195 protein-coding genes, 4 tRNA genes, 10 pseudogenes and 1 riboswitch (1 of these 210 running past the window's edge) are annotated in these 230,686 nt (G+C 40.9%); of the genes and pseudogenes, 48 read left to right on the plus strand and 161 right to left on the minus strand.

Annotated features, from left to right (window positions below; translation table 11 throughout):
• Positions 1-211: 211 nt before the first annotated feature.
• The 4 genes from NST81_RS16125 to NST81_RS16140 form a co-directional block, all read right to left on the minus strand.
• The gene (locus NST81_RS16125; RefSeq protein ID WP_048624180.1) at positions 212-1,669 is read right to left on the minus strand and encodes an O-antigen ligase family protein; all 1,458 of its coding nucleotides are present in this window, start codon (positions 1,667-1,669) and stop codon (positions 212-214) included.
• Positions 1,670-2,039: 370 nt separating this feature from the next.
• On the minus strand, positions 2,040-3,137 hold the full coding sequence (locus NST81_RS16130; protein WP_048624181.1) for a glycosyltransferase family 4 protein: 1,098 nt from the start codon (positions 3,135-3,137) through the stop codon (positions 2,040-2,042).
• A 58-nt stretch (positions 3,138-3,195) separates the two neighbouring features.
• Positions 3,196-3,912 carry a WecB/TagA/CpsF family glycosyltransferase gene (locus NST81_RS16135; protein WP_048624553.1) on the minus strand — a complete coding sequence of 239 codons (717 nt, stop codon included), beginning with the start codon at positions 3,910-3,912 and terminating at the stop codon, positions 3,196-3,198.
• 16 nt (positions 3,913-3,928) lie between these two features.
• Positions 3,929-5,212: a nucleotide sugar dehydrogenase gene (locus tag NST81_RS16140; RefSeq protein ID WP_003352990.1), complete on the minus strand. Its 1,284-nt coding sequence runs from the start codon at positions 5,210-5,212 to the stop codon at positions 3,929-3,931.
• Between the two features lie 565 nt (positions 5,213-5,777).
• Here NST81_RS16140 and murJ (NST81_RS16145) point away from each other — a divergent pair.
• The 5 genes from murJ (NST81_RS16145) (at position 5,778) to NST81_RS16165 (ending at position 12,472) form a co-directional block, all read left to right on the plus strand.
• A complete protein-coding gene (gene murJ, locus NST81_RS16145; protein ID WP_341030287.1) occupies positions 5,778-7,295 on the plus strand; it encodes a murein biosynthesis integral membrane protein MurJ in 1,518 nt (505 codons plus the stop codon).
• 487 nt (positions 7,296-7,782) lie between these two features.
• Positions 7,783-9,378, plus strand: coding sequence for an alpha-glucoside-specific PTS transporter subunit IIBC (locus NST81_RS16150; RefSeq protein ID WP_048624183.1), 1,596 nt, complete (start codon positions 7,783-7,785; stop codon positions 9,376-9,378).
• Positions 9,379-9,604: 226 nt separating this feature from the next.
• A complete protein-coding gene (locus tag NST81_RS16155) occupies positions 9,605-10,939 on the plus strand; it encodes a 6-phospho-alpha-glucosidase (protein WP_048624184.1) in 1,335 nt (444 codons plus the stop codon).
• Between the two features lie 110 nt (positions 10,940-11,049).
• The gene (locus tag NST81_RS16160; protein WP_341030289.1) at positions 11,050-11,838 is read left to right on the plus strand and encodes a MurR/RpiR family transcriptional regulator; all 789 of its coding nucleotides are present in this window, start codon (positions 11,050-11,052) and stop codon (positions 11,836-11,838) included.
• A gap of 115 nt (positions 11,839-11,953) precedes the next feature.
• On the plus strand, positions 11,954-12,472 hold the full coding sequence (locus tag NST81_RS16165; RefSeq protein ID WP_048624186.1) for a PTS sugar transporter subunit IIA: 519 nt from the start codon (positions 11,954-11,956) through the stop codon (positions 12,470-12,472).
• A gap of 157 nt (positions 12,473-12,629) precedes the next feature.
• Here the strand turns inward: NST81_RS16165 and NST81_RS16170 are convergent.
• The 4 genes and pseudogenes from NST81_RS16170 to NST81_RS16185 form a co-directional block, all read right to left on the minus strand.
• Positions 12,630-12,905: pseudogene (locus tag NST81_RS16170) on the minus strand (Bax inhibitor-1 family protein); the annotation flags it as partial.
• A 92-nt stretch (positions 12,906-12,997) separates the two neighbouring features.
• Positions 12,998-13,366 (minus strand): EamA family transporter, encoded by a 369-nt coding sequence (locus NST81_RS16175; RefSeq protein WP_341030291.1) that lies wholly within the window; start codon positions 13,364-13,366, stop codon positions 12,998-13,000.
• Positions 13,353-13,736 carry a DUF2304 domain-containing protein gene (locus tag NST81_RS16180; RefSeq protein WP_341030293.1) on the minus strand — a complete coding sequence of 128 codons (384 nt, stop codon included), beginning with the start codon at positions 13,734-13,736 and terminating at the stop codon, positions 13,353-13,355. The genes NST81_RS16175 and NST81_RS16180 overlap by 14 nt, the downstream gene beginning before the upstream one ends.
• 15 nt (positions 13,737-13,751) lie before the next feature.
• Positions 13,752-14,438: a glycosyltransferase family 2 protein gene (locus NST81_RS16185; protein WP_003353000.1), complete on the minus strand. Its 687-nt coding sequence runs from the start codon at positions 14,436-14,438 to the stop codon at positions 13,752-13,754.
• Positions 14,439-14,525: 87 nt separating this feature from the next.
• On the opposite strand from NST81_RS16185, the gene NST81_RS16190 reads away from it, so the two are divergent.
• Complete coding sequence (locus NST81_RS16190) at positions 14,526-15,722, plus strand: hypothetical protein (protein ID WP_156179268.1); 1,197 nt, start codon at positions 14,526-14,528, stop codon at positions 15,720-15,722.
• 165 nt (positions 15,723-15,887) lie between these two features.
• Here the strand turns inward: NST81_RS16190 and NST81_RS16195 are convergent, their stop codons facing one another.
• The 12 genes from NST81_RS16195 to NST81_RS16250 form a co-directional block, all read right to left on the minus strand.
• Positions 15,888-16,535 (minus strand): hypothetical protein, encoded by a 648-nt coding sequence (locus tag NST81_RS16195; RefSeq protein ID WP_341030295.1) that lies wholly within the window; start codon positions 16,533-16,535, stop codon positions 15,888-15,890.
• Positions 16,536-16,690: 155 nt separating this feature from the next.
• The gene (locus NST81_RS16200; protein ID WP_341030296.1) at positions 16,691-17,335 is read right to left on the minus strand and encodes a Bax inhibitor-1/YccA family protein; all 645 of its coding nucleotides are present in this window, start codon (positions 17,333-17,335) and stop codon (positions 16,691-16,693) included.
• 321 nt (positions 17,336-17,656) lie between these two features.
• Positions 17,657-19,249 carry an S-layer homology domain-containing protein gene (locus tag NST81_RS16205; protein WP_341030297.1) on the minus strand — a complete coding sequence of 531 codons (1,593 nt, stop codon included), beginning with the start codon at positions 19,247-19,249 and terminating at the stop codon, positions 17,657-17,659.
• Positions 19,250-19,520: 271 nt separating this feature from the next.
• Positions 19,521-20,195, minus strand: a complete 675-nt coding sequence (locus NST81_RS16210; RefSeq protein WP_003353010.1) for an SH3 domain-containing protein — start codon at positions 20,193-20,195, stop codon at positions 19,521-19,523.
• 157 nt (positions 20,196-20,352) lie between these two features.
• A complete protein-coding gene (locus tag NST81_RS16215) occupies positions 20,353-21,240 on the minus strand; it encodes a C39 family peptidase (protein ID WP_341030298.1) in 888 nt (295 codons plus the stop codon).
• Positions 21,241-21,453: 213 nt separating this feature from the next.
• Positions 21,454-22,431 carry a potassium channel family protein gene (locus NST81_RS16220; protein WP_327796666.1) on the minus strand — a complete coding sequence of 326 codons (978 nt, stop codon included), beginning with the start codon at positions 22,429-22,431 and terminating at the stop codon, positions 21,454-21,456.
• Between the two features lie 523 nt (positions 22,432-22,954).
• Positions 22,955-24,610 carry a methyl-accepting chemotaxis protein gene (locus tag NST81_RS16225; protein WP_341030299.1) on the minus strand — a complete coding sequence of 552 codons (1,656 nt, stop codon included), beginning with the start codon at positions 24,608-24,610 and terminating at the stop codon, positions 22,955-22,957.
• A gap of 15 nt (positions 24,611-24,625) precedes the next feature.
• Positions 24,626-25,615, minus strand: coding sequence for a BMP family lipoprotein (locus NST81_RS16230; protein WP_341030301.1), 990 nt, complete (start codon positions 25,613-25,615; stop codon positions 24,626-24,628).
• A 447-nt stretch (positions 25,616-26,062) separates the two neighbouring features.
• The gene (locus NST81_RS16235; protein WP_341030302.1) at positions 26,063-26,497 is read right to left on the minus strand and encodes a NisI/SpaI family lantibiotic immunity lipoprotein; all 435 of its coding nucleotides are present in this window, start codon (positions 26,495-26,497) and stop codon (positions 26,063-26,065) included.
• Between the two features lie 35 nt (positions 26,498-26,532).
• Positions 26,533-27,321, minus strand: coding sequence for a lantibiotic immunity ABC transporter MutG family permease subunit (locus NST81_RS16240; RefSeq protein ID WP_341030304.1), 789 nt, complete (start codon positions 27,319-27,321; stop codon positions 26,533-26,535).
• Position 27,322: 1 nt separating this feature from the next.
• A complete protein-coding gene (locus NST81_RS16245; RefSeq protein ID WP_341030305.1) occupies positions 27,323-28,069 on the minus strand; it encodes a lantibiotic immunity ABC transporter MutE/EpiE family permease subunit in 747 nt (248 codons plus the stop codon).
• A 15-nt stretch (positions 28,070-28,084) separates the two neighbouring features.
• Entirely contained in the window at positions 28,085-28,777 is a 693-nt protein-coding gene (locus NST81_RS16250; protein WP_341030306.1) for a lantibiotic protection ABC transporter ATP-binding protein, read from the minus strand.
• Between the two features lie 369 nt (positions 28,778-29,146).
• Between NST81_RS16250 and NST81_RS17705 the strand changes: the two are divergent.
• A pseudogene (locus NST81_RS17705) lies at positions 29,147-29,899 on the plus strand (IS1634 family transposase); the annotation flags it as partial.
• A 305-nt stretch (positions 29,900-30,204) separates the two neighbouring features.
• Here NST81_RS17705 and NST81_RS16270 read toward each other — a convergent pair.
• Both NST81_RS16270 and NST81_RS16275 read right to left on the minus strand, forming a co-directional pair.
• On the minus strand, positions 30,205-31,632 hold the full coding sequence (locus NST81_RS16270) for a HAMP domain-containing sensor histidine kinase (protein ID WP_341030311.1): 1,428 nt from the start codon (positions 31,630-31,632) through the stop codon (positions 30,205-30,207).
• On the minus strand, positions 31,619-32,317 hold the full coding sequence (locus NST81_RS16275; protein ID WP_341030313.1) for a response regulator transcription factor: 699 nt from the start codon (positions 32,315-32,317) through the stop codon (positions 31,619-31,621). Before NST81_RS16275 ends, NST81_RS16270 begins: the two co-directional genes overlap by 14 nt.
• Positions 32,318-33,109: 792 nt before the next feature.
• On the opposite strand from NST81_RS16275, the gene NST81_RS16280 reads away from it, so the two are divergent.
• Positions 33,110-34,471: an IS4 family transposase gene (locus tag NST81_RS16280; RefSeq protein ID WP_341027776.1), complete on the plus strand. Its 1,362-nt coding sequence runs from the start codon at positions 33,110-33,112 to the stop codon at positions 34,469-34,471.
• Between the two features lie 73 nt (positions 34,472-34,544).
• Positions 34,545-35,600: a hypothetical protein gene (locus tag NST81_RS16285; RefSeq protein ID WP_341030314.1), complete on the plus strand. Its 1,056-nt coding sequence runs from the start codon at positions 34,545-34,547 to the stop codon at positions 35,598-35,600.
• Between the two features lie 311 nt (positions 35,601-35,911).
• On the opposite strand, the gene NST81_RS16290 is transcribed toward NST81_RS16285, so the two are convergent.
• Complete coding sequence (locus NST81_RS16290) at positions 35,912-36,331, minus strand: hypothetical protein (RefSeq protein WP_341030318.1); 420 nt, start codon at positions 36,329-36,331, stop codon at positions 35,912-35,914.
• 867 nt (positions 36,332-37,198) lie between these two features.
• Between NST81_RS16290 and NST81_RS16295 the strand changes: the two genes are divergently transcribed.
• Entirely contained in the window at positions 37,199-38,566 is a 1,368-nt protein-coding gene (locus NST81_RS16295; protein WP_003355652.1) for an ISLre2 family transposase, read from the plus strand.
• 712 nt (positions 38,567-39,278) lie between these two features.
• Here the strand turns inward: NST81_RS16295 and NST81_RS16305 are convergent.
• From NST81_RS16305 to NST81_RS16315, 3 genes and pseudogenes are all read right to left on the minus strand, one after another.
• Positions 39,279-39,488: pseudogene (locus NST81_RS16305) on the minus strand (magnesium chelatase domain-containing protein); the annotation flags it as partial.
• Between the two features lie 106 nt (positions 39,489-39,594).
• Complete coding sequence (locus NST81_RS16310; protein WP_341030324.1) at positions 39,595-40,158, minus strand: transposase; 564 nt, start codon at positions 40,156-40,158, stop codon at positions 39,595-39,597.
• Positions 40,159-40,468: 310 nt separating this feature from the next.
• The gene (locus NST81_RS16315; RefSeq protein ID WP_341030326.1) at positions 40,469-43,330 is read right to left on the minus strand and encodes an S-layer homology domain-containing protein; all 2,862 of its coding nucleotides are present in this window, start codon (positions 43,328-43,330) and stop codon (positions 40,469-40,471) included.
• Between the two features lie 687 nt (positions 43,331-44,017).
• On the opposite strand from NST81_RS16315, the gene csaB reads away from it, so the two are divergent.
• A complete protein-coding gene (csaB, locus tag NST81_RS16320) occupies positions 44,018-45,127 on the plus strand; it encodes a polysaccharide pyruvyl transferase CsaB (RefSeq protein WP_341030327.1) in 1,110 nt (369 codons plus the stop codon).
• Between the two features lie 195 nt (positions 45,128-45,322).
• Positions 45,323-46,837, plus strand: a complete 1,515-nt coding sequence (gene murJ, locus NST81_RS16325) for a murein biosynthesis integral membrane protein MurJ (protein ID WP_328203865.1) — start codon at positions 45,323-45,325, stop codon at positions 46,835-46,837.
• Positions 46,838-46,949: 112 nt separating this feature from the next.
• Here murJ (NST81_RS16325) and NST81_RS16330 read toward each other — a convergent pair.
• Both NST81_RS16330 and NST81_RS16335 read right to left on the minus strand, forming a co-directional pair.
• Positions 46,950-47,174, minus strand: a pseudogene (locus NST81_RS16330) (carboxymuconolactone decarboxylase family protein); the annotation flags it as partial.
• Between the two features lie 119 nt (positions 47,175-47,293).
• Positions 47,294-48,406, minus strand: coding sequence for an RNA-guided endonuclease InsQ/TnpB family protein (locus NST81_RS16335; protein WP_341030168.1), 1,113 nt, complete (start codon positions 48,404-48,406; stop codon positions 47,294-47,296).
• An 87-nt stretch (positions 48,407-48,493) separates the two neighbouring features.
• Here NST81_RS16335 and NST81_RS16340 point away from each other — a divergent pair, with 87 nt between their 5' ends.
• The gene (locus tag NST81_RS16340; RefSeq protein WP_003352379.1) at positions 48,494-48,634 is read left to right on the plus strand and encodes a ribbon-helix-helix protein, CopG family; all 141 of its coding nucleotides are present in this window, start codon (positions 48,494-48,496) and stop codon (positions 48,632-48,634) included.
• Between the two features lie 59 nt (positions 48,635-48,693).
• On the opposite strand, the gene NST81_RS16345 is transcribed toward NST81_RS16340, so the two are convergent.
• The 4 genes from NST81_RS16345 to NST81_RS16360 all read right to left on the minus strand — a co-directional run bounded on the left by NST81_RS16345 (position 48,694) and on the right by NST81_RS16360 (position 54,486).
• Entirely contained in the window at positions 48,694-48,822 is a 129-nt protein-coding gene (locus NST81_RS16345; protein ID WP_255287973.1) for a hypothetical protein, read from the minus strand.
• Between the two features lie 210 nt (positions 48,823-49,032).
• A complete protein-coding gene (locus NST81_RS16350) occupies positions 49,033-51,060 on the minus strand; it encodes an S-layer homology domain-containing protein (RefSeq protein WP_341030330.1) in 2,028 nt (675 codons plus the stop codon).
• 275 nt (positions 51,061-51,335) lie between these two features.
• Positions 51,336-52,328, minus strand: coding sequence for a C40 family peptidase (locus NST81_RS16355; RefSeq protein WP_048624211.1), 993 nt, complete (start codon positions 52,326-52,328; stop codon positions 51,336-51,338).
• 235 nt (positions 52,329-52,563) lie between these two features.
• Positions 52,564-54,486 (minus strand): S8 family peptidase, encoded by a 1,923-nt coding sequence (locus NST81_RS16360; protein ID WP_048624212.1) that lies wholly within the window; start codon positions 54,484-54,486, stop codon positions 52,564-52,566.
• Between the two features lie 327 nt (positions 54,487-54,813).
• Here NST81_RS16360 and NST81_RS16365 point away from each other — a divergent pair, with 327 nt between their 5' ends.
• Positions 54,814-56,508: a DUF4855 domain-containing protein gene (locus NST81_RS16365; protein ID WP_341030332.1), complete on the plus strand. Its 1,695-nt coding sequence runs from the start codon at positions 54,814-54,816 to the stop codon at positions 56,506-56,508.
• A gap of 95 nt (positions 56,509-56,603) precedes the next feature.
• Here the strand turns inward: NST81_RS16365 and NST81_RS16370 are convergent, their stop codons facing one another.
• Positions 56,604-58,043 carry an N-acetylmuramoyl-L-alanine amidase gene (locus tag NST81_RS16370; RefSeq protein ID WP_341030333.1) on the minus strand — a complete coding sequence of 480 codons (1,440 nt, stop codon included), beginning with the start codon at positions 58,041-58,043 and terminating at the stop codon, positions 56,604-56,606.
• 180 nt (positions 58,044-58,223) lie between these two features.
• Between NST81_RS16370 and NST81_RS16375 the strand changes: the two genes are divergently transcribed.
• The 3 genes from NST81_RS16375 (at position 58,224) to NST81_RS16385 (ending at position 64,317) form a co-directional block, all read left to right on the plus strand.
• Positions 58,224-59,804: an alkaline phosphatase gene (locus NST81_RS16375; protein ID WP_341030335.1), complete on the plus strand. Its 1,581-nt coding sequence runs from the start codon at positions 58,224-58,226 to the stop codon at positions 59,802-59,804.
• Positions 59,805-59,897: 93 nt separating this feature from the next.
• Entirely contained in the window at positions 59,898-61,514 is a 1,617-nt protein-coding gene (locus tag NST81_RS16380) for a hypothetical protein (RefSeq protein WP_341030337.1), read from the plus strand.
• Positions 61,507-64,317 carry a DEAD/DEAH box helicase gene (locus NST81_RS16385; protein WP_341030339.1) on the plus strand — a complete coding sequence of 937 codons (2,811 nt, stop codon included), beginning with the start codon at positions 61,507-61,509 and terminating at the stop codon, positions 64,315-64,317. Before NST81_RS16380 ends, NST81_RS16385 begins: the two co-directional genes overlap by 8 nt.
• Positions 64,318-64,524: 207 nt before the next feature.
• Here NST81_RS16385 and NST81_RS16390 read toward each other — a convergent pair whose 3' ends face one another.
• Entirely contained in the window at positions 64,525-64,749 is a 225-nt protein-coding gene (locus NST81_RS16390) for a hypothetical protein (protein ID WP_048624217.1), read from the minus strand.
• A complete protein-coding gene (locus NST81_RS16395; protein WP_048624218.1) occupies positions 64,746-65,102 on the minus strand; it encodes a single-stranded DNA-binding protein in 357 nt (118 codons plus the stop codon). The genes NST81_RS16390 and NST81_RS16395 overlap by 4 nt, the downstream gene beginning before the upstream one ends.
• A 272-nt stretch (positions 65,103-65,374) precedes the next feature.
• On the opposite strand from NST81_RS16395, the gene NST81_RS16400 reads away from it, so the two are divergent.
• Positions 65,375-65,809, plus strand: a complete 435-nt coding sequence (locus tag NST81_RS16400; RefSeq protein WP_048624220.1) for a YwpF family protein — start codon at positions 65,375-65,377, stop codon at positions 65,807-65,809.
• Positions 65,810-66,636: 827 nt separating this feature from the next.
• Here NST81_RS16400 and NST81_RS16405 read toward each other — a convergent pair.
• The 57 genes and pseudogenes from NST81_RS16405 to NST81_RS16685 form a co-directional block, all read right to left on the minus strand.
• Complete coding sequence (locus NST81_RS16405) at positions 66,637-67,038, minus strand: hypothetical protein (RefSeq protein WP_048624221.1); 402 nt, start codon at positions 67,036-67,038, stop codon at positions 66,637-66,639.
• A gap of 295 nt (positions 67,039-67,333) precedes the next feature.
• Entirely contained in the window at positions 67,334-67,717 is a 384-nt protein-coding gene (locus NST81_RS16410; RefSeq protein ID WP_048624222.1) for a hypothetical protein, read from the minus strand.
• A 354-nt stretch (positions 67,718-68,071) separates the two neighbouring features.
• Entirely contained in the window at positions 68,072-68,512 is a 441-nt protein-coding gene (fabZ, locus tag NST81_RS16415) for a 3-hydroxyacyl-ACP dehydratase FabZ (protein ID WP_003353316.1), read from the minus strand.
• Positions 68,513-68,517: 5 nt separating this feature from the next.
• The gene (locus NST81_RS16420) at positions 68,518-68,673 is read right to left on the minus strand and encodes a DNA-directed RNA polymerase subunit beta (protein WP_270583845.1); all 156 of its coding nucleotides are present in this window, start codon (positions 68,671-68,673) and stop codon (positions 68,518-68,520) included.
• A gap of 73 nt (positions 68,674-68,746) precedes the next feature.
• A complete protein-coding gene (locus tag NST81_RS16425; protein ID WP_341030340.1) occupies positions 68,747-69,571 on the minus strand; it encodes a flagellar hook-basal body protein in 825 nt (274 codons plus the stop codon).
• A gap of 23 nt (positions 69,572-69,594) precedes the next feature.
• Positions 69,595-70,416, minus strand: a complete 822-nt coding sequence (locus NST81_RS16430; protein WP_048624225.1) for a flagellar hook-basal body protein — start codon at positions 70,414-70,416, stop codon at positions 69,595-69,597.
• Positions 70,417-70,550: 134 nt separating this feature from the next.
• Positions 70,551-71,552 (minus strand): rod shape-determining protein, encoded by a 1,002-nt coding sequence (locus NST81_RS16435; protein ID WP_003353320.1) that lies wholly within the window; start codon positions 71,550-71,552, stop codon positions 70,551-70,553.
• 172 nt (positions 71,553-71,724) lie between these two features.
• Positions 71,725-71,994 (minus strand): sporulation transcriptional regulator SpoIIID, encoded by a 270-nt coding sequence (gene spoIIID, locus NST81_RS16440; protein ID WP_003353321.1) that lies wholly within the window; start codon positions 71,992-71,994, stop codon positions 71,725-71,727.
• Positions 71,995-72,435: 441 nt separating this feature from the next.
• Positions 72,436-73,107, minus strand: coding sequence for a M23 family metallopeptidase (locus NST81_RS16445; RefSeq protein WP_048624227.1), 672 nt, complete (start codon positions 73,105-73,107; stop codon positions 72,436-72,438).
• Between the two features lie 258 nt (positions 73,108-73,365).
• A complete protein-coding gene (spoIID, locus tag NST81_RS16450) occupies positions 73,366-74,421 on the minus strand; it encodes a stage II sporulation protein D (RefSeq protein WP_327796694.1) in 1,056 nt (351 codons plus the stop codon).
• 224 nt (positions 74,422-74,645) lie between these two features.
• Positions 74,646-75,956 carry a UDP-N-acetylglucosamine 1-carboxyvinyltransferase gene (gene murA / locus NST81_RS16455; RefSeq protein ID WP_327796695.1) on the minus strand — a complete coding sequence of 437 codons (1,311 nt, stop codon included), beginning with the start codon at positions 75,954-75,956 and terminating at the stop codon, positions 74,646-74,648.
• A gap of 32 nt (positions 75,957-75,988) precedes the next feature.
• Positions 75,989-76,714 carry a YwmB family TATA-box binding protein gene (locus tag NST81_RS16460; RefSeq protein WP_340396436.1) on the minus strand — a complete coding sequence of 242 codons (726 nt, stop codon included), beginning with the start codon at positions 76,712-76,714 and terminating at the stop codon, positions 75,989-75,991.
• Positions 76,715-77,010: 296 nt separating this feature from the next.
• A complete protein-coding gene (locus NST81_RS16465; protein WP_003353330.1) occupies positions 77,011-77,247 on the minus strand; it encodes a DUF1146 family protein in 237 nt (78 codons plus the stop codon).
• 506 nt (positions 77,248-77,753) lie between these two features.
• A complete protein-coding gene (locus NST81_RS16470; RefSeq protein WP_270583867.1) occupies positions 77,754-78,149 on the minus strand; it encodes a F0F1 ATP synthase subunit epsilon in 396 nt (131 codons plus the stop codon).
• Positions 78,150-78,173: 24 nt separating this feature from the next.
• Positions 78,174-79,595 carry a F0F1 ATP synthase subunit beta gene (gene atpD / locus NST81_RS16475; protein WP_003353333.1) on the minus strand — a complete coding sequence of 474 codons (1,422 nt, stop codon included), beginning with the start codon at positions 79,593-79,595 and terminating at the stop codon, positions 78,174-78,176.
• An 84-nt stretch (positions 79,596-79,679) separates the two neighbouring features.
• Complete coding sequence (gene atpG / locus NST81_RS16480; RefSeq protein ID WP_341030344.1) at positions 79,680-80,537, minus strand: ATP synthase F1 subunit gamma; 858 nt, start codon at positions 80,535-80,537, stop codon at positions 79,680-79,682.
• A gap of 39 nt (positions 80,538-80,576) precedes the next feature.
• Complete coding sequence (gene atpA / locus NST81_RS16485) at positions 80,577-82,085, minus strand: F0F1 ATP synthase subunit alpha (protein WP_003353335.1); 1,509 nt, start codon at positions 82,083-82,085, stop codon at positions 80,577-80,579.
• Between the two features lie 156 nt (positions 82,086-82,241).
• Positions 82,242-82,775, minus strand: a complete 534-nt coding sequence (locus tag NST81_RS16490; RefSeq protein WP_003353336.1) for a F0F1 ATP synthase subunit delta — start codon at positions 82,773-82,775, stop codon at positions 82,242-82,244.
• Positions 82,772-83,287, minus strand: coding sequence for a F0F1 ATP synthase subunit B (locus NST81_RS16495; protein ID WP_341030345.1), 516 nt, complete (start codon positions 83,285-83,287; stop codon positions 82,772-82,774). Before NST81_RS16495 ends, NST81_RS16490 begins: the two co-directional genes overlap by 4 nt.
• 125 nt (positions 83,288-83,412) lie before the next feature.
• Complete coding sequence (atpE, locus tag NST81_RS16500) at positions 83,413-83,631, minus strand: F0F1 ATP synthase subunit C (RefSeq protein ID WP_003353338.1); 219 nt, start codon at positions 83,629-83,631, stop codon at positions 83,413-83,415.
• Between the two features lie 67 nt (positions 83,632-83,698).
• A complete protein-coding gene (gene atpB / locus NST81_RS16505; RefSeq protein ID WP_327796697.1) occupies positions 83,699-84,409 on the minus strand; it encodes a F0F1 ATP synthase subunit A in 711 nt (236 codons plus the stop codon).
• A gap of 347 nt (positions 84,410-84,756) precedes the next feature.
• Positions 84,757-84,978 carry an AtpZ/AtpI family protein gene (locus tag NST81_RS16510; RefSeq protein WP_270583863.1) on the minus strand — a complete coding sequence of 74 codons (222 nt, stop codon included), beginning with the start codon at positions 84,976-84,978 and terminating at the stop codon, positions 84,757-84,759.
• Positions 84,979-85,343: 365 nt separating this feature from the next.
• Positions 85,344-86,486, minus strand: a complete 1,143-nt coding sequence (gene wecB, locus NST81_RS16515; protein WP_341030348.1) for a non-hydrolyzing UDP-N-acetylglucosamine 2-epimerase — start codon at positions 86,484-86,486, stop codon at positions 85,344-85,346.
• A gap of 18 nt (positions 86,487-86,504) precedes the next feature.
• Positions 86,505-87,134 (minus strand): uracil phosphoribosyltransferase, encoded by a 630-nt coding sequence (gene upp / locus NST81_RS16520; RefSeq protein ID WP_048624238.1) that lies wholly within the window; start codon positions 87,132-87,134, stop codon positions 86,505-86,507.
• Between the two features lie 259 nt (positions 87,135-87,393).
• Positions 87,394-88,755: an FAD-binding oxidoreductase gene (locus tag NST81_RS16525; RefSeq protein ID WP_048624239.1), complete on the minus strand. Its 1,362-nt coding sequence runs from the start codon at positions 88,753-88,755 to the stop codon at positions 87,394-87,396.
• 200 nt (positions 88,756-88,955) lie between these two features.
• On the minus strand, positions 88,956-90,206 hold the full coding sequence (gene glyA, locus NST81_RS16530) for a serine hydroxymethyltransferase (RefSeq protein WP_341030355.1): 1,251 nt from the start codon (positions 90,204-90,206) through the stop codon (positions 88,956-88,958).
• Positions 90,207-90,752: 546 nt separating this feature from the next.
• Positions 90,753-91,355: a TIGR01440 family protein gene (locus NST81_RS16535; RefSeq protein ID WP_048624559.1), complete on the minus strand. Its 603-nt coding sequence runs from the start codon at positions 91,353-91,355 to the stop codon at positions 90,753-90,755.
• Between the two features lie 29 nt (positions 91,356-91,384).
• A complete protein-coding gene (rpiB, locus tag NST81_RS16540; RefSeq protein WP_003353348.1) occupies positions 91,385-91,858 on the minus strand; it encodes a ribose 5-phosphate isomerase B in 474 nt (157 codons plus the stop codon).
• Between the two features lie 283 nt (positions 91,859-92,141).
• On the minus strand, positions 92,142-93,440 hold the full coding sequence (locus NST81_RS16545; protein WP_270583859.1) for a methyl-accepting chemotaxis protein: 1,299 nt from the start codon (positions 93,438-93,440) through the stop codon (positions 92,142-92,144).
• A gap of 18 nt (positions 93,441-93,458) precedes the next feature.
• A complete protein-coding gene (locus tag NST81_RS16550; RefSeq protein ID WP_048624241.1) occupies positions 93,459-93,884 on the minus strand; it encodes a low molecular weight protein arginine phosphatase in 426 nt (141 codons plus the stop codon).
• Between the two features lie 193 nt (positions 93,885-94,077).
• Entirely contained in the window at positions 94,078-94,629 is a 552-nt protein-coding gene (locus tag NST81_RS16555) for a manganese efflux pump MntP (protein WP_003353352.1), read from the minus strand.
• A 225-nt stretch (positions 94,630-94,854) separates the two neighbouring features.
• Positions 94,855-95,895, minus strand: coding sequence for an L-threonylcarbamoyladenylate synthase (locus tag NST81_RS16560; protein WP_327804567.1), 1,041 nt, complete (start codon positions 95,893-95,895; stop codon positions 94,855-94,857).
• Positions 95,896-96,286: 391 nt separating this feature from the next.
• Entirely contained in the window at positions 96,287-97,564 is a 1,278-nt protein-coding gene (locus NST81_RS16565; protein WP_341030358.1) for an ABC transporter permease, read from the minus strand.
• Positions 97,557-98,456 carry an ABC transporter ATP-binding protein gene (locus NST81_RS16570; RefSeq protein ID WP_327796705.1) on the minus strand — a complete coding sequence of 300 codons (900 nt, stop codon included), beginning with the start codon at positions 98,454-98,456 and terminating at the stop codon, positions 97,557-97,559. The genes NST81_RS16565 and NST81_RS16570 overlap by 8 nt, the downstream gene beginning before the upstream one ends.
• Positions 98,457-98,740: 284 nt before the next feature.
• Positions 98,741-99,682 carry a stage II sporulation protein R gene (gene spoIIR / locus NST81_RS16575; protein WP_048624246.1) on the minus strand — a complete coding sequence of 314 codons (942 nt, stop codon included), beginning with the start codon at positions 99,680-99,682 and terminating at the stop codon, positions 98,741-98,743.
• Positions 99,683-99,998: 316 nt separating this feature from the next.
• Positions 99,999-100,871: a peptide chain release factor N(5)-glutamine methyltransferase gene (prmC, locus tag NST81_RS16580; RefSeq protein WP_341030359.1), complete on the minus strand. Its 873-nt coding sequence runs from the start codon at positions 100,869-100,871 to the stop codon at positions 99,999-100,001.
• A gap of 2 nt (positions 100,872-100,873) precedes the next feature.
• A complete protein-coding gene (gene prfA / locus NST81_RS16585) occupies positions 100,874-101,944 on the minus strand; it encodes a peptide chain release factor 1 (protein WP_048624248.1) in 1,071 nt (356 codons plus the stop codon).
• A gap of 186 nt (positions 101,945-102,130) precedes the next feature.
• Complete coding sequence (locus tag NST81_RS16590; RefSeq protein WP_327796708.1) at positions 102,131-102,565, minus strand: hypothetical protein; 435 nt, start codon at positions 102,563-102,565, stop codon at positions 102,131-102,133.
• 54 nt (positions 102,566-102,619) lie between these two features.
• The gene (locus NST81_RS16595) at positions 102,620-103,243 is read right to left on the minus strand and encodes a thymidine kinase (RefSeq protein WP_003353363.1); all 624 of its coding nucleotides are present in this window, start codon (positions 103,241-103,243) and stop codon (positions 102,620-102,622) included.
• Positions 103,244-103,670: 427 nt separating this feature from the next.
• Positions 103,671-103,871 carry a 50S ribosomal protein L31 gene (gene rpmE, locus NST81_RS16600; protein WP_003353364.1) on the minus strand — a complete coding sequence of 67 codons (201 nt, stop codon included), beginning with the start codon at positions 103,869-103,871 and terminating at the stop codon, positions 103,671-103,673.
• A 201-nt stretch (positions 103,872-104,072) separates the two neighbouring features.
• On the minus strand, positions 104,073-105,359 hold the full coding sequence (gene rho / locus NST81_RS16605; protein WP_003353365.1) for a transcription termination factor Rho: 1,287 nt from the start codon (positions 105,357-105,359) through the stop codon (positions 104,073-104,075).
• Between the two features lie 239 nt (positions 105,360-105,598).
• Positions 105,599-106,564: a class II fructose-bisphosphatase gene (glpX, locus tag NST81_RS16610; RefSeq protein ID WP_003353366.1), complete on the minus strand. Its 966-nt coding sequence runs from the start codon at positions 106,562-106,564 to the stop codon at positions 105,599-105,601.
• 90 nt (positions 106,565-106,654) lie between these two features.
• Positions 106,655-107,941, minus strand: coding sequence for a UDP-N-acetylglucosamine 1-carboxyvinyltransferase (locus tag NST81_RS16615; RefSeq protein ID WP_003353367.1), 1,287 nt, complete (start codon positions 107,939-107,941; stop codon positions 106,655-106,657).
• Positions 107,942-108,389: 448 nt separating this feature from the next.
• Positions 108,390-109,037, minus strand: coding sequence for a fructose-6-phosphate aldolase (gene fsa, locus NST81_RS16620; protein ID WP_048624251.1), 648 nt, complete (start codon positions 109,035-109,037; stop codon positions 108,390-108,392).
• 94 nt (positions 109,038-109,131) lie between these two features.
• Positions 109,132-109,998: a class II fructose-bisphosphate aldolase gene (locus NST81_RS16625; RefSeq protein WP_003353369.1), complete on the minus strand. Its 867-nt coding sequence runs from the start codon at positions 109,996-109,998 to the stop codon at positions 109,132-109,134.
• 171 nt (positions 109,999-110,169) lie between these two features.
• Positions 110,170-110,529 (minus strand): response regulator, encoded by a 360-nt coding sequence (locus NST81_RS16630; RefSeq protein ID WP_003353370.1) that lies wholly within the window; start codon positions 110,527-110,529, stop codon positions 110,170-110,172.
• A 571-nt stretch (positions 110,530-111,100) separates the two neighbouring features.
• On the minus strand, positions 111,101-112,702 hold the full coding sequence (locus NST81_RS16635; RefSeq protein WP_003353371.1) for a CTP synthase: 1,602 nt from the start codon (positions 112,700-112,702) through the stop codon (positions 111,101-111,103).
• A 202-nt stretch (positions 112,703-112,904) separates the two neighbouring features.
• Positions 112,905-113,453 carry a DNA-directed RNA polymerase subunit delta gene (gene rpoE, locus NST81_RS16640; protein WP_341030363.1) on the minus strand — a complete coding sequence of 183 codons (549 nt, stop codon included), beginning with the start codon at positions 113,451-113,453 and terminating at the stop codon, positions 112,905-112,907.
• Positions 113,454-113,671: 218 nt separating this feature from the next.
• The gene (locus tag NST81_RS16645; protein WP_040341037.1) at positions 113,672-113,878 is read right to left on the minus strand and encodes a hypothetical protein; all 207 of its coding nucleotides are present in this window, start codon (positions 113,876-113,878) and stop codon (positions 113,672-113,674) included.
• Between the two features lie 544 nt (positions 113,879-114,422).
• The gene (locus NST81_RS16650; RefSeq protein WP_341030365.1) at positions 114,423-115,544 is read right to left on the minus strand and encodes a transposase; all 1,122 of its coding nucleotides are present in this window, start codon (positions 115,542-115,544) and stop codon (positions 114,423-114,425) included.
• A gap of 11 nt (positions 115,545-115,555) precedes the next feature.
• Positions 115,556-115,955 (minus strand): annotated as a pseudogene (tnpA, locus tag NST81_RS16655) (IS200/IS605 family transposase).
• Positions 115,956-116,105: 150 nt separating this feature from the next.
• Positions 116,106-116,251 (minus strand): annotated as a pseudogene (locus tag NST81_RS16660) (TetR/AcrR family transcriptional regulator); the annotation flags it as partial.
• Between the two features lie 228 nt (positions 116,252-116,479).
• Entirely contained in the window at positions 116,480-117,622 is a 1,143-nt protein-coding gene (locus tag NST81_RS16665) for an acyl-CoA dehydrogenase (RefSeq protein WP_341030367.1), read from the minus strand.
• A gap of 15 nt (positions 117,623-117,637) precedes the next feature.
• The gene (locus NST81_RS16670) at positions 117,638-118,768 is read right to left on the minus strand and encodes an acyl-CoA dehydrogenase (protein ID WP_341030369.1); all 1,131 of its coding nucleotides are present in this window, start codon (positions 118,766-118,768) and stop codon (positions 117,638-117,640) included.
• A gap of 91 nt (positions 118,769-118,859) precedes the next feature.
• Positions 118,860-119,711 (minus strand): 3-hydroxybutyryl-CoA dehydrogenase, encoded by an 852-nt coding sequence (locus tag NST81_RS16675; RefSeq protein WP_327796713.1) that lies wholly within the window; start codon positions 119,709-119,711, stop codon positions 118,860-118,862.
• Positions 119,712-119,985: 274 nt separating this feature from the next.
• Positions 119,986-121,173, minus strand: a complete 1,188-nt coding sequence (locus tag NST81_RS16680) for an acetyl-CoA C-acetyltransferase (protein ID WP_048624257.1) — start codon at positions 121,171-121,173, stop codon at positions 119,986-119,988.
• 185 nt (positions 121,174-121,358) lie between these two features.
• Positions 121,359-123,485 (minus strand): (Fe-S)-binding protein, encoded by a 2,127-nt coding sequence (locus NST81_RS16685; protein ID WP_341030371.1) that lies wholly within the window; start codon positions 123,483-123,485, stop codon positions 121,359-121,361.
• Between the two features lie 318 nt (positions 123,486-123,803).
• Here NST81_RS16685 and cls point away from each other — a divergent pair, with 318 nt between their 5' ends.
• Positions 123,804-125,006, plus strand: coding sequence for a cardiolipin synthase (gene cls / locus NST81_RS16690; RefSeq protein ID WP_341030373.1), 1,203 nt, complete (start codon positions 123,804-123,806; stop codon positions 125,004-125,006).
• A 185-nt stretch (positions 125,007-125,191) separates the two neighbouring features.
• Here the strand turns inward: cls and argS are convergent, their stop codons facing one another.
• The 4 genes from argS to speE (NST81_RS16710) form a co-directional block, all read right to left on the minus strand.
• Positions 125,192-126,862, minus strand: a complete 1,671-nt coding sequence (gene argS / locus NST81_RS16695; RefSeq protein WP_003353385.1) for an arginine--tRNA ligase — start codon at positions 126,860-126,862, stop codon at positions 125,192-125,194.
• Positions 126,859-127,389, minus strand: coding sequence for a DUF1934 domain-containing protein (locus tag NST81_RS16700; RefSeq protein ID WP_270583633.1), 531 nt, complete (start codon positions 127,387-127,389; stop codon positions 126,859-126,861). The genes argS and NST81_RS16700 overlap by 4 nt, the downstream gene beginning before the upstream one ends.
• Before the next feature lie 332 nt (positions 127,390-127,721).
• The gene (gene speB, locus NST81_RS16705; protein ID WP_003353387.1) at positions 127,722-128,591 is read right to left on the minus strand and encodes an agmatinase; all 870 of its coding nucleotides are present in this window, start codon (positions 128,589-128,591) and stop codon (positions 127,722-127,724) included.
• Positions 128,592-128,617: 26 nt separating this feature from the next.
• Positions 128,618-129,448: a spermidine synthase gene (gene speE, locus NST81_RS16710; protein ID WP_003353388.1), complete on the minus strand. Its 831-nt coding sequence runs from the start codon at positions 129,446-129,448 to the stop codon at positions 128,618-128,620.
• A gap of 332 nt (positions 129,449-129,780) precedes the next feature.
• On the opposite strand from speE (NST81_RS16710), the gene NST81_RS16715 reads away from it, so the two are divergent.
• Positions 129,781-131,838 carry a transglycosylase domain-containing protein gene (locus NST81_RS16715; protein WP_048624263.1) on the plus strand — a complete coding sequence of 686 codons (2,058 nt, stop codon included), beginning with the start codon at positions 129,781-129,783 and terminating at the stop codon, positions 131,836-131,838.
• 151 nt (positions 131,839-131,989) lie between these two features.
• Here NST81_RS16715 and NST81_RS16720 read toward each other — a convergent pair whose 3' ends face one another.
• From NST81_RS16720 to NST81_RS16730, 3 genes are all read right to left on the minus strand, one after another.
• Positions 131,990-132,490 (minus strand): YwhD family protein, encoded by a 501-nt coding sequence (locus NST81_RS16720; RefSeq protein ID WP_003353390.1) that lies wholly within the window; start codon positions 132,488-132,490, stop codon positions 131,990-131,992.
• Positions 132,491-132,660: 170 nt separating this feature from the next.
• Complete coding sequence (locus tag NST81_RS16725; RefSeq protein WP_048624264.1) at positions 132,661-132,867, minus strand: hypothetical protein; 207 nt, start codon at positions 132,865-132,867, stop codon at positions 132,661-132,663.
• 108 nt (positions 132,868-132,975) lie between these two features.
• Positions 132,976-133,629, minus strand: a complete 654-nt coding sequence (locus NST81_RS16730; protein WP_048624265.1) for a site-2 protease family protein — start codon at positions 133,627-133,629, stop codon at positions 132,976-132,978.
• 233 nt (positions 133,630-133,862) lie between these two features.
• Here NST81_RS16730 and NST81_RS16735 point away from each other — a divergent pair, with 233 nt between their 5' ends.
• Positions 133,863-134,051, plus strand: a complete 189-nt coding sequence (locus NST81_RS16735) for a 2-hydroxymuconate tautomerase (RefSeq protein WP_003353394.1) — start codon at positions 133,863-133,865, stop codon at positions 134,049-134,051.
• A gap of 17 nt (positions 134,052-134,068) precedes the next feature.
• Here the strand turns inward: NST81_RS16735 and NST81_RS16740 are convergent, their stop codons facing one another.
• From NST81_RS16740 to NST81_RS16750, 3 genes are all read right to left on the minus strand, one after another.
• Positions 134,069-134,578 (minus strand): YwgA family protein, encoded by a 510-nt coding sequence (locus tag NST81_RS16740; RefSeq protein ID WP_081473027.1) that lies wholly within the window; start codon positions 134,576-134,578, stop codon positions 134,069-134,071.
• A gap of 38 nt (positions 134,579-134,616) precedes the next feature.
• Positions 134,617-135,915, minus strand: a complete 1,299-nt coding sequence (locus tag NST81_RS16745) for an HD domain-containing protein (RefSeq protein ID WP_040341056.1) — start codon at positions 135,913-135,915, stop codon at positions 134,617-134,619.
• A 487-nt stretch (positions 135,916-136,402) separates the two neighbouring features.
• Positions 136,403-136,624 (minus strand): DUF1450 domain-containing protein, encoded by a 222-nt coding sequence (locus NST81_RS16750; protein WP_003353397.1) that lies wholly within the window; start codon positions 136,622-136,624, stop codon positions 136,403-136,405.
• A gap of 417 nt (positions 136,625-137,041) precedes the next feature.
• On the opposite strand from NST81_RS16750, the gene NST81_RS16755 reads away from it, so the two are divergent.
• On the plus strand, positions 137,042-138,403 hold the full coding sequence (locus NST81_RS16755; RefSeq protein WP_341027798.1) for an IS1182 family transposase: 1,362 nt from the start codon (positions 137,042-137,044) through the stop codon (positions 138,401-138,403).
• A 136-nt stretch (positions 138,404-138,539) separates the two neighbouring features.
• On the opposite strand, the gene rbsB is transcribed toward NST81_RS16755, so the two are convergent.
• From rbsB to NST81_RS16785, 6 genes are all read right to left on the minus strand, one after another.
• Positions 138,540-139,475, minus strand: coding sequence for a ribose ABC transporter substrate-binding protein RbsB (gene rbsB, locus NST81_RS16760; protein WP_048624267.1), 936 nt, complete (start codon positions 139,473-139,475; stop codon positions 138,540-138,542).
• 66 nt (positions 139,476-139,541) lie between these two features.
• Positions 139,542-140,492 carry an ABC transporter permease gene (locus NST81_RS16765; protein ID WP_048624268.1) on the minus strand — a complete coding sequence of 317 codons (951 nt, stop codon included), beginning with the start codon at positions 140,490-140,492 and terminating at the stop codon, positions 139,542-139,544.
• Positions 140,473-141,975, minus strand: coding sequence for a sugar ABC transporter ATP-binding protein (locus NST81_RS16770; protein WP_048624269.1), 1,503 nt, complete (start codon positions 141,973-141,975; stop codon positions 140,473-140,475). The genes NST81_RS16765 and NST81_RS16770 overlap by 20 nt, the downstream gene beginning before the upstream one ends.
• A gap of 5 nt (positions 141,976-141,980) precedes the next feature.
• Positions 141,981-142,388 (minus strand): D-ribose pyranase, encoded by a 408-nt coding sequence (gene rbsD, locus NST81_RS16775; protein WP_048624270.1) that lies wholly within the window; start codon positions 142,386-142,388, stop codon positions 141,981-141,983.
• A complete protein-coding gene (rbsK, locus tag NST81_RS16780; protein ID WP_048624271.1) occupies positions 142,385-143,269 on the minus strand; it encodes a ribokinase in 885 nt (294 codons plus the stop codon). The genes rbsD and rbsK overlap by 4 nt, the downstream gene beginning before the upstream one ends.
• Positions 143,269-144,243 (minus strand): LacI family DNA-binding transcriptional regulator, encoded by a 975-nt coding sequence (locus NST81_RS16785; RefSeq protein ID WP_048624272.1) that lies wholly within the window; start codon positions 144,241-144,243, stop codon positions 143,269-143,271. Before NST81_RS16785 ends, rbsK begins: the two co-directional genes overlap by 1 nt.
• 495 nt (positions 144,244-144,738) lie before the next feature.
• Here NST81_RS16785 and NST81_RS16790 point away from each other — a divergent pair, with 495 nt between their 5' ends.
• Positions 144,739-145,434 carry an RsfA family transcriptional regulator gene (locus tag NST81_RS16790; protein ID WP_048624273.1) on the plus strand — a complete coding sequence of 232 codons (696 nt, stop codon included), beginning with the start codon at positions 144,739-144,741 and terminating at the stop codon, positions 145,432-145,434.
• A 58-nt stretch (positions 145,435-145,492) separates the two neighbouring features.
• Here NST81_RS16790 and NST81_RS16795 read toward each other — a convergent pair whose 3' ends face one another.
• A complete protein-coding gene (locus NST81_RS16795) occupies positions 145,493-146,338 on the minus strand; it encodes a lipoate--protein ligase family protein (protein WP_327796724.1) in 846 nt (281 codons plus the stop codon).
• A 269-nt stretch (positions 146,339-146,607) separates the two neighbouring features.
• Here NST81_RS16795 and hemQ point away from each other — a divergent pair, with 269 nt between their 5' ends.
• Positions 146,608-147,363 (plus strand): hydrogen peroxide-dependent heme synthase, encoded by a 756-nt coding sequence (gene hemQ / locus NST81_RS16800; protein WP_003354335.1) that lies wholly within the window; start codon positions 146,608-146,610, stop codon positions 147,361-147,363.
• Between the two features lie 549 nt (positions 147,364-147,912).
• Complete coding sequence (gene gerQ, locus NST81_RS16805; RefSeq protein WP_327804605.1) at positions 147,913-148,398, plus strand: spore coat protein GerQ; 486 nt, start codon at positions 147,913-147,915, stop codon at positions 148,396-148,398.
• 194 nt (positions 148,399-148,592) lie between these two features.
• Here the strand turns inward: gerQ and NST81_RS16810 are convergent, their stop codons facing one another.
• Positions 148,593-148,964 carry a DUF423 domain-containing protein gene (locus tag NST81_RS16810; protein ID WP_048624276.1) on the minus strand — a complete coding sequence of 124 codons (372 nt, stop codon included), beginning with the start codon at positions 148,962-148,964 and terminating at the stop codon, positions 148,593-148,595.
• Between the two features lie 105 nt (positions 148,965-149,069).
• Positions 149,070-149,339, minus strand: coding sequence for a YwdI family protein (locus NST81_RS16815; RefSeq protein WP_048624277.1), 270 nt, complete (start codon positions 149,337-149,339; stop codon positions 149,070-149,072).
• A 325-nt stretch (positions 149,340-149,664) separates the two neighbouring features.
• Here NST81_RS16815 and speE (NST81_RS16820) point away from each other — a divergent pair, with 325 nt between their 5' ends.
• Positions 149,665-150,525, plus strand: coding sequence for a polyamine aminopropyltransferase (speE, locus tag NST81_RS16820; RefSeq protein ID WP_048624278.1), 861 nt, complete (start codon positions 149,665-149,667; stop codon positions 150,523-150,525).
• A gap of 150 nt (positions 150,526-150,675) precedes the next feature.
• Here the strand turns inward: speE (NST81_RS16820) and NST81_RS16825 are convergent, their stop codons facing one another.
• The 6 genes from NST81_RS16825 to NST81_RS16850 form a co-directional block, all read right to left on the minus strand.
• Positions 150,676-151,359: a uracil-DNA glycosylase gene (locus NST81_RS16825; protein ID WP_003354340.1), complete on the minus strand. Its 684-nt coding sequence runs from the start codon at positions 151,357-151,359 to the stop codon at positions 150,676-150,678.
• 279 nt (positions 151,360-151,638) lie between these two features.
• Positions 151,639-152,655, minus strand: coding sequence for a ThiF family adenylyltransferase (locus NST81_RS16830; RefSeq protein ID WP_003354343.1), 1,017 nt, complete (start codon positions 152,653-152,655; stop codon positions 151,639-151,641).
• Positions 152,656-152,698: 43 nt separating this feature from the next.
• Positions 152,699-152,932: a molybdopterin converting factor subunit 1 gene (gene moaD, locus NST81_RS16835; protein ID WP_003354344.1), complete on the minus strand. Its 234-nt coding sequence runs from the start codon at positions 152,930-152,932 to the stop codon at positions 152,699-152,701.
• Between the two features lie 71 nt (positions 152,933-153,003).
• The gene (locus tag NST81_RS16840) at positions 153,004-153,456 is read right to left on the minus strand and encodes a molybdenum cofactor biosynthesis protein MoaE (protein ID WP_048624280.1); all 453 of its coding nucleotides are present in this window, start codon (positions 153,454-153,456) and stop codon (positions 153,004-153,006) included.
• Positions 153,449-154,066 (minus strand): molybdenum cofactor guanylyltransferase, encoded by a 618-nt coding sequence (mobA, locus tag NST81_RS16845; RefSeq protein ID WP_048624281.1) that lies wholly within the window; start codon positions 154,064-154,066, stop codon positions 153,449-153,451. Before mobA ends, NST81_RS16840 begins: the two co-directional genes overlap by 8 nt.
• 374 nt (positions 154,067-154,440) lie before the next feature.
• The gene (locus NST81_RS16850; protein WP_003355652.1) at positions 154,441-155,808 is read right to left on the minus strand and encodes an ISLre2 family transposase; all 1,368 of its coding nucleotides are present in this window, start codon (positions 155,806-155,808) and stop codon (positions 154,441-154,443) included.
• Positions 155,809-156,335: 527 nt separating this feature from the next.
• Here NST81_RS16850 and NST81_RS16855 point away from each other — a divergent pair.
• Together NST81_RS16855 and bshB2 are read left to right on the plus strand one after the other, a co-directional pair.
• Positions 156,336-156,683 carry a YojF family protein gene (locus tag NST81_RS16855; RefSeq protein ID WP_003354347.1) on the plus strand — a complete coding sequence of 116 codons (348 nt, stop codon included), beginning with the start codon at positions 156,336-156,338 and terminating at the stop codon, positions 156,681-156,683.
• 30 nt (positions 156,684-156,713) lie between these two features.
• Positions 156,714-157,394 carry a bacillithiol biosynthesis deacetylase BshB2 gene (gene bshB2, locus NST81_RS16860; RefSeq protein ID WP_048624560.1) on the plus strand — a complete coding sequence of 227 codons (681 nt, stop codon included), beginning with the start codon at positions 156,714-156,716 and terminating at the stop codon, positions 157,392-157,394.
• Positions 157,395-157,809: 415 nt separating this feature from the next.
• Here the strand turns inward: bshB2 and NST81_RS16865 are convergent, their stop codons facing one another.
• The 6 genes and pseudogenes from NST81_RS16865 to NST81_RS16890 all read right to left on the minus strand — a co-directional run bounded on the left by NST81_RS16865 (position 157,810) and on the right by NST81_RS16890 (position 163,631).
• Complete coding sequence (locus NST81_RS16865) at positions 157,810-158,931, minus strand: transposase (RefSeq protein WP_341030394.1); 1,122 nt, start codon at positions 158,929-158,931, stop codon at positions 157,810-157,812.
• 11 nt (positions 158,932-158,942) lie between these two features.
• Positions 158,943-159,348 (minus strand): annotated as a pseudogene (gene tnpA, locus NST81_RS16870) (IS200/IS605 family transposase).
• A 148-nt stretch (positions 159,349-159,496) separates the two neighbouring features.
• Positions 159,497-160,759 carry a threonine ammonia-lyase IlvA gene (gene ilvA / locus NST81_RS16875; protein ID WP_156179274.1) on the minus strand — a complete coding sequence of 421 codons (1,263 nt, stop codon included), beginning with the start codon at positions 160,757-160,759 and terminating at the stop codon, positions 159,497-159,499.
• 282 nt (positions 160,760-161,041) lie between these two features.
• Entirely contained in the window at positions 161,042-161,896 is an 855-nt protein-coding gene (locus NST81_RS16880) for a Cof-type HAD-IIB family hydrolase (RefSeq protein ID WP_048624283.1), read from the minus strand.
• A gap of 802 nt (positions 161,897-162,698) precedes the next feature.
• Entirely contained in the window at positions 162,699-162,917 is a 219-nt protein-coding gene (gene sda / locus NST81_RS16885) for a sporulation histidine kinase inhibitor Sda (protein WP_048624284.1), read from the minus strand.
• 513 nt (positions 162,918-163,430) lie between these two features.
• Positions 163,431-163,631 carry a hypothetical protein gene (locus tag NST81_RS16890; protein WP_048624285.1) on the minus strand — a complete coding sequence of 67 codons (201 nt, stop codon included), beginning with the start codon at positions 163,629-163,631 and terminating at the stop codon, positions 163,431-163,433.
• Between the two features lie 186 nt (positions 163,632-163,817).
• Between NST81_RS16890 and NST81_RS16895 the strand changes: the two genes are divergently transcribed.
• The gene (locus NST81_RS16895; protein ID WP_048624286.1) at positions 163,818-164,660 is read left to right on the plus strand and encodes an alpha/beta fold hydrolase; all 843 of its coding nucleotides are present in this window, start codon (positions 163,818-163,820) and stop codon (positions 164,658-164,660) included.
• 13 nt (positions 164,661-164,673) lie between these two features.
• Here the strand turns inward: NST81_RS16895 and ybaK are convergent, their stop codons facing one another.
• Positions 164,674-165,156: a Cys-tRNA(Pro) deacylase gene (gene ybaK, locus NST81_RS16900; RefSeq protein ID WP_003354922.1), complete on the minus strand. Its 483-nt coding sequence runs from the start codon at positions 165,154-165,156 to the stop codon at positions 164,674-164,676.
• Between the two features lie 379 nt (positions 165,157-165,535).
• Between ybaK and NST81_RS16905 the strand changes: the two genes are divergently transcribed.
• A complete protein-coding gene (locus NST81_RS16905; protein ID WP_003354921.1) occupies positions 165,536-166,186 on the plus strand; it encodes a LytTR family DNA-binding domain-containing protein in 651 nt (216 codons plus the stop codon).
• 223 nt (positions 166,187-166,409) lie between these two features.
• Positions 166,410-167,930 (plus strand): acetyl-CoA hydrolase/transferase family protein, encoded by a 1,521-nt coding sequence (locus tag NST81_RS16910; RefSeq protein ID WP_328203680.1) that lies wholly within the window; start codon positions 166,410-166,412, stop codon positions 167,928-167,930.
• Positions 167,931-167,932: 2 nt separating this feature from the next.
• Here the strand turns inward: NST81_RS16910 and NST81_RS16915 are convergent, their stop codons facing one another.
• The 3 genes from NST81_RS16915 to NST81_RS16925 all read right to left on the minus strand — a co-directional run bounded on the left by NST81_RS16915 (position 167,933) and on the right by NST81_RS16925 (position 172,236).
• The gene (locus NST81_RS16915) at positions 167,933-168,079 is read right to left on the minus strand and encodes a hypothetical protein (RefSeq protein WP_340402889.1); all 147 of its coding nucleotides are present in this window, start codon (positions 168,077-168,079) and stop codon (positions 167,933-167,935) included.
• 630 nt (positions 168,080-168,709) lie between these two features.
• A complete protein-coding gene (locus NST81_RS16920; protein ID WP_048623008.1) occupies positions 168,710-169,873 on the minus strand; it encodes an IS256 family transposase in 1,164 nt (387 codons plus the stop codon).
• Positions 169,874-170,283: 410 nt separating this feature from the next.
• Positions 170,284-172,236, minus strand: coding sequence for an LTA synthase family protein (locus NST81_RS16925; protein WP_048624561.1), 1,953 nt, complete (start codon positions 172,234-172,236; stop codon positions 170,284-170,286).
• A gap of 361 nt (positions 172,237-172,597) precedes the next feature.
• Here NST81_RS16925 and NST81_RS16930 point away from each other — a divergent pair, with 361 nt between their 5' ends.
• Together NST81_RS16930 and NST81_RS16935 are read left to right on the plus strand one after the other, a co-directional pair.
• Positions 172,598-173,350, plus strand: a complete 753-nt coding sequence (locus NST81_RS16930; protein WP_341030404.1) for a class I SAM-dependent methyltransferase — start codon at positions 172,598-172,600, stop codon at positions 173,348-173,350.
• Positions 173,351-174,751: 1,401 nt separating this feature from the next.
• On the plus strand, positions 174,752-176,017 hold the full coding sequence (locus NST81_RS16935; protein WP_048624562.1) for a glycosyl hydrolase family 18 protein: 1,266 nt from the start codon (positions 174,752-174,754) through the stop codon (positions 176,015-176,017).
• A gap of 911 nt (positions 176,018-176,928) precedes the next feature.
• Here NST81_RS16935 and NST81_RS16940 read toward each other — a convergent pair.
• Positions 176,929-177,150 (minus strand): hypothetical protein, encoded by a 222-nt coding sequence (locus tag NST81_RS16940; RefSeq protein WP_053083266.1) that lies wholly within the window; start codon positions 177,148-177,150, stop codon positions 176,929-176,931.
• A 1,018-nt stretch (positions 177,151-178,168) separates the two neighbouring features.
• On the opposite strand from NST81_RS16940, the gene NST81_RS16945 reads away from it, so the two are divergent.
• Positions 178,169-179,461 carry a CitMHS family transporter gene (locus tag NST81_RS16945; RefSeq protein WP_003354904.1) on the plus strand — a complete coding sequence of 431 codons (1,293 nt, stop codon included), beginning with the start codon at positions 178,169-178,171 and terminating at the stop codon, positions 179,459-179,461.
• Positions 179,462-179,536: 75 nt separating this feature from the next.
• Here NST81_RS16945 and NST81_RS16950 read toward each other — a convergent pair whose 3' ends face one another.
• Positions 179,537-180,565: a DUF3048 domain-containing protein gene (locus NST81_RS16950; protein ID WP_048624290.1), complete on the minus strand. Its 1,029-nt coding sequence runs from the start codon at positions 180,563-180,565 to the stop codon at positions 179,537-179,539.
• Positions 180,566-181,018: 453 nt separating this feature from the next.
• On the opposite strand from NST81_RS16950, the gene NST81_RS16955 reads away from it, so the two are divergent.
• From NST81_RS16955 to NST81_RS16970, 4 genes are all read left to right on the plus strand, one after another.
• Positions 181,019-182,695: a glycosyl hydrolase family 28-related protein gene (locus NST81_RS16955; protein WP_082142363.1), complete on the plus strand. Its 1,677-nt coding sequence runs from the start codon at positions 181,019-181,021 to the stop codon at positions 182,693-182,695.
• 387 nt (positions 182,696-183,082) lie between these two features.
• Positions 183,083-183,652, plus strand: coding sequence for a CBO0543 family protein (locus NST81_RS16960; protein WP_048624291.1), 570 nt, complete (start codon positions 183,083-183,085; stop codon positions 183,650-183,652).
• A gap of 172 nt (positions 183,653-183,824) precedes the next feature.
• Positions 183,825-184,020: riboswitch (cobalamin riboswitch) on the plus strand.
• A 141-nt stretch (positions 184,021-184,161) separates the two neighbouring features.
• Positions 184,162-186,441, plus strand: a complete 2,280-nt coding sequence (gene metE / locus NST81_RS16965; RefSeq protein WP_048624292.1) for a 5-methyltetrahydropteroyltriglutamate--homocysteine S-methyltransferase — start codon at positions 184,162-184,164, stop codon at positions 186,439-186,441.
• Between the two features lie 388 nt (positions 186,442-186,829).
• A complete protein-coding gene (locus tag NST81_RS16970) occupies positions 186,830-187,633 on the plus strand; it encodes a glycosyltransferase family 8 protein (RefSeq protein ID WP_048624293.1) in 804 nt (267 codons plus the stop codon).
• 568 nt (positions 187,634-188,201) lie between these two features.
• On the opposite strand, the gene NST81_RS16975 is transcribed toward NST81_RS16970, so the two are convergent.
• The 3 genes and pseudogenes from NST81_RS16975 to NST81_RS16985 form a co-directional block, all read right to left on the minus strand.
• Positions 188,202-189,380 carry an RNA-guided endonuclease InsQ/TnpB family protein gene (locus NST81_RS16975; protein WP_048624294.1) on the minus strand — a complete coding sequence of 393 codons (1,179 nt, stop codon included), beginning with the start codon at positions 189,378-189,380 and terminating at the stop codon, positions 188,202-188,204.
• Positions 189,343-189,993, minus strand: coding sequence for an IS607 family transposase (locus tag NST81_RS16980; RefSeq protein WP_048624295.1), 651 nt, complete (start codon positions 189,991-189,993; stop codon positions 189,343-189,345). Before NST81_RS16980 ends, NST81_RS16975 begins: the two co-directional genes overlap by 38 nt.
• Positions 189,994-190,268: 275 nt before the next feature.
• Positions 190,269-190,982, minus strand: a pseudogene (locus NST81_RS16985) (polysaccharide deacetylase family protein).
• A gap of 375 nt (positions 190,983-191,357) precedes the next feature.
• On the opposite strand from NST81_RS16985, the gene pepT reads away from it, so the two are divergent.
• The 4 genes from pepT (at position 191,358) to NST81_RS17005 (ending at position 196,505) form a co-directional block, all read left to right on the plus strand.
• A complete protein-coding gene (gene pepT, locus NST81_RS16990) occupies positions 191,358-192,596 on the plus strand; it encodes a peptidase T (protein ID WP_003354897.1) in 1,239 nt (412 codons plus the stop codon).
• A 281-nt stretch (positions 192,597-192,877) separates the two neighbouring features.
• Complete coding sequence (locus NST81_RS16995) at positions 192,878-193,999, plus strand: 5-methyltetrahydropteroyltriglutamate--homocysteine S-methyltransferase (RefSeq protein ID WP_048624296.1); 1,122 nt, start codon at positions 192,878-192,880, stop codon at positions 193,997-193,999.
• A gap of 275 nt (positions 194,000-194,274) precedes the next feature.
• Complete coding sequence (locus NST81_RS17000) at positions 194,275-195,189, plus strand: DMT family transporter (protein ID WP_048624297.1); 915 nt, start codon at positions 194,275-194,277, stop codon at positions 195,187-195,189.
• A 125-nt stretch (positions 195,190-195,314) separates the two neighbouring features.
• A complete protein-coding gene (locus tag NST81_RS17005) occupies positions 195,315-196,505 on the plus strand; it encodes an oxalate decarboxylase family bicupin (protein WP_048624298.1) in 1,191 nt (396 codons plus the stop codon).
• A gap of 375 nt (positions 196,506-196,880) precedes the next feature.
• On the opposite strand, the pseudogene NST81_RS17010 reads toward NST81_RS17005, so the two are convergent.
• Together NST81_RS17010 and NST81_RS17015 are read right to left on the minus strand one after the other, a co-directional pair.
• Positions 196,881-197,336: pseudogene (locus NST81_RS17010) on the minus strand (ABC transporter ATP-binding protein); the annotation flags it as partial.
• 35 nt (positions 197,337-197,371) lie between these two features.
• Entirely contained in the window at positions 197,372-198,007 is a 636-nt protein-coding gene (locus NST81_RS17015; RefSeq protein WP_341030414.1) for a TetR/AcrR family transcriptional regulator, read from the minus strand.
• A 397-nt stretch (positions 198,008-198,404) separates the two neighbouring features.
• Between NST81_RS17015 and NST81_RS17020 the strand changes: the two genes are divergently transcribed.
• The 4 genes from NST81_RS17020 to gntK all read left to right on the plus strand — a co-directional run bounded on the left by NST81_RS17020 (position 198,405) and on the right by gntK (position 204,417).
• Entirely contained in the window at positions 198,405-198,863 is a 459-nt protein-coding gene (locus tag NST81_RS17020; protein WP_048624300.1) for a MarR family winged helix-turn-helix transcriptional regulator, read from the plus strand.
• An 89-nt stretch (positions 198,864-198,952) separates the two neighbouring features.
• Entirely contained in the window at positions 198,953-200,575 is a 1,623-nt protein-coding gene (locus tag NST81_RS17025) for an MDR family MFS transporter (RefSeq protein ID WP_341030416.1), read from the plus strand.
• A 653-nt stretch (positions 200,576-201,228) separates the two neighbouring features.
• A complete protein-coding gene (locus NST81_RS17030) occupies positions 201,229-202,554 on the plus strand; it encodes a GntT/GntP/DsdX family permease (protein WP_003354888.1) in 1,326 nt (441 codons plus the stop codon).
• Between the two features lie 321 nt (positions 202,555-202,875).
• Positions 202,876-204,417, plus strand: coding sequence for a gluconokinase (gene gntK, locus NST81_RS17035; protein ID WP_174521030.1), 1,542 nt, complete (start codon positions 202,876-202,878; stop codon positions 204,415-204,417).
• A 243-nt stretch (positions 204,418-204,660) separates the two neighbouring features.
• Here the strand turns inward: gntK and NST81_RS17040 are convergent, their stop codons facing one another.
• From NST81_RS17040 to NST81_RS17090, 11 genes are all read right to left on the minus strand, one after another.
• The gene (locus NST81_RS17040; RefSeq protein WP_048624304.1) at positions 204,661-205,347 is read right to left on the minus strand and encodes an urease accessory protein UreH domain-containing protein; all 687 of its coding nucleotides are present in this window, start codon (positions 205,345-205,347) and stop codon (positions 204,661-204,663) included.
• Positions 205,348-205,387: 40 nt separating this feature from the next.
• Positions 205,388-206,203, minus strand: coding sequence for an urease accessory protein UreD (locus tag NST81_RS17045; protein ID WP_048624305.1), 816 nt, complete (start codon positions 206,201-206,203; stop codon positions 205,388-205,390).
• Positions 206,200-206,814 carry an urease accessory protein UreG gene (gene ureG, locus NST81_RS17050; protein WP_003354884.1) on the minus strand — a complete coding sequence of 205 codons (615 nt, stop codon included), beginning with the start codon at positions 206,812-206,814 and terminating at the stop codon, positions 206,200-206,202. Before ureG ends, NST81_RS17045 begins: the two co-directional genes overlap by 4 nt.
• A 26-nt stretch (positions 206,815-206,840) precedes the next feature.
• The gene (locus tag NST81_RS17055) at positions 206,841-207,524 is read right to left on the minus strand and encodes an urease accessory protein UreF (RefSeq protein WP_341030419.1); all 684 of its coding nucleotides are present in this window, start codon (positions 207,522-207,524) and stop codon (positions 206,841-206,843) included.
• Positions 207,517-207,963: an urease accessory protein UreE gene (gene ureE, locus NST81_RS17060; RefSeq protein WP_327797391.1), complete on the minus strand. Its 447-nt coding sequence runs from the start codon at positions 207,961-207,963 to the stop codon at positions 207,517-207,519. The genes NST81_RS17055 and ureE overlap by 8 nt, the downstream gene beginning before the upstream one ends.
• A 12-nt stretch (positions 207,964-207,975) precedes the next feature.
• Entirely contained in the window at positions 207,976-209,685 is a 1,710-nt protein-coding gene (gene ureC / locus NST81_RS17065; protein ID WP_341030422.1) for an urease subunit alpha, read from the minus strand.
• Positions 209,682-210,005 carry an urease subunit beta gene (locus NST81_RS17070; RefSeq protein WP_003354879.1) on the minus strand — a complete coding sequence of 108 codons (324 nt, stop codon included), beginning with the start codon at positions 210,003-210,005 and terminating at the stop codon, positions 209,682-209,684. The genes ureC and NST81_RS17070 overlap by 4 nt, the downstream gene beginning before the upstream one ends.
• Before the next feature lie 16 nt (positions 210,006-210,021).
• Entirely contained in the window at positions 210,022-210,324 is a 303-nt protein-coding gene (locus NST81_RS17075) for an urease subunit gamma (RefSeq protein ID WP_048624310.1), read from the minus strand.
• Between the two features lie 193 nt (positions 210,325-210,517).
• On the minus strand, positions 210,518-210,745 hold the full coding sequence (locus tag NST81_RS17080) for a hypothetical protein (protein WP_327797393.1): 228 nt from the start codon (positions 210,743-210,745) through the stop codon (positions 210,518-210,520).
• Positions 210,723-212,276, minus strand: coding sequence for a sodium:solute symporter family protein (locus NST81_RS17085; protein WP_341030425.1), 1,554 nt, complete (start codon positions 212,274-212,276; stop codon positions 210,723-210,725). The genes NST81_RS17080 and NST81_RS17085 overlap by 23 nt, the downstream gene beginning before the upstream one ends.
• A gap of 479 nt (positions 212,277-212,755) precedes the next feature.
• The gene (locus NST81_RS17090; protein WP_048624313.1) at positions 212,756-214,237 is read right to left on the minus strand and encodes an ArnT family glycosyltransferase; all 1,482 of its coding nucleotides are present in this window, start codon (positions 214,235-214,237) and stop codon (positions 212,756-212,758) included.
• Between the two features lie 454 nt (positions 214,238-214,691).
• On the opposite strand from NST81_RS17090, the gene NST81_RS17095 reads away from it, so the two are divergent.
• Positions 214,692-214,964, plus strand: a complete 273-nt coding sequence (locus NST81_RS17095) for a hypothetical protein (RefSeq protein ID WP_156179277.1) — start codon at positions 214,692-214,694, stop codon at positions 214,962-214,964.
• Positions 214,965-215,126: 162 nt separating this feature from the next.
• On the opposite strand, the gene NST81_RS17100 is transcribed toward NST81_RS17095, so the two are convergent.
• The 3 genes from NST81_RS17100 to NST81_RS17110 all read right to left on the minus strand — a co-directional run bounded on the left by NST81_RS17100 (position 215,127) and on the right by NST81_RS17110 (position 220,753).
• Positions 215,127-216,233, minus strand: a complete 1,107-nt coding sequence (locus NST81_RS17100; protein ID WP_048624315.1) for a hypothetical protein — start codon at positions 216,231-216,233, stop codon at positions 215,127-215,129.
• A gap of 626 nt (positions 216,234-216,859) precedes the next feature.
• Complete coding sequence (locus NST81_RS17105) at positions 216,860-217,459, minus strand: deoxynucleoside kinase (protein WP_048624316.1); 600 nt, start codon at positions 217,457-217,459, stop codon at positions 216,860-216,862.
• A 1,644-nt stretch (positions 217,460-219,103) separates the two neighbouring features.
• Positions 219,104-220,753, minus strand: a complete 1,650-nt coding sequence (locus NST81_RS17110; RefSeq protein WP_341030430.1) for a lactate permease LctP family transporter — start codon at positions 220,751-220,753, stop codon at positions 219,104-219,106.
• Between the two features lie 487 nt (positions 220,754-221,240).
• Between NST81_RS17110 and NST81_RS17115 the strand changes: the two are divergent.
• A pseudogene (locus tag NST81_RS17115) lies at positions 221,241-221,468 on the plus strand (transposase); the annotation flags it as partial.
• 437 nt (positions 221,469-221,905) lie between these two features.
• Here NST81_RS17115 and rlmH read toward each other — a convergent pair.
• The 13 genes from rlmH to NST81_RS17180 form a co-directional block, all read right to left on the minus strand.
• Positions 221,906-222,385: a 23S rRNA (pseudouridine(1915)-N(3))-methyltransferase RlmH gene (gene rlmH / locus NST81_RS17120; protein WP_048624319.1), complete on the minus strand. Its 480-nt coding sequence runs from the start codon at positions 222,383-222,385 to the stop codon at positions 221,906-221,908.
• 83 nt (positions 222,386-222,468) lie between these two features.
• Complete coding sequence (locus tag NST81_RS17125) at positions 222,469-222,627, minus strand: CxxH/CxxC protein (RefSeq protein ID WP_003353458.1); 159 nt, start codon at positions 222,625-222,627, stop codon at positions 222,469-222,471.
• 246 nt (positions 222,628-222,873) lie between these two features.
• Complete coding sequence (locus NST81_RS17130) at positions 222,874-224,079, minus strand: S1C family serine protease (protein ID WP_341030433.1); 1,206 nt, start codon at positions 224,077-224,079, stop codon at positions 222,874-222,876.
• Positions 224,080-224,519: 440 nt separating this feature from the next.
• On the minus strand, positions 224,520-225,314 hold the full coding sequence (locus tag NST81_RS17135; protein ID WP_003353456.1) for an MBL fold metallo-hydrolase: 795 nt from the start codon (positions 225,312-225,314) through the stop codon (positions 224,520-224,522).
• 16 nt (positions 225,315-225,330) lie between these two features.
• The gene (locus tag NST81_RS17140) at positions 225,331-226,113 is read right to left on the minus strand and encodes a two-component system regulatory protein YycI (protein ID WP_048624320.1); all 783 of its coding nucleotides are present in this window, start codon (positions 226,111-226,113) and stop codon (positions 225,331-225,333) included.
• The gene (locus NST81_RS17145) at positions 226,100-227,431 is read right to left on the minus strand and encodes a YycH family regulatory protein (protein WP_048624321.1); all 1,332 of its coding nucleotides are present in this window, start codon (positions 227,429-227,431) and stop codon (positions 226,100-226,102) included. The genes NST81_RS17140 and NST81_RS17145 overlap by 14 nt, the downstream gene beginning before the upstream one ends.
• Positions 227,428-229,251, minus strand: coding sequence for a cell wall metabolism sensor histidine kinase WalK (gene walK / locus NST81_RS17150; RefSeq protein WP_048624322.1), 1,824 nt, complete (start codon positions 229,249-229,251; stop codon positions 227,428-227,430). Before walK ends, NST81_RS17145 begins: the two co-directional genes overlap by 4 nt.
• A 6-nt stretch (positions 229,252-229,257) precedes the next feature.
• On the minus strand, positions 229,258-229,968 hold the full coding sequence (gene yycF / locus NST81_RS17155) for a response regulator YycF (protein ID WP_003353449.1): 711 nt from the start codon (positions 229,966-229,968) through the stop codon (positions 229,258-229,260).
• A 234-nt stretch (positions 229,969-230,202) separates the two neighbouring features.
• Positions 230,203-230,275 (minus strand) — tRNA-Phe (locus NST81_RS17160).
• A 102-nt stretch (positions 230,276-230,377) separates the two neighbouring features.
• Positions 230,378-230,453 (minus strand) — tRNA-Asp (locus tag NST81_RS17165).
• Positions 230,454-230,505: 52 nt separating this feature from the next.
• Positions 230,506-230,577: transfer RNA gene (locus NST81_RS17170), tRNA-Glu, on the minus strand.
• A 4-nt stretch (positions 230,578-230,581) separates the two neighbouring features.
• Positions 230,582-230,657, minus strand: a tRNA-Lys gene (locus NST81_RS17175).
• A gap of 4 nt (positions 230,658-230,661) precedes the next feature.
• On the minus strand, positions 230,662-230,686 hold the end of the coding sequence (locus NST81_RS17180; protein ID WP_341030438.1) for a hypothetical protein. 350 nt of this gene lie beyond the right edge of the window; only the last 25 of its 375 coding nucleotides appear in the window; its start codon lies off the right edge, out of view — the gene reads right to left on this strand; it ends in the stop codon at positions 230,662-230,664.

Genomic DNA, 230,686 nt, shown 5'->3' on the forward strand with positions numbered 1-230,686 from the left:
ATTCGCTTATCCACCTTACATATAAGAGTTTAGCAGAAAATAGTATCGCAAGCGATACGGAAAAAGAGAAAAGTTGTCCCTCTGCACCGGAAGAAAACGAAGGAACAGATCGAATTCCGCCAAAACCAAGAACGGATATAAACAAAAAAGGAGAGCAGGCTGCCAGCCATATACTCTCCTTTTTTTACAAAAATTGTTGCTGATGCGTTTCTCATCTAAATCTTAAGGGGCGCCCAAACGTTTCTGCCGCCATAGAAGCCACTCCTCCAAGGATCATATAGAAATAGGCGGTGAACGTTTTGTCTTCCCAAATATTATAAAGCAGTCCGCAAACATAAACGGCAATTAATATCGAAATAAGCGCATCGTCGTACGGGGAAACCGTATGTCTGTTTTTCCAGAGAAAAGCCAGCATTCCCAGCAGGAAAACGGCAAAGCCAACAACCCCAAGCACCCCTGTTTCGGCAATTACTTGAATATATTGATTATCCGAATAAATATTCAAGTTGATCCCATAATGTTTATAAATCGGCGATGAATACGATTTTGACGCTGAATCGCCAAATGTCGAAAATCCGGAACCAATAACAGGATGGTCTTTAAATATTTGCAGACCCTTTTTGACAATGAACAAGCGGCCGGTATTTTTACTTTGCTCGATCGTACTGCCTTCAAACGTCTCTTTCAGCCGTTTTTCCGCGTGTGATTCATCTCCTTGCTGATCAGGCGCCGCAATCGGCTTTTCTTTCAACACGTTCATATTCTGGACGAATTCCGTCGCTTTTGTCACCGGAATACTGATCACTATTACACTCAGCACGATGATCAGCAAAGCTTTCACAACGGTTTTCCAATTTCTCGACAAAGCCAAATAGGTGATCAAGCCGACGGCAAGGCCAATAGCCGTTCCTCTTGAATACGTCAAAATCCAAACACCCATCATCACAACTGAACCAATGAGGAGAAACAGCTTCGTTCTTTTGGAAACAAGGGTTGATAAATATAGCGTGCAAATAAAGGCGAGCGTTAAGTAAACAGCCAAAACATTTGGATTGTTAATCAACCCGTAAATGCGCTGCCGGTTCGTCGGAGAAATATAACGCTCCACCCATGTTTCCGGCATCAACAAAGTCCGCAATGATACTTTTTCGACAATTCCTTGAACGGAGAGAATCATAGACATAGTAAAAGTAATCCATAAAAAGCGGTGAATATCTTCTTTTTCAATCGACAGCCGCTTCACTGTATAGAAAATCAAGTATGTAATCACAAAAGCCCGAACTTGAAAAATAATAGCCCCTACGGAAACCCCCGTGATAAGCGCGGACACACAACCTATAAGAATGAACAAAAAGAATCCCCATTCAAACAGCGAAAATTGGAACATCTTTTTCCAATCGTTTCGTTGATCCCAAACCGCTCTTAAAAAGGCAGCAATGGCGATTAAATCACCGGCTATTTTCAAAGAGGGATTTATCTCTATTAAAAACGCCCTTGTTGGAAAGTAGATGAGCAAAAACAACAGACCGTCTTTCGGCCGAATAAACGCCAGCGCAGCTACTATGAGCGAAACGGCCAAACCGATCATACTGTTTGGAAAAAAGAGTGCCACCAAAACAAATAAAACCATAACAAGGATGTATTGATACTTCTCTCGAAAACCAGCCATCTATTTGAACCTTCCTTTTACTCTATTTTTTCGACACGCAATGTTTGTCGAAATATTAAGGAAAAACGCAATTTTTCGCAAACACTACTTTTCCGATTATAAATGATTCCTAAGATGGTCGTCAACGACACAAGCGACTGGAATGAATGATGATTTACGCTCCGTTACAGAAAACGGGAATCCCTTTTACGATCATTCTTTCCTGCTAGACTTTTGGATCTAAAAGGAGCGCTTCTTCAACTGGAAAGGGCCGGATCCACCATGCTAAAACAGGATAACAACAACATCGTTTATCCCCTGATCGGTTCAAAAAGCATGGAGGGATCAGACCCTCACACCATATGCCCTATCAGCATGCAACTTTCGACTGTTAAGACAGCAAACGTTCATATGTATTTCGAATCATTTCATACAAATTCGTCAAGGAAAAATGTCGAGAGGCATGTTGGTAAAGGTCATCCCCCATCTTCGCCAACTCCCCTCTTTGCTTGCGGAAAATCGCTTCCTCCATTGCTTGCCTGTAAAGATCGGCATCACCAGTCGGCACAATCCAACCGGTTTTTCCGTTCGTAATTAATTCATTTACTCCCCCTACATCGGTGGTGATGACGGGCAAATGTTGATTGGCCGCTTCCAGCAGCGCCAACGGAAAACTTTCGCTATAGGAAGCCAATAAAGCCGCATCCGACGCCGCATAAATTTCTTCAACATCTTTTCGAAAGCCGAGAAAGCGGACTTGTTCGGAAAGGCCGCGCCGTTCGACGGCTTGTTCCAACTCGCTTCGAATCGGACCGTCGCCGACAAAGAGCACTTTTACCTGTGAATTCCCCAACTTTTGAAGAGCTTCCAATACGATTTCATGACCTTTAATCGGATGCAGACGCGCCACCATGACAAACAAGATGTCATCCTTGTCCGCCCCAAGTTCGGCTCTGGGCACCGGAACTGCTTTTTCTTCTGTAAAATGAATGCCATTGTAAATAGTGGTAATGTGATCTCCACGAATGCCGGCGGCCATTAAATTTTTCTTAAACCGCTCAGACACCGCAAAGTAATGATCCATCTTTTTCACGGCATAAAGATGCAGCGCCGTGAAAATTTTTCCTTTCACTCCTGCTTTCATAAAATCGAGGGATGGATCGCTATGAATCGTCGTCACCCAGCAAATTTTGGTTTTTTTCTTTAAATAAAGACCGAATAGATTGGCGCGAGGGCCATGAGTGTGTAGCAAATCAAACCGTTCTTGCCGAATATATCGGGCCAGTTTTTTTAAAACAGAAAGGTCATAGCGGGAAGTTTGCTGAAACACTTCGACATGAATGCCGTTTTCCCGGGCTTCTTTCGACAAAGCTCCTTCTTGGAATACGGCCAAGACGACTTCATTCTTTGCAAATTGTTTTAGAAGGGTAATCACATGCTTGCGCGATCCCCCGGTTTCTCCTCCGCTGATAACATGGAGTACTTTCATCCGAACTTCCCCTCCAAGTGGCGCTTTCTGCTTTTTAAAAGGCCAGCCATCTTCCTCTTCAACGACTGGCCAATACTTTCAGGACAAATTTCGGCAACGCCATTTGACGCTTTATCCGCTTTGGTTCTTTTATTAACCGATACAACCATTCCAAGCCTGCTTTTCGGAAAAAGGCCGGGGCCCGTTTGACCATCCCGGAATAGACATCAAAGCTTCCGCCCACTCCTTGAAACACTTTCACATGCTTCAGCTCATTCATATGTTCTCTTATCCACAATTCCTGTTTCGGGCTTCCTAAAGCGACGAACAAAAGGACAGCTTTGGAATCGTTGATTTTTTGAATAAGAGCTGATTGGTCTTGAACATAGCCGTTTTCATAGCCGGAAATGATCAGACCGGGAATTTGCCGTTCCAAATTTTCTTTTGCTTTTGAGACGACTTCCTCTTTGGCACCGTACAAAAATACACCGTGCCCTTCCTCTGCGGCAAAACGAAGAAGCCGCCCCATCATATCGACACCTGTCACCCGTTCGCGAATTTTTCCGCCTTTTAACTTGGAAGCAATAATCATGCCAACTCCGTCGGGTATTTGGTAAGTGGATTCATTGATTAATTCTTTTACAAGCGGGTCGCGGTTCGCCGCCATCACTTTTTCCGGATTGACAGCAATGACGGTCGATTTTTTCCCAGCGGCAATCCGCTTTTTAATGTCGGCAATGATTTCCTCATAAGTCAATGATGAAACGGAGACGCCTAAATATTGTTCCTTTTCCATTTTTGACATCCCTGCTTTATTCCTGAATTGCTTTTAATTTGGTCAAATCGCCGATTCGATGAAGGGTGATCCCCTCAGCGTCTTTTAGATTCGTGCAATTTTTCGTATCAAACACTACCGGCGTTTTCATACGTTGTTTCAATACGGCAGGATCCAGCTGTTTGAATTCATTGTGATCCGCTAAAATCACAACAAGATGAGCATCTTGAATCGCTTCTTCAAACGGCAACAGCGTAAATGGCACTTGATCCGGTTGAACGTGCGGATCGTGAATCCGGATTTCATAGCGCGGATTTTGCATCAATTTTTCTACTACTTCAAGAGCCGGACTTTCGCGGATATCGTCAATGTTGCCTTTGTAAGTCAGTCCACAAAGAGCAATCGTCGGTTTCGCCAATTCCGCCGTCAATTTCTCTACTTGTTCTACGACAAAATCAGGCATGGAGTTATTGATATCTCGAGACAACTTGATTAAATTCGCTTCTTCCGGCGCCTTTTCGACGATAAAATAAGGGTCTACTGCCAAGCAATGGCCGCCTACGCCCGGACCGGGATGATGCAAGTTGACACGTGGGTGCTTATTGGCCAGTTCAATTACTTTATGAGCATCCACTCCAAGTCGGTTGGAGATTTTGGCCAACTCATTGGCAAGGGCGATATTGACATCACGGAACGTATTTTCCATCAGCTTCGACATTTCCGCCGTCAACGCTTCGGTTTCAATGACTTCGCCTTTTGTCACGACTTTCCGATATACATCTGCCGCTTTTTTCGCTGCTTCCGGCGTCAGCCCCCCGACAATACGAGTATTTTCCACCAACTCGATTAAAATTCGGCCAGGAAGCACCCGTTCCGGACAGTGGGCAACATACACGTCTTTTCTTGGATCCAATCCTGCCTGTTCGATCAAAGGAGCGACAATATCATCCATCGTTCTTGGCGGAATGGTCGATTCCACAATGACGATATTGCCTTTGCGCAAATAAGGGAGGATCATCTTCGTCGCACTGATCACATAACTTACATCCGCGGTTTCATCTTGATGAATAGGAGTCGGGACGGAAATGATAAACACATCCGCTTCTTCCGGTTGTGTAGATGCGCGCAATTTTCCTTTTTTCACCACTTCTTTGACGACATCTTCCAACCCGTTTTCTTCTATATGGATCCCGCCGCTATTTAACGTTTCCACCACTTTTTCGTTTACGTCTACACCTACGACATCAAAGCCTGCCTGCGCAAAAACTGCAGAAGTAGGAAGTCCGATGTATCCTAATCCCATTACGCATATTTTTTGCATGTGAAAGACCTCTCTTTATGATGATATTGAAAAACAAAAAATTTGTTTTTAATCGCAAAATTAATAAGCATAGTACTCAACTCAAATAGTATAGCAAATTCACTGATACTTTGCACTATTTACATTGAATGTTCATAAGGCCAATGGTAAAATATAAACCATCTTGAGTGGATTCCAAATTATCCATTATTTAACTCTATCATTATAAATCATTTATAGAATTTAAAATTTGTATACCTTGTGAATTGTTGGGGTTCCATCCACCTTGCAGGAAAATTTTCCTCGTCATAAAGGATGAAGACTGTTCTCCATCATAACCAAAATCAACCGTTCCCCGCCGCGTTGCAAAAACACGAGATCGTGTTTACTGCGAGGCGGCTTTTCTAGGTGGATTGATTGGATCGAAAAGAGGGCAGGACCGACATTCCATCATTTATTGGACATCGATTGCGCTGTTCCCATTATATGACACATGAACATATGAACTCTTCCAACAGTCGTTACTTATAGAACGGCTGCCGTTTCGGAAGGCTGTTGCATTTTATTTTTGAAGAGGTGTCTCGTTATGTCCTTGAAAAAAACAGCCATTTGGCTGACTATTTTAGCTTTCATTGTTAAACTGTCGGGATTCCTGAGAGAAAGCATTATTGCGCGGGAATTTGGAGTCAGTCATCTGACGGACGGTTATATTCTTGCTTTCTCTTTTATCAGCCTGGCAATGGACATGATTTCCGGCGGTTTTAACAATGTTTTTTTGCCGCTGTACGTCAGCCATTCCAAAATGAACGCTAAACAAACGGAACGAAATGCGAATGGCGTCATGAATTTTACGGTTCTGCTTTTCCTCGTGATTACAGTGATCGGCTATTTCTTTGTTCCTGACATCGTGCCGTTCATTTATGGCCACATGGCACCACAGACAGAAAAAGTCGCTGTGGCTATCACTCAATTTTTCTTTTTATTTATGAGTTTAGTGGCATTAAGCGGAATTTTAGATTCCTATTTACAGGCGCATCGGGTGTTCGTCCCTTCACAATTCGCTAAGCTTGTCCAGCCGTTGACCAGTGCGCTTTTCGCTCTGGTGTTTTCCAGCTATTGGGGAATTAACAGTTTAGCTTACGGGTTTATCATCGGAACTTTCATCGGCGTGGTCATCCAATTCAGCTATCTGTATCGAACGGGATTCCGTTGGCAGCCTACTCTTCATGTAGATGCGACATTTCGGAAAACGTTTCTGGTGCTTTTGATCCCTTCGCTGTTAAACTCGGTTGTCAGCCAAACCAATCTGTTTGTCGATAAGGCGTTTGCTTCTAGCATTCCGGGGGCGGCTACTTATTTAAATTACGCATCGCTTATGACATCCGTCCCGCATAATATTTACGCCACTTCGATTGCGGCGATTATCTTTACGCTTTTATCCGAACAATTGGATGATCCGGAAAAGTTTCAAGATATTTTTTATACAGGAATGCAAATTTCTCTGGTTACCCTATTGCCCATTACGGCAGGAATTTATTTAGTCGGACAAGAAGCAATCGCTTTTTTATTCCAAAGAGGAAAATTTACAGCGATGGACACGCACTACACTTATATGGCGCTTGTTTGCTTTCTGCCCATTATTGTTACGCAAGGCATGCAATATATCGTTTCTAAAGCCATGTACGCCTTGGGGAAAACAAAAATCATTTTCAGAGTGACCGTTACGACGATCCTGCTGAACGCACTGTTGGACTGGATTTTAATCAAACCATTAGGATATAAAGGGCTTGCTTTATCCAGTTCCATCGTTTCCTTCTATTACTTGATCGTCACGGCCATTGTGATTTATAAGGATTTTCATCCGTCCCAAAAAGTGCGGCTATTTCGATTGATCGTAAAAGCTTTACCGCCGACTATTGTGATGTCGGTCGTACTGATCGCCATAAAGGAAACGCTGCCGCTTTATCATCTTTATCCTTTATGGCAGATCCTGATTTTGGTGCCGCTCGGAGTCGTCTTTTACGTCGCAGGGCTGTATCTGTTTTATCGGGAAGGTTTCTACCAAATGCTGAATTTCTTAAAAAGAAAAAAACGTGCCATTTAAACGGAAACGGGACAAGCATAAGCGGTGTGATCCGTTGCTTTTCAGAACTCTATTAAGATTCATCCAAAAGACAAAAAGACGAAGGAGCTGCTCCCTCGTCTTTTTCTTTAGACATATAAATGGTTATCTTCCGCTATGAACGCTAATCATGGCTACGCCTGCCACAATGAGCAGCACGCCTGCTATTTTCCAACTTGTCAACGTTTCTCCGAAGAAGAAATCATTTGCTTGTCTGCAAGAATAAAGCCAAACTTCCATCCATATAGTGATCGATTAAGTCGATTGAGAAATTTCCCTCATTTTGAGAAAACGAACAATGAAAGTGATTACGAACAGTTTTCTGTCCCAATATTGTGAACGAAAAAAAGCATGTGTTATAAAAATAAAGAAAGCGCTTTCGTTTGTTATAAGATGCATCTTCGAATGGTGGCCATCCTTGTTTTTGCTCTTTTTAGATTATGAAAATAGGAAAAAGGAGTGAATGGGTATGATGCAAAAAATCCAGCGTTTTGGCGGGGCTATGTTTGTTCCGGTGCTGCTTTTTCCATTTGCCGGAATACTTGTAGGGTTGGCGACATTGTTTAAAAATCCCGACATCATGGGATCCATCGCCGATCCGCATAGCATGTGGTCTAAAATCTGGACTGTCGTGGAAGAAGGAGGTTGGACCGTTTTTCGGCAAATGCCGTTATTATTTGTCATAGGAATCCCAATTGGTTTAGCCAAAAAAGCGCATGCACGAGCATGTATGGAAGCTCTTGTTACCTATTTAACCTTTAACTATTTTATTAGCGCAATCTTAACTATTTGGGGAGATCAGTTTGGGGTGGATTTTCACCAAGAAATCAATGGCTTCAACGGTTTGACAATGATTGCCGGGATTAAAACCCTAGATACAAACATCATTGGGGCAATCGCTATTTCTTCTATCGTGGTTTTCCTGCATAATCGTTTTTTTGATACGAAATTGCCTGACTTTCTCGGGATTTTCCAAGGATCCTCTTTTGTTGTCATTGTTGCCTTTTTTCTCATGCTTCCCGTTTCTTTAATTACTTGCTATGCTTGGCCCATGGTTCAACATGGCGTTGCCTCTTTACAAGGATTTTTATCAAGTTCCGGAGTATTTGGGGTGTGGTTATATACCTTCTTAGAGCGCATTCTGATCCCAACCGGTTTGCATCATTTTATTTACGGTCCTTTTATTTATGGCCCTGCCGTTACGGAAGGAGGAATCGCCAAACATTGGATCGAGCATCTGCAAGATTACGCAACATCTGCCCACTCGCTGAAAGAGATGTTCCCACAAGGAGGATTCTCTCTACATGGCATGTCTAAAATCTTTGGTATACCAGGTATCGCAGCCGCTATGTATGTGACTGCAAAACCCGAAAAAAGAAAACAAATTTTCGGACTTTTACTATCTGCCACTTTAACTTCCATTATTGCAGGCATTACTGAGCCCATCGAGTTTACATTTTTATTTATTGCTCCTTGGTTATTTGCCGTACATGCTGTGCTTGCGGCTACTATGTCCGCCACTATGTATGCATTTGGTGTTGTCGGAAATATGGGGGGAGGACTGCTTGAGATAGCTAGTTCAAACTGGATTCCATTATTTAAGTATCATAGTACAACGTATTTAACACAATGGGGAATTGGTTTAGCTTTTACAGCTATTTATTTCTTTGTTTTCCGATATCTAATTCTGAAATTTAATATTCCGACTCCAGGACGCGAAAAAGATGATGTAACAGAAACTAGATTGTATACAAAAGCTGATTACAAGGCGAAAAAGCAAAGCGGTGATCTAGTAGCCAACGAATATGCAGCCCAAGCAGCCCAATATTTAGAAGCACTAGGCGGCCCGGAAAATATTGTGGAGGTTACAAATTGTGCCACACGTCTTCGCGTAAGTGTGAAAGACGAATCAAAAATCACAACGGATAGTGTATTCAAATCCGCTGGAGCACATGGTATCGTTCGTAACGGAAAAGCCATTCAAGTCATTGTGGGTTTATCCGTTCCTCAAGTACGAGAACAATTTGAAAAAATATTAGCTGAAGAAAGCAGCAAAACTGGATGATCTCCATTACAAAACGATGGTTTCTTAAAGGGGCGTATCCTTTTCGGCTCAACAGAAATTCAAAAATACAAAATATTAAAAATTATCTGTTTGAGAAAATGTTTACCTCATGTGAAAAAGAACAAAAAGTGTGATAAGGGACAGAATGATCGATTGGTATTGTTTGGCAATTTTTTATTTGATATAAGAAGAATGTAAGCGTTCACTACGAGAAGGAGGAAGAAAAATGAAAAAATTTTCTATTGTTATTGCTGGTGGAGGAAGCACTTTTACAGCTGGGATTGTATTAATGCTATTAGATCATTTAGACCAATTTCCGATCCGTAAATTAAAATTTTATGACAATGATAAAGAACGACAAGATATCATAGCCGGAGCCTGCGAAGTTATTTTAAGAGAAAAGGCCCCAGATATTCAATTTATTGCTACTACAGATCCTAAAGAAGCATTTACAGATGTCGATTTTGTCATGGCTCATATTCGAGTAGGAAAATATGCCATGAGGGAATTAGATGAAAAAATTCCATTGAAATATGGAGTGGTAGGGCAAGAAACATGCGGACCAGGTGGAATTGCATATGGCATGCGTTCAATCGGCGGAGTGTTAGAGTTAATTGATTATATGGAAAAATATTCTCCCAATGCATGGATGCTCAATTACTCCAACCCGGCAGCCATTGTAGCAGAAGCCACCCGACGTTTACGTCCCAACTCAAAAGTGTTAAATATATGCGATATGCCTGTAGGTATCGAAAATCGAATGGCACAAATTTTGGGGTTATCTTCTCGTAAAGAAATGACCGTTCGATATTATGGTTTAAACCATTTTGGATGGTGGACGGATATTCGCGATAAAGATGGATATGATTTAATGCCTAAGTTAAAAGAACATGTCGCAAAATACGGATATGTTGTAAAAAATGATGATGCGGAGACCAGCTGGAATGATACGTTCTTAAAAGCGCGTGATGTTTTCGCTGTGGATCCGGACACTTTGCCAAACACATACTTAAAATATTATCTATATCCAGATTACGTAGTAGAACATTCTAATCCGAATTATACAAGAGCCAATGAAGTGATGGATGGCCGTGAAAAATTCGTATTTTCAGAGTGCCAAAAAGTCATTGAAAATCAATCAACTGAAGGATGCGCCCTTCATGTGGATGAACATGCCTCCTATATTGTGGATTTAGCCCGTGCCATTGCTTATAACACACATGAAAGAATGTTATTAATTGTTGAAAACAAAGGAGCTATTTCCAATTTCGATCCAACCGCCATGGTTGAAATTCCTTGTATCGTAGGCAGCAACGGTCCTGAACCGCTGTCCATCGGCGAAATACCACAATTTCAAAAAGGATTAATGGAACAACAAGTCTCTGTTGAAAAATTAGTAGTGGAAGCGTGGATCACAAAATCTTATCAAAAATTATGGCAGGCCTTAACTTTATCCAAAACTGTTCCTAGCGCTAAGGTGGCGAAGGAAATATTGGATGAATTAATGGAAGCGAATAAAGAGTATTGGCCTGAACTGCATAAAGAAGAAGTCACGGTGTAACATTAGATCAAATAAACGAAACAAAAAGTACAGACATCCATTTGTACTTTTTGTTTCACCCCTCTTTTTTGAAATTTTTGGTAAACTATTTCAAGAGGAGGGATTAAAAAATGAAAATTGAAGAGTTGATCAATAAGCATTATAACCAACTCCATGATAATGACCTTCATATTTTAAAATATATTTTAAACAACAAAAGCTCCTGCTATGAATTAGGAATCAATAGTTTAGCAGAGAAATGTAATGTTTCTCGCTCATCCATTTTACGATTAGCACAAAAACTAGGCTTTAGCGGGTATAGCGAGTTTCGAGTATTTTTGAAATGGCAAGACCAAAAAGATCCGAATATCCACAAAAGTGGAGTGGAAATTTTAAGAAACGATATTCTTGAAACATTAAAATATGCGAAGAATACAGATTTTTCCGAAATATGCCGTTTGATCTATCATACTGAAAAAATATTTGTTTACGGAACAGGAACCGCTCAATTAAATTGTGCTTTCGATTTACAACGAATGTTTCTTCCCGTGCAGAAATATTTCCATGTGATCCAAGCACAAACTGAGTTTGAAATGATCATCAAAGATTTAACATTGAACGATTTGATCATCATCATTTCGTTTTCTGGTGACACTCCATCCATTTTTCCAGCCGTTCAATCGTTAGTCGCAAAAGGAATCCCGTTTATTTCCGTCACGAATTTAAAAAACAATCGATTGGCAAGAATGACTCCATACAATTTATATGCCTATAGTTCATGCAACGAACTAAAGGATGGAACAAAACTGAATACGTTTTCTTCTTTCTTTATTGTTGGTGAAATGCTTTTTCACCATTATGTAGATTTTATAAAACAAAAAGAAAGTGATCAAAACGATGAACAAGGATCCATTAATTGAAAAGCACTCAAACTCAAAGGCATTCTTCTAAGACTTTTTGGAATACGGTAATCTCCCCTTTTCATGTTATGTTATTCTATCTTACTCAAACTATTCACGAAAGATGGGTTGAGACATGTTAAAAAATGTATTTCGTAAAAGAGCCAAAAAAGTGATTGAAGAATTATATTCTCCACTAAGCGGAGAAGTGATACCATTGGAGCACGTCCCTGACCCTGTGTTTGCTCAAAAAATGATGGGTGACGGTTTAGCCATTATCCCAAGTAGCGGAAAAGTGGTTTCTCCAACCAATGGAAAAATCGTGAAAATCTTCCCTACAAAACACGCAATAGGTCTCCTCTCAGATAAAGGATTGGAAATCCTTATACATATTGGCTTAGATACAGTAGAATTAAATGGAGAAGGATTTGAAGTATTCGTTCAAAATGGACAAATCGTAAAAACCGGAGAGCCTTTATTAAAGGTGGATTTGGAGTATTTAGAAAGAAAGAATAAAGAAATAGTAACTCCTGTGATCATTACAAACATACTTGAAAAAGTGGAAAGTTTGGAATACGCCGCTCATCACGTCGTAACAAAAGGAGAAATTTTGCTGACATGTCATGTGAAAATGTGGGAAAAAGAATCTCTTTAATACGATACAATATGGCGACTTACCCATACGGCTATCACAACGAAAACCAAATAAACGCATGGCAGAATGGACCAATGGCGAATATCAAAATGTTTAGTACAAAGAAAAGCCCGGCGGAGAAATCTCTGCCGGGCTTTGACAAGTTTCTTGACCGGTCTTAATCGTCTCTTCCCCAAATACCGAGGAATTGAAGAATATCGATAAATAAGTTAATGAAATCCAGATACAGAGATAATGTTAATGCCGGAACCATTTCTTCCGTAATGTGACGGTATTTCATTTGGTTGACATCAAAAAGTATATAAAGAGAGAAAACGATGGACCCGATGACCGAACTTACGAGCATTCCACCGGAAGTTAACGGGCTAAAAATATTAAAAATGCTAATGAACACAAACGCTAATAAGGCGACAAATATAATGGTGCCCAAAAACTCACTTGCTTTTCAGAACTCTATTAAGATTCATCCAAAAGACAAAAGACGAGGAGCTGCTCCCTCGTCTTTTTCTTTAGACATATAAATGCTTATCTTCCGCTATGAACGCTAATCATGGCTACGCCTGCCACAATGAGCAGCACGCCTGCTATTTTCCAACTCGTCAGCGTTTCTCCGAATAAGAAATAGGCCCCAAACAATGCAAACACGTAGGCAAGCGATTGGATCGGGTACGCCACGCTTAACGGAACTTTCGATAAAATAAACAGCCACAACACCGTAGCAGCCCCGTACAAAATCAAACCGGTCAATATATACGGCGATAGTAGCAGCTTCAAAATCCCCAAAAGAGAGGAAAAACTTTGGCCGCTTTTCATCATCCCGTATTTCCATAAAAATTGTCCGCTCACCAATATGAGAGTGTTGACCAATATCAGCACAAAATTAATCTTCGTCATGGCGTTCCTCCTTTTCCGCTCTGAGCGAATGTTTCAGATCTTCCAGTTCTTTTTCTACATAGGCCTGTTCTTGAATGACTTTGGTCAACTTTGCCTGCTGTTTGGATAAAACAATCGTATGATACATCAGCAAAGTCAGCACGACGAAAAAAGCCGCCACAAAAATAAAAGACGGCATATACGAAATGCCAACGGCCCGTGCCAATCGATTTAAAACCGGAAGCAAACATGCAATCAAGATCGCCGCAACAGACAAAACCAGCCAAAGGAACGCCTGCTGATCCTGCAGTTTATTTTTGGAAGTTAGCCACACGACTTGCACGAAAAACAACACGGCCATGACAATCGAAATGATTTGCACAAACCCCATATACATAACGCTCCTTTAAAAAACCGATCGAATTAAAGAAAAAAACGTGACTTTTAACATATAGTAAATGGATCGAAACGGTGTAATGGAAGATTGTCCGCCTTGCCGTTCATTCATTTCCACTTTAATCTCTTTTATTTTGAAATGCTGGTGCGCCAATTTCACCAATACTTCCACTTCCGGATAGTCAACCGGATAGTGGCGGACAAACTCTTTCATTACTTTGCGGTTGACAATGCGGTAGCCCGATGTCGGATCGGTTACTTTAATGTGAGCAATCCATTTTAACATATAATAAAAATAATAAATGCCCAATCTCCTGATCCAACTGCCTTTATACCCGGTTTTTTCCACAAATCGAGACCCGATGACCATATCGTAATCGGAGCCGGTGATGGCCTGCACTAATTTTTCCAAGTCTTTCGGATCATGTTGGCCGTCGGCATCCAATTGGATCGCATAATCGTATCCGTTCCTGTACGCATAAATATAGCCGGTTTGCATCGCTCCGCCGATTCCAAGATTCGCCGCCAGACTGATATGGGGAATTTGATGTTCGTTTAAAATTTCTTCCGTCCGATCGGTGGACCCATCATTCACGACAATAAAATCATAGCTGCAGGAGTTTCGAAGCCGGTTTACAGTATGGTGTATCGTGTCCTCTTCGTTGTAGGCAGGGATGATGATCAAGATTTTTTCCATAAGACAAAATCCTCCGGCTCTGTAAATTCAAAGCAGAATTTTCATGATATAATGCAAATGAAAAATGACAATAGAAAGGATCTCCATATGCCAACGATTCATAAACGAAACATAATCGGTTATGTATTCTTGTTTCTTCTTACGGAAGCAATACTACTTTTTTATTTATATCAAACCGGAAAACAATTCTTTCGCATTACTCCGGATGGTCAGCTTTATTTTAATATAGCCGAAAATTTCGTCAAGGGAAACGGGATGATCAACACCGTCCGCAAAGAGGACATTATTGTGCCCCCGCTGTTCTCCATTTTTTTAGTGCCGTTTGCGTTTTTCCACAGCGCTAAACTTTTTATTCTTTTTCAGTATGTCGTTTACGGATTCAACGGCGTCCTTCTTGCCTTTTTGGGAGAACAATTGTTTCACCGTTTCAAATCGGGCATGGCGGCCGGGCTTCTGTATGCTGTTCATCCTGTCTTGTTGTTGAACGGTCCGCAATATTTGCTGACAGAAACGCTTTTTATTACGTTTATTCTCTTAATCCTATACAGCATCTTGCGCTTTATTCGCGACGAAAAGAAAACAAAATGGCTGATAACGTCCGTAGCGCTTTTGTCGGCTAGCTTATTATTCCGGCCTCATCTTATGTATGTGTTTTTGCTGCTCGGCCTGTTATGGCTCCTATATTGGCGGACAAAAAAATTGCGAGCCGCGACGATTCTCGCCTTTTTGATTCCCGTTGTTTGTTTAGCCGCCAATGGGCTTCACAACTGGTCTCTTCACGGGAAATTTGTGCTTTTGGAAAACTATAGCGGGCAAAATCTATATATCGCCAATAATCCTCATACGAAAGTGGCGTTCTTTGCAACGACCATCGTCGACCAATTTGTAGAGCCTGAGTATTTTTCATACAGCCGATTGAGCTTATCAGAAAAAAGCGAGTTGTTAAAAGAAAAAGCCGTTCATTACATGCTCTCTTACCCCGGCGAAACGATCAAACGGCTTGTGCTGAAAACCGGTCTGTTCTTCCAAGGGATTGACGCCCTCGATTGGATGACTCTCTTCATCAGCATAGCCGGAATCGTCTGGAGTTTATGGAAAGAAAAGAAAATGCGGCTGGAAATTTTATTTCTGATCTTATTTATACTGGGATTTGCCGTTTTGACTTCCCTCGGTCTACTCGTCGGTGGACAACGTTACCGCGTTCCGATTATTCCGGTCTATCTGCTCTTTGGCGGCTACTTTCTCTCTTCTCTTTTGCCAAGACAGTTATTCCGCGGGAAATAATGAGAATGCCGATCAACACCTGGCCCTCACTCCATCCATATAGCGATGAGAGGAACCGGAGCGGCCAGGTATATACGATCCGGTTTCTAAACATCATAATTTTTCGAATAATATAAATTTGTAAAGTCCATTAGATGCCCGCAATGTGATTGGCTCACGGGCATATCATCGCGATAAATCCGTGTTGGTTTCTTGATGTTTGGGCAACATTTTAAGAAAACAAATATATAAAATAGACACGATAAGATACCCCACTAAATAATAGAAAGAAAACAGATCGATTTGTCGGACGATCATGGTGCGGACCGCATAGAGAACAAAAGGCAGCGCAAACATCCAATAGATGAATCTCATCGTTTTTTGAAAATGAGAGAGAAGGGTTCTATTCCACGTGAACTTTCCGAATAGGAGATAGATATTCCCTATAATAAATCCGATCACAAAAGGCAAAATGGCAGATACATTGACGAACCCTAACAAAATGGGCACCGAAAGAGCACCAAAAGAACCTGTGGCTAACACGGTAGAATAGCTGAGCTTTATGACATGATGATTCAAATCTTCCCTATCATACTCTTTTAAAAGATCAGCCGCCAATTCATTCGGAGACAAAAATTCCATTAACACACTTTGAGGAATTTCTTCCGGGCTAACCCCTTTCTTTTCTTTTTCCAATGCCTTTTCATATAAATCAGAACGAAGCTTTTGAATAAAAGGTTGTTTTACATCTTGAGGCATATCATGCAGCCTTTTGCAAACATCATCAAGATACGATTGAATCAGCTGATGGGAGAAAAAACGATCTTTTCTCATTTCCGCACCCTTACTTATAAGGAATTTCAGGATCTCTTTAATATGACCATACTTCCTTTTGAACCTTGCGTCATATCAGCGAACGCGAATAAAGGAAAAGCCCCACAGAGATTTCTCTGTAGAGCTTTTGACATATTGCAGGCCGCGACAGCAGCCTAATCTTTGCTTTGCCAAATACCGAGGATTTGAAGAATATTGATAAATAAGTTAATGAAATCCAAATACAGAGATAATGTTAATAACGGAACCATTTCTTCCGTAATGTGATGGTGTTTCATTTGGTTGAAATCAAAAAGTATATAAAGAGAGAAAACGATGGACCCGATGACCGAGTATGCGAGCATTCCACTGGAAGTTAACGGGCTAAAAATATTAAAGATGCTAATGAACACTAACGCTAATAAGGCGACCAATAAAATGGTGCTCAAGAACGATAAATCTTTTTTAGTGACGGCCCCGATCAAGCCCATGACGGCAAATATCCCGAATGTCGAACCAAAAGCCATCAAAACCACTTGCGCACCAGCTATAGAAATATAATGACTCACGATCGGATAAGTGGTGATTCCGGAAAGGAAGGTAAAAACATAAACAAACGTATAGCCGACACTTTTGCTTCTTCTTAACAAAAGCGCTGCGAGAATCATGACAAATTCCGCTATGGCTAACGGAAACATCAATACCGGAGGAACAAATTTCCCTGCATACATACCGACCGTTGCGAATAATAAAGAAATCACAAACGTCAAAAGAACTTTTTGAAACATCGATCTTCGGTTTACTTGAACAACATCTATCATCAAACATCCCTCCTTTCTTATATTATACTTTTGTTCCTATATTATTTCCATTCTTTGTATAAAAGATAAATTTTACTGCATCAATCTTTTATTTAAAGAGGACGGCTTTTTCCGGATCGTATGAAAGTTCATTCGGCAGCCCACTCTTGCTTCTTTATACTATTTATTCGTTTAACTTTACAGCAAATCGTTTCTTTCTTTCATTTCTCCCGCCCATGCCTTAATAGTTTTCTTTTTCTTAAAATCGAAAGACAAAAGCCCTGCAGAGACTTTTCTCCGCAGGGTTTTTCGTCATACTTAAGGATGAGAAAAGCACAAATTTTAATTTTTAATAAAAATCGGGTTAAAAAATCCAATTTCTGAATCATCTGTCGGGTTAGGTACTTCTACATAGATTCTTAAAACTTTCTTTCCCGTCACATCAATTGAAACATCTTGTGTAAGCATGCCCGCAGACCACGTCATAGTTTTTAAAGGTTGCTGGTCGGCTGAAAAAATAAGGGTCATATTATTTGTTGTATTTTGATATCTTTTTGTTAAACCGACCGTTGCCTTAAAGGTTTTATATTTTCCATTTAAAGGATACTCAACATATGACCAACCATTTCCTGGATCGGCCCAGCGATCTATATACATCGTAAAATAGTTTTTGAACACTTCACCCGTATTGCTTTCAATAACGTCATATTCATCCGCATTATAGTAAGAGGAAAATCTATTATCAGAATATCCCTTTTGGAAGTTCATCATTTTGATCCCATTGTCATTATAGACAACGGTTTTGGACGGACGCGGCGCACTGATTAATGGAGCAGGTTCATTTACTAAGGTAAATACGGGATTAAAAAAACCTAATTCAGCATCATCTTTTGGATCTGCCACTTCCATGTAAATCCTTAAAACTTTTTTTCCTTTCACGTTTAAAGTAACATTTTCCGTCAGCATTCCTGCAGTCCAAGTCATATTCTTTAAAGGCTGACCATCTGCTGTAAATTTTAAATGAATTTCATCGGTTGTATTTTGGTATTGTTTGGTTAAACCGACGATAGTACTAAAAGTTTCATATCGTCCGTTTAACGGAAATTCAACGTACGCCCAACCATTCCCTGGATCAGCCCAGCGATCTATATACATCGTAAAATAGTTTTTGAATACTTCACCCGTATTGCTTTCAACAACGTCATATTCATCCGCATTATAGTAAGAGGAAAATCTATTATCAGAATATCCCTTTTGGAAATTCATCTCTTCGATCCCATTATCCAAATAGACTGTTCGATTGCCAACACTTCTGAACTTACTGTCCATGATTCGTGATAAAAACACCGAAAATTCGGCTCTTGTTAAAGGCTGATTGGGTCTGAAAGTCTTATCGCTAAAACCAGTTGTAATATGGTTTGCGGCCAACGATTGAATGTATTCATACGCCCAATAGTAATCTGGAACATCGATGTATTTTTCAGTGGATGTTCCACCCAATCCATAAGATTTTGCCAAAATAGCCGCCATCTCTCCTCTCGTCAGCAGCTGACCAGGGTAGTAATAACCATCTTTAATAAGATCGTCGATAATATTCTCATCTGCTAGAGCACTTACCGGTTTGTAATAAGGGCTGCGCGTGCTGACATCCTTTAAATTGGGGTTCGGACGATTTTGGGTACTTAGGTTTAATGCTTTCGTCAACATGATGGCAGCTTGTCCTCTGGTTATGTATTGACCAGGCTTGAAGGATCCATCATTAAATCCGCTAATAATACCTTTTGAGCTTAAATAGTCAATTTCATCCGCCGCCCAATAGCTTGTTGATATATCTTTGAAAGAATTCTTTGCTTCAGCCTTTCCGTAGTTAAAAACCAAATTACTAAATAATAAAAATATTACAACGATAAAGGCTATGTATGGAATCTTTTTCACTACTATTTCCTCCTTTCTCATATTATTGAATTATGTAGTGGTATTTCCATACTAGTTAAATTATACCATATTTTATGGGCGCAATGTCCTAAATAACATTTTTTTATTGAACTTATAGAAAATAATTCAAGACTCCGACGCCTAATTCCCATCGAAGGAAATTCAAAAATGAACTTCTTTACTTTTGTCCTTACAAAATAAAGTTTCAAATACAAGAAAAAAAACCTGTAGAAGCTTCTACAGGACTTTTTGTATCGGAAGGGTAACAGACTTAATCATTTTTCATAGCACCATTGTCCGGATCAATAATGACATACCAGTAGCCATAAGCAAAATTTTTGTATCCAACTCGAGCACGATATACATCTCTTTCTTTCTCGTAATAAATCATTTTAACTTCTGTGTCCGGATGAGGAAAGCTTTGAAGAATTAACTGCTTTGCTTCGTTGATTGTAAGTCTGCTTGTAAATCGAAAAAAACTTGTGGCTACATATGCGGTTTTTCCATTGTAGCGGATTTCCGACCAACCGCCATCTTTGGCCGCATATACGTAAATCACCGCTCCTTTTTTAAGAGTTCCAATCACTCTGGCATTTGGGCTTGGTTTCTCTCTAACTTTCAAGGATGGGGATGCGGTTATCACTGCTTTTTTGCTAAATACCGTTTTCGCTGTCCCTTGCTGTACGAGATATATTGATGCAACGTACCCATCTTTATTATTGTACTTGATTTTTGACCATCCACCGGGCGCCGTGTTGTATACATAAACAACTGTCCCATTTTTTAGAGAACCGATTACTTTGGCTTTCGGACTTGGCTTTTCTCGAACATTTAATGTCGTGCTTACCTTGACTACATGATAGCCTGTACTCGCTTCTGCCTGCTGTAAGGGGACAATAACAGCGAATAAAAGAATAAACGTAATAAAAACAAAAACTTTTTTCATATCGATTGTACCTATCCTCCTAGTTCTAAAGATTCATTCTTTCAACAATATAACATTTATTTTGAAAGAGTAAATGCTTTTTCGTATAAAAAAGGGAGCTATGTCAAAGGCCTAAACAAAGCTTTTCAACACATTTAAGGACGAACAGACACTTATACTAAGGCGTTTCATATAGAACATATCCTTGCAACGCTTTGACATAAAGATTATTTCCTACTTGGTACATTCCTCCGTTGTCTTTGCTGTAGCTGTACACTCGATAGGTCTCATATGGGTAAAGCATTCGGACGAACTTGAGCTGACCTGCTTCATTCTTGCTTTGGAGATGTATCGGTTTTAAAATCGTCACTTTCCCTATCTGTCCATTTTTCAACTCTTTCTTCCAATTCGGTTTTGGCAGATAACTGATCGCTTGTCTGCCCATTTGTATCCAGGCCGCTTCGAAGCCTTTCCTGTTGACCGCACGATTTTTCCGATGGTACAAAGGATCATTGATATAGATATAACGATCATCATACCCCGTTATAAGAACGGAATGTTCCCGATAAGTAATGGCAACTTTGCCTTTTCTAGTATTCCAAATACGAAACTCAGAAGAAGGCAGCTTTTTAAATTTTGAATTGACAATGACCCAAACCGGGGCACCGCGATCGATAAATTGATAAATCGTCTTTAGATCTTTATTCGATAAATTGACAGCCCGATCGTGTATATATTTTTGAGCCAATTCATAAATGGGGGGATAATAGACCCCGTAGCCGCTTTGTGTGAACGTGTACATATTTCCGACAAATCCTTCGTACGGATTGCCGTAGAGGCCGTTTTGACGAAAAGGAACTTTTTTCACTTGCTTGGCCAATGTCATTTTGTCCACTTTCACTCCTGCGTGCTGCAAAAGCATCGCCAGAGATGTGACCTCACAGCCGCGAGGCAATTGGGGCATTTGCTGAATATAGGGTGCATTTAAAATGGTTTTCGCATTCGTTTGATCTGTCCACCCCAAACAAATAAGAAAGAAAGCACTGAATAAAATGATTTTTTTCAAAAACAATTCTCTCCTTATCCAACTCTTCCTCTTTATTGTCTGCCTTTGTTCAAGAATCTACTCCATTCTTTTTCAGGGGTCAGTTCCATGAATGCCGAACCGTCAAGCGAGAGTCAAATGCAATAAAGTTAGCGGAAGCAGCATCCATCAATAGATGGTCTCAAATATTAAGAGCACATACGCAGAAAAATTCCGGCGGGTGATAAGGTCGCATCACAATTGTTCGAATTTCCGCAGCTGATCCTCTCTGCCAAAGACAATCAATAAATCATTGGCCAACAGTTGTTCATCTGGTTTCGGGTTGCTGATGATCGTATTTCCCCGCTTGATGGCCACAATGGTGACCCCGCACACTTGACGGAGTTTCGACTGCTTTAACGTTTGATTGACCAGCTTGGAATCTTCTCTCAGCACGATTTCTTCCACATTATAGGCTCCTTCCGAATCTTGCAAAAGGGTATCCACTAATTCCATGCTGACTGGTTTCAATACGGACATCGCCATTCGTTTTCCGCCGATACTGGAGGTGTTAATCACTTTATCCGCACCGGCACTGTATAGCTTTTTTTCCGCCTCTTCTTTCTCCGCCCTCGTTACAATGAGGATATTCGGATTGATTCCTCGTGCCGTGAGCGTAATAAACACGTTATCGGTATCGCTTGGCAGCGTGATGACAATACAGGCAGCCCGTTCAATGCCGGCCGCGATGAGAACATCATCATCGGTGGCATCTCCGTTCACATAAAGAAGATCTTCTGTTTTTTCTAATATTTGCTCGTTTTTTTCCACCGCTACAATCGGCTGATGTTCCCGTTTTAATTGAGCAACCACTTGTTTGCCGACTCTTCCCAAACCGCATACAATAATATGTTGTTCCAGTTGATCAATCTTATGGTTCATTTTTCTACGTTTCACCTCATCTGCCCATTTCCCGTCAATCACCGCACTGGCAAATCGGGCCAAAATATACGTCACAATCCCAATCGCAACCGGAATAATAATCAGGGTAAAAATCTTCCCTTGAATCGTCGCCGGTGTCATATCCCCGTAGCCGATCGTCAGCACAGAAACGACCGTCAGCCATACCGCATCAAAAAAAGACAGGTGCTCTGTCCACATATAGCCGAATGTACCAATAATAAGCGTAAGTGCAAGACAAGAAACAGGAATAATCAGCTTGCGAATATTCATTTTTCCTCCTATCGTAAAAATCACGTCTTTTATTGCTTCATTTCTCAGCTCTTCTTCGTTGCATCTCCTCTTTTTCATTACAAACAGCTTAGCGAGAAAAAGTGTTGCAGCGGACTGATTCTCTTGCGGCTTCCCGCTGTAAGAAATGAATTAATATGCCCTGCTTATGTATCCAACTCCGAAATCACCACCGGTTCAATCCTTGCCGCAAACAGTAAAAAATTTCCATTTATCCACTTTTGCATTTCCTTGAGGATGTCGTATTTTGTAAATTTTTCTTAAAATACGTAATCTTTCATACATATTATAAATCACTTCTATCAAAATGAATGAAGTTTTATCATCTTTCTTGCCGATTAGCCAAGCGGCAGCCGGAACGACGCTTCAAACAAAAAACAAAGAACGATCCATTCCGCTAAGAAAATAAAAAAAGAAAAGCCTCGTGAGAGACCTTTCCGCAGAGCTTTTCTTCGACATGTTTTGTTCAATCACGATCGGGTGCAGACGTCCGACACCCAATCTGCTATTCTTTCAGTTTAAATTGAGACATCGTTGCATTTAAGGATTCGGTCAGTTCTCTTAACGAAGACACTTTTTCTACCATTTTACTAATGGAATTTTTCTGTTCCTGAGTGGAGGCAGAGATTTCTTCGCTTCCTGCCGCTGTTTCTTCCACAACTGCACTGATGCTCTCTACATTTTGCAGAACATATTCGTTGGATTTTTTAGAACGATCAACCCCACTGACCAACTCTTCCAGCACCGAAGTGATTCCTTTTACTTTTTCTTCGATTTGTTCGAAGACTTCCAAGGTGCGGTTCATGTTTCTATTTTGTTGATCCGCGATTTTAACCCCTTCTTCAACAGAAGAAGTAATCGATGTTAAGCCATTTTTAATGAAATTGACCATCTCAAAGATTTGTTTCGTAGCCTGTGTGGAATCTTCCGCCAACTTTTTGACCTCTTCGGCAACCACGGCAAATCCTTTTCCTGCTTCCCCTGCTCGTGCAGCTTCTATTGCCGCATTTAAAGCAAGCAAGTTCGTTTGGTCTGCAATATCCGAAACGACTTTGGCCATATCTTCGATTTTAACAGCATATTGGATAAAGTTATTGGTAGCTTGTTCGATCGTACGTGTCGCTTTCACATTGTTCTCGATGAATGATTTTTGTTCATTGATGGCATTTCTGCCGTCCATGATCACCGTATTGGCATCATTCGCAAATTCAACGGATTTCCCTGCTTTTTCAACGTTGTCAGCAAATTGCCGGTCCATTTGTTCGATTAATTCTACGGAGCTTTGCAAATCCTCTGAAATGCTTTGCGCTCCCTTTGATAATTCATCGGTGGAAACGGCAATTTGGTTGCTTGACTCCGTTAACGTTTGGTTCTCCGTTTCTAATTCTTTGGCGAACAAGTCTACCTTTTCACTGGCATGTTCGATGGAAGTCAACAAATTGGATAGGTGATCGACCATTTTAGAAAAAGCATCGTTTAATAAACCGAGTTCATCATGATGTTTGTATTCAACATGGTCGACTATAAGATTCCCTGAAGCAATTTCTTGTGCGTTTTTCGCCAACTTCTTTAAAGGATTCGTAATACCGTTTGCCATTCTCATAACGACAACAGCTGTAACGACGAGCAGGATTATACTTCCGATAAGAGCGAACGTGATGACAAAACTGATTTTAGCCTTCAATGATGCTTGCAAAAATTCATAGTGGTTGGATGTATAGAGATCCAACATGTATAAATCATTTGTGATACCCAGGGTTCTCAGCGACTGCCGTTTTACTTCAGGAGCATTTTCATCTTTAAGAGCATCCAATGATTGAGATTTTAAGTCCGTAAACTTCGCTTGCGCTTTACTCAGAATTTGTTTTGATTCTTTTTCCTTTAACAGTCCGTCCGCTTGTTTAAACAGTTGATCCGTCAGTTCTAATTGTTGTTCTGCATCTTGTTTGTTTCCATCTGTCATGTTATAGGCAAAAGTATTTAAACTTTGCATCGTAGCTTTCGTTTCGGCCCTTAACTCTTGGACAGTCAGTAAAACTTTCATATAATCTTGGTTCGAACTTTGTATGGATAACATACGAATAATGATGAATGCGATCATGAATATTGAGAGAGCTAACATGAGCAATGAATTCAGTAAAATTTTCTTTTTAATCGTCATGATATCCTCCAGTATCTAGTTTTGATGAAGAGTAATTTCTCCGTTAATGAGCTTTTCTTTCGCTGACTCCAGCGCTTTTTTATCTTTATCCGTGAAAGGAATGACACGAATAGGAGCAAGACCCACACCGTTTTCTTTCAGCCCTAATTCGATCGGATGAGAAGGCAGTTCTTTGTTTTTCTTGTAATCTTTGATGATATTAAATATAGCGACATCCACGTTTTTCATCATCGAAGTGACAACGGCTTTTTCTGCATAAAAATATTGGTCGCTGTCCACACCGATGGCATATACGTGGTTTCTTTCGGCTTCTTTCAAAACTCCGACCCCCGTAAATCCGGCAGCCGCATAGAGTACGTCACTATGATTCGCAATCATTTCTTTAGCCATACGGGCACCTAGCTTATCATCGCCAAAGTTGCCGCCGGCATATTTCGTCAATATTTTAATGCTTGGATCCACCGACTTTACTCCTTCTTCAAAACCTCTCGCAAACTTTTGAATAAGAGGAACATTATCACCGCCTATAAAACCGACTGTTTTCGTTTTGGTCGTCAACGCGGCAATGACACCTGCTAAATAGCTTCCTTCATCTTCTTTAAACGTAATAGAAGTGACGTTGGGCAAATCCGATACGGCATCGATCAGCACAAATTTTTGGTTTGGATATTGTTTGGCCACTTTTTCCAAATCCTCTTGCACCATATATCCTAAACCAATCACGATATCGTTCTTCTCTTTTACCAGTTCTTTCAATCCTTGTTCATATGTTTTCGTATCTTTTAACTCACGATAATCAAATACAATGCCCAAATCATCTCTTGCTTTCATTAATCCTCGAAAAGCCGCATCCGAAAATGACTGGTCCCCCAAGCCATCATCCGATAACATGATGCCAATCTTTGTTTTGTGTTTTAAAGGATCTTCTTCTTTCACGCCACACCCGCTTATGACGGTCGTAAGGAAAAAAATAAGCACAAAGAACAATAATGACTGTTTTTTCATCTAAGGTGTTTCCCCTTCCAATATTTTTCTTTATATAAATAAATATCGACATCTATTTTATCGACCGCTTTCGGCAATTTTAAAATTTTTTTAAAAAAGGAAATGTTGTATGTCAAATTTAATTTCAATGGAATTTTATGGTTCCTATCTTATCTGCAATAAATGAAATCACCGTTTTCTGGATAAATAAAAAAATCGGAATAGAATGACGGCATTATTGCCGAACGTCCTATCCCGATGATTTTTACCTAAGTTCACCTTACCCAAAAGGCCGCAGCGGCATTTACCGCAGTAACAGTTTTGGTAACGCTAGAATCATCCGATGCTCCACTATTCAATATTCAATGCAACAATTGTTTATGTTTACACAAAATATTTTAAGCTCTCGAAAAAAAGCACTCCCTCCAAAGAGGAAAGTACTTTTCAAATACATACCATCTATGAACTTTATTTCATTTTGGCTACATGAAATTTATTGTTAATAACTACCGCAACTTCTTCATCCGGACTTACATCTTTTATGCTGTATACCCAACCATAGTTTAAATGCGTTCGTTTCTCGTTTTCTTCTTTTGGAACCACTTCAACTTTTTTAAGCTCTTTTTTGCTTAATATCTCATTATTTTCATTAATCGTGATTGTTTCCGTAACCTTTCCAATCGGTTCATCCAAATCTTCTTTCGTAACTTCCGCTTCTTGAATCACATAGGTTTTACCCTCATAGCTGATTTCCTTAAAATTTTCCATATTCAACTTATATTTCGGCAACTTTTTATCAATCTCCATATTCTCGGAGGCGGTTTGTTTCAAATCTTTTAATAGGGAACAGCCTCCTAAAAGAATTACCCCGGCAACAGCCATAAGCAGGATGGAATTTTTCACTTTTCTTTCCTCCTCCTTCCCCTGTTTTTTTTCCTTTATTCATAGGACTTGCCACCTTCCCAACGATTAAACCAAACTAAACCTAGTAATGTTACGAGAATAAAACATATACTTGCGGGTATGATCCCTTTCATCAACTCTTGAAAATACAAGTCCGACAACTCCATTCCGAATGCATGTTTGACATTAAGCATCAATAACATGGGAACTTGCGAAAGGCGAACGGTCCAAGCCCACGGAATATATTGCCAAATATTATCGCCCACAACCGTTGCCCCAATAATTGCTGAAACAAGGAATCCTCCGCCACCGATCGCAATAGACGCACCCATCCCGAATGCAAAACTGATCAGCAAATGCAAGGAAAAAAGAATAAGTGATCCGACCAAGGACAAAAGCGCTCCTTGCAAAAATAAATCGTAATGCACATTTTCTACGTTCAAAATATATCTCATCCCCAACAACATAAGGAAAGTTGCCAAGAATATATCCGCAAAGGCGGCAAAAATAAGCAAAGAAAGTTTCCCAAAGTAAAATTTCGCTCTTGAAACAGGACCAGTCAACACATTCACGAAACTTCCCGATTTTTCTTCCTGATAGGCGATCAAACCGGTAAGCAAAGAAATAATAATCGGTAACGAGACACTCAATACCTCAAAAAATCCTCCATATATTTTCACTTGCCAAAAAGATGGATCATTGTATCTGGAAAAATACCATAACATAAAAATTGGATAAATAATCGGCATCACAAACACGATCAGCCTAATGGTTGTACGCCTTGTCTTTAGCCATTCGGACGACAAAACATTCAAAAAAGACAATTCAGTTCACCTCTTTTCTCGAAAACCAAAACGCGGTAACAAGAGATAATAAAACAAAAATAACAATGGAGGCAAGAATGCCTATTGGAATAACGGAAGGATCCAACAAAGGATTCCCTTCTTTCAACGGTACACCGTTCGGATGAACACCGACGATCGGTGACATCAATCTCATTCCCCAACTCCAAGGAATAAACATCCAGTATGATTCCGGAGCCATGACTACGCCCAATACAATCCCTATCAAACTGACAATTATGGAAATAACGGTTCCGAATCGTTCAGCAAAAAACAACCCGATTGGGATGTATGCCAACGATGTGATCCATATGGTAAGACTGGCCATTACAACGACAGCAGCTGATGAAAAGCTGTTGGGTAAAAATAATTTTAACAGGATCAACAAAATGATCAGTTCAATGGATGAAAGCAATGTATAATAGGCAATCACAATGATTTTACTGAACCACATTCGCGGAATGCTGATATCGTGACAACGTAAAGCTCTGTAATTTCCTGACTTTTTTTCTCGCATGGCGGCCAGTGACGCGATCAATGCCGTCCCCAAAGGAAGAAATATTAACGGCCACCAATTAAATACCGTGTATTCGAAATAATTATATTTGGAATGGATCGTAGGCATGGTAATAATGGCGTATAGTACAAAGAAAAACGGTGCAATATATACAAGCTTTTTCGCAAAAGTCCGCTTATATTTTAAACGTTCAGATTGTATCATATTCAGCATGATTCACAGCCTCCCTCATAATCCGCTGACTACATCGATAAAGAATTTTTCCAGATCTTGATCTTCCTCGATTTCTCCTTGATATTTAAGTTTTCCGTTTTGGATGATGCCAATGTGATCGGCCAATTGTTTTACTTCCGGCAAAATATGACTTGATAAAATGACCGTCATTCCTTGTTTCGGGAAAGATCTGATAAGTTTTCGTAATTCTTGAATACCAAGCGGGTCCAGTCCATTGGTTGGTTCGTCGAGAATCAGAAGCTTCGGATCATTTAAAAGTGCTTTGGCAATCCCTAATCGTTGCTTCATCCCGAAGGAAAACTGCGAGGCTTTCTTTTTCCCTGTATTTTCCAAACCCACGATTTTCAGCACTTCTTTAATTCTTGAATCCGGAAGATTTAATAATTTTGCATGAACCAGCAAATTTTCATAAGCCGTTAAATTGCCGTAAAGGGCCGGTGACTCAATAAGCGCGCCGATCTCCTTAAGATCTTTTCTGCTCCACGGATGCCCATTAAAGAGAATTTCGCCTTTTGTCGGCCGCAAAAGACCCGTTAACATTTTTAAAATGGTTGATTTCCCGGCTCCGTTCGGTCCAAGCAATCCGTAAATCGTGTTTTCCTTAACCCTGATTGATACATTGTCAACGGCAAGCTGTTTGCCGAAAGCTTTGGTTAATTGTTTCGTTTCCAAAAAATACTCTGACATTTTTATTCTCCTTTCAACGTTAAAAAAATTAAATTTTATAAAACGACTCGGCGGCTTGATAAGTTATCCCGGAAAACGCCCTGTTTCCTTGATCAGCATCATCTTTGATCCAATGTTGCCGACCCGATATTTTTACAGTCATATTTAAAAAAGCTCAGATCTGTCTTAAAAGCCATATGTTCTGTTCCTTTGTATTAAGGGAAATCCGGAAAATTACTGCAATTTTACCATTTACGGATTCACCCAATTTTTTTCGATACTTTCATCAATCATTTCCAACTTCATACTACCTTTTCAATATAAAGTTTTTATAATTATTTTGACTTAAGTTTGACACCACCCTACTACAAAACAAAAACTTAATTGTGAAATAAGGTTCGCCAAGAGACGCTCTATAACTTGGGGAGGTTGGAAATTTTATTGGAAAGCGGCTCTCTTGATAGGCTGATTGAAGGGCTGGCCAAATTTTCAGAGCGCTATTTTGAGCGAATCCATAACCAAACTAAAACTTCTGTTACAGTCAAATGGACGAAGGAATTCGGTCCGGTCTATCTGTTCCGTAAAATTTGGGACAAGCTCGGTTTAGGTCGTCTTCTGAAGAAGTTGATGGATGACGCGGAAATAGCTTCCCAATATGATGAAGCTATTTTTGCCATGGTATTAAATCGCCTGATGGGTCCGGGAAGTAAATATCGGATTTTCAAGCGGTGGATTGACACCATTTACGCAGAAGAGTTTTCTGAAATCCAGCTTCAACACTACTATTGTGCTTGGACTTCTTGGAAGAAAGAAAAGAAATGCAATTATATGGGAATTTAACGGATTTGATTTCTCTTGATGTGGATATCGTGTTTTATGATACGACAAGCAGCTGCTTCGAAGGGGAAGAGGCTGATGAAGAGATTGCTAAACGAGGTTTCTCCAAAGACCACCGTTCCGATCGGAAACAAGTGTTGATTGAACTCCTCATGACCAAACAAGGCACTCCGATTGGCGCCAAGTCTTCCCTGACAATATGCACGATACAAAAACGTTCGGGAAATTATTGAGGATATGAAAAAGCGTTACCCGAACGACAAAGTGCTTCTCGTTGGCGACCGTGGAATGGTGAGTGAGGAAAACTGGTGTGGGTTTTGCCTTACCTGCATTCGCTATTATAAAAAACTTTCTGAGCAATTTGTTCAAAGCTTAAAAGTTCCCGACACATAAAAGGCCCGGAGCATGACAAAATCCAGACCTTTTTTCTTTACGAATATATTATTTTGGCTACCTATATTTTTTCGTCACTTTTTTGAAGGTATAAAAATAGGGGAATCTCCCATCCGAAAACGAATGATGAGACGCCTCTTCTTGTGAAATGCGAAAATTTTTTAAAATCCTTATATGTCGAAACCTTTCTTTTAAAAGATGATACAGTTCCACTCGATTTACAACAAATAATTGGATAGCTCCTTGATATAAAACTCAACGGTTGCTCCGCCGTTTTCATTGTTGTACGCCTGAATCTGTCCATCATAATTATTGACAATTTTTTTCGAAATATAAAGACCTAACCCGACATGGTTTTTATATTGCTCATCTTGGTAAAATGCCTTGAATAACCGAGACGTATCTTTTTCCTTGAATCCGGTCCCCGTATCCGAACATTTAAAATAAATTTTGCTTGAATGACCGTCGGATTCATCATGTACTTCAAGTTTAATTTCCCCGCTAGTTGTAAATCTCAGACTGTTATACAAAATATTATCCAAAACCCTCATTAACATGGCTTCATCAAGAAAATAATATCGTTTGCTTAAGTGGACATCAAAATGAATATGAACGTTTTTTTTATAATGAGCCATGGTTGATATTTCTTGTTTTTTCTCATGAAGCATTTTACCCAAATCAACTCTTTTAATATTCAACAAAAAGTCGACGTTTTCCACTTTATAAAGAAGCGACAAATTGTCCGTAAGCATGCTCATTTTGCTGCAATTTTTCCGAATAATATCTAAATGCGGGGTAATATCAAATTTTTCTATGTCTTTCAAATCGTTAATTAAATCCATTTGCCCTTGAATAACAGTTAACGGCGTTCGTATGTCGTGGGCAATCGACGACACCATGATTTTTCGTTCATCATCGATCTTGGATATACTTTCAATCATCTCTTTCAAAGCGTCGATCATCGTATTAAACGAATCTTGGATCCTCATAAACTCTTTTCTTTTCAATCCCGAGATCTTAAAATCAAAATCTCCGTTGGAAATTTTATCCGCAGCCTGAAGCAACACTTTAATATTATTAAACAAGGATTTATACAGCTTGGACGTATAAAAAATTAAATAAATCACAAAAAATATTAACGGAGAAATCAACAACACAACATAAATCAACACGATTCCGAGGCGATCCTGATTATTAATGATAAACCCGAAAGGAGCTTTCAGCACATACACCGCTTGAATGACATTATCATGTTTAATGGGGATAAATCTGTAAACATAGCTTCCTTTTACAATCTCACGATTAATTACTTCACCGACTTTCACTTTAAATCCCGCAACATCCTGATCGCCGTAAAGATGATTGCCATTGATATCCAATACTTCCCCTTCAATTTTTTCACTGTACTGATCTAGATTAATTAGCTCCCCGTTTAAAATGTCCGGAGCGCTTTCTTCAATCTTTTTTTCAATAACATCCAAATATTTCACAAAATAATCCGTCGGTTTAATCGTATTATTTTCGGTAAACATAAAGATAAAATAGATTAAACATAAATAAGTAACTGTCGAAGACAAAATCGTTGATAAAAAGACTTTTACAACCAATAAATAAAAATCTCTTTTTATTGTTTTATCCTTTTTCATTTGTAACATCCCATTTATAGCCTAATCCGTATAATGTTTTAATATAGGAGTTTTCCTTATCCATAGACCGGATTTTCTTCCGAATGTTTTTAATGCTTTCCGTCACCGTTTCTAATTGACTTTCCGAATCCAATCCCCATACCCGTTCAAAAATTCTTTCCTTAGAAAAGACCATATTTTTATTCAACATTAACAATTTAATAATCTCATATTCTTTTTTTGTTAAATGCAATTGAACCCCTTTACAAAAGACTTCATTGGCCAAAAGATCGATGGTAATATTTTTAGAACTTAACAAATGCCTGTCATTCGAACGGATCCGCTCTTCCCGTCTTAAATGGGAATCAATTCTTGCTTTCAACTCTTTTAAACTGAAAGGTTTGGTCATGTAGTCGTCCCCGCCGATGGATAGAGCTTGAACTTTGTCTTCCTCCAGCGTTTTTGCGCTGACAAAAATAATCGGACAATTCACTTTGTCACGGATAATCCCACACAATTCCATTCCATCAAGGCCTTCCATCATAATGTCCAAGATAATCAAATCAAAATCATTGTTAATGATTTGCAATGCTTCGGTGCCGTTATGTACATATTCCACCGTGTAATTATAAAGTTCCAAATATTGCTTGATTGTAAGACAAATATCTTCATTATCATCTACAACTAAAATTTTCTTCAAATGCATGCTTCCAGATCCCACCTTATCGTTCATTGAAATTTGAACAACTTTTTCAAGTAATTCCGTATTCATGCAGATAGGGTACCCTCTTAAAATATCAGAGAATACCCTGCCTTTTTCTTTTATCCATATTTTAAACTTTGGATAATAAAAACGCGCTGTCCCAAGGCGTTTTTTTACCGTTTTGGATCGCTAACAACGTCAACAAAATTCCTGCCATTGCACCAAACAATTAATAAAGCAGGTATGCCGTGAGAAAGCCCGATGTTAATGAAACCGGACGGCCAATTTTTCGGAATGTACGAACATTCAGAAAATATCGCATCCTAAAGAAAATTATACCAAATTTTTTGCCGTCCAAGCTTAAATCGTACAAGAAACGTATCGGATTGGGGTTGTTCGTGTATTCAGAATATTATTGATCGTAATGAGCAATTGTTTATTGAGCGTTTTGCTTTTCGCATAAAAAAGATCGTTTTCGATGCCGATCAAAATATCATTTAAACTTAACCGTTGCTCTTCTTGTCTGTTGTTGTTGGTGGTAAATAAAGACAGTTAATGCTGGATCTGAAAACTTCTTTTCGATATTTAAGTTAAATAGAAAATCTAATATTTTTCTAATGTTTTTGTTCTTTACTCAGCTTTCGCAGTCCAAAATCTTGTTTAAATGCTTGATGTAAATGGTTTTGGGAAGTACAAAATTATCATTTGACATTTTTTAAAACATAAAGAAAGACACCTATTCTTTTGGTAAAATATTGGTGACGAAACCAAATCCAAAAGAAAGGTGTCACCACTATGATAACGAATAAAGACTACTTTGCGCAATTACCAAAAGAAATTAAACAAGGATTTTCCGAATTAAATATTGGATATCATTTAAGAAAAGCGAATATTACGAAACTTTCCGGGTATTCTTGTCTTACTGTTTTCAAACTGATTTTTCTTTTAGTCTTCCAATATAAGAACTGGTTTCGTGCTTTTATGAGTAAACGATCTCAGGATCTGCCCGGAAAGGATACAGTCTATCGCTTTTTAAATACACCAACCTATCATTGGAGAAAGTTTCTGCTTTCATTAAGCAGTGAAATGATCCGTCTGCTTCAACCATTAACTTCAAAAGATCGTGTCACAGCTTTTGTGATTGATGATTCTGTCTTTTCAAGAAACCGTAGTAAGTCGGTTGAACTGTTGGCTAAGGTTTTTGATCACTCTACCCATCAGTACTTGAAAGGGTTTCAAATGCTTACCCTTGGCTGGACCGATAGTTTTACTTTTATTCCCGTTGATTTTGCTCTTCTAAGTTCACCGAAAAAGGAAAATCGCCTGCAAGAAATCAATACCGATATTGATAAACGAACATCTGGCTATAAGCGTCGCCAGGAAGCTCTGAAATCAAAACCGGACGTGGCTTCAGCTTTACTTGATCATGCGCTTGAAAAAGGGATTATAGCTGACTATGTTCTCATGGATTCCTGGTTTACACAAGCGCCTTTAATTGAGAAGATTACGAACAAAGGGTTATTTGTCATTGGCTTGGTGAAGCAATTAAAGCAGCGATACGTTTACAATGGTGAACGTTTCACACTGAATCAACTTTACAAATTGGCAAAACCTCACATGGGTAAAAAAGACATTCGCGGATCCGTTTATGCTACTTTAGACAATGGAATTCCAGTAAAAATTCTATTTGTACGAAACCGTAATAAACGGAGCGAATGGCTTGCCATTCTCAGCACAGATACAACATTAGAAAATGAAGAGATCATTCGTATTTACGGCATGCGTTGGGACATTGAAGTCTTCTTCAAATGCAATAAATCCCTTTTAAATTTAGAGAAAGAATTCCAGGGACGTTCCTACGACATGTTAATTAGCCATACAACCATTGTTTTTACACGATATATTCTCATTGCTTGGCAAATGCGAAAAGAGGAGGATCCTAAGACGATTGGCAACCTTTTTTACATCCTTTGCGAAGATGTAAAAGACATAGATTTTATTACTGCCCTTCAATCACTTATTGACCTTTTCCAAACTTTGGCGGAAGCCGAGGTTTCTTTGAACATGGACATCTTTAAAAATCAAATGAATAAATGGTTGGCCACTATACCTAATTATATCAAGCAATGCTTAAATATTTCTGTGTGCGAAAGTTGAGTGAATTATTTGTAAAAAACTTTTTTATTTGGTTATCTGAATTTAATTTAAAATTTTAAGGGGGGTGATGTTTTTGTCGAAAAATAATGTAGATATAAACAATTTAATTAGTCGATTCATGGAAGAAGGTGATCAATTTGAATCACTACATTTAACATTTAAAATTCCTTTTTGTCTAAGATGGATTGGCCCTGTTGAAGTAAAAATAAATAATATAACGGCCAAGCTAGAATTAAGTAGTCATTTTAAAACAGAAGAAAAACAAGAAGTAACAGCTGGAAAATTTATGATAATAAGTGGTAATGCAGAACTAATTAGAGAAAGAAAAGGGCTGTTATCTTATACTGAAATCATTGTTTATTTTAATTCATTCATGAGTGATTATGATTATATTGAATTGTCGATTGCTTGTGTAAATAAATTATTAGACATGTATAAAATTTATTATCCGGAAGAATATCATATTCAGAAAGTAAAAAAAGATGATTTATTAGATGGTATCCGTTACAGCTGTCAATTTCTAAACAGAAGTCCAATAGGCGGATTCCTATCTTTTCAGGGAATTACTATTCCCAAAGATAGAACACAAGTGCCTGAAGAGATTCGTGAATATCTTTCTTCTAGAAACCAATATCCCTATTGGAAATTAGCATTAGCCAATGCAAGAAATAAATTTTATTTAGAAGATTATCCGATGACGATAGTAGAAGCAAATATCGCATTAGAGGGTTTTATATATGAGCATATTTATGACCGACTAAAATCCAAATGGCGGAAAGAAGACATTGATAACTTTCTCCATCACTACAGCCCTTGTAATACATGTGATTTTCGAAAAAAATCAAAAGCAACAGAACTTGTCGTTAAACCAAGTCATCCAAGTATACACAAGGTAATTAAACTCATGTATACCGAAGCTCCCCTACCAAGTATAAAAAGTAATAAGCGTCTTGATAGACTAATAAAAAAGATAACGGAATATAGAAATCATATCGTCCACGGAAACAGACCACCAGCAATTTCTAGAGAATATGCAAAGACAGCTTTGGACACGCTTGAATCTCTTATTAACGAATCTATAACATCTTGTGGTATAAACGATAACAGCAATGGCATGAGTGTTTCGTGAAAATACAGATAAAAGTAAAGGAGAACAGATCAACACTTAATTGAGCGGCTCTCTTCTCCTAACATATTACCCATAATCATTTTTTAGGAAGATTTAAAAAAAAAAAAAAAAACGCCAAACCGCTAACCCCTGATTTATAACCGCTTTTAGGGATTAACCTCAGATAAGCCTCGCAGAGATCTCTCTTTGAAGAGTTTCTCTCTTTCTATTCCACAATAGTAGTTGTTCTACGAATCTCATGGTGTGGCAGGTACGCTTGCCAACGCTCCTTTCTATTAAGAATTTGTTTTTTATCAGGGGTTGGCAGTAACCTATTCCAAATAGTTTCTCGTAATAAATTGCCATATTTTTAAACCGATAAAATATGGAATATGAATCATAGTTTGATTCCATTTGATATTATAATTTGCATCCGTAACAGACTGAGCAATCTCTGTAATTTTTGACGGTGGTAATGGAACCTTTAACTCTTCAAAGTGATCCAAGTGCATATAGTGCTCTTCATCAGGATTGCCATCTGCATCTTTGACTTCAACAATACCAGTCGCTATTCCTCTTGCTATAATTCCTTTGTTATTACTGTAAAGAAAAACTAAATCGTTTGCTTCAATTTCGTCTATATAATACTTCCATGGAGAATAATAAGCTGCAACCTTCTTCTCGTAAATCATCTCCAACTCGTTCTGGGGATTATTTGTTTTATTGGTGTTAAATAAATAAACTTTCGGCATAGGTCCGCACCTTCCTTGTTTAAGTCTGTCATATTATTTTTCAACAAAAACAATCAAATTCCTGTATATTTGCAACGGATAAAATAAAAAAGCAGAAACCTTTAATTCTCTACTTTCAATTAATCTTCGATATGACAGTAAGCTGCTCACGTAAGGGGCCAGATACTGACGGCCCCTTCTCCGTGAAAAGAAAAAAGCAGGTCTTTATCCTGCCCGGTTATCGAATGAAATGTTCATAATGATGGACTCCATTTCGTTGAATGGAGGATTTTTCATTCGTGTTCCTTAATATTTTAGCGTGTTAAAATTAGTTAATCGAGATATTGAGCCTCAATACTTTTTCTTGCCGACCAATGATTCCTGAATAATATCCATTTACCGGTATCCTTTTCCCTTTTCTAACATTCATTCCTTCTTTTTTCAAGCGTCTGATGATTTCCTTGCGCTTTTTTCAAACGCTTCTTGATTTTTACATGTCATCAAACATTCACCCCGCTTTTATAATTCCTGTATATTTATATGCCGTTCATTTATAATTTCTGGGATTTAAGCAAAAAACAGTCAAAGAAAAAACCGCGGAGATCTATCTTTGAAGAGTTTCTCTCTTTCCATTCCACAATAAGATTTTGTTCTACAAATCTCAGAGCGTGACAGGCACGCATCCCTGCGCTCAGTGTGAGTAAAATGTTTGTGGGAGAAATTCTTAGAATTCCCCGATGAGGGGGTTGGGAACGTAGGTTCGCAATCCCCCTCATCGGGGCCACCAAGCAAAGCGCGGTAGGATCCCAAGCAGGAAACATGAAAAAAGGACTCTCTCCCTGGTAAGATGATCATTGTTCACACCATCAAACAGGAGGAGAGAGTCCCATGAATATTCAACAACATCTTACCACAAATTCGTTGACATGGAAAGAGATCGAACTTGATTTGTTTCGAGCCTTGCAAAACGCCTTCACCGAGCTGTTTACGGCTCTGTTGGAGGACATCGACCGACAATTGGCGGAAACCCGGGACAAGCGCCGGTACCACTTGAAAGACAAACGACGCACCACGATTCAAACCTTGTTTGGCGAAGTTACCTTTGAGCGAAACTACTATTTAGACCGAGAACAAAACCGTTACACGTTTTTGCTTGATTCCTTTTTAGCGTTTGATGGATCGCAGTCAATCAGCCCTTGTCTAGAAGAAACGGCGATGGGATTGGCTGTGGAGTGCTCTTCCTATCGCAAAGCGGCTCATACGCTTGCCCAGATGGTCGGGTATCCGGTGATGAGCCATGAGACGATCCGCCAGTTGGTGCTCGAGGCTGAAGTTCCGCTGCACTGCCCGGTTGACCAGCGATATGGACGGGTGCTGTTTGTGGAGGCCGATGGACTGTTTGTCTCTCTCCAAGGGAAGGGAAAACGGGCCAAGGAAGACAAAATCCTGACCGTTCACGAAGGATGGAAGCGTAACGGCTCACGGATCGAATTCGTGAATCAGCGCCATTACGTCCATGAAGGCAAGGGGGAGGTGTGGGAAGGCTTCGAGGAATTTTTGATGAACGAATATGCCTATGATCCGTGTCGGGATCTTCTTGTCATCAACGGGGACGGCGCTCCATGGATTACCGCGTGCCGGGAGTATTTCAAAGGACGGGTCTGCTTCCAATTGGATCGATTCCACGTGGCGCGTGAGTTGCGCCAATGCCTCTCGGGCCATCCACGGTGGCAGGCGATTCGGCAAAAGCTGGCGAAGCAGGATGAAGAGAAGCTGCTTGTGGAACTGAACAGCGCCCTCGGCACGCTGGGGGACGAAGCGAAAGAACAACAGCTGGCTGCCTTGATCCACCGGATCGAATCGATGCCGGGATGCATCCGTGATTACCGGGAATGGCTGAAGGAGCAAGGAGTGGACACAACGGGCATGTATCCGATGGGGAGGGCTGAAAGCGTGATGAGCCAGCTGGCGTATCGGGTGAAATACCGCCGCAGTTGGACAGACAAGGGACTCAGGGCGTTTTTCAAGGCAATGATTGCCCGGATGGATGGGATTCGTCTTTTCGGACATCGTTTAGGAGAAGAATCGTCGCATCCGGCGGAGGAAACGGCATCTACCAAACAGACGATCGTGAACAAGGCGAAACAACGCATCCGCCGTCTTCTTCCAGAGGTAACGCGGAATAACGTGCCATATTTACAGCAATCGTCCGGGACTCCGATCTATCATGCCCTGTCTGAATTCAAGGGATGGTAAAAAAAGGTATACATATTCGTCTGTCATGGCAAGGGATGAGAGTCCGAAAGCGCTTACGGATGAAATTCAAAAAAATGGTTCGCTAACCTATGACTTACATCTATTTTCAGCGAACCAAAAAAATTCCCACAAAGTCTTGACTGACTCCTGCGCTCACACCCACTTGCCAAACTAAGAAATTCATTTGTATAATAAGTATAGATTCTTCATAAGATAAAAAAGACCGAGCGCTGCGAACGCTCAGTCGATGCAACTACATGCCGCATGAAGAGCGGCTGACCTCAGATTTAATCGAGTAATTGGAAAAGTAACTACCCTTATCTTTTGGTCGAGGCAGGGGCGGTTACTTTTTCTTTTTGTCGGTGACAAGTGCAATAATCGCTACAATTGCTGTTAAAGCTGTAGCTAAAAAGATGTCAAATTGAATTAGTACACCTATTGTTTCATATGTCACCATATATCAAATTTTCTACAGGGAGTGCCAACCGCCCATCTGCTTTATGTAGTTGCTATGATGATTGTAACAATTTAACGAAAAGAAATCTACTCAAATAAAATTACGACTTCCATTCTTGAATCGATGCTTGCTCCTGTTCGATCAATCAAATAGAAAAAAACCCCGCAGAGATTTTACTCTCCACAGAGCTTTCCTTAAAATCTACTTGTCTACAAATCTCGACATTTTTCGGGTGGTGACAGGCACGTATCCCAATGGTGATAAATTCACCACAATTTTCTGGTCAGTTACATCACATTCTAACGATCGTAAGGTGGATAACACCCGTTCTTTCGATTCTTTTACAGATGCATCCGGCAACCCGACAATGATCATCGATTCCTTCCCTGGAGTCATCTGTACTTCCACTTGTACTTTGTATCCTTCAAGACCTTTTAAACCAATGCTAAATACTTTTATAGTCAAAGGGAATATCCTCCTTAATTGAAACATTTTTCAAAAGAAAGAAAAATAAAGATTCGTAGTATTAGGAACGAGGAATTGGATTGTTTTCTTTGCAGCAAAAATGGGGCTACACTGAGGTATATGAGGCTTCTCGTACAAATTCAACATACTTTTTCCAGTGTTCTTCTTGATTTCCTGAAAAATATTGCAATAATGCCTCTTTGTTCATAAACCGCGGGCATTTTGAGTGAGGATCCATATATAAATAGAAGCTACTCCACTGACATTGTTCTGGTGCATATACCATGTGCGCTTCTACAGAATTTAAATGAATATAACGACTTACTTCCAACATTCCTTTAGCATCATCAATTAATTTGCTAAAGTACCGTTTTTCGAACACATGGCCTGTCAACTGATATCGAGTGTTATAATAGTTAGCGTATCTTTTATTGATAAGCGCCATCACTTTGGATATAGATTCATGTCGCGAACGCAGCTGTAAATGAAAGTGATTCGTCATAAGACAATAGGAGGCTATTTCAAAGGGGATTTTTTCATGACATTGGTGGATAATATGGAAAAATGCTAAAAAATCACGAGCTTCTTTAAATAATGGATCACGCCGATTTCCTCGACATACGATATGATAAAACCGTTGGGGAATCCATACACGCTTTGGACGTCCCACCTCTATTACTCCTTCCCACTGAATTGATGGACTGTCTTTTAACACAAGTATCTTTCTTTAATTTAGAGCAAATCTATTAAATTCTCATCACCACCTATAAGAACATTTGTTCTGTTTTTCATTTTAATCTATTCCCTCTCTCACTTCAACTATCCATCTTTCGACAAATCTCGGGGCGTGACAGGCACCGATCTAATAGAGCCAAAAAAGAAAGGAACCAAAGCTTGTCAGCTCTAGTTCCTTTTAACAAATCCGTATTTACACTGTTAACTTTTTTGGATCTCGAAATACCAGCGCACGAAACTTGAAATTATTTAACTTTAACAGTTACATCATTTTTAAGTGGATTGTTAGCAGCATCTGCCGCTGTAGAATCACCCGTAGCTAATGTCGAAACAGTTACGCTGTTAATTGCTGGAGAAGACGTGATTTTAAAGTTATCAACTGGACCATCAGCAATTTTAATATCTGTTCCATCCTCGTAAGTGCCGTTGTTATTTACATCAAAGTATGTCGGCGTTGCAGGAACATTATCACCAGGATCTGTTGGTGCACCTTGAACTACAAGATCATCTAGGTTAACTAGATATTTACCTGCATCCGATCCAGTACCTTTAGTAACAGTAAGAGCTTTTCCTGAACCTGTAAAATTTGCAGTAACAGTCTTGTCGTTAACCTTAATCACTAGGTCTCCAACCACTGGATCTACATCAAGTGTTTCACTAAAGCCGATCAAAAGTTTATTATCTGATGTTAATGATGCGGAATTCAACACTGGCTTAACATTATCAACAACAGAGACAGTTCCTTTATAAGAGTTCAACAATTCATTATTAAGAGATTTTACGTTTGCTACTGTAAATACAGCATTTGGATCTGTTTTCTCAATAGATTCAGAAGGCAATGTAATAGTAGCTTTGTCTTGTGTCCCATTTAACACAATTTTAGTACCCTCTGGCAGTGGTTTTCCACCTAGTGTATAGTTCGCTAAATCAGTTGCAGAATTGGCAACTGCTCCGCCTTTAACTGCTCTACCAAAATCAACAGTGATTACGTTATTTTCAGCATCAACAGATGATAAATCAAATGTTGTAGCACCTGCACCAAAATCAATTGTGTAATTGAACGCATCTGATTTATTTCCGGCTTCAGATTGATCCGTTACTAAACCAGCTGGGAATGAAAATGCATATTTGCCAGATACTTTAGCTGGTGTATTAGCTGTATATACTACTTTTTTATCGCCATCGGATACAGGCTGAGCTTTCAGTCCTCCTAATAGCGTACTACTTACGTCTACCCCATTTTCATTAACAATAGAAGGAACTTCTGGAGTACCAGCTTTTAATCCTTCACTGAAGGAAACTTCAATAGCAGTTACTTCACCATTAGAATTTTTAACAACGTTATAACCAGTTGCAACTGGTTTAACAGTATCTTTAGTTAATGTAACTGTTTGAGTACCTGCAGTAATATTGTTACCTAACTTGTCTTGAATTGTATTAGGCAATACTACTGTTAATGTTCTGCTAGACTTATTTGCATATAAGGTGTCAGTCACCGGAATGATAAACTGAGTATCATTTGTGTCAGGCACTACTGTTGGAGTACTTATTGCTACATTAGCTAAAGTTTCATCTTTGACAGGGTTGTTTGAAGATGCAAGAGCACCTAATACAGAATTAACATCCATTGGTTTGCTGAATGTTACAAGAATTTCTTTATCACTTTTTTGTGATAGAGTAGCAGTTGGTGCCACTGTGTCAACAGTTACATTAAATGATGCGGAAGTAGAAACTGTTACATTTCCACCTTTATCTGTTAAGTTAATTAATTCGATTGTATGTGTTTTTCCAGTTTCTAAGGAAAGACCCGTGATTGTAGCAGTATCTGTGCCATTGAAATCTATGTTTACATATGAACCGTCTACTTTTGCCAAAGAAGATTGAATTGGCTCTGAAGCTTTAACAGTTAAGCTAGTTGCTACATTTCCTTTAGTCTTTGATTCTACACTTGTAATTTGTGGAGCTTCTTTATCTTCATAAGTAAATACTTGGACATATTTTTCTGTAGACACATTTGCATCAGCTGCTGTTTTAACAGGTTCTACAACTAGAACTTTATTTGTAACTTCCACATCGGACGCATTTGCAAAAGTTAAAGTAACAGTCTTCTTATCTGCACCTAAATTGGCAGAATTAGGACGAGTATTATCAATAGAATATTTTGTAGTGTCTTCAGCATCTGCTTTATCAACTTCTTTATTGAATGTCACTTGAACTTGTGTAGCATTAATTGCTTTCACACTTGCAACTTTAGGCGTCGTTGACTTAACCACAACATTAACAAAAGCTTTCAGGTCAGTTCCTTCAACAGTTCCTTCAACTTTGTAAGTACCTGGTTTAGAAGTATCCACTTTAGAAATATCCCATTTTACGGATGCTTCTTTTTCAGATTTGTCAGAGTAAACAACGGTTACTTTTTCTGGAAGTTTAACGTCTTCTAATTTTGTTCCTTCGTCTACTGTGATGTCGTCAATAGCTTTGATGCTATCAACTTTTTTATAGTTCATTGCTTTATAAAGCAATTTTGCAAAGTCACCACGAGTGATCTTTTGAGTTGTTCCGTATGTAGTATCGGAAGTACCACCAGTGATTCCAGCGCCGTAAAGAGCTTCAATGTAAGGTTTGAAGTCAGCTGTTAAGTCTTTGAAAGGTGTTTCTTTCGACGCATCTTTCAAAACAGGATAAGAGTTGACTAAGATTTTCGCCATTTGACCGCGAGTTAACGAAGACTCAGGATCAAATTTATCTTTAGAAACCCCGCTGATGATTCCTTTAGCTACAAGAGCGTTTACAGCACCTTTAATCTTGCTGTTCACATCTTTGAAACCAGCATCCGGAGCATTTTTCGTGTCAAGTTCTAACGCTCTAGCGATGATGACAGCTGCATCGCCGCGTTTCAAAGTTTTGTACGTACCGAATTCAGTTTTGCTGACTCCTTTAACGATGCCTTTGCTGTACAATTCGCTGACAGCTTTTTCATAATTTTTGTTTACATCGTTAAATGGAAGATTTTCAGCAGCAAATGCCGGCGTTACAGCCGTTGCTACCAATGTTGCTGTTGCAGCCGTAGCCACAAATTTGCGATAAGACTTTGGTTGGTAAGCCATTCACTATTTCCTCCCCGTTTTGTAATAGTACATATGAAAACGACTGAAAAAAACACAATCGTTTTTACCAAATCCATCTAAACCTTCCATAAGCCAATTGTTCCATAAAAATGAACAATATGGGCAAATTGGCAGATTTAAACTCTTCTTTTATTCTATCAAACCAAGTCTTTTTTTCAAGTGTTTTTTATGAACTTGAGGATTTTTTTGTGATTTTTTACTTATTTGTAAATAGTTCTTAATATCACTCTTAAACACTATCGTATAGACTATTGGATAGATAGAATTGTCATGTCATTACCAAATTATAGTCTTTTTTGGTTGAAAAAGAAAGTTTTTTGGGTAATGATGTCACCCGAGGAGATGTATAGCACTATTGGTGTGTTCCCTTACTAAGTATTCTTTATAAACGAACCAATCTCTCTATCTATCTCACTCCCTCATTTTCGTTCCATTTTATACTAGTCCTTATGTATCCATTGAATGTGTTTATGGCAAATGATACAATGAAGGGCAGTGTGGGAAGGGTGGAGAAGGCGGTTTTTCGTCATTCTCTCTTTTATTTTTTTCTACTTATTCCTCTTTACAGATGATGAATAATAGACAGGACATCTCATTCTCCACAACAAAAAAGGTTCGAGAAAATCAAGCCTTGCATGAAGGAGGAAATGAGAAGGAGGAAACCAATTGAAAGTAGTTATTTCCGGCTTTTACGGCCTTGGCAATACCGGGGACGAAGCGATATTGGAAGCGATTCTCGATAACTTGCGCAACGAGATTGACGAGGTGGATATCACCGTTTTTTCCTTTTCCCCGGAGAAAACGGCAAAACGCCACAATGTCCGGTCCGTGTACCGCGGGTGGCGCCGTGAAAATAAACAAAAAGTACAAGCTTTAAAGAAGGCGGATTTATTGATTTCCGGAGGCGGCGGTCTCCTTCAGGACACGTATCCGACGAAATTTTTGTTCGGACCGCTTCCTTATTATTTATTGATCGTGTTTTTAGCCAAGTTGTGCGGAGCAAAAGTCATGTTTTTCTCCCAGGGCATTGGTCCCGTCAATACGACATGGGGAAAAATTCTCATGAAAGTCTTTGCCAATATGGCCGATTTCATCACAGTAAGAGATCCATTTTCAAAGGAGCTTCTCCACAAACTCGGCGTTAACAGGCCGGAATCAGTGGTAACGGCAGATATCGTCTTTGCCTTTCACCAAAAGGAGGACAGCGCCTGTTTGGACAGCTTGCCGTTAAAAGGCGGGGAGCGATTGGTCGCGGTCAGTGTCCGCCCTTGGTTCGGAGATACGTCTTATTACGGGCATATCGCCCAAGCGCTGGATAGCCTGATCGAATCCGAAGGCGTCACTCCTGTCTTCGTCCCGATGGAAGGGCATTATGACGTCCGAGCCTCTGAAAAAGTCCGGCAGCAGATGAAACATCGTGATCAAAGCCTTCTGCTTGGACCCGACTTTACCCCTAATCAGTATTTGAATTTTATCTCAGCTTGCGAAATGACGATCGGACTGCGTCTGCATTGCTTGATTTTTTCCTGTTTGGCAGGTGTTCCCCATATCGGGATCAGCTATGACAAAAAGGTCGAAAGTTTACTGAAGCGTTCCGGGATGTGGGACTATTCCTTCACACTTGAAAACTTGGATCCGGAAAAACTGGCGGATAATGCCCGGGAAGTATTGCAGCGCCAGGAAGAACTGAAAGAGATGATCCGTGAGAATGCCGCAGAAATGCGCAGAGAAGCAATGAAAAATATCGATTTGCTGAAGGAACGTTTTGGCCAGTAGCAGTCTCTTTTTCAAGACCGTATCGGACAGAAAAAAGTCCTGCGGGATCACCGTCCCTGATGTCCGATTGGTCCAACAAGCGATCATTGTGGATGAGAAAAATCGCCACTGACTGAAATTTTAGTTTACCAGTCCACTCCGAAACGTGCAGATGCAAGCTCTTCTGCACGTTTCCTTACTTAAGAGGTGTCATTCATGTCATTGAAAAAAACAGCCATTTGGCTGACGATCTTGGCTGTGGTGGTGAAGCTGTCCGGTTTTGTCCGGGAGAGCATCATCGCCCACCAGTTTGGGGTCAGCCAATATACAGACGGGTATTTGCTTGCGTTTTCGTTTATTACGTTGGCGCTCGCCATGATTTCGGGCGGATTCAATAATGTGTTCCTTCCTATGTACGTCCAGCAGCTGAAAGAACAGCCAAAGCAGGCAGAACAAAACGCGAACGGAGTGATGAACTGGACGGTGCTCATTTTCCTTGTGGTCACCGTGACCGGCTATTTCTTCGTTCCCGACTTTGTCCCTTGGATTTATGGGGACATGAAGCCGCAAACGAAGGAAACGGCGATTGCCGTTACGCAATTTTTCTTCCTGTTTATGAGCTTTATTGCACTGAGCGGAATATTGGATTCCTATTTACAGGGCCGGAGGGTGTTCGTTCCGTCGCAAATCGCCAAACTGCTGCAAACGATCATGGGCGTCGCCTTTGCCTTTTTGTTTTCAGAAAAATGGGGAATTAACAGTCTTGCCTACGGGTTTATTTTCGGAACCATTTTAGGAACGATTCTTCAGCTGGCCTATTTGTTCCGGACAGGGTACCGCTGGAGTCCGGTTTGGAAAGTCGAACGCGAATTTCGCAAGACTTTTCTTGTGTTGCTCGTCCCCTCTTTATTGAACTCGGTTGTGGGGCAAATTAACGTGTTCGTCAATAAGGCGTTTGCGTCTGACATTAAGGGAGCCGTCACCTATTTAAACGACGCTTCGCTCATTACCTCCATCCCCCAAACCGTCTATGCGACATCGATTGCGGTGATTATTTTTACGCTGTTATCTGAACAGCTGGATAATCAAAAAAAATTCCAAGACACGTTTTTCTTAGGAATGCAGCTGTCGCTTTTAACTTTAATGCCCATCACTGCATGGCTGATCGTGGCAGGACGGGAAACGATTGCGTTTATTTTTGAACGCGGCAAATTTACGGCCGCGGACACGTATCAAACCTATCTGGCGCTCGTGTACTATTTGCCAACCATCGTGACGCAAGGTCTGCAATATATTGTATCGAAGTCAATGTACGCTCGGGGAAAAACTGCGATCGTATTCCGAATCAGCGTGACGACTATCGCATTAAATGCGATTTTAAACTGGCTGTTTATCAAGCCATTCGGCTATCCGGGCTTAGCATTGACCAATTCAATTGTGTCCGTTTATTACTTGGTTGCTACCGCCGCTTTCATGTACAAAGATTTTGAACCCGGCGAAAAGCGGAGGCTCTTTGTCCTGTTCGGAAACGTATTGCTGCCAACAGTCGTCATGATCGTGCCGCTGTACTTGTTCAAGCTCTATGTACCGATCGATCATCTCTACTCGCTTTGGCAGCTGGCCATCCTTGGCATACTTGGAGCCGTTCTTTACATAGTCGGATTGTATGTATTCTACCGAGAAGGCTATCACCAACTCGTGGGCATCGTGAAAAGAAAAATGCGGTCGTAGCTGGCGAAAATCAGCATCGAACTGTTTGTTTAGTAGAACTTCCGCCCTAAGAAAGAAGGCTGTCCCATCCGTTCATCGGCTTCGGGGACAGCCTTTTTCTGCTTTTAAGATTTTATTCTTCAGCACCATAGCTTTCGATCATATTGGCGATATGAGTATAAGCGCCGCCGGCCGCTACAGCAGCCGCAACAAGGATGGCTTCGGAAAGCTGTTCTTTCGTTGCGCCTGCTTTTTCAGCATTTTTGGAATGCACATCGATGCAATAAGGACATTCCGTAATATGAGCAACCGCTACAGCAATCAATTCTTTCAATTTGGCAGACAGTTTGCCCGCTTGTGAACTACCCTCCACTTATCAACCTTACGGTTTGATTGAAGTGGGGGCTTCTCGGGTAATCCCGTCTAATGACAGAAAATTGACCGAGCTAACCCTCTCGTTCCGAAAGTTATTATTCTTTATGCTAATAAGCGTAATCCCTCATTTTTGATATTGATTGCTGAATTGTGATCGCAATCTAATACAAAGCCGCAAGAACATTTATATACACGTTCAGATAATGGCATTTCTTTTTCCTTGCCGCAACATGAACACTTCTTAGTGGAGGGAAACCACTTATCAATTTTCACAAGTTGTTTCCCCTGTTCTTTTAGCTTATACGCTAAGAAAGTAGTGAACATCCCCCAGCCGTTATCATGAACGCTTTTTCCAAAGTTGAGGGCTTGAGACATGCCTTTCATGTCTAAGTCCTCAATAATCACAGCGTCATAGTTTGTTGCTAATTCTTTTGACTTATGATGAAGAAAGTTTCTGCGCTGATTCGCTGTCTTTTCATGTAGCTTAGCCACTTTCAGGTGTTGTTTTTCCCATCTTGCAGAACCTTTCTTTCTTCGAGAAAGAATTCGTTGTGCTTTTGCTAATTTATCTAAGGCTTGCCGATAGTAACGTGGGTAATTGGCTTTCTTACCCTGTTCACTCTCGACATATAGACCATCCATAGCAAAATCCAAACCAACAACTTTCTGTATTTTAACTGGACGAATATCTTTCTCATATTCTGTCAAAATTGAAATGTAGTATTTGCCTGTCTTTGTTTTAGAAATAGTGCAAGATTTGATTTTATAATCAGCAGGTATCTCTCTATGCTGTTTCATTTTTATTGGCTTTTTGATTTTTGGCAGTTTGATATGACCATTTTCTAGCTTAATATTTCCGTTGACCATATTAGTTGTATAGGATTGTTTTGCTTTACGATTTTTGAACTTTGGAAAATCCGCATTTCCTTCAAAGAAATTCTTATAAGCAGTCTGTAAGTTCATTTGTGCATTTGCCAAAGCTAAAGAATCCACTTCTTTTAGGAATGGAAATTCACTTTTATATTTTGCAGGGGTCGGAAACTTTTGCTTTTTAAGCAATTCTTTATCATCCTTGAACTTTTCATACGTTTCTTTGCGTTCAGCTAACATCTTATTGTAGACAAAGCGAACACAACCAAATGTCTTAGCTAATAATGCGGATTGTTCTTTGTTTGGTAACAAACGAAACTTGAAAGCTTTGTTTTGCTTGGCCATATCAATTCACCTCACTTTGTGCGGAAAAATTTCGTATATATTGATTATACCGTAAAAAATCCGTACAATCAATATGAGGTGATAATCATGAGAGAAGAGAAAGAACGTGTAGAAATTCGTATGCCTAAGACGATATTAGAAAAATTGGAGCAATATCAAAAAGAAAATGGGATTCCAACTAGAACAGCCGCAATCTTAGAATTGTTGAGAAAGGGATTGGAAAAATAACTTTGGCTAAAGCCAACCGAAATTCATCTCCCACCTACTCATTGGTGCAATTGGCACCTTCACATTCCTAGAGGATGGGAGACTTCTTTCGGAAAGACGTTAAATTGATCAAATGCTTGCGCCTGTTCCGGCGTCCATTCATTTAATTTGGCAAGATGACGCAATGTTCCTTTTTCATAAAGCGACATCCTTAATCCCCCCTTGTTTTCCATTACTAGCCTTTATTATAGTCGACATATTTAAAAAAGAATATGAATATGCCTGTAGATTTCATTTCTCTCCGCTGCCAGAAAGTCAATGTCTTATGAACCCTTGACCTTCAAGCTTTCCGTCCGCACTCGCCAAAAGCGCACAAAAAAGCTGACCCTCGAAAATCGGGTCAGCTTCAAGATATAGCATTATTTCCCGGCGATCGGAAGAATATCGACGTAATCGCTAGAAACATAGACGCCGTCTTTATATTGATCGGCAAATTTTAATACATCGGAATAAATTTTATACCAAGAGCCGGATGTTCCGATAATTGTCACCGGCATTCCCAGTTTATTGTATTCAAATAACAGCGTGTCTTTAGAAACCTTCGGTTGGGATCGGACATTTAATCCATCATTTGGATCATAGCCATCCGTCAAACCGATTGAATATCTACCGAAATCCTTGCCGCCGAGCATTTTATCGATGCTATACATATGGCGGGCCAGTTTTTCGCCCCAGAACATATCGGAAGCATATTTGACATTAAAGCCCGTTCCTTTGTTGCCCGGAACCGCGCCGTTTGCTCGAAAATCTCCGAAAGAAAGATAGCTGTCATTGAATTTTTTCGCCAATGCATCCACACTGGCTGCCGGCGATGGAAAAGGATTGGCCTGATTCGGATTGCTGTCGACGGCACCATAGCCGAATAAATTATTTTTTTGTTGGGCTATGTCGCTTAATCCATACTGACTTTCATTAAATGCCAATCCTAGAATTAACAACGCATTAATATGTTTCTCGGATTCTACTTTTTTCAAATGGCTGCCGAGGCCGATCAGCTTGCTTCTTTTCGTTGCATCTTTATACTTGGCGTATTGGGTTGGATTTTGTTGATACAGTTTTTCCAGATCCGCCAATTTGGTCATAATCGCTTGATCCAGCTGTGCAGCGGTATAGCTTGTCGGAGTTCTGGCTGATAAAAATTGAAAATATTGGTAGGAAGTTCCGACTTTTCGATGATTGGCATCATAAAACGTATAGCCGTCCCAGCTGTAATAAGGCTGTCCTGGCTTTAAAAACGCAGGCGCTTTTCCGACTGTATAAGATGTGTAGTAGCCGCCTGTGGCCGTGTCAACGTACAAATAATGAATCAGCTCTCCGTTTTCCGCTTGATAGTAGTTTTGCCCCGGCGCCGCGCCATCCGGCTCCAAAAGAACGTCTTGCGGGGAGGCGTATAACTGCTTTCCGCCCACTTCTACTTTTACATAGTTCTCTGTAGATGTTATATATTTCATTTCAGAAGAATAGGTAGCCGCTGTTGACACATAAGTATAGGCCGTTTTTAAATTGGAATCTGAATATAAGTTGATGGTGCTCTTCAGTGTCGCCCGGTCAGGTACAACGATCCCGCTTTTCATATACACGACTCGGCCGTTATAAGTGACAGCGTCCGATTGACCGGCATTCATGGCGTCTTTCGCTTCGTCAAAAGTCTTGTACGACTTTCCGGTCGGCTTGACTTCATGATTGGAGACGACAGCCGTTTCATAAGGATTTTTGACAGGAGCTGGCTCATTTCCTCCCGGACCGGATTCATTATAATTTTCTACATAGGAAAGCATCCGGCTGATAAAAGCCGCCGCTTCCGCTCTTGTGGCTTCTTTATCAGGTTGAAATACCCATTTCCCATTTATTTGAAAGCCGTGGATTATATTGGCTTGAGCTATTTCGGCAATCGCTGTTTTGAATTCATCCTGCAAATTGGAAATGTCCGTGAATTTCGTGCTTCCCGTTTCTAAAGGGACATTCAAATATTGAATGGCTCTTTTAATCATGACCGCCATTTCTTTCCGCGTAATGGTATCGTCCGGATGAAAGGTTCCGTCTGTTCTGCCTTTGATAATGTTCACTTTGGCAGCCGCGTTAATGCCCGGCGCCAATGCCGAATTAGGAGATACGTCTTTAAAGACATTGGACGTATTGGTCATATCGAGCTTTAACGCACTCGAAATAAACTTGGCAAATTCTCCTCTTGTCACCTTTTTACCCGGCTTGTAGCTGCCGTTTCCATAACCGGAAATGATCCCTCTGGCAATTAAATCTCTCATTTCCTTTTCCAGCGTAATCCCCGAAATGTCATCGCTCGCCGCTCTGGACGGCTGAGGCGGGACCGCAGCCGAAAAAACAAGGAGAAACATCATCATAAGCAGCATGCGTCTTCGCATTTTCATCTAGTTTCCTCCTACACTAGTAATCTTTTTATATGTAAAACTGTGCGAAATATAATTCATCACAGCTGGTGCCTTTATATAGAAGCTTTTCCATGATTTCAGATTCGCCCGAAATCTGCTTTCACGCAGCAAGCAGGTCAAGATCGAAAGCGATCCTGTCCGTACGTTTCCCTCTCATCAAAGAGGACGAACTTCCCGACCGACGACCCCTCACCGATAAACAGGTAAAAAGAAATCGAAACCATTCTTTATGGCCTCGATTGTTGTCTATTTCTTTATTTGGCATTGTAAATCGCCGCTGCAAAATCTGCTCTGGTCGTTTCGTCGCCGGCGCGGTATTTGCTTGTTTGATAGACCGTTGTTTTGTCAATATTGTGGATGGTGTTAATTTCGGCAAAAGCCCAATAGCTGGATGGAACATCCTGATAAGCAGGTTTGGATGATGACACGGATGCCACATTCTTTTTAAAGGCTTTTGTCACAATCACAGCCATCTGCGCTCTTGTCATCGGATCATAAGGTCTGAAAGTACCGTCGCTGTAACCGTTAATAATGCCGGCCTTTTCAATGGCGGCAATATCTTTTGCAAACGGATTAGAAGAAGATACATCTTTAAAACTTGCGGATGACGGCGCCGCTAAATGAAACGCTCGATTGATGATAGCAGCTGCTTGTCCGCGTGTAACTTCATCGTCTGGATGGTAAAGTCCATTGGAATATCCTTTGATAATCCCTTCACTGTTCAATTCTTTAATGGCAACCAACGCCGGATGGGTATCGCCAAGATCTTTGAAAAGGGTTCCTACCGGCTGAGACAGCACCCGCTTGGCCCCCGCATATTTGCTGCTCCAATAAGAATTGCTGAGAGAGTCTATTTCCACGCCGGATGATGCCGCGTTAATGAACTTGTTATCGCCGACATAGATTCCGACATGGGAAATGCCTGATTGATATGTATTTTTGAAAAACACTAAGTCTCCCGGCAGCAAAGAAGATTTAGATACGCTTTTTCCGGTCGAAAATTGGCCTCCCGATGTACGTGGAAGCGAAATGCCAAAATGTTTATATACATACGATGTATATCCTGAGCAATCGAAGCCGTTAGGAGTCGTTCCCCCGTAGACATATCGTACTCCTAAAAAATTTTTTGCATAATCTACTACTTGATATCCTGTAAAAGAAGCGGCAAATGCTTGCTTAAACGGAAATGCAAGCAATAAAACAAAAGCAAAAAAGACTATTTTGATCAGTTTCCCTCCTGTTTTCATGGTCACTCCTCATTATTCTTATTTTTCCAAATAATAGTCTATCAGAATAATAAAACAGTTTTTTTGCTGCAATATTACATTTATGTAACAAATTTAGCCATTTTCCAGCATGATTTCCGTTAAATTAGCAAAAATCATCAAAGTCTCTCTTTTTTTGCAAACAAAAAGCCCGCCCTCTTCGAAAACACTCGAAAAGAGGCGGGCTTTCCAGCCTTCTATTTATGAAAAGTATGGATTATCGGAAAAGCGGGTTTTCCGCTTTGGCCAAAAAGACGGAAAACTCAGCTCTGGAAATCGGTTTATACGGTGCAAAAGTATGGTTAGAATAGCCGCTGGTAATGCCGGCATCCGCCAGAGCATTGATCTCTTTGTAACCTGTCATGCCTGTTGTAACATCTTGAAAATGATTGGTTCCGTTATCCGTCAGACGATAGGCATGGCTGATCAAAACCGCCATTTCGGCCCTTGTTACAGGTTCCGTTGGATGAAAAGTGCCGTTGCGGTAGCCTTTAATGATTCCTTGCTCTAAAGCACTCTGAATATATCCTGAAGCATAATAATCTTTCGGAACGTCTTTAAAAGCCGTATTTCTTTTCGTTCCGTCCAATCCAAGCGCCCGGCCGACAAGCGCCACTGCCTCGCCTCTTGAAATGTTCTTCGTCGGCCATAGATATTGGCCGCTGTGATCGCCCTTTAAAATGGAGCGATGATAGAGATAAAGCATTTTTTCACTGAACCAGTCGTAGGCAGAGACATCTTCGATCTGCGGTTTGCTCATCGTCACTTTCACTTGTGTCTGGTACTCGCGGCCTTGGGAGTCCGTCAATGTAAAGAAATAATAATAAGTTCCGGCCGGCACATAATCATCCCAAATGCTGCCGGTTATTTGTTTTGTAATGTCGCCCTCCATTCCTCCTCTTCTTTTCACGTAGACTTTTTGAATGGAATCAGGCTTATCGATCTGGAACTCCACGAGGCCGTTGTCGGCCTTTACTGCCTTGACGGCCATATCGGATGACAGCGTAGGTTGGAACGTTTTAATTTGCACCAATCCGTAGCCGTAAAGCGAATCCTTTCCGGCTGTCCCCAAATCTTTGGCGTTTTGATCGAGTATTTTGCGGATTTCCGCTGCCGATTTGTCTTTATACTGCTGTTTCAGCTCTGCCAGCACCCCTGTGACAAATGGGGTAGCCATCGATGTTCCTGACAAGGCCGTATAACCGTCCTTTTTGCCGTCGGTTGTATCCAGATTGATCGGAAAGGTGCTGAACACATACTGTCCGGGAGCGACAATTTCAAGCTCCGGCCCCGTCGCCGAGAAAGGCAAACGCTGCAAGCGGCTATCGACGCTGCCGACTGCAATGACACTGCTGTATTTGGCGGGATAGAGAATGGTATTTTTCGATCCGACCGAATCCCCGTCATTTCCGGCTGCCGCCGTAATCAGAATACCGGCGTTATACGCTTTATCCAAAGCACTCTTTAACACCGGGTCGTCGGATACGGTCGTCACGCTTAAATTGATAATGTCCATATGATGCTGAATGGCCCAATCCACCCCTGCCGTAATCGAACTGGTCGACCCTTCTCCAAATTCGTCAAAAGCTTTGACCGCGTAAAGATCCGCATCCGGTGCGACTCCAACAATACCGACGCCGTTGTCTAAAGCACCGATGATTCCCGCTACATGGGTTCCGTGGCCGTTGTCGTCGTTATATCCTTTGCCGCAGTCGGAGCGGATGACGCATGTTCCCCCTTTCACCTTCAAATCAGGATGGTTCGTCGCTATACCCGTATCGATAACAGCCACTTTCACCCCTTTTCCCGTAAAAGGAGATCGATATTGGCTGTCCTCGTAAATTTTTTTATAGCCCCACGTTTCTATTTGGCTCTGAACCTTATATGTCTTATTGGCTTGAACTTTGGCGATCTCCGGTTCATTGCGCAATTTGTCGACTTGGCTCTTATCCAGTTCGGCTAAAACAGTAGGAATGGTCTCATACTTTTTCTGTGCATGAATATCGTATTTTTTCAAAATTCCATCATCTATATGGTGGCGAAAGAGAATCATATATTCATCCGATTCCGCACCATAAGCTTTGAAAGGCAAAATGACCAGCAAAAATAAGAAAAAAAATAGCCATTTCGTGTTTTTCATCCAGCAGCCTACCCTTTCTCTTAAACTTTTTCTTTATTATACTGGAATGTTTCCAGCTGTTAAATGAATATTTTTTCCCCCATTCGCCGATATGTTCTTGTTTCAGCCAAAAATCAACAGCCACGGTTTGCCCTGTCATCGGTTTTGTCCTATGTTCATTAGTCTATCAGTTCATGAAAAAGAAGAACATATGAAAAAAGTATATATGAAAAAATTCCCTTTTCGCTAAAAAATTTCAATAAAATCCTTAAATTTGCTAGTCGAGTTTGGTAATCTGATAGAAAGAGCTCATTCCAAAAGTCGCAAAAAGAAAGGAGAATCCTATTTGTGTACAAAAAAATAGCCCCCGTCGCTATGGCGCTTGCTTGCCTGTTTCCGTCCCATTCTTTCGCTGCTTATACAGATGTGCCTATTACATATTGGGCCTACCATTCGATTGAGCAGTTGAGCGGAAAACAGATCATTTCGGGATATTCCGATGGAAGATTTAAACCAGGAGCCGTTATTACAAGAAAACAGGCTGCCATTATGCTAGTCCGCACCTTTTCTTTATCCTCCGATCAAACGATCGCGATCAAAGATGTGACCGAAAACACCTATGGCTACCAGGAGATAGAGGCCGCGGTATCAGCAGGTTTATTTAGCCTGAAAGACGGTCTGTTTCAACCTGATGAACCCCTGACAAGAGAAGACATGGCTAAAGCTCTCGCCATTGGCTTTCGGTTAAAAGGGGACCAAATGAGCGCATTCACCGATGTTCCTCAAACCAGCCCTTATTATCGCTACATTGATGCTTTGGCCGCTAATGACATCACGACCGGTTATACTGACCATTCCTTTCAGCCGAAAGGTGCAGTCAATCGTGCTCAATTTGCCGCTTTTATCGCTCGAACGCTGTTCAATCCCCGCGAATATGAAGTGTTGATTGACGGAAAGAAAAAAACGACCTTTCGTTCCAAGCAAGAAGCCATTCTATTTGCAGAGCCTTACGACAATGCCGTCATCCGACCTGTCAGCAACCAATATCAAACTTTTTCCAATGAATTTTTGTCACCGGAGAAATCAGGCGTGAAAAACGGCGTTTTACTGTACAACGGATACGAGATTGAGAAAAATCCTTTATACAATAGCCTTCAAAATAAAGAATTTTTCAAGCCGTATTTGGCCTACAAAGAAAATGGACAATATGTAGATTCCATGTTCGATTCTCTTATTCTGGCAGGAAGAGAATATCCGGGAGGCGAATTTACCGAGTCCAGCCGAAATGAAGCGGGTTATAACGAATGGCTGTGGTATTTGAATAAATTGTTTGGCGAAAACGGAACGATTTCCATCATCGACCAAAGCATGAAAGAGATTCCGGTCGTTGATCATGTGAACATTTTTATCGCCATTCCTTATCCACAGCGGAAAGATCCGATTGTCGATCTAAACGGTCAAGCGCACCCAAATACATTGGATGAACGATTCAAACTGGTGAAATGGTACGTTGATCAAGTGTACAGAGAATGGGAAAAGAGGAATCAAAACAAAGCCGTATTAAAAGGGTTTTATTGGCTGAACGAAACGATCACCAATCCGGAAGATGAACAGCTTCTTCTCATGGTGAGCGATTATATTCACCAAAAGAAAGGAAAATTTATCTACTCGCCGCATGCGCTTTCTACTAACTTTGAAAACTGGAAATCATACGGATTTGATGGGGCTTATTTGCAAAGCAACGCTCATTTTACGAATTTGAGCGAAGAAGAAACAAAAGCCAAATTACATAACAGTTTGATTGAAGCGCAAACGAGAAACAGCGGTGTGAATTTAGAAATTGAAAATCACGGATACGCGACGGTAGACATTGGATTGGAAAAGTTTCGCCAATATTTGCACTTTGCCGATCTATACGGGGCAAGATCTCAAAGCTTGATCATCTATCAAGGCGCCTCCATGGTAAACCGTTTGGCCACCTATACCGACCCGCGTTATCAAGCAATGTACACAGAGCTCTATCATTTTTTAAAAAATAAATAGCTACATACTAAAACAGGGTTCAGACGAAATGTCTGAACCCTATTTTATTTATAGATTAAGAGGAGCGGTGATCGCGCTCTCCTCTTTCTAGCTATCTATTGATTCACAAGGCTATACAAGCTCGAAACATTGTATCCTTTGGCTTTGTAATAATCGAGCAAGCCTAGATAAATAGCATTGGCTGCCTTTTGACGCCAAACGCTTGAAGCCAGCTTCGCGTTATCAGACGGGTTATCGATAAACCCTAGCTCTGCCAGCATGGCAGGCATGTTATTTTCTCTTAATACATGCAAATCTCCATTGGGGTTACTTTTGTTAACGCCACGGTCCGGTATACCCATTGCGCTGTGGAGACGGTTTTCTATTTTCGTCGCTAACAATTGGCTGTCAGCCTTATACGGGTTTTTTCCGGAACCTCTCCAATAATAGGTTTCCGAACCCGTTCCGCCTCCGGCATTGGCGTGGATGCTCAAAAATACATTTCCTTTATTCCTGATCGCGAAATTAACGCGGCCTTGCAAACTAATAAAGGTATCCGTGCTTCTCGTCATTTTTACTTGGAACGGACTTTTGGCCAAAATATTTTTCAGCCTTAATCCCGTATCCAAAACAACATCTTTTTCTTTCAATCCATAGCCGATTGCCCCCGGATCCGTTCCGCCGTGTCCCGGATCGATAATAATCACTTGGCTACTCAGACGGCGGTCGTACTGTCCGGTAGAGGACGGCGGTGTGGATTGAAGATAAGCACCATTGACATATCCGATCAAGCTGCCGGATTTTATGTAATACCAGCCGTTCACTTTATTTGCCGCATACACTTTCGTACCGCGGGTCAACGTGCCGATGACCGCATAATTTGTCGACGGTCCTTTGCGGACATTCAACTTATCGTTGCTCGCCACATTGACATAGAACGGTTGGGTGAATCGGGCCGTATTTGTATTGGACGGATCTACCCGAAAATCAGGATTCATCGCTCTTGCTAAAAAAACAGCGAAATCCGCACGGATGATAGGGTCATCGAGACCGAACGTGCCGTCTCCTTTTCCTTGGGCTATGCCGAGCTTTATTAATGTTTCGGCTGCTCCTCCCGTCGTCGTTTCGCTGGAGAAATGGAACGCTTTATTGATCATAAGCGCCATTTCGCCGCGCTTCAACGTCTTCTCAGGATGGAACGTGCCATCGCTGTAACCGGACAAATATCCTTTTTCCACAGCCGATTGAATATACCCCGATGCAAATGAGCTTGCCGGTACATCGCGGAACGAAGTCGAACGCTGTGTACCATTTAGTTTTAAAGCCCGTCCGATCATGGCGGCAGCCTCTGCGCGAGTCACTGTCTTTTCAGGCAGAAAACGATGGTCGGCTGTTCCTGTCACAATCCCTTTTTCGGCTAAATAATTAATTTCTTCAGCGGCTCTGTGGGTCGTTCCCACATCTGTAAAATATGTAGCGGCCGCTGCCTGCTTCACGCCAAATAAAGGGATGAAAAGCAAAAAGGCAATTGCCAGTAGAAAATGGGCCTTTTTCACTAATATTCCCTCCTTTCCACAGTTTTCTACATTTTAACATATTCGTTGACAAGTCTAAACCATTCTCACTGACTATTTTTCTGCTAATTTATGATTTTTCAACTAATTAATGGAACATTTCGCGATTATCCGCATATTTTCATTTTTTTTTCAAAGCATAATTATGAGGTGATTTGGAATATGACAAACATTTTTCGACACTTATCAGCGTTTTTTGTGCTCTTGCTGCTATTGGCCAATGGAAGTTCGCCGACTGCGGCTTACGATTCTCGCCCAAAAGCCAAAAACGTCATTTTTATGATCATGGACGGCACCAATTCCGATGTCCTCGCCTTGTCGCGTTGGTATAAAGGTTCAGCACTTGCCCTTGATGAAATGATGACCGGAGGAGTACGAACCTATTCGCTGCGGTCTGCCATTACCGATTCGGCCGCCGCCGGAACCGCTCTGGCCACCGGCAGAAAAACGTTGGTGGATCATATAGGAATGATTCCGATTTTTCCTGAAGAAGGGAAGCCTTACACCGCTTATCCTGTTCCGAATATTTTGGAAGCCGCGGAAAGAAAAGGGCTTTCGACCGGAATCGTGTCGACTTCCCCTGTCCAACATGCCACACCGGCTGCTTTTTCTGCGCATGTGAACCATCGCAATCAATTCGACGACATTGCGGAACAACAAGTTTATCAAGGGATGGAAGTTGTATTGGGAGGAGGAAAAGCGTGGCTAAAACGGGATGACAAAATCAAATCCCGTCCTGACGGCGAAAACTTGATTTCCGTCATTCAAAAAAAAGGCTATGAATACGTGACTACAAGAAAAGAACTTCTTCAAAGCAGCGGAGAAAAAATTTGGGGAAGTTTTGCCCGGGAAGATATCGCTTATGAGCTCGACCGAAAAAAGCTGAATCCGAACCAGCCTTCTCTTGCCGAAATGACCGAAAAAGCCATTCAAACTCTGTCCAAAAACGACAAAGGCTTTTTTTTGCTGGTGGAGGGAAGCAAAGTCGATTGGGCCGCCCATAAAAACGATCCGGTAGGAATGATCAGCGAAGTGCTAAGTTTTGACGAGGCCGTTCAAAAGGCGCTCCAATTTGCCAAAAAAGATCAGCAAACATTGGTCATTGCGGTTGCGGACCACGGCAACAGCGGGTTAACGATGGGAAACCGCTCCACCAATCTTTCCTATGCGAGTGAACCGAAAGAACATTTTATTGAGCCGCTTAAAAAAGCCCATTTAACGGTAACCGGAGCCGTTTCCCGATTGCGAAAAGACCGCTCCAACTTGAAAGAAGTGCTGAAATCGTATGGATTAGATTCTTTAAGCCATAAAGAATACAATCTCGTCAAAAAATCGAAACATCCGGAAAAAGAAATGGCCGCTTTGCTTTCTAAACGCGCAAAAATCGGTTTTACAACCACCGGTCATACCGGCGAAGATGTCTTTTTATTCGCTTACGGCCCCGGCAAACCGACTGGACTTGTCGAAAATACAGATTTGCCGAAATCTGTTTGCCAAACACTCGGTCTGAAACTCCAATCGTCCTATCAAGATGGGATTCAGTTTTATAAAAAGCGGGGATTTAAGACAACCATTTATCGAAAAAAAGAGGGAAATCCGGAATTAGTGGTGCAAAAGGGCGGGCAAACGATCCGCTACCCTGTCAATAAAAATATCCGTTTTGTCGACGGCAAAGAAGAAACGCTTTCCGCCGTCAACCTCTTTAACGGAACACATTTTTATATTGGACTTCCGAATCGTTAACGCTCCTTGGATGGAGCGTTTTTTTTCTCATCGATCCCTGTTATAATTAAAGGATAAGATATTTCCCAGACATCTTATGAGGGAGATGAAAAAATGCCACAAAACGCTTTGGAATGGCGAGACGCCATATTGTATTATTCCGAAGAATTATTGCAGCACCCCGCTGATCTAAACTCTTCCGCTATCGAGGAAGGATTGCGGCTATTCCGCCACGAAAACGTGGATAGCTTTCATATAGAAAACCAGATCATTCATGCTTTTGTCCATGATAACGGCCGATGGGAGGTCAACCTCGATTTAACCTTTCCGTCACTCAGCTTTTGTTCTTGCCGCCAAAAAACCTGTTCTCATCAAATGGCCGTTTTTTTTGCATTATACAGCCAAACGGGAAATCTCCAAGATTGGATGGAACAATGGCGCACGCTCACAAGCGTTCCGTCAAAGAAACAACCGCCTCTTGATATTCCGGGAGTATATTATGCCAGCGATCTGCTAAAAAAACGGGCGGCCAATGACGGCCCTGAAGAGTGGGGAAAAATGGTCGATCGCGCCTTTTTACAAACGGATTGGTCTCCGGTAAAAAAGAATCCCTACTTATTGGATATGAAAGCCCAAAGCCTCTATCGACAATTGATGACACAAGGTCCGTTTGAAAGAGAATGGAAGCCGCTCTACCAATTATTTTGCAGCTACTTTCTCTTTCAAAAAGTGGTGGAATTATGCAGAACATTGGGGGAAGATTGGAATTTGATTGACCGGGCCTGTTCCTCCACTGTCTACTTTTTTGCCAAAGAATGCGAACATGCGGCCAGAGAGCTTTCTGTTCATGCCATTCCCTTTGCTTTTGACCGCTATCTTCTTTATTTAAAAGACGATCTCTTAAGACTCGTCGACCGCGATGGCCGGTTGTTTTCAAATACTTGTATGTTTCTGTACATGCGTCTTTGGACCGTTCTTTTGAAAAAAGAAGACTGGCGAAAACAAGAATGGAATCGTCTGGAAAGCGAGAGTCCCATTTCATACGGGAAGGCCACCGCCTTATTGCATCAACTTCTCTTTTTGAATAAAAAGGAGGAGTTTTCCGCTCTTTTTCAACGTCTTGACGAATCGATTGTCGATGCTTCGTTAGTATGGTTGGGTTACTTTTTTTCCGAACCGCCTTATCAAAAAGCTTGCTTTTTGCTCGAACTTGTGAAAGAGAAGCTGCCCGCCTATTTAGACAGCCTCACAAGTCCTTATCATAAACGCACATTTGTCGAAGATTTTTTGCGATTCATTGATGCCCCTTGGCTGGCGGAAAATCGGCCGCATCTATTGGAAGATGTGCTTTTTCAGCTTTTTCCCTACAGTTATTCCGTGCTTCATGAATTTTATATCATCACCGAACATTATCAAAAATGGACGGAATTGCAGCTATTGATGGGAGCGGAATTGGAAGAGCTTGAGCAAATGGGATTAAAGAAACTCGAAAAAGCTTCTCCCGAATGTGCTCTCCCCCTTTACCATTGGGGCATTTCCGAGCTGATCGAGCGCAAAAATCGTTCCAGCTACCAACGAGCGGTTAAATATTTAAAGAAGCTTCGACGCCTCTATAAAAAATTGAAACGTGAGCAAGACTGGGAACGATACTGGGCCGGTTTGCAAGAAAAAACGAAACGTCTTCGCGCTTTTCACGAAGAATGCAGAAAGGGTAAACTGATCGATGCTTAAATTAAAAACGTTGACTGTTCATACGATGCCATTTGAAGATGATCGTTTCTTTGTTTTTCTTACTTCTGACAGCGGAAAAGCAGTTGACTATTCCTTAGGAAAACAGCTGTTCCTTTGGCATCAAGAAAGCTTTTTCGGCACGGAACTGGAAGTAAAGGAAGCGGATGGTATGAAAGGGTTTATGCTTTCCGCTTGGCAATGGATTAGTCTGTTAAAAAACGACCGTTTTCATTCGTTTATCCAATGGCATTTTGACCCGCTCACTCAATATGGATTGTCCGTGGCGCCCGTTCTTTATGAAGCGGTGGTGAATGGCGAATTTTCGCCCGTTTTTCATGAAACAGACATTTACTGGGAACCTCCGGCCGCCGTCTGGGAGGAGTTCAATCCTGATTTTTGGGAGCAGGACGTATGGAAAGGAATATCAGCCAGAAAAATGACCATCGACCTGTTTCAAAGATGCGTACACGATTTTTTGTCCCATTCTCCTGTTTTTCAAAAGCTTCATGAGATCGCCGATTATCTTCAAAACGGGAAATTGTCAGCCGACGATCTCCAATCTTATTGGGCAGACGGCCACTTTCGCCAATGGGCCGGTTTCGTGGAAGATCCTGTTCCGTTCTCTATAGGCTTGCGTCTGTCAGAACCTGAAAACGATCAAGATTCATGGCTATTAGAAACGGTTCTGCAAAACAAAAAAAATCCAGAAAAAATTTACAGCTTAAATGGCAGAATTCCTCCTACTTGGAAAGTGCATCTTCCTGCTGTGCTTGCAGAACAAACGCGCTGGCTGCGTTTATTGCCTGAACTGCAGGAAAACGGAAAAATGAAAACAGCGTTGACCGAAGAAGAAGCTTGGACTTTTCTGACCGAAACGAGCGAAAAACTGATTGCCCTGGGTATTGCCATTCTTCTTCCTTCATGGTGGGAATCGATACGCCAAGCGTCCTTTTCCCTTTCTGCCCGAGTCCGCTCTCAATCACATTATCAGCGGACATTTGTCGGATTAAATACGATCCTTGATTTCGACTGGCGGATTTCTCTGAATGGAGAAGAACTGGCAGAAGAAGAATTTCAAAAATTAGTGTTGGAAAAACGCCGGCTTGTCAAGGTGAACGGCCAGTGGGTGCCGCTTGATCCGAAAATGATTCAAAAAATCCAACAGTTAATGGAAGAAGCGAAGAAAAAAGGGATCAGAATGCAGGACGTTTTGACCCAAGAGTTCACCGGTGATTCAGAAGAAAATCAAGAAGAACCGTCAAACTTGTACGAACTCGCTTCGGTCCAAATTCAATTAAACCGTTCATTGCAGCAAATGATCGACAAGCTTCAGCATATCGAACAAATTCCTTTGCAGCAGGCTCCGGCTTCCTTGAAAGGAACTCTGCGTCCCTACCAGCAAATAGGAATGAGCTGGCTCTTGTTTTTGCGGTCGTTTCGTTTTGGCGCCATTCTTGCCGACGATATGGGGCTTGGAAAAACGATTCAGCTGATCGCTTATTTATTGCATGTGAAAGAAAAAGAAAAGCCGGACATGCCGGCTTTGATCATTTGTCCGACATCTGTACTTGGAAACTGGCAAAAAGAGCTTGAGCACTTCTCTCCCGACTTGCGGGTTCTTCTCCATTACGGCCAGAACCGGCTACAAGGCGAAGACTTTGCCGAATGTATTCAAAATAAAGATGTCGTACTCACTTCTTACGGTCTGTCCCATTTGGACTTTGAGACCCTTTCAGCCGTTCATTGGAGCACCATCGCGCTCGATGAAGCCCAAAACATTAAAAACGCCCATACAAAGCAGTCTCGGGCCATCCGAAAATTAACGGGAAATCATCATATCGCCTTAACCGGTACACCGATGGAAAACCGCTTATCGGAACTATGGTCGATTTTTGATTTTACGAACCATGGCTACTTAGGAAGCTACCAAAAATTTCAAAAGAATTATATCATCCCGATTGAAAAAGAGCGTTCAGAGAAAAAAATCCGCCTCCTGCAGGCAAGAATTCGCCCGTTTTTGCTGCGTCGGACCAAGAAAGACCCGGAAGTGGAATTGAATTTGCCGGATAAGCTGGAACAAAAGCAATATTGTCCTTTGACAGCGGAACAAGCCGCTTTATATGAAGAATACGTGCAAGAAACGTTAAACCGGATTGAACAATTGTCCGCTTTTGAACGCCGAGGGGTTGTCTTGCAAATGTTAAATAAGCTGAAACAACTTTGCGACCATCCGGCCTTATATTTAAAAGAAACCCGTCCGAGTCGCGCTGCTGAACGTTCGCACAAGTTGGCCAAACTGCTGGAGTTGGTTCAAGAAATTTTGGAACAAAAGGAAGCTTGTTTGATTTTCACCCAATATATCACGATGGGAGAGATGATTCAGCAGGAAATCGAGAGCCGATTTCAAATCAAAGCACCGTTTCTGAACGGGAGCATGCCGAAGCTGCAGCGTGATCGCCTTGTCAGCCAGTTTCAGGACGGAGAATTTCCGGTATTTATCTTATCCTTGAAAGCCGGCGGAACCGGATTGAATTTAACGGCCGCCAACCACGTCATCCACTATGACCGTTGGTGGAACCCGGCTGTTGAAAACCAGGCAACCGATCGTGCGTATCGCATTGGCCAACACCGCTTTGTCCATGTTCATAAATTGATTGCCACTGGTACGTTGGAAGAAAAAATTGATAAAATGATTGAAGAAAAACAAGAACTGAACGAGAAAATCATCCAAAGCGACCAATGGATCACGGAGCTCTCCAACCAAGAGCTGGAACAACTGCTCAAATTGGAACCGCAAGGATAAACCCTTTTTTCACTATGTCTTGTATTTTATTTGAACCAAACAAAATCAGAGCCGGTATTCCCGCCGGCCCTTTTTATTTGAGGGAAAGTATGGAAGGTTTCAATATCTTTTATCTCTAGAGGAAAGTCAGAAAGGCCATTTTGAGGATAATAAGAGGGCAATGCGGGCATGAAACCCGTTTTTAAAAAAGGAAGAACGGAAAGTAGTTTATTTTTTTAAACTTCTTTCCATTTTGCTTTCATTCTTACGAGACAGAAAAACGATTGGATCGGAAAGCGATTGACTGGATTCCAGCCGGCGGATGCGCTGTTCGAGAAGGTGTATGGAGGAATGACAATTTCCAAGCAAGTAAACCACTTTTTCCATCAACCGTTCCATTTTTTCCATTTTGGCATAAACGTTTGGATCCAGAAAACATTCACCTCTTTTCATTCAAGCTCCATTAATGGAAACGTTTCTTCTTGGGGCTTTGAACTTAAAAACTGCACCGATTTGGCCACGACTTCCGTGATATGCACCTTCTTTCCTTCTTTATTTTCATAATTTCTTGTCTGAATACTGCCCAGCACCCCGATCAAAGATCCTTTGCTACAATATTTGGCCGTATTTTCCGCAATCTTGTTCCAAAATGTACACAGAACAAAATCTGCTTTTCCCCCTCCTTCTTGGCCGCGATAAGGACGCTGAACCGCCAATATGACGGGAAGAAACATTTTCCCTTCCGTCGTGTAACGCAGCTCCGGATCTTTTGTCAGTCTCCCGACTAACGTCACTTGATTGATCAATGATTTATCAACTCCTTCTTCTTTTTTCGGGAGGCATTTTCATCTTATCGGGAAAAGACGCATTCGTAAAATCGCTACTTTCCGCTTTTTCGACACGATCTTTTGTTTTCGCTGTTATTGTCAAGGAAAAAAGCGAATATTTTCGACAACTTCGGAGGCAATCAACCTTTTTTGCTTTTCTTTCCATTTTTATCTCCCCACGCTTTCTAGGTGCTGTCAATTCGGCTATGTTATAATGGAAGAAAAGCGAATCAATGGAGGCCGTCTTCTAAATGAAAACCTTTAAATTAGTCAGTCTTCAATTTATCGAGGATCAAGACGCTAAAGACATTGATTTCATTGATGGATTAATTATTAATAAAGAAGATGAAAAGCGGACGTGGCTGATTGAGCTTTTTACGGATCTATCCTATTACGATTATTTCCGTGACGTTCAACAAAGAGATAAAGACTTGGAAATTCAAGTCATCATATCCCGCCCTGAAAACAGCCCGGCTTATTTTTTCGGACATATCCATTGCATCAAAAAAATGGAATCCAACGTAAGCGTCTTATTGCAAGGACGTTTAACCAACAGACAAAACGAATTTGCCGAACGTCTTCTTACGGATTTGGTCCAAATGGGATTGAGCGGTGAACAGCTTGTTCGAGAATTTTCCGTCAACTTAAAAAAAAGACCCGGCCATCCCGTTGCCAAGATTCGTTAATATCCCCCCATCGCTGTCCGTCTGAAATATTTCAATCCGTAAATCGAGTAGGAGGGAGCGATTAACTCCCGTCCTCTCACACCACCGTACGTACGGTTCCGTATACGGCGGTTCAATTAAGATAATTGACGCAAGTCTTTATAACTTCCGTGAATAGCTGTTCTCTTTATGCCAGTGGTCACTCCACCCTCCAAGAGGTCTCCCACGGGATTCACCGCTTCCTCCCTCAAGTGAGGTACTACGTTTTCTGTGTTCATCATGACTCACTGAATACCAAGGGCTATTCTCTCTTAATTGTTCGGTCCTTCTTAGTTGTTCTAGACCAACTAATACTATGACCTCTGCTGACTTCTGACGGTTCAGCTACTTATCACTAAGTAGGTTATGAAGAGTACTTCACATATCCGCCAGACCTCCCCGGGTAAGTACATGCACTTTCACACCATCTATCCGCCTCATTTACTCGATATGACCTTCGACAGAAAGAGCTTTGTTTTGTTATGCAAACTCACTCAATCATACCTAGCCTTATATGAGGTTCGTGTTCCTCGGACCGGTGTTTTGCCTCCAGCTTCCTTCAGATTCCGCGTCACCACGGACACCCTTGCTCTTGGCTAACCTCTACTTCTGTCTTCGGGGTTCGGGACTTACACCCTATAGTTCATGTACATGCCGGGCGCACATAAAAAAACCCGGTCACGACTTCAAATGATCGGGTTTTCGTTTTTATGGCTTTTCGGCTCGCTTTTTCCGTTTTTTGACTTTTGATTTTTCTTGACTGTCAAAAGCGGGAGTGAACCAGCTGAAAACCGGTTCTTTCTCCTGCTTTATTTATAGGCGGCGTTTTCTTTCAACTGTTTCGAAAGAAAATCTATGTAAAACTTTGCCTCCATTTTACAGGAATAATCGTAGTCGGTTCCCAATTGTTTTTGCAGGGCATCCACCGTTTCAATTTGCTCAGGAGTCGGTTCTTCCGAGATGATTTTTTCGATGATTTCATTCATTTTGGACGCTATTTCTTCGTGAAATTCAGGGCTGCTTTTAATTTCATTGCTCACTTTATGATACCAAGACGAATTGGATTGAATATATTCTTTCCATTCTTGCATAAACTCTTCAAAAGAAAAACGATGATCCTCCCATTGAATCTTAGCCATATATTGTTCAAACGCAGTCGCAATTGAGCGAGTGATACTTATTTTTACGCCGTGCGGTAAACTTTGCAACATGGAATAAGTACCTCCTACATAATACATATATCGTATCTACTTTATCATAATTAGGAAGTTGTTGACAAAGTTTTTCTTTTTTTCATTAAAATGCAACAAACCCACCGTTTAGAACGGTGAGTTTGTGAATCCTTGCGGTTGGCAACCTCCATTGGAATGGAGGCTTCCGATTCATTCCTAGCGCCTCTTTTCAGCAGCCGGCACTCCTCCATCTTTTCGTCGGATGCACCAAGCACCTCCTGTAAAAGAGGGGCTCAACGAAAGAATTCAACCGTTGATGTTCCCTTTTTCGCCATCATTCATCTTTATTGTCTTTATCTCTTACATCACGTTTATCTTCGATTGGCTCTTCTCCCGGAGTATTTCTGTCTTTCGTCATATCCCAATCATTATTGGTGTTCTTATCATTGGTTCTTCGGTTATTGTTGTTTAAAATACCGTTGTTGTTATTGTCATTAGGGTTGAGATCAGGCCCATCATTGTTGTTATTTCTGTTTAAATCATTACGGTCATTATTGTTATTGCGGCGATTGTTGTCATTAAGATCGCGGCGGTTATCGTCTATTACACCGTTGTCGTTGTCGTTGGCAGGCGGCGGAGGATTTTGATTGGTGTTACAGCCGGCTAAAAGCAAAATAGCTAACAGCGAGCCTCCCATTAATTGCAAAAACTTACTCATTTCTATCCTTCTCCTTTCATTATTCCATCCATTGGTAGACCGGATATTACTGGTCGGTTGTTATCATGCGCCAGTTTCATGAAATCTATTCCGATTTGAAAAAAAGATTGCAAAAGCCGACCTGTCGGCATCAGAAAATGTGTAAACCAAGCGCGAAAACCATCTTTTTTACAATGCTTCCGCTTATTTTTTCCTTTCGCCCGAAAAAATTTCATAAAAAAAGACTCCGTTATTTGAAAATCTTTCATATGGCGACCCATTCAGTCGACTATATGAAAGACTCCCAAAAACGAAGCCTGTTAAACCATTTCAGCCAAAACTTGATCCAAGCGGCTAAGCATGATCGGGATGGCTTTATTTCGATTGCGAACGATCCCCTAGTGCAAACGTAATTTCCGCTTCACAAACGATTTCCCCGTTCACTGTAGCCGTCGCTTGGCCTTTGCCGATGCTTCCTCTAACCCGCACAAGTTCCACTTCAAGGCGAAGCTGATCTCCAGGTTTTACTTGCTTTTTAAAACGGCATTTGTCGATTCCGGCAAAAAAAGCGAGCTTTCCCCGGTTTTCTTCCTTATTCAAAACCGCCACTGCTCCTACTTGAGCCAGCGCCTCTACAATAAGTACTCCCGGCATGACAGGGTAATCGGGAAAATGGCCGTTAAAAAATTCTTCATTGCCCGTTACGTTTTTAATTCCCACCGCTCTTTTGCCGTCTTCCAATTCTTCGATCCGATCAATCAGCAAAAACGGATAGCGGTGCGGGATAATGTCTTTGATCTGTTGCAAATCCAACATGCACCTTATGCCTCCTTAGACAATAACAAGTCCTTTATCGTCGAAAATAAATTCATCCACATCGATGGCTTTAAAACATCCATCGGCTTCCCATGTCCAATGACGCTATAGCCGATGACCGCCCCAACAAACGCTGTGAATGCAACTAAGAAAAGATTCACTATAAATCGTCCCAGGGGCGTTAATTTCTTTTTCTTTCTAACTTTTCTCTGCTGTTCTGTCATAAGATCACCTTTAGCGAAGACTATTCACAAGCCCCATCATTTGATCGCCAAGAGTAACCGACCGGGATTGAAATTGATAAGAACGCTGGACGTTGATCATATCCGTCATTTCTTTGGAAATATCGACATTGGACTTCTCAAGCGCTCCTTGTTGAACGCTGATTTCACTGCGAAGAGCCCCCGTTAAATCGCGTGCGACTTCCCCAATGGCTACTGTGCTGTCAGCAGGCAGACCAAGCAAGTTATTTCCTTTTTGTTCTAAATATTGAGGCCTCTCAACGGACACGATTCCCAAATTCAATGCTTGTCCTCCTCCGACCGAAAGCCTTCCCGTTTTATCCACTGTTATGTTTTGACCCGCTTGCCGGTTCAATTGAACAGGTCGATTTTGTTCATCTAACACAGGATATCCTTCGGCTGTGACAAGCATGACTTGATTGCCGTTCACAGGGGAAAGATAAAAAGCACCATTTCGCGTAAAACGAATCTCTTCCCGTCCATTTTCCTGAACCAAAACTTTAAAGTATTGATTTTCATTTGTCAATGCCAAGTCCAAGGGACGTCCCGTTGTTTGAATAGGTCCCAATTTCGTATTCATTTTGGTTTGGGCCAGTTTGGCTCCCGTTCCCAATCGAATCCCTTCCGGTGTCATTCTTCCCATTTCACCGTTTGGGTGAAGCTGATTCTGAAACTGTTGGACTAGCAGGTCGGAAAAAGTGGCTTCACGACTTTTAAAGCCATTCGTGTCCGCGTTCGCTAAATTGTTGCTAATGACGTCCAGCTGTTTTTGCAATTGACCTAATGTATTAGTAGCATTGATCATTATGCGGTTCACTGCTGCTCCTCCTCTTCAGGCGACTAGTTGATTCTCCCCACTTCATTGACGGCTTTGTCCATGCTGCGGTCATAAGCCTGCAGCACCTTCTGATTCGACTCATACGCACGATAAGCGGCTAACATATCGGTCATGGTTTGAGCGGCATCCACATTGGATCGTTCCGTAAATCCTTGCTGAATTCGAAAGCGGATATTATTCACTTGAAAAGCGTTTGGAAGCGTCCCGTTATCCAAACGATAAAGCCCATCCCCTTCTTTGACTAAAGAGTCGGGATTGGCCGCATAAGACACGCCTAATTGCGCCACATACTCCCCATTATCAAAAATTCGCCCTTGTTCGTCAATTTTCAAATTATCTGTTTGAACCCTGATTGGATTTCCGTTCGTATCGAGAACATTCAAACCGTCAGCCGTTGTCAAATAGCCAAGTCCATTGACAGTAAAATTTCCATTGCGTGTATACCGTATGCCATTTGGCCCTTGGACAGCAAAAAAGACCGTTCCCTTTGAATTAGCCCCTTGATTTCCCGGCACGAATATATCCAACAGCGCCAAATCGGTTTTGTTTCCTGTTTCCTGCAAGTCTCCTTGAACAAAGTTGGGAATGGTTTCTTGCATATAGACACCCGTATTTAAGCTCCCAACCGTTGTATAAGAAGGGATTTTCGCCAGCTTGCCATATTCGTCCAAGCGGCTTAACAGCATTTCCGGAAAAGCCCGAAGCGAGGATTTATCCGTTTTATAACCGGGAGTATTAGCATTAGCCATATTATTCGTCAGCAGCTCTGTTCTTCTTTGTTGAGCGATCATGCCCGAAGCCGCTGTATAAAACCCTCTGAACATATTGATTCACCTCTGCAATGGATTGCTGGTTTTATTATACAGGAAACCATTTGGCAATGCTTTCTCTTTTTTAGAAAAAAATTCATCCCTGCCAACTGTAGTAGAAGTCCATGCCCGCCATATGGCTTGCATCCTTAAATGAATTTCCGATTGGATATTTTATCAATATGATCCAAAATGACTCCCGTACCTACCGCTACACAACTCATCGGATTTTCAGCAATGAGCACCGGCACTTTTAATTCATCCGAAAGCAGCTGGTCAATGCCGTGAAGCAGCGCTCCTCCTCCCGTCAGCATCACTCCGCGGTCAATGATATCAGCAGAAAGCTCCGGCGGTGTTTTTTCTAACACGTTTTTGGCTGCTTGGACAATGGATACAACGGACTCTCTTAAAACCCCTTCAATTTCTTTCGAGTTAATCGTTAAAGTTCGTGGAAGGCCAGTGACCATATCGCGGCCGCGGATATCCATTTCTTCATTATGACCATCCGGATATACCGTTCCGATGGTCATTTTAATTTGTTCTGCCGTACGCTCTCCAATCAGTAGCTTATACTCTTTTTTTATGTAATTTAAAATTTCCATATCAAAGTTGTCGCCTGCTATTTTAATGGACTCGGAAGTAACAATGTCCCCCATCGAAAGCACCGCAATGTCAGTCGTTCCTCCGCCGATATCCACCACCATGTTGCCGCTCGGCTGAAAGATATCCATTCCTGCCCCGATGGCAGCTACTTTCGGTTCTTCTTCTAAATAGACTTTTTTCCCGCCGCTCTTTTCAGCTGCTTCTCGGATCGCTTTTTGTTCCACGCTCGTAATATTCGTCGGGCAGCAGATTAAAATTCGCGGTTTGGAAATAAATCCGCTTACGTTTAACTTATTTAAGAAATGTCTTAGCATGGATTCTGTAATGTCAAAATCTGCAATCACTCCGTCTTTTAATGGCCGAATGGCGACAATATTGCCCGGAGTCCTTCCGACCATGCGCCTTGCTTCTTCTCCGACTGCCAGCACTTTTCCTGAATTTCGGTCAATCGCAACGACTGACGGTTCATTTAACACAATTCCTTGTCCTTTTACATGAATAAGCACATTGGCCGTCCCCAGGTCAATCCCGATATCCTTTGAAAACATGTTGTATAAGGGCTCCTTTCCTCTTTTCTTCCATTTATGTACAATTTTTTGAAATGAAGTTCTATATCCCCAATTATCTATTTTATCATAAATGTTTTTCCAAAAGGAGAGCGAAAAAGACATGAAACTGAAAAAGAGGTGACCTTTGCAGCAACAGGTCACCTCTTTCCCCTTACCGCTTCAAAGCGGCAGGATTATGCCCGCGGTATTTTTTCTTTGTCGCTTCTCCACCCCGCAGGTGGCGGATCGATTTATGGTAATCTAATATGGCTTTCACTTCATTAGCTAGTTCAGGATTTATTTCAGGCAATCGTTCCGTTAAATCTTTGTGGACAGTACTTTTGGATACGCCAAACTCCTTCGCGATCACGCGAACCGTTTTTCTCGTCTCCACGATATACTTTCCAATCTTGATCGTTCTCTCTTTGATGTAATCGTGCACACCACTCGCCCTCCCTAAATTGGATGTGAGAAGTGTGAAATGAGACTCGCTTTCACTTCATTTAAGTACTGTATTCCCGCATGAAAATAAATTGGTGGTCCTCCCCCGCGCATGCGGCAGAAAGCGAGATCGCTTTCTATCTTTACCACGACTGATCAAGTCTTTTTGCCTTTGGATATTTGCTTTTTTAACGATTCCTCACCTCAAACACTCTCTCTAATTTTTGTGCAGGTTTGTAATCATTTTATTAGCTTGGTTAAAAATATATGCACGAAATCAGTATTAAGGACAAGGCATGAAGGGACTTTTTTACGGGCGGATACAGAATCAGTCGTGAAAATCAGCGTGGCAGTTCAAAAAACGGATGGATTCCTTCTTCTAGGTTCAAATGAAAATAAAAAAACAGAGAGTTATTCCGTTCACTCTCTGTACATCTATAAATTACTGGATGGTTTTGTTGAGATATTGTTCAGGATTTAAAGGAGTGTTGTTTTTGCGAATTTCAAAATGGACATGAACACCCGCTTTTTCGTTAAACACACTGTTTCCTGCTTTTCCGATCACTTGCCCCTGTTTTACATTTTCGCCTTCTTTGACTTGTATGTCTTTCACAGATTGATATTGTGTGACAATTCCTTTTTCATGTTCAATTTCAATGACATTGCCAAGCAAAGCATCTTCTTGAATGTTCGTTACTTTTCCGCTCAACGCCGCCGTTACATCGAAGCTTTTTCCATCTTTCACACCAATATCAATTCCTGTATTGGGATAATACGTATTGTTATAAACTACTAGTGCGGCTTCTTGTTCCTTTTGGGAAGCGTTTTTGTCATAAAATTTTTGCTTAATAACGGCTTCATCCGGATTTTCCAATGGAAGCTTCACGGTTTCCATCGCCGTATTGACTTCCACCGAAGGCTCACGGCTGCTGTTGTCAGCGGATTGTTGTTGGCCCTGATCTTTCGTCGCATTGTTATCTTCAGTTGTTTGATACCATACAATACCGGCTATTAAAAGGGCAGCAATGACAAGATATAAGCTCGGAAATACCCAACGTTTTTTAAAGAAAGTTTTCATCCTTAGAGAAATTCGTTTCTTTTCTTCCTCTCTCACTTTTCATCACCTCAGCTACCATTTTGAACAGGCCAGGTGAATTCTATACCTTTTTTCAAAAAATTTTTTTACTTTTTATTTTTCGATAATCCATTTAAAATTATTCACGTAATCGCGACACCATATTCTGGGGTTTTATATTATAAGGTTAAAAAAAGGCAGCATTTCCCGAATAATGGTCCCATCCAGAAAATGCTGCCTGTCTTGTCTTCCAAAGAAGTGAGTCTCATTATGAAAAAGGCGAAGATCCCTCACCTTTTAAGGAATCGCCGTTTTCTTTCCGTTTTCACTTGATTTTTGCGCGGTGATCCGGTTTTTCAAATAATCGTCTGAAGAGGCAATTTGCACATGTTGATAATAATATTTTAAAATCTGTATGTAATTTTTCCCTTCTTTTGCCATTCCATTAGCACCATATTGGCTCATACCAACCCCGTGGCCGTATCCTTTTGTCGTAATCGTCATATGATCGCCTTTTATCACCCAGGAAAAATCTGCAGACTTCAGCCCAAGCTTTTCCCTTATCTCCCTTCCCGTAAATTCTTTCCCAGCAATCAAGACTTTCCCGACTCGATTGCCAGCTGTCCGTTGGATGACAGTACCGGCATCTTTTTTATTTTTTAAATGAACCCCTAATTTTTTTTCAAACTCTTTTACGGGGATGACCGTCTTGGAGTAATATTGCGGAGATTTTTTATCCCATGGGCTTTTGACGCTTTTTAAATACGGTATCGGCTGTTTCCAATAATCCTCCGAGTTTTCCGTATAACCGTTGCTTGTCGAAAAAAACGAAGCTAAGATAGGTTCCCCATTATAAGTTAAAATTTTTCCGGCCGTTTGGCCCACCGCTTCTTCTATTTTTTTCATCTTCCACTGATAATCTTTTCCCCATATTTGTTTTAATTCCTCAGGGCTTTTATACACTTGGTCTTTCACCGTATCGGTGACATCCGCTCCGTCCGGCGCATCAGAACCTTTCATTAATTTTTTGACAATAAACGTTCTAGCCGTTAAGGCTTGCGCTTTTAATGCCTCCATTTCAAAATCCGCCGGCATTTCCGAGGCCACCACACCAGCCACATATTTTTCCAACGGCTCTTTTTCCGTTTTATGAAGTTGAGATCTATATACCGCCACTTCTACGCTTGATTGTTTTTCCAACTGAGACTGGCTCTTATTCGCTGAAATCTTTTCAGTCATTTTTCCGCTCGTCCCTTGATCGGAAAACGGAATGACAAGCAAGGCCGGTATAATCATCGCTGATGTAGTCAGAATAGCTAATAAAATAAAAAGTGGATTCCAGTTCTTCATCATGTATTACGTCCTCCAGTAACGTTTTTTGAGACAGAAAGGGCAATAGCTTTTCTCATCTCCAACATATGGCGGAGGACAAGCTTTTATGTCAGAAATTTGTTGAATAGAGTCCGGATGATCGGGGCATAATGGTGGATGGATTCTTTTTCGAACGTGGAAATAAAAGAGGCCGCCCGTTGGTGGAAAACATGAAAAAATCCCGCTTTTATCAAGCGGGCCGGCCATCACGCTTTCACATCTGTGATGGCAACTTTTTCCGTCAGGGTTTCTTGGTCTTCTTCGTTAACGCGGATAATATCGGCTCCCAGCGAGGCCAGCTTACCATGGAAATTCACATATCCCCGGTCCAAATGCTTTAATTCCGTTACACGGGTATATCCGTCAGCGACTAAGCCTGCAAGTATCAACGCAGCTGCTGCACGCAAATCGGTAGCCGTCACTTCAGCTCCCTGAAGCTTACACGGTCCGTTAATAATAACGGAACGTCCTTCAATTTTAATGTTCGCATTCATGCGTCGGAATTCTTCCACATGCATAAACCGGTTTTCAAATACAGTTTCCGTAATCACACTGGTACCTTCTGCTTTCAGCAAAAGAGCCATCATTTGTGATTGCATGTCTGTCGGGAAACCGGGATGCGGCATCGTTTTAATGTCCACAGCTTTTAACTTTTCCGGACCGATGACTCGGATGCCGTTCGCTTCTTCAATGACAGTCACGCCCATTTCTTCCAATTTGGCAATAAGAGAGGTAAGATGCTCAGGAACGGCTCCCTGAACCAGTACATTTCCTCCCGTAATAGCCGCAGCTGTCATAAAAGTGCCGGCTTCGATTCGGTCTGGAATAATGGCATGTTCCGCCCCGGTCAAATAATCAACGCCTTCTACACGAATCGTACCTGTACCTGCTCCTCTAACATTTGCTCCCATTTTATTGAGAAAATTCGCTAGATCGACAATTTCCGGTTCTTTGGCGCAGTTTTCAATGATCGTTGTTCCTTCTGCCAATACAGCAGCCATCAATATATTTTCGGTCGCTCCTACACTAGGAAAATCAAGGTAAATTTTCGCACCTTTTAATCGGCCGGGAACTTCCGCTTCTATAAAACCGTTGCCAACTTTGACAACAGCCCCCATTGCTTCAAAGCCTTTTAAATGCTGATCGATCGGTCTGGATCCAATTGCACAGCCACCGGGAAGGGCTACCCGCGCTTTACCGGTACGGGCAAGCAACGAGCCCATGACTAATACAGACGCCCTCATTTTTCGTACATATTCAAACGGGGCCTCTACAAAAACCTCTCTAGATGCGTCTACTATGATTGTATTGTCTTCAAAGTTCACGTCACAGTTTAAATGACGCAGCACTTCGTTAATGGTATACACATCGGAGAGAGCAGGTACATCACGAATGATACTTTTTCCTTTACTTGCTAATATTGTTGCAGCGATAACAGGGAGAACGGCGTTTTTTGCGCCTTCCACTTTCACTGTGCCGTTCAGCCTTTTTCCGCCGCGGACGATGATTTTTTCCAAGAGTATTCCCCTCCGCGTCCTAATTCTCTATATTAATATTCAACTGTAATGATTGGTGTGCCAATGACAAAGGATGTATTGGCGTCCAATTGTTCTTCTCTCAATCCAATTTGCAAATTCATCCGTTTTTCTTTCAGAGGTAAGCTCTGACTGAATTGTTTTGAATAAGCTGAAATGGAATAGAGATCGTCTTCTTTCAGTGCTTCCGTTTCTTTTGCATTTAATGCCGTCATCATAGAGGAAACTTGATTTGACAAAACTTCCTTAAGTTTACCATTGAACTTCCCCTTTATACAAGAGAAAACCAGAGGGTGGTGAATAAAAATTTTCGAGTAATTTTCTTCAAACCCTCCATGAATAAAAGAAAGATTTTCTTTTTTCAGGTCACTTCCTTCAACTGTATAAAGGACATACGATTGTTCGTTTTCATTGGAAACAATTTGAATGGTTTGGCGGATATTTCCTTTGGTTGATACAGCAGAGTATGAACTCTCATTACTATTTGTATTTTTGGACCAAGCCCAGTGTGAAAACTCCGCCTGAAGCTTCCGTACAGTTTGTCCAATTTTTTCACTTTGAATCGGTTCCCTCGTGTGTAAAGACCATGAAGAAATCGTTCCATTCATACTTTCCGCCAGATTAGCAAGTGTTTCGATTTCCGGTTTCGGATTCACCGCTATCGTGTTTTTCCCCAAAAGTACGATTGAAAAACCCATTATGCCAATAATAATGACGAAAATGATATAATTTCCTTTCATACATCTTCTCCCCTTTGGTAACAGTGTTTCCGGTTACCTGGGAGAAATACGTGGGAATAATCGTCATCTTTCAACAATGAGTCTTGTGTACATTTTCACTTGCTAATCAAGCAAACAAAAAGCAGTTTAAAAAAACTGCATCCAAAGAAAATAATAAATAAAATTTTTAAAAATTCAAGTGTGAAGAACGAACTAAATTCTCAGGACCATCCAAAATTGAAAATCGATTCATTTTCCCTATGATCAAGAGGAATCGTCATCTTTCCGGCCGCTTTTCCGATCCAAAAAAACAAAAATTATTGAAACATCATTGGCAGCTGCTGCGACCATAGCAAATAATCCAAGAAAAATTGGCTGACCACTGAACCAATAGCAATTGTCAACAAGACGTATAACAGCCTGGCTTGAAAGACTCTATTGGGTTTAATCAGCTTCTCAAACCTTAGCGCTTGCAAAGCCCAAAATGTAATCGCTATAAACACCAAATGGGAAAGAATGCTGAGGAGCGCTTGTTGTCCAAATTGTGCAACCATCCTGACCTCTCCTTCCAGGTTTTCCACCTGCCAGCTATTGTAGCATAAATCTTACATAGAGAACGACTGTCATTCCACTTTCTAATCGATGATCCATCCTTACCGATGATTGGCCGAACAACATAGTCTCTTCTTGAGAATGATGGTTTCATTCTTTTGAAAAAAGAGATTTGATTCCCCCATGAATCATTCCTGTTCTTTCGATTCAATCAAAAATCAACAGGTCAACCTTCCTCTCACTCTAAAGACCATGCCTTCTCTTTCCTGCTTCCATATTTTTCGTTCCAAACTCCCGCTGATATGACCATTTTTTCCATAAAATCAGCCTTTATTCCGTTTAACGTCTTACCTAAAATAAACGAAAAAAGTCAGCAACCATTCTTTTTTACGGTGAGCAATAGATAAACGAAAAGCAGAATGATCATTTCATTAGTCCGATAAAAAAGCTGATCCAAACAAGAAAGCGGAAATTTCCTGTTCAGATCAGCCTAGGTTGGTCATTCCAATTATTTATGTTTGTATATATTGATGCGGTTCACAGCCCGCTTTAATGCCAATTCTGCCCTCTTATTATCCATGTTTTCTTGCCGCAGACGGCGCTCTGCTCGTTCTTTTGCTGCTTGAGCACGTTCAATATCAATATCTTCCGCCCTTTCAGCAGCTTGCGCCAAAATCGTCACTCGATCAGGACGAACTTCCAAAAAGCCTCCGCTGACAGCAATCCATTGTGTATTATTGCCATTTTTCAAACGAACAGCACCGATTTCTAAAGGAGCAACCAACGGAATATGTCCGGGTAAGATACCGAGCTCCCCACTGGTCGCTCTGGTACTTACCATTTCCGCTTCTGATTCATGAACCGGGCCATCAGGAGTGACGACAGTGACTTTCATTGTTTTCATATGAATACCTCCTGAACCCTTTTATTATACTTCTACTCCCATTTCTTTCGCTTTTTCGATTACATCTTCGATCGGACCTACAAGACGGAATGCATCTTCCGGAAGATGGTCATATTTTCCTTCCAGAATTTCTTTGAACCCTCTTACCGTTTCTTTTACAGGCACATAGGAACCAGGTTGTCCCGTAAATTGTTCCGCCACGTGGAAGTTTTGAGATAAGAAGAATTGAATGCGGCGAGCGCGATGTACAACAAGTTTATCTTCGTCGCTTAATTCATCCATCCCTAAAATGGCGATGATATCTTGCAATTCTCTGTAGCGTTGCAGCGTTTGCTGAACTTGGCGAGCCACTTTATAATGCTCTTCGCCGACGATTTCAGGTGTCAACGCCCGAGACGTAGAAGCAAGCGGGTCTACTGCCGGATAGATCCCCATTTCAGAAAGTTTCCGTTCAAGGTTGGTGGTTGCATCCAAGTGAGCGAAAGTAGTCGCTGGAGCCGGGTCAGTGTAGTCATCGGCAGGCACATAAATCGCTTGAATTGATGTAACCGAACCAACATTTGTAGATGTAATCCGTTCTTGAAGTTGTCCCATTTCCGTTGCCAACGTAGGTTGATAACCTACCGCAGAAGGCATACGTCCCAACAATGCGGAAACCTCAGAACCTGCTTGCGTAAACCGGAAAATATTGTCAATAAAGAGAAGTACGTCTTGTCCTTGTTCATCACGGAAATATTCAGCCATGGTAAGACCGGTAAGGGCTACACGCATACGGGCACCAGGCGGCTCATTCATTTGCCCGAACACCATCGCCGTTTTGCTGATAACCCCGGAATCTTTCATTTCATGATAAAGGTCATTACCTTCACGAGTCCGTTCTCCTACACCGGAAAATACGGAAATACCGCCGTGTTCTTGTGCGATGTTGTTAATCAATTCTTGAATTAAAACCGTTTTTCCTACTCCTGCACCGCCGAACAAACCGATTTTACCACCTTTAATATAAGGCGCCAACAAGTCGACTACTTTAATTCCGGTTTCCAATATTTCCACTTCGGTAGAAAGTTGTTCAAATTTTGGCGCTGGACGATGAATAGGATCGCGGCGTGCATCTTCAGGAATTGGTTCATCTAAATCGATGGTTTCCCCTAATACGTTAAATACCCGTCCTAATGTTACGTCTCCGACAGGAACGGAGATCGGTTTTCCTGTATCGATTACTTCCATTCCGCGTTGCAGACCGTCTGTGGAAGCCATGGCAATCGTACGAACCGTATCATCGCCTAAGTGAAGCGCTACTTCCAATACGAGATCAATGCTTACTTCTGATTCCGTTTTTGCTTCGTATTGTACTTTTAACGCGTTGTATATATCGGGAAGCTGGCCGCTCTCGAACTTCACGTCAACTACCGGACCCATTACTTGAAGAACGTGTCCTTTGCTCATTATGTTCCCTCCTAACTAGCTTTTAGCAGATCAAAGACTGCCACATTCAAAAATTCTATCGCTTGTTTCCGCAACGAACTAGAGTTACTCCAATGCAGACGCTCCGCTGACAATTTCCGTGATCTCTTGGGTAATAGAAGCTTGGCGTGCACGGTTGTATGACAGCGTTAAAGTGTCGATCAGTTCCAAAGCATTATCTGTTGCATTTTTCATGGCTGTCATCCGTGATGAATGTTCGCTCGCTTTAGAATCTAAAATGGCGCCAAATATCAGGCTTTCTGCGTATTGCGGAAGCAGCACATCCAATATTTCTTCCGCCGAAGGTTCGTATTCATAAGAAGTAAGCTTATTCGCCGGTGCAACATCCGTCAAAGGCAAAAGCTGCTTCTCTGTCACTTCATGTTCGATGGCGCTGACATAATGAGTGTAGTACATATGAAGCTCATCGAACGTTCCGTCTATATATAAGTTCACCGTTTTATTCGCGATGCTCCGAATATCCGTAAAACTCGGATGATCGGGCACTCCCACCATATCATAGACGACATTCATTCCTCTATTTACAAAGAAGTCTCTGCCCACTCGTCCAAGTACAATAATCGCGTACTCATCTTCTGATTTGTGGCGTTTTTTAATGGTGTTGTAAACGAGGCGAAGAACGTTGCTGTTATATGCTCCCGCCAAACCCCGGTCTGCGGTGATCACCAAATACCCGGTCTTTTTAACGGGGCGGGAGACCAGCATCGGATGTTTGATATCTTTGCTTCCGGCCGCAATGCTGGCAACGACGTCCTGCATTTTTTCCATATACGGAACAAATGCTTTGGCATTTAGTTCCGCGCGGCTGAATTTCGAAGCGGAAACCAATTGCATAGCCTTGGTGATTTGGCTTGTTTTCTTTGTAGTATTAATACGAGTTTTTATATCGCGTAACGATGCCATCCGTTCTCACCACCCTTATACTTAATGAATTCCATTTTGTTACTCGGATTTCGCAAAGGTTTTCTTAAAGCCGTTAATGGCTCCTGCCATCTCTTCGTCGCTCGGCAAGTTACCTGTGGAACGGATTTGATCAAGCACCGCTTGTCCGTTTTCATCCAACCAAGCGTAAAATTCTTCTTCAAAGCGGCGGATATCTTCTACCGGGATGTCATCTAAAAATCCGCGAGTCAACGCATAGAGAATCATGACTTGTTTTTCTACTTTGATTGGTTTATTTAAATCTTGCTTTAATACTTCTACGGTACGGGCACCACGAGCCAATTTTGCTTGAGTCGCTTTATCAAGATCAGAACCGAATTGAGCAAATGATTCCAATTCACGATAGGATGCCAAGTCCAAACGCAAAGTACCGGCCACTTTTTTCATGGCTTTAATTTGAGCGGCTCCCCCTACACGAGATACAGACAAACCAGCGTTAATAGCCGGGCGTACACCGGAGAAGAATAAATCCGATTGCAAGAAAATTTGTCCATCTGTGATGGAAATAACGTTTGTTGGGATATAGGCCGAAATATCCCCTGCTTGTGTTTCAACAAACGGCAATGCTGTCAACGAACCAGCGCCTTTCGCATCGCTAAGTTTTGCAGCACGTTCAAGTAAACGAGAGTGAAGATAGAATACATCCCCCGGATATGCTTCACGGCCAGGTGGACGACGGAGCAGCAAGGAAAGTTCACGGTACGCAGCAGCTTGTTTGGATAAATCGTCATAAACGACCAACACATGCTTGCCGTTGTACATGAATTCTTCACCCATCGCAACGCCGGCATAAGGTGCCAAATACAATAACGGTGCTGGTTGTGATGCAGAAGCTGTCACCACGATCGTGTAATCTAATGCGCCATTTTTGCGCAGCGTTTCAACCGTTGTCCGAACCGTCGATTCTTTTTGGCCGATTGCCACATAAATACAAATCATGTTTTGGTCTTTTTGGTTGATAATCGTGTCAATCGCGATGGATGTTTTACCTGTTTGACGGTCCCCGATAATTAACTCCCGTTGTCCTCTTCCGATCGGTACAAGAGCGTCAATGACTTTAATACCTGTTTGAAGAGGTTCATGAACAGATTTACGATCCATTACCCCTGGAGCAGGACTTTCAATTGGACGAGTTTTTTTCGTATTAATCGGTCCAAGACCATCAACCGGTTGTCCGAGAGGATTTACAACACGACCAATGAGTTCTTCTCCAACCGGAACTTCCATAATACGTCCTGTACGACGAACTTCGTCACCTTCACGAATATCCGTATATGGTCCTAAAATGACGATCCCTACGTTATTTTCTTCCAAGTTCTGCGCCAATCCCATAACGCCATTTGAAAACTCCAAAAGCTCGCCAGCCATGACATGATCAAGGCCGTGGGCACGAGCAATACCGTCACCGACCTGGATGACAGTGCCTACATCATTTACTTCCATATCCGCCTGATAATTTTCGATTTGCTTTCTTATCAGCGCGCTGATTTCTTCAGCTTTGATGCTCATGCGTTTCACCCCTTCTTATTTATAGAGCAGAATGAAAGGAAATAGCGTTATAGTTGTCGTCCCGCTATTTCACGCCATTCATTCAACGAATAAGCGAGAGACTCTGCAACGAGTGCTGCTCGCCGTTTAATGATTTATACGTATACGTTGTATAGTCTAGCTAATCAATTGTTTTAACCGATCAAGCTTTCCGCGAAGGCTGCCGTCAATAATGCGATTCCCGATTCTGACTTTCAAGCCTCCTAAAAGCTTCGGATCCACAACATTTTCAATTTTCAAAGTTTGCTTCCCGACTTTTTCAGCCAATACAGCTGACAGTGAAGATTTTTCTTCTTCATTTAATGGGCGTACACTCGTCACCGTCGCTTCTGCAATTCCACGCTCGTTATTGGCCAAGGCTATGTATTCTTCAGCCATTTCCAACAGGTGATCTTCGCGGTGGTTTTCCATCATAAGAAGCAATGTATTGACAATAAACGGAGAAGCAGTTGAAAACGCCTGTTTAACTAATTCTTTCTTTTTGGACATGTCCACTTTCGGCAGTTTCAAGAAGAACAGCAATTCCGGAGTTTGCTGTAAAACCTCTTTTACTACACTCATCTGTTCCCCAATCAGAGCTACTTGATCGTTCTCTTTTGCAACTTGGAAAAGAGCTGCCGCATAGCGATTGGCTACTATAGAATTACTCATCGCCCTTCTCCTGCCTCTTTAATAAAATCTTGGATTAATTTTTCTTGATCTTGCTCGCTCAATTCTTTTTCAATGACTTTCGAAGCAATCAATACAGATAAAGAGGCCACTTGATCACGCAATTCTGCCACTGCTTGTTCTTTTTGACGATTGATTTCAGCTTTTGCGAACTCTTTCAAGCGTTCTGCTTCTTGTCTAGCTGCGGCAATAATCTCATCTTTTTGCCGTTCACCTTGTTTTTTGGCATTTTCGATTAGAGCTTGGGCATCTTCTCTAGCTTTTTTCAGTTCTTGACGAGTTTCTTCTAAAAATTTATTCGCTTCAACACGGCTCTTTTCCGCCGCTTCAATTTCATTCGCAATATGATCTTCGCGCTGTTTCATGATTCCCACGAGCGGGCCCCATGCATATTTCTTTAACAACGCCAATAAAATAATAAACATCAATAATTGGAAGATGATATCTCCACTGTTGATGTGTGCTTCTCCCAATACAAGCGCGTTTGTCAACACGTATTATTCACTCCCTTCAAGAGTCAGCTCCCTAACCATAACAATCCAGCAGGAATACGGTACATAAAGGAATGGCGAAGGTTCGCATGGAATGATCTTCGCCATTTGCAACTTAATTCCAGTGATTATCGATTCAAAACCATGAATGCGATAACTACGGCAATAATTGGAATCGCTTCAACTAACGCTACCCCAATGAACATAACCGTTTGAAGCATCCCGCGTAGTTCTGGTTGACGAGAAATACCTTGTACCGTACGAGATACGATTAAACCGTTACCGACACCTGCCCCAATTGCTGCCAACCCTATTGCAATTGCTGCTGCTATTACACCTAAACTCATGATTAAGTTCCTCCTTTAAAATATATAAAAAGTTCTTCTTTCAAATAATGATATAATGAATTTATGTTTAATGGTCTTGGCTGATTTTATGAGCCATGTAAACCATTGTTAACATCGTGAAAATAAATGCTTGGATTGAACCGACAAAAATACTGAAAGCTTGCCATGCAATTGTCGGAATAATGGCCGCAATAGTGCCACCGACACTTGACGCCAAACCACCGGCCAACAGCGAAAGCAAGATTTCCCCCGCGTAGATGTTTCCGTAAAGCCGGAGCCCCAGAGTCAATGTATTGGCGAATTCTTCGATTATTTTTAAAGGGAATAAAAATTTCATCGGTTCAAAGTATCCCCGTACATATCCGCCAAACCCTTTCATCTTTACGCCGTAATAATGAGTTAATACTACAATCATAACTGCAAGCGTAAGTGTAATGGCAGGGTCGGATGTCGGCGACTTCCACCATAACTTGTGATCTACCACAACGGAAAATGGAAGACCTAGCATATTGGATACAAAAATATACATAATCAAAGTAAGGCCGAGAATATGAAAACGCCCGCCCGTTTTCCAATCCATGTTGCTTTGAATGATATTCTTTACAAAATCCATGATCCATTCCATGAAATTTTGCATTCCTGTCGGTTTCAAAGCAAGCTTCCGTGTGGAGATGATCGCAATTAAGAATACAATCACACTTGCCACTGTGATCATTAAAACATTGGACAGGTTAAAAGTAAGACCCATAAATTCCACTATTGGAGCTTCATGTTCCAATTCTTATCACCTCTCTTCCACGTTACCTAAATTAGAATGGATTCATTAAATCTATCATAATGACATTTACTGCCATTATTTCTATATTGAAATATAAGGAGAAGAATTCAACCCGGAAAGCGAAGGGCAGCAATGAGGCTGTTTTGCCTGTTAGGTAAAACGTCAAGGCCTCAGCTTTTTGACAATATCGGACAGGCTCACCGAACCCCCGATAAATTCCAAGCTTGTCCATTGGCAGGCTATGCTTGTATACAAGCTATAGAAAATGCCTTGCGGAGCAGATAAATGGAGAACTGGCAGAATTCACAGTAATAATGCCATTCATAGCTTTCAAATATTTTAACGCACTAATCCCCTGAATCGAAACGGCGTATTGTACGCAGCATCGCCAGTATTCCGGCCGCTAATCCCGATAAAAGCCCAATCACTAAAAACAGAGGTTCTGTTTGGCATTTGCCATCGATCCATCTACCGAGAAATATCCCGATCAAAACAGATCCTGCCAGCTGAGATAAGATGGTGCTGTAGAGAGCCATTGCCCGAAATGGACTTTTATGTTTTTGAGCCATTCATCACCCTCACATTCAAGCGGGAGCTGACCCGAACTTCAAAAAAATACAAGCGTTTTCACCACGCTCAGTTTATTCAAATAACTTCTATTATTTCCTTTGTAAGCATACAATAGAGACCTTGCAATGTCAATGTGTTTACAGTGAAAAAGATCACAAAGCATTCACAAATTTTCACAAAGTTTTCACAAAGTTTTCGCAAATTCTGTGAATTTTTTTCATTTTATTCAACTAAAGAGTTAGGTTACAAATGGCCGATTTGCAAAAAATCCCTTAACTTTCGACATTAAGAAGTCTCGTCCGCTTTTTGTTCCTTCCGACTGCGATGAAAGCGGCATTCATAAAGAGTCTCCTGCTTGGAGACTCTATGAAAAACGATCCGGTTTTTGGCTCGTTCTTTTGAAATAATAGCGCACCGCTTCCGCAATTCGGCGGGATGCTTCTCCATCCCCATAAGGGTTGACGGCTTTTGCCATTTTCTCATATTCATGCGGGTCCGTTAAAAGTTCTTTAGTCAATCGATAAATACGCTCTTCTTCCACCCCGGCAAGTTTCAGTGTACCCGCTTCAATCCCCTCGGGCCGTTCTGTTGTATCACGAAGCACCAAGACCGGCACGCCAAGGGAAGGCGCTTCTTCCTGCACCCCTCCTGAATCCGTTAAGATTAGATGGGCCCTGGCTGCGAAATTATGAAAATCAATCACATCTAGCGGTTCAATTAAATGAATTCTTTCGTTATCTCCGAGAATTTCCATTGCGATTTCCCGTACTGCTGGATTCAAATGAACCGGATAAACCACTTGAACATCTTTCATTTCCTCTACAATCCGCTTAATGGCCCGAAACATATTGCGCATTGGTTCGCCCAAGTTTTCTCTCCTGTGGGCTGTTAATAAGATCAGGCGGTCCGTGCCAACCTTCGTTAAGATCTCATGCTGATAATCGCTTTTGACAGTTGTTTTTAATGCATCAATGGCTGTGTTTCCCGTTACAAAGATGGTGTCTTTCTTTTTGTTCTCCTGAATCAAATTGGCTTCCGCTTTGGCTGTCGGCGCAAAATGAATATCAGCAAGAATACCAGTTAGCTGCCGGTTCATTTCTTCTGGAAACGGCGAGTACTTATTCCACGTCCTAAGCCCCGCTTCGACATGACCAACCGCAATTTGGTTGTAAAACGCCGCCAGGCTTGCAATAAACGTCGTTGTCGTATCTCCATGAACTAAAACGATGTCAGGCTTGACTTCTTTCATCACTTTATCCAGGCCTTCCAAGCCTTTTGTCGTCACATCTGTCAACGTTTGTCGATCTTTCATGATATTGAGATCATAATCAGGTTGAATCCCGAAAATATCCAGCACTTGATCCAACATTTGGCGATGCTGGGCCGTCACTGCCACAATCGTTTCAAAATCTTCCGGATACTTTTTTAATTCAAGCACAAGCGGAGCCATTTTGATGGCTTCCGGCCGGGTTCCGAAAATGGTCATTACTTTAATTGGAGCACTCATATTCGCACCTACTCTACCTTATTTTGTACCGAATAATCGGTCTCCTGCATCTCCGAGACCTGGAACAATATATCCTTTTTCGTTTAGTTTTTCATCTAAAGCAGCGATATAAATGTCAACATCTGGATGGGCTTTTTTTAGTGCTTCAACCCCTTCTGGAGCAGCAATCAGGCACATAAATTTAATGTTTTTGGCGCCGCGTTTCTTCAGGGAATTCACCGCTTCAACGGCAGATCCGCCCGTTGCCAGCATCGGGTCCACCAAAATAAAATCTCTTTCCTCCACATCGGATGGAAGCTTCACATAATACTCAACTGGCTTTAACGTTTCGGGATCCCTGTATAGTCCGATATGACCTACTTTAGCGGCAGGAATGAGCTTTAAAATGCCGTCAATCATTCCAATACCGGCACGCAATATCGGAACAACACCTATTTTCTTTCCTGATAAAATCTTTGCATTTGCTTTTCCAACAGGCGTTTCGACTTCAATTTCTTCCAAAGGCATGTCACGGGTAATTTCAAACGCCATTAAAGTAGCCACTTCATCCACTAGTTCCCGAAACTCCTTTGTTCCGGTATTTTTATCTCGTATAAAAGTTAGCTTATGCTGGATCAGCGGGTGATCAAATACATATACTTTCGCCACGAATCTCGCTCCTTTGATGATTTTCACTATGTAACTGTAATATAACCTTGACAAAGTTCTACATACTTCAACTTATTTTACAAAAAAACATATGGATCATCAAGAAAGGATCACGAAAACGTGATCACTGACGGGAGAGAAAACCATTTTCTTTCTAAATGAGGAAAACACACTTTTTCCCTTTTAATATACAAAGGCCGGCCGAATCGGAAAAGGAGGAGACTTAAGCCCCCTCCTTTTCCATTTATTTTAAACTCTTTTAATAGATTTTTCCTGGATTCAAAATTCCTTCTGGATCAAGCGCTTTTTTAATGGTGCGCATCACATCGAGTCCTTCCGGATGCTCTTTCAGCAAATATTTCTTTTTCCCGATCCCAATTCCATGTTCTCCTGTACATGTGCCCCCTTGTTGAAGGGCATAATCCACAAGCGCCTCATTCATCTTTTGGAAACGGCCCACTTCATCTTGGTCATTCGGATCGATCGCAAGCGACGTATGAAAATTGCCATCCCCTACATGACCAAGGATGGCGGCGTCCAAATGATAGGCTTCCGCCAATTGCCTAGCCTTTTCCAATGCACCTGTCAGCTTGGAAATAGGAACGCAAACATCCGTAGAAACGTGAAGCTTCCCGGGGTATTTGCTTGTAATCGCAACAGCCGCTTGATGCCTTGCTTCCCACAATTGAGCTCGTTTGATGGAATCTTCTTCAAATTCGAAGGAAAGGCATCCGTTGTCTTCCATGATCTCTCTCGTCATTTGGATATCATGCTGAACCATTTCCCGGCTTCCGGCAAACTCTAAAAATAATGTCGGATGCACCATAAAATCGGTTCCTTTATAAAGATTAATCGCTTCTATCGTCCGAGAATCCACAAGCTCTATTCTTCCGATCGGTATGCCTCCTTGCAAAACAGCGGTAGCAGCTCCCCCTGCCGCTTTCAAATTTGGAAACACGACTTTGGCAGCCACAATTGCTTCAGGAATACCATAAAGTTTTAGTGTAATTTCGGTAAAAATTCCGAGCGTCCCTTCCGAACCAATCATCAAGTCCGCCAAATGCAGACCTGCTGATGATTTGACCGTTTCTCCTCCCATAGGAATCACTCGGCCGTCAGCAAGGACACAACGCAGTCCAAGCACATTTTGCTTCATTGCTCCGTAGCGGACTGCGTTTGTTCCGCTCGCATTCGTTGCCGTCATCCCGCCGATCGTTGCGTCTGCCCCTGGATCCACTGGAAAAAAAAGGCCGTATTTTTTTAAGTGCTTGTTTAATTGGATTCTCGTGACACCCGGTTCCACTTTGACGATAAAATCTTCCGGGCGCAGCTCCACAATCCGGTTCATCAAGGAAAAATCGATGCTGATTCCGCCCTTCACCGGAATGACGTGCCCTTCCAAACTAGTGCCCACTCCAAACGGTACAATCGGTATGCTGCGTTCTTTAGCAAAATGGACGATTTTGACGACTTCTTCTTCCGTTTTCGGAAATACCACCGCATCCGGCAAAACGGGTGTATGGTAAGAAAACCCTTTGCTATGGTGATCTAAAACGGTTTCATTTGCGCTTACCCGCGCTTCATCAGGAATGATGCCAAGCAACTCATCCTTTAACACCAACCAGCTCTCCTTTCGCAGCCCCTTATGGATCTCGGCGATAGCCGAATAGAGTAAAAATCATCAGTGGGAGTTCATCTTATCCCCCACTGATGGCAAGTTGACCTATCTGGCTTTTAGCCGCCATACCGCTACCGGATGCTGTTCTTCGATTGAGGCGGAGGTCATCGTCCGTTATGGGCATTAGAAAATGCCCAAACTTTTTAGCGTACAGAAGCCCCTTCGTAAAGCGGGAATTTTTCTGTCAACGCAGCCACTCTTGCTTTTGCCTCGTTCAATTTCGCTTCGTTTTCGCGATTTTTTAGAGCGAAGCCAATAATGGACGCCACTTCATCCATTTCCGCCAAACCAAATCCACGAGTAGTGACCGCAGCCGTTCCAATTCGAATGCCGCTTGTCACAAACGGGCTTTCCGGATCATACGGAATCGTATTTTTATTGACAGTAATGCCGATATCATCTAACACTTTTTCTGCTTCTTTTCCCGTCAGCCCTAATGAACGGACATCAACAAGAAGCAAATGATTATCCGTACCGTCTGAAACTAATTTCAATCCTTCTTTTTGCAGCCTTTCCGCCAGCCGTTTTGCATTATCAATGATATTTTGTGCATACACTTTGAAAGAATCTTGCATGACTTCCCCAAGAGCCACCGCTTTCGCTGCAATCACATGCATGAGCGGACCGCCTTGAATGCCAGGGAAAATGGCTTTATCGATCTTTTTGGCAAACTCTTCTTTGCACAAAATCATTCCACCACGCGGCCCCCGCAACGTTTTATGCGTAGTGGTGGTCACAAAATGAGCATACGGAACCGGATTTGGGTGTAAACCAGCTGCTACAAGACCAGCGATATGAGCCATGTCCACCATTAAATATGCGCCAACTTCATCAGCAATTTCCCGGAATTTTGCAAAATCAATGATACGCGGGTAGGCGCTGGCACCGGCCACAATAAGCTTTGGTTTGTGTTTCAATGCTTTGTTCCGAACATCTTCGTAGTCAATTCGATGCGTTTCTTTGTCCACGCCATATTCCACGAATTGATATTGCACACCGCTAAAGTTTACCGGACTTCCATGTGTTAAATGGCCGCCGTGGGATAAATTCATCCCTAGAACCGTATCGCCATGTTCCAAAACACTGAAATAAACCGCCATATTTGCTTGAGCCCCGGAATGCGGTTGAACATTAACGTGCTCTGCTCCAAAGATTTCCTTTGCCCGTTCGCGTGCGATGTTTTCTACAATATCGACATATTCGCAGCCGCCATAATAACGTTTCCCCGGATAACCTTCTGCATATTTATTCGTTAAGACAGAGCCTTGCGCTTCCATCACAGCTTGGCTGACAAAGTTTTCTGAAGCGATTAATTCAATTTTCGTTCTTTGCCTGTTCAATTCTTTTTGGATAGCTTCATATACAGCTTGATCTTGTTCAGCAAGTTTACCCATTCTTGTTCCTCCTTTAAGTTATAGCAACACAAAGCCTTTTCTCATTTTTCAAATTCTTTTTTATTTTAACATGATTTTTTCGGGTTATTAAAGGCGGTTTTTGATTTTTTGCTTTATCCAAATCCTGGTTTACCGGATGTTATTTTTCTCTTAAATAAAACGGGACATCCTAGTCCTTCCATTTCACCTCACCGTTTGAAAGTGTTAAGCAAAATGGACTTTTTGATAAAATCGTGCCTGTATCAAAGAAGAGACCCAATCGCAGCATCGTGCCTGAAAATCCAAATTTCCGTTCCGCTTTATTTTATCATCCAGCGCACAATGTCTTCATACGTTTCCACATTTGCCCTACTCATTTTATCAAACTCTAAAGAGAACAAATTCTTTAAAGAAAAGGCTGTTCCAAAAGTCCAATAAGAGCCCTTTGGAACAGCCTTTTCCAATAAAATTTCTTCTTAACAATGGATAGACTGCCATCCATCGTGTATAAAACAAAGTGAAGTGCCCTTCTGAACCGATACGATACGGCACGATACGGCGAAATTTTCAACGGCAGGCGCCGTTTTCGCTTGTTTCAACGGTATCATACACGGCCCGCGGACCACCGATCAGCTTCGGACGTGTCTTGGCAAGCGTAACATGTGCTTCGCCCAACGTTTTGACGGATACCCGAACCGGTACAGCCACATGTTTCAAATGCATTCCAATGAACGTATCGCCGATATCTATCCCTGCATCCGCCTTTATAAATTCTACAACCGTAGGGTCTTGTAAATGTCGGTATGCAAAAGCTGCCATAGCACCACCCGCTTGCGGCACGGGAACAACGGATACTTCCTCCAAACGCTCCCGAATGGCCAGCTCTTTTTCAACGACGAGCGCACGATTTAAATGTTCGCAGCACTGAAATGCCAAAAAGATTCCGTTCTGTTTCGCAAAGGATTGAAGCTTGTTAAAAATGGCTTCCGCTATGGAGATTGTACCTGATGTGCCAATTTTCTTTCCCGCTACTTCGGAAGTGGAACAGCCTACTACAAAAATTTGGCCTTTTTTCAACTGCGCTTGTTCTTGAAACTCCCGCAAAATGAGCGAAAGTTGTTTTTCCCATTCAAATCTTTCCTCTTCCGTAGCCTTCCACCGTCCTTCTATTCGTTTTTCCAAAACCTGTTCCTAAGCTGTTATGAGCGGTCATTTTTATCTGTCAAATGTTTTTCTTCATATTCTTTAATTTTTCCAATTCGACGTTCATGGCGACCGCCTTCAAACTCCGTGGTCAGCCACACTTCGGCAATTTCCCTGGCAAGACCCGGTCCGATGACGCGTTCGCCCATGGCGAGAATATTGCTGTCGTTGTGTTTGCGGGTTAATTTTGCCGTATAAACATCATGTACAAGAGCACAGCGGATTCCCTTTACTTTATTGGCCGAAATACTCATCCCAACTCCAGTTCCGCAAATGAGAATGGCGCGGTCAAACTCTCCGTTCGCCACTTTTTCAGCAACAGGCAAAGCATAATCCGGATAATCGACAGAAGTTTCCGTTTCACAATTGCAGCCAAAATCCTCATAATCTATTCCTAGTTCTTCCAGTAATTTTTTTATTTCTGCTCTTATATGAATTCCGCCGTGATCGGACGCAATCGCTACTTTCATGTTTGTTCCTCCTTCTCGGCCAAAGCCGAAGCCACTTTCGCAGAAATTTCTTCTTGTAACTTTATTTTGGCACACCCTGCAAAAAATATAAAGTATATTCGCTCTGAGATCTCTTCCGTCCCAGATGCCGGCTGTTTTCAAACGACAGAAAACCGACAGTGGCAGTATACGTGCGGATGTGTCCTTTCTTTCCACAAAATCTGCCGAATGTCGCACTTTAGATGGCAGGTGACGCCGTTTGAACAAAATAAAAAGAAGAGAAAAGCAGCCGGCTTTGTTGAAATCAGACCTGCTCCTCTTCAATACGGAATCTTGTAATCGTAGATTGAAGCTGTTTTGCCTGTTCTTTCAACTCCCTGGCAACTTGTTCAACCTTTTCCATATCTGCCGCCTGCTCTTTTGTCGACTCTGTCACTTGCTGAGCTCCTGCCGACGTCTCTTCCGCTATCGCTGCTACTTCCTGAGATTGTTGGGAAGTTTTTTGAATTCCTTCCATTTGTCCATCCACTAATGTTGAAATCGTATGAACAGCATTCGCCACTTCGTTAATGACCAATGTCATTTCTTCTATCGCGGAGTTGGTGAGGCTGCCCTTTTCCGCTTCTTCATTAGCCGATTCCACCTGTCTTGTAATTTGTCCGACCACATGCTCCACTTCTTTTTGAATGTCTTTTATCAATTCAGAAATTCCTTGAACAGCTTTAGCGCTTCCATCCGCGAGCTTCCGAACCTCTTCGGCAACGACCGCAAATCCTTTTCCGTGTTCCCCTGCCCGTGCAGCTTCAATAGAAGCATTGAGAGCCAACAGATTGGTCTGTGCGGCGATGTCCCCGACCAACTGTATGATTTGACCCACTTTTACCGCATTTTCTTCCAAGCGCTTTACCGCTTGCAAAGACTGCCTATTATCCAATGCAAGCTGTTGAATTCCGTCGATAAGAGATTGCATCGCTTCCTTGCTGTTTTGCAGTTCTTTGACCATTTCCTCTGCTTTTTGTTTCGAAGATTTTGCCTGAGTTTGAACTTCATGGGCAATTTTGGTGACATCCTCCATCGATTCGGCCGTGGCTTGGATCGCTCCGGCGGAACTTTCTGCGCCCGCAGAAATTTCGTCAATCGTTTGGGCAATGTCTTCCGCATGTTTGGACGCTCTTTCGACTTCTGTTAAAATTTCAAGCACTTTCGTGTTCGTTAAAGTAAAGGTAGTCTCGATTTGCCGTACCATTTCCCGTAAATTTTGCAGCATACCGTTAAACGCCAAAGCCAGCGAACGGATTTCATCATCACTCTTTGGCACTTTTACATCATGGACAATATTTCCCTCAGCCGCCTCAAGAGCCGCTTGTTCCAACAGCTGCAAAGGCTTCACAATGATCCGAGCGGCAAAAAACGCCAGGATGCCTGACCAAATAATTCCCAACAGAAGCGTGACAATCGTGAAGACCCTGTCGTCGGCACTTGAGAAAAATATGGGCCGTATTATGTAAATGAAAAAGGCGGAGCAGGAATATGTGATAAGTGCTACTAAATAGGTAAACAAAACCAACTTTTTTCTCAGCCCGAATTTAAACCGTTTTTTCATTGTTTTCTCTCCCTACCCTTATAGTTTAGCAGCCAATTGACGAATTAAGCTTTCCAATTCGTTGTACGTCTTCCTATATAATTCAACGGGACCTCCATAAGGATCGATAACATCTTCATGTCGGCCCAATACAAACTCTTTAATAGAAAACGTTTTATCCGCTGCTTTTGGAAACATTTGCATAATATAATTTTTATGGCTGGTTGTCATCGTGAAAATATAGTCAGCCCATTCAATATCCTCTTTTGTCAGCGTCCGGCTTTGGTGGCTGCAAGGAATATTCTTTTCTTTTAAAACCGTTTGGGCATTCACGGACATGCCGGCGCCATCTGCTGCAAAGATACCCGCAGATTTCACCTCAATCTGTTCGTTGATCTTTTTTAAAATGGCCTCGGCCATCGGACTTCTGCAAGTATTACCTGTGCAAACAAAGAGAACTCTCATTTTTCATGCCACCCTCTCTTACTCTTATTATATCGAATCCTACTTTTTTCATACAGATTGAATTCATAAATTTTCCTAATTTTTCTCCTTTTTTAAAAGAAAAAGGAAGCGGAACCAAACAAAAGTCCTACTCCCTTTATCCCGATCATCTTCTGCCATCTCTCCACGTAAGCTTACCCTATCTGCTCCCTGCCTAAAAAGGGAGAATCAGTTTAAGCCCTATCGCCAATAGTATGCTCCCGCCGATCGCTTCACTGTAAACGCCGATTACACTCTTCGCTTTACTGCCAATCAAAAGACCAAACCAAGTTAATAATGCCGCTGTAACCCCAAAACAAACAAGAGAAACGACCGTTTTTGCGCCTAATATCCCTAGCGTCAAACCGACAGAAAAGCTGTCGAGGCTGACGCTTAAAGCAAATAAAATCAACCCAAAACCAACAGGCGTCACAAACGATTCCTCTTTTTTAAAGCAAGATAGGAACATGGAGATTCCTAACAGAATCAATAGAATCCCTCCGGCATATCCGGCAACCTTTCCGAATGTGTGCGATAAAAAATGGCCCGCTATCATTCCCATCAGCGGCATCCAAACATGGAAGATCCCAACCATCATTCCTATGTAAAAAATTTGTTTAGAGCGGAGCGCAAACATTCCCATTCCCAAACCAACAGAAAACGCATCCATGCTGAGCGCAAACGCCATTAATACTAATGTTATGATTTCCCCCATATAGCTTGTCATTCTGCATCCCCCTTCGGACATCCCCTATTCATGATTATGCATGTCCGAAAGGTTTTAGAATGATAAGCCACTGGTAAGAAAAGAGGCTGAAAATAGACCAATCCCCTTATCTCTTATTTAATTAAATGGCCAGGTCGTCATTACGTCCTTCTTTTTTGAGATTCCGAATGTTTGCCCAATCGTTTACCAAAGGAGGATCGTCAAAACGTTGACAACATTCATCCGTCATCGAATCCATTTATGTCCCGCCGCTTTTTCCAGACGGTTCATCACCGCTGCACCAATACCCTTGTTTGGAAAAACTTCTGAATAGATAATGTCCACTTCCGTCTCGTTAAATTGGCGCAACACGCCATAAAGTTCATGAGCGACCGTGGACAATTCGGATCTTTTTCCACAGGAGAGAACAATATCGGCATCATAGCTGGAAGAGTTCTCCTCTGTCGTTAAGATTCCGACCTTTTTTCCCGCACTTCTTTGAGCATCCGCCAGCTGCTGAATTTTTTCGATCGGTCCTTCCACTAAATACAAAGGTGCGTTCGGAGCATAATGAGTATATTTCATGCCCGGAGCTTTCGGCTTGCTGTCTTTATTTTTTAGAGCAGGGTCGAATTCTACATGGCCAATGACATCTTCTATTTCTTCCTTTGAAAGGCCGCCGGGACGTAAAATGACGGGCGGCTCTACAGTGCAATCAAGCACAGTGGATTCCACCCCGACCCCCGTTTCTCCACCGTCCACGACACCGGCAATTTTCCCTGCTAAATCGTCCCAAACATGTTTAGCAGAAGTCGGACTCGGCTTTCCGGACCGATTGGCGCTTGGGGCAGCGATGGGGAGGCCGCACGCCGAAATCAATTTAAGCGCAACCGGATGGTCAGGCATGCGAATGCCCACCGTATCCATACCGGCTGTAGCCTTCTCGGATAGGCGTCCTGGCATTTTCTTAAAAATAATGGTTAACGGACCAGGCCAAAAAGCTTCCATCAGCCGTTTCGCTTTTTCAGGAATGTCCACAATAAGTGGTTCCAATTGGGATGTATCGGCGATATGAACAATAAGCGGATTATCGCTTGGCCGCCCTTTCGCTTCATAAATTTTGGCAATCGCCTCATCGCTCAAAGCATTGGCCCCTAATCCATAGACCGTTTCGGTCGGAAAGGCCACCACTTCATTTAACCGAAGAGCTTGTGCTGCTTCTTCAATTTGTGGATAACGAGTTTTGTTGTCCACTTCTTTATCCACAATCCAACATTTTGTTTCCATCCTTATTCACCTTACAATTTCACAAAGTTCTTTTTCGTTTTCAACCGCTCTTTATCCTAATTATATTGTGGCGTTCCTTTATTTTATCATAAAAACGCATATTCACAAATTCCCCATTATTATCCACATATGTGGATAATATAATGTTTAATCAGTGGATAACTATGTGGATAAAGTGGATAAATTTCAGAATTTACGCTTTTTTTGCTATTTCATCCGCATCAAAAGTTTAATATTTGTCCTATTCCTATTAAAAAACCGAACCCTTGAGCGGGTCCGGTTCTTTATGACGATATAATTTTGATGTTTGGGCTTCCAATTGAATTCAAAGCATGCCACGAGAAAAGTGGATATTCAAACTTTTTCGCCGCTTTTTCAATCCATAGCCGCATTAAAAAGGAATGTTTTTCTTTCTTTCGGACGCTGGTTCTTTTTTTGTCAACAGGAAGGCGGTTTTTATATTTTTCAGAGAAGAAGAAGTCCCATACATCAGCACTCCCCCTCGATAAATTCGAGCGCCCATGACGGCCAGAATAATGATGGATACAATCATAATCGCAATGCCGACTAAAACTTCCCAAGTGGGAATCCCCAATAGTCCATGCCTCATAAACATAATCATCGGGGTGAAAAACGGAATATAAGATGCAACGGTAACGAAGGCAGCGTCCGGCTGATTCATCCCATACATGGACACCATAAAGCCGATCACTACTAAAAACGTCATTGGAAGCACCATTTGTTGAATATCTTCCACCCGGCTGACAAGCGATCCCAACAAAGCAGCCAATGTAGCATAAAGAAAATATCCAAGAAGGAAAAACACAATCGCGTATCCAATCGTGGAAGCAGCCATGCTGGAAATATGAAAATGTTTAATAAATGACAATACTTCCGAATTCGTTTGAAGTGCTAGAACACCGGCTGCGATTGCGATTATGATTTGCGTCAACCCCAACAGCCCTACACCCAAAATTTTGGCAAACATCTGCTTGATCGGCGACACACTGGAAATCAAAATTTCCATCACTCGAGAGGATTTCTCAACGGCCACTTCTGTGGCAATCATGTTGGCATACATAAGCACAGACATATAAATGGCTATTAACAGAACGTATACGAGCGCACTCGCCGCTCCCTGCTGTTCTTTTGATTGGGCCTTTCGATCAAGAGGCACCTTTTCAAATGAAACAGGGGAGTTTAAAAGAGCCAGCTTATCAGAGGTAAGCTGAAGTTTTCCGGCGACCATTTGCCCCTTCACCGTTTGCAAAGCATTTTTCAACCGATCGGCCGTATTGGAGTCAGAGGATTCCGATCGGTAAACGGCTTTCGGCAATTGTCGCTCATCAAGCGACAAGACCAAATAACCATCTAATTTTCCTTCACTTACTTGTTTTTTCAAAGCGGTTTCGTCATCGCCGGATTTTTCAAGTTTTATGTCTTTGTCTACGGCTGTCAAGCTCGTTTTTAAAGGCGCAAAGATAACGCCATTGCTTTCATCAAGTACAGCAATGTGTTTGACTTCATGGCCGTCAAAATAAGAAATGATTTTATTAATGTTGGCCATCAAAAAAATGGCCGCCACCAAAATGATCGTTGTCACTATAAACGATTTTGTTTTTAATTTAGTTCCATAAGTATGTACGAGCATCATCCAAAACTTATTCATAAGAAAGCCCCACTTTCTCTATAAAAATATCATTCAAAGAAGGCTCGTCTATTGAAAATTTACGAACAAATCCTTTTCCGATCAGACTTTCCAAAATCGGCTGTCCGGCTTCTTCCGTTTCTACTTGAAGAAGTGCTCCTTCACTCGTTTTTTTCCATTTCAATACTCCCGGAAACTCCTTTAAATAATCAAGCGAAAAATCGGCCGCAATGGAAATGTTCTTTTTCCCGAATGAACGCTTGATTTCACGAAGAGACCCTGATAAAACCGGACTGCCTTTTTGCATGATGCATACATGTTCGCATAGTTCTTCCACATGCTCCATACGATGGCTGGAGAACACAATGGTTGTCCCGCTGTTTTTTAAATCCAGAACGGCCTCTTTTAATAGTTCGACATTGACCGGATCAAGACCGCTGAACGGTTCATCGAGAATTAACAGTTTCGGTTTATGAAGAACGGCTGTGATAAATTGAATTTTTTGCTGATTTCCTTTCGAAAGTTCTTCCACTTTTTTCATTTCATATTGAGGCACTTGAAAGCGGTCCAGCCATTTTTTTAATTCCTTCTCGGCGTTTTGTTTGTCCATGCCTCTTAACCGTGCCAAGTACACCACCTGGTCTTTCACCTTTAATTTCGGATACAGCCCTCTCTCTTCGGGCAAATATCCAATGTAAGGACTGGTTTCGTAGTTGATCGGCCTCCCGTCCCATAGAATGGAGCCATTCGACAAATCCAACAACCCCAAAATCATTCGAAATGTGGTCGTTTTTCCGGCACCATTCGCTCCGAGAAATCCGAAAATTTCATTGGACGGAATTTCTAACGATAATTGATTTACTGCTGTCAAAGAGCCAAATCGTTTTGTCACATTTTCCAGTTTCAAAGACATGAAATCACTCCTTTTGAAAACAAACCGTCTATTTAGATCCTTCCTCCAGTGAAGAAGAGTGAAAATCTCTTAACTGAGTAAAGGCCGGAAGCTGGTTTCAGCACCTCTTTCTTCGGGAAAAGGACCCAGACTCGAAAAAATCTTGCTCCAAATTACATTTACGTTTAAGCTGAAAATAAGTTTCTTGTTTTTTTATAATTCCCAATTTTTTCTCTTTTTCCTGCCGATGCTCCCAAAATGGCACATGAAAAAACACCTCGACAACCCATTCGAGGTGCTTCCGATTAAAAGAGCTTTTTCATGACATCCACGATTAAAAAATGAACCTTTACTTTCTCTTCGTCGCCGACATAAACAGGGGGTTTGCTGCTTTTTTTCTTAGAGACGCTGTTTTTCTTGATAGGATCTTCTTCCTTTTTCTTTTTTGTTTCCTTTACGTTTGCCGAATGGTCTCTCGACAACTCGCTTTTATTTTCCATTTGGCCGTCTGCGCCCGCGGCAGATAAAGAAGGCTGTTCGATACCTTCTCCCGTTGAACTTGTTTCTGTTTCATCTTTTTTTCTCGGGGCCTCGATTGGATTCTTTTCAGTCACCGTTGAATCGTCCTCTTTGTCCACTGTCGATGGTGCCGACTCGACCTCTTCTTTCTTATTCGTTTCTCTTTTTTCGGTCTTTTCTTTTTTCTCGTTCACACCCGGATTTGCCTCCGCTTCATTGCGAACGGCCACACTGTTAGAAAAGTCAAGAAAACAAAGCGGAGGATAGAGAACACACCACCAGTTGGCTCCTTTCCCTTCTCCTAATGTAATTAAAACCGCTTCATAGTCTCCCGCCGGATATAAATATTGACCGTACAGTTTGGTTGGAAACTGGATGTGCTTCCCATATTCAACTTTCACCGATTGATGAATTCCTTCCTCGTCCATGACGCGGGAAGCAATACGTTGTATTTCCGGAAGTTTGCTTTTGATCACTTTCCTTGCTTGGCTGATAGAAGTAAGATCTTTCACCCACAACTGAATATGGGCATTCACTTCATCGCGTATTTTTCTTTTCACTGCTTGGTCCTCCGGCTTATCGCTGTTGGCCAAAATCCTTAATCGAATCGCCTGATCCGGGATAACCACTGTTTCCTCCGCGGCTGTTTCCTGCTTCGGTATATATAAACTGAAAATGGTTCCCATTGAAAGAATCAATAAATAAAATACTGCCGTATACTTTTTCATTTTCATCCACCTCTCCCCTCTAAAAAGCAGTGTGGACATAATCACCGGCAATTAAACACGGAAAATAAAATTTCATAGAAACCTATTTTCAGTACAGGCCTTATCAGACAAAACGAAAAAGCCACCCGGGTCGTCGATCTTCCTCCCCAAGTGGCTTCCTACAGGCTTATTCACTTAAATGGACTAACAAAAATCAGAAAGCATGGCGCATAAGGGGGTTTCTTTTTTGATGAGAAATTCAAATAGGATCTCTTTATTCTATCAACTTCAGAGCCTCTGTTTGTTTCCATTCAAGGAACCCTTTCGCCAGCTGCATTCACTGATGATTCTTCCTCTCCATAAATACCATGCGGTCTTTGCCGTTTATATCAAACACAACCTGTATGTCCCCTTTAGGAAACACTTTTTTCAGCATATCCGCTACAACTTGCCCTTGGCCGGCACCGACTTCGAAACCGACAAGAGCCTGTTCTTTTAATACAAGCGGAAGCTGGGTGCAAAACCGGCGATATAGATCCAATCCGTCTTGCCCTCCAAATAAAGCCAATTCCGGCTCATGATCTTTCACGACATCGGCTAATAAATCCTTTTCGGCCAGCGGAATATAAGGAGGATTCGAAAGAATGACGTCCAATTTTATTCCTTTATCAATGAATGGCGTTAACAAATCTCCTTCCACCCATTGAACATCAGCTCCTAAACGGTTTCCGTTTTGGATAGCCACATCGAGCGACGGCCGGGAAATATCCACACCATAAACGATACAGTCCGACCGTTCCAATTTGACGGTAACAGCGATGGCTCCGCTCCCGGTACCGATATCCGCAATCGTCAATCCCTTTTTGCCGTCAAATAAAACAGACATTCTTTTTAAAGCGTAATAAACCAACTCTTCCGTCTCCGGCCTCGGAATCAACACGTTTTTATTCACTGCAAAAGTTCGGCCGAAAAATTCTTCAGAACCTACTAAATATTGGACGGGGACGCCCTCGCTATGACGGTGCACCCAGTCAACAAACTGTTCTTGTTCTTTTCGGCTTAAATCTGTTCGCAAATTAGCCAACAGTTTGGCTCGATCCATTTTCATGACATGCATAAGCAAAATTTCTCCCGCATTTTGATCGCGTTTATGCTCTTTTAAAAAAGAAGAAGCCCAATTAAGGGCTTCGTATAATTTCCATCCCGCCATGTCTAGTCCTCTAAATTTTCCAGTTTTTTCGATTGTTCTTCCAAGATGAGAGCATCAATCACCTCATCCAGTTTTCCTTCCAGCACTTGATCAAGCTTCTGGATCGTCAAACCGATTCGGTGATCGGTAACGCGATTTTGCGGAAAGTTATACGTGCGAATGCGTTCAGAACGATCTCCTGTGCCGACAGCGGATTTGCGTTTTTCATCGTACTCTGCCTGCGCTTCCTGCTGATATTTGTCATAAATGCGGGCGCGCAATACTTTCATGGCTTTTTCTTTATTTTTGATCTGCGACTTTTCATCTTGGCAAGACACAACAATTCCGGTTGGAATATGAGTTAAACGGACTGCCGACATGGTTGTGTTTACACTTTGCCCGCCCGGACCGCTGGAAGCAAACGTATCGACGCGAATATCTTTTTCATTGATTTCCACTTCTACTTCTTCCGCTTCCGGCAGACAAGCAACCGTCGCAGTGGATGTATGAATCCGGCCGCCCGATTCTGTTTCCGGAACACGCTGAACCCTGTGAGCGCCGTTTTCATATTTTAACCGAGAAAAAGCTCCTTTACCTTGAATCATAAAAATGATTTCTTTATATCCTCCAAGTCCTGTTGGATTCGCTTCGATTACTTCTGTTTTCCAACCTTTTGACTCAGCATAGCGGCTGTACATGCGGTACAGATCTCCCGCAAAAAGGGCTGCCTCTTCTCCCCCTGCCGCTCCGCGGATTTCCATGATAACGTTTTTATCATCATTCGGATCTTTCGGAAGCAGCAGGATTTTTAATTGCTCTTCCAAATCCTCCAGTTGACCCTCGAGATCATGCAGTTCTTCTTTTACCATTTCGCGCATTTCCGGATCAAGCTTTTCCTCCAGCATTTCTTTCGCTTCTTGGTATTGCTGCTTTTTCTTCTTATATTCACGGTACGTTTGCACGGTTTCGGCTATATCCGACTGCTCTTTTGAATAATCCCGAAGCTTTTTCGGGTCGTTCACAATTTCGGGATCACTCAGCAGTTCATTTAATTTCTCGTACCTGTCTTCCACTGCCTGCAAACGATCAAACATTCATGTCACCTCTACGTTCAGTCTTAAACGTTCTTATTATAGTATACAGGATGGCCAGCCACAACACCAAAAAATTAAGTGAAACTTTCATAAGCGGGGATTTTGTTAGTTGAACTTATCGAGCAGTTAGGGGCGGTTGGACCCTTTTCTTATACATATAAAAAGGACTCCCTAACGCAAGGGAGCTTATCGCTGCTTGATATCCACCTCGATCCGGTAACGCGGAAGGGCTTGGATGAGCTTTCTATGCAATCTTGCTTCCGCTTTGTCTTCATCGGACAGTTTTCTGTGGGTATTGACTTTTACCCACATCGTCCGTCCGTTGATCCAAACGGAATCAGCCTCATAATGGTTTGTGTCATTGCGAATCACTTGCTTTGCTTTCTCAATATCAGTGCCTAAATTCGGCTGATCGGGCGCTCGATCAATAAAATTAGGATTTTGGTTTGTGTTTGTCGGGTCGTCACGCTCCCTGCGCTCTTGGCCGCCGAGACGATCTCGATGGCTTACAAATTGAACTCCATGACGGTCTTCCCGTTCTCCATAGGTCGAATCCCTTTCAATCATTCCACAGCCGTTCAACAGCAAAAACACCACAGCGGCCATCAGGAAAAAACGCATAAAAAAACACCTCCTTTTCTTAGGATAACCAATAAAAAGGAGGGTACTATTGCTTTATATTTCCTGAGAGGAAGCTAAGCTTTTCTTTTGTTGTTCTTTCTCTGATCCAGGAACGACGTGATGATGGCGGCACCTCGGCTCGTAACTTTCAGACGCTCCCACCAAGATGATCGGATCATCATAACTGGCGGGCGAACCGTTTATAAGCCGTTGTGTCCGGCTTGCAGGCGAGCCGCAAACCGTGCACACTGCTTGTAGTTTTGTGACCATTTCTGCCGTCGCCATTAAAGCAGGCATGGGGCCAAAAGGCTCTCCGCGAAAATCGAGATCCAATCCCGCCACGATCACACGGTGCCCTCGATCCGCTAAGTGCTTTACGGCTTCAACAATGCCTTCATCAAAAAACTGGGTCTCGTCGATCGCTACAACATCAATGTCTTCCGTGACCAATTCCACAATCTCTTGAGAAGATTCTACCGGGATTGCCTCAAAAGAAATTCCGTTATGAGAGACGACCGCTTCTTCGCTGTAACGATTGTCCAATTTTGGTTTAAATACAAGGATGTTTTGTTTTGCAAATTCTGCTCTGCGAACACGACGAATCAACTCTTCCGATTTCCCGGAAAACATGCTGCCGCATATGACTTCCACCCAACCGGAATGTTCCATGACATACATAGAAAGAGCCCCACTTTCCAAGAAATTCCGTTCAAGAATTTAAGAAACCAATGAGCAGCCGGGGCCTGCATCCCGCACTGCCTTCTCAAGATTTCCATAAGCTTTTACGGATCATTTCCCGCAAAAAACGATTTTGTGTTTTAGACACGAAGTCCGATCTAAATAAGTAAAAAACGATTGCAAACGGCAATGATCCTTTTATACCCCGTACTGCCGTCATGCATGTCCAGGATGCAGCCCCATCCATTTTCCCGGCCCCGGAAAGCAGATCCTTCTCCGGGCAAAGCAGCTGCAAAAAAATAGAGGCAATATCGTTCATTGCCCCTATACCATTGTTTCCACGAACAAGAGACTATTATAGCTGCTTCCGCCGGGAACAAAAAACAGGCAAGCAGTTGATAAAACTCGCCTGTCACTCTTTCGATTCTTATTTAAGACCGTATTTTTTATTAAATTTATCAACACGACCGGCTGCAGAAGCGAATTTTTGACGTCCTGTGTAGAAAGGATGGCATTCAGAACAAATTTCAACGCGAAGCTCATCCTTCACGGAACCACTTTCGAATTCATTTCCGCAAGCGCATTTTACTTTTACTTTTTTGTATTCAGGATGAATACCTGGTTTCATTCTTTTCATCTCCTTTTATGCCCTGAGTCATCTGAAACAGAGTTCTATGAAAGTGCGGAAACAACCGCATACTTCTTTTTTCAAAAAACACTAGTAGGATTATAGCAGAAAATGTATTTCATTGCAACAAAAGTGTTTGCCTCTTCTGGTGAAAAAAGCCACCAAATCTTTCCCCAGATCACGTGTTCATTTTCAATGCTTTTACATCAAAATCCGTTTAGACATCCCATTCGTTTTCATTTCCTCAGCAATTTGCTCAAAAAATTCACTATTGGTTTTGGTTTGTTTAAGCTTGCGCAAAAATTTCTCTGCCAAATCCGGAGAATCTGACATCGTTTTTCGAATCGCCCATAAAACATCCAGCCGTTCTTTATCAATCAACAATTCTTCTTTACGCGTTCCGGAACGACGAATATCAATCGCCGGAAAAATTCTTCTCTCAGCAAGATTCCGATCGAGATGAAGTTCCATGTTGCCGGTTCCTTTGAATTCTTCATAAATCACGTCGTCCATGCGTGAACCCGTATCCACAAGAGCAGTTGCCAAAATCGTCAAGCTCCCGCCTTCTTCAATATTGCGGGCAGCTCCAAAAAATCTCTTCGGACGATGGAAAGCAGCCGGATCAATTCCTCCGGACAACGTTCTTCCGCTTGGCGGAATGACTAAGTTATAAGCTCTGGCAAGCCGGGTGATGCTGTCCATTAAAATCACAACGTCTCTTTTATGCTCTACAAGACGCATGGCTCTTTCCAAAACAAGTTCAGCTACTTTTATGTGATTTTCCGGAACTTCATCAAATGTAGAACTGACGACTTCTGCTTGAACGGACCGTTCAATATCAGTCACTTCTTCAGGTCTTTCATCTATCAACAGAACGATTAATTCTGCCTCAGGGTGGTTGGTTGTGATAGCGTTGGCAATTTCTTTTAGAAGCATGGTTTTACCTGCCTTTGGCGGAGCCACAATGAGTCCGCGTTGGCCAAATCCCACTGGAGTGATGATGTCCATGATTCTGGTGGATAGATTGGATGGTGAAGTTTCAAGTTCTATTTGTCGGTCAGGATAGAGCGGTGTTAAAGCCGGAAAGTGCACCCTTTCTTTTGCTGATTCAGGATCATCCCCGTTGACGGCCTCTACATGAAGCAAGCCGTAATAACGTTCATTTTCCTTTGGAGGACGAACCTTTCCGGAAACTTTATCACCATTTCGGAGATCAAATCGTCGAATTTGGGATGCCGATATATAAATATCTTCAGAGCTTGGCGAATAATTAATGGGACGGAGAAAACCAAACCCTTCTGACTGGATGATTTCAAGAACGCCTTCCATGAAGAAAAAGCCCTCTTGTTCTGCCCTTGCTTTCAGTATGGCAAAAATTAATTCTTTTTTGGTTAATTTGCTGTAGTAGGAAATTTTATACGTTTTCGCTAACTCATACAATTCTTTCAGTTTCATGTTTTCTAAGCATGAGATTGTTAGTTCTTCCATTTTGACACCACACTTTTTATTATTCAGTTTTTCACAACATTTTATTCTTCATCAAATGGCAATAGTTTTAATCAAATATATGAGGAAGAGATAGAACGGAAAATTCGCGAAAGCCATATCTATTTTAACTGGTTCATAGGGATGTATCAATAAGAGAACAAAAAAGGAAGGAATAAATCGTACAAGCCGGGAGCCTGTACGATCAAAAGGAAGAACTGTTCAATTCTCTGGGCGGTTCCTTAAGGTTTTATGACGAGGTTCGGCTTTTTGTTTAAACTATGGCGTCCTTCAATAAAACGAACCGTGCCTGATTTTGCTCTCATGACCACAGAGTGTGTTGAACCATAAGTGCCTTTAAATTGAACTCCTCGTAATAATTCTCCATCCGTGACGCCGGTAGCAGCAAAGATGGCGTCATCGCCCCGCACCAAATCTTCCATGCGGAGAACTTGATTGACATCGACTCCCATGCTTTTGCACCGATTCAATTCTTGATCATTTTGCGGCATAAGTTTTCCTTGAATTTCTCCGCCTAAACACTTTAAGGCTACGGCTGCAATTACTCCCTCAGGCGCCCCTCCAATTCCGAAAAGAATATCAACGCCTGTATGGTCAAAAGCTGTATTGATGGCAGCTGCTACATCTCCATCGTTGATTAATTTAATGCGAGCTCCTGCTTCACGAAGCTCGGCGATGATATGCTCGTGACGCGGGCGGTTCAAAACCGTTGCCACGATATCTTCAATGTCTTTGTTTTTTGCTTTTGCTACTGCTTTTAAATTGTCGATGATCGGAGCGTTGATGTCAATTTGTCCAACAGCTTCCGGACCGACCGCAATTTTATCCATATACATATCGGGAGCGTGCAAAAGGTTGCCATGATCCGCAACGGCAATGACCGCTAAAGCGTTCCAGCCGCCGGATGCGACAATATTCGTTCCTTCCAGCGGATCTACTGCTACATCCACTCGAGGGCCATAGCCTGTCCCTAATTTTTCTCCTATATAAAGCATCGGTGCTTCGTCCATTTCGCCTTCGCCAATAACCACGGTGCCTTTCATTGGAACCGTGTCAAACACATCTCTCATTGCCGTTGTAGCAGCGTCATCCGCTTCGTCCTTTTTTCCTCGTCCCATCCACCGCGCTGAAGCAAGAGCAGCCGCTTCCGTCACGCGGACAAGTTCCATCGATAAGCTTCTCTCCATAATGGGTTCCTCCTGTATTACACATAACTAGAATTTGTATAACATAATTACAGATTTATTGTAACACATTTAGGAGGAAAATAGAGTGAATCAGGAACTTTTTATTTGTTCTAATTCTTCTTCTGATAATTTTTCACGCCAAACTGTCGCACCGAGGCCGTTTAATTTTTCCACTATATGGCTGTATCCTCTATCAATATGTTCGACACCTGTCACTTCCGTAATGCCTTCCGCGAGCAAGCCAGCGATCACAAGTGCAGCACCGGCGCGTAAATCGCTCGCTTTTACTTTCGCCCCTTGAAGCTTAACCGGACCGTCAATGATGGCGGAACTGCCCTCAACTTTAATTTTGGCGTTCATTCTTCTCAGTTCATCTATATGTTTGAGGCGTGCGGAATAGATGGTATCTGTCACAATTGATGTGCCCTTAGCTTGAGTAAGAAGAGTGGTAAATGGCTGCTGCAGATCTGTTGGGAATCCTGGATAAACAAGAGTTTTAATATCAACTGCTTTGATTTCGCCGCTTTTCCCGACAAATATTTGGTCATCTCCGATATCAATGGGTACATTCATTTCCCGAAGTTTGGCTGTGACGGACTCTAAATGAGGGGGAATGACATTGTCGATGAGAATTCCTTCTCCAATCGCCGCAGCCAAAATCATGTATGTGCCTGCTTCAATTCGATCAGGAATAATGGTATGCCGACACCCGTGCAAATGTTCCACTCCATCAATTCGAATCACGTCTGTCCCGGCTCCTTTGATTTTGGCTCCCATATTATTCAGCAAGGTGGCTACATCAATAATTTCCGGCTCTTTCGCCGCATTTTCGATCACTGTCCGCCCTTTCGCTTTCACTGCTGCCAGCATGATATTGATCGTGGCGCCTACACTGACCACATCCAAATACACCCTCGCCCCTCGCAACTCTTTCGCACGTAAGTAAATGGCTCCTTGCTCGTTTGTTACCTCAGCACCGAGCGCTTCAAAACCTTTAATGTGTTGGTCGATAGGGCGTGGTCCAAGATGACAGCCTCCAGGGAGTCCAACAACGGCTTTTTTAAACCTGCCCAACATCGCACCCATTAAATAGTAGGAAGCGCGCAGCTTTTTCACCCTGCCGTTGGGGAGCGGCATGGAAACCATTTCTGTTGGATCAACTGTCATCTCATTTTTTTCAAAGGTAACCTTACCGCCAATTTCCATCAATAAATGTTTTAAAATTTGGACATCAGAAATATCAGGCAATCCTTCAATGGTTACCGGAGACTCTGCTAAAATCGTTGCCGGTATAAGAGCCACAGCGCTGTTTTTTGCTCCGTCAATTTTTACCGTTCCCTTTAGTGGATATCCTCCTGCGATTTTTAGCTTTTCCATGGTAGACTCCCTTCCGATTACCTTGTTGAAAAAATTAAACGAAACTCCATCACATTATTGTTCATCATTCATTGATGACAAGTGTGATTGATCGGGATTTTTATTTCATAGGATGGCTCTATCATCTTGCAACACAACTGTTCTGGTGCCGCAGTTTGCTGCCTTCCTGCTAAAACAAAAGATAACGATTTCACTACTTTTAAGAACTTATATTTATCCATTCAAACAGAGGATTTCATGGATTCTTTTTTAGTTTAAACAAAATATCATTTTTCATGTATAAATATTGGAATTTTTTTCAAATCATAGATTTTTGTCTTTTGATGCATTCTTTGGGATTACCGCTATTCCGCTAGAAGGTGCTCCGGCTAAGCAAATCAAGGAAAGTCAGACTTTCCAAAAACTTATACATCAGCAGGGGAAGCGCCCCGCTGATGAAAAATTTATTTTATTTCAGCGATCTTCCGCCCCAATCGGCAAGAAAAGCAGCAATACCTTTGTCAGTAAGCGGATGATGGAACATTTGCTTCAATACTTTAAACGGAACAGTGGCGATATGAGCGCCTTTTAAGGCAGCTTCGGTGACATGCTGAGGATGGCGAATAGAAGCAGCAATGATTTCGGTTTCAATATCATGGATCGCAAAAATATTAGCAATTTTTTCGACCAATTCCAAACCATCATGCCCAATATCGTCCAGTCGTCCCAAAAACGGAGAAACATAGGAAGCTCCGGCACGAGCGGCTAAAAGGGCTTGATTGGCGTTAAAAATAAGGGTTACGTTTGTTTTAATGCCTTCTTTTTTAAAAGTGGAAACGGCTTTTAATCCATCGGGAGTCATAGGTACTTTAATCGTAATATTAGGAGAAATTTGAGCCAATTCCCGTCCTTCCCGAATCATTCCTTCCGCATCCGTCGCAATCACTTCTGCACTGACAGATCCATCCACAAGGGATGTAATCTCACGAAGGCGATCTTGAAAAGAAACGTTTTCTTTCGCTACTAAAGAAGGATTGGTTGTCACACCTGATAGAATCCCCCATGAATGGGCTTCTCTAATCTCTTCTATATTAGCTGTATCAATAAAAAATTTCATGACGCCACCACACCTCTTCCATTATTTTCAATTGAGTAATGTACGGAAACCGCCCTATTAAGATAAGGCGGTTTCAAACTGACTATTCATGATTTTAAAATGCTTTTCCTGAAGAACCAAATTCGCGGATTTTGCCGATAACCGTTTCTTTAATGGTATCGCGGGCCGGTCCCAAGTATTTACGTGGATCGTACAAATCCGGTTTTTCTGCAAGAACTTGGCGAACAGTTTTTGCAGAAGCTATTTGGTTTTCTGTATTTACGTTAATTTTGGCAGTGCCAAGAGAAATGGCTTTTTGAATATCTTTTGTTGGAATTCCTGTACCACCATGAAGCACGAGCGGAACTCCTGTTAAATCTCTTATTTCTTTCATACGGTCAAAACCAAGTTTCGGCTCTCCTTTGTACGGACCATGAACAGATCCCAGTGCAGGAGCAAAGCAGTCTACACCCGTTTCTTTCACAAGACGATCGCATTCAGAAGGAATAGCGTACATTGCTTCTGCCTCTTCAACAACAAGGTCATCTTCTTGTCCACCAATGCGGCCAAGTTCCGCTTCAACGGATACACCAAAAAGATGGGCAAGTTCCACTACTTTTTTCGTCAGCGCAATGTTTTCTTCAAGAGGGTAGTGGGAACCGTCAAACATAACGGAAGTGAAACCAGCATGAATCGCTTTTGCGCATGTTTCAAAGCTGGAACCATGGTCAAGATGGATAGCCACTGGCACCGTAATTTGATATTCTTCCATCAATGCTTTAACCATGTTTACAACCAATTTAAATCCGCCCATGTAGCGAGCTGCGCCTTCAGAAACTCCAAGAATAACAGGAGATTTTTCTTCTTCAGCTGCTTGTAGAATCGCTTGGGTGAATTCTAAGTTGTTAATATTGAATTGACCCACAGCATATCCTTCATCTTTAGCTTTGTTAAGCATTTCAGTCATGGAAACTAAAGGCATAATTTTTCCTCCTTAACTCATTCCCTGGAAGTTTAATCGGCAAAGGACCCTCCCTTACCTAAACCAACGGATGGAATTTACATTGTTTATGATACCAAATTCATATCTTTTTTACCAACATGGGTACGTTTTCACAAAAAAAATTCTTCACTTGTTCAAATATACCCGAAATTAAGAAATATATTGCTTAACGGCATTGCGTATATCATCAATGTCAAACGGCTTTGCGAAATGTGTGAGAACTCCCAATTCTTTTGCCTCTTGAATCATATCCAGTTCTCCATAAGCGGTCATAATAATCACCCTGATATCCGGGTCTTTTTGTTTCATTCTTTTGAGTATTTCAATGCCATCCATTCCGGGAATTTTCATATCCAACAACACTAAATCAGGAGAATACCGGTCGACAATTTCAAGAGCTTGTGCGCCATTGGAGGCTTGGTACGTTTCATACCCTTCTTTTTGCAAGACTTCGTTCAACAAAATTCTAATCCCAAATTGATCGTCGACGATTAATATTTTCTCTGCCATATGGATCCCACCCCTTACAATGGTTTGAATTCGTACCGGTATGTATATTGATGCCCCATCCCAACTAAATAAACAATGAAACATGAACAGCGAAAGAGGTACCTCCTCCTATCCTGAACCACATCTATCTCTCTAAATCAAAACTATACTTCTCTTTTTTACGATTAAATTCCTTCTTTCTGGAGATGTTTAAAACCATAATTTTGCCATATTGTATTATAAAAGTAGATTTTAAACAAAAAATATCCTCCACAAAATTAAGGGCCCTTTTTCACGTTTCATTTTCCATTCATTCCATCCGTTTGTCTGCGACCTTTCTGAAAGGATGAATGGCCCATTCACTCAAAAAGGAAAAATAATCCATAATCGTGCTGATTGACTGTTTGAAAACGATCCAAAAAAACAAAACTTCTGTGCAGAAGCGGCTAGCCACTTTCTGCACAGAAGTTCGATTGGCCATTATTCTATTGATCTTTTTAAAAAGCCTTGGCCTCTTTTAACGATTTCATGTCAAATGATAGATGTGTTTTTCCACACATTCATTCGATCTCTCTCTGAATAAGATCCTTTCTTATGCTTGATTTTCTATAGCGGCTTTTACAAAGTCACGGAACAACGGCTGCGGACGAGTAGGTCTTGAAGTAAATTCAGGATGGAATTGGCTGGCGACAAACCAAGGATGATCTTTTAATTCGATGATTTCAACCAAACGCCCATCCGGACTTGTACCGGAAAAAACAAAACCATGTTTTTCCATTTGTTCCCGATATTCGTTATTAAATTCATATCGATGGCGATGACGCTCATAAATGACTTCTTCTTTATAAGCTTCATACGCTTTTGTCCCTTCCGAAAGCTTGCAAGGATACAATCCAAGCCGCAAAGTTCCGCCAAGATCCACTACATCCTTTTGTTCCGGAAGCAAATCAATAATCGGATATTTTGTATCAGGACGAATTTCAGAAGAATGAGCTCCTTCCAATCCCAGTACATTTCTAGCAAATTCCACCGACGCCAGCTGCATGCCAAGGCAGATGCCCAAGAATGGAACCCGATTCTCTCGGGCATATTGGATGGCAACGATCTTTCCTTCAATTCCCCGATCGCCAAATCCGCCCGGAACTAAAATTCCATCTGCCTCTTTGAGCAAATCGGATACATTTTCCGAGTTCACATGTTCCGAATTGACCCATTGAATTTCAATTTCTGAATCAAAAGCGTACCCAGCATGTCTTAAGGCCTCAACAACGGAAATATAAGCGTCTTGAAGTTCCACATATTTTCCGACCAAAGCTATCTTTGTTTTCCGCGATAAGTTTCTCACGCGGTCGACAAGTTCTTTCCATTCCGTCATATCCGCTTCATGACATTGCAATTTCAAATGTTGGCAAACAATTTCATCTAGTTTTTGTTCTTGAAGAGCGAGCGGAACGGCATACAATGTATCGGCATCTCTTGACTCAATGACAGCTTTTGGATCTATATCGCAAAACAAAGCAATTTTATCTTTCATTTCTTGCGATATCGGCATTTCTGTACGCACGACAATCACATTTGGCTGAATGCCGAGGCTGCGCAATTCTTTTACGCTATGTTGGGTCGGCTTCGTTTTCATTTCACCAGCTGCTTTTATATAAGGAATCAACGTACAATGGATGTACATCACATTGTCACGCCCAACATCATTTTTAATTTGACGGATTGCCTCTAAAAATGGCAGCGACTCGATATCGCCGACTGTTCCGCCGATTTCTGTGATCACCACATCCGCGTTCGTCGTTTTTCCTGCCCGAAATACCCGATCTTTAATTTCATTCGTTACATGGGGGATAACTTGCACCGTTCCGCCTAAGTATTCACCGCGTCTTTCTTTTCTTAATACAGCCGAATACACTTTCCCGGTTGTAACGTTGCTGTATTTATTTAAATTAATATCAATAAAACGTTCATAATGCCCAAGGTCAAGATCCGTTTCCGCTCCATCATCCGTAACAAACACTTCTCCATGCTGATATGGACTCATTGTACCTGGGTCCACATTGATATACGGATCAAATTTTTGAATCGTCACATTTAATCCTCGGTTTTTTAAAAGCCTGCCTAAAGATGCAGCCGTAATTCCTTTTCCCAAAGAAGAAACCACACCGCCAGTTACAAATATATATTTTGTCAATTTAGTTCCCCCTTCATAATGTTCGCTGATATCTGAAACAACTGTTGTATATAATGTTCCTTAGTTTTTTGGGTAAAATACAAAAACGCCCCTCTTACCTATGAACAGTAAGGGAGCGTTCTTTCTTCTTTATATACAAAAAAGTTTTTATAGAGCCCAGATAACATACTACAATTCTCATTAAAAGAAGTCAAGCGCAGAATTATAATTCCTTTTCTTTGTCAATAGTGTCTAAATCCTCGTCCAATTCGTCTTCGTCCAAATCATAGTCTTCATCCAGAAGATCGTCATCAAAATCTTCTTCTTCATCCAAATCGTCAAAATCCTCTTCGTCATCCAGATCTTCTACTTCGTCGAGGCTGTCATCAAAATCATCCAGATCTTCGAAATCACCATCCTCCACCGTATCATCGTAATCTTCGAGTTCATCTTTCACCGCTTTTTTCGCCTTTTTCTTTCGTACTTTAACCGTCGGAGCGGTTTCTTCTTCAATTTGATCAATTGGATACCACGCTCTTAACCCCCATTGGTTTTCACCTAAGGCAAGAAAACGACCGTCAATATTTAAATCCGTATAAAACTGAACCATTTTATCCTGAATTTCTTCATCGGACAACTCTAATATTTTTTGAATTTCGTTCAGTAATTGTTGGAATGGAATGGCTTGTTTTTTGTTTTCTAGAATGGCAAAGGCCAGCTCAATAAAAGACATTTCATTTAACTCATCTTTCGACAACTGTTCAAGATTCACTGTTCGCACTTCCTTTCTCTATTTCCACACTCTTTAAGGAGCGAAAAAAACAAAGTGTTGATCCATTCGGGTGCTTCCTGCTCAAGAGCACATAAAGAACACGGATTAAAACCCGGCCTTTTCTTATGCTGAAATTACGCTCTGTACATTATTGAACACTAGAATACATATTTTCCATTATAAACAATAATGCTTTGTTTATGCCATATATAATCCGCTTATTCACTCATTTTTTCACTCTTATAAGAAGTTCCCCAGATGCTCACATTCATTTTCTTCCGATCTTTTGTCTTCACTCGATAAGCAGCCGTCAGGAAAAAAATAGATAAAAACAAAAAAGGAACAGCTCCCAATTGTTTTTCATAAAGAAAGGAGGAGACAGCTACAAAGGAACCGATTGCGACCCATCTTCGCAAAATTTTCATCGTTCCACGCCCCAAGTTATCTTTCGCTGTATTATTATAGCGCGAATATTCTTCATATACTACTCCCTACTGCAGCTTCAGCAAAAGAGAGGGACCCCTCTTTTGATCATCACTTGACGTGCTTGGTCCCGTCTTTCGAAGAGATGAGCAAAATATTGAAATGTCTTATGAATGATCAGAAACCGACCGGCCTTTCCATCCGTACGACAAAATTGATTTCATCCTTTCCTCTTCTTCTTTTAACACCCTTTCGTTCCAAATGAAAGGGTGGTTTGTAAAAAAGACAGATATTCACAATTTATGTTTATGTCTTGGACAGACGAAATTGATTTGGTTTTTTACAATACGCAGTTTTTTATCGGAAAGAATACACAGAAACCTGCCAAATCTTTTTACTCTTTCCTTGTTCCAACGTTTTTAAAATCCATTTTATGTACTGTGAACTACCCGCCACCTTCGCTTCGCTTAGAGGTGAGGGCTTCTAAGGTAATCGCACCTAACGGTACGAAATTTACTTAGCTATCGAGCCTGTTCCATGCTCTATTTATGATGATGCTAATGCCAACAGTCGCAATCCTTCACGCTTGATATTGATAGAAGCATTCCAATCTCTATCTGCTACAAAACCACAATCACAATGGAATATGCGCTCAGAAAGAGATAGAGACTCCTTTACTCGACCGCAACATGAACAAGTTTTGGATGATGGAAACCACTTATCTATTTTGATAAGCTTTTTCCCTTGCTCCTCTAACTTGTATTGGAGAAATTTCGTGAACATGCCCCATGCATGATCAGCAACGCTTTTGCCGAAATTGAGTGCTTGGGACATTCCCTTCATGTTGAGGTCTTCGATAACCACGCAATCATATAGTTTCGCTAATTTGTGCGATTCCTTATGTAGAAAGTCTTTTCGTTGATTCGCAATTCTTTCATGTAGCTTCGCCACTTTTAGTCGTTGCTTGTGCCAACGATTAGAACCTTTCTTTCTGCGTGATAGAACACGCTGTTCTTTCGCTAATTTTCCCAAGGCTTGGCGATAGAAACGAGGGTAATTGGCTGTCTTACCTTCTTCACTATCGACCAATAAACCGTTCATGGAAAAATCTAAGCCAACCACAGCTTGTACTTCTTTTTGTACAGGTTGATGTTCGTATTCAGTGAGAATAGAAACATAGTATTTTCCTGTTTTTGTTCGAGAAACCGTACAAGACTTGATGATATGATGTGACGGAATTTCTCGATGTTGTTTGATTTTTACAAGTTTCAGTTTCGGTAATTTGATATAACCATCCAAAAGCATAATGTTTCCGTTGACCACGTTGGTTGTGTAGGACTGTCTTGCCTTTCGGCTTTTGAACTTCGGAAATTCAGCACGACCAGATAAGAAGTTTTGGTATGCCTTCTGCAAATTCAGTTGAGCGTTTGCCAACGCAAGGCTGTCTACTTCTTTGAGCCATGGAAATTCCTTTTTGTACTTTGCAGGAGTCGGGAATTTTTTTTGCTTTTTCAAGACTTCTTTGTCGTCCTTGAATGGTTCATATGTTTCCATTCGTTCAGCCAACATTTTGTTGTAGACGAAACGAACGCAACCGAAGGTTTTTGTAAGAAGTCGCTCTTGTTCTTGTGTTGGGTACAGACGAAATTTATATGCTTTGTTTGCCATATCAAATCACCTCACTTCCTCCCTTGATTTTCTATATACTGCTTTATCACTTCAATGGGCGCACCACCTGTTGTAAGTAAGCAAAAGCTTCTTGACCAAAAATACTCTTTCCAAAGTTTTCTTTTCACTTGTGGAAAATGCTTTTTGATAAGTCTTAGAACTTGCACTTTTATAGGCATTGATGAACTTTGATAGTTCACTATTCGGATGTGCTTTGAACAAAATATGCACATGGTCAAGATCGTGATTCCATTCGACCAAGGAAATATTGTAATGTTCACCAAGTCGAATAAACATATCTTTTGCATAGTCAGATAGGGTATCATCAATCACTTGTCTGCGATATTTTACGACCAGAACAAGATGATAATACAAACGGAATACCGAATGATTATTATTATCTAATTTCATTGATATAACAGCCTTTCATTTATATAACACTGATTCTATCATAGCGCAAAAAAGAGACAACTTTAGGCTACGCCTAACCGAAATTCATCTCCCACTTTCACTGGTGCTTCCGCACTTTCACGTTTAGAAGTAGGAGACTTCTTTCGGAGGGAAGTTAAATTCACTTGCCATTTCTTTAGTAGTTGTGCGATGAAACTCTTTTTTAAAAAAAGGACCGTCCCTCTAATCATCTCATTTCGCCTTTTTTGAATCAGTTGTTCATCTTTTACAGAAGCATGAACTTTTCTTCCTTTCATACGATCGACCGCCTTTTCATCAGGCATAGTTTGTTCTAGTCTTGGCTGCTTTTGACCATTTGCGGTAAAAAAAGTCTGCGCTCCTTTGCGTATTCTGGCGCCCTCTTTGACGGAGACCTTTTGATACTGTGCAAAAAACGCAGAGGAGTCAGACTTCCGACTTCTCGTCCAATTGGGATCATGGTTATTTTATAGGCAAGCTCTTGCCGTTGATATTTTTTTCGATTTTTATTCCTTTGTTAACATTCTGGAGATAACCAGTTTTTGAATTTCTTGTGTTCCTTCATAGATTTGGGTGATTTTGGCATCACGCATAAAGCGTTCCACCGGATAATCTTTTGTAAACCCGTAGCCTCCAAAAACTTGAACGGCTTCGATTGTGACTTTCATCGCTGTATCTCCGGCAAAAAGCTTCGACATGGCGGAAGCCTTTCCGTATGGAAGACCTTGCGATTCAAGCCAAGCAGCTTGATAGGTTAATAATCTGGCTGCTTCTACACCGGTTGCCATATCCGCTAATTTAAAAGAAATTCCTTGGTTGGCGATGATCGGCTTGCCAAATTGATGACGCTCTTTCGCGTAGGCTATTGCGGCATCCAAAGCGCCTTGAGCAATACCAACCGCCTGAGCGGCAATCCCATTTCTCCCTCCATCCAACGTCATCATGGCAATCTTAAAGCCATCCCCCTCATTTCCAAGAAGATTTTCTTTTGGAACCCGGCAATCTTCAAAAATAATTTCCGTCGTAGGCGAAGAGCGGATTCCCAGCTTTTTTTCTTTTTTGCCAACGGAAAATCCCTCAAATCCGCTTTCCACAATAAACGCGCTAATGCCACGGTGCTTCTTTTCCGGTTCCATCATGGCAAAGACGACATATATATCCGCTTCACCGCCGTTCGTGATAAAAATTTTCGACCCATTTAAGATGTAGTCATCTCCATCCCGCCGCGCAGTGGTTTTCATTGCACTGGCATCCGATCCAGATCCCGGTTCCGTCAAACCGTATGCTCCGATCTTTCTTCCTTCCGCCATTGGTTTTAAATATTTTTGTTTTTGCTCTTCACTGCCGAATTTATAAATCGGCCAACCGGCAAGAGATGTATGAGCCGAAAGGGTAACGCCAATAGAAGCGTCTACTCTTGACAGCTCTTCTATCGCAATACAGTACGCAAGATAATCACTGCCGATCCCGCCGTATTCTTCCGGCCACGGGATTCCAGTAAGGCCTAATTCTGCCATTTTTTCAAATAAAGTCCGATCAAAACGTTCTTCTTCGTCCCGTTCACTTGCAGTCGGCTCTACTTCCTTTTGGGCGAAATCACGTACTGTTTTTCGAATCATTTCATGCTCTTCCGATAATTGAAAATTCATTTTCAGCACCTCTTCTCACAACCGTTTACTAATGACGATTCTTTGTATTTCATTTGTTCCTTCATAGATTTGGGTGATTTTGGCATCTCGGAAATAGCGCTCAACGGGATGGTCTTTCGAATAGCCGTCTCTCCCGAAGACTTGGATCGCCTCTGTTGTGACTTCCATGGCGATATTGGATGCGAATAGTTTTGCCATGGATGCTTCCTTCTCGCATGGAAGCCCCCGGGAATGCAAAAACGCCGCCCGGTATACTAACAATTTTGCCGCTTCCACATTCGTTGCCATATCCGCCAATCGAAAGTCCACGCCTTGCTCGGAGATGGACGATTCACCTGTTGACCGCTGCTCTTTGACATAGGAGACCGCTTTTTCCAAGGCAGCTTCCGCAATTCCCAACGCTTGGGCCGCAATGCCGATGCGTCCGGCATTGAGATTGGTGATCGCCACCTTAAACCCCTCGCCTTCCTTTCCGAGTAAGTTTTCTACTGACACTTTCATGTCTTCGAACGTCAATTGGACGGTTCGAGAGCCGTGAAGCCCCATTTTCCGTTCGTCTTTTCCTATATGAAAACCGGGAGTCTCCCTTTCAACGATAAAAGCGGAAATCCCTTTCCTTCCCGCTTCGGGATTAGTGGAAGCAAACACAATGTATGTATTCGCCTCCCCTCCGTTCGTAATGAATATCTTTGAACCGTTTATAATATAGTGATCCCCTCGTTTGACCGCTCTCGTTCTTAAACTAGCCGCATCTGAACCGGAACCTGGCTCGGTCAGGCAAAAAGCTCCCAAATACTCTCCCTTTGCCAACTTCGGAATATACTTATGTTTTTGTTGAGGAGTTCCAAAATGCAAAATGGGATTTGTGCCAACGGACGTATGAACGGATAAAATAACTCCAATGGTTGCGCTGACTTTGGACAGCTCCTGAATTGCCAAAATATAAGAAATAAAATCCAGTCCGCGGCCTCCATATTCTTCCGGAATAGGAATGCCCATTAGCCCCTTTTTTTTCATTTTGTCTACAATAAGCCTCGGAAACTCCCCTTGCTCCATTCGGTCCAAATACGGCTCTATTTCTTCCTTGGCAAAATCATGAACCGCTTTTCGAAACATTTCCTGTTCTTCCGTGAAATGAAGCTTCATCGCTGTCCCCCCAAGAAAGTAGTGATGACAGCCTACACAGCTCTTCCCGCTGTCCCTGTTTTAAACCCCTTTGTCCTTATTCAAACAATGTTTAAGAATATTCATAAAATCCTTTTCCCGTTTTTTTGCCTAGCCACCCAGCTTTTACATATTTTCTTAAAAGCGGACATGGACGATATTTATCATCGCCGAACCCTTCATGAAGGGTTTCCATAATATACAAGCAAGTATCAAGTCCGATAAAATCGGCCAACGTAAGCGGTCCCATTGGATGATTCATCCCCAATTTCATCACTTCATCGATGGCTTCTTTTGTTGCGACCCCTTCATATAATGCATAAATGGCTTCATTGATCATCGGCATCAGCACTCGGTTCGAAATAAATCCAGGGAAGTCATTTACTTCAATCGGCACTTTTTGAAGAGATTTGGTCATGGACTCAATGGATTGATACACTTCCTCCGATGTTTGCAATCCGCGAATAATCTCCACAAGCCTCATTACCGGCACCGGATTCATAAAATGCATGCCGATTACTTTTTCCGGCCTATTCGTGGCCGCAGCGATTTCCGTGATCGGCAAGGATGAAGTATTGGAGGCCAAAATGGCGTGCTCCGGCGCATATTTGTCTAATTCAGCAAAAATGCTTTTTTTGACTTCCATATTTTCTACTGCTGCTTCAATGACTAAATCCACATCACCGGCATCTTGAATATCAATCGATTTCCTTAATCGGGAAAGCGTTTGATCTCTCTCCTCATTTGTTATCTTTCCCTTTTCCGCTTGCCGGGCTAAATTTCGGGCAATGACTGCGAAACCCTTGTCTAAAAATTCTTCCTTAATGTCGTTTACGATAACTTGATAGCCGGATTGCGCACAAACTTGTGCGATTCCGGATCCCATTTGGCCGGCGCCGACAACCATGACCGTTTTGATATCCATTCATTTCACCTCAACCATTCATTCGGGAACCAGACACTTCCAAATCTTCTTTTTCATTAGGAAGACAGCCTCCGTCCCCTTCACGCCAGCTAAAAAGGCGCAAAAAGGAGCAGCTGCCGGAGGCTTCCTTCTCCGGTTGCCAAAACGGTATCCCCATTGTATTCGTGTAATCTTTTCTATAGAATTTGAATCCCTCGCTTTTAAAGTGAAAACGATATCTGAGCCGCATCTGTCCTGACGAAAGGTCCATCAACCAAACAGGTAAAACCACGCTTTATTGTTTGGGAACGTCAATCATAACGGCATCACCTTGACCCCCGCCGCTGCAAATGGCCGCCACTCCTATTCCGCCGCCTCTTCTTCTTAACTCGTATGCCAACGTGAGAACTATCCGTGCTCCGCTTGCCCCGATCGGGTGGCCGAGAGCAACCGCCCCGCCATTGACATTGATTCTATCTAGATCGATCCCGGCTATTTGACTGCTTGCCAGCGCCACTACGGCAAAAGCTTCATTAATCTCAAATAAATCGATGTCATCAATTGATTTTCCGGTTTTTTTCAAAAGCTCATTAATGACCAATCCGGGAGTTTTCGGAAAATTTTCCGCCTCTACCGCCACAGCCTCATGAGCAATAATCCGAGCAAGGATGTTTTTGCCTTCTTTTTCGGCGCGCTCTTCGCTCATCAGAACCAGAGCCGCCGCTCCATCATTTACACCCGGAGCATTTCCCGCCGTGATCGTTCCGTCTCGATCAAAAGCCGGCTTTAATTTGGCCAGCTTCTCAATGGACGTATCTTTACGCGGCGCTTCATCATCGGACACCAACACCGGTTCGCCTTTTGGCTGCGGGACTTCGACAGGAACAATTTCCTCGGCAAACTTTCCTTCCTCCATTGCCTTAATGGCCAACTGATGGCTGCGATAAGCCCATTCATCTTGTTCTTCGCGGGAAATGCCCAGTTCTTTTCCGGTCTTGTTTCCGAACGTACCCATATGGACTCCTGAAAAGGCGCACGTTAAACCATCATAGATCATTAAATCCACCAATTTGTCATCGCCCATTCTCAAGCCGGAACGGACGTTTTGCAAAACGTAAGGAGCATTGGACATCGACTCCATTCCGCCTGCTACCACTACTTCTCCGTCTCCCGCACGAATGATTTGGTCCGCCAATGTGATGCTTCTTATTCCTGATGCGCAGACTTTATTGATCGTTTCCGTTTTGACGTTCCAAGGAATTCCCGCTTTTCTCGCGGCCTGTCTGGACGGAAGCTGCCCCTGCCCCCCTTGAAGAACGGTCCCGATGATCACCTCATCGACTTCCGCCGGTTGAACATTTGCTCGAAGCATCGCTTCTTTCATCGCGACCGCTCCAAGTTCGGGAGCCGTTAAAGAACGTAAACTCCCTCCAAGTTTTCCGATCGGCGTCCTTGCTCCCTCAACAATCACTGTTTTCACCATTTTTTCCATCTCCTTTCCCTTATAAAGGAAACGCTTACACACAAATGAACATTCGCTCAATGTATGGAATAAGGAGAAATGGACAAGTGCCCCTTATCATCTTTTCTTTATTTTAAATGAAATTCGGATGAAAGGTAAATACATTTTTGAAAATTCAAAATTTAATGCATTATATCGTCTTTTGATCAAGATGAAATTGGCATTTCTGCTTCTTTCGGACCAAACACTGCTCTTTCCAGAATTTCAGCAATATCCAGTGTAGCCACTATCTCTTCCACTTCTTTAGCCTTTGTACCATCAGACAACATCGTCAAACAATAGGGACATCCTGAACTAATCACTGTCGGCCGGACAGCTAACGCTTGCTCAGTGCGAGCCACGTTGATACGTTGACCTGTGTCTTCTTCTGTCCACATCAATCCTCCGCCTGCCCCGCAACACATTCCCGTTTCACGATTGCGCTCCATTTCCACCAATTTTACCCCTTTAATGGACTTCAAAATATCCCGCGGCGGGTCAAAAACATCATTGTAACGGCCCAAATAACAAGAATCATGGAATGTGATCGTTTCATTCACTTCATATTTCGGCCGGAGTTTCCCTTCCCTTACCAGCTTGGCCAGAAGTTCAGTGTGATGATAGACTTCCGCTTTGAATCCAAAATCCGGATACTCATTTTTGAATACATTGTAAGCGTGCGGGTCAATAGTGACGATTTTCCGCACTCCAATCTTTTCAAATTCCGCGATATTTTGTTGAGCCAGCTCTTGGAATAAAAATTCATTTCCAAGGCGGCGTGGTGTATCGCCGGAATTTTTTTCTTTATTTCCGAGAATGGCAAACTTAACGCCCGCTTCATTTAGCAATTTTGCAAAAGACAAAGCGATTTTTTGGCTGCGGTTGTCAAATGAACCCATCGATCCAACCCAGAATAAATACTCGAATTCCTCTCCCGCTTTCTTCATTTCTTTTACAGTCGGAACATGAACATCTTCTCGAGCATCCCGCCAATTTTCTCTATCTTTTCTGTTTAATCCCCACGGATTTCCTTGCCTTTCTATGTTCTGCATAACTCTTTGGGCATCAGGCGCCACTTTCCCTTCTGTCAAAACAAGATAGCGGCGCAAATCAATAATCTTGTCGACATGCTCATTCATCACCGGGCATTGGTCTTCACAATTGCGGCAAGTGGTGCATGCCCAAATTTCTTCTTCCGTGATGACATCGCCTATTAAAGATGGGTTATAGTCTACAGCGGCTGCGGCTTCTATGGACCCTTCGTTTTTCGCGGCCAAAGCAAGCTGATTTCCTTTCGTATTTTGAAAAGCGAACGCCGGCACCCAAGGCTGTTTGGAGGTGACCGAGGCTCCGTAATTCGTTAAATGATCCCGAAGTTTGACGATCAAATCCATCGGTGACAACATTTTTCCTGTCCCTGTCGCCGGACACATATTTGTGCATCTTCCGCATTCCACGCAAGCATAAAGATCAACAAGCTGAAGTTGTGTGAAATCTTCAATTTTGCCGACCCCGAACGATTGTTGAGATTCATCTTCAAAATTGATAGGGTGTAGTTTTCCTTTATGGTCCAGCCGATTTAAATACACATTTGCGGGACCGGCGATCAAGTGAGCATGTTTAGATTGAGGCACATAAACAAGGAATGTCAGCAGAACGAGCAAGTGAATCCACCAGAAAATATAGAATACGGTCACAGCAGCTGTCTTGCCGATCCCCGTTAGAGCCACCGCTATGGCGGAAGCTACCGGCTCGTTCCAAGTCCAGCTAATGGATGGTTCGTGCCAAATGATGTCCATGCCGTTACCCGCCAATACGGATATCATGAGCGATCCAATAAAGAGAAGTACGAGTCCCGCTTTAAAATTTCGTTTTAAACGAACAAGCTTTTCAATATATCGGCGATAAAACGCCCAACCTACCGCAAATAAAATCAGCAAACTGACGATTTCCTGAAAAAAAGTAAAACCTGGATACACCGGACCAAGCGGCAAATGGGACCCCGGGGCAATTCCTTTCCAAATAAAATCGACCGCCCCAAACTGCACAAGAATAAATCCGTAGAAAAAAATCACATGGTATATTCCGCTTTTCTTGTCTTTCAATAATTTTTGCTGGCCGAAAACATAAACCCAAATCTTGTTCAAACGCTCTTTAACACGGTGGTCAAACTCTGTTTTTTTTCCCAGTTTGATGTATTCTATTCGCGTTTTGACCACATAGGCAAACAAATACACAGCGTAAGCAGTGACAAGAATGGCCGCAATCAAATTTACCCATAATAATCCATTCATATCTTCTTCAGCACTCCCTTCCCCTATCTTTGAACAGCTCTTCTTTTCAATTATATTAGAGTAAAAATATATAATTTTCTGAATTTACTTATTTCTATTATATAATGAATGAATGTTCAGTCAACCTTTTTCTCGAACAAACTTTTTCAATCAACCAAAAACAGACAGCGGATCGAGGCTTTCATTCCTGGAATTTTATCTTCAATAACAGGCTAAATGCTTCTTGAAGCAACAAGATCCTTTCATTCTCGCACGTAAAATGGCTAGGAATGGGACAGACTAAAAAAAGATGACGACATATGGAAAGGGGATGGCTTTATGATATGGATGTGGGCTGTTGGATTGGTTATCGTTCTCATTATTTGGTTGACCATCGATTTTTACTTCGGAAAAAAATGGTTTAGAAAACGCGTCGCGCTGCGAAATTATCCTATACAGACAGGAGATCTTGAATTCATTACGGATGGACAGGATTTTTTCAAACGTTTGTTTAAAGATATAAACGATTCGACCAGTTCTATTGATATCCTCTTTTATATCGTAAAAAACGACGCCCTTAGCGAACATTTTTTAAAGCTTTTAGAGCAAAAAGCGAAAGAAGGAATACAAGTCCGTCTTCTATGCGATTGGGTCGGAAGCTTCGGTTTAAAAAGAAAAAGGATCAAACAGTTAAAAGCCAATGGCGTTCAGTTTGCTTTTTCTAACCGCCCGAAACCCCCTTTTTTCTTTTTTACTTTTCAGCAGCGGAACCACCGCAAAATCACCATCATTGATAAAAAAATTGCTTATATCGGCGGCTTTAATATCGGCGGCGAATACATCGGGAGAAAGCTGCGTTTATCCCCCTGGCGCGACTACCATCTTCGCTTGACAGGCCCTGGCGTTTCAGATCTCCTAAAAGAATTTAGGATGGATTGGCAAGCGGCGGGTGAAAAAGATACGGAACCTGCAGACTCGTCTGTTCCAAATGCAGGAAATGGCGGAATCATGCATCAATTTACCTTTTCGGACGGAGTCGGCCTTGATGAACAATTAGAAAATGAGCTGTTGAAAGCAAAAAAGTCTATATTGATCGGCAGCCCTTACTTTATTCCAACGAAACGCCTTTTAGATGCTTTATTAAAAGCTCTCAAACGAGGCGTCCATGTCTCCGTTATCATCCCTTGTAAAAAAGACCATCCGCTTGTTCGGGAAGCCGCCTATCCTTTTCTTCAACAAATATTGAAAGCAGGAGCAAACGTTTACGAATTTCAAGCCGGTTTCTACCACGCAAAAGCGATCATCATTGATCGTGAGAAAGCCATTATCGGAACGACGAACTTTGACCAAAGAAGCGTCAGCCTGAATTTTGAGTGCAATTGCTTTATTTACAACCCTTCTTTTATCCAAAACGTGATCATGAAAGAGATTCAAGAAGACATACGTCAATCGAAAATCATGACGTATAAAGAAGCCAAAAAAATGGATCCGGCAACCTATGCAAAAGCCACATTGGCTAAAACGCTGCTTCCTTTGCTATAAAATGAGGCGTTCAGCTTCTTCTTTCCATGAAAAAAGGGGGTATACCCCCTATTGCATGAAAGGCTCTCCATTCCTCCAGTTTTGGCCCGTTTTTTGGACGAAATCGCTGTTTCTTCCGAAAAAACGCCTCGAGGAATGGGCAAGCCGAATGAAATAGCAAAAAATGTTCTTGAATCGCTTTTTTCTCACATTTTTTCCGGTGCAGAAACACCGATCAAGCTTAATGCATTTTTAAGCGTTATTTGAACGGCTTTCACTAAAGAAAGTCGAGCCTTGGATAAAGGAAGATGATCTTGATCCAAAACTTTATTGGCATTGTAAAAGCTGTGGAAAGCAGAAGCCAACTCTTGAATGTAATTGGCTACCCGGTGTGGCGTCCGCTTTTCTGCTGCGTCAGCGATAACTAGTGGAAAATCTCCTAGTTTTTTCAATAAATCAATTTCTTTTTCCGTTCCAAGCAAAGATAAATCTACTTGATCATCAATAGAAATTTGCTGTTCTTCCGCTTGCCGCAAAATGCTGCAAATGCGCGCATGAGCGTATTGTGCATAATAAACCGGGTTTTCATTAGACTGAGAAACGGCAAGATCCAAATCAAAATCCATATGAGTGTCCCCGCTTCTCATCGCAAAAAAGTAACGAACCGCATCCAAACCCACTTCTTCAATCAGTTCACGCATCGTGACCGCTTTTCCGGTACGTTTGCTCATTTTCATCTTTTCGCCGTTTTTGTATAAATGAACAAGCTGAATGATTTCTACTTCCAGATTCTCTGCATTAAAGCCAAGCGCCGAGATTGCTGCCTTCATTCTCGGAATATAGCCGTGGTGGTCCGCTCCCCAAATATTGATCACTTTATCAAACCCGCGTTCGAATTTATCGCGGTGATACGCGATATCCGGGGTCAAATACGTGTAAGAACCGTCGCTTTTAATGAGTACACGATCTTTGTCATCGCCAAAAGCGGTAGAGCGAAACCAAAGAGCACCGTCTTTTTCATATGTGTAGCCGCTTTTGCGCAATACTTCCAACGCTTCATCGATTTTTCCATTTTTATAAAGAGATGTTTCCGAATACCAAACATCGAAAGATACACGGAAGTTTTCTAAATCTTTTTTCAGTTTTTCCATTTCATATTTCAAGCCGTATTCTCTGAAAAATTGATAGCGTTCTTGCTCGTCTACATGAAGATATCGATCCCCGAACTCTTCTGCTAAACGTTTCCCGATCTGGACGATATCTTCTCCATAATAGCCGTCTTCCGGCAAATCTTTATCTTTTCCGAGCGCCTGAAAATAACGAGCCTCCACGGAAAGGGCAAGATTATGGATTTGGTTTCCGGCATCATTAATATAATACTCGCGCGTCACTTCATAACCGGCTTTTTCCATTACGTTGCACAATGAATCGCCGACTGCCGCCCCGCGGGCATGTCCAAGATGTAAATCGCCTGTTGGGTTAGCCGATACAAATTCCACTTGAATTTTTTGTCCAGCTCCCGCGTTGGACTCGCCGTAGCGGTCTTTCGCCTCTAAAATGGCCGGAATTAACTTTGTTAAATAATGATGATCCATAAAAAAATTAATAAAACCCGGTCCGGCAATTTCGATTTCTTTTACCGATGCCTGGGAACGATCGAATTGATTCTTAATTTCATCCGCAATTTGGCGAGGCGGCTTTTTCGCGATTCGAGCCAACTGCATCGCAATATTGGTCGAATAGTCGCCGTGCGCTTTATCTTTTGGAGTTTCTAACACAATAGCCGGCAACTCTTCCTCCGCTGCCAGCCCCGCTTTTAACACAGCCGCTTTAATTTCCGATTTCAACTGTTCCTGAATCTTTCCTACGATATTCATACATTCTTTACCTCCTCAAACGTGATGGTCAAGGAATATATTCCGAGGAACTTTCCTTGCATAAATAAATCGTATGTCAAAGCCAAACGGCCGTTCAACGGCTTCTCGCTGTATGTATATCGATCCATGTTCCGGGTGATCGTATTTAATAACAGTGTACCATAAGGGCTGTCGTAAGAACCGCTCATCGGGTGATTTTTATCGAAAACAAGCCTGGATTTTACCGCTCCATTTCTTAAAATGACGGCTTCTTCACCTGACATCTTTACAATCGTTCTAACGGTCCCTTCTTCTTGGACTTCCGTATATTTTAAGTAAACGGATCCGCCTTTTTCAAAGTATTCCCCAAATAAAACCAGTTCAAATTCTTCCTTTTCCTCATCGTTCGTAATCACTGTAGACAGATGAATTTTGACTGTTCTTTTTTGGTCGATCGAATCCGCCAAACCCTCCACATCCCTTTCAAAAAGACTCATTCCATTTATTTGCATCTTTAAATCAATGTCAACAGTCATGTCGAGCGGCACTTTTAATCCTCTTGGGACAATATTCTGGAAAGTGCAATGACTCGTTTTCACTTTTGCGGTGCCATGCCCAATGTTTTCATTCCTGTTCAATCAAACTAAAAAAACCGTTCCGTTTTTCGTTCACTATAACTTTATCATTATAAGAGGGATTTCTTCAAAAGGCAATGTAGGGAGTCTTTAAAAAATTTTTCCACACCTTTTCTAATTAAAAGCTTGCTTAACGAAATCAAATTTTATAAAAAAAAGATCTGCCCTAAAACAGCTTAGCCGGGAAGTTTTCCTTCCCCCAGCCGTCTTGAGCAGATCCTTTTTTATAAGCCAAAATGATATGATTAAAACCAGCCCAACAGCATTTCGCGAATCAATTTGCTGGCTGTATTAGCCGTTTGCTCAGAGTGGTCGTACACAGGCGCCACCTCGACAAGGTCGGCTCCCACCACTTGAACTTCGGAACGGCTGATTTCCAAAATGGATGCGAGCAATTCTTTTGAAGTAATCCCGCCGCAATCTACCGTTCCGGTTCCCGGAGCGTGAGCCGGATCCAGCACATCGATATCAATCGTCACATAAACCGGCCGGCCTTTTAATCGTGGCAAAATCTCTTTTAAAGGTTCAAGAACTTCAAATTTGGCAATGTACATACCATTTTCTTTCGCCCATTGAAATTCTTCTTTCATTCCGGAGCGTATGCCAAACGAAAATACATTCTCAGGACCGATCAATTCAGCTACTTTTCGAATCGGAGTCGCATGGGATAAAGGCTCTCCTTCATAATCCGTCCGCAAATCCGTATGGGCATCCATATGAATCACCGCCAAATTTGGATAGCGCTTATAGACGGATTTAATGACCGGCCACGATACGAGATGCTCTCCCCCCATTCCCAGAGGAGATTTCCCGTCTGCCAGCAATTGGTCAATATACTCTTCGATTATTTTTAAGCTTCTTTCTGCATTCCCGAAAGGAAGGGGGATATCGCCGGCATCAAAATAGCGGATTTCCTTTAGTTCTCTGTCCAAATAAGGGCTGTATTCCTCAAGTCCAATCGACACTTCCCGAATCCGGGCCGGCCCGAACCGGGAACCTGGCCGGTAACTGACCGTCCAATCCATCGGCATACCGTATATGACGACTGAACTTTCCTCGTAATTTGGATGGCTGCCAATAAACACATTTCCCGAGTAAGCTTCGTCAAAGCGCATGTTTCAAGACCTCCCTGTGGCACCTCTTATTTTGTCAAATCTTGCACAAATTTCGGCAAAACAAATGCTGCTTTATGAATTTCTTTCGTATAGTATTTTGTTTCAATATCAAGAAATTGTTCATCAGGCACCGCAAGCGGGTCATATTTTTTCGAACCGATGGTAAATGACCATAAACCGCTTGGATACGTCGGGATATTGGCAAGATACAATCTCGTAATCGGGAAGATTTCCTTTACGTCCTTCTGAACTTTGCGGATTAAATCGGCTTTGAACCAAGGGTTATCGGTTTGTGCGACAAAAATGCCGTCCTCTTTCAGCGCTTTGGAAATTCCGGCGTAAAAGCCTTTTGTAAATAAATTGACTGCCGGTCCGACCGGTTCCGTTGAATCAACCATGATGACATCGTATTCATTTTCACTTTGTGCGATATGCATAAAACCGTCGTCGACTTTTACTTCCACTCGTTCATCTTCCAACCCGGATGCAATCTCCGGCAAGTATTTCTTGGAATACTCAATGACCTTGCCATCGATATCGACTAAAGTCGCTTTTTTCACATTCGGATGCTTGAGCACTTCACGGATTACACCGCCGTCTCCTCCACCCACGACCAGAACGTTTTCCGGGTTTGGATGAGTAAACAACGGAACATGCGCCACCATTTCATGGTACACAAATTCGTCTCGTTGAGTGGTCATCACCATTCCGTCGAGAAGAAGCATGTTTCCCCACTCTTCCGTTTCAACCATTTCCAAGTATTGGAAGTCCGTTTTCTCTGTATGTAAAGTCCGTTTGACCTTCATCGTAATTCCAAAATTTTCCGTCTGCTTTTCAGTAAACCAAAGTCCAGCCATTAACCTGCTTCCTTTCATTTTAAATTTGTTCTAAACATTTTCAGCCATTTTTCTCATGAAACGATAGATTTTATCCATCGTTTAGCTTATTAGAATTCCCCATTCTTATCAAATTTACAAGATGGGAGTTTTCTGATTAAAAGAGTGGAAAAACAATAAATCCTAAAAGAAAAAACCAAACATGTCAATCAGTATATTGGAAACTGCCAAAATTTCAAGAGTTTTTTTCTGCCTATGCCGCTCCTTTCACCTGCCGATGTTTAAAAAGCTGACTTTTTTTTCATACTAAAAAATGAGAGAAAACTGCTTTTATATACAAGCGGGGTGAAAATATGGAAATTATCACAAATTCAAGATCCAGTAAAACCGTGAAATACTTTCGAGCTTTCTTCTTTATTTCCCTGCTTTTATTGATATTATTTTCGGCCGGAGTTCTCGCCATATTCTCCTATGCAAAACTTTTAGGTCCTCCGCCGCTTTCAGTTCCTCAATCTACTCTTTTGTATGCGGACGACGGAACGTTAATAGGAGAATCCAACCGCGGAGAAAAACGATATTGGGTGAAAATAGAGGACATTTCTCCTTACCTCCTCGATGCCACCGTTTCGATAGAAGACCAAAAGTTTTACGAACATCATGGGTTTGATTTAAAAAGAATTGCCGGAGCCGCTTTGGCTGATGTAAAAGCGATGTCCAAAGTTCAGGGAGCCAGCACCATTTCCCAGCAGTATGCCCGCAATTTATTTCTTCATCACGACAAAACGTGGAACCGAAAATTGTTGGAAGCATTTTATACGATCCGCTTGGAAATGAATTACACAAAAAAACAGATTTTAGAAGGATATGTGAACACCATCTATTATGGCCACGGCGCATATGGGATTGAAGCAGCCAGCAAATTTTATTTCAATAAAGATGCGAAAGACCTTTCTCTCGCGGAAGCCAGTATGCTGGCCGGCATTCCTAAAGGCCCCAGCATCTACTCGCCGCTTATTTCTTTTCAAAAAGCGAAAGAACGTCAATTATTAATATTGCGCAAAATGGAGAAAGACGGCTATATTACTGCCAAACAACGCCAACAGGCAGAAAAAGAGAAACTAACGATTGTCGGAAAACAATCGGATCCGAAAAACAATATAGCCCCTTATTTTCAAGATGTCGTCAAACAAAAGCTGAAAACGGATTTGGGCTTGGACGATCGAACGATTGAATTCGGCGGGCTTCGAGTCTATACAACCTTAAATTTGAAACAGCAAAAACTGGCAGAAAAAGTAATCCAAAATCAAATCTCTCCAAACTCTCAAATACAGGTAGGGCTCGTGGCAATGGAACCGAAAACCGGCTACGTCACCGCGCTTGTCGGAGGGCGCAATTATGAACAAAGCCCTTTCAATCGTGCTGTGCAAGCCATCCGGCAGCCGGGTTCCACTATGAAGCCCTTTCTCTACTATGCTGCTTTGGAGCACGGCTTTACACCTGCCACAACGTTAAGAAGCGAATATACTGTTTTTCATTTCAACCATGGTCAAAACACCTACACACCGCACAATTTTAACGACCAGTATGCCAACCGTGAAATTACGATGGCACAAGCTTTAGCTGTATCGGACAATATTTACGCCGTCAAAACCAATATTTTTCTTAAGCCGAAAACATTGATCGAAACGGCCAAAAAATTCGGAATTACAACCCCATTGGAAAATGTCCCTTCTTTGGCACTTGGGACTTCCGGGGTCAAATTAATCGAAATGGTGAACGCCTACTCGATGTTTGCCAACGGAGGGAAACAAATCGAGCCCGTTTTTATCAAAAGAGTAGAAGACTCCCACGGAAATGTGATTTATGATAATCACCCTTTGCAAAAGCAAATATTGGATAAACGTCTCGCTTTTGTGATGACCCATATGATGACGGGCATGTTCGATAAAAAATTAAACGGCTACGCAACGGTCACAGGAGCATCAATGCTGAAAGATCTGACAAGACCTTATGCCGGCAAATCAGGCTCGACTTCCGCCGATCATTGGATGATCGGCTTCTCCCCTCAGCTGACAACAGGGATATGGACGGGATACGATAACGGAAAAGAAATAACATTAACAGAGGACAAGAAACTCGCGAAAAAAATTTGGGCCGCTTTTATGGAAAAATCGTTAAAAGGGCAGCCTAAGAAATCATTCAAACCACCAAAAGGAGTGAAAGCGGTCGCCATCAATCCGCTGAACGGAAAACTGGCAACCAAAGACTGCCCCGTTTCCGTAAAGACTTATTTTGTTGCCGGAACCGAGCCGACCGAATATTGTACGGAACACTTGAAGAAAAAAGATCATTCAAATCCAACCAAAAAGAAAGAAGAAAAAAATTGGTTTCAAAGGTTGTTTGGCTTGTAACCAAACGGCCTGCCAACAGAAAAAGCCCGGAATCTGTCTACCGGGTTTTTTCGTGTCTTCATTATTCTTAGTGGCAAACGGTTCGAACATCCTTGTTTTTTCTAACAACTATCTTAGATTTATAAAATAATCGTCGTTCCACACAAAAAAATTATTGCAAGCCATTTTTCAATTGTTCGCTGGATCGCTCCCACATGCCTTTATCATGGCTTTCCAAAAAGTCTTTTAACACTTTTTTGGATTTGGCATCCATATGATCCAATATAAAATGTCCCTTTAACGATTTATCCAATCGGTTCACATGTTCGGGCAAAGATTTGTAGCCTCTTCTTGTTTCTTGATTGACGGTCATTTCGCAAGCGGTCGCCCCGTAATAATAAGGTCCTTCTTCTCCTTGCTGGACGGTCACCCAAACGATCCAGTACGGTTTCCCATCCGGCACTTCTTCCTTATGAGGAGTAAATTTGATTCTCTTCTCTACTTCACTGCGCGCATGCATGGCGCCTAAATCGACAAACGCTTCACCCGCCTCCACGTCAATGATGACCGGTGAAACATTGTCTAGGCTTACCGCTCCTTTTCCGAATCCTCTATGGCCATCCAGTGGATCATTTTTGATAATATGAAACCCGATATTTTTCTTTTTCTCCATGTATCCAACCTCTCCTTGAACAAGATTTTATTCTCAATATATCGCAAACGCTTTCCATATCCAAACAGAGATTTTTTTCATTTTGAATTTACAGTTGAATCAAGCGGCTGCGCCATCCAAGCTGTGATTTGTCAACCATGCCTTCTCCATCGAATCTTCATCTTTCAAGATCATTCTTTACTTTTTATCCCAGCTTCTAATTCTTCCATTTCTAAATTCCATTTATCTCGTGTACTATACAATATTTCAAGGATGAAACTAGAAAAAGAATCTTGATTTTGATCGATTTCTTTTTTTAGTTTTCTGAGATCTTCTCTCAATTTTTCGACTGCTTCTTTTTTCTCATCGATGGACAGATATTCATAAATTTTTCTCATTCCATAACCGCCCTTTTTCAGTCAATGAACATAATAGCGGCAATCAAGCCATAGCCTTGCAATGGCATCTACAATTAGCAACGACTATGTACTTGTTATTCGCACATTTTAAAAAAACGGAGAAAACAACGAACTAAACCCTTGCAAAATCGCCGGCACTACCATATTGAAGAGGGGATGAATCGTATAACGGTCAAGCGGAGTAATGACTAAAATTAAAAAGATCAGCGCCCCATATTGCTCATACTGGCTCATTTTGACCCGAAAAGACGGTGTTGCAAGATCTTCAATAATGCGATATCCATCCAGTGGCGGAAACGGCAGCAAATTAAAGACAAAAAGAACAAGATTCAGCCACAACATCATATTTAATAAATCCACGAAAAACTGCGGCAATGCGGAACCACTTCCGGAACGGATGAAAAAAAACATGATCACATAAGAGAGAAACGCAATCAAAAAATTGCTCAAAGGTCCGGCAATCGATACGAGAACACCGGCCAGCCTTGGGTTATGAAAGCGGCTGCGGTTGACAGGTACGGGACGCGCCCATCCGAAACCAGCAATCAAAAGAAACAACGTTCCGATCAGGTCCAAGTGCGATACCGGGTTTAATGTTAATCTTCCTTCATCTTTGGCCGTAGAATCACCAAATTTATAAGCAACAGCAGCATGTGCAAATTCATGCACCGTAAAAGCCACCACTAAAGAGATAATGACAAACGGAAGTTCCTGAAACGAATAAGCAAAAAAACGATCCAAACTATCGACTCCTTTATTTGATGTTATTTTTAGACAGCCAAACTATTAGGAAAAATGACGGATGCTTCCCCTATTCAACGTGCATCTTTTGTTTTCCTGCCTTTTGAAAAACTTTCCTTTATCAACATCTTATACTAAAACTTTGAAAATTTTATCACAGATTGTTCTTTCCTTGCTGTTTCCAAAAGAAAAGCATAAAATCTGAGATAAGAAAGTATAAAGGAGTGATACATATGCCTTATGTAACCGTAAAAATGCTGGAAGGTCGTACAGATGAACAGAAAAAAGCGCTGGTGGAAAAAGTCACGGAAGCAGTTTCAGAAACGACAGGAGCTCCGAAAGAAAAAGTGACTGTTTTTATTGAAGAAATGTCCAAAAACCATTATGCCGTCGCCGGCAAACGCCTGAGCGATGAAAACTGATCCCGGAACGCCAAGCCTCACTGGGGCTTGGCGATTCCTTTTAATTCTTCAATATACTGGTACGCTTTTTCAATTTCTTCTTCCGTATAGTTTTGCTTCTTTTTTAAGGTGAAAATTTTCTCCTTTACTTCTTCCTCGGACAAATGATCGAAATACAAAACGGTAGATACCAGCTCCAGAAATCGGGCGCTTTGCTCATTCATATGGAGCACGCATTCTTTTAATTTAGGTATCTCCTCTTCATAAAGCTTTAAAAAATCCATTCCTTCTTTTGTAACGGTGTAGCGATATTGGTAATAGCCGCCTTTCTTTTCCTTTTCTTCATGAACAAATCCCATATTGCATAATTCTTCCACTCTCAACGTCAGCTCTTCTGAATAGGGTCCATAAAAATGGAACTGAAACTTTTCTTGAAAAGGAAAGGATATTTTCTTGGCAATGTAAATCATTTTTTGCAATTTTTTTCGACCGATAATTTCCCCACAGGCGGAAAAGGCACTCATCAATTTGACATGTTCTTTTAACAACGTGGTCATCTCCTACTCCAAAATTCCTTACTTACCATTTAAATGTCCAGTATCTCGCGAATTTTTCGTTTGATCGACGGTTTTGAACGGTCATCTTTGAGGAAGTCGGCAGGATAATAGAGTTTATGATCCGTCCTCCTCTTTCCGGATATCGCGTCCACAATATCCGATTCTCTTGACAGTTCTCTTAATTCCCCGTTCCTCATCAGCAAATGAATGGGCAAACGTTCCTCTTCTTCACCTGGGCGATAAAAATCGTAAGGAAGATCTGATGACGAATCCAACACCAAGTAATAATCCGGATTGATTCCGGCCTTTCGAAACAACGACTCTAATTCACTGTATTTCTTATATTCTTTAGCCGGATCAAACTCGATATATTTGAAAAGATTCCTGTTGACAAAGCGATTGGCGAGATCCTTTAAAATCGGATCTTCCTCTTCCTGCCATATTTGGAAATAATAAAGGATAATGGATTCATCCAGCTTCAAATAATCTTCAAGGGTAATATCGCCTTGAAACAAAGAATAGAAGTGAACGGGATCCTGTTTAAAAGAATAACCATTTCGATACAGTTCTTTTGCGCGGTGAAGAATTTTCGTCAACACCACTTCCGCACTTCGAGTCACAGGATGAAAATAAATTTGCCAATACATTTGATACCGGCTCATTATGTAATCTTCTACCGCATGCATGCCGCTGTATTTAAACACCACTTGATCTTCCCGAGGCCGCATAACCCGCAGTATCCGCTCCATGTCAAAATGACCGTAGCTGACGCCGGTAAAATACGCATCTCTTTGCAAATAATCCATGCGATCCGCATCAATCTGACTGGAAATCAAACTGATAACCAACTTATTATGGTACGTTTTGGCTATCACTTCCGCCACTTTTTCAGGAAAATCGCTTCCCCCTCTTGAGAGGACTTGATGGATTTCCGTATCGCCGAGAATGATTTCTCTCGTAAATTGTTCATGATCCAAATCAAAGACTTTTTCAAACGAATGAGAAAAAGGTCCATGTCCGACATCATGGAGCAAGGCGGCGCAAAGCGAAAGTAGACGTTCTTCTTTATTCCACTCAGGTCGGCCATCAAACACATCATCGACAATTCTGCGGACGATTTCATAAACACCAAGTGAATGGCTGAAACGGCTGTGTTCTCCGCCGTGAAATGTCAAAAACGTTGTACCAAGCTGGCGGACTCTCCGCAGTCTTTGAAATTCTTTCGTTCCGATCAAATCCCAAATCATTTGGTCTCTTACGTGAATATACCGATGAACCGGGTCTTTAAACACTTTTTCTTCATCTAACTTTTTTTTGGAATAGTCCATCTCACTGCGCACAGAAGACCCCCACTGTTCCATAATAGCCAGGATAAAGCTCCGTAAAAGCAGGGGGAGGAATGAGTGTTGTGCAATGGCAAAACACTCCTGTACTTCCTCCTTTCAAATTAAAATATGGTGAAATAAAAACGGATTGAACAATGACGTATGATCCGTTCATTAGATAAACGGGAGCAGCACTAGTTGTCCTGCAACCAAAAATGGAAAAACATCCTTTATAATCCCAAAAAAACGAAAAGACTTTGCAAAGATCCTTTTATATACAAAATATCCTATCGCGGGACATCAGGATGTTTGCATCAAAAGCTTTTCTTATGCCAACACCCACGTCATTTGAACGAAACGCAAGGAATTCTCTTTCCTCATCAAACCTATTTCTATTGTATCAGCAAACAGACTTTTGCGAATCCCCCGTCTTCCATCCCAGATAATGAAAAATCACCTTTTCCGTTTGGAATGAGGTGACACGTTTCATCTATTTTAGTCTTTTCTTTACTTTTTCTATCAATTCATCTTCCGTTAATGCTGCAACCGGGCGGTTATTCACAAAGGTGAACGTTTTTTTGCGGCCTGGACCGCAGTAGGATTGGCAGCCGATTTTAATCTCTGCATCGGGATCCAAGGCTTTTAGCTTAGGCAGCAACGTTTTCAAATTGACAGCCTGACAGTCATCGCAAACACGAAATTCGTTTGCCATTCCATACAATCCCTTCTGTTTTGTCTCTTAAAGCTATCGGTATTTTACCCCTTAATTTAGCAGTTTGCAAGTTCAACGGGCAGCCTGTCTCGTTGGAAAAATCGTGATTTCTTATCATGTTCTGCGAATGGGAGACGGGATGATAGACATATGAAAAGGACTTTGATTCCCTCTCGAAAAACATGCCGGGCTCCTTTGTCTGAATTGAACGTGCTTTCTCTTTTTCATCCATAAAAAATCGTATCTGCTTTACGAATTCGTTTTATGATCCTGTTTCCCGGCTGTCGGCATCGTCAACAATAAAAAAATCCCCATTTATATGGGGACCTCAGACTGTCGACAAATCCGAAAAAACCGGATTTGCCGACAGTCTTTTTTTGTATAATTAAGATACCGTAATGAATTGAGGTGGATGAAGTGCTAACAAAAAATACACAGATGAATCGTGATCAAATAGAAATGATAGCTTTAGACCAACTTGTACCTGCAGATCATTTGGTTCGTAAAATCGACGCTGCTATTGATTTTTCATTTATCTATTCGCTTGTTCAAGACATGTATTCATCGGAAAGAGGTCGACCAAGTATTGATCCAGTTGTATTGATTAAAATGGCTTTCATCCAATATACCTTCGGTATTCGTTCCATGCGAAAAACTATAGAGGAAATCGAAACGAATCTGGCTTACCGTTGGTTTCTTGGATTTGGTTTTTATGATAAGGTACCTCACTTTTCAACGTTTGGGAAAAACTACGAGCGACGCTTTAAGGATACAGACTTATTTGAACAGATATTCTATCGCATTTTGAAAGAAGCTGCAGATAAGAAGCTGATAAGCAGTGAGCATGTCTTTATTGATTCTACTCATGTCAAAGCGAGTGCGAATAAGCATAAATTTGTGAAGAAAGTGGTTCGAAAAGAAACGAAAGCCTATCAAGCACGTCTACAAGATGAGATAAATGCTGATCGAGAAGCACATGGAAAAAAGCCATTTCCTCCAGATAAATTTGGGAAAGAAGAATATAAAGAAATAAAAGAAAGTACCACTGATCCGGAAAGTGGTTACTACGTAAAAGACGAGCGAACAAAACAGTTTGCTTACTCATTCCATGCTGCTGCGGATCGAAATGGCTTTGTTTTGGGGGCTATTGTAACGCCAGGGAATATTCATGACAGTTCCGTATTGGAGCCACTTCTTGAAAAAGTCATAGAAAAACATGGAAAACCGGCTGTGGTTGCTGCTGACGCTGGATATAAAACTCCCGCCGTTGCCCAATACATATTTGAAAATGATATGACCCCTGCTTTACCTTATACTCGCCCTCGTACAAAGGATGGTTATTTCAAAAAACATGAGTATGTTTACGATGAATACTACGATTGTTATCTTTGTCCGCAAGGACAAGTGTTAAAATATGCAACTACGACGAAGGAAGGCTATCGTCAATATTTTTCTGATCCAGTCCAGTGTAAAGATTGTCCATTCCTTTCGAAGTGCACCCAAAGTAAGGAGCATAAAAAACTGATTCAGCGACATGTATGGGAATTTTATTTAGAGGAAGCTGATCATCTTCGGCATACACAAGAGAATAAGAGCATTTATGCAAGACGGAAAGAAACCATTGAACGTGTTTTTGCTGATGCAAAGGAAAAGCATGGTATGCGTTGGACAACTTTAAGAGGTTTAAAAAAATTGTCCATGCAGGCGATGCTAACTTTTGCTGCAATGAATTTGAAAAAGATGGCTTGCTGGACATGGAAAAGTCCAGCAATAACATAAAATAGACCCCTGGAGGGGTCTATTCCAAACATTTGAAAGCATAAAAGTGACAAAAGGCATCCGAAAGCGCACATTCGGATGCCTTTTGTCTACACTCTGAAATCCCCATTTATATGGGGACCTGAAAAGCAAATATTTATTTCATTTTTGATACGTTCTCTTTTGTAACGAGCTTTAACGGTACAGCAATTTTCTTTTCTACTTTCTTTCCTTGTAAAACATCAATGGCTGCCTGTACGGACTTTTGACCAATCAGTTCCGGCTGTTGAGCCACGGTAGCAGATAATTTCCCTTTTTTGATGGCTTTGATCGCATCGTCATTTCCATCGAATCCAATGACTACAATATCGCGGCCTGAACTTTTGATCGCCTCGATAGCGCCTAATGCCATTTCATCATTATGCGCAAATACCGCTTGAATATTTTTTTGAGCTTGTAAAATATTTTCCATTACATTTAAGCCTTTGGATCGGTCGAAATCGGCAGCTTGCCGCGCGACAATATCCAGTTTTTTATCTGCAATACTATGGAATCCTGCACCGCGTTCACGTGTAGCAGAAGCACCTGGCTGACCTTCAAGTTCAACCACTTTTGCCTTTTCCCCAACTTGATCGATGATATAGTTTGCTGCCATTTTGCCGCCTTTTATATTATCAGAAGCTACAAATGTTGCGACATTTCCCTCGTCAGCTGAACGGTCGATCGTAATAACGGGTATCCCCATTTTATTAGCCGATTTCACAGCAGTCGAAATGGCTGCTGAGTCCGTTGGGTTAATGAGCAAAACGTCAACGCCTTGTTGAATTAAATCTTCGATATTATTGACTTGTTTGGTGGAATCATTTTGGGCATCTACGACTATGACATCCATTCCTTTTTTCTTGGCTTCTTTTAAAATGCCATTTTTTAACGTGACAAAGAATGGGTTATTTAAAGTGGAAATACTGACGCCAATTTTCATGTCTTTTAAATGGTCTTTTTTGGCTGGTTTGGCCCAATTAGGAGGCTCAAGTGAACATGCGCTTAACAAGAGAACGATACACATCATCATTATGCCTGCTAATTTTTTCATTTTGATTTTCTCCTTCAATTACGATGTTATTTTCAAAACTTGATAGGTTTTCAAAAGATTGTTTCCTTATGCTTTTCTCCGATCAATTAAAACCGCTATTAATATGACGACACCTTTTACAACTTGTTGGTAAAAGGAGGAAACCCCCAATAAGTTTAACCCGTTGTTTAATGTTCCAATTATGAGTGCTCCAATTAAAGTTCCGAAAATTCTACCTCTTCCCCCGGATAAACTGGTTCCACCTAAAACAACAGCGGCGATCGCATCCATTTCATAAGCCGTTCCCGCTGTCGGCTCTGCTGAATTTAATCGAGACGTTAAAATCGAACCGGCCAAAGCAGACATCGTACCTGCTAATCCATAAATCATCCATTTTACACGATTGACTTGAATACCAGAAATAATGGCCGCTTTTTCATTACCGCCAATGGCATATGTTTTGCGACCGAATGACGTCTTATGAAGAACAAACCATAAAATGGCGAAGGTAATGATCATCGTAATCGCAGGAACAGGGATTCCCAGAAAGTATCCTTGCCCAAATAATTGAAAGGTGTAATGGTTCCCTAATCCTGTGATAGGGTTGCCGTCTGTGTAAACGAGCGTAAGTCCTCGATAAATCGTCATCGTTGCTAAAGTGGCAATAAAGGGTGCCATTTTTCCTTTCGTAATAAGCAATCCATTAAACATCCCCATGAGCGTACCGAGTAAAACACTAACGATGATGGCCAGAATAGGATCCATGCCTGATACAATCATTCCCGCCATTAAAGCACTTGAAATCGCTAACATCGATCCAACCGATAAGTCAATGCCACCGGTCAAAATAACAAACGTCATTCCAAAAGCAATTAATGCATTAATAGATACTTGTCGCAGTAGATTGAGTATATTTAATGGTGCTAGAAAAGATGGATTTAAAATGGCTACAACTACGAACAATAGAACAAATGCAATCAACGGACCCAATTTTGAGAACACTTGCGACAATGGGCGTTTAGTTGTTTGTGTGTTCATGTAATTTTCCTCCAGTCGCTAACGTCATAATCGTTTCTTGGTCAGCTTCTTTTCCTTGAAGTTCACCTGCGATTTTCCCTTCATGAATGACAAGAATGCGGTCGCTCATCCCTAATATTTCAGGAAGTTCCGAGGAAATCATAATAATCCCCATTCCACGATCGGTTAATTCATTCATGAGCTGGTAAATTTCACGTTTGGCGCCAACATCAATTCCTCTTGTCGGTTCGTCCAAAATTAAAACTTTCGGGCCAATGCCAATCCATTTCGCAATGACCACTTTTTGTTGATTACCGCCTGATAAATTTCCTGCAGCTTCTTCTATTGAAGATGTTTTAATTTTTAAACGCTTGCTCATCATGTCGACGAACTTTTCCTCTTCTTCACTTTGAACGATTCCTTTAGGTGCCAAGCTAAATAAGTTAGGAAGGGAAATGTTTTCTCTAATCGAAAAGTCTAAAATTAATCCTTCCTCTTTTCGGTTTTCCGTTGCAAAAGCCATATGTTTTCGCACAGCATCATATGGATTTTTAATCGTTACTTTTTGGCCGTCTATGAATATTTCCCCTTCATCCAGCGGATCGATGCCGAATAGGCTGCGCATGATCTCTGTGCGTCCCGCACCCATCAAACCGGAAATACCCAAAATTTCCCCTGAACGAAGCGAAAAATGAATGTTTTCGAAGTAGCCTTTTCTTGTTAAATTTTTGACTTCAAACACGATCTTCCCCGGTTTAGGTCGTCTCTCCGGAAAACGATCTTTTAGTTCACGCCCCACCATTTTTTTCACTACTTCATCAAAGTTCGTTTCTTTTATCGGGGAAGTATGGACGGTTTTCCCGTCGCGCATAATGGTAATGCGGTCGCAAATCGTAAAAATTTCCTCCATACGGTGAGAAATGTACACAATCGATACGCCGTCTTTTTTCAAAGATTCCATCAACTGAAAAAGTCTTTGAATTTCCCTGTCTGTTAAAGCAGAGGTAGGTTCATCCATTATGATCACTTTGGCATCGGTCATCAAGGCTTTGGCAATTTCGATCATCTGTTGTTCTCCAACAGAACAAAGACCCGCTTCTTGTTCCAAGGGAAGAGTCATCCCAAGGCGTTTAAAAACATCTTTTGCTAGCGCTTTCATTTTTTTCGTATTTAAAATTCCGAGTTTATTCGTTGCTTCTTTCCCAATAAACAAGTTTTCTAGCACGGTCATTTCCGGCCAAATATTTAATTCTTGGTGAATAAACATGATTCCGGCATCTTCTGCCTCTTTTGGACTTTGAAAATCCGTTTCTTTTCCATCGATGACAATCTTGCCGTTATCTTTTTTATGAAGACCTGTCAAGATGTTCATTAATGTTGATTTTCCGGCTCCGTTTTCCCCCATCAGTGCATGTACTTCGCCGGGTTCTAGCGTAAAATAAACACCATCAAGTACTTTATTAGCACCAAATGATTTATGAATATTTTTCATTTCAATCCGCACTTTTTTCACTCCTTTCCTGTTGAAAAAATGACGCCTGCTTGCAATATACAGTTGGAATAAGGAGTTGCTTCTCCTGTTCGGATGACCGCTTTTGCTTGTTTCATGAACTGTTTCAATTGTTCATGGGAGATAAAATCCACCATTCCGCTAAATTCAGATTCTAAAAATTGAAACTGAGCGGGATTATTCGTTTTGATTTCTTCAGCTGCAATGGCTTTTTCGACGACCATATCATCATGTATGACCTTCACAACCTCTTGAAAGGTAGGAGTTCCGATTTTTATGGCTAAATCAATTTTGGGAATATCTTTTGGCACCGGAAGGCCTAAATCACCGATGACGATCCAATCGGTATGGCCGAGATCCGCAAGGACTTTTGCAATAGAACTGTTCACGATTCCATGTCGTTTCATTTTGCAACCACCCTTTCCACTTCTTCCCGCGTCGGCATTCCACCTTGTGCCCCAAACTTGGTAACCGATAGGGAAGCAGCGCAATTCGCAAATCGCAAGCTTTCTGTTATCGATTTTCTTTCTGCCAAAGCGACTGCAAATGCGGCATTAAACGTGTCCCCGGCTCCTGTCGTATCGACCACATCGACTTTGTAAGACGGAATGACGACTTCCTCTGTTCCGTTATGATAACGCACCCCATGCTCTCCTTCCGTAATGATTAATTTATTCGGTAAAGCGGCAAGCATCTCAGATCGTTCTTTCCCGTCAAATAAAACTTGATATTCATGTTCGTTTGGCGTTAAAAACGTTGCTTTTGATATCACTTCTGGATTAATTTTTCTGGCAGGCGCCGGATTTAAGACAAGCTTCACTTCATTCGAAGCACAAACGTCTGCCACATATTCTACTGTTTCTTCCGGAATTTCTTGTTGAATCAACACTACATCCGCTTTCTTGATGGACTCTAAGGCTATCTCTACATAGTCTGGAGTAATGAAATCATTCGCCCCTTTTACGACAATAATGCTGTTGTTTCCATCCGCCAAAGTAATGTGGGCTGTGCCTGACTCCACGCCTGTAACCGGTTTCACAAAATCGGTTGAAACACCATTTTTTTGTAAATTATCGACGATCAAACTTCCATAATGATCATCACCGACACAACCAATCAATGTCACTTCGGCGCCAAGTCTTGCCGCTGCCACGGCCTGGTTTGCTCCTTTACCGCCCGGCACGGTTTTAAAAGAAGTACCAATAATGGTTTCTCCTGCTTCTGGTCTTCTTGGTGAAGTGACCACTAAATCCATGGACGAACTTCCGACTACCACTATTTTAATCATTAAGACTCCACCTTTCTTGTCGTTTCTCTTTCTATTAATTTTACGGGCAGTTTTATCTGAGTATCCATACATTTTTCTTTTCTTAAAATAGCCAACAAAAGCTTGGCTGCTTCTTCGCCCATTTTATAGGCTGGTTGATGAATGGTGGTTAAGGGCGGAAAAACTAGTTCACTAATGGGGACATCATCGTATCCGATTATTTGCAGATCTTCCGGTATTCTTTTGCCGATTCTCAACGCCTCATGAAGGACAGCGGTTGCCACCACATCATTACATGCCAATATTCCGTCTGTTTTAGGATACTTTTGAAAAACTTCCTTTGCACTGGCTTTTGCTCCATTAAAAGTAAAGGACGTATCCATGACGTAGAAGCAAGCACTGGATTGGCTTAAAACGTCAAGAGCGGCTAGAAAACGTTCTTGTGCAGGACGTATATGCTGCGGTCCTCTTAACACCGTAATCTCTCTGCTCCCGCGTTCCAATAATGTTCTAGCTGCCAATCTCCCTCCTTGCTGATGATTGGAGTAAACAGAAGGAAATTGATCTGTCGTTCGATCGAGCAGCACGACAGGAATTTTTAAATTCAAAAAACGATCTGAATGGATCGTGGATGCAATGATGCCCATTACATGATTTTGAAGAAACGTTTCAATATAACGAAACTCCTTTTCCATATCTTCATCGCTGTTGCCAACGATCAAACGATATCCCTCATGTTGAACAGCATCTTCCACACCACGGGCTAATTCGGGAAAAAAAGGATTCGTGATATCTGGAAGCAAAAGACCGATTAGTTTGGATTCCCGCTTGTATAAAGATCTAGCCACTTCATTCGGCTTGTAGTTAAGCTTTTGAATGACTTCCAGAACTAATTTTTTCGTATCCTCCTGTACATATCCGCTCTTGTTTAAAACACGGGAAACCGTTGCTACAGAGACCCCCGCCTCTCTCGCAACGTCTCTAATCGTCACCAATTGGTTTCACCTCTACGAAAACTGTAACCGTTTACATATATCTTACTCTTTCATGCTAAAAAGTGCAATCCTTAATTTTTTGTAAAAAAATCATGATAAATTAGTTTGTTCTCTTTCTCCAAGTTGAACGAATACATTCTCTCTTAAAACGGCTTTGCTTGCTCAGAATTTTTTAATGAACTCGAAATAGCCTCGTTCTTTTGGAAGGTTGATAAGGTTGATCTTCCCGGTCTCATGAATGCCTTCTTCTTAGCAGAGTGATTTCTTTTTGATCACCAATAAAACAAAGAAAAATTTTGCCATTAATCCTTCATTCCCAAAATCCGCAGAGTGATGATTGTCGCCGAAACGGTCATTTACTCTCCTTTTTTCGCCGTCCAAAATTCCATATCAAACTATTACTCAAAATATTTTCTTGCAAATGTATAAAACTATTCGTTATTGACCAAGATGTAAATAAGAAAAAAACATTTTTACAAAAGGGAGTTGAGAACCATGAAAACACGCCAGGATGCCTGGACTGAAGAAAATGATCTGCTTTTAGCAGAAACTGTACTGCGTCATGTAAGAGAAGGAAGCACTCAATTAAACGCTTTTGAGGAAGTTGGGGACAAGTTAAACCGGACGTCTGCTGCTTGCGGCTTTCGCTGGAACGCTGTCGTCCGCCATCAATATGAAAAAGCTCTTCAGCTTGCGAAAAAGCAGCGAAAACAGCGGCAAAGGCTGTTAGGCAAAGACCAAGGAGGCAAAAAGAAACTTCTTTATCAGCCGCCTGTGCCTTCCATAGAGGAAGTGGAAGCGATGTCCCTGCCCGTGGCAAACGATAATCTAAAAACCGGAGAACAAGAAGCGGCATTGCCTGCCGTTATCGCACCAAGCGGTGAAATCACGCTGGAAAAAGTCATTGCATTCTTGCAAAACATGACCCATTCCAACTACCACGCAGATATTTTAAAAAGCGAGAATGCCAGATTGAAGCAGGAAATTGCGACCTTAAAGCAAGAAAAAGAAGAATTGGAAAAGAAAGTGAAAGAACTAGAAAAAAATTCTATGATTATGCAAGAAGACTACGAAACTTTAATAAAGATTATGAACCGCGCCCGCAAACTAGTCTTGTTTGAAGACGAGGAACCCGCTCCGACTACTTTTAAAATGGATCGAAACGGAAATTTAGAAAAAGTGGCTGAATGATTATAGAAAGATCTGTCCTCCGCCGATGCTTTGGCGTTGAGGACGGATCTTTTTTGCATTAGCAGGAGGCAGCCAAGAGCTTTTCGTTGCGTTCAGTTACCCGATTTAAGTAGTACTGATAGAGCTCTATTTCTTCCCCTTCCAATTGGCTCATATAAAGGGTTTCACTGACCGTTTTTAATGCCGTGAAAAATCGGGTCATCACTTTCGTCATCGATAAAGCTGGGTCGATTAACTCAGCGAGGGAGGCCATCACTTCCGGCCGAATTTCGGGGTACTCCCACTTGGTTACAACGTCTTTTTTCCCAGCTTGGTAAAATTTTCGAATCAACTCCGCTCGTTCTGCCCCGCTTCCGGTGACGCCTATATAAATTTGGACGGCAACGCCATTTTTTATTCGTCTTTGCGATATCCCGGCAAACTTTTTTCCGCGAATGCTCAAATCATAGCTTCCGGGACAGTAAGAACCTATGATTTCTCTCGCTTCGATTTCTTCAGGATAATCGTGAAACATTAATTGAACCAGCTTCCACACGGCATCATACCCTCTATCAATATCGATGCCTTTTTCCGTATCCGGAAATATTAAAGAAAGATTTAAAACTCCTTCATCAAGCAATACAGCCAGTCCGCCCGAGTTTCGGACAATATAGCGGTAGCCCGCATTTTCTAAGACTCTTAAACCATCTTGAAGAAAAGGAAGTTTCGTATCTTGGGTGCCAAGAACTACCGTCTGATGGTGAACCCACGCTCTTGCAGTCGCAGGGGAAGCACCTGCTCCAACGGAAGTGCAAAGCGTATCATCAGCCGCGAACGATTGCAAAGCGTCAAACATCGGCCCTAAACTCGATTGGTCGATAATCCTCCACGCTTTCTGTTGTAATAGAGCCAAAGCATTACTCATCAAAAAATTCTCCTTCAGTCATCGTTTCGTGATCCTATTATATCACCGCTATTTCACGGATGGAAAGAATAGAATGCGATTGTTCGCCTGCCTAAAATAAAGGTCCACTTCTAGGAAATTTTCGGTTTCTCTCATTGTAATCCCACTTTCTAAATGAAGCTTCAAGAATTAGCCACAACTGCACAGGTTTCTTTTCAGATGAATAGGGACAAACTATGGTATATTAAAAAAAGAGAAAGTTGAAGCATTTTGAATAGGAGTTGATATCGTTGAGTGAAGCTGCGCAAACACTGGACGGCTGGTACGTCCTTCATGATTTTCGAACCATCGATTGGGCCCTGTGGAAAACTCTTTCCAGCGAAGAACGTCAATTAGCTCTGGCTGAACTTAACCGTTTCTTAGAAAAATTAGAAAAAACACAAGCTGAACAAAAAGGCAGCCATGCGCTCTACTCCATCGTGGGGCAAAAAGCCGATATAATGCTTATGACATTGCGCCCAACAATGGAAGAATTGAACGAGCTGGAAAATGAATTTAATAAACTAACAATCGCGGAGTTTACGATCCCGAGCTACTCATATGTATCCGTCGTGGAACTAAGCAACTATCTCCCTTCTGATTCCGATGAAGATCCATATGAAAATCCATATGTGCGTTCTCGGCTTTATCCCATTCTGCCAAAATCGAAATACATTTGCTTTTATCCAATGGACAAACGCCGGCAAGGAAACGACAACTGGTATATGCTTCCAATGGAAGAACGCCGTGAATTGATGAGAAGCCACGGATTAATCGGACGTAAATATGCCGGCAAAGTCAAACAAATTATTTCCGGTTCGGTCGGTTTTGACGATTACGAATGGGGAGTTACCTTATTTGCCGACGATGTTCTCCAATTTAAAAAATTGGTCTATGAAATGCGTTTTGATGAAGTAAGCGCCCGCTACGGCGAATTCGGTTCATTCTTCGTCGGTCCGTTGTTGGAAAAAGAAAAACTTCCTCAATTTTTTCATATCAATGAATAAATCGAGATAGGTCCTTAAGAGCCAAACTCTTAAGGACCTTTTTCTTTCTCTCCGTTTATGAAAACCTGTATTCTTTCCCCCTAAAAAACTTTGTCGCAAAATTTGTACAATTCATTAAGAAAGCTGTTCATTTTTTGAAGATGCTTGCATAAGTATGAAAATGGGCTATTTCATTAAAAAACATAAAGACGCTCTTCAAAAAGTGAGGTGAAATACAGAAAAACTGCCTATAGCGAAGATGGTGCTTTTTCTGTCTGTTTTATAGGAAAGGTAAGCCTATAATCCATAAAAGATGGATGTTCCAATGCCATTGCTTTCCTGTTTGCAACTGATAAGACCTATTGGCAGCGCCATGCTTCCAACCTCCGAAGACATATCAGAAGAGCCAGAAATAGAAAATGGTTGGCAAAAGAACCATTTCACCCGTCAACTAAAAAGTGGTTGTTTCATGAACAGTTTCCTGAATAGAACCAGGCAGGTCTATTCCTTTTACTTTCTATTAAACCTCTTGCCCAAGGTGTATGAATATTAGAATAAGGAGGATCTCGAATGAGGCAACAACCAAGTGGTAACCAACAAGTGTATTATACTTATCCGCAAGGATATCCGGCTCAAGCGGTCCAGCCAAGCCCATATCCTCATGTACCCTTTTACCCTGGAGCGAGCCAGCAACAGCAGCAAGTAGGAGGTGCTGCTCCAAGCCAACAAACTCCAACCAGCGTCGCTCAATATATTCCGGGAATGCTTCCCCTAGAGCAATCGTATATTGAAAATATTTTACGGCTGAATAAAGGGAAACTCGTCACCGTATATATGACATTTGAAAACAATCGAGAATGGAATGCCAAAATCTTCAAAGGAGTTATCGAGGCAGCCGGCCGCGATCATCTTATTATAAGCGATCCGCAAACAGGCACACGCTATTTGCTTCCTATGGTATACGTGGACTACATTACATTTGAAGAACCGATTGAGTATGAATATCCGTTTGCAGGCGGAGGCGGCGGACCAGGCGGATCGTACCAGCCAAGATAACGTGCCCTTTATTGGGGTGTTTTAAGCGTGATGATCCTGCTCGTTTAACGATTCAAATGCATGATTTCTATCCCTAGCTTCGCGGATATCACAAGCACAAAACAGAAACAATCAAAAAAAGAAGAGGCCCCTACAAAAGCGGATGGGATCGCCTCTTCCTTTTAATATTTGATTGTATTGACAATCCAATCTTTTTACATCCACTTGGTTGCTGCCAAAACAAGCAAAAACCAACCTATTAAAAACGAGATCCCGCCTAAAGGAGTAATGGCCCCCAAAATATGAATTTTCGTCAAACTGAGTACATACAAACTTCCCGAAAAGAGCACAATTCCAATAAACAAAAGCCATCCCGACCAAGAAATAAGTGAACTAGCCGGATATTTTCCCGCTAAAATGGCGACAATCAACAGCCCAAGTGCATGAAACATTTGATATTGGACGCCGGTTTTCCAAATATCCATATACTTTTGTTCCAATTTTCCTTCCAGTCCATGTGCGCCAAACGCCCCCAACGCCACAGCCAGCAGTGCATTAATAGCCCCTATTATGACAAAAATTTTCATCCTGTTCCCTCTCCCTTCAAGGTTTTGCTGCCACTTATCTATACAGCCATCTGCTTAAAAAGCATTTTAGTGTTTCCATCTCCGGGTCCAGCGGCAAAAAATTCGTTAAAAATCAAAAATGGAATCTCCGTTGGCTCCATCATCCGTTTCCAGCTTGTTTCCTTGCAAAGGCAAAGCCCTTTCTTCAGCAGGACTGACAGGCGTGCTGTTCTCTTCCAAAAATGCCGCAGGGTTCAATTGTGAATCGAGCACAACTTCACACAGAGTTTTTATGGTATAAAGATGCTGATATAATGCATCGCTATTTTCTTCTTGGCGCGCCTTTTTTGTTTCCTCTTCAATTTTCTTTAAAAGTTGATAATGGCTGATCTGCAAAATCTCCACCTCCCTAAGCCCATTTTTAAACCCTTCTCTGTTTCACGGATTAAAAGTCCTCTATTGGCTTTATCGGTATGCTTTCAAAATGAAAAGGACATCATAATTCCATTATGATCGTTCTGAAATATGTAATTCAAGCGAAAAAATTCTTCTGTAAATCGTCGCCACTTTTTCAAATAATCCGTAAAACAAGGCCCGAAAACCGAGTATTTTCACAGTATGCTTTGTTTTGCTACAATATGGGTCGTATAGATCTATTCTATCAAAACAGGTCTAATTTTTACATTTGTATGGGAATCAAAAAAGAAAGGAGACGATCATGATGAACACTAATCTCGAATGGCTGCAAGAAATAGACGGGAGCCTATGGCTGACAGAAAATGACCGAAATACGCTGAAAATCAGTTATAAACTAAAAGAGATTCTTTTCTCAGAACAATCCCCCTATCAACATGTCATGATTGTAGATTCGTATGATTTCGGAAGAATGCTGGTTTTAGACGGGGTTGTACAAACGACTTCCTTGGATGGACACATTTATAATGAAATGATTACCCATGTTCCTATTCTGCTTCATCCCCATCCTAAAAAAGTGCTCATTATCGGAGGCGGCGACTGCGGCGCAGCAAGAGAGGCAGCCAAACATCCCGGCATCGAACAAATCGATATGGTGGAAATTGACGAACTGGTAGTGAAATCTTGCAAACAATATTTACCGGATGTTTCAGGGAACTTATCCGATCCCCGCGTTCAATTTATTTTTGAAGACGGGATTGAATTCGTGAAAAATCGCCAAGACGAATATGATGTGGTCATCATTGACTCCTCCGATCCTGTCGGGCCCGCAGAAGCATTATTTACACATGACTTTTATGCAAGCGTAGAAAAAGTATTAAAAAAAGACGGCATTATAGTATGTCAAAGTCAATCTCCTTTGTTCCATCAGGAGATTCTTAAACAAACGTTTGATCATATTCAAAATTTATTCCCTTATGCCGGTGTCTATAAAGCTGTTGTTCCAACCTACCCAGGAGGAATGTGGAGTTTTACGCTAGGATCAAAAGTCTATCCGATTGATACTAACAGCAAACAAGTACCTAACCTTGATACCAAATATTTCAACGCCGAAATTTTCCAAAGCTGTTTTCTTCTCCCTCAGCAAATGAAAAACCTGCTGAAATAAACTTCTTTCTATATCCATGCATGCAAGAAAAGCTGGAAATTCACAATAGATTCGTTTGGATGATAAAAAATCCTTCAAGCATTTTGTCGAAATGTTTCACGTGAAACATTTCGACTTTTGTTGTTATTTGTCAAAAGAATGAAAGATGGTTTATGAAAGATTGGGAATTTGCCAGTCAATTTCTGTCTCACCTATTTCCCGCAAAAAGCGATTTGCTTTTGAAAACGGACGGCTGCCAAAAAATCCTCGGTTTGCGGACAATGGACTAGGATGCGGCGAGCGGATGATAAAATGCTTCGTCTGATCAATCAGCGGCAATTTGCTTTGAGCCGGACGCCCCCACAAAATAAATACCGCCGGTTTTTCTCGATTATTGATGAGCGAAATCACCCGATCGGTAAATTGCTCCCATCCTTTTCCGCGGTGAGAATGGGCTTCTCCTTGGCGAACCGTTAAAACTGTATTTAACAGCAAAACGCCTTGGCGCGCCCAAGGGATCAAACAGCCGTTATCAGGAATATAGCAGCCTAGATCATCATGCAATTCTTGAAAAATATTTTTTAAAGAAGGAGGGATTGGAACATTCGGTTTGACTGAAAAACTTAAACCGTGGGCCTGATTAGGTCCATGATAAGGATCTTGCCCTAAAAGCACTACTTTTACGTTCTTGTAGGGAGTAAAATGAAGGGCATTGAAAATATCATACATGTCCGGATAAACAATTCTTGTTTGATATTCTTTTTTTAAAAATTCACGCAAGCGTAGATAATATTCTTTTTCAAATTCTTCCTCCAATAACGGAGCCCAGTCATTGGATAGAATTTTCTTTTTCATTCGTTCCCACCTTTGCCTTTTCCATGAAATGTTTATTCTTGATTCAACTATACCTTATCAATTTTTGTCGAAAAGCGCTACTTCCAACGAGCAAAGAAGGATTCGGTTATCTTCGCCATCAAAAAATTTTTCGAAGTTGCTGTATACACAACAGAAAGCGCATCATCAGAAAAATAAAGATTTCAAAAAATTTTTCAAACATTCGTTTAAGAAAAATACAAAAGTAAAAGAGCGGCCGGATGTTGAAACGGGCCGCCGTTTGTTTATGTTCATTAACAGCTATCCTAAAAGAGTTTGATAGATTTTTTTTGCCGTGGCTTCATCTTTCGTGCCGTGAATCAAAGCTCTGCCATCTTGAAATAAAACGATGCGAAGATCCTCTTTTTCAATGGATAATAAATAAGGATTCCCCTCTACATTCCAGCCTGCTCTTCTCCATTGAAGAGCGAGTGCAGATAGCTCCATGTCTCGTTTTTTCCCCGGCCTTACCTGCACTGTGTCCCTTCCGCAAAGAACAGTTGTTTTTGTGCGTGCTTCCCGCGACAAGAAAGGATAAGCAGGCTGTGCCCCGCAAGATAAGCAGCTTTCATCCTTTAATGCCCCCGCTTTGATTTCCAAATGATCGTTTTTCCAAAGATCAAAGCTTACAAAAGACGGACGCAAATCTTCTTGATGGTCGGTTAAAATCTTCAACGCTTCCGCCGACTGATAAGCAGCCACCATTTGAACAGCCGGTCCGATCACTCCCACCGTGTCGCAAGTCAATCCTTGCATCGGCATTTGCTTTAATAAGCATTGAAGACAGGGAGTTTTTCCGGGAACAATCGTATAAGTCATTCCAAAACTTCCCACACAAGCTCCAAAAATCCAAGGAATTCGATATTTTTGGGAAATGTCATTGATTAAAAAACGAGTTTCAAAGTTATCCGTACCGTCCAATATGAGATCGACTTCCTGCGCCAACTCTTCCAGCAATGCAGCATCTGCCTCGCCGACAATGGAATTTACATCAATGAGACCATTGATCTCTCCAAGCCTTTTTTCTGCCGCGGCCGCTTTTGGCCAGCGCATGCGAGCATCTTCCTCACTATATAAATGCTGCCGTTGCAAGTTGCTTTCTTCCACGTAATCGCGATCAATGACGGTCATCCGGCCTACTCCCGCTCTAGCCAATATTTCGGCTGTTGCAGAACCTAAAGCTCCAGTCCCCACGATCAAAACATGCTTTTGGGAAAGCTTCTTCTGTCCTTCTCTCCCAATTGGTTCAAACAGTATTTGCCGGGAATACCGTTCCATTGCTGCACCTTCTTTCCGTTAAAATAGCATCCTGTGGCGCTTGTTATCCCCCGCTAACAGGTGGAATAAAGGCAACGACATCTCCCTCTTTTACTCTGTAGTCTTCCGGAACGAATTCTTCATTGACAGCTGTCATAGCAGAATCGAGCCGGCTGGCGTGAAACTGTTCCACCACTTCTTTTTTTATTTGTTTGATCGTTTTTCCGGCTCCTTCTATTTCTGCTTCGGATTGCCCCGTTTCTTCACGAAGATGAGCAAAAAATAAAATACGAATCATCCTACATCCTCCATTTCTTCCTTCATGCCTGCATTGCTTGCACGTTTACTTCATCCATTTCACCAGGGACATTATGATTCCTGCGGTGGTTTCCCATCGGAATAAGCAATCGTGCCTTGCTGATTTCCAATCCACTCTTCTCCGTCTTCCCAATGCTCTTTTTTCCAAATCGGCACCATTTCTTTTATTCTTTCAATAGCATAGCGGTTTGCCTCATAGGCGTCCTTCCGATGCGGAGTGGAAACAGCAATCGCTACCGCAATATCAGAAATGTCCAGCCGGCCGATTCGATGCACGATCGCCGTTTTAGCCCCCGGCCATCTTTTTTCAATTTCCTCTCCAATTTGTCTCAATTTCTTTTCTGCCATGGATTCATAGGCTTCATATTGCAAATAAAGGGTCTTTTTCCCGTTTGTCAATTCTCTTACCGTACCTAAAAACGTCACAACCGCACCTGCTTCAGGCCGGACCACCTGCTGGACTACCTCTTCCATTTTGATTGGCTGTTTTGTAATCTTAAACATCGTTTCTTTTCATTCCTTTTATTATCGTTTTCACCACTTTGAACGATTCGGGATCATTCATATTCCAAAAAGCATTCGCATATTCTGCTTTTAAAGCATCAGGAACATCGTGTTCCGCCACGATCTTCATATCCAACAAGCGGAGGAATTCTTTCAAACGATATTGCTTGCGCTTAAGCTGAATTTTGGCCGCTTCTTTCGCTGATGTCTTATAAACAGCGAATAAAGGATGAAGAATCCCATCCGTCATAGGGATAATGGCATCTTGATCGGTCTTTGCCAATTCGTCTATCATCCATTTCCCGATACGTCTGGAAGCGAACGGCATATCACAAGCCACAAACAAGTTCATCTCCGTATCCGAATGAAGAAGACCCGTATAAATTCCTGCAAGCGGCCCGCATCCTCGAAAAGACGCATCGTCTGGCAGCTGGGGAAGATCCATAGAATAAGAATGACTGCCCGTCAGCAACACCATTTTAGAAGTCAACGGTTGAAACTCATCCTTTAATCGCTCCAGCATGGTTTTCCCATCGACTTCCAAAAGTGCTTTATTCATCCCCATTCTGGTCGATTGACCGCCAGCCAACAAAAACACCGTTGTTTCCACTTGTCTCGTTCCCCTCTATTGCGCTGCTTACATTGAAGATTCACAAAATGAAAATCACAGATTAAAATTTATTCCGATGGTTTTTGCCTCTTTGACAAATAAACATTCTTCCCAATAGTGTAATGTAGCGTTGCATCCGTTCAAAAGTTACATGAACATCTTTCAGTTGTTCTTTTTCCTTGATTTTACTATATCGTTAAACAACGAACAAACCTTTTGACAGAAAAGAGTCAGTCAAGACTTTGTGGGAATTTTTTTGGTTCGCTGAAAATAGATGTAAGTCATAGGTTAGCGAACCATTTTTTTGAATTTCATCCGTAAGCGCTTTCGGACTCTCATCCCTTGCCATGACAGACGAATATGTATACCTTTTTTTACCATCCCTTGAATTCAGACAGGGCATGATAGATCGGAGTCCCGGACGATTGCTGTAAATATGGCACGTTATTCCGCGTTACCTCTGGAAGAAGACGGCGGATGCGTTGTTTCGCCTTGTTCACGATCGTCTGTTTGGTAGATGCCGTTTCCTCCGCCGGATGCGACGATTCTTCTCCTAAACGATGTCCGAAAAGACGAATCCCATCCATCCGGGCAATCATTGCCTTGAAAAACGCCCTGAGTCCCTTGTCTGTCCAACTGCGGCGGTATTTCACCCGATACGCCAGCTGGCTCATCACGCTTTCAGCCCTCCCCATCGGATACATGCCCGTTGTGTCCACTCCTTGCTCCTTCAGCCATTCCCGGTAATCACGGATGCATCCCGGCATCGATTCGATCCGGTGGATCAAGGCAGCCAGCTGTTGTTCTTTCGCTTCGTCCCCCAGCGTGCCGAGGGCGCTGTTCAGTTCCACAAGCAGCTTCTCTTCATCCTGCTTCGCCAGCTTTTGCCGAATCGCCTGCCACCGTGGATGGCCCGAGAGGCATTGGCGCAACTCACGCGCCACGTGGAATCGATCCAATTGGAAGCAGACCCGTCCTTTGAAATACTCCCGGCACGCGGTAATCCATGGAGCGCCGTCCCCGTTGATGACAAGAAGATCCCGACACGGATCATAGGCATATTCGTTCATCAAAAATTCCTCGAAGCCTTCCCACACCTCCCCCTTGCCTTCATGGACGTAATGGCGCTGATTCACGAATTCGATCCGTGAGCCGTTGCGCTTCCATCCTTCGTGAACGGTCAGGATTTTGTCTTCCTTGGCCCGTTTTCCCTTCCCTTGGAGAGAGACAAACAGTCCATCGGCCTCCACAAACAGCACCCGTCCATATCGCTGGTCAACCGGGCAGTGCAGCGGAACTTCAGCCTCGAGCACCAACTGGCGGATCGTCTCATGGCTCATCACCGGATACCCGACCATCTGGGCAAGCGTATGAGCCGCTTTGCGATAGGAAGAGCACTCCACAGCCAATCCCATCGCCGTTTCTTCTAGACAAGGGCTGATTGACTGCGATCCATCAAACGCTAAAAAGGAATCAAGCAAAAACGTGTAACGGTTTTGTTCTCGGTCTAAATAGTAGTTTCGCTCAAAGGTAACTTCGCCAAACAAGGTTTGAATCGTGGTGCGTCGTTTGTCTTTCAAGTGGTACCGGCGCTTGTCCCGGGTTTCCGCCAATTGTCGGTCGATGTCCTCCAACAGAGCCGTAAACAGCTCGGTGAAGGCGTTTTGCAAGGCTCGAAACAAATCAAGTTCGATCTCTTTCCATGTCAACGAATTTGTGGTAAGATGTTGTTGAATATTCATGGGACTCTCTCCTCCTGTTTGATGGTGTGAACAATGATCATCTTACCAGGGAGAGAGTCCTTTTTTCATGTTTCCTGCTTGGGATCCTACCGCGCTTTGCTTGGTGGCCCCGATGAGGGGATTGCGAACCTACGTTCCCAACCCCCTCATCGGGGAATTCTAAGAATTTCTCCCACAAACATTTTACTCACACGACAGAAAACGCTTTATTTTTCCGACAGCGTCAAAACGTCCAAAAGTATTTTCTCCCACAGCGGCATATGGAAACGATCAGAACTTGTGTAAGCGGAAGCCTTTGCGGTCAGCCGCCGAATTTCGGACTCTGTTCACTCGTCAGCAACGCTTCTATAGTAAGCACCGTTTGAAAAGAAGTTCAAACAATTAGTGTGAAAGAAAAGAAATTTAGAAGGGGACAATCGACCGTTACGAACATTTTGCAGAGAGTCTTTCATTGCCCAACTCTTTTCGCAATTCTATCTGTTTTCTAGTACAATGAATCTATATATTTTTGTATAGAGGTGAAGAAAATGGAGCCGATTCTCGCTGACAAGGTCCAAGAATATATCAATCAATTCGCCGGCAAAGATGTGTATATCCATGTGGAAACGACGAACGGCGCTTATGCTTCTCATTTTAACGAAGGCTTTTTTTCGGCCGGTTGTTTTATCCGGAATGCCAAAGTAAACTATGAACATGGCAAAATCGCAGGAACAGGTCCATATCGGATCGGTTTGAAGTTGGATCTCGGATGGATTTACGTAGAAGGCCTCACCCATTTTGAACTGGATGACCAAGGACGACTGCTTCTTTCGGGGCATGGCCATGACGGAAAATTAGCGGCTGCTTTGGAAATCAGCCACACACCGTTCGACTAAGGAAAGGAGCGATTTTAGAACATGAACAAAATCGAAAAAGAGCGTCATGTGCTGGTTATTTATCCACATCCGGATGATGAAGCACTGGGGGTTTCAGGAACACTTGCCATTTATGCGAAAAACAACGTTCCTATCACCTATGCGTGTCTGACATTGGGCGAAATGGGAAGAAATTTAGGCAATCCGCCGTTTGCTACTCGAGAAACATTGCCCAAAGTCCGTAAAAAGGAACTCGAGAAAGCAGCTGAAGTGATCGGCATTCAAGATTTGCGAATGATGGGGCTTCGCGATAAAACGGTGGAATTTGAAGATGACGAAAAAATGGTCAAACTGGTGACTGATTTAATCGAAGAACTGAATCCATCGTTGATCATTACTTTTTATCCCGGCTACTCCGTCCACCCGGACCATGAAGCTACCGGACGTGCGGTTGTAAGAGCGGTGCGCCGAATTCCAGTGGAAAAACGGCCGAAGCTATACTGCACAGCCTTTTCCAAAGACTGCGAAAGAAATCTAGGTGAACCCGATATTGTAAACGATATTCGTGAAGTACAGGATATCAAGATCGCTGCTTTAAAAGCGCATATCTCCCAAACCGCTTGGATGCTGAAGGGATTGGAGGAAAGCATAGCTCAAAACAATCCGATCAGCGAACGGTTAACAACAGAACGTTTATGGAGCTATCAATGGGATCGTGACGAAGTAGATTGATCCTATCTTTGTCATAAACGCTCGTCAAAGAGCAGCACTTTGCCTTTCATCTCTAAGCGATTGTTTTATTTTAAAAAGGCAATGATCGCAAGAAAGAGTTCGATCGCAACCAATACCTATCAAACCAATTCTACACAAAAAAGCCAGCCCACTTCTTTCACGTTGGTACTGGCTTTTATTATTTTTCTTATCCACTCATCGCCTGCATCAAAACAGGAAAGAACCGATCCTATGTAAACTCTTTGGAGCGTCTTCTCTTTGACTTTGATCATCATCCCTTAATGAGGCGCCATGAGCTGGATGAAGATAGTGAACTACCCGCTACCTACGCTTCGCTTAGAGGTGGAGGCTTCTAAGGTAATCGCACCTAACGGTACGAAATTTACTTAGCTATCGAGCCTGTTCCATGCTCTATTTATGATGATGTTAATGCCAACAGTCGCAATCCTTCACGCTTGATATTGATAGAAGCATTCCAATCTCTATCTGCTACAAAACCACAATCACAATGGAATATGCGCTCAGAAAGAGATAGAGACTCCTTTACTTGACCGCAACATGAACAAGTTTTGGATGATGGAAACCACTTATCTATTTTGATAAGCTTTTTCCCTTGCTCTTCTAACTTGTATTGGAGAAATTTCGTAAACATGCCCCATGCATGATCAGCAACGCTTTTGCCGAAATTGAGTGCTTGGGACATTCCCTTCATGTTGAGGTCTTCGATAACCACGCAATCATATAGTTTCGCTAATTTGTGCGATTCCTTATGTAGAAAGTCTTTTCGTTGATTCGCAATTCTTTCATGTAGCTTCGCCACTTTTAGTCGTTGCTTGTGCCAACGATTAGAACCTTTCTTTCTGCGTGATAGAACACGCTGTTCTTTCGCTAATTTTCCCAAGGCTTGGCGATAGAAACGAGGGTAATTGGCTGTCTTACCTTCTTCACTATCGACAAATAAACCGTTCATGGAAAAATCTAAGCCAACCACAGCTTGTACTTCTTTTTGTACAGGTTGATGTTCGCATTCAGTGAGAATAGAAACATAGTATTTTCCTGTTTTTGTTCGAGAAACCGTACAAGACTTGATGATATGATGTGACGGAATTTCTTGATGTTGTTTGATTTTTACAAGTTTCAGTTTCGGTAATTTGATATAACCATCCAAAAGCATAATGTTTCCGTTGACCACGTTGGTTGTGTAGGACTGTCTCGCCTTTCGGCTTTTGAACTTCGGAAATTCAGCACGACCAGAGAAGAAGTTTTGGTATGCCTTCTGCAAATTCAGTTGAGCGTTTGCCAACGCAAGGCTGTCTACTTCTTTGAGCCATGGAAATTCCTTTTTGTACTTTGCAGGAGTCGGGAATTTTTTTTGCTTTTTCAAGACTTCTTTGTCGTCCTTGAATGGTTCATATGTTTCCATTCGTTCAGCCAACATTTTGTTGTAGACGAAACGAACGCAACCGAAGGTTTTTGTAAGAAGTCGCTCTTGTTCTTGTGTTGGGTACAGACGAAATTTATATGCTTTGTTTGCCATATCAAATCACCTCACTTCCTCCCTTGATTTTCTATATACTGCTTTATCACTTCAATGGGCGCACCACCTGTTGTAAGTAAGCAAAAGCTTCTTGACCAAAAATACTCTTTCCAAAGTTTTCTTTTCACTTGTGGAAAATGCTTTTTGATAAGTCTTAGAACTTGCACTTTTATAGGCATTGATGAACTTTGATAGTTCACTATTCGGATGTGCTTTGAACAAAATATGCACATGGTCAAGATCGTGATTCCATTCGCCCAAGGAAATATTGTAATGTTCACCAAGTCGAATAAACATATCTTTTGCATAGTCAGATATGGGGTCATCAATCACTTGTCTGCGATATTTTACGACCAGAACAAGATGATAATACAAAAGGAATACCGAATGATTATTATTATCTAATTCCGTTGATATAACAGTCTTTCATTTATATAAATACTGATTATATCGTAGTACAAAAAAGAGACAACTTTAGGCTACGCCTAACCGAAATTCATCTCCACTTTCACTGGTGCTTCAGCGCCTTCACATTTAGAAGTAGGAGACTTCTTTCGGAGGGAAGTTAAATTAAAAAATTAAATAAAAGCGGGTCATTGTTAATTTCCATATACGGGAAGCCTTTGCGATTCATACGCTCAATCAGCGGGTAATAGTCTTCCCGTTTTTTCAATTCAATGCCTACAAGCACCGGTCCTTCATCACGGCTATTCTTTTTCGTGTATTCGAATCTTGTAATATCATCATGCTCGCCTAGCACATCAGACATAAATTCCCTTAATGCACCAGCGCGCTGCGGGAAATTGACGATAAAATAATGCTTTAATCCTTCATAAATAAGAGACCGCTCTTTGATTTCCTGCATTCGCGAGATATCATTGTTTCCTCCGCTTAAAACGCAGACAACATTTTTTCCTTTTATTTGATCTTTGTAAAAATCCAAAGCGGCGATAGGAAGAGCCCCTGCAGGTTCGGCCACAATCGCATTTTCATTGTATAAATTCAAAATCGTCGTACAAACTTTTCCTTCCGGCACCACCACGATGTCGTCCACAACTTCTTTGCAAATTTCCATTGTTAAATCTCCTACTTGCTTGACCGCGGCACCGTCAATAAACGGATCAATATTTTCTAAGTTCATCACTTTTCCGTTTTCCAATGATTTTTTCATACTTGGCGCCCCCTCCGGTTCAACGCCAATAATTTTTGTTTCCGGGCTGATGCTCTTTATATAAGAGCCGACGCCGGAAACTAATCCTCCCCCACCTATTGCAGCGAAAACAAAATCCACCGGTTCAGCACTGTCATTCATAATCTCTACCCCAACCGTTCCTTGTCCCGCAATAATGCGAGAATCATCAAACGGATGCACAAATATCATATCTTCTTTAGCACAACATTCTCTTGCTTTCATATATGAATCATCAAATGTATCTCCTGTTAAAATCACTTCTACATAAGAGCCGCCAAATAATTGAACTTGGGAAATCTTTTGCCGTGGAGTCGTCGTCGGCATAAAAATTTTTCCGTAGATTCCCAAATTTTTGCACGAATAAGCCACTCCTTGAGCGTGATTGCCGGCACTGGCGCATACGACTCCTTTTTTCCTTTCTTCTTCTGTCAAGCTCTGGATGAAGTGGTAGGCACCGCGTATTTTGAAAGAACGGACGATTTGCAAATCTTCCCTTTTTATATAAATATTGCATTGATAACGTTCGGATAATCGTTCATTTTTTTGTAGAGGTGTTTTTTCCACTACATCCTTCAGCATTTGATTGGCTACTACGATGTCTTCCACACTGATTTTTGTCAAAGCTTTGCTCATCATAACGCCCCTTCTTAATATTTGAATTTTAAAAATAATTCTAACACATTTTCGGTCAAATAGATGAACAAATTTTCTTAAAATGATGATTTTTATGATAGCTCACCTTTGAATCAAGCGCGAAAATAAACATAACATCATCTTAGCCAATGCCACTGATGATAAAAGAAAACTTACCACCAGCTAAGAATTTACATTCCCTACTGACGGTAAGTTCGATAAGCTGTTTTTGGATAGCTTATTGTCTCTATTGAATTTATTCGTATCATTCGGTCTTGGGAACTTTTAAAGAACTTCCAGTATTGCTTTTCCAACCCCATCTTCGTCATTCACCGCTGTCTCATGGCTGCAAATTTTTTTGATATCCGGATGGCCATTTCCCATCGCAACAGAGCGCCCCACTCTCTCAAACATAGAGAGATCGTTCAAGTTATCGCCGATCGCCATTGTTTCTTGCATAGATATGCCCATTCTTTCAGTAAACCACGTCAATGCGATTCCTTTTTGAGCTTTATTATGCGTCACTTCCAAATTCTCGCTTCCAGATGAACTTACCGAAATTTCCGGAAGCGCTTCTAATTTCTCTTTGACCCTCATCAATTCACTAGGATTTTTTGAAACAACAAGGAATTTATAAACAAGCTGATCATTGCTTTCGATAACGTGTTCATAGTTTTCTACAATCTGAATATGTCCTTTGGAGTATCGGTTTTTGGCCATTTCATAAATTTGATCCTCCGGCATATCTGGATTTGCCGTTTGAAAGATGTTCATTAACGTCTGAACGCCTTTTTCATAATGATCCGTATATATCCCTTTGTTAGTAAACACTTCGTAATAAGTATCCGAATGATAAAGAATTTCATAAATATCGAGGGATTGTTTGGCCGATAATTCATTTGTATGAATGATTTCGCCTTCTTTTGTTCTCACTTCCGCTCCATTCACACAAATAATTGGGCACTGTAAGCCAGCTTCCGCTAATACTGTTTGGGCTTCATCGTACGAACGCCCTGTGGCAATCACGACTTCTATTCCCTTTTCTTGGGCTTTTTTGATGGCTGTACGGTTACCCTCGCTAATCATCTGCCGGCTATTTAACAGTGTTCCATCCATGTCTGTAGCAATACATTTAATCATGCATTTCACCCTTATCTATTTCCTCATTACACTTTCAGCAATTCATTTCTATCTTACCATTTTTTAAAGACAAGATCAGTTTTCCGCACCCGTTTAAAGGCTGTCGAAACTTCAGTCCATCGAGTAGGAGGGAGCGATTAACTCCCGTCCTCTCACACCACCGTACGTACGGTTCCGTATACGGCGGTTCAATTAAGATAATTGACGCAAGTCTTTATAACTTCCGTGAATAGCTGTTCTCTTTATGCCAGTGGTCACTCCACCCTCCAAGAGGTCTCCCACGGGATTCACCGCTTCCTCCCTCAAGTGAGGTACTACGTTTTCTGTGTTCATCATGACTCACTGAATACCAAGGGCTATTCTCTCTTAATTGTTCGGTCCTTCTTAGTTGTTCTAGACCAACTAATACTATGACCTCTGCTGACTTCTGACGGTTCAGCTACTTATCACTAAGTAGGTTATGAAGAGTACTTCACATATCCGCCAGACCTCCCCGGGTAAGTACATGCACTTTCACACCATCTATCCGCCTCATTTACTCGATATGACCTTCGACAGAAAGAGCTTTGTTTTGTTATGCAAACTCACTCAATCATACCTAGCCTTATATGAGGTTCGTGTTCCTCGGACCGGTGTTTTGCCTCCAGCTTCCTTCAGATTCCGCGTCACCACGGACACCCTTGCTCTTGGCTAACCTCTACTTCTGTCTTCGGGGTTCGGGACTTACACCCTATAGTTCATGTACATGCCAGGCGCACATAAAAAAAACGTATGTCCCTATACATACGTTTTTGTGAAATCATTAATGAATAATCTGCCTTAATTTTTCATATTGTTTATCAGTTTTACTTTTAATTTTTCTTCGTTCGATTTCCATTTCCAGCAATTGAATAAAATCTTTAGAGAGATTTTCCGTTTTAGCTCGTTCATATACTTCCATCAACTGTTCATCCCTCAGCAAAACAAGCGATGGATTCACCTTTCCCAACCTCTTTTCCCTTTTTGATTTCTTTTGAATCATGAAAAGTTCCTCAAAACAAAAAAGGGGACCCGATCCTTAAAAATATGGCAACATTCCCGTTTTGATCAAGTATTCACCATTTAAGAAATAATTCAAAATTTCTGGGTAATGATCGTTTTTTCTGGCCTGATCCTCATTAACATCGATATTTTAATATGATTTTTAATAGAAATAAAGGGTTTTTCAAAAAATTCAACAAAATTTTCTTTCGACTTTATTAGCGTTTAGCCAGCATTCACTGTTCCACTCGTATTCTTGACATCCATCGATCCATTAATTTCAAATTTTCACCTTCTATTTAGTCAGATTTCATCGGGCTGTCACATTTTTTGCCGAAATGCGTCTTCATCATTTAGCAGCTTATGTTCAATTGATGTTCCCTCTGTATGGAATGCATTAAGTAGAAGCGATTTTTCGTTAACGAACAAGATTGCATGTTATCAGCAAAAAAAAGCATTCCATGGCCGAAAGAATTTTCAACATCCTTCCTTTTGATTTGAATAGCCATTACGATCACGCATCTGTTTGTTTGTCTGACCATCGTTTCTTACATGAAAAGTTTGCAAAAAACGCAAATCTCCTTTTTAATCGATAAATCACTTCTATATTTATTTTGCCATCAAAACAATAAAGCCTTTCTCCTCCCCAGACACCTTTTAAAAATCCACCCAAAAAACAGAATTCTTTGCGCCATTTCCAAAAAAACTCCCTCATTCACCATCTTCTGTCTATTATTGCCACCAAAAACACATGACCCAATCGAATGCTGCTGGGCAAAATAAATTTTGAAAAGATCAATGCCTGACGGTGTTTTATACCAAAAATGAAATGTTCGAATGTACATCTTATTTTCAATTTTATATAGATATGATACAATGCACACGCATTGGAGGGTCAAAAATGAGTAAAAGCGGTAAAAATATACCTTTTTTATTGTCACTTTTACTGTTATTAGCTTATATCAGTTTTCAATTATTGAATCGGTCCGAACCGGTCAATTCGCAAAATCAAACCTATATCGATCCACCGACCATTTTTGTTCATGGCTATAAAGGAACTTACAACTCTTTTAACGGAATGCTGAACCGCTTTGAATATAACTATCATTGGGGTCATCGTGTGCTGATTTGCAAAGTGGCAAAAAACGGACATCTTTTCGTGAACGGGCATATCCCAAATGACAGCCATAGAATGTTCATTCAAGTCGTTTTTGAAAACAACCGAGCCAGTTTTCAGGACACTTCCCATTGGCTTTCTGAAGTGATGCTTTTGTTAAAAGAACGATACGGGATTGAAAATGTGAATATTGTCGGCCATTCCATGGGGGGAATTATTTCAACCAAGTTTCTCCTGGATCACGGCAACCAGCTTCGCTATCCTAAAGTAGAAAAATTGGTCACCATTGGCAGCCCTTTTTTGGGGATTGACCAATCCTCTTACTTTAAAGTGAATAGCGGACCAGCCGCTCTCGATTTAAAACCTGGATCTAAAGCTCTACAAGACCTATGGAGAAAATCGAACCACTTCCCACCAGACGTCAAAGTACTCGCTATTGCCGGAAAAGGCGACCAAGTAGTCAACATTTCAAGCGCCTTGTCTATCCGAAGAATGGTCCCTCGCCACAATTATCAAGACAAAATCGTCCAGAATGTACAAGTGACACATAGCGGCCTGCATGAAAGCACCGAAGTCGACCATTTTATCGGAACATTTTTATGGGGCCTGACCCCTTTCACACATTAAAGTGTGAAGGGGGTCAGGCCCCTTTAACTAGATCTTCTATTTTGGCGTTGACGACTTTTTGCAAGTCTGCGGGTGACAATTCTATTTGAACTCCAATTTTTCCTCCGCTTACTATAATTTCATGACAGTTTAACGCCTGCTTATCGATAAAAACGGGGTAATGCTTTTTCATGCCGATGGGCGAACAGCCACCGCGAACATAACCCGTCCACTTTTGCAGCTCGTTGACAGGGAGCATCTCTACCTTTTTTTCTCCTGCTACTTTAGCAGCCTTTTTCAAGTCCAGTTCAGACGCTACCGGAATGACAAACACATACAGCTGCTTTGTTCCGCTTTGAACCACCAGTGTTTTAAACACACAATGAGGATCTTTGCCGAGGTTTTCCGCTACCGAAACACCGTCTATTTTTCCGCCATGTGGTTCATACGTATAAACCTTATAGGGAATCTTTTTAGTATCCAGCATCCTTATGGCGTTCGTTTTTGCTTTTGACATCTTAATCACCTTTCCGTCTAGTTGCTTACTCCGCCGGCGCGTCAGCCACTCATAAAAGCAACGAGAGATTCCATTCTTCCATACGCCGTCTAATACATATCGCTGTTTTCATATCTCCTGTTCCCCTGGGAAACCGCTTCTTCGTTGATTTCTTCACTCTTTATTATCCGACAAATTTCGAGCATCTTCAATTTTTTGAACCTTCAACCGGTGGAAGACCATCATATATATCAAAAATAGATCAATTTTAATGTAAACGTTCTTTTAAGCACGGAATCAAGTTGGTATAATAAATGGTAAAGGTTTTACGATTTTCGAAAAAACCTAATATTTCGACATCGTTCATACAGAAGTACAAAGTTGGAGGAGTTGACACCTAGTGGACAAATTTACCGTCGCTTCTGTAATGGGAATTCTTTCTGAATACTTGCCTAAAAACACTTCAATCGCGATTTCCGACCACAAACAATATATTTATTATAAACCAAGTAAAACAGTTGATTTAAAAATAAAGCCCGGGGACCCCGTAAAACAAGGGACCGCTGCCTACAAAGCACTGTCAACAGGCCAAAAAGTTTCTCTCTATATTGATGAAGAAGTGTTCGGCGTTCCTTATTTCGGCATGAGCATCCCTATTTTTGAAAAAGATCGTCCTGCTGGAGCGATTACAACCATTCTGCCGGCTAAACCTTCACCCATTTCTGCGAATTTCTTAACCATTAAGTTTAATGAGAGATGGTATCCTATTCCTTATGAGCAAATTGTCTATTTAGAAGCGCAAAATCGCAAAACGAAAGTCCAGTCGGAAACATTGGAAGGAACTCATAAACTGAATTTAACGGAACTCGAATATCTATTGCCAAATAACTTGTTTATTAGAGTTCACCGTTCTTATATTATTAATGTTCATTTTATTAAAGAAATTCATCCTGATTCCCATTCCACTTTTTTGCTGATTATGAAAAATAACGTAAAGATTCCTGTCAGCCAAACGTACGCTAGCATTTTTCGCAGATCCCTTAACTTTTAAAAGAACAATGAAAATTTTTTCCATTTTCTTTTATATGACCCTCTTGCGATGTCAAAAGGGAAGCCTTTTTTTAAAAATGCATCTAGCATTAAAGTATCTAAAATTCTTTTTTGAGAAATTTTTTTCTGCTTTACAACAAAATTAAGGCTTTTCATACAAAAAATAATGAGATTTCCCCCTTAAATTGGTAGAATGTTTTAAACAATCAAAGGGGGGATTTTTGGTGGAGAAACGTATTGCAGAACGCTTACGTGATCCTAGATTAGCTGATCGAATTGTTCCAGCTCACGAGGCTGCTTCATGGATTCAAGATGGGATGACATTGGGGTTGAGCGGTTTTACGCGCGCTGGGGATGCAAAAGCTGTTCCACTAGCTTTAGTGGATCGTGCTAAAACCGAAAAATTCAAAGTAAACGTTTTCACAGGAGCTTCTCTCGGATTTGATATCGATAAACTAATGGCCGAAGCAGGCATTATCCATAAACGCCTTCCTTTCCAAGCAGATCCAGTAATGCGTAAAAAAATAAATCAAGGAGAAATGCTGTTTGTAGATCAACACCTTTCTCACGTAGCCGAATATGTCCGCAATGATGTGTTAGGCAAAATTGATTTTGCTATTATTGAAGCTACAGCGATTACCGAAGACGGAATTCTCATTCCAACTACATCAGTTGGAAATAATTCTATTTTTATTGAAAAAGCAGATGCCGTTATTGTGGAAATTAATTTGGCCCAACCTGCAGAATTAGAAGGGCTTCATGATGTTTATAATCTGGCTCCACAAGGAAAACGCGAACCTATTCCGTTGACAAAAGTGGATTCAAGAATTGGTCAAATCGGCATTCCTCTTGATCCGGAAAAAGTAAAAGGCATTGTGATTACAGACGCTTCTGATTCTCCTTCAACCATCGTGCCGCCGGATGAAGAGACGGCTGTTATGGCCAATCATTTAATCGATTTCCTCAGAAAAGAAATTAAAGCCGGCCGGCTGGATAACACTTTAGCTCCTATTCAATCAGGGATCGGATCCGTAGCCAATGCGGTGCTGCACGGCTTGCTAGTTTCCGAATTTGAAGATTTGGAAGTATATTCTGAAGTTCTTCAAGACGCCGTATTTGATCTAATTGACAGCGGTAAAGTACGCTTTGCTTCAGGCTGCTCCATCACGTTGTCCGAAGAAAAAATGAAAGCCGTTTTTTCAAATTTGGACCGCTATAAAGACAAGCTCATTTTGCGGCCACAAGAAATTTCCAACCATCCAGAAGTTATCCGCCGCCTCGGATTAATTTCTATTAATACTGCGTTGGAAGTTGATATTTATGGCAATGTCAACTCGACACACGTGACAGGAACAAAAATGATGAACGGTATTGGAGGCTCCGGTGATTTTGCAAGAAATGCCCGTCTTTCTATTTTTGTGACTAAGTCCATCGCCAAAGACGGCAAAATCTCTAGTATCGTGCCTTTTGTCTCCCATGTAGATCATACCGAACATGATGTGGACATCATCGTAACCGAACAAGGATACGCTGACTTAAGAGGACTCGCTCCTCAAGAACGTCCACGCTTGATCATTGAAAACTGCGCTCATCCAATGTATAAAAAACAACTGCTTGCATACTATGAAGAAGCCCTAAAAGTAGGTGGTCAAACACCTCATGTTTTAGAAAAGGCATTTTCTTGGCATGCCAATTATTTAAAAAACGGAACCATGCTGTTTGATCACCAATATATCAATTCTTAATCTTAAACTCCCGTTTCCAGACGGGAGTTTTTCATTTTCACTTTATCAGTTGAACTAGCGATAGCGTGCGAAGCAATAAACCACTGTGGGTGGCGACGATTGGCGCTTAGGATCGTCCGCAAACCTTCCCACCGAATATCTAAAAACAAAAGCCCTCCTTTTACAGATTGGTAGAATCTATCTTATAAAGGCCGTCAAAACCGTTAGTCATCCATCGTTTTTATAAAAGATCTTATTATTTAGGGATGCATGGGAACGCTTTTGTTGTGTCGATAACCAAAAAAGTGCATCGTTTGGCAATTAAGAGCATGCACAAAATACTGCATAACCGCTGCTTACATGGAGCGGAGGGCATAAGGCTCTCGAGTGCCTGCAAAGCTTCTTGAGGCTGTCATTTGCCAAAAATCATGACCGCAGAGGCTCCATGTCAATCATTGAAGTAGTATTTAGTTTGATGAATACACTTATTTGCCATTTTACTACATTTTTTAATTGCCAAATACGCTTTTGTTACCCCGTTTTCTCCGCCCGCAAACATGATATTCTTCCGCCTACCAACTGATGATCCCTAGATTCATATGCCTCTAATCGTTCCATCATAAATAACCCACACTCTTCCCCGGTACCGTCAAGAATTTTGTGTAAGAGAGTATTCTCAGATACGTTTTTTTAATCTTGGAGGAGGTGTTTAGTTGTCTTATATGAGACTGAATATTCAGTCTCATATAAGACAACTTAGTCTCCCTAGACTCTGTTCTTCATGAACAAAATTTGGTCTTTCAGTATCTTTCTTCAAACATATCTTGAAGTGCCTTGTATGCCGTAGAAAACCCTTTAAGTTTTCTAGTGGACCATTTTTCATTCAAGTCCTGTACCGTTAAGAACGTGATTTTTTCTGCTGCTTCAATACTGGTTAAGCTGTTCATCGTTTTGAGTCGTTTACGTATATCTTTAATCGTTCGTTCAATAGCATTGGTCGTGTAGATGACACTACGAATACTGGTCGGATATTTCATGAATGTTAGGAGGACATCTAAATCCTGTTCCCAAGATTGGACTTCTCTAGGATACTTTTTAGACCACTTGTCTTTAAACTCATGAAAGGCTTGAATGGCTGCGTCTCTTGTCATCGAACGATAGATCAGCTTTAGGTCTTCAGCCACTTCAAATTGGTCTTTTTTCCTTACCTTGTTTAACGTATTTCTTACTTTGTGGACCACACATCGTTGAACATCGGCTTTCGGATAGACGGCTTTAAAGGCTTCTTCAAGACCTGGGAGTCCATCAAAAACACCAAGTAAGACTTCATGAGCACCGCGTGTATAAAGGTCTTGGAGAATCTCTTGCCAGCCATGCGCGCTTTCTTGACCTCCAACGTAAAAGCCAAGAATTTCACGATAACCTTCTTCATTGACACCAAGAACAACGTAAATGACTTCTTTGGCATACGTATCACGACGAACTTTTATATAAAACCCATCAAGATACAACACAGAATACCGTTTGTTTAATGGACGTTGTTGCCATTTTTGAATATCCTCCAACGCGGCATCTGTAATATGACTAATCGTGGTAGGAGAGTAGGTTGAACCAAGAATTCTTTCGATAAACTTCCCAATTTCTCGAGTGCTCATCCCACTTTGATACATTTTAATAATCGCCTGTTCCAGCCAGCCGTCTTGACGTTGATAAGGCTCAAACAGTTGAGTCTGGAAATCCCCGTTGCGATCTCTTGGAACCGTAAGAGCTTCTATTTTCCCGTACTTTGTATCAAGAGTACGGTGATAATAACCATTTCTTGAGTTTTGAACGTGTTCCTGTTCCACTTGGAGGAAATTTTTGATTTCTTCTCTCATGATGAATTCAAGCTTTTCTTGAACAAAATCTTTTATCATATTTTCCAGTTGATTTGCGAAATCTGAGTTGAGTATACTATTACTCATAAGGTAGGGTATCTCCTTTCAGTTTTGTTTGGTCGCAAATCTGAGAATACCCTGCCTTTTTCTTTTTTTCTAGTAGAAAAATTTGCTTACACAAAATAATTTACATCATCTCTTCCCCTCCTCCTTTTCGCAAGTCAAAGATATTAAAAATCGAGTTGGATATTTCAATCACATAAAACTTAAAGGACCTTTACTTCATTCAGTACAGAGTCAAAAAAATGGCTTTTGTTTCATTCTGCTTCACAAAATAAATGAAACAAAAGCCGATTCCTATAGATGATTATGATCACGGATACAGAAAAACAAAATCTCCCTCCCTTAACAACTTGAATTGTTGCAAGGGAGGGAGACATATTCAACACATCATCAGCAAGGTGATTTCTCATCTGATGAAAGTTTTAATCCTTTATTTATTTATTTTCTTTTATATTTTGTTCTGTTTTTTTGACAGAGTAATCATAATCTGCACGATTTACGGGTTTAAATCCTTTTGGATGGTGGAAACGCAGCAAGTCTCCGTATACTACTCGGTCGGAAAAATCCAGCATAGCTTTTACTTGTTTGTTTGGACGCGAACATGCATTTTTGTTTGGCACTTGTTTTCCAGTAGCATTGCTGTAGCATTTTCCGCTTACATACGTATATTGAGGTGTTACAAAGTCGCCGTTTCGGAACGGAACGATTTGGCGATGTTGTTTAGAAAGCAAGTCCGTTCCAAACTCGATGTAATCTTTCGTATCAATTCCCAACAAATGAAGAATCGTTGGACGAACGTCAACATCACCGGCATATTCATGCATTACTCCACCTTTAACACCCGGCACGTGAATGAACAATGGCACACGTTGCAATTGGGCATTTTCGAAAGGAGTAATTTCTTTACCCATTACTTTAGCCATTGCATCGTTATGGTTTTCGGAAATTCCGTAATGGTCACCATACAACACAATGATGGAATTATCGTAAAGACCCGATTTCTTCAGATCGTCAAAGAATTGCTTTAACGCTTCATCCATGTAATGAGCTGTTTGGAAATAATGGTTGACAATCGAGTCTCCAAAATCTCCTGCTGGAAAATCCGTATCCCCCTCATCCAACGGGAACGGAAAATGGTTCGAAAGCGTGATGAATTTCGCATAAAACGGTTGTTTCAAGCTCTTTAACAGAGGCATGGACTCTCTAAAGAACGGCTTATCTTTCAAACCATAGTTCAGCACGTCTTTATCATTCATATCATAATAGGCAGAGTCAAAGAAATAATCGTACCCTAACGATTTATACATTTCATCGCGGTTCCAGAACGTCTTTGTATTGCCATGGAATGCCGCGGAAGTGTACCCATGCGTTTTTAAAATGGCCGGAGTGGCTTGGTACGTATTCAAAGCTTTATTCGTGAAAACTGACCCTTGAGGTAACGGGAACAGCGAGTTTTCCATCATAAATTCTGCATCAGACGTTTTCCCTTGTCCAGTTTGATGGAAGAAATTATCAAAATAAAATGTATTGTTGTCGTGAGCCAACGAATTTAAAAACGGTGTTACTTCTCGTCCATTTAATTTATAGTCAATCATAAAGTTCTGGAACGATTCCAGAGAAACGAAAATGACATTCTTTCCTTTTGCTTTACCGAAATATTGCGGGTTCGGCTCTGCATAATTGGATTTTACGTAATTCTCAATATCCGCAATATCCGAGCTGTCCGCCAGTGCTCTTTGTGCAGAAGAACGGACGTTTTGAATCATGTCATACACAGCGTAGTTGTACATACCTAAGTATTTCACAATATAGTTGCGGTCAAACGTACGCTGCAGAAGCTCAGGACGATCTGATTCCGCCAGTCCCAAGTTGACCATAAAGATGATAAAACCGGACATAAAAACACCAACAACCGGGCGCCATCCAATTTTCCCTTGTGGTTTTACCACTTTGAAGACAACCAGTAAAATCAAAATGATAATGTCCAAGAAATAAAGAACATCATACGGCTTCATCAACGCAAATGCGCTGTCTCCCAAATTTCCGATGCTATTCGTTTTTGCCTGCGTCAAAACCGGCACTGTAATAAAGTCATTGAAAAACCGGTAATAGACAATGTTTGCATACAGTAAAAAGGAAAGAAGAAAATTGATAACTATAATCGCAATATTTCTTCCTTTCCCTTTAAAAAACAATCCAAAGGCAAGAAACAAGATAGCGGAGCTAATGGGGTTTATAAAAAGCAAAAATTCTTGTATTTTATTGTTAATGCCAAGGTTGAATTCTACTTTGTAAGCAATATACGTCTTAATCCAGAACAAAATCACAGCTAAAAAGAAAAACGAGAGTTTCATATTAAACAACCCTCTTTTTCCTATCTTTTCCATATTCAACTTTGTTTCACTCCTTCGGATTAAAACTCTAATGACCATTATAATACATTGTTTAAGAAATTGAAAATATATTTTTAGACAAAATTTACAAACTGTACTTGCAATTTTACAAATAGGAAGCATTGTATGTAATTACTTCTTTTAATCTCATTTATACAACGTTTACAGTCATTATGCAAACAAAAACCTTTAGATAATTTTTCCTTTTCGAAATTCAGCCATACAGCGGACGTTATGGCTGAAAACTGCAAACCAATGTTACGGCCCTTTTAAATGATCATCCGCAAAACGTATCACTCTAAGCGGCTGTTCTTCATAGCATGATGATATATTTTGCGCTAACGGGGTGAAAATAGTGAAACCAACATATCAAGACGCTCTTGCCGCTTATGGAATTGGCGGTGCTCATCCGGGGGGGCTTTCGTTAACGAGAAAGATTCTGAAGAAGGAGAACATCAGCCGGAGGTCAAAAATTTTGGACGCTGGCTGCGGGACGGGCCAAACGGCCGCCTTTCTTTCGAAATCTTTTCGATGTTCGGTCACGGCTTTAGACAATCATCCGACAATGATTCAAAAAGCCAAACAAAGGTTTTCCGATGAACGACTTCCCGTTCATGCGATTCAAGGGAACGTAGAAAGCCTTCCTTTTTCAGATGCCTCCTTTGATTTTGTGCTTTCCGAATCCGTTACGGCTTTTACAAACATTGCAGATTCTCTAAAAGAATACTGTAGAGTGTTAAAACCAGGCGGAGTTTTATTGATGATTGAAATGACAGCAGAAAAACCTTTCCAGCCGTTGGAATTGAAGGACATGAAAAGAGTTTACGGAATTTCCAACGTATTTTTAGAGACCGAATGGATCCAACACTTGCATCGTTCCGGATTTGCCGAAGCTGCCGTTATCTTTTCCAACACCGTTCAATCGGAACTTCAAAAAAACTCTCCAGAAAAAGATGACTACCCGGAGTATCAAATCTCAGACCCTGTGGATCCCCAAGTGGAAGAATTGCTTCATGAACATATGAATCTTTCCCGTTTGTATCAAAACATTTTAGGATACCGTGTCTACCGTGCTGTTCGTCCATCTTTAGCAAGAAATCAAGAATAAATGATCAAAACCTGATACCTGTGCGAGATTATCCCTTTCGCCATCCCTCATAAATACAAAAAAAATTTGTTTCGGTCTTAGAACAGAACCTTTGTCTCTGGCTTTAGTTTGCTGCGTGAACGCCACTAACGGGAGGATAGTTATTCAAGACGAATTTTTCTTGTCATTCAACTCTAAAAATCACCTAATCGATTCCCCTACAAAAATGCGGATTAGAAAAAAATAGCCACGAATCCACTTAGTGATCTAAATGTCGGCTGTAAACAGACGTTTCGACATCTGCTGCCAAGATTTTTTGTTTTGATTTTTTTCAACATCATTTTTGAATAAGCTAACGTTTGTGCTATGAAGCAGCACCAATGACACTAGGCATTTCATCGATATGACCATTAGGACAAAATAACTAACCTTCCTTTTTTGCTTCGATAATCGGACGGGGCTAAAATACCTATTCTCATCCAAAAATCTTATCACAACAGGAAATTCAAATCATGACATATATAATAGTAGAAAAACGGAAAATCCAACATACTCGCTTCCACATTATAATGAAAGCAGCCCTTTATAACCCCCTATTTCATCACCACAGTAGAAAGAAAAAGCGGCATCTAAAACGAAAGCGATCTTGCCAAAACATTAGAAGAGGCTGGAACTTTATGTGCCAGCCTTTCATTTTGAATGGATGAACGCACTGGGAATGAAACGATTTTTTGTCCTCTCTTCTTTCGCAATGGCTGGAGCGTTCGTAGCTGTTGTCAACGTCATGTTCCATATCTTTAAAGGTCAAGCAACTACCTTGTTAAAAATTGCAGCAAAAGACATATTTCTACAGCAGTGAAATCTTGTTGAAAACCGATAATAGCCACTGTCGGACAAGCATGATATCGGTTTGCTTTATGGCAAGGCCGCATGCTTGCCGCATATCATTCGTTTCCTTCCCGGCGCTGAATATCAGTAGTGAACCTTTTAAATCCAACTGTTGCATGAAATAAAATCAAGTAAAACTTTCGATCTTTTTCACGAAAGAAAATCTATTAATAGATTAAAGACGATTTGTAAAATTCAAATATCTATTATGTAAAAAATATATAAAAACAGTAAAAATATGACTAAATTTCCATAAACAAAAGATCTCTCCTATAAAGTCATTGGTTTGGATTCGCCTAAATTGCTTCAGCAAACTAAAGAAAGATTGTACGTAAAACTCTTCAACATGTTAGCCTTCCATGAACGTAAACACGAAGACATGAGATTAAAAAGTCTCTAAAAAATCATGTTTGTCATACCGCTCTCCTTGAATTCGCATTCATTTGACAATACAAGAAGAATCATTGCTTTTGCCAAAATCATTACATGTTTTTTCTTTCTGAACATATTTATACAATGAAAGGAGAAGAGGCCATGTTTTTTATCCATGTCGTGAAGCCCGGAGATTCACTTTATTCGATTTCTCAAAATTACGGGGTTTCTTTTCAAAGGCTGCAAGAAATAAACGGGGTATATCCGGGAGGTTTAGTCCCCGGCCAAGATATAGTTGTTCCAAGTTCCACCTACATTGTTCAACCGGGAGATTCTCTCTATACCATCGCTCAAAAAGCATTTTTATCTGTTCAAACGATCCGAGCTGCCAATCGATTAACTTCCGATGTCATTTATCCGGGAATGCGCCTCTATTTACCATCGCACCCCAAATATTCAACTGAAGATTTAAGTTTTATTTATCCTGGTACACCTACGGAAGATGAACAGCTGATCAGGTCTTTTTCTCCCATCAGTACGTATTTTGCCATGTTTGAATATCACATTTTGCCCGTAGTCGCTTTAAGCACCTTAAATGATCGTTATACCATTCAAACATCTCGCTCGTTTCGGGTAGCCCCGCTTGCCACCATTACGAATTTAACTTCAGAAGGATTCAGCTCAGCATTGATCCGCCAAGTATTGTCAAACCCGCAGATCCGAAACAGGGTTGTGAATGAAATTGTCACGCTTGTAACACAAAAAAATTATTCAGGGGTGACCATCGACTTTGAAAGAGTGGCTGAAACAGAAAGAGACTTATTTACAGGATTTCTTCGGATTTTAAATCAACGTTTGAAAGATCGCGGCCGTTATTATCTTTCTGTCGCCCTTCCAGCAAAAACGGACGATCAAATTCCTTGGTTGAGAGGATACGACTACGGAGGGATTGGATCAGTTGTTGATTTCACGTTTATCATGGCTTACGATTGGCATACTCCTGATTCTCCTCCAGGACCTGTTGCCCCTATTCAAGAAGTGCGAAGAACCATAGAATATGCCATCAACCAAATGCCTTCAAACAAAATCATTCTAGGTTTTCCGCGTTACGGATATGAATGGACTATGTCAAACGGAAGCGTCCAAAGCGCCCGTGCTGTTTCGGTTGACATGGCCATACAACTAGCCTCTTCTCACCAAGTGCCCATCCAGTATTCAAATGAATACCAACAGCCCCATTTTACGTTCCGCGATGAAAATGGGAGAAGGCATATTGTCTGGTATGAAGATGCCCGAGCACGCGTAGCGAAGCTTTTATTAGTCCCTAGGTATCGATTAAGAGGAGTCGGAGCATGGCAGCTTGGATTGCATTTTCCTCAGTCCGGATTTATTGTCAGTGAATTGTTTGATGTTCGGAAAGTATTGTAACGGTCAGCCCCCAACTCTTTTCACGTGTGAGTAGATGGCTATTGACTTGTTTAAGATACCTTTTGTAAATTTCCACTAACAATTACACCCCAACAATCAGAACAAGATCCAGTTTAGTCGTATAATTGTGTAAAAAGAGAAATAAGAAAAGAGCCATGTTGCTTCCCTTTGATAGAATAAACAATAACCGCCAAATATAAGGTGGTATGCAACAATGGCTCAATATCATATTCCCGTAAAAGATAGACTTTTGCACGGATTATCGACGAAGGATGGGGGAATCTGCTGGAATAAATCCCTAATTAATCCTCTAGGCGCAAACAAAAGAACAGCCTGGTGCCCTCCGTTATGAACAAACGGATAAACATAAAGTCTATCGAAACAGTCCGTATCCATGTCAGTTGGCGCGTTTCACGAATAAGAGATGGAAGTTCACCACCGAATTGTTTCAACTATACCAACGAAGTGAACAAGTTCTAATACCAGCACGAATGAAAATGGTGAAGAATAGGGGTGTCTGCCCGAAAGATGACCTAATCACGGAAGACTCGTTTGGAACTTCATTTTCCAAATCCATTATCTCCTCGCCGTGCAATTGGTGTCGGGTCACATCATCTTGGTTTAGAAACATCGACAACCTTGGTAGTCGATTAACATTCAGTACATCAGAAAAATCTTATTCATGAAGATGATGTTATTGTATACTAAACTAACTTGTCTGAAAGGGAAAGATTTCAGAAAACCGCATCATTTTCTTTTTTTAAAAATATTTAAAATTGACGAAACTAAAAAACCAAAAGCAACTGCTACAATTATTTTTCCTGACGTTTGATTTATATAATTCGTCTTAGAAAAGTATGCAATTATAATTAAAGAAACAATAAATATAATAGAATACATTATCCTCATCGCTACATCTCCTTTAATTTTCCATTTGACATTAAATAAATTTTATTTGCTAGTTCACGCTGTAAATCTTTCAAGTGGCTAACAAATAAAATCGCTCCCCCATTTTTGCTATATGTTTTTAATAAATCTATCGCTATTTCCTGGGATTTTTGGTCTAACGCTGTAAATGGTTCATCAAGAAAAATTATCTCAGTTTTTCTTGCAAACATTGCGATAAAAAACAATTTATGTTTCATACCAAAAAAATAGTTTTAATAACAAAATTTGTCTATATAATTGCAGGAAAATTCGAATTTAAATAAAAAAACAGTCTTGTTGTTGCTTAAAAAAGGCAAGATGTTGTTAAAACAATTTATAATAGTCCCCCCATAAAACTAGACACGAAATGAGGAGGCGTTAAAGTAGGTTTATGGAGAAAACGATATACAACAGATTATAAATTCCAGCTCGTACTAAAGGTCCTAAAAAGGGAAAAACGATGAATGAAATTCCTCTCTCAATGGGATTCACTTGAATCAGATCAGGCAATGGAGAAATGTATTTCTTGAACAATGCCTAGTTGTTTGCGAAAGTAAATAAAAGAGTTGTCACAAAACGATTGAAATTACCCAATTTCAACGAGATGATATTCCCCACATTATGAACGTTTAATTCGACAACCACGAAGGATAAATGACTGCTTTTTCTTTTTCGTGGAAATGGTACGAATCACCTTTAATGTTAAAGATCTGAAATGGCTGTTGCTATTACATCGTTGCCGAATACTTTTCCCCTTTCAAGATAAGATTAATTCCCAAAAAATAGATATTGTGATGATATACATCTGCATGGCTGGAACGAAAAATCAAGACGCTCAATCAAAAATCAGGAGTCTCCAATTTTAAGAGAGTGGGATAAATTATTCGCCGTGTCAAGGAGAACGTGGAATCCAGAGCCGAGTAAGAATTAGTCGCAAACGTTTCTATCATGATATTTTGTCGGAGAAGGCGACTGCTAGAGAAACTTTCTGGATTTTCTAAAACCATACTGCATGTCATCCATCCTAGTTAGTCTATCAAGAGATTTACATAATATTTAGGACTTGAGCTTTATATGAGAGGCACTAGTGGTAATACGGTTTTTTTGAGATCGCGAATAAAAAACAAAATATTCTAAAAACACTTTAATTTTCTCGTTGAAAACGATTACTAAACTTCCCCCTATTTGATATACTTAATAAAAAACATTGCTTGAGGTGATAAGATGCTTGCTGTACTAGGTTTCCTCATGATCATTGTCTTTATGTTTCTCATTATGACAAAACGGCTTTCAGCCATGATCGCCTTGATGATCATCCCGATCCTTTTTGCTCTCATAGGCGGATTTGGAAAAGACATTGGAACGATGGCGCTTGACGGGGTTAAAAGTGTCGCTCCAACCGGAATTATGATTTTATTCGCCATTCTTTATTTTGGACTCATGATCGACGCCGGAGTATTTGATCCCATCATTGCCAAAATCCTGAAAGTCGTAAAAGGCGATCCATTAAAAATCGCCATCGGGACAGCTGTATTGACACTTCTTGTTTCGCTGGACGGAGACGGCACAACCACTTATATGATTACGATTTCCGCTATGCTGCCGCTTTATAAACGAATTGGCATGAAGCCGCTTATTTTGGCGGGCATTGCGGTTTCCGGATCAGGCGTAATGAATCTGCTCCCTTGGGGTGGACCGACAGCCAGGGCAATGAGTGCATTAAATCTGGAAACTTCTGATCTCTTTACACCGATCGTCCCTTCTATGATAGGAGGAGTAATATTTGTTTTATTGATGGCTTATTGGCTTGGAAAAAAAGAACGAAAACGAATCGGTATTATGGAGATCGATCAAAGCACTCTAGTCGAGCAAGCAGCAGCTTTAGAAGAAGATTCCAATAAACGTCCACATCTGCTGTGGTTCAACGCCTTGTTAACTGTTGCTCTATTAATTGGATTAATTCTGGAAATTCTTCCAACTCCGATTTTGTTTATGGCGGGTTTTGCGATTGCCGCTATCGTAAATTATCCTCGTTTAGAAGATCAAAAGGAGCGAATTGCTGCTTACGCAGGAAACGCATTATCGGTTGTGTCCATGATTTTTGCAGCCGGAATTTTCACAGGTATTTTATCGGGAACGAAAATGATTGATGCGATGGCAAATGCATTGATATCCCACGTCCCGGAAGCTTTGGGTCCCCACTTTGCGATTATAACAGCGATTTTAAGCGCTCCTTTTACGTTCATTATGTCCAATGATGCGTTTTATTTTGGAGTCCTTCCGTTAATTTCAAAGGCAGCCTCCGCCTATGGAATTGATCCTGAGGCTATTGGAAGAGCCTCGCTTTTAGGCCTGCCCGTTCATTTATTAAGTCCTCTGGTGCCATCCACCTATTTACTGGTTGGAATGGTCGGCGAAGAATTCGGCGATTTGCAGCGAGCCTTCTTAAAATGGGCATGTGGTTCCACCATTGTCATGATCATCGTAGCCGTCATCATCCAGGTGATTCCGTTTTAAGCTTTATTTAAAAAGGTTGCCGAGGCTTTCCCATTTTTGAAGAAAGCCTCCCTTATAAATGAAGCTCAATGCTGCCTATGAAAAGGAAACGGAATCGAGGCTTTTGACAATATTGATCCATGTTTTGCCGGGAACGAATGGAAGAGAGTGCCCGTTTTCGTACGGCAAAATCCTGCCGTTTTCGTTTCTCCATTCCACTTCTCGGCACACGCCCCGTTGAATCCAATAGGCTTTTCCACCCGAAGTTAAATCAATCTCTCTCCGCCCTTTGCTGTCAATAACACGATGGATCGTTTCGATAATCAACAGATTATCCACTAAAACAGGTTTTTTCGTTTCTGCATCCATTGTTGGCTCTCCACCGGAATAGCGTTCCATTTTTTTCGATTTAGCATCGAACCGATAATCTGCATTAAAAAGTGAATATTTGGAATAAGCTATATGAACGTTCTCTACCTTGCGTCCGGAAAGATGCTTCGATTCGTTATCCGTATAAAAAGGGAGCGGCCTGGGCGCAGGAGTCATTTTGAATTGCTTTTCGGCAGCTCCTTTTTGAATGTTTTCAAAGGTGATGTAGGAATTGTGGGGCGCCTTTCTGTCCTTTGACCGTTTAAATAAAGTGCCATCATACTGAATGCCATTCAGATTATCAATCAAGCCCGATTGGAGCATTTGTTTCGCCTCCGGGCTATAGCCGTGAGCGATAAACAGGCTATCGTAGCCCTTCGCCAAATCAATCATGTAATCTCTCGCGCTGCGGACAGGCCCTATTTTATCGGGCTTTTGGCTTTGAAAAATGGCCAGAAACCGAGTAATATCACCTTCGGCCAGCACTTCATACACAATATCAGCTGATTGAAGCCCTGATTGCGGCCGAGCTTTCGGATGATTATTTATGACCACAGCCACTGCGCGATCACTAGGCTTTTGATTGGTCCAGATCCCAGTCAACGGGTAACGATATCGTACTTCGTGTTTGTCCGTGTCGGAAACTTTTTCTTGAATTCGGTCTCGATCATTCCGTGAATTTTCTTTGCCGCTGCCGGCACATCCCGATAATGTCAAAATCATGATACAAGCTGCTGCTAACCATTTTTTCAACATAAACATAATCCCCTATTCTTATAATATGGACTTCTTCCCACCATCTTTTTGAAACGGCGATGATTCTTTTCTTGATCGCTGCTGGTTGAACTCTCCCTCTCATAAGGCATATAAAATGAAATAAATTTACATTTGAAAACAGCTCGCTAAAAAACGTACATTCCCTATTGATCATTCTTGTCAAATTTCTCTGTCAGCAACCGTGTACACGTCGATTCTTAAACTATGGAACTGTCTTGCAATCGGTTTGTTCGAGAAAAAAAGCAAATGTCCGCAAATGAACCGCTTTTGTCAATATATGTTTCCGGCAGAAAACGGGTATAAGCTTATGAATTGATTTTCTCCTAAAACAAGAAGAAAGTATTTTAAAGGATGAATACAACTTGAAAACAAAATAATCCTTCTTCTTGTTACAAGGTTATATAAGCCCAAATGGAGAATACTACAAAATACATGAACCTTGTCGCCAAGTTTTTCAAGGGAGTGAAAACATTGCTTTGCTTAGATAAGAATCACGATCCTATCAAAAATAAAGATTTGATTGCAAACCTTTTGGATACGAAAACAGATTTGAAAAATGTCATCAAGGAGACCGATGAACTTTTTGATCGATATAGCAACAAGAGAAAGCAACGAAATCCTTTCACCGCTTCTGTGCTTTCTGTCATCAAAAAAACAACAAACTTTTTACCTGTCCAAAAAAGGAACGATATTTCATGGGAGACAGATCTTGATGAGAACGGTTTTGTTTATCCAATATGGAAAAACCTTTTAGATCAAGAATACATCCATTTAATGTCCAAGATTGATAGGATCGTAAATGTGTTAGATTACGGAGCTATAGGAGACGGAAAAACCGACAATACCAAAGCGTTTCAAAAAGCGATTGGGAACGGGCGGGTAATAGTGCACGTGCCGGAAGGTATTTTTTTAACAAAAGGAATCAAACTGCCTTCTTGGACATGCTTAATCGGAAAAGGAAAAGGCATCACAACCATCAAGCTTCATCCCGATGCCCCCATCGAGACAAGATTAGTGACAAATGCCAATCATCGGAAAGGAAATCACCATATTTTGGTAAAAGGGATGAGTTTAGACTGGAATATAGAACGGCTCGGGAACACGGAGCGTACGAGCGCGGGCGGGCATAGTTCCAGCTGCTTCACATTCGCCAATGTCAAATATGGATGGGTCAAACAGGTGGAAGCCATTAACCCCGGCCTGCATTGTTTTGATGTGTCCTCAACCCGCTATCATTACGCAGGAGACGGAAAACGCGCCCGAGGCCGAAGCCGGTACATTTGGCTTGACCAATTAAACGGATATGGGTTTGGCGATGATGGAATCACCACTCATCACAGTGACTACGTTTTTATTTCCAACAGCCACATGTGCGATCCAAGCGGAAGAGCCCATCCAAAAGGGATATCCAATTCCAACGGCATCGAAGTGGATGATGGATCCAGAAACATATGGCTCGTCCATAACTCGACGTCAAGATGCTTCGGCGGCGTAGAAATTAAAGCCCACCACAATGCTTCGGCAGCATCCAACATCTACATCATCGGACATTTATCCGTCCACGATAACCGTTCTTATAACTTCCGTCATATCGGACACCATAAAATCTCGGATCCCGAATCAAAGACGGCTTATAACATAAAGGCGACAATGATGGTGTCAATCGCGCCGATCTATACAGATTTATATCAGCATTCTTCCCCCAGGGGACTGGTTGTTTCTGCCTATCGGAACGTAGTCATCAACCATTTTACATTAATAGGCGACCCGGATTATGACTACAAGGGAAATCCTGTGATCGCCATTCAGTATCGGGCGCGCAATATCGTGTTGAATCATGTGTCGATACGGAATTTCCATACAGCGGGTGCGGATATTAAGATCTTTGGCGGTCCACAGCGGGCAGATGACGTCACCATTCGCCATTCAACCATCCGCCAGTCCGCTCCTCTGGCCATTCAGATTGGTGCCGGAGTTCAAAATATCCACGTTCATCACTTGAAAGCCTTTAATCCAAACGGCAAATGCGGGCTGAAAACCGTAGAGTTTCCCCCCTCCATTTCCAATTTTCAAGCTGTGGGCTATAAAATGCCGATTTGTATAAAATAAAAATTCCATCAGGGGAGTTTTTTCATCCTCCCCGATGGTTAGTGGAACTAATCGGTACTTTGGGGCCGTTGTTCTTACGCCAAGTCATCCGTAGTTGATCTTCATTCCCATAACGACCATATAACATCTTTTCCTGATCTGTTCAATCCGGATAGGGAAGCGGAGAGTTCATTTCAACCTTCGAAATCTTCTCTTTGCGGTGGTAATTTTTCCTTTTATTTCTTATTCCCAATTCTACTTTTCCATCATCTGCAACGAGAAAAAAGATGATTCATGTGGGATCAAAGATCTAATAAATCTAATTATGATTTCCTTAGTGCATGTCGTATATTTTTCGTCTTTTAGGTAACCATAAATATAGAGAAACGAACAGGAAGGTGGGATTTTATGAACCAACATCAACAGCAATTATTCGATTATGTAACAAAATTACAACAAAAAGTAAGTATCTTACATGCAGACTATTGGGCACAATATTCCAGTTTTCATACATGGCAATTTTGGGTGGTTGTGTTAATGCTCATCGTTCCCTTAATTGTTTTAGCTTTTACGATAGACAGAGAGAAAATTTTTTTAATTGGATTTTATGGCTTTAATATACATGCTTGGTTTGCATATATTGATACATACGGGGTAAGGACAAGATTATGGGGATATCCCTATGAAGCCATTCCTTACTTTCCTAGTTTTTCATTGGATGCCTCCCTTGTTCCGGTCGTCTTTATGCTCGTCTATCAATGGACGTTGAATCACAATAAAAATTTTTATCTCTATTCCTTTCTTACCGCCTGTGTATTCGCTTTTATCGTGAAACCGATTTTGGCCAGCCTTGGTTTATTAGTCGTATTTGACGGGGTGAACTATTTTCACATTTTGATCGTATACTTGATCACATTCTTAATTTCTCGGATTGTAACAAAGATCTTTTTATTGGGTGAAAAAAAACCGGCTCATTAAACTTTAACGAACCATTCTGAAATCGATTGAAAAAATGCTTAACAGATCCTACTTTCGATGGAGAGTGAACCCTCACTCTCCTATTTTTTGCTCCCTTGACAATTACCACCGATCATGATATCTTGACGTTACTGTTTTTCTATAATTTATAATATAAATTATTTTTTTACAATTTAATATTGTGGGAACAGGTTCCAAAGACGATTTTTGTCCTTGGATGAAAAGGGAAGCCCGGTGCAAATCCGGCACGGTCCCGCCACTGTAAGAGGCGAGCAATGCCGATGCAGCCACTGGCCGAAAAGGCTGGGAAGGTCGGCAAAAAGCGATGACCCTTAAGTCAGGAGACCTGCCTGTTCTGACAACACTGCTTTTACCTACGGGAGATAGGGAGGTGTTATGAATGGAAAAAACAGGGTATTTTACACCCTTTTTTTGGCATTTCTAACTCCTTATCGAACGTTAGAAATGCCTTTTTATTTGGGGAAATTAATTAGGGAGTGAAAAAACACATGAAATCAAGCAATCTTGGTTATCCACGTATTGGTGAAAATCGAGAATGGAAAAAAGCATTGGAACAATTTTGGAAAGGCCAAGTGGATGAAAGCCAGTTTCTACAGACGATGGAATCCATTCGGCATCAACACTTGAAAAAACAGCATGAAATCGGGATTGACCTTATCCCCGTCGGCGATTTTACGTTTTACGATCAAATGTTGGACACGGCAACTATGTTTGGATTAGTACCGGAACGATTTAATTGGAAAGGAAATGACATTCCCCTTTCTGTTTATTTTGCCATGGCGCGCGGCAGCGACACTGCGCATGCTTGCGAAATGACGAAATGGTTCAATACAAACTACCATTATATTGTGCCTGAATGGAACAACGCCCAACCAAGACTCATTGAAAACAAGCCGCTGAAAGCGTACCAAGAAGCAAAAAGGAAGCTTGGAATCTTAGGAAAACCTGTACTGATCGGGCCATATACCTTCATCAAACTGTCCAAAGGATATAAGGAAAAAGAGCTCCCTGCCCTTATTTTGCAGCTTCTTCCTCTTTATGAACAAATTTTACAGGAATTGCAAAATGAAAAGGTAGAATGGCTGCAAATCGATGAACCTATTCTCGTTACTTCTATTTCCAAAGAGGAAATGAAAACGATCCAGTTCATTTATCATCAATTGCATGAGGCGGCACCAAACTTAAAAATTATGCTGCAAACATACTTTGATTCCGTCGATTGGTACCAAGAGCTTATGGACTTGCCGATTCAAGGAGTCGGACTCGATTTTGTCCATGGCGGCGAAAACAACTTAGAATCACTGCTTACTCACGACTTTCCCGACAATAAAGTGCTCGCGGCTGGCATCATTGACGGACGGAACATCTGGCGGTCTGATTTAGCGGAAAAACGTCATCTCATTGAAAAGATCACTTCTGTCGTTCCGGAATCGATGCTGTGGATTCAACCTTCTTGCAGCTTAATTCATGTACCGGTAACGACGAAGAACGAAACAAAATTAGACAAAATCATCAAACAATCGTTGGCTTTTGCGGATGAAAAATTAACCGAAATTGTGTTCCTGGCAAGAGATCAACACGGGGTGGACGACGCTTATTTTCAAGAAAACCAACAAATCATCCAAACATGGAAAAACCATTCGGAAAGACATCGCCAAAGTGTACAGCATGCTCAAAAAAACTTACAACATGTATCAGCGAAAAGAAAATCGCCTTATTCCATTCGCCAATCCGTCCAAAAAGAAGCGTTCGACCTCCCCATTCTTCCGACAACGACTATCGGCAGTTTTCCGCAAACAGCTGATATCCGCAAGGCAAGGCAAAAATGGAAAAAAGGCGAATGGAATGAACAGCAGTACGAACAGTTTATTCAGCAGCAAATTGAAAAATGGATTTGTCTACAAGAAGAGATAGGACTGGATGTATTGGTTCATGGTGAATTTGAAAGAACCGATATGGTGGAGTTTTTTGGGGAGAAACTGGGAGGATTCGCTTTTACCGAAAATGGTTGGGTCCAATCGTATGGCTCACGCTGTGTCCGTCCCCCTATTATCTACGGCGACGTAGAATTTTTACAGCCGATGACCGTGAAAGAAAGCGTCTATGCACAATCATTAACGGACAAGCCTGTAAAAGGGATGCTTACGGGACCGGTGACGATTTTAAACTGGTCGTTTGTTCGCGATGATAAATCTCGTCAAGAAGTATGCGAACAAATTGCGCTCGCTTTAAGAAAAGAAGTGGAAGCATTAGAATCAGCAGGCATTGCGATGATCCAAGTAGATGAACCCGCTTTGCTGGAAGGATTGCCTTTGAAGGATCATGACAAGCAAAACTATTTGAATTGGGCCGTGCGGGCATTCCGAATCACCACCTCAACAGTCCAAGATACAACGCAAATTCATACTCATATGTGCTATTGCGATTTTGCTTCTTATTTAGAAGACATCAGCAAAATGGATGCGGATGTGATTTCAATTGAAACATCCAGAAGCCATGGCGAAATTATCCCTGTCTTTGAAAAACAAACGTACGACAAAGGAATCGGACTAGGCGTTTATGACATCCACAGCCCTCGAATACCAACTGTAGAAGAGATGGCCGCTATTATTGAAAAGTCATTACAAGTGTTGGATCCCGGCCAATTTTGGATTAACCCTGACTGCGGTTTAAAAACAAGAAGTGAAAAAGAAGCGATTGCCTCTTTAAAAAACATGACGGCTGCAGCCGACGAAATCAGAAACAAACTAAAGGAAACCATACGCTAACTTTATACGCTGAAAAGAAAGGGGCGCGGCTTGCCCCTTTCTTTCATTATGAATCTAATATATCTTTTCCATATCATGAAAAACACTATGTTATCGCTGTTGCTGAAGGGGTACTTATGACCCCTTATGAATGAACAAATCTCACAATCTTCTTTCAATCTATGAACGGTTAAAAAGAACCTTTTCAACTTTCCAAAATAATTTAGAAACCAAAGAAATAAAATGCCCCCGGATCCCCTTGTCTATACTCCCCTTTTCTCGTTCAAAACAAACGATTTTCCCATATTAGATTAGTTCTCATCTATGAAAAAATTTTCATTTTATAATAAAATGATATAAGACTGTTTTGTTTTTCTTAATAAAGGTAAATTCGTAAGGGTGTATGCACATGATGAACATTCTTGTGACACTGAATGCCAATTACTTACCCCCGCTGAAAGTACTATTACATTCACTGTTCTGCAACAACAAAAACGAGTCATTTTCCATCTATCTTCTATATTCCGACATACCGGATCAAGACATAAAAACTTTGGAGCAATACATATTCTCAAAAGGACATCGTTTCACTCCCATATTCGTAGATTCGAAATGGTTTCAAGATGCACCTGTATTTCGGCACTACACATCCGAAATGTATTATCGGCTGGCCGCTTATCAATTTTTGCCGGAGGATGTCGATCGAATATTGTATCTTGATCCGGATATTGTTTGTATTAATCCGATCACAGATTTTTATTGGACCGATTTTGAAAATTGCTTATTTGTCGCTGCCGAGCACGAACATTCTGCTAAAATGGCGCGGGCAATCAACAAATTGCGGTTGCGTACACCAAATGCGAAGGGCTATTTTAATACAGGTGTGTTGTTGATGAACATGGCGTCTATCCGAAAAGAAGTGAATATCGAAGAGATCTACCAGTTTATCGAAAAAAACAAATTAAAACTCGTTCTCCCAGACCAAGACGTATTGAATGCTTTATATTGGGATAAAATCAAGCCGGCAGACAGCCTGAAATACAATTACGATGCCCGCTATTATGAACTTTCGAAACTGATCCCTAAGCGAAAACACACTATCGACTGGATTCGCCGCAACACCGTTTTAATCCATTATTGCGGAAAAGACAAGCCTTGGCATAAACAATACAAAAATGAACTCAAGTGTTTTTACGATCAATATAAGGAATGAAGATTTCAGAATAACGGAACCATAAAACATTGTTAACACTACAGACAATATTATTTTAATGTCTCTCATTCCAAGACTTTCAAGATAAAAAAGTAAGAGCTGTATGCGAAGATCTACGCGTACAGCTCTTTCGTTCTGTGGTGAAAAGGGTTAGAAACGCCCCATCTCTACTCGAATTTTGTTTATTAAAATTCGTTTAATTGGAATGTATTTTCCGTAATTCGACACTAAATCCAATGATGCCAATAAGACCAGAAATAGCAAAAGTGAAAGGAATTACAAGTGAATGAAATGACGGTGTTTCAAGAAACAAGCGATACACCCCATAAACGCATACAATAAGAGAACTTATTAACCCGATTACAGTCCTTGTCTTTATTTTGAATACCGTTACAGAAAACTTATAAAAAGTTATAATTTCCTACAACTTTTATGTTTCATTACTTCTTCATCGTGTCTGCTTTCACGTCTATCTATTAAACAGATCGCTACTTGCATTTGGTGTAACACTCCAAAGTCGTAAATTCCCGACTAACGAATCGGTACATGTCTGCATTAACTTGCATTGTTAAGATGCAGATTCTAAAACATTTTCACCATATTTTTTAAGATTTATAGACGCTTGATAATCTCGATCAACAATATTTCCACATTCGCATTCAAAAGTTCTATCGGATAACTTCAAGTCTTTTTTAACTTTTCCGCAACAAGAACACAACTTAGAACTTGGAAACCATCTATCCGCCAAAATGAAGCGAATATTATTCCAATTTGACTTGTATTCAATTTGTCTTCTAAATTCATGGAAACATTGTTGTTGAACAGATTCAGCTAAATGTTTATTTTTCATCATACCTTTTACATTCAAATCTTCTAAAACAATAAACATTGGTTTTCTGTTTACGATTTCAGAAGTGATTTGATGTATGTAGTTATGACGAATATTCGTTAGTCTTCGTGAAACTTTTAAAAGTTGCTTTTCACTTTTTATAATGTTGTTGGTTTTCCTGTAACGGTTTCCCTCCCTTCCTTTTTCATATTTTCTTGATATTTTGCGTTGCAACCTACGCTTTTTCTTCTCTAATTGCCTAATTCTTTTTGTTTTATTAATATTTCCATAAACTTTACCATCAGAACAAACAGCTAAATCTTTTATTCCTAAGTCAATACCTATCCCTTCTGTTTTTGAAGGAGAATAATCACTATCTGTTTCTATTCCAACAGATACCCACCAATTCAAACCATCAAATGTAAATCGAGGATTCGTATACTTAACATTTTCACCAAATGGAATACGTCCTTTCTCAGCTAATCGAATCCAATTTATCTTTTGTTTATTCGACTTCTTACTTGAAGCAAATCCTTCTACTTTTACATGTGTTTTTGTGAATTTAATTTTCACATTGTCTTGATAAAAACTAGGTGTAGATTTCTTTTTACTCTTGAATTTTGGATATTTTGATAGTCCTTTAAAAAATCGTTTGTAAGCATCACAAGCATCTTTAATCGCTTGTTTCGTTACATTATTGCTTACATAATTCAACCAATTAAATTCATCAAGTTTTTTCATTTGAGTAAACTGTTTTCTCAAAGTTGAATCATTGATGAATTTACCACCATTTTGATAATTTTCTTGTTGCTTTGCAATTGTCCAATTATAAGCAAATCTAGCTGTATTCGCATATAGAAATAATTTAGTTTTTTGCTTATTATTTGGTTTCAACATCACTTTTATTGACTTTATCATTTAGCAACTCCTCATTTTCCTCAATTAATTCATCTACTAACTTTCTAGTTTTATTAGCACGTTTTCCTTGTAATCTACAACTAAATACTGTAACAATCTGTATTAAATCTTCTACAAGTTCTTGTTCATCTGTTTTTTCAGTGCTATCTAAAACTTCAATCTCACACCCATTAAGGTTTGCCATATACTCAACCAATTCAAAACCAAATCTAAGAAGCCTATCTTTATAGAATACTACTATTTTATCTACTTCTTTGTTATTTATCATTTTGATTAGTTGACGCAAACCTTTTTTCTTGTAATTAATCCCACTACCAATGTCTTGAATGATTTCATATTCAACATTTAACGATTCTAAATATTTTTTCATATTTTCAACTTGTCTTTGCAAATCATCTTTTTGTTTATTAGAAGAAACTCTGCAATAACCAACCACTTTTTGACTAGTTTCTTTAATACCAAGTACCTCTTTAAGTTGATCGTGAGAATAATATCTATAGCCGTTTGAGCCAGTATGATGTGGTTTTAATTTTCCACTTTTGTCCCAATTTCTTAAAGTTTGTGGCGTTCGATTGATTAATTTGGAAAATTCATGAATGCTATAATATCTCATGCTATATTCCTCCTTAAATTAAATATAGCATGAAAAAATTATAAAGTCAATAAAAATTTTATAACTTTTTATAAGTTATTTAAAACTGTTTAAGCCTCCGTAGAACTTATGGAAAGTTTTATATGGTTATATGAACACGCTTATTCAATATATTGGCAAAGTCGCTAACATGATAACAGGAATCTGCTAATATTTTCTTTTTTCCTAAAATCACTAATGAAGTGATGTAAACCTCAATAGTTTACATATAGTATGAATGTCCACCCATTTTCAGACTAATTGTTTTTCCATTTTTGCAACTGATTCACCGTGACGAATTTGTAGCCTTCTTTGGACAAGGCCGCTAATATTCCTTCAATGGCTTTTAACTCTTTTCCCGTATCATCATACATTGGATGCATCAAAATAATAGACCCGGGTTTCACATTTTTTTCTACATAATCGACTTTGTCAGAAACGGAAGTATAATAGGTGTCTGGTTCAAGATTCCAAGTGATGGTATCCATATGATGTTTATTTAAGTAATACTAATACGGTAATCCCACCAATTTTTTGCCATTAGGTGGTCGAAAATCGATGGGCCCTTTATAACCTGTTTTTCTGATTAACGTATTGGTTTTTTCAATTTCCTGTTGAATAAAGGAAGGGGTTTTAAAGACCATTCGCTTATGGGAATAGCTATGATTGCCAATTTGATGTCCTGCTTGTGCTATTTTCTTTCCTTCCTCCAGATTCTTTTCCAACTCATTCCCAATGACAAAAAAAGTGGCTTTCGCATTGTATTTATCCAAAAGAGGCAACAGTTGAACGACATTCTTTGTAGGCCCATCATCAAAGGTCAAAGCCACAACTTTTTGACTTGTTTCAACCTGGTTGGTTAACCCTCCGAATAGCTGGTATGTTCGTGAATTCATTAATTTGTAAGTACCATACAAAAGAAGAAAAATGGCCAGGAAAACGATTCCGACTACAAAAATTCTTTTTTTCATACATTTACCTCTACTTCTTATTTAGTTTTAATGAAATGTTTAAAGGTCATATTATTATATCAAAAATCGTATGCCATAGATTTTTATTGAGAAAGCCTAAACATTCGGTCGATTCAAAGCCTTGAAAATAAAAAAGTGAGTGCTAAAAACCATTGTTGGACTTAAAATAAAATTTTTCTTGCATTTTGGATCAAAATCTCAATCGGCTTACGAGTTTCATTGAAAACGATCTTTGTCAGCAAAAAAGAAGGTGTTCGCGTGAAAAAAAGGAAAATAAAAAATTGTTGGTTTTCTCGATTGTAGAAAACATCCGAGAAAGTATGTATCCTCTCGGAAGAGTATAATATAAAATAAAACGTGAGGAGATGAACGAAAATGAAAAAGGAAGTAATGGAAAGATTTATTTCTTATGTCAAAGTGGACACTCAATCTGATGAAAACAGCAACACTTGTCCATCTACTCCCGGCCAGTGGACGCTTGCCCGCATGCTTGTGGACGAATTAAAAGCGATCGGCATGGAAGATGTGACAGTGGATGAAAACGGCTATGTGATGGCCACTCTTCCGGCCAATACGGAAAAAAATGTCCCGACCATTGGATTTTTGGCCCATCTGGATACAGCGACTGATTTTACCGGTGCCGGCGTTCAACCGCAAATTGTCGAAAACTATGACGGCGGTGACATTATCTTAAATAAATCTCTAAATGTCGTACTTTCGCCAAAAGATTTTCCTGAACTGGCTAACTATAAAGGCCACACGTTGATTACCACTGACGGCACCACTCTTCTCGGCGCCGATGATAAAGCGGGGATTGCCGAGATCATGACGGCTATGGCTTATTTATTGGATCATCCAGAAATTAAGCACGGAAAGGTAAGAGTGGCGTTTACACCGGATGAAGAAATTGGAAGAGGTCCTCATAAATTCAATGTAGACGCTTTTGATGCAAAATATGCTTACACAGTGGACGGCGGCCCACTCGGCGAACTGGAGTATGAAAACTTTAACGCTGCCGCTGCCAAAATTACGATCAAAGGCAACAACGTACATCCCGGAACAGCGAAAGGGAAAATGGTGAACTCGACAAAGATTGCCATGGAACTCCATCGTAAACTGCCGGAAAAGGAATCACCTGAATATACGGAAGGATACGAAGGATTCTATCATTTGCTTGCGATCAACGGTGATGTCGAACAAACAACTTTGCACTACATCATCAGGGATTTTGATCGAGAACAATTCAACGCCCGAAAAGCCCAATTAGAAAAGATTGTAGAAGAATTCAGAAATATATACGGGAAAGATAATATTTTGTTGGAACTCAAAGATCAATATTATAATATGAAAGAAAAAATCGAACCGGTCAAAGAAATTGTCGACATTGCGTACGAAGCGATGAAAAATTTAGACATTGAACCGAAAGTTACACCGATCCGAGGAGGTACCGACGGCGCACAGCTATCGTACATGGGCCTCCCGACACCTAATCTTTTTGCAGGCGGAGAAAACTTCCACGGCAAATATGAATACATTTCCGCCGACAATATGGTAAAAGCAACGAACGTGATTATTGAAATCATCAAACTGTTTGAACAAAAGGCCAATGCATGATCCTTACCGTTATGTTTTGGCTAAAAAACACATCAAACGAACCCATCTTACATCTGGGTTCGTTTTTCTTTTTACAGACAATCAGAAAACAGAATTTTGGTAGAAAAGAAGCTAAGATCCTTCAATTTCTTTTTTAAATAGGGCCACATTTCCGAGAAATAGAATCAAGTATGCAGAAACGATCGATATGACAGACCTGTTTTATGTTTCAAAATATTTACTTCTATCTGAATATTTGATACCATTTAATTTAATTATTTAAAGGAAGGAAGGGAACAACTTTGGAACAACACACAATTCAATCACTGCAAACCAAAAAACCGCCGTTTCGTGCGGATCAAGTGGGCAGTTTGTTAAGATCAAAACGGATTCAAAAAGCTCGTTCTCAAAGAGCAGCAGGCGAAATAACAGCTGACCAATTGCGGCTGATTGAAAATGAAGAAATCGCACGGATCGTTGAAAAACAAAAAGAAATCGGGCTTCAAGCCGTGACAGATGGTGAATTTCGCCGAGCATGGTGGCACTTTGATTTCCTTGAAAACCTTGACGGCGTCGAAAGCTATGAAACAGAAAGCGGCATTTCATTTCATCAAATGCAAACAAAGTCTCATGGAATTAAAGTGACAGGAAAATTGGATTTCACAGACCACCCTATGCTGGAAGATTATCAATATCTCCATAGCATCGCCGGCAGCCATATTGCTAAAATGACCATTCCAAGTCCAAGTATGCTTCATTTAAGAGGCAAAATCGAAAAAACCGCTTACGGGGACGAAGAAGAATTTTTCCATGATTTAGCTAAAACTTATCAAAAGGCGATACAAGCTTTTTATGATGCAGGCTGTCGCTACTTGCAGCTCGATGATACGTCTTGGGGCGCCCTGTGTTCAACCGAGAAAAGAGAAGAAATGCTGGCTCAAGGAGTAGACCCCGATCAATTGAGCACTACATACATGAAGTTAATAAACGAAGCTGTGGCGGTCCGTCCGGATGATATGACGATTACCATGCACATTTGCCGTGGCAATTATCGCTCGACATGGTTTTCTTCCGGCGGCTATGAGCCGGTAGCAGAAGTCCTGTTTAACGGATTGAATATAGACGCCTTTTTCCTCGAATATGACAGCGACCGAGCTGGCGGCTTTGAACCGCTCCGATTCGTGAATCGATCCGATTTGAAAATTGTGCTCGGCTTAATCACATCAAAAGCGGGAGAACTGGAAAATCCAGACGATATTAAACGGCGCATTGATGAAGCCTCCCATTATGTTGATTTAAACCAATTATGTTTAAGCACACAGTGCGGTTTTGCTTCAACAGAAGAAGGCAACTTGTTAACGGAAGAACAGCAATGGGCGAAACTGCGCCATGTCGTTCAAATTGCCCAAGATATATGGAAATAATAAAATGTATTTAGAAAGACATATCATTCCGGTATTCACGGGTGATATGTCTTTTTATCAATGAAACCGAAACGTCGATTTTATGTTCTCTAAACAACACCGCCCCCCCCAATCTGAAACGGATCGATTTTCCCATCAACACAAAATGATTTAAAAAATTTCAAAAGGATCATGAACGGAAATCGATTTTTTATTTTTGTGAATGCGACTCAATGAATCTTTAGGAACTATTGTAAAGATTCATTGAAAAACGGAAAGAAAAGCGAGGAATAGCGATGAAAAAATACCAAGTCTTTTTGTTTCTAGTCCTAGCCAATTTATTTTGGGCAGGTAATTATGTGTTCGGAAAATATGTAGTGGCCGAAATGTCTCCTTTACAAATGACATTTTCCCGTTGGGTGATTGCGATCTTTCTTTTATTCCCTCTCGCTCATTGGATTGAACGTCCGGATTGGAAAAACGTTTGGAACCAGTGGAAAATTCTCATCGTTCTGTCGCTGTTGGGGATTTTAGGGTATAACCTTCTTTTATATGAGGCCTTGCGGTTTACGACCTCCTTAAATGCAGCGCTGGTCAATTCGATCAATCCGGCAGTCATCGTCCTTTTTTCCGCCATTCTTTTAAAGGAAAGAATTTCGCTGGTGAACGGCTTCGGCCTCGTCATTTCCCTTCTGGGGGTTCTTCTTGTTTTAACGAAAGGACACTTGGAGCAAATTTTTCTCATTGACTATAACCGAGGCGATCTCTTCATGCTCTTGGACATCCTCGTTTGGACGTTTTATTCCATTTTAGGGAAAAAGATTCAAAACGTTCCCCCCATTTCTGCTACTGCGGTATCCGTATTATTGGGATTGGTGATGCTTCTTCCTTTTATTCTTGTTTCCGGCGTCCACTTTCCTCTTAGCAAAGAAGCCGCGATAGGAATCTTATACATTGGAATTTTTCCCTCCGTCGGATCTTTTGTTTTCTGGAATGCGTCCATTCGGGAAATTGGCCCCAGCCGAGCGGGAATTTATTTGAATTTGATCACGGTATTTACCGCTCTTCTAAGCCTGCTCATGGGGAACCCTATTACTTTCGTGCAGATTTTAGGAGGACTCCTCGTCTTTATCGGCGTCTATCTGTCCAGCCAAAAAAGAAGGCAAGAACAGGCCGCCCTGTTAAACCAACAAAAAATAAGTGCGAAATAGCGACACATAAATAGATTTCACCAACCAAATGCAAGCCATAAAGAATAAAACATACACACAACAAAGCGATCATAGAATGGAGATAAATGACTTATTGCATGATCTGAGGAAGGGGAGCGTGTTTCATGGACAATCGAACTCGGAATCAGCATTATTATGGCCATGTGCCTCATCCTATAAGAGATGATGGCGCCGGTGCAACCGATTTCGGTCCGCGGGACATCATGAGGGACCTGGAGAACCCCGACATGCTGGTTCCGCCTGCCACCGATGCCGGAACGATCCCTAACTTGAAGTTCTCTTTTTCCGACACCAATATGCAGTTAAATCATGGTGGTTGGTCACGAGAAGTAACGGTAAGACAGCTGCCGATCGCAACCACACTGGCAGGCGTGAACATGCGTCTGACCCCTGGGGGTGTTCGTGAGCTGCATTGGCATAAACAAGCGGAATGGGCCTTCATGATTATGGGCCGGGCGCGCATCACCGCCGTCGATCAGAACGGTCGGAACTTTATTGCGGACGTCGGCCACGGGGATCTATGGTACTTTCCCCCCGGCATTCCACACTCCATCCAAGGGCTTGAAGAAGGCTGCGAGTTTCTGCTTGTTTTCGATGACGGCAACTTCTCCGACTTCGACACCTTCTCCATCTCAGATTGGTTCGCGCACACACCGAAAGACGTACTGTCCGCAAATTTCGGCGTATCAGAAAACGCCTTTGCTCATATACCCAAAAAACAACGATACATTTACCAATCAAAAGTTCCCGGTCCTTTGGAGAGCCAAAAGATACCGGACCCTTATGGAACGGTGCCCAAAAGCTTCACACACCGGTTGCTTGCGCAGGAACCGCTCGTCACTCCGGGCGGGACAGTGCGTATAGTCGATTCCACCAACTTCCCCATTTCAACTACCGTTGCGGCGGCATTGGTAGAAATCAAGCCAGGCGCTATGAGGGAAATGCATTGGCACCCGAATAACGATGAATGGCAGTATTACCTATCGGGCACGGGACGCATGACCGTATTCGCAGCAAATGGCAAGGCGCGAACTTTCAATTACCGGGCCGGCGATGTAGGATATGTGCCGTTCGCCTTCGGACACTACATCCAGAACACCGGTGACCAAAGCCTATGGTTTCTGGAGATGTTCAAGAGTGACCGTTTTGCCGATGTGTCACTAAATCAGTGGATGGCGCTTACTCCTCGGGAGCTGGTAGCGGACAACTTGCATGCAGGACCAGAATTGATGAACGCACTACGTAAAGAAAAATGGCCGGTTGTTAAATACTCCAATCAACAACGACAAGTTTAATACGACCAAACCGTTGATCATTTCTGTGAGCTGTCTGCCGACTCCAAAATTAGCTGTCGCTTATAATGATTTTTTACATCACAAACACAAGGAAAGATTGAAAAATCCTGTGCATTCGCTAAGTCTCACTCCTTGCCCTCATCTTCAATCTCCCAGTGAGCAGATCTTGCCTCCGCAAATGGTTATCCATGATTCATTTCACCTTATTTGAATCATTCACTGTTACACAAAGATTTCGCAACTTTATCCTATTGAACCAACAAGCACAAAGCATTTTATCCAGTTATTAAAGACAAGTTTAAACCATGACTTTTTAGTCATGGTTTTCGCTCTTTTTGTCAATAACTGATTATCAATTTATTTTTTATATCAAAAAATCATCAGCTTTGGCTCATGGAGCAGCGCTTGAACGATCCCAACCTTCTTTTTGTTCTCCAAAGATAAATCATCTATTTTTTTATTCAGATCCAAATCCATTATTTCAGCTAATTCTTTCATTCTCTTGCTGCAATCTTTTTTATAAAAGCTGGCTGAATATTTCAGCAAATCTATCACCTTCATATTGTCATAATAAAAAACTTCTGAAGGCAAATACCCGATGTCTTTTTTGATTTCAGGAGCATATTTTATACAGTCTTTTCCGAAAATCTTGGCATTTCCGCTTGTCGGATAAATGAGAGACAATAACGTTCTTATGGTCGTCGACTTTCCCGCACCATTTGGTCCGATGAATCCAAAAATCTCACCTTGTTCAACCGTAAAACTAATATCCGTAATTCCTCTTGCCTTTCCATAGGTTTTCGTCAAGTGGTTGATTTCAATGACATTCATTCTTTGAACCCCCTTTTTTAATAATGCAGACTTTCTCAATCTTCGGTTTCATCATAAAAAGATTCCTTAAGCAGATTTAAATAATAATCCATTTCCGATAATATTTCATCCATATCGAAATGCTTCAAAGAGAATTGCTTCATCTTTTTTTGCTGTTCATTTGATAATCCTTCCATCGTCCACATGATAATTTTGATAGCTCTGTTTATATCAAGGCCTTGTTTAAATTTTGAAGTATCAATATCGGTAAATAATTTTTGATAGCTGCTGACCAATATTTCGTTATTCCTTTGCTCTAACTCTTTTTTTACCTCGTCGGATTCTTCTTGAGAGGCGGCTATAAAGAAATTGAAGATATCGGGATATTTCTTCATTAATTCAAATTCCAGGACTGCGCATTCTCGCCATCTCATGAACAAGTCTTTTTCATTCCAATCGATTTTCGCGTAAAACTCATCCATGATCATCTCTACAAAATAGTCATACAAAAATAAAAACAATTCCTTTTTATTTTTGAAATAGTGAAAAAGCAGCCCTTTTGAGATATTGGCTTCTTTTACAATCCCATTGGTGGACGCTTTTTCATAACCATGTTTGGCAAATTCTTTTAGTGCCGCATTTAAAATTCGTTCTTGCTTTTCTGGATTTATTTGAAAGAAATTGGAAAACAAATGATGATCCCCCCATTTATTTACCGTTATTGACCGATTTGGTCAATTTCATCATAATCCTATTGACCAATTAGGTCAATAGAATATAAAATGAAATTTCCTGATGCATCCTATCCTCAAGAGGAATGTTCAAAACTTGATCGGAATATCATATAAAGTTTTGTGAAAAAAATACCGTTTGTATGAAAAGGTTCATCCTGCAGATTTTTTTGACATGAAAAAAGAACGATAAATAGAGGATGTTTCCATAAATGAGTGAATATAACTCGTTAGTATTAAAAAAAACCATTGATTTTTATTTAAATACCCTTTATATTTAATGGCATGGAATTTTATATAAAATAAATATTTATAAAGTTTATATTTATCTCCGTTAATTAATAAGGGGAATCCTATTATGAGGGATGTTTGCGACTACATTGCACGAATTCAATCGGCCAGTCACTTCGTTTACCAAAAAATACATCCGGAAATGTCGGAAAGTCTACATGATCATGGGATAACACCTACACAACTATTTGTTCTGTCTTTATTAAAAACACAAGGAAGATGCAACATTTCTCAATTAGCCGATCACCTGGGTGTAAAACCAAGTGCCGTAACATTTATGATGGATCGCCTTGAACAGAACAAACTCATTATGCGCGAGCATGATCAAAAGGATAGAAGAGTGGTCAATATTAGACTGACCAAACAAGGAGAAAATATGTTGGAAACCATTTTGGAAAGTAGAAAAGCCACCATAACCAAATACCTTTCCTATTTGACAGAAGATGAACTTTCGTTTATGGCGGAGACCGCCGAAAAACTTGCAAATTACACAGAAAAAGAACAAATAGAAGAACGAACAGACTGAAGGATAAAGGATCAACATGTTGTTTCGTTAACTTAAGATAACGAAACATCCCGTTTATAGATGATACAAAAGAAAAAGGAGCTATGGATATGGATAAAACGATGGATACAAATCATAATCGTACGATATTATTGATTGGTCTTATTATTGCGATGTTCTTTTCTGCGCTTGACGGAACCATTGTGGGAACCGCTATGCCAAAAATCGTAGGAGACCTAGGCGGATTAAGTATGATGACATGGCTTACTACCGCTTATTTGCTTACTTCTACTACTATTGTTCCGATCGCAGGAAAATTATCGGATTTATTAGGCCGCAGAGTGGTATATATTGCAGGACTGATTATTTTTATGGGGGCATCAGCACTTTGCGGAATGGCCCATAACATGACAGAGCTAATTATCTATCGTGGAATACAAGGAATTGGCGGCGGAATCATGATGCCGATGGCTATGATTGTCATCGGGGATACATTTACAGGAGAGCAGCGCGCCAAATTCCAAGGAATTTTTGGCGGAATTTATGGCCTCGCTTCTGTCATTGGTCCGCAAATCGGCGGATGGATTGTCGACTCATTAAACTGGAAATGGGTATTTTATATCAACCTCCCTGTTGGAATTTTAGCCACCATCTTTATCGCCTTAGGATTACAAAAACACAAACATACAGGCCCTATTCACTTTGACATTGCCGGTATGTTTACGATGATGGTCGGAACCGTCAGCTTGCTTCTTGCGCTTAGTTTAGGCGGAAAAGACTACGATTGGAATTCATGGCAAATTATCGGTCTGTTTACATTGGCAGCCATCGGTTTAGTGAGTTTCGTGATCGTGGAAAGGAAAGCGAAAGAACCGATTCTTCCTTTGCATTTGTTCAGAAATAGAACATTCGTTTTCTTGAATTTAATTGGATTCTTTATGACGATTGGAATGTTTGGAGCCGTTACGTTTGTTCCGTTTTTTATGCAAGGCATTATTGGAGTCAGTGCTACTCAATCCGGAACGATCATGACACCGATGATGATTTCCATGATTATTACAAGCATTATCGGCGGCCAGTTCGTTTACAAGATGGGCATCAAACTGCAAATCATGATAGGGATGTTCATTATGGCCGGCGGACTCTTTTTATTAACTACTTTAGATATGGATACAAGCAAGTTAGTCGCAACATCTTATATGGTTGTGATAGGTTTAGGGTTAGGGTTCGTGATGCCAACAATTACTTTGGCTCTTCAAGAAAGTTTTTCAAAGCAAGAACTGGGGGTTGTCACCTCTTCCAGCCAATTTTTCCGTTCTATTGGAGGTACTTTTGGCATTACCGTTTTAGGAGCTGTCATGAATAGCACATCCGGAACATTATTGACAGACAAACTAGTTCCATTTTTAAATACATTGCCTGCACAGGCGGGACCTATCGTATCAAAATTTAAACAGACGATAGCAAACAATCCAGAAGGTTTGTTCCAAATGCTCTTTAATCCAAAAACGTTGAAACAGATGCCTCCTGAATTATCCAATCAAATGGTGCCGATTTTAAAAACATCCTTAATGGATTCCTTGCACAGCGTGTTTTTTGTAGGTTTATGGTTTGTCGTAGCTGGAGCAGTGTGCACCCTTTTCTTAAAACAAATCCACTTGTCGAACAAAAAAGGTGAAAAAGAATCGAAACTGAAAAATAGAAAAAAAGTCGTTGCTACCAATTCGAATTAAATTCACGAAAATATCATTCATCAAAGGGCTGTTTGCAATGATTTCAATATAACAAGTTCCATCTTTTCTTAGCAACAGCCATGCGAAAAAGAAGCCGTCCATTTGGATAGCTTCTTTTTTTCGTTTGGCGAAGTAATAGTTCACTTATTTTTTTTTGCAAAAACAACGGCTCTTGTGTAATCAACGCCGTCTAATATAACACTCCCAAGAAACTTATCAAATAATGCCTCCTATCTCCCTAAAATTGGAACAGTTATGGGAAACCACTTGAAAAAATCCTTCTTTTTCAAAAGCTGAGCTGAATGATTTCATTTAAATGATGAACGCAATAACTCGATAACCTGCGCGGCTTCTTGACTTTGAATTTCAAGCTTCAATGTTCATGGCATTTTCATTGTACAAATAAAAAGTTCATATATTCTCAAAAATCCTATCATTATATTTAAATAAAATTCTATTGATTTACGAAAAATTTTTTCATATAATTTACTTACAAAATGAAAATGCTTTCAATTATTAGTTGTGCTGCAGTGATTACATTCAGTCCCATCCGAAAAGGAAATTTGTGACCCCCTAACACAACAAAAACATGACAGTATCGTTTTCAACTTTTTTGAAAACGATTACCGTATAAAAGGAAGGTGAAATGAAGTATGGATCTATATTTGTTGACCATTACATTTTTGGCCATTCTCATTGTTATTTTAGGAGTATCATGGTGGAAATGGCATGCGTTTATCAGCTTGCTTGTCGCCAGTTTGTTCTTAGCGATCATGTCCGGAATGTCCTTGGATAAAATCGTAACTGCCTATGAAACCGGAGTTGGGGGTGTATTAGGCCATTTAGTCGGAATTTTGGCATTAGGCATCATTTTAGGACAGATGATGTCAGAATCAGGCGCTGGAATGCAAGTGGCCAATTTCTTCGTTCGGCTTTTCGGTGTAAAGAAATTGCCCTGGGCCATGCTTCTTTCAGGGTTTATTATTGGAATTCCTGTGTTCTTTGAAGTCGGAATTTTGATTGTATTGCCATTAGTCATTTCTATTCATAAAACGACGAAACAAAACATTTTATTAATCGCTTTGCCTGTCATTGCCGGTTTATCGATCGTACACGGTCTTGTGCCGCCGCATCCGGGAGCGATTGCCGCGATCCAGATTTACAATGCCAATCTTGGAAAAGTGCTTCTTTATTCCTTGATTATTGCGCTTCCTGCAGCCATTATCGCAGGACCATTATTTGCAAAATGGGTTCATAAACGCGTCATTCCTGAAAGCGAACCGGAGTTAATTCGCGTCAATATGACAGCGAAAACATTACCTAGTACAGGACTTTCGTTCTTCATCATTTTATTGCCTGTATTGTTAATGATTTTATCGGCCGTTGCACCATATTTGCCACTGCCTAAAGGCTTCATGAAATTTTTCGAATTCATTGGAAGCCCTATCATTGCGCTTCTGATCGCTTGTTTCGCAGCATTCTACTTCCTTGGAATTCGTCAAGGAATGAGTAAAAAAGACATTAAGAAATTAACAGATCAATGCTTGCTGCCTGTTGGTTCCATCATTTTAATCATTGGAGCCGGCGGTGGATTTAAACAAATCCTTATCGATAGCGGTGTTGGTACGACCATTGGTCATATGTCCCAACATCTATCTCTGTCTCCCCTTGTTTTAGCCTTTATGATATCAGGATTAATTCGTATTGCTACAGGTTCAGCAACCGTCGCCTTAACCACAGCGGCTGGCATCGTTTCACCTATTATTGAACATATGTCCGGTGTCAATCTGGAATTGCTCGTGATCGCAACGGGTGCAGGTTCCTTAATGTTCTCACACGTAAACGATGCCGGATTCTGGATGGTAAAAGAATATTTAGGATTATCCATGAAAGAAACGTTTAAAACATGGACCGTATTGGAAACAATCCTTTCATTTACCGCTTTTGCAGGCGCTTTGCTGCTTAATATGTTTGTATAAAAACAAAACTCCTTCTACACATCCGTAGAGGGAGTTTATCTCTTTGAGAATTCAACAACATGAGCTGATGAAAACAAAATAGGACAGAATATGGTATGATGCAAACGATGGCAGAAGATTGTAAAAAGGAAATGATGGAAAAATTTTTAATCCTTAAGAGATGGAGTGGCTTAAAACGGTTCATGTCATCAACCTGTGTAAAGAAAAGAACCGATGAAAACAGGACTGGACCTTACTGATAATAGCTTGTTGCTAAAGAAAGAAAGGCGCTTATCGGAAAAGAGAGCACTTAGGTTGTCAGGTATTTGTAAGGAGGAAAAAATCATGAGTTCAAAATATGTAATCGGTGTAGATATTGGAACAACCAGTACAAAATCCGTTTTGTTTTCCGCAGAAGGATCCGTTATTTCAAGACATGGAATTGAATATTCTTTATTCTCTCCTACACCAGAAACGGCAGAACAAGATCCGGAAGAAATTTTCCGCGCTGTGGTCAACACCATTAAGAGAACGATACAAGATAGCCATGTTCAGCCATCTGATATTCTTTGCGTTTCCTTTAGTTCCGCCATGCACAGCGTCATTGCTGTAGACAAAGAAGGCAAGCCTTTAACGAATTGCATCACCTGGGCGGATAACAGAAGCGCAAAATGGGCCGAAAAAATAAAAAAGGAAATGAATGGCCATGAGATTTATCGGCGGACCGGAACGCCTATCCATCCGATGTCTCCTCTTTCTAAGTTGACATGGCTTCGAAATGAGCATCCCGAAATATTTGCACGCAGCTATAAATTCATATCAATAAAAGAATATATCTTTTATAAGCTATTTAAGGAATATGTGATTGATTATTCGATTGCCTCCGCAACAGGAATGTTTCATTTAAATTCCTTAAAATGGGATGAAGAGGCTCTACATATCGCCGGTATATCAGAAGAACAGTTGTCACGTCCTGTTCCAACTACTTATCGTTTAACAGGATTGGATGAAACGTTTGCAAAAGAAATGAATTTGCACCCGTCCACTCCTTTTGTGGTAGGAGCCAGTGATGGCGTATTATCCAATTTAGGAGTAAATGCAATAGATCCCGGAGTTGTGGCTGTCACCATTGGGACAAGCGGTGCTATCCGAACCGTAACGAACCGCCCTGTAACCGATCCTAAAGAAAGAATCTTTTGTTATGCATTGACTGAAAACCATTGGGTCATTGGAGGCCCGGTCAACAACGGAGGCATGATTTTCCGATGGGTTCGCGATCAACTAGGTTCTTCAGAGGTCGAAACAGCGAAGCGTTTAGGGAAAGATCCATATGAAGTGTTGACAGAGATAGCGGCAAAAGTCAATCCCGGATCGGACGGATTATTATTTCATCCGTATTTAGCCGGAGAACGGGCTCCATTGTGGGATGCCAATGCAAGAGGCTCTTTCTTTGGATTAGGTTTGCATCATAAAAAAGAACATCTAATTCGTGCTGTTTTGGAAGGAGTTATTTTCAACTTATACACCGTTCTGCTTGCCTTAGAAGAATTAATCGGTGAGCCGAAAAAAATTCAAGCCACCGGAGGCTTTGCCAGATCCCCACTCTGGCGTCAAATGATGGCGGACATCTTCGATCAAGAGGTATATATACCGGAAAGTTTTGAAAGTTCTTGTTTGGGAGCTGCTATCCTTGGCTTATATAGTCTAGGTGAAATTCATTCATTACACGTAGTATCGGAAATGGTAGGCGCCACCCATCATCATGTACCGAATCCAGAACATGTATCCGTCTATAAAGAATTAATTCCTATCTACATTCGTCTTTCTCGACTGTTAAAAGAAGAATATGAAAGTATTGCAGCCTTTCAAAAGAAAAGAGTGTAGGAACACTTAGCAAGCGCAGAAAAGAAAAACAAGGGAATCTTTCGTCTAATCACGATTCCCTTGTTTTTTATTTCCTAACCAAAAACGGTAAAGACCCCGCCCTTGCTTTTGGCTTAGAAAAAAGATCTCCAAGCATCTGTCAAACCACCCATCATCCTGCCAATAGTTTTTAATACCGTTCGCCATTATGATGGAACGAATGATCTTATCATGATGCAGCAAAAAACATTTTCTTGTTCCCATTTACCGTATCCAAAGTTTAAATAAGCCTTCGGTTACACCTAAATTATACATATAATGAATTCCGAATACCGTGCTGATAAAGCCTGTTATTTGAATGAAGGCATTGTGAATACGAATCTTTTTGGCACTCAGTGTGAATGGGATCCCAATTAAAGTCGTAAAGCAAAGCATGCCCAAAACCGTTCCGGCGCCAAAAAACAGAATATAAAGAAGACCTTCCCATGCCTTTTCTACTGTACTCATTGTCAACAATACCATGGCTGCACTACCGGCAAGTCCATGAATGATCCCAATAAAAAGAGATTTAACATAGGGAATCCCTTTATATGTATAAATAGGATGATCTGTATGAAGATGAAGACGTGAATGAGAATGTTCATGCGTTTTCTTAAGAGAAAGAATGGCTGAAATTCCAAAATAAACGAGTATGATTCCGACTAAAAACTCTAATGACATCGACCATTCTTGTGAAATTTTTTTCTTCATCAAAATAATAGTCATTCCAAATATAAGTAATGTGGATGTATGCCCGATCCCCCAAAAGACTCCGGCTAAAGAGGATCTCCAAAGTTTTTTGCTTTGACAAACAATCGTTGATACAGCTATCACATGATCCGGCTCCATAGCATGTTTTATTCCAAGAACGAATCCTAAAGTTAAAACGGAAAGCAAGTCTACTTGGTCCATCTATAAGCCTCCTAATATCGTTTATTCCTCACCCTATCTTTCAATACTTTCGCCAAGTGACACCATTCTTGCCTAATAACTCTCGTCTGGCAAATGAATGAGCGCGAGAAATCATGTTCTCAATGATACCCGTACTACGTGCAAGTATACGTAAAATAATGCCGCTAGCCGGCAATGATGTCATACCAAATCGAACGTCGGAATCAAAAGCCTCCATTTCATCATATAAACGGTCAAGAAATGTTTTATCTGCTTTCTGATGAAAGATCAAAAAAGTGCCGATATGAGTATATCCGTCCATTTGCAACATTCCGGACATATCTTCATCCGGCTCAAGCCGTAAATGATCAAACAACACAAGCCGGTCTTTTTTATATACTTTTAATTTCGAACGAATCCAATCATAAGGAAACAAACTCCCATCTTCCGCCCAACCTGGTGTAATGACATCGCTGTAAAAAAAACCGGAATCCTCTTCTATATGAACGGTCGTTTCTTGTATAAAACGTGCTTCTTTATAAGCAATTAAAGAATCCGGCAAGTATTCAAGAACGCTTCCTTTTTTTAAGTGGATGTTCGTTTTCTGAACAACAGGCTTCTTTGGTGTTTTATATACTTTTGTGGCGGATTGCGTTGTAACCGCCAGCTCAGCTTCTTCTTCCACGTTGAGATTGGTTAAATAGACATCCCCGTCTACATAACCTCCGCCAACATGAATGAGATATAAGAAAGGTAGATCCTTTTCAAGATAAATGGGACGGCTCACTTTTAAGGCCCCTTCATGATAGCAAGATGAGATAATGGTTTTTTGCCGTTTTTTGGCGGCAGATACTTGTAATACTCCTGTATATTTCATGATTCCAATCCGTACAAAAGTGCATTGGTTTTAATCCATTCCAATACTTCTGCAAGACCGATTTCATCTTTTAAATTGGTAAAAATATATGGCTTATCCCCTCTCGCTGCCAGAGTATCGCGCTCCATAACCTCTAAACTGGCTCCAACGTACGGAGCGAGATCAATTTTATTGATGATAAAAAGATCAGATTTAATCATCCCTTGTCCACCTTTACGCGGAATTTTTTCCCCTTGCGCTACATCAATAATGTAAATAGAGAAATCGACTAGTTCCGGGCTGAATGTAGCGGCTAGATTATCCCCGCCGCTTTCGATAAATATCAACTCAAGATCGGGATGCCTTTCTTTTAGTTCATCAATGGCGGCAAAATTCATGGATGCATCTTCACGAATAGCTGTATGCGGACACCCTCCTGTTTCCACACCAATGACGCGATCTGCCGGCAGCACACCATGCTTCAGAAGAAATTGAGCATCTTCTTTCGTATAGATATCATTTGTCACAACGGCGATGCTCAATTCTTTATGCATGGCTCTCGTCAATTTTTCCACAAGCATCGTTTTTCCCGCTCCAACAGGCCCTCCGATTCCAATACGTATTGGTTCCACGTTTCTCACTCCTTATATTCCGAATTTTAAGACATAAATAAGCGCACATTTAAACGTTCATGGCACATTTGAGCAATTTCCATCCCGGGACTTACCGCTCCTAAATCCTCTTTAGGCAATTGTGAAATCGTTCTTACCCCTTCCTCTAAAAGAGGTTGAATTTCAACTAAGATCTTTTGACCGTCTGTTTGACCAATCGGAATTCCACGCACCGCATTTTGCACAAGAGCAGATACATTGGCAAATAAATAGGCTCCAACTGCCGTTTCCTTTGTCACCTTTAAGTGGTAAGCGACAATCGCAAACACTATGGCAGAATGACCATACGCTTTCTTTTCTTTTATCCGGTTTGTATATTCTATTAAAATAGGAGATGGATACAGATCCACACATAGCTTGGCCATCCGTTCCCCCATCCTTTGATTCCCGCTTCTTGTTTCTTGCGCAATGTTCGATGCAAATAAAATATGATCAAGCTCTACCAACGCGGATGGTTCATTTTGCTCCATTGCTTCATAAGCAAGTCTGCAAGCAAGGCCTTCTGTGAAAAACAGCTGTTTCCGAATATAAACGGAAATAGCATTCTTAAAGCTTTCTTTATCCGTGATCACTTTTTCTTGAATGTATGTTTCCAATCCAAAAGAGTGAGAAAACGATCCCGATGGAAAGTTGGAATCACACAACTGAAAAAGTGAAAATAATCTATTCATGACGATGTCCTATTGGGCGAAATGCTTGTTTCATTTTTCTGTTTTCACGTGTAAATGGAATCGATAACTTCTGAAGCAGTTCTTCTACTAAATAGTCATATTGCACAATCATTTCATTTCCTTCAAACTGCGCCGGCAGATGTCGATTGCCAAGTTGATGCGCAATTTCCCCCATTTGCTGCATGGATGTTGGTTTGATCGTTAATACATCATCTTCTAAGACCGATATCACAATCATATTGTGATCGTCCATGTATAAAATATCTCCATCTTGTAATTCCTGATGTTCTTTTAAGCGAATGCCAATCTCTTTGCCATGATCTGTCACAACCCGTTTCACCCGTTTGACTAAATCATCGCTTCGCATATAAACCCGTTCTATATGTGGAACTCTTTTCTCTAATGTCGTGATGTTTCCGACTACTTTTTCAACCATCATGTTTTTCTCACCTCAAAATAAGAAATACCGTTGTGCCATCGGGACGATTTCTGCCGGTTCACATGTCACTAATTGACCGTCTACCCTCACTTCATATGTTTGAGGATCGACGTCAATTTTTGGGGTTTTATCATTCAAAATTAAATCTTTTTTCGTCAATTTTCGAATTCCATAGACCGGTTTCACCTTTTTCTTCAAACCCAACTGTTCATGAATGCCTTTTTCATACGCTGCCTTTGAAACAAAGGTGATAGACGTTTGATATTTGGCATCTCCTTTCGCTGCAAACATCGGACGATATAAAACCGGCTGCGGTGTCGGAATGCTGGCATTGGGATCTCCCATAGTGCTGTAAGCAATCATTCCTCCTTTTAAAACCAGTTCAGGTTTCACACCAAAAAAAGCAGGATTCCACACCACTAAATCAGCTAATTTCCCCACTTCAACAGAACCCACATAATCCGCAATACCATGAGCGATTGCTGGATTGATCGTATATTTGGCAATATAACGTTTCACACGAAAGTTGTCTCCCACACCTTTGTCTTCTTGTAACTTCCCTCTTTGCTTTTTCATCTTGTCAGCTGTTTGCCACGTACGAATGATCACTTCTCCTACGCGCCCCATCGCTTGTGAATCGGACGAAATCATGCTGAATACGCCTAAATCATGTAAAATATCTTCCGCCGCGATGGTTTCTTTCCGAATGCGTGAATCGGCAAAGGCAATATCCTCCGGAATATTGGCGTCTAGGTGATGGCAAACCATTAACATATCTAAATGCTCTTCCAAAGTATTGATAGTATAAGGTCGAGTTGGATTCGTAGAAGAAGGCAAAATATTCGGGAAGCCGGCCGCTTTTATAATATCCGGAGCATGCCCACCTCCAGCTCCTTCTGTATGATAGGTATGAATCACTCGACCGTCTACGGCTTTCAATGTATCCTCGACAAATCCACCTTCATTTAAAGTGTCGGTATGAATCGCTACTTGCACGTCATATCGATCCGCCACTTTCAAACATGTATCAATAGCCGCCGCTGTCGATCCCCAATCTTCGTGAAGCTTTAATCCCACTGCTCCTGCTTCAATTTGTTCCTTTAAAGGAGCCTCATCAGAACAGTTTCCCTTTCCTAAAAAGCCCAAGTTCATCGGGAACTCTTCGGCTGCTTGAAGCATACGATGGATATTCCAAGGCCCCGGTGTACAAGTAGTGGCATTTGTGCCTGTAGCGGGTCCTGTTCCTCCGCCAATCATAGTGGTCACACCCGATGCAAGAGCGGTTTCGATTTGCTGAGGGCAAATAAAGTGAATATGAGCATCTATTCCTCCGGCTGTCACAATCATCCCTTCTGCAGCTATGACTTCCGTTGCCGCCCCAATCACCATATCGACCCCATCCATTAACAGCGGGTTCCCCGCTTTGCCTATGGAGGCAATCATTCCATCTTTTATGCCGATATCCGCTTTGTAAATACCTGTATAGTCAACAATAATCGCGTTTGTTAATACAAGATCGACGCATTCATCGCTTGTCGCCAAAGGATGCTGCCCCATTCCATCTCGGATCACCTTTCCGCCGCCAAACTTTACTTCATCTCCATAGGTTGTATAGTCTTTTTCAATTTCGATAAACAATTCTGAATCTGCCAAACGAATGGCGTCGCCGACAGTTGGTCCAAACATATCCGCATATTGCTTTCGAGACATCAAAAAACTCATTTTCTTTTCCCCATTTCAACTGATCCATTCGTTAAATTATTTAAACCATACACTTTGCGTTCACCTGAAAACGGAATTATTTCTACTTCTTTCACATCACCGGGCTCGAAGCGAACCGCCGTTCCAGCCGGAATATTCAAATGCATGCCAAATGCTTTTTCACGATGAAATTGAAGCGATTGATTCACTTCAAAAAAATGAAAATGGGAACCAACCTGAACAGGTCGATCACCCCGGTTTAACACGCGAATCTTGATGCTCTGCTTATTTTGATTGCATAAAATAGGTTCTTTTTTCAATACATACTCCCCTGGTATCAACGTATGTCCTCCTCATTTAACGAATCGGGTCATGAACCGTGACAAGCTTTGTTCCATCAGGAAAGGTTGCCTCAATTTGAATATCCGGGATCATTTCGGCAACCCCTTCCATTACATCTTCTTTTGTAAGAATCGTTGCACCGTATTGCATTAATTGAGCTACCGTTTTTCCATCCCGCGCCCCCTCCAGCACTTCATATGTAATCATCGCGACAGCTTCAGGATAATTTAATTTTAAGCCCCGCTCTTTACGACGACGGGCCAAGTCAGCCGCCACAACAATCATGAGCTTTTCCATTTCACGTGAAGTCAGTTTCATGGATAACCTCCTATTTTAAGTGGTTGTTCCAAACTATGAAATTGATCTTATAAATCTCCATTTATAAGATTGAATATTTAGAATTTTCTATCTAAAAATTATATCAAATTTCCTTCTAATACATCCAATAGATTCTCACTCATTTTACAAACCCGCTAGCAACTGCGATTTTTAAAAAAATTTTTGTGATATATTATTGATCTTTCTTAAAAAGCTCCATCAACGGTCTGATCGTGATAAAAATACCGGCTACCATTAACCATACGAAAGCAAGTACAGTCCAACCTTTAAAAAACGATAAACTATACTGATATCCTGTGATAAACATAATCCCGGGCCACACAAATATCAAAATAACGGTTAATCCAATAGCCCACTGTATACACAACTTTGCGTCTTTATTTATTGGCTGTTTCTCCATAGCTAACTTCCTTTCCATATTCAGATAAGTCATCATCGTAGCTTTTAAACTTATCTTTTAAAGAATCAAAATCAAATTCCTGACTGGACAGCAATCCATGACCAATGGAAATAACACCACTAATAACAAAAACCGTTAAATTTCCAATCAACATAGGATAAAGCCCGCCTAACGATTCGATCGTAATTTCTCCTGATGTGGCATAGGCAGATGAAACCCATGCGATGAGTCCGCTGATCATTCCCAATAAAGCTCCATAAAAAGATCCTTCATTCGTTGCCCGTTTCCATAACAACCCAAGGGTAACAGGAATCACAGCACTGCTTATAAAAATTCCCATTGCCATATAAACGAAACTAAGGCTTATCCCTACTTTAAAAAGCAAAATGGACAATAGCCCCATTGCCAATCCGGCACATAAGGTTACTTGGCGGGAAACACTTAATATTTTTTGACTATTTGCTTGTGGATGGATGGAGTGAAGGTAGATGTCCGTAACGATGATGTTTGTAATAGCCGTCAGTTCCGCAACACCCGTAGACATCACAGCCATAAAAAGCATAATTAAAAATAAGATAGATCCAACAGTCCCCATGACGTGGGCCGCCATAATAGGGGCAACAGAGTCCGGCGAGTCAACAGAAATTCCTAACCCGGCTGCACCCACACCTAGAAAAGTGGCTATGGTAAACGGAATTGAAAACCAAGCAACCCCTCCATAAATATAGGCTTTCGCTGCCGCTCTTTCTGTACTTGCAATGGCGCGCTGCCAATAAGATTGATCCACAAATACGGTTCCAAAATTACCAATAATATTAATCATTCCAAAAAACAGCCCTGGTATCGAAGCCATTGTGATCATTTGTTTGGATTCAGGGATTTTACGTAATCCTTCATAAATATCCGTAACACCGAATTTGTAATAAACAGCCGCTGCAAAAATCGCAAGAATGGCAAAGATAATAACTGTATTTAAGTAGTCTGCAATAAAGGAAGCTTTTAATCCACCGATCACCGTGAAAATCGTGAAAGTGATAGGAATTAAAAGCGCTGCAATATATACATTCATTCCCGTTAAAGAGTGTAAAGAAACCGCTCCACCCAAAATGACCATTGCCGTTACGATGATATTGGTCATTAAAGCGAATACGAGCATCAATCGGTGATTTTTCTTATCAAATCGCTGAGCGATAAATTCTAAAAATGTATGAGCATTCGGTGCTTTCCGTTTCAAATGAATGGCCACTATCGCAAATAGTAAAATTTGAATAGTAGCGCCAGCAGCATACCAATAAGGGCCACTAATTCCATATTGATATCCGGTAGAAGAAGACATCATTAATGTCGCTGCCCATGTCCAAGCGGCAATAATGGAAGCACTCGCTAAACCCACTCCGACACTCCTGCCTGCGGTGCTAAATTGTTCTGCCGTCATGACTTCTCCTTGACGACGTTGGATCAAAACTGTAATCACTGTAAAAACAATTCCAAAGATAAGCAATATGAGATACCCGACACTCGATGATAACATTCTATCCCTCCTTTAATATGATGGTAATGTTAGAATTCAAACAAATGTTATATAACTTAACACAAAATAAATATAAAATATAACTTAATTTTTTGTCAATACTAAATTTTCTGAAATATAAATCTGTACTTCAGATTATTTCTCCCATTTTCGATGGTTTTGACATTATGTTCTTAACACGATATGTTAAATTTTTTAACAATGAATAAAGAAATAGGATTATAGAGGAAATAATGGAACTTTGTTTTTTCACAACGTTTGAAATGGAAGATTTGGGGATTAGAGAGTGCAGATATAAGTATTGAAAAAGGACATGCGGATAATATATGGGGCATTTCGGCATTTTAAAGACCTAAAGAATAGAAAATATTTGTCACCAATCACTTTTGAATTGAACAAAGCAGGCAAGAATGAATCCATAAATTCTTGCCTGCTCCTTCGATAAATGGTGTCCAATCCCACATGTGTCATTCTCTGATTCAATTCAATTGATGTTTCATCCGAATCTTCTCTTTACTAAGAATGTAGCCCCAGTGATTGGAGGCGACGATGTTTAAATGATTCGAAGCGGCCAATTGTTTTGTATAAAACCTTTTTTTCACTAAAAGCAAGGCTCTATCATTTTTTAAGAAGGCATGAAAATCTCCGCCTTGCACTTTCAAATCATTCACTAATTCAGCCGTTAGAACCGCACTTTGAGCCCATACCGCCTTATGTCTTTTTGGATGGTATTTAAATAAGCTGTATCCCCTTACTCCATCCAATGACTTCGTTTTTTCAATCAAACTTAATTGATCATTCGGTATGGGGTTGTTGACATACATTAGAATTTCCCCTTCATAATAATGAGCAACAAAAAGAATGGTCGATAAAAGAACTATTTTGACCAGCCATTTACCTTTCAACAAAATTCTGCTGGCCAAAATCCCTATCATGATGGCTAGCGGAGGATAAACAGGCAAAATATACCATCTTATCTTCGTTTTAGCTAACGTATACAGGATGAAAGGAACAATCACCCATAAACAGAGCCCTATTATATAAGATCGTTTTTCATGCTTGGATAGATTAATCGAAAGATTTTGATGAAAATGATAGACTAAAATCATTCCCAATAAAACAGCGAACCACAAAAAGTAAAAATGGGATAATATGACTCCATAGTAAGATTCATCGCCTACATGACCTTCAATGGGAACCGTTGATCTATGCAGCAAGTCATACGAAATCATATTTTGGAAAAAAGCAAAGCCGTCATATTGATATCGTATAACCGCCCAAATCAAAATGGGCACGATCATGCACAAACATAACATCATCCATTTTTTAAAGGATAATTTTTTGTATTTTCCAGTAATAAAGAGGTACAATCCCATAATGACGGCTATATTCCCTGCATGCCAACTTTTTGTTAAAAAAGCCAAAGCAAAGGCCAGTCCCGATACATACAGCCAATAATCCTTTTTCTCGCTAAGCAGCAAAGACAGAATAGCCACTGTAAATAAAAAGACATAAAGAGAATCTGCGTCACCGGTTCGTGCACTATGATTAATTAAAAATTGAGTGCTTGTCGACAATGTTAGCATCGATAATAAGGAAGCTGCATTTCCGAAATTCTTTTTCACAAAAATGCCTACGATGATAATCGTCAACATAGCACAAATGCCTGAGATTAATCTTAATCCTAAAGCATTGAATCCCGCCGTTTTATAGCCAAGCATGATGGCCCAATAACTAAGAGGCGGTTTTAAATTCCAATAATCCATCTTATAACGATAAGTATTGACGATAAAATTTCCTTGTCTTAACATCTCATAAGCATTTACTCCGTGTCTTGCTTCATCCCAACTATAAATAGGAAATTTGCCTAAATTGAAAAAGATATTATAGCAAGCAACAGATAACAAGATCAGGGCCAGCAAAAAATAAATGGCGTTTTCTTTTCGATCTGACCAGTACATAAGCCAAACTCCTTGTTGTCATAAATTCAAAATCTAAAATTCAAAACTCATTATAAAAATTCCATATAGAAACTCCATTTCCCAACACATGTTTATTGTGAAGAACAAAATTTTCTCCTACTCATGGAGTTTTATGGAATCCTTTACGCTTTTGACACCGTCGCTTAAAACTTTTTGCAAAGATGCACTCCAAAAACTTCAAAAAAGGAAAAAGCCTCGTTACATAGAGATGAAAACAAGGCTAAATCTTCCAATATCATTATATTAAATCATCCTGTACAGAGATTGGCTAGCATCCTTCGTATGAATTTTAGCACTAAGATAAGGCCATGTCACGTACTGAATTTTTACGGATATGTCCAATTTTTTCAATCATAAGAATGCGGTGCTTTCTTTTTATATGCTTTTTTCCAATTCTTCTTTTGAAGCGAAAAATAAAAAAGGGGGCTTTCTTTTGATTGCTGCATTCTTCGATATCGTCGTTTGGTTATGTATAACTTCAATACCTTCAAAAAAACAAAGAAGAACGAATCAGAATATAAAAATACTGAAACAACAATTATGGTTCCATAACTTGCGAGAACACCATGGGCCTTTATTTTTATTGAATTCCGACGTAAGAAAGATCATCAGCCATTATAATCTGCAAGATGAAATTCACCTGAAGGAAAATATGGATCGTTTAAAACAGGAACTAGAAGAATTCATCCAAACTCGAAATTTGTAAAATGACAAACTAAAAAGGTATTTTAATGAATTATAATGTCTACCAATAAAATCATTTTTTATACCACTATCCACCGCAAATTTAATCAGCAGGTGTATCAAGCCATCTCAACGTGTTCTACTTGCATAAAACAAGCAGAAAAGAAAAGTGTTTCTGCTTGTTTCATTTTATTTGCAACATACGATCTATATATGGTTCAATATTTTTCATTTTTTGCAGCAATTCTTCGATTAGTCCTTCAAACGTCGTATGGTCATTTAACGGAACAAATAAAATCGAATTACTGCCATTTCGCAGTGATACTTCATTTGAAAAATCCGAATTCAACACGGATTGATGAAAAGCTTTTGTACGTTTTGAGCGGAGCATGGTGTATTTTTCATAACCGGGAATACCTTCATACGTCTTTTTCGATTTGTATGGATTGGGTTCATAATGGACCGAAAAGCTAGATACTTTACCGGGCGAACTTCCTACCAAATTGACCGTAACTTCGAAATGAATATTGATTGAGTTTGCTTGGAGCTCTTTTCCGTTAAATTCATTTTGCTTCCATTCTTCTTTTTGAAATAAAAACACAGCAGAATTCCTTCCATATCCTTCTACTTCTCCGAAATGCATTTTTAACGATTCAGGAAACTGACTTTGACTTTGTTGAAAAACTTGGATCCATAAAAGTTTTCTTTGCAAAGAATCTAAGCCAGTCGTCGCTTTTTCAATCTGATCTTTTAAGTCTACATTTAAAATAGGGGCATAAAACGATTTTAAGTAAGAAGAAAAATCTTTCATGACTAGAACAGCTGTCGGATCTTGGATCAGTGTATCCCATTTCATGTCAACAAATTGTTGATAATCTCTTTTATGAAATTGCGTATTCTTTGGCAGCGTAAAAGGATCTAAAGTAAGAAAGAAAAACTCAATAGGCACCGGGGAAATCTTAAGAGCTTTAAAAAGCTTTTCCTTTCCCTGGTCGGATGCATACCGATTTGTTTGCTCATAGCCTTCTAAAGCACCTAGTTTATTTTCAATAACCAAAATTTTTTCAGCTGCTGAATCATTTTTCAATTCAATAATTAAATCCGGAGTTCCAATGCCCTTTCCTAATCCCACACGCGTATGTGCGTTCACCACCCTATATGAACCAGAAACCTGACATACATCTTCCACAAACCAGTTCGCAAACTTCTTTTCTGTATTGATTAAATTTGCCATCAGATCCGTAACCACATCTTCTCTATAAAAGCAATTAAACAGTTGAATAATGTTCATATGATCACCCTCTTACTAAAGCCTAGTCATAAGATGATGATGTAAATCGAAAACTATAAAAAGAACCTTGATGCTTACTTTTTTCAAAATAATCATTCTATTAAATTGAGCAAAAGCGGACTTGCCACAACCAAAAGATCCAACGATAGAAATAAATTCTCCTAATCCTTACTTAATAATACATTAGATTTAAAAAGTAAAGATAGCCGTAGTTGCAAAGCACCGCAACCCCCGTTGCATCTATAAATCAGCATTGAACAAAAACAAGATTGTACATTTTTCTGACTCAACAAATATTAACTATGAATCGATGCGGATCCGAGACTCTATCAAGAAGCTAATATATTTATGGTACGGCTCACCGCAACATCTCCCGAGGCAAATAACATAAAAAACAAAGGGAAGCAAATAATATTTCTTCCCCTATAAGAACCGCTTGCAATTCCCTCATTTTATTCATCATTGTCCTTATAATTACGTAATAAATAAAGAGCCGTATGCTGCGTCCTCTTTGTAAAATGATCCTTTTACAATAATGAGAAGGAGCACATCCATGGCTCAAAACGTATTTAAATATACAATATAAGATGCAATAATGTTCCGGCGATTTTTATCCATATCTTCAATCATTCAGTATGTAGTGATTTCTCAATTAAATTCAATACATATTCTCTATCTTCAAGATTATTTTCAAAATCGATTTGATCCACATTGATTTTTAAAACAGGAGAAAACGAATATTGCTCAAAATACTCACGATAATTTTGATTGAGTCTTTCCCAATATTCTCTTTCTACTACTTGTTCATACTCTCTCCCTCTTTTTTTAATCCTCTTTATGGCTTCATCCGTTGAAATTTCTAAGTATACCAAGAGTTTAGGCGCTTTTAAATGCTCCATCATATTTCCGAATAAATCTAAGTATATTTGAAATTCAACCTCGCTCATTTCACCATTGTCGCGCAACATTTTGGCAAAAATGACGTCGCCATATATACTTCGGTCTAAAACCGAATTTGGATATTGAGAAGCTTTTTTAATTTGTTTAAACCTTTCATTTAAAAAATAAATTTGCAAGGGAAAGCTATATCTTTCTCTGTCATAATAAAATTTATCCAAAATGGGATTATTAGTGACAGGCTCTTTAAAAGCTATGTACCCGTTTTTCTCCAGAATTTCCATCAATGTACTCTTTCCAACACCTACCACTCCATCTATTACGATCATGTCCCCATAATCCCCCTTCTTTTGATTGAGTATTTTCAACTGGTTGTAGTAAAACAAAGAGGTCACCTACTTTTCTTAAGTTTGCACCTTTGAATGAGATAGGTTTCACTTAAATTGAATCGAACGATACCCATTATCTTTTTATAAGCATGAGATATGAATGAAAAACTTTTGCTATTTTTTGTTGATATTATTTATTGGAACTCCCTTTTCGGTAAATCCGTCCATGAATGACGAATCAGGTATACTTTTCAGCAGGAAGAAAGAGTCGTTGTTGAAAGGTTTATCTCATTGTTACGCAAGATTTTATTATATTAGCGCTGCTGTTAAATGTACAGAGGAACTTTTTAGAGGGTACTTGTCTTCTCTTTTCTTCTTTTTATTGATGGATGTGGAGGATCAATTTCCAGCTAACTCCATTGGGTAATTGCAAAAGTATGATAAAAATGACGTAAATCATATAGGGTAATGGTACTACCATATTTTTCATAAAAATCTGGTTCTTTCTGCTTTTCGAATAAGGTTTGTCTAGTTCCTTAAAAAAAATGCACATTTTTCTCCATATGCTCTTTCAATTCTCAAACACCTTTACTGCCTATAGACCACTCTTTTTCTGTATTGATTAAATTTGCCAACGAACGAAAAAAACGACTGTTTACTCACTTCACTACCGAATTTTCATTTGTTATTCAAATACATATTACTAACAAAATGTTGTGAACTTATGACGAAAGATTACGGTTTTGATGAAAAATAAGTCTAATACTTTAAAGGAGATTTGATAGAATGCTGAATAATAGTCCTTGTGGATGACGAAGAAAATGTCATTGCATTAATGAAACCTTTTTAGAATGTAGAAGGATTTGAAACGTAACGGCAAAAACGGATAAGAGGGGATATTCGAAGCAAAAGAATAACCGTTCATTATTGACAACAGATTGGATGTTGCCGGAAGCAGATGGAACCGATGCTGACCAGAAGCTCTCAAAGGAGCGACCTTATTTGTACTATGACGTCTGCTGACTTCTGACGGTTCAGCCATCCATCGCTAGATGGGTTACCAACTCAGTTGGCGTGTCCGTCAGACCTCCCTGGGTAAGAGTACAGTCTTTCTCTCCATCTATCTGCTCCATTTACTCTGTAACATCTTCGGCAGTATGGACTTTATCTTGTTTTGCAGACTCATCCAATGTTACCTAGCCTTCTATGAAGTTCGTGTTCCGAGAGACCCTAAGTTTGCCGCTCGCTTCCTTCGGATTCCGTGTCACCACGCACACCCTTGCGTTAAGCTAACCACTACTACTGCCTTCGTGGCTCAGGACTTTCACCCTATAGACTGCACCCATGCCAGGCTCACAAAAGAGCTGGATGATACGAGAATCATCCAGCTCTATTAACCATTCCGCTAGCGAACATTTCTAATCATCTCATTCGCTTATGATACGGTTTTCTGCAACGTATATAAATTTCTCGAATAAATTTTCCTCAAATATTATTCATATAATCGCATATATTTTAATTGGATCAGTGTGAGGCTGTACCAAAAATATCACCTAAACATTCTTTTTTATATCACTATTCCTTGCCAACCTAATTTATTTTTTCTTTCATCATGATGATGTTGCTCTTTTCAAATGTGAAAGATTAGAAAATAAACCAGCTAATGAAACCAATTAAAATCAGTAAAACTAAACTGTACTTTATTGTAAACTTGAACAATTCGTTGTCTTTTCCTACCAGTCCTACAGCCGCAGCAGCCACAGCGATAGACTGCGGAGAAATCATTTTCGCCATTGTTCCCCCCATGACGTTAACAGCAACCATTGTTTCTGGCGGAATTCCGATTTGTGTTGCCGTTACAGATTGAAGAGGAGCAAATAATGATCCACTATTCACGACTGAACCGGTTAAAAATACCCCTAACCAACCAAGAATGGGTGAAAATAGCGGGAAAATCTTTCCGCTAGAAGCAAAAGCAAGACCAAGCGTCGATGACATGCCTGAATACATACAAATATAGGCGAATGCCAGTACGCTGCAAATGGTTAATATAGGTGAAATGAGTTCCTTTCCTGTTTCGACAGCCGTTTCTTTTATCAACTTCCAATCGCAGTGTAATATCAGCAAAGTAAAAATGATCGCTAATACAATAGCTGTCGTTGTGGATGAGAATAAATCAAGTTTAAAAACAGCAGGATACGGGCTCTTTTCAGGCACCACCGGCGCATGCCGAATCACTAGGTTATTTAGCCCAGGAATCGGAAAAAGAAGAACAAGTTTATTCAACGGACCGCCCGCTTCAAACAATTTTTTTATGAAAGATAGATTAAACAACGTTACGAATACAGTTAATAATATGAATGGCAGCCAGGCAAATATAATTTTATTAACAGGATATGCTTCCTTTGCTTCTGTTGCTTCCGTCTCTTCTGTCGCTATTTCCGAGTTGTTTTCAGAGCGTTTCACCTGATAGATTTCTTTTGGTTTCCATACTCTTAACAAAAGAATAAGTGCAAGTAAACTAACAATCGCGGAAAAAATATCTGCCAGTTCAGCTCCCAAGAAATACAATACGAAAGCCTGAGTAAGACTGAATGAGCCACCGCTTACCAGTATAGCAGGGAAAGTTTGGCGTATTCCTTTAAAGCCATCCACAATGAAGATAAGCAAAAAGGCAATCATAAAGCTCACCAAAGGCAGAACCAAAGCAGTGTATCTTGCAACAGAAAGGCCATTTAAACCGGTAAGCAGTGCAGGGATGGTTACCGGTATTCCCATTGCACCGTAAGCCCCGCCTGCAATATTGGCTATCAAGCAAAGTCCTGCGGCATACAAAGGACGAAATCCAAGACCAACAAGAATCGCAGCAGTGATGGCTACCGGCGCTCCAAACCCTGCAGCTCCTTCCAAAAAGGCTCCAAATGAAAAAGCTACAAGCAACACTTGAATTCGCTGGTCTTCCGTTACAGATGAAATACTATTCTTGATAATCGTAAATTGTCCCGTTTTCACCGTTATTTTATATAAAAAGATAGCAGCTAATACAATGGATGCCACCGGCCATATCCCGGCAAGAACACCGTATACGGCAGATGCGGCAACCATAGCAGCCGGCATTTTATAGACGAAAAGAGCCACAGCTCCTGCTGCCAGAACACTTAAGCCACCTGCGACATATCCTTTTAACTTAATAAAGACTAACATAACAATAAAAAGGATAATTGGAATGGCTGCTATAGCAGCTGACAACCAAATGTTGTTCAATGGATTATATAATTGCTCCCATACACTCATGACCTTTCAACTCCTAATCAGTAATTCCTTTTTATTCTTGCCTGTAAAAATAAACTTAGTCTAAATATTATTGTGAAATATTTCACAATCAATTCTACAATGTTAATATACCATTACTTTGTGAAATATTTCACATTTATTTGTGAATTTAATTTGAACTTTTTCTATTTGCAGAGTTATCATCTTCAGACTTAAATGTTGAAAGAGACGGGCCGAAAAAAAAACAAAATTCCCTTTAAATCAAAAACCCTTGCATATAAAGGAACTGACGTTTGACTAATGATATTAGCCATTATGGAAAATCTCAATCTAGTATGACAGGTATACTTGTATAATTTGATAACAATAGCCCTCAAAAAAATGAAAATGAAAAGATTCAATTTAATTGGAATGACCAAACATATTGAAAACTCAAGAATTGAAACTGGTCAACCAGTCCAAATATCAATAAATTGATTATTCTGAATGGAAACGGCATAAAAAAACATTAGAGGAAGCTGATCATCTTCGGCATACACAAGAGAATAAGAGCATTTATGCAAGACGGAAAGAAACCATTGAACGTGTTTTTGCTGATGCAAAGGAAAAGCATGGTATGCGTTGGACAACCTTAAGAGGTCTAAAAAAATTGTCCATGCAGGCGATGCTAACTTTTGCTGCAATGAATTTGAAAAAGATGGCCTGCTGGGCATGGAAAAGTCCAATAATGGCATAAAATAGACCCCTTAGAGGGGTCTAATCCCAACCTTTAAAGTATAAAAATGTCAAAAGGCATCCGAAAGCGCACATTCGGATGCCTTTTGTCTACACTCTGAAACGCCAAAGAATCATTATTTCTTTGGCATTTTTTCAATTCACGCTTTTAAAATTTTCCTGTTTGCAAGAAATGGATGTTCTTAAGATTTTTATTAATGATCTTTCTAATTTTCATTCTTAGTAATAGATTTCTTGACCGATATTGAATAAGCAACCATTATCACGACGAATTCCGAATACTATTTATATATGAATAATTATTGAAGTAACAAGGAGCTTTAGTTGAATAAGCAGAGAACTTTTATTGCTCCGAAGTTCCCAAATAAATATAACCCTATCCAATAACCTTTTCCATTTCTCCTTATTTACAGTTACCTATATACTTTGGATTTACCACTATTTATGGTACGGTTCCCCTCTCATAATCCGAAACGCTCGATACACTTGTTCGAGTAAAATGAGGCGCATGAGCTGATGAGGGAAGGTCATTTTAGAAAAGGAGAGGGTTTCGTCGGCTCTTTTTAGCACTTGGCTGCTTAATCCAAGAGAGCCTCCGATGATAAAAGCGATTTTGCTTTTACCGTATGTAGTGAGCTGATCGATGTGGGCAGAAAATTGTTCCGATGTGTACATTTTCCCCTCGATGGCAAGAGCGATGACATGAGTGTCCGGATGAAGTTTTGCCAAGATGCGTTCGCCTTCTTTTTGTTTGACTTGCTCCATTTCCGATTCACTTAATGTTTCCGGAGCTTTCTCGTCCGCTACTTCGATGATTTCCACTTTTGCATAAGCGGACAGCCGTTTTAAATATTCTTCGATTCCTTGTTTTAAATACTTTTCCTTTAATTTACCGACCGTGACAATTGAGATATTCACACTTTCTCCTCACTTTACAAACAAGTTATTCACAGCACTTATCCACATATCCACATTTTTTATCCACATATTGTAGGGGAATATTAGTTTGCCACAACATATATCGCCCGGTTTTGACAATATTCACAGGTTGTTGACAATTGTTGCTCCTCCGGCAGTTTCTCCATGTTCGGAGCCGTTCCATGCTCGTCAATGGCAATTTCTAATGCCAATTCCACATGTTCTTCACAACAATAAATCATTTGAATCCCCTCCTCTAAAAATGCTTTTTGTCCATAGTTTAAACCATTGCCGGCGTGTCCAAAAACCTTTTTCGACAGGCCTTTCACTTCAACAAACGAAAAAAAGAATGAGCGTCCTATCGAATAAAAGCTGTGCGAAACAATAGTATCCCCCTTCTAATAACCCGATCAAAACTCATGAAGTGCCGGAAAGTCCATTATCAGTAAAAAAGAGCGGAAATGGATTCCGCCCCTTTGCTTCAGAATTTAGAAGGAATTCTCACTTGTTAATTTTACAGTTGTCGTTTTCAGTTTTCCTTCCCGATAAAATTTGACTGTGATGGTGTCTCCCGTTTTCTTATTGTTATACAGGTATTTGCGTAGTCCGAGAATGTCATGGATCTTTTGATCATCCAGCTGAACAATGACATCTAATTCCTTTAATCCAGCTTTATCTGCCGGTGAATTAGGCAAGACTTGTTCGATCATGACGCCATCTTTCACATTGCTCGGCAATTTCAATGTTTCTTGTTGATGGTAGGCGGAAATTTCGTTTACATTCCTTAAGGTTACACCCATTGCCGGACGTTGTATTTTCCCGTACTTTTCAAGGGAGTTTATAATTGGCTCAGCGTAATTGATTGGAATGGAAAATCCGATGCCTTCCACTGCTTCTTGGGAAATTTTCATCGAATTGATTCCCACCACTTGACCAGCTAGATTGATCAAAGCGCCGCCGCTGTTTCCCGGGTTGATGGCTGCATCCGTTTGAATAACTTCTGCTTGCCAATCTTCTACGCCGTCTTGATCGATATCGACCGGAACGGTTCGTTCAAGCCCAGACACAATTCCTTCGGTAACAGAACCGGAAAATTCCAGTCCAAGCGGGTTTCCGATAGCGATAACCGGTTCTCCTTGTTTTAAAGCACTGGAATCGCCAAATTCCGCCACTTTCTTCACGTGCGAACCGTCAATTTCAAGAACGGCCAAATCCGTCCATATATCCCCACCGCGGACTTTGGCTGGAACTTTTGTGCCGTCTGCCAGGGTGACTTCCAATTTTTCAGCCCCTTCAATGACGTGATAGTTGGTGACGATAAAAGCACGGTTTCCCACTTTTTTATAAATCACACCTGAACCAGATCCAGCTTCTTCTGATTTCGTTTCCCCTGTGTCCCAAAAGCTGGTTGATTGAATGTTGCTAATTCCAACAACGGCATCCTTTGCCTTGCTGACCGCTTTCGTCACATCCGTTGTCACATTCACCGATACTTTTTCATGACGGACAGGTTGGTTCGTTGCGGTATTGTCTGTACCCGTGCCACTGTTCAAAATAGATTGATCCGTTAATCTCGGCAGCGCTATAAGGACCAAGAGCGCTCCCACAATAAGCCCAGCTAGGCTGGCTAAAAAATAGCCTCCTTTTCCTCGGCCTGTCTTTTTTTGAGCCGGGTCCTCATCGTAAAAGCCCATTGCCTATCATCCTTTCTCTTATCGCTTTCACCTGTTAGTTTATTCTTCCTTTTTTCCTATAAGAATAACCCTTCATAGTGAAAAAAGGATGAAAACACACATCCGCTTTTATTTTAAACAATATCGGAATATTCACAAAGCGATTTGCCTTTCCCATTCCAAAAATATGACGGGTCGTTATGTATTAGGCTCTAGCTGTCGAAAAAGGCAACGGAATCTTTGCGGCTTATGATATGCTCATAAGCTGATCCAGATCTATTTTTTGACCAGGAATCTATAAAGAAGCCGTTCACACTAGGCAATAAGCTTGCTTCTCGAAGCACCGTTTCAATGAAAAAGTTCTTTGCCGACAGAACCCTATCATCGGTTATAAAGAAAAATGTACAAAACAAGGAAGTGAAATAGAATCTTATACAACTGACGCTATGAAAAGTGTTGCTTTATACTGCCGTCAAAGTCGTCGGGATTTTAGGATCGGTATCCATCAGCCTCACTTGCTCTCCAACAACGATCCCGCGCTGTTCCAGTGTTTGAGAAACGCTCATTCTTGCCAGTTCTTTCATGTTATTGTCTTGACTGAGGTGAGCCAGATAGATTTGTTTTGTCCGATCGCCGATGACTTCACTCATAGCCAAAGCGGCGTCTTCGTTGGATACGTGTCCCACATCGCTCAAAATTCTCCGTTTAATGTTCCAAGGATATTTCCCCATCCGCAGCATTTCCACATCATGATTGCTTTCAAAAACAAACACATCGGCATTCCGGATCGTTCCTTTCATGCGGTCGCTTACATATCCGGTATCGGTAATTAAAGCTAGTTTTTTTCCTTCATGATGGAAAATATAAAACATCGGCTCCGCTGCGTCGTGGGATACCCCAAAAGACTCAATGTCGCAGTCTCCGAATGTCTGAACCGATTCCATTTCAAACACAAATTTTTGGTCAGTAGGGATTTCTCCGACCAGCCCTTCCATCGCTCTCCATGTTTTTTCATTCGCATAAATCGGAAGCTGGTATTTGCGGGCCAGCACTCCCAAGCCTTTAATATGGTCGCTGTGTTCATGCGTGACCAAAATACCGGTCAAATCGCGAATATTGCGGCCTATTTTCGAAAATAATCCTTCCATTTGCTTTCCGCTTAAACCTGCATCGACTAAAAACGAATGCTTATCTGTTTCTACGTAAATGGCATTTCCAGTGCTTCCGCTGGCAAGTACACTAAATTGAATGGCCATGGTATCCTCTCCCAATTCATTCTTTATCTGTTTGCTGAATAGAGCCATCAAAAGCGTTGACAAATAGATGGTTCACTTTTCCTCTATGTTCGATGGCAAAATGCCAAGTAGGGGAAAGAACTTGAGATTCCGTTAGCTGAACCAACGTATAATAGCCGAGTTCGGCTTTTTTAATCGTACTGTTCGGCTTCAGCATTCCATTTTTATATAAATTATTGACTGCTTGCGTTGCCGGAAGGACGCTTTCTTTATTATTTTCTTCGATTTCTTCCAGCATGGTCTGTTCATAAGAATCAATTTCATTGTTGTTATTTACTTCAAACAATATCTGCCCGCTGCCGTTTTTAAAAAGCTTATTTCCTTTGAATACTTGAGAAAAAATGATTTGGTTTTGATCCTTGTCGTAACCCCAATATTCATAATGATCTCCATACAACACTTCTTCTTTTACAAACTTCTTTAGATTTTCCTTCCAATCTTTATCTAAAGGAATCGATTTATCCAAATGGGAAACGATCATCGTTTGATCGCTCGTCAACGCTGCTTTTTGTTTATTCAATCCGGCTACTTCTTTTTTGGTAAATGTTTTGGCTTTGGCAGTAATCAGAGGAGTTTTCCCCACCTCGCCCGGCAGCTTATCGTATTTAATATCATCGTTTTTTAGTTTGTCTTGAATAGACGATTCTTCGATAATATCAAATTGGCTGGCCGAATGTTTGTTCAAAAAAACCGTCAGCAAAAAAATATCGAGTATGAAAAAAACAAAAATAAAAATGGTTTTCGTTTTACTCCAATCCACTTTGATTCCCTCCTCCCGAATTTTTATTCGTGAGCGGGAACCATGACTCGCCGTACTTATAGTACCAAGCCGGCTCCAAGATCAATATTTTAGGGGTTTGTGGACTACGGATTAATTGGTATCCAATTTCCATATCCTCCAGTAAATCCGGATTAAAATCCGGCTGTTTGGAAATAAAATCCAATGCCTCCTGAGCAGACGGCAACGTGATTTCCACAGTTTCCGATGGCAGCGAAATATTAAGAGTAAAGTAAGGGCGCTCATATTTATAAATTTTCTCTTTTCCCCAATATTGCTGAATTTCCGCCATTCCATTTTCATTAAAAACGGGATACCCATTCACGAAAAGCCGATACACAATCTTTGACTCCTTCAAGTCGCTGTCAAAATAACGATATTTATCTGTCCAGCCGCCATGTTCATTCACAAATTGAATGCTTTTCCCCATTAAATCATTCAGATCGGATATATGGCCCAGTTCCGCTTCCTGGGCAGGGTTGACATAAAACATCATATTATTGGTGTAATTGACCCTCATCAAACTCGAACCATCCGTATATTCTTCCCCTTCGGAATTGACATTCTTTTTCACAAAATGGGGATCGCTAAAGAGGGCATCTTTAAATTTTTCGGTTTCTATAAAATCGGGAATATATTTATAACGAATCATCGTTGTTTTTTCTTTCGGCAAGTAAACGGTGCCGGTTTTAAACTTATAGGCGCTGTATTCCTTCTTGTCATTGACTTTGGTTAGATAAATTTTTTTCCATTCTTTCAGTTGACTGGAAGCGATTGTGGTTTTATAAACAGCTTTGTTATGAACAGATACGAAATAGACCGTTGCCTCACTTCCAGCCGTGTTCATATCGTTCAAAATAATATGATCAAAAGTGCCGTTGGGCAATTTCTTATCTTCAAAGTGCAGTACATTTTGATACATTTTGAGCGGAACTTGTGCCGAATATTCAATATCCACTCGGCCGTTTCCATTGACCAGCCTTTGCAGTTCCTTCTGGTTGAAATAGCGAGATACATTGCGGAAATCATAAAATTTCCACTTCATCAATTCCTTCATCATGGTATCGATATCTCGCTCATTCACAGTGCCGTAATGTGCACCCTCTTTATGGAAGATGATCTTGACAGGTTTAATTAAACTGGAAGCATCGCGATTTTCGCTGATCTCTACTTCATATAAATAGTGATTGTTAATCGTCTCATAATCCGGCTGATACGTCCATATGTTCCACGTTAAAATCGCGCTGGCAACCACCAACACTGCTAAAATGACGGATTTGATTTTTTCGTACTTCTTCATGACCAATCTTCCTCTTCTGATGGTTCATATGGCAACGTCAAATAAATAGTCGTACCTTTTCCTTCCACACTGGTCGCCCAAATTTTTCCGCCATGAGCAGTGATCAACTGTTTAGCGATTGCCAGTCCCAGTCCTGTTCCTCCCATTTTACGAGAACGTGCTTTATCCACCCGGTAAAAACGCTCAAAAATCTTATCCAAGTTCTTTTTCGGTATACCCATTCCTTGGTCTTTAATGCTGACCTCAATATAATGATTCTTTTCTTCCGCCTTGAAAGTAATTTGACCGCCTTCCGGAGAATATTTCAAGGCGTTGGAAATAATGTTGTCCAGAACTTGAGTCAGTTTGTCCGGATCAAACTCGACATATAACGGATAGTTTGGAAGTTTTCTTTCAAAAACGACATGCTGCTCTTTCGTCATTTCAAAACGATCAATAATTCTATGGAAAAACTTCACAAAATCTAATTCTTCTTTTTCCAGTTTGAAATCGGTGTTGTCCATTTTGGAAAGCTGAAGAAGATCATTGACAAGACGAATCATTCGTTCTGTTTCATTTTGCGCGACTTCTAAAAACCGCGGTGCAATTTCCGGATCTTTCCACGCTCCATCTGCCAGCGCTTCTAAATAGCTTCGCATCGTGGTTAATGGAGTCCTCAGTTCATGGGACACATTGGCGACAAACTCTTTACGTTCCATTTCGATTTCTTCTTGTTCTGTAATATCATGCAGAACGACAATCAGTCCGTTTAAAAACCCGGTTTCTTTTTGTAAAATCGAAAAATTGGCTCTTAAAATATAAGGGCGATCTTTCGTGCTGAAATCGAGATTAATGGAATCTTTCATATTCAGCAAGTCCTCGAATTCATATTGGCCCTCTAAATGAAGCAGAGTGACAATCGATTCGGACATTACTGTTTCACGTGAAACATTCAACATTTCAGTAGCCGGCTTGTTGATTAAAATAACGCGCCCTCTTCTGTCGGTCGCAATGACGCCGTCTGTCATATAAGATAATACGGAAGATAATTTTCTTCTCTCGCTTTCAGTGGAAGCTTGGGCTTCTTGCAAACGTTTTGTCATATTATTAAACGTTATCGCTAGCTGACCGATTTCATCATTGCCATATACTTTTACTTTTCTCGAAAAATTCCCTTTTCCCATTGCAAGGGCCTGCCGCCTCATTTCAGTAATCGGTTTTGTAATCGTATTGGCAATCAAAATACCGAGAAAAGCAGTTATCAATAAAGCAATGATGGTTCCTGATATAAAGATTTGATTAATTTCATTCATTTGTTTAAAGACATTTTCAATTTTGGCAACCAGATAGACGGCCCCGATTACCTCTTTATTGGAGACAATGGGGGAAGTATACACCCAAATGCGGTTGTGGGTCTGCTGATCCAAATATATCTTGTCTTCTTCCGAACCGACAGCAAGCGTTCTCTTGACCGCCAGCTCTGTTGTTCTTTGTCCGACAATTCCTTGGTTGTTAGGATCAGAAGTCCCGATAATCCGATTGTGGTTGTCAATCACTCGCACTTCTGACACGTCAGAAGCTGCAAAATCCCCCAAAATTTTGCGAATGTCTTTTTCTAATGTCGCCGAATTTTCATTCCGGTCTTTGAGCATTTCTTCGCGCAAATTATACTCTAGTAAGTTGACTCGTTCTTTCAATGAGTTTTTAAAATTGGTGACAAGTTTTGTTTCCAGTTCACGGACAAAATAAACCCCGATCACCTGCGTGGCAAACAAAATCAAGAGGACATAGATCACAACAAATTTGACCCGGATTGAGCGAAAAAAACCAACTTTTTTCATCGAATTCTACTCCTGATCCGGAGTACGCAAATAATAACCTACTCCACGACGTGTTACAATCCATGTCGGATGGCTTGGATTATCTTCAATTTTTTCACGCAAGCGTCGGATGGTGACGTCTACTGTCCGAACATCCCCGTAATAATCGTATCCCCAAACCGTTTGAAGCAAATGCTCTCGGGTCATAACTTGGCCGATATGTTTTGCCAAATAATGGAGCAGTTCAAACTCGCGATGTGTCAATTCAATGGTTTCTCCACGTTTTGAAACGACATATGCATCAGGATGAATGACTAATGGTCCAATCGTAATCTCACTGTTATTCTCTTCTTCATTTGATTGTGTCGACACATTTTGATGGCGACGCAGATTTGCTTTTACACGAGCTAATAATTCCCGTGTACTGAACGGTTTTGTCACATAGTCATCGGCTCCCAATTCCAAACCGAGAACTTTGTCAATCTCAGAATCCTTTGCCGTCAACATGATTATCGGCATTTCGTATTTTTTCCGCACTTCCCGGCAAACTTCTATGCCGTCTCGTCCCGGAAGCATAATATCAAGCAATATCATATCTGGTTGGATATCCTCCACCATTTGCATGGCTGTTTCCCCATCATAAGCACAATGTACTTCATAACCTTCTTTTTTTAAATTAAACTCCAATATATCTGCAATCGGTTTTTCATCGTCTACAACAAGAATTTTCTTTTGCATACTTACTCTCCTCTTTTATTGAGAATCCTACTATTTATATATTATCAAATCATTTCAATGTAAAATAGAACAGGTCATTTATTACTTTAACACTTTCTTGATGCCTTTTCATCCGACCTGTTGATAGAAAAATCAACGCTATTCGTCATTTCTGAATGTTGTCAAATGGACATCGGCGGTATATGAAAAAAGAAGCACTGCGAGAGCAATATGTCATCGCAATGCTTCTTTGAGTGGCTTGGGACGGAATCGAACCGCCGACACAAGGATTTTCAGTCCTTTGCTCTACCGACTGAGCTACCAAGCCGCAATAAAAAATTCGACCTGCTTATTCATTCGTCCATGCATTCATTCAACGGTTGCCGCACCAAATTTTGACGGAACAAAGCAAAAGTTCAATTTTTGAAAATGGCGGTCCCGACGGGAATCGAACCCGCGATCTCCTGCGTGACAGGCAGGCGTGATAACCGCTACACTACGGGACCAATATTCATCATGAAAGGAAGTTGGCAGCAAGAAGCTTTTTCTTCTGGCAAGTGACCCGTACGGGATTCGAACCCGTGTTACCGCCGTGAAAGGGCGGTGTCTTAACCACTTGACCAACGGGCCGAAATGGTGAGCCATGGAGGATTCGAACCTCCGACCCTCTGATTAAAAGTCAGATGCTCTACCGACTGAGCTAATGGCTCATTATTAAATGTTAACGCTTCTTAATGTA

The sequence above is a fragment of the Bacillus sp. FSL W8-0223 genome (genome assembly GCF_038006805.1).
Taxonomy (GTDB): Bacteria; Bacillota; Bacilli; order Bacillales; family DSM-4216; genus Bacillus_O; species Bacillus_O smithii.

What these genes read in the sequence shown, in the direction of transcription:
- NST81_RS16125 (WP_048624180.1), bottom strand. Translation starts at nt 1,669, where the DNA reads ATGGCTGGTTTTCGAGAGAAGTATCAATACATCCTTGTTATGGTTTTA.
- NST81_RS16130 (WP_048624181.1), bottom strand. Translation starts at nt 3,137, where the DNA reads ATGAAAGTACTCCATGTTATCAGCGGAGGAGAAACCGGGGGATCGCGC.
- NST81_RS16135 (WP_048624553.1), bottom strand. Translation starts at nt 3,912, where the DNA reads ATGGAAAAGGAACAATATTTAGGCGTCTCCGTTTCATCATTGACTTAT.
- NST81_RS16140 (WP_003352990.1), bottom strand. Translation starts at nt 5,212, where the DNA reads ATGCAAAAAATATGCGTAATGGGATTAGGATACATCGGACTTCCTACT.
- murJ (WP_341030287.1), top strand. Translation starts at nt 5,778, where the DNA reads ATGTCCTTGAAAAAAACAGCCATTTGGCTGACTATTTTAGCTTTCATT.
- NST81_RS16150 (WP_048624183.1), top strand. Translation starts at nt 7,783, where the DNA reads ATGATGCAAAAAATCCAGCGTTTTGGCGGGGCTATGTTTGTTCCGGTG.
- NST81_RS16155 (WP_048624184.1), top strand. Translation starts at nt 9,605, where the DNA reads ATGAAAAAATTTTCTATTGTTATTGCTGGTGGAGGAAGCACTTTTACA.
- NST81_RS16160 (WP_341030289.1), top strand. Translation starts at nt 11,050, where the DNA reads ATGAAAATTGAAGAGTTGATCAATAAGCATTATAACCAACTCCATGAT.
- NST81_RS16165 (WP_048624186.1), top strand. Translation starts at nt 11,954, where the DNA reads ATGTTAAAAAATGTATTTCGTAAAAGAGCCAAAAAAGTGATTGAAGAA.
- NST81_RS16175 (WP_341030291.1), bottom strand. Translation starts at nt 13,366, where the DNA reads ATGACGAAGATTAATTTTGTGCTGATATTGGTCAACACTCTCATATTG.
- NST81_RS16180 (WP_341030293.1), bottom strand. Translation starts at nt 13,736, where the DNA reads ATGGGGTTTGTGCAAATCATTTCGATTGTCATGGCCGTGTTGTTTTTC.
- NST81_RS16185 (WP_003353000.1), bottom strand. Translation starts at nt 14,438, where the DNA reads ATGGAAAAAATCTTGATCATCATCCCTGCCTACAACGAAGAGGACACG.
- NST81_RS16190 (WP_156179268.1), top strand. Translation starts at nt 14,526, where the DNA reads ATGCCAACGATTCATAAACGAAACATAATCGGTTATGTATTCTTGTTT.
- NST81_RS16195 (WP_341030295.1), bottom strand. Translation starts at nt 16,535, where the DNA reads ATGAGAAAAGATCGTTTTTTCTCCCATCAGCTGATTCAATCGTATCTT.
- NST81_RS16200 (WP_341030296.1), bottom strand. Translation starts at nt 17,335, where the DNA reads ATGATAGATGTTGTTCAAGTAAACCGAAGATCGATGTTTCAAAAAGTT.
- NST81_RS16210 (WP_003353010.1), bottom strand. Translation starts at nt 20,195, where the DNA reads ATGAAAAAAGTTTTTGTTTTTATTACGTTTATTCTTTTATTCGCTGTT.
- NST81_RS16220 (WP_327796666.1), bottom strand. Translation starts at nt 22,431, where the DNA reads ATGAATATTCGCAAGCTGATTATTCCTGTTTCTTGTCTTGCACTTACG.
- NST81_RS16225 (WP_341030299.1), bottom strand. Translation starts at nt 24,610, where the DNA reads ATGACGATTAAAAAGAAAATTTTACTGAATTCATTGCTCATGTTAGCT.
- NST81_RS16230 (WP_341030301.1), bottom strand. Translation starts at nt 25,615, where the DNA reads ATGAAAAAACAGTCATTATTGTTCTTTGTGCTTATTTTTTTCCTTACG.
- NST81_RS16245 (WP_341030305.1), bottom strand. Translation starts at nt 28,069, where the DNA reads ATGCTGAATATGATACAATCTGAACGTTTAAAATATAAGCGGACTTTT.
- NST81_RS16250 (WP_341030306.1), bottom strand. Translation starts at nt 28,777, where the DNA reads ATGTCAGAGTATTTTTTGGAAACGAAACAATTAACCAAAGCTTTCGGC.
- NST81_RS16270 (WP_341030311.1), bottom strand. Translation starts at nt 31,632, where the DNA reads ATGAAAAAGGATAAAACAATAAAAAGAGATTTTTATTTATTGGTTGTA.
- NST81_RS16275 (WP_341030313.1), bottom strand. Translation starts at nt 32,317, where the DNA reads ATGCATTTGAAGAAAATTTTAGTTGTAGATGATAATGAAGATATTTGT.
- NST81_RS16280 (WP_341027776.1), top strand. Translation starts at nt 33,110, where the DNA reads ATGATAACGAATAAAGACTACTTTGCGCAATTACCAAAAGAAATTAAA.
- NST81_RS16290 (WP_341030318.1), bottom strand. Translation starts at nt 36,331, where the DNA reads ATGCCGAAAGTTTATTTATTTAACACCAATAAAACAAATAATCCCCAG.
- NST81_RS16295 (WP_003355652.1), top strand. Translation starts at nt 37,199, where the DNA reads ATGAATATTCAACAACATCTTACCACAAATTCGTTGACATGGAAAGAG.
- NST81_RS16315 (WP_341030326.1), bottom strand. Translation starts at nt 43,330, where the DNA reads ATGGCTTACCAACCAAAGTCTTATCGCAAATTTGTGGCTACGGCTGCA.
- murJ (WP_328203865.1), top strand. Translation starts at nt 45,323, where the DNA reads ATGTCATTGAAAAAAACAGCCATTTGGCTGACGATCTTGGCTGTGGTG.
- NST81_RS16335 (WP_341030168.1), bottom strand. Translation starts at nt 48,406, where the DNA reads ATGGCCAAGCAAAACAAAGCTTTCAAGTTTCGTTTGTTACCAAACAAA.
- NST81_RS16340 (WP_003352379.1), top strand. Translation starts at nt 48,494, where the DNA reads ATGAGAGAAGAGAAAGAACGTGTAGAAATTCGTATGCCTAAGACGATA.
- NST81_RS16345 (WP_255287973.1), bottom strand. Translation starts at nt 48,822, where the DNA reads ATGTCGCTTTATGAAAAAGGAACATTGCGTCATCTTGCCAAATTAAAT.
- NST81_RS16350 (WP_341030330.1), bottom strand. Translation starts at nt 51,060, where the DNA reads ATGAAAATGCGAAGACGCATGCTGCTTATGATGATGTTTCTCCTTGTT.
- NST81_RS16355 (WP_048624211.1), bottom strand. Translation starts at nt 52,328, where the DNA reads ATGAAAACAGGAGGGAAACTGATCAAAATAGTCTTTTTTGCTTTTGTT.
- NST81_RS16360 (WP_048624212.1), bottom strand. Translation starts at nt 54,486, where the DNA reads ATGAAAAACACGAAATGGCTATTTTTTTTCTTATTTTTGCTGGTCATT.
- NST81_RS16375 (WP_341030335.1), top strand. Translation starts at nt 58,224, where the DNA reads ATGACAAACATTTTTCGACACTTATCAGCGTTTTTTGTGCTCTTGCTG.
- NST81_RS16380 (WP_341030337.1), top strand. Translation starts at nt 59,898, where the DNA reads ATGCCACAAAACGCTTTGGAATGGCGAGACGCCATATTGTATTATTCC.
- NST81_RS16385 (WP_341030339.1), top strand. Translation starts at nt 61,507, where the DNA reads ATGCTTAAATTAAAAACGTTGACTGTTCATACGATGCCATTTGAAGAT.
- NST81_RS16390 (WP_048624217.1), bottom strand. Translation starts at nt 64,749, where the DNA reads ATGAAAAGAGGTGAATGTTTTCTGGATCCAAACGTTTATGCCAAAATG.
- NST81_RS16400 (WP_048624220.1), top strand. Translation starts at nt 65,375, where the DNA reads ATGAAAACCTTTAAATTAGTCAGTCTTCAATTTATCGAGGATCAAGAC.
- NST81_RS16405 (WP_048624221.1), bottom strand. Translation starts at nt 67,038, where the DNA reads ATGTTGCAAAGTTTACCGCACGGCGTAAAAATAAGTATCACTCGCTCA.
- NST81_RS16410 (WP_048624222.1), bottom strand. Translation starts at nt 67,717, where the DNA reads ATGAGTAAGTTTTTGCAATTAATGGGAGGCTCGCTGTTAGCTATTTTG.
- fabZ (WP_003353316.1), bottom strand. Translation starts at nt 68,512, where the DNA reads ATGTTGGATTTGCAACAGATCAAAGACATTATCCCGCACCGCTATCCG.
- NST81_RS16430 (WP_048624225.1), bottom strand. Translation starts at nt 70,416, where the DNA reads ATGTTCAGAGGGTTTTATACAGCGGCTTCGGGCATGATCGCTCAACAA.
- NST81_RS16435 (WP_003353320.1), bottom strand. Translation starts at nt 71,552, where the DNA reads ATGTTTTCAAAGGATATCGGGATTGACCTGGGGACGGCCAATGTGCTT.
- spoIID (WP_327796694.1), bottom strand. Translation starts at nt 74,421, where the DNA reads ATGATGAAGAACTGGAATCCACTTTTTATTTTATTAGCTATTCTGACT.
- NST81_RS16460 (WP_340396436.1), bottom strand. Translation starts at nt 76,714, where the DNA reads ATGAAAGGAAATTATATCATTTTCGTCATTATTATTGGCATAATGGGT.
- NST81_RS16465 (WP_003353330.1), bottom strand. Translation starts at nt 77,247, where the DNA reads ATGGTTGCACAATTTGGACAACAAGCGCTCCTCAGCATTCTTTCCCAT.
- NST81_RS16470 (WP_270583867.1), bottom strand. Translation starts at nt 78,149, where the DNA reads ATGAAAACAATGAAAGTCACTGTCGTCACTCCTGATGGCCCGGTTCAT.
- atpD (WP_003353333.1), bottom strand. Translation starts at nt 79,595, where the DNA reads ATGAGCAAAGGACACGTTCTTCAAGTAATGGGTCCGGTAGTTGACGTG.
- atpG (WP_341030344.1), bottom strand. Translation starts at nt 80,537, where the DNA reads ATGGCATCGTTACGCGATATAAAAACTCGTATTAATACTACAAAGAAA.
- atpA (WP_003353335.1), bottom strand. Translation starts at nt 82,085, where the DNA reads ATGAGCATCAAAGCTGAAGAAATCAGCGCGCTGATAAGAAAGCAAATC.
- NST81_RS16490 (WP_003353336.1), bottom strand. Translation starts at nt 82,775, where the DNA reads ATGAGTAATTCTATAGTAGCCAATCGCTATGCGGCAGCTCTTTTCCAA.
- atpE (WP_003353338.1), bottom strand. Translation starts at nt 83,631, where the DNA reads ATGAGTTTAGGTGTAATAGCAGCAGCAATTGCAATAGGGTTGGCAGCA.
- NST81_RS16510 (WP_270583863.1), bottom strand. Translation starts at nt 84,978, where the DNA reads ATGGCTCAAAAACATAAAAGTCCATTTCGGGCAATGGCTCTCTACAGC.
- wecB (WP_341030348.1), bottom strand. Translation starts at nt 86,486, where the DNA reads ATGAGTGCTCCAATTAAAGTAATGACCATTTTCGGAACCCGGCCGGAA.
- glyA (WP_341030355.1), bottom strand. Translation starts at nt 90,206, where the DNA reads ATGGGTAAACTTGCTGAACAAGATCAAGCTGTATATGAAGCTATCCAA.
- rpiB (WP_003353348.1), bottom strand. Translation starts at nt 91,858, where the DNA reads ATGAAAGTAGCGATTGCGTCCGATCACGGCGGAATTCATATAAGAGCA.
- NST81_RS16545 (WP_270583859.1), bottom strand. Translation starts at nt 93,440, where the DNA reads ATGAAAAAACGGTTTAAATTCGGGCTGAGAAAAAAGTTGGTTTTGTTT.
- NST81_RS16550 (WP_048624241.1), bottom strand. Translation starts at nt 93,884, where the DNA reads ATGAGAGTTCTCTTTGTTTGCACAGGTAATACTTGCAGAAGTCCGATG.
- NST81_RS16555 (WP_003353352.1), bottom strand. Translation starts at nt 94,629, where the DNA reads ATGACAAGCTATATGGGGGAAATCATAACATTAGTATTAATGGCGTTT.
- NST81_RS16560 (WP_327804567.1), bottom strand. Translation starts at nt 95,895, where the DNA reads ATGGAAACAAAATGTTGGATTGTGGATAAAGAAGTGGACAACAAAACT.
- NST81_RS16565 (WP_341030358.1), bottom strand. Translation starts at nt 97,564, where the DNA reads ATGAATAAGTTTTGGATGATGCTCGTACATACTTATGGAACTAAATTA.
- NST81_RS16570 (WP_327796705.1), bottom strand. Translation starts at nt 98,456, where the DNA reads ATGTCTTTGAAACTGGAAAATGTGACAAAACGATTTGGCTCTTTGACA.
- spoIIR (WP_048624246.1), bottom strand. Translation starts at nt 99,682, where the DNA reads ATGAAAAAGTATACGGCAGTATTTTATTTATTGATTCTTTCAATGGGA.
- prmC (WP_341030359.1), bottom strand. Translation starts at nt 100,871, where the DNA reads ATGGCGGGATGGAAATTATACGAAGCCCTTAATTGGGCTTCTTCTTTT.
- prfA (WP_048624248.1), bottom strand. Translation starts at nt 101,944, where the DNA reads ATGTTTGATCGTTTGCAGGCAGTGGAAGACAGGTACGAGAAATTAAAT.
- NST81_RS16590 (WP_327796708.1), bottom strand. Translation starts at nt 102,565, where the DNA reads ATGCGTTTTTTCCTGATGGCCGCTGTGGTGTTTTTGCTGTTGAACGGC.
- NST81_RS16595 (WP_003353363.1), bottom strand. Translation starts at nt 103,243, where the DNA reads ATGTATGTCATGGAACATTCCGGTTGGGTGGAAGTCATATGCGGCAGC.
- rpmE (WP_003353364.1), bottom strand. Translation starts at nt 103,871, where the DNA reads ATGAAACCAGGTATTCATCCTGAATACAAAAAAGTAAAAGTAAAATGC.
- rho (WP_003353365.1), bottom strand. Translation starts at nt 105,359, where the DNA reads ATGGAAGAACTAACAATCTCATGCTTAGAAAACATGAAACTGAAAGAA.
- glpX (WP_003353366.1), bottom strand. Translation starts at nt 106,564, where the DNA reads ATGGAGAGAAGCTTATCGATGGAACTTGTCCGCGTGACGGAAGCGGCT.
- NST81_RS16615 (WP_003353367.1), bottom strand. Translation starts at nt 107,941, where the DNA reads ATGGAAAAGCTAAAAATCGCAGGAGGATATCCACTAAAGGGAACGGTA.
- fsa (WP_048624251.1), bottom strand. Translation starts at nt 109,037, where the DNA reads ATGAAATTTTTTATTGATACAGCTAATATAGAAGAGATTAGAGAAGCC.
- NST81_RS16625 (WP_003353369.1), bottom strand. Translation starts at nt 109,998, where the DNA reads ATGCCTTTAGTTTCCATGACTGAAATGCTTAACAAAGCTAAAGATGAA.
- NST81_RS16630 (WP_003353370.1), bottom strand. Translation starts at nt 110,529, where the DNA reads ATGGCAGAGAAAATATTAATCGTCGACGATCAATTTGGGATTAGAATT.
- NST81_RS16645 (WP_040341037.1), bottom strand. Translation starts at nt 113,878, where the DNA reads ATGAAAATTTTGCGAAGATGGGTCGCAATCGGTTCCTTTGTAGCTGTC.
- NST81_RS16650 (WP_341030365.1), bottom strand. Translation starts at nt 115,544, where the DNA reads ATGGCAAACAAAGCATATAAATTTCGTCTGTACCCAACACAAGAACAA.
- NST81_RS16665 (WP_341030367.1), bottom strand. Translation starts at nt 117,622, where the DNA reads ATGAATTTTCAATTATCGGAAGAGCATGAAATGATTCGAAAAACAGTA.
- NST81_RS16670 (WP_341030369.1), bottom strand. Translation starts at nt 118,768, where the DNA reads ATGAAGCTTCATTTCACGGAAGAACAGGAAATGTTTCGAAAAGCGGTT.
- NST81_RS16675 (WP_327796713.1), bottom strand. Translation starts at nt 119,711, where the DNA reads ATGGATATCAAAACGGTCATGGTTGTCGGCGCCGGCCAAATGGGATCC.
- NST81_RS16680 (WP_048624257.1), bottom strand. Translation starts at nt 121,173, where the DNA reads ATGGTGAAAACAGTGATTGTTGAGGGAGCAAGGACGCCGATCGGAAAA.
- NST81_RS16685 (WP_341030371.1), bottom strand. Translation starts at nt 123,485, where the DNA reads ATGAATGGATTATTATGGGTAAATTTGATTGCGGCCATTCTTGTCACT.
- cls (WP_341030373.1), top strand. Translation starts at nt 123,804, where the DNA reads ATGATATGGATGTGGGCTGTTGGATTGGTTATCGTTCTCATTATTTGG.
- argS (WP_003353385.1), bottom strand. Translation starts at nt 126,862, where the DNA reads ATGAATATCGTAGGAAAGATTCAGGAACAGTTGAAATCGGAAATTAAA.
- speB (WP_003353387.1), bottom strand. Translation starts at nt 128,591, where the DNA reads ATGCGCTTTGACGAAGCTTACTCGGGAAATGTGTTTATTGGCAGCCAT.
- speE (WP_003353388.1), bottom strand. Translation starts at nt 129,448, where the DNA reads ATGGCTGGACTTTGGTTTACTGAAAAGCAGACGGAAAATTTTGGAATT.
- NST81_RS16715 (WP_048624263.1), top strand. Translation starts at nt 129,781, where the DNA reads ATGGAAATTATCACAAATTCAAGATCCAGTAAAACCGTGAAATACTTT.
- NST81_RS16720 (WP_003353390.1), bottom strand. Translation starts at nt 132,490, where the DNA reads ATGGAGAAAAAGAAAAATATCGGGTTTCATATTATCAAAAATGATCCA.
- NST81_RS16725 (WP_048624264.1), bottom strand. Translation starts at nt 132,867, where the DNA reads ATGAGAAAAATTTATGAATATCTGTCCATCGATGAGAAAAAAGAAGCA.
- NST81_RS16735 (WP_003353394.1), top strand. Translation starts at nt 133,863, where the DNA reads ATGCCTTATGTAACCGTAAAAATGCTGGAAGGTCGTACAGATGAACAG.
- NST81_RS16745 (WP_040341056.1), bottom strand. Translation starts at nt 135,915, where the DNA reads ATGGACTATTCCAAAAAAAAGTTAGATGAAGAAAAAGTGTTTAAAGAC.
- NST81_RS16750 (WP_003353397.1), bottom strand. Translation starts at nt 136,624, where the DNA reads ATGGCAAACGAATTTCGTGTTTGCGATGACTGTCAGGCTGTCAATTTG.
- rbsB (WP_048624267.1), bottom strand. Translation starts at nt 139,475, where the DNA reads ATGAAAAAATTAGCAGGCATAATGATGATGTGTATCGTTCTCTTGTTA.
- NST81_RS16765 (WP_048624268.1), bottom strand. Translation starts at nt 140,492, where the DNA reads ATGAACACACAAACAACTAAACGCCCATTGTCGCAAGTGTTCTCAAAA.
- rbsD (WP_048624270.1), bottom strand. Translation starts at nt 142,388, where the DNA reads ATGAAACGACATGGAATCGTGAACAGTTCTATTGCAAAAGTCCTTGCG.
- rbsK (WP_048624271.1), bottom strand. Translation starts at nt 143,269, where the DNA reads ATGATTAAAATAGTGGTAGTCGGAAGTTCGTCCATGGATTTAGTGGTC.
- NST81_RS16790 (WP_048624273.1), top strand. Translation starts at nt 144,739, where the DNA reads ATGAAAACACGCCAGGATGCCTGGACTGAAGAAAATGATCTGCTTTTA.
- NST81_RS16795 (WP_327796724.1), bottom strand. Translation starts at nt 146,338, where the DNA reads ATGAGTAATGCTTTGGCTCTATTACAACAGAAAGCGTGGAGGATTATC.
- gerQ (WP_327804605.1), top strand. Translation starts at nt 147,913, where the DNA reads ATGAGGCAACAACCAAGTGGTAACCAACAAGTGTATTATACTTATCCG.
- NST81_RS16810 (WP_048624276.1), bottom strand. Translation starts at nt 148,964, where the DNA reads ATGAAAATTTTTGTCATAATAGGGGCTATTAATGCACTGCTGGCTGTG.
- speE (WP_048624278.1), top strand. Translation starts at nt 149,665, where the DNA reads ATGAACACTAATCTCGAATGGCTGCAAGAAATAGACGGGAGCCTATGG.
- NST81_RS16825 (WP_003354340.1), bottom strand. Translation starts at nt 151,359, where the DNA reads ATGAAAAAGAAAATTCTATCCAATGACTGGGCTCCGTTATTGGAGGAA.
- NST81_RS16830 (WP_003354343.1), bottom strand. Translation starts at nt 152,655, where the DNA reads ATGGAACGGTATTCCCGGCAAATACTGTTTGAACCAATTGGGAGAGAA.
- moaD (WP_003354344.1), bottom strand. Translation starts at nt 152,932, where the DNA reads ATGATTCGTATTTTATTTTTTGCTCATCTTCGTGAAGAAACGGGGCAA.
- NST81_RS16840 (WP_048624280.1), bottom strand. Translation starts at nt 153,456, where the DNA reads ATGTTTAAGATTACAAAACAGCCAATCAAAATGGAAGAGGTAGTCCAG.
- NST81_RS16850 (WP_003355652.1), bottom strand. Translation starts at nt 155,808, where the DNA reads ATGAATATTCAACAACATCTTACCACAAATTCGTTGACATGGAAAGAG.
- NST81_RS16855 (WP_003354347.1), top strand. Translation starts at nt 156,336, where the DNA reads ATGGAGCCGATTCTCGCTGACAAGGTCCAAGAATATATCAATCAATTC.
- NST81_RS16865 (WP_341030394.1), bottom strand. Translation starts at nt 158,931, where the DNA reads ATGGCAAACAAAGCATATAAATTTCGTCTGTACCCAACACAAGAACAA.
- ilvA (WP_156179274.1), bottom strand. Translation starts at nt 160,759, where the DNA reads ATGATGAGCAAAGCTTTGACAAAAATCAGTGTGGAAGACATCGTAGTA.
- NST81_RS16880 (WP_048624283.1), bottom strand. Translation starts at nt 161,896, where the DNA reads ATGATTAAATGTATTGCTACAGACATGGATGGAACACTGTTAAATAGC.
- sda (WP_048624284.1), bottom strand. Translation starts at nt 162,917, where the DNA reads ATGATTCAAAAGAAATCAAAAAGGGAAAAGAGGTTGGGAAAGGTGAAT.
- NST81_RS16890 (WP_048624285.1), bottom strand. Translation starts at nt 163,631, where the DNA reads ATGAGGGAGTTTTTTTGGAAATGGCGCAAAGAATTCTGTTTTTTGGGT.
- NST81_RS16895 (WP_048624286.1), top strand. Translation starts at nt 163,818, where the DNA reads ATGAGTAAAAGCGGTAAAAATATACCTTTTTTATTGTCACTTTTACTG.
- ybaK (WP_003354922.1), bottom strand. Translation starts at nt 165,156, where the DNA reads ATGTCAAAAGCAAAAACGAACGCCATAAGGATGCTGGATACTAAAAAG.
- NST81_RS16920 (WP_048623008.1), bottom strand. Translation starts at nt 169,873, where the DNA reads ATGAGTAATAGTATACTCAACTCAGATTTCGCAAATCAACTGGAAAAT.
- NST81_RS16925 (WP_048624561.1), bottom strand. Translation starts at nt 172,236, where the DNA reads ATGGAAAAGATAGGAAAAAGAGGGTTGTTTAATATGAAACTCTCGTTT.
- NST81_RS16935 (WP_048624562.1), top strand. Translation starts at nt 174,752, where the DNA reads ATGTTTTTTATCCATGTCGTGAAGCCCGGAGATTCACTTTATTCGATT.
- NST81_RS16945 (WP_003354904.1), top strand. Translation starts at nt 178,169, where the DNA reads ATGCTTGCTGTACTAGGTTTCCTCATGATCATTGTCTTTATGTTTCTC.
- NST81_RS16950 (WP_048624290.1), bottom strand. Translation starts at nt 180,565, where the DNA reads ATGTTGAAAAAATGGTTAGCAGCAGCTTGTATCATGATTTTGACATTA.
- NST81_RS16955 (WP_082142363.1), top strand. Translation starts at nt 181,019, where the DNA reads ATGAACCTTGTCGCCAAGTTTTTCAAGGGAGTGAAAACATTGCTTTGC.
- NST81_RS16960 (WP_048624291.1), top strand. Translation starts at nt 183,083, where the DNA reads ATGAACCAACATCAACAGCAATTATTCGATTATGTAACAAAATTACAA.
- metE (WP_048624292.1), top strand. Translation starts at nt 184,162, where the DNA reads ATGAAATCAAGCAATCTTGGTTATCCACGTATTGGTGAAAATCGAGAA.
- NST81_RS16970 (WP_048624293.1), top strand. Translation starts at nt 186,830, where the DNA reads ATGATGAACATTCTTGTGACACTGAATGCCAATTACTTACCCCCGCTG.
- NST81_RS16975 (WP_048624294.1), bottom strand. Translation starts at nt 189,380, where the DNA reads ATGATAAAGTCAATAAAAGTGATGTTGAAACCAAATAATAAGCAAAAA.
- NST81_RS16980 (WP_048624295.1), bottom strand. Translation starts at nt 189,993, where the DNA reads ATGAGATATTATAGCATTCATGAATTTTCCAAATTAATCAATCGAACG.
- pepT (WP_003354897.1), top strand. Translation starts at nt 191,358, where the DNA reads ATGAAAAAGGAAGTAATGGAAAGATTTATTTCTTATGTCAAAGTGGAC.
- NST81_RS17000 (WP_048624297.1), top strand. Translation starts at nt 194,275, where the DNA reads ATGAAAAAATACCAAGTCTTTTTGTTTCTAGTCCTAGCCAATTTATTT.
- NST81_RS17005 (WP_048624298.1), top strand. Translation starts at nt 195,315, where the DNA reads ATGGACAATCGAACTCGGAATCAGCATTATTATGGCCATGTGCCTCAT.
- NST81_RS17020 (WP_048624300.1), top strand. Translation starts at nt 198,405, where the DNA reads ATGAGGGATGTTTGCGACTACATTGCACGAATTCAATCGGCCAGTCAC.
- NST81_RS17025 (WP_341030416.1), top strand. Translation starts at nt 198,953, where the DNA reads ATGGATAAAACGATGGATACAAATCATAATCGTACGATATTATTGATT.
- NST81_RS17030 (WP_003354888.1), top strand. Translation starts at nt 201,229, where the DNA reads ATGGATCTATATTTGTTGACCATTACATTTTTGGCCATTCTCATTGTT.
- NST81_RS17040 (WP_048624304.1), bottom strand. Translation starts at nt 205,347, where the DNA reads ATGGACCAAGTAGACTTGCTTTCCGTTTTAACTTTAGGATTCGTTCTT.
- NST81_RS17045 (WP_048624305.1), bottom strand. Translation starts at nt 206,203, where the DNA reads ATGAAATATACAGGAGTATTACAAGTATCTGCCGCCAAAAAACGGCAA.
- NST81_RS17055 (WP_341030419.1), bottom strand. Translation starts at nt 207,524, where the DNA reads ATGAATAGATTATTTTCACTTTTTCAGTTGTGTGATTCCAACTTTCCA.
- ureE (WP_327797391.1), bottom strand. Translation starts at nt 207,963, where the DNA reads ATGATGGTTGAAAAAGTAGTCGGAAACATCACGACATTAGAGAAAAGA.
- ureC (WP_341030422.1), bottom strand. Translation starts at nt 209,685, where the DNA reads ATGAGTTTTTTGATGTCTCGAAAGCAATATGCGGATATGTTTGGACCA.
- NST81_RS17075 (WP_048624310.1), bottom strand. Translation starts at nt 210,324, where the DNA reads ATGAAACTGACTTCACGTGAAATGGAAAAGCTCATGATTGTTGTGGCG.
- NST81_RS17080 (WP_327797393.1), bottom strand. Translation starts at nt 210,745, where the DNA reads ATGGAGAAACAGCCAATAAATAAAGACGCAAAGTTGTGTATACAGTGG.
- NST81_RS17085 (WP_341030425.1), bottom strand. Translation starts at nt 212,276, where the DNA reads ATGTTATCATCGAGTGTCGGGTATCTCATATTGCTTATCTTTGGAATT.
- NST81_RS17090 (WP_048624313.1), bottom strand. Translation starts at nt 214,237, where the DNA reads ATGTACTGGTCAGATCGAAAAGAAAACGCCATTTATTTTTTGCTGGCC.
- NST81_RS17100 (WP_048624315.1), bottom strand. Translation starts at nt 216,233, where the DNA reads ATGAACATTATTCAACTGTTTAATTGCTTTTATAGAGAAGATGTGGTT.
- NST81_RS17105 (WP_048624316.1), bottom strand. Translation starts at nt 217,459, where the DNA reads ATGATCGTAATAGATGGAGTGGTAGGTGTTGGAAAGAGTACATTGATG.
- NST81_RS17110 (WP_341030430.1), bottom strand. Translation starts at nt 220,753, where the DNA reads ATGAGTGTATGGGAGCAATTATATAATCCATTGAACAACATTTGGTTG.
- NST81_RS17125 (WP_003353458.1), bottom strand. Translation starts at nt 222,627, where the DNA reads ATGATTTATTGTTGTGAAGAACATGTGGAATTGGCATTAGAAATTGCC.
- NST81_RS17130 (WP_341030433.1), bottom strand. Translation starts at nt 224,079, where the DNA reads ATGGGCTTTTACGATGAGGACCCGGCTCAAAAAAAGACAGGCCGAGGA.
- NST81_RS17135 (WP_003353456.1), bottom strand. Translation starts at nt 225,314, where the DNA reads ATGGCCATTCAATTTAGTGTACTTGCCAGCGGAAGCACTGGAAATGCC.
- NST81_RS17145 (WP_048624321.1), bottom strand. Translation starts at nt 227,431, where the DNA reads ATGAAGAAGTACGAAAAAATCAAATCCGTCATTTTAGCAGTGTTGGTG.
- walK (WP_048624322.1), bottom strand. Translation starts at nt 229,251, where the DNA reads ATGAAAAAAGTTGGTTTTTTTCGCTCAATCCGGGTCAAATTTGTTGTG.
- yycF (WP_003353449.1), bottom strand. Translation starts at nt 229,968, where the DNA reads ATGCAAAAGAAAATTCTTGTTGTAGACGATGAAAAACCGATTGCAGAT.